The organism is Cellulomonas sp. JZ18 (assembly GCF_009720485.1).
Lineage (GTDB): Bacteria > Actinomycetota > Actinomycetes > Actinomycetales > Cellulomonadaceae > Cellulomonas.
In genome coordinates this window covers 514275-743309 of record NZ_CP045245.1, presented here as the reverse complement: position 1 = coordinate 743309, position 229035 = coordinate 514275, and the positions used below count along the sequence as shown (strand labels likewise).

General features: G+C 75.4%; 215 protein-coding genes, 3 tRNA genes, 7 pseudogenes and 2 riboswitches (2 of these 227 running past the window's edge). Of the genes and pseudogenes, 98 read left to right on the top strand and 127 right to left on the bottom strand.

Annotated features, from left to right (window positions below):
• Window positions 1-2200: the 3' portion of a family 43 glycosylhydrolase gene (locus GC089_RS03405; RefSeq protein ID WP_230685035.1), read on the top strand. Its footprint begins 191 nt before the window's first position; only the last 2200 of its 2391 coding nucleotides appear in the window; its start codon lies off the left edge, out of view; the stop codon is at window positions 2198-2200.
• A gap of 56 nt (window positions 2201-2256) precedes the next feature.
• Here the strand turns inward: GC089_RS03405 and GC089_RS18795 are convergent, their stop codons facing one another.
• Entirely contained in the window at window positions 2257-3111 is an 855-nt protein-coding gene (locus GC089_RS18795; RefSeq protein WP_255449058.1) for an RICIN domain-containing protein, read from the bottom strand.
• A 123-nt stretch (window positions 3112-3234) separates the two neighbouring features.
• Window positions 3235-4003, bottom strand: a pseudogene (locus GC089_RS18790) (family 43 glycosylhydrolase); the annotation flags it as partial.
• Between GC089_RS18790 and GC089_RS18785 the strand changes: the two are divergent.
• Window positions 3992-4168: a hypothetical protein gene (locus GC089_RS18785; protein ID WP_230685299.1), complete on the top strand. Its 177-nt coding sequence runs from the start codon at window positions 3992-3994 to the stop codon at window positions 4166-4168. The pseudogene GC089_RS18790 and the gene GC089_RS18785 sit on opposite strands and share 12 nt — an antisense overlap.
• Before the next feature lie 260 nt (window positions 4169-4428).
• On the opposite strand, the gene GC089_RS03395 is transcribed toward GC089_RS18785, so the two are convergent.
• Window positions 4429-5745: a glycoside hydrolase family 3 N-terminal domain-containing protein gene (locus tag GC089_RS03395; RefSeq protein WP_155376483.1), complete on the bottom strand. Its 1317-nt coding sequence runs from the start codon at window positions 5743-5745 to the stop codon at window positions 4429-4431.
• A gap of 117 nt (window positions 5746-5862) precedes the next feature.
• Between GC089_RS03395 and GC089_RS03390 the strand changes: the two genes are divergently transcribed.
• Entirely contained in the window at window positions 5863-6408 is a 546-nt protein-coding gene (locus GC089_RS03390; RefSeq protein ID WP_155376482.1) for an MOSC domain-containing protein, read from the top strand.
• A gap of 61 nt (window positions 6409-6469) precedes the next feature.
• Here GC089_RS03390 and GC089_RS03385 read toward each other — a convergent pair whose 3' ends face one another.
• The 4 genes from GC089_RS03385 to GC089_RS03370 form a co-directional block, all read right to left on the bottom strand.
• Window positions 6470-7219 carry a ZIP family metal transporter gene (locus tag GC089_RS03385; RefSeq protein ID WP_155376481.1) on the bottom strand — a complete coding sequence of 250 codons (750 nt, stop codon included), beginning with the start codon at window positions 7217-7219 and terminating at the stop codon, window positions 6470-6472.
• Window positions 7220-7240: 21 nt separating this feature from the next.
• Entirely contained in the window at window positions 7241-9022 is a 1782-nt protein-coding gene (locus GC089_RS03380) for an N-acetylglutaminylglutamine amidotransferase (protein ID WP_155376480.1), read from the bottom strand.
• A gap of 92 nt (window positions 9023-9114) precedes the next feature.
• Window positions 9115-9966 (bottom strand): DUF1028 domain-containing protein, encoded by an 852-nt coding sequence (locus GC089_RS03375; RefSeq protein WP_155376479.1) that lies wholly within the window; start codon window positions 9964-9966, stop codon window positions 9115-9117.
• Window positions 9967-10061: 95 nt separating this feature from the next.
• On the bottom strand, window positions 10062-10466 hold the full coding sequence (locus GC089_RS03370; protein WP_155376478.1) for a YchJ family protein: 405 nt from the start codon (window positions 10464-10466) through the stop codon (window positions 10062-10064).
• A 207-nt stretch (window positions 10467-10673) separates the two neighbouring features.
• Here GC089_RS03370 and GC089_RS03365 point away from each other — a divergent pair, with 207 nt between their 5' ends.
• Complete coding sequence (locus tag GC089_RS03365) at window positions 10674-11474, top strand: hypothetical protein (RefSeq protein WP_155376477.1); 801 nt, start codon at window positions 10674-10676, stop codon at window positions 11472-11474.
• Window positions 11475-11561: 87 nt separating this feature from the next.
• Here GC089_RS03365 and GC089_RS03360 read toward each other — a convergent pair whose 3' ends face one another.
• On the bottom strand, window positions 11562-12743 hold the full coding sequence (locus GC089_RS03360; protein ID WP_155376476.1) for an RtcB family protein: 1182 nt from the start codon (window positions 12741-12743) through the stop codon (window positions 11562-11564).
• 123 nt (window positions 12744-12866) lie between these two features.
• On the opposite strand from GC089_RS03360, the gene GC089_RS03355 reads away from it, so the two are divergent.
• Window positions 12867-13268: a hypothetical protein gene (locus tag GC089_RS03355; protein WP_155376475.1), complete on the top strand. Its 402-nt coding sequence runs from the start codon at window positions 12867-12869 to the stop codon at window positions 13266-13268.
• Between the two features lie 3 nt (window positions 13269-13271).
• On the opposite strand, the gene GC089_RS03350 is transcribed toward GC089_RS03355, so the two are convergent.
• Complete coding sequence (locus GC089_RS03350; RefSeq protein WP_155376474.1) at window positions 13272-13604, bottom strand: hypothetical protein; 333 nt, start codon at window positions 13602-13604, stop codon at window positions 13272-13274.
• 226 nt (window positions 13605-13830) lie between these two features.
• Between GC089_RS03350 and GC089_RS03345 the strand changes: the two genes are divergently transcribed.
• The 6 genes from GC089_RS03345 to GC089_RS03325 all read left to right on the top strand — a co-directional run bounded on the left by GC089_RS03345 (window position 13831) and on the right by GC089_RS03325 (window position 18684).
• Window positions 13831-15174: a glycoside hydrolase family 16 protein gene (locus GC089_RS03345; protein WP_230685034.1), complete on the top strand. Its 1344-nt coding sequence runs from the start codon at window positions 13831-13833 to the stop codon at window positions 15172-15174.
• A 276-nt stretch (window positions 15175-15450) separates the two neighbouring features.
• Entirely contained in the window at window positions 15451-16128 is a 678-nt protein-coding gene (locus tag GC089_RS03340) for a YceI family protein (protein ID WP_155376472.1), read from the top strand.
• Between the two features lie 172 nt (window positions 16129-16300).
• Window positions 16301-16837, top strand: a complete 537-nt coding sequence (locus tag GC089_RS18780) for a PfkB family carbohydrate kinase (RefSeq protein ID WP_230685033.1) — start codon at window positions 16301-16303, stop codon at window positions 16835-16837.
• Window positions 16744-17325 carry a PfkB family carbohydrate kinase gene (locus tag GC089_RS18775; protein ID WP_230685032.1) on the top strand — a complete coding sequence of 194 codons (582 nt, stop codon included), beginning with the start codon at window positions 16744-16746 and terminating at the stop codon, window positions 17323-17325. Before GC089_RS18780 ends, GC089_RS18775 begins: the two co-directional genes overlap by 94 nt.
• Window positions 17326-17418: 93 nt before the next feature.
• Complete coding sequence (gene surE, locus GC089_RS03330; RefSeq protein WP_155376471.1) at window positions 17419-18180, top strand: 5'/3'-nucleotidase SurE; 762 nt, start codon at window positions 17419-17421, stop codon at window positions 18178-18180.
• Window positions 18181-18243: 63 nt separating this feature from the next.
• Window positions 18244-18684: a hypothetical protein gene (locus tag GC089_RS03325; protein ID WP_155376470.1), complete on the top strand. Its 441-nt coding sequence runs from the start codon at window positions 18244-18246 to the stop codon at window positions 18682-18684.
• 4 nt (window positions 18685-18688) lie between these two features.
• On the opposite strand, the gene GC089_RS03320 is transcribed toward GC089_RS03325, so the two are convergent.
• The 6 genes from GC089_RS03320 to GC089_RS03295 all read right to left on the bottom strand — a co-directional run bounded on the left by GC089_RS03320 (window position 18689) and on the right by GC089_RS03295 (window position 24182).
• Window positions 18689-19558, bottom strand: a complete 870-nt coding sequence (locus GC089_RS03320; protein WP_155376469.1) for a prenyltransferase — start codon at window positions 19556-19558, stop codon at window positions 18689-18691.
• The gene (locus GC089_RS03315) at window positions 19551-19889 is read right to left on the bottom strand and encodes a lycopene cyclase domain-containing protein (protein ID WP_155376468.1); all 339 of its coding nucleotides are present in this window, start codon (window positions 19887-19889) and stop codon (window positions 19551-19553) included. The genes GC089_RS03320 and GC089_RS03315 overlap by 8 nt, the downstream gene beginning before the upstream one ends.
• Window positions 19886-20233: a lycopene cyclase domain-containing protein gene (locus tag GC089_RS03310; protein WP_230685031.1), complete on the bottom strand. Its 348-nt coding sequence runs from the start codon at window positions 20231-20233 to the stop codon at window positions 19886-19888. The genes GC089_RS03315 and GC089_RS03310 overlap by 4 nt, the downstream gene beginning before the upstream one ends.
• Window positions 20230-21894 (bottom strand): phytoene desaturase family protein, encoded by a 1665-nt coding sequence (gene crtI, locus GC089_RS03305; protein ID WP_155376467.1) that lies wholly within the window; start codon window positions 21892-21894, stop codon window positions 20230-20232. Before crtI ends, GC089_RS03310 begins: the two co-directional genes overlap by 4 nt.
• Window positions 21891-22844: a squalene/phytoene synthase family protein gene (locus GC089_RS03300; RefSeq protein ID WP_155376466.1), complete on the bottom strand. Its 954-nt coding sequence runs from the start codon at window positions 22842-22844 to the stop codon at window positions 21891-21893. Before GC089_RS03300 ends, crtI begins: the two co-directional genes overlap by 4 nt.
• 96 nt (window positions 22845-22940) lie before the next feature.
• The gene (locus GC089_RS03295; protein WP_155376465.1) at window positions 22941-24182 is read right to left on the bottom strand and encodes a polyprenyl synthetase family protein; all 1242 of its coding nucleotides are present in this window, start codon (window positions 24180-24182) and stop codon (window positions 22941-22943) included.
• Window positions 24183-24341: 159 nt separating this feature from the next.
• On the opposite strand from GC089_RS03295, the gene galE reads away from it, so the two are divergent.
• On the top strand, window positions 24342-25328 hold the full coding sequence (galE, locus tag GC089_RS03290) for a UDP-glucose 4-epimerase GalE (RefSeq protein WP_155376464.1): 987 nt from the start codon (window positions 24342-24344) through the stop codon (window positions 25326-25328).
• Window positions 25329-25368: 40 nt separating this feature from the next.
• Here the strand turns inward: galE and GC089_RS03285 are convergent, their stop codons facing one another.
• Window positions 25369-26277, bottom strand: coding sequence for an LLM class flavin-dependent oxidoreductase (locus tag GC089_RS03285; RefSeq protein WP_196250803.1), 909 nt, complete (start codon window positions 26275-26277; stop codon window positions 25369-25371).
• Window positions 26278-26371: 94 nt separating this feature from the next.
• Between GC089_RS03285 and GC089_RS19880 the strand changes: the two are divergent.
• From GC089_RS19880 to GC089_RS03270, 3 genes and pseudogenes are all read left to right on the top strand, one after another.
• Window positions 26372-26503, top strand: a pseudogene (locus GC089_RS19880) (LysR family transcriptional regulator); the annotation flags it as partial.
• Window positions 26504-26538: 35 nt separating this feature from the next.
• Complete coding sequence (locus tag GC089_RS03275; protein ID WP_155376463.1) at window positions 26539-27345, top strand: LysR substrate-binding domain-containing protein; 807 nt, start codon at window positions 26539-26541, stop codon at window positions 27343-27345.
• A gap of 105 nt (window positions 27346-27450) precedes the next feature.
• Complete coding sequence (locus GC089_RS03270; RefSeq protein ID WP_155376462.1) at window positions 27451-28602, top strand: S1 family peptidase; 1152 nt, start codon at window positions 27451-27453, stop codon at window positions 28600-28602.
• Between the two features lie 69 nt (window positions 28603-28671).
• Here the strand turns inward: GC089_RS03270 and GC089_RS03265 are convergent, their stop codons facing one another.
• Complete coding sequence (locus GC089_RS03265; RefSeq protein ID WP_155376461.1) at window positions 28672-29034, bottom strand: metallopeptidase family protein; 363 nt, start codon at window positions 29032-29034, stop codon at window positions 28672-28674.
• 139 nt (window positions 29035-29173) lie between these two features.
• Here GC089_RS03265 and GC089_RS03260 point away from each other — a divergent pair.
• The 7 genes from GC089_RS03260 (at window position 29174) to GC089_RS03230 (ending at window position 31157) form a co-directional block, all read left to right on the top strand.
• Window positions 29174-29246 (top strand) — tRNA-Glu (locus GC089_RS03260).
• Between the two features lie 58 nt (window positions 29247-29304).
• Window positions 29305-29378, top strand: a tRNA-Asp gene (locus tag GC089_RS03255).
• Window positions 29379-29417: 39 nt separating this feature from the next.
• Window positions 29418-29490: transfer RNA gene (locus GC089_RS03250), tRNA-Phe, on the top strand.
• 87 nt (window positions 29491-29577) lie between these two features.
• Window positions 29578-29997 carry a hypothetical protein gene (locus GC089_RS03245; protein ID WP_155376460.1) on the top strand — a complete coding sequence of 140 codons (420 nt, stop codon included), beginning with the start codon at window positions 29578-29580 and terminating at the stop codon, window positions 29995-29997.
• A 158-nt stretch (window positions 29998-30155) separates the two neighbouring features.
• Complete coding sequence (locus tag GC089_RS03240) at window positions 30156-30314, top strand: hypothetical protein (protein WP_155376459.1); 159 nt, start codon at window positions 30156-30158, stop codon at window positions 30312-30314.
• A 121-nt stretch (window positions 30315-30435) separates the two neighbouring features.
• Window positions 30436-30870 (top strand): phage holin family protein, encoded by a 435-nt coding sequence (locus GC089_RS03235; RefSeq protein ID WP_155376458.1) that lies wholly within the window; start codon window positions 30436-30438, stop codon window positions 30868-30870.
• Window positions 30867-31157 carry a DUF3618 domain-containing protein gene (locus tag GC089_RS03230; protein WP_155376457.1) on the top strand — a complete coding sequence of 97 codons (291 nt, stop codon included), beginning with the start codon at window positions 30867-30869 and terminating at the stop codon, window positions 31155-31157. The genes GC089_RS03235 and GC089_RS03230 overlap by 4 nt, the downstream gene beginning before the upstream one ends.
• 279 nt (window positions 31158-31436) lie before the next feature.
• On the opposite strand, the gene GC089_RS03225 is transcribed toward GC089_RS03230, so the two are convergent.
• Window positions 31437-31649 (bottom strand): BldC family transcriptional regulator, encoded by a 213-nt coding sequence (locus GC089_RS03225; protein WP_155376456.1) that lies wholly within the window; start codon window positions 31647-31649, stop codon window positions 31437-31439.
• Window positions 31650-32356: 707 nt separating this feature from the next.
• Here GC089_RS03225 and GC089_RS03220 point away from each other — a divergent pair.
• Window positions 32357-32566 (top strand): DUF3073 domain-containing protein, encoded by a 210-nt coding sequence (locus GC089_RS03220; RefSeq protein WP_155376455.1) that lies wholly within the window; start codon window positions 32357-32359, stop codon window positions 32564-32566.
• 563 nt (window positions 32567-33129) lie between these two features.
• Here GC089_RS03220 and purM read toward each other — a convergent pair.
• The 15 genes and pseudogenes from purM to GC089_RS03155 all read right to left on the bottom strand — a co-directional run bounded on the left by purM (window position 33130) and on the right by GC089_RS03155 (window position 49159).
• Window positions 33130-34254, bottom strand: coding sequence for a phosphoribosylformylglycinamidine cyclo-ligase (purM, locus tag GC089_RS03215; RefSeq protein WP_155376454.1), 1125 nt, complete (start codon window positions 34252-34254; stop codon window positions 33130-33132).
• The gene (gene purF, locus GC089_RS03210) at window positions 34251-35798 is read right to left on the bottom strand and encodes an amidophosphoribosyltransferase (protein ID WP_155376453.1); all 1548 of its coding nucleotides are present in this window, start codon (window positions 35796-35798) and stop codon (window positions 34251-34253) included. The genes purM and purF overlap by 4 nt, the downstream gene beginning before the upstream one ends.
• A gap of 61 nt (window positions 35799-35859) precedes the next feature.
• Complete coding sequence (locus tag GC089_RS03205; protein WP_155376452.1) at window positions 35860-36159, bottom strand: histidine kinase; 300 nt, start codon at window positions 36157-36159, stop codon at window positions 35860-35862.
• A 272-nt stretch (window positions 36160-36431) separates the two neighbouring features.
• Window positions 36432-36809 (bottom strand): sterol carrier family protein, encoded by a 378-nt coding sequence (locus GC089_RS03200; protein WP_155376451.1) that lies wholly within the window; start codon window positions 36807-36809, stop codon window positions 36432-36434.
• A gap of 88 nt (window positions 36810-36897) precedes the next feature.
• Window positions 36898-38280: a glycoside hydrolase family 6 protein gene (locus GC089_RS03195; RefSeq protein WP_155376450.1), complete on the bottom strand. Its 1383-nt coding sequence runs from the start codon at window positions 38278-38280 to the stop codon at window positions 36898-36900.
• 189 nt (window positions 38281-38469) lie between these two features.
• Window positions 38470-39528, bottom strand: a complete 1059-nt coding sequence (gene rsgA / locus GC089_RS03190; RefSeq protein ID WP_155376449.1) for a ribosome small subunit-dependent GTPase A — start codon at window positions 39526-39528, stop codon at window positions 38470-38472.
• 114 nt (window positions 39529-39642) lie between these two features.
• Window positions 39643-40449 (bottom strand): D-alanyl-D-alanine carboxypeptidase family protein, encoded by an 807-nt coding sequence (locus GC089_RS03185; RefSeq protein WP_155376448.1) that lies wholly within the window; start codon window positions 40447-40449, stop codon window positions 39643-39645.
• Window positions 40446-40940 (bottom strand): hypothetical protein, encoded by a 495-nt coding sequence (locus GC089_RS18770; protein WP_230685030.1) that lies wholly within the window; start codon window positions 40938-40940, stop codon window positions 40446-40448. The genes GC089_RS03185 and GC089_RS18770 overlap by 4 nt, the downstream gene beginning before the upstream one ends.
• A gap of 227 nt (window positions 40941-41167) precedes the next feature.
• A pseudogene (locus tag GC089_RS18765) lies at window positions 41168-41755 on the bottom strand (RNB domain-containing ribonuclease); the annotation flags it as partial.
• 298 nt (window positions 41756-42053) lie between these two features.
• Window positions 42054-42608, bottom strand: coding sequence for a class F sortase (locus GC089_RS03175; protein ID WP_370514101.1), 555 nt, complete (start codon window positions 42606-42608; stop codon window positions 42054-42056).
• Between the two features lie 160 nt (window positions 42609-42768).
• A complete protein-coding gene (locus GC089_RS03170) occupies window positions 42769-43437 on the bottom strand; it encodes a DUF4142 domain-containing protein (protein WP_155376446.1) in 669 nt (222 codons plus the stop codon).
• Window positions 43438-43681: 244 nt separating this feature from the next.
• Window positions 43682-46084 (bottom strand): phosphoribosylformylglycinamidine synthase subunit PurL, encoded by a 2403-nt coding sequence (gene purL, locus GC089_RS03165; RefSeq protein WP_155376445.1) that lies wholly within the window; start codon window positions 46082-46084, stop codon window positions 43682-43684.
• A gap of 231 nt (window positions 46085-46315) precedes the next feature.
• Window positions 46316-47740 (bottom strand): cellulase family glycosylhydrolase, encoded by a 1425-nt coding sequence (locus GC089_RS03160; protein ID WP_155376444.1) that lies wholly within the window; start codon window positions 47738-47740, stop codon window positions 46316-46318.
• 226 nt (window positions 47741-47966) lie between these two features.
• Window positions 47967-48110, bottom strand: a complete 144-nt coding sequence (locus GC089_RS18760; RefSeq protein WP_230685029.1) for a hypothetical protein — start codon at window positions 48108-48110, stop codon at window positions 47967-47969.
• Complete coding sequence (locus GC089_RS03155) at window positions 48044-49159, bottom strand: winged helix DNA-binding domain-containing protein (protein ID WP_230685028.1); 1116 nt, start codon at window positions 49157-49159, stop codon at window positions 48044-48046. The genes GC089_RS18760 and GC089_RS03155 overlap by 67 nt, the downstream gene beginning before the upstream one ends.
• Before the next feature lie 236 nt (window positions 49160-49395).
• Here GC089_RS03155 and GC089_RS18330 point away from each other — a divergent pair, with 236 nt between their 5' ends.
• Window positions 49396-50148: an LPXTG cell wall anchor domain-containing protein gene (locus GC089_RS18330; protein WP_196250802.1), complete on the top strand. Its 753-nt coding sequence runs from the start codon at window positions 49396-49398 to the stop codon at window positions 50146-50148.
• A 34-nt stretch (window positions 50149-50182) separates the two neighbouring features.
• Here the strand turns inward: GC089_RS18330 and GC089_RS03145 are convergent, their stop codons facing one another.
• Entirely contained in the window at window positions 50183-51019 is an 837-nt protein-coding gene (locus tag GC089_RS03145) for a DUF2599 domain-containing protein (RefSeq protein WP_155376443.1), read from the bottom strand.
• Window positions 51020-51391: 372 nt separating this feature from the next.
• On the opposite strand from GC089_RS03145, the gene GC089_RS03140 reads away from it, so the two are divergent.
• From GC089_RS03140 to thiD, 6 genes and pseudogenes are all read left to right on the top strand, one after another.
• A complete protein-coding gene (locus GC089_RS03140; protein ID WP_155376442.1) occupies window positions 51392-51745 on the top strand; it encodes a hypothetical protein in 354 nt (117 codons plus the stop codon).
• A gap of 330 nt (window positions 51746-52075) precedes the next feature.
• A complete protein-coding gene (locus GC089_RS03135) occupies window positions 52076-52375 on the top strand; it encodes a hypothetical protein (protein ID WP_155376441.1) in 300 nt (99 codons plus the stop codon).
• 128 nt (window positions 52376-52503) lie between these two features.
• Window positions 52504-53382 (top strand): annotated as a pseudogene (locus tag GC089_RS19875) (polymorphic toxin-type HINT domain-containing protein); the annotation flags it as partial.
• 221 nt (window positions 53383-53603) lie between these two features.
• Window positions 53604-54266, top strand: a complete 663-nt coding sequence (locus tag GC089_RS18750) for a polymorphic toxin-type HINT domain-containing protein (protein WP_230685027.1) — start codon at window positions 53604-53606, stop codon at window positions 54264-54266.
• A gap of 307 nt (window positions 54267-54573) precedes the next feature.
• Entirely contained in the window at window positions 54574-55296 is a 723-nt protein-coding gene (locus GC089_RS18745) for a hypothetical protein (RefSeq protein WP_230685026.1), read from the top strand.
• Between the two features lie 138 nt (window positions 55297-55434).
• A complete protein-coding gene (thiD, locus tag GC089_RS03115) occupies window positions 55435-56226 on the top strand; it encodes a bifunctional hydroxymethylpyrimidine kinase/phosphomethylpyrimidine kinase (RefSeq protein WP_155378902.1) in 792 nt (263 codons plus the stop codon).
• Between the two features lie 26 nt (window positions 56227-56252).
• Here thiD and GC089_RS03110 read toward each other — a convergent pair whose 3' ends face one another.
• Complete coding sequence (locus GC089_RS03110; RefSeq protein ID WP_155378901.1) at window positions 56253-56546, bottom strand: helix-turn-helix domain-containing protein; 294 nt, start codon at window positions 56544-56546, stop codon at window positions 56253-56255.
• 91 nt (window positions 56547-56637) lie between these two features.
• Between GC089_RS03110 and map the strand changes: the two genes are divergently transcribed.
• From map to GC089_RS03060, 11 genes and pseudogenes are all read left to right on the top strand, one after another.
• A complete protein-coding gene (gene map, locus GC089_RS03105) occupies window positions 56638-57420 on the top strand; it encodes a type I methionyl aminopeptidase (RefSeq protein ID WP_155376438.1) in 783 nt (260 codons plus the stop codon).
• Between the two features lie 74 nt (window positions 57421-57494).
• A complete protein-coding gene (locus GC089_RS03100) occupies window positions 57495-58340 on the top strand; it encodes an alpha/beta fold hydrolase (protein WP_155376437.1) in 846 nt (281 codons plus the stop codon).
• Between the two features lie 338 nt (window positions 58341-58678).
• Window positions 58679-60184, top strand: a complete 1506-nt coding sequence (locus tag GC089_RS03095; RefSeq protein WP_155376436.1) for an ABC transporter substrate-binding protein — start codon at window positions 58679-58681, stop codon at window positions 60182-60184.
• Between the two features lie 7 nt (window positions 60185-60191).
• Entirely contained in the window at window positions 60192-61151 is a 960-nt protein-coding gene (locus tag GC089_RS03090) for an ABC transporter permease (RefSeq protein ID WP_155376435.1), read from the top strand.
• Window positions 61148-61819, top strand: a pseudogene (locus GC089_RS19870) (ABC transporter permease); the annotation flags it as partial. The gene GC089_RS03090 and the pseudogene GC089_RS19870, both read left to right, overlap by 4 nt.
• A gap of 62 nt (window positions 61820-61881) precedes the next feature.
• Window positions 61882-62031, top strand: coding sequence for a hypothetical protein (locus GC089_RS18735; RefSeq protein WP_230685025.1), 150 nt, complete (start codon window positions 61882-61884; stop codon window positions 62029-62031).
• Window positions 62028-62825: an ABC transporter ATP-binding protein gene (locus GC089_RS03080; RefSeq protein ID WP_155376434.1), complete on the top strand. Its 798-nt coding sequence runs from the start codon at window positions 62028-62030 to the stop codon at window positions 62823-62825. The genes GC089_RS18735 and GC089_RS03080 overlap by 4 nt, the downstream gene beginning before the upstream one ends.
• Window positions 62822-63595 (top strand): ABC transporter ATP-binding protein, encoded by a 774-nt coding sequence (locus GC089_RS03075; RefSeq protein WP_155376433.1) that lies wholly within the window; start codon window positions 62822-62824, stop codon window positions 63593-63595. Before GC089_RS03080 ends, GC089_RS03075 begins: the two co-directional genes overlap by 4 nt.
• A gap of 54 nt (window positions 63596-63649) precedes the next feature.
• A complete protein-coding gene (locus GC089_RS03070; RefSeq protein ID WP_155376432.1) occupies window positions 63650-64096 on the top strand; it encodes a pyrimidine dimer DNA glycosylase/endonuclease V in 447 nt (148 codons plus the stop codon).
• Between the two features lie 91 nt (window positions 64097-64187).
• Window positions 64188-64718, top strand: a complete 531-nt coding sequence (locus tag GC089_RS03065; protein ID WP_155376431.1) for a hypothetical protein — start codon at window positions 64188-64190, stop codon at window positions 64716-64718.
• Window positions 64715-64921, top strand: a complete 207-nt coding sequence (locus GC089_RS03060) for a hypothetical protein (RefSeq protein ID WP_155376430.1) — start codon at window positions 64715-64717, stop codon at window positions 64919-64921. The genes GC089_RS03065 and GC089_RS03060 overlap by 4 nt, the downstream gene beginning before the upstream one ends.
• 6 nt (window positions 64922-64927) lie before the next feature.
• On the opposite strand, the gene GC089_RS03055 is transcribed toward GC089_RS03060, so the two are convergent.
• Window positions 64928-67018, bottom strand: coding sequence for an acyl-CoA dehydrogenase (locus GC089_RS03055; protein WP_155376429.1), 2091 nt, complete (start codon window positions 67016-67018; stop codon window positions 64928-64930).
• Window positions 67015-67908, bottom strand: a complete 894-nt coding sequence (locus GC089_RS03050; protein WP_155376428.1) for a TetR/AcrR family transcriptional regulator — start codon at window positions 67906-67908, stop codon at window positions 67015-67017. Before GC089_RS03050 ends, GC089_RS03055 begins: the two co-directional genes overlap by 4 nt.
• Before the next feature lie 138 nt (window positions 67909-68046).
• Between GC089_RS03050 and GC089_RS03045 the strand changes: the two genes are divergently transcribed.
• The 5 genes from GC089_RS03045 (at window position 68047) to GC089_RS03025 (ending at window position 73059) form a co-directional block, all read left to right on the top strand.
• Window positions 68047-69390, top strand: a complete 1344-nt coding sequence (locus GC089_RS03045; RefSeq protein WP_155376427.1) for an acetyl-CoA C-acetyltransferase — start codon at window positions 68047-68049, stop codon at window positions 69388-69390.
• Window positions 69391-69493: 103 nt separating this feature from the next.
• Entirely contained in the window at window positions 69494-70891 is a 1398-nt protein-coding gene (locus GC089_RS03040) for a 3-oxoacyl-ACP reductase (protein ID WP_155376426.1), read from the top strand.
• Window positions 70888-71844 (top strand): MaoC/PaaZ C-terminal domain-containing protein, encoded by a 957-nt coding sequence (locus GC089_RS03035; RefSeq protein WP_155376425.1) that lies wholly within the window; start codon window positions 70888-70890, stop codon window positions 71842-71844. The genes GC089_RS03040 and GC089_RS03035 overlap by 4 nt, the downstream gene beginning before the upstream one ends.
• A gap of 220 nt (window positions 71845-72064) precedes the next feature.
• Window positions 72065-72394: a four-helix bundle copper-binding protein gene (locus tag GC089_RS03030; protein WP_155378900.1), complete on the top strand. Its 330-nt coding sequence runs from the start codon at window positions 72065-72067 to the stop codon at window positions 72392-72394.
• A 62-nt stretch (window positions 72395-72456) separates the two neighbouring features.
• Complete coding sequence (locus GC089_RS03025; RefSeq protein WP_155376424.1) at window positions 72457-73059, top strand: pentapeptide repeat-containing protein; 603 nt, start codon at window positions 72457-72459, stop codon at window positions 73057-73059.
• A 27-nt stretch (window positions 73060-73086) separates the two neighbouring features.
• Here GC089_RS03025 and GC089_RS18325 read toward each other — a convergent pair whose 3' ends face one another.
• The gene (locus GC089_RS18325; RefSeq protein ID WP_196250940.1) at window positions 73087-73263 is read right to left on the bottom strand and encodes a hypothetical protein; all 177 of its coding nucleotides are present in this window, start codon (window positions 73261-73263) and stop codon (window positions 73087-73089) included.
• A gap of 543 nt (window positions 73264-73806) precedes the next feature.
• Window positions 73807-74412 (bottom strand): GNAT family N-acetyltransferase, encoded by a 606-nt coding sequence (locus GC089_RS03020; protein ID WP_230685024.1) that lies wholly within the window; start codon window positions 74410-74412, stop codon window positions 73807-73809.
• Window positions 74413-74483: 71 nt separating this feature from the next.
• On the opposite strand from GC089_RS03020, the gene GC089_RS03015 reads away from it, so the two are divergent.
• Window positions 74484-74951, top strand: coding sequence for a DUF2867 domain-containing protein (locus tag GC089_RS03015; RefSeq protein WP_155376423.1), 468 nt, complete (start codon window positions 74484-74486; stop codon window positions 74949-74951).
• Window positions 74952-74993: 42 nt separating this feature from the next.
• On the opposite strand, the gene GC089_RS03010 is transcribed toward GC089_RS03015, so the two are convergent.
• Window positions 74994-76436, bottom strand: a complete 1443-nt coding sequence (locus GC089_RS03010; RefSeq protein WP_155376422.1) for an aminotransferase class V-fold PLP-dependent enzyme — start codon at window positions 76434-76436, stop codon at window positions 74994-74996.
• 31 nt (window positions 76437-76467) lie between these two features.
• Window positions 76468-76581, bottom strand: a riboswitch (SAM riboswitch).
• 245 nt (window positions 76582-76826) lie between these two features.
• A riboswitch (SAM riboswitch) is annotated at window positions 76827-76928 on the top strand.
• A 5-nt stretch (window positions 76929-76933) separates the two neighbouring features.
• Here GC089_RS03010 and GC089_RS03005 point away from each other — a divergent pair.
• Together GC089_RS03005 and GC089_RS03000 are read left to right on the top strand one after the other, a co-directional pair.
• Complete coding sequence (locus tag GC089_RS03005; RefSeq protein WP_155376421.1) at window positions 76934-77377, top strand: rhodanese-like domain-containing protein; 444 nt, start codon at window positions 76934-76936, stop codon at window positions 77375-77377.
• Window positions 77374-78630, top strand: a complete 1257-nt coding sequence (locus GC089_RS03000) for an O-succinylhomoserine sulfhydrylase (protein WP_155376420.1) — start codon at window positions 77374-77376, stop codon at window positions 78628-78630. Before GC089_RS03005 ends, GC089_RS03000 begins: the two co-directional genes overlap by 4 nt.
• A 73-nt stretch (window positions 78631-78703) precedes the next feature.
• Here GC089_RS03000 and GC089_RS02995 read toward each other — a convergent pair whose 3' ends face one another.
• Window positions 78704-79435, bottom strand: coding sequence for a MerR family transcriptional regulator (locus tag GC089_RS02995; protein WP_196250800.1), 732 nt, complete (start codon window positions 79433-79435; stop codon window positions 78704-78706).
• Between the two features lie 179 nt (window positions 79436-79614).
• Between GC089_RS02995 and GC089_RS02990 the strand changes: the two genes are divergently transcribed.
• Window positions 79615-81894 (top strand): excinuclease ABC subunit UvrA, encoded by a 2280-nt coding sequence (locus tag GC089_RS02990; protein WP_155376418.1) that lies wholly within the window; start codon window positions 79615-79617, stop codon window positions 81892-81894.
• A 107-nt stretch (window positions 81895-82001) separates the two neighbouring features.
• Here GC089_RS02990 and GC089_RS02985 read toward each other — a convergent pair whose 3' ends face one another.
• The gene (locus GC089_RS02985; RefSeq protein WP_155376417.1) at window positions 82002-82508 is read right to left on the bottom strand and encodes a pyridoxamine 5'-phosphate oxidase family protein; all 507 of its coding nucleotides are present in this window, start codon (window positions 82506-82508) and stop codon (window positions 82002-82004) included.
• 118 nt (window positions 82509-82626) lie between these two features.
• Complete coding sequence (locus GC089_RS02980; protein ID WP_155376416.1) at window positions 82627-83172, bottom strand: LLM class flavin-dependent oxidoreductase; 546 nt, start codon at window positions 83170-83172, stop codon at window positions 82627-82629.
• Between the two features lie 315 nt (window positions 83173-83487).
• On the opposite strand from GC089_RS02980, the gene GC089_RS02975 reads away from it, so the two are divergent.
• Genes GC089_RS02975 through GC089_RS02955 form a run of 5 tightly spaced genes read left to right on the top strand, consistent with a single transcriptional unit; the run spans window position 83488 to window position 88822 of the window.
• Window positions 83488-84369, top strand: a complete 882-nt coding sequence (locus GC089_RS02975) for a hypothetical protein (protein ID WP_155376415.1) — start codon at window positions 83488-83490, stop codon at window positions 84367-84369.
• Window positions 84366-85247 (top strand): hypothetical protein, encoded by an 882-nt coding sequence (locus GC089_RS02970; protein ID WP_155376414.1) that lies wholly within the window; start codon window positions 84366-84368, stop codon window positions 85245-85247. The genes GC089_RS02975 and GC089_RS02970 overlap by 4 nt, the downstream gene beginning before the upstream one ends.
• Before the next feature lie 43 nt (window positions 85248-85290).
• A complete protein-coding gene (locus GC089_RS02965) occupies window positions 85291-87030 on the top strand; it encodes a hypothetical protein (protein ID WP_155376413.1) in 1740 nt (579 codons plus the stop codon).
• Window positions 87027-87881 (top strand): hypothetical protein, encoded by an 855-nt coding sequence (locus tag GC089_RS02960; protein WP_155376412.1) that lies wholly within the window; start codon window positions 87027-87029, stop codon window positions 87879-87881. Before GC089_RS02965 ends, GC089_RS02960 begins: the two co-directional genes overlap by 4 nt.
• Window positions 87878-88822, top strand: a complete 945-nt coding sequence (locus GC089_RS02955) for a hypothetical protein (protein ID WP_155376411.1) — start codon at window positions 87878-87880, stop codon at window positions 88820-88822. The genes GC089_RS02960 and GC089_RS02955 overlap by 4 nt, the downstream gene beginning before the upstream one ends.
• Before the next feature lie 3 nt (window positions 88823-88825).
• On the opposite strand, the gene GC089_RS02950 is transcribed toward GC089_RS02955, so the two are convergent.
• The 5 genes from GC089_RS02950 to GC089_RS02930 all read right to left on the bottom strand — a co-directional run bounded on the left by GC089_RS02950 (window position 88826) and on the right by GC089_RS02930 (window position 92373).
• Complete coding sequence (locus GC089_RS02950) at window positions 88826-89833, bottom strand: GNAT family N-acetyltransferase (protein WP_230685023.1); 1008 nt, start codon at window positions 89831-89833, stop codon at window positions 88826-88828.
• Window positions 89834-89838: 5 nt separating this feature from the next.
• Complete coding sequence (purQ, locus tag GC089_RS02945) at window positions 89839-90534, bottom strand: phosphoribosylformylglycinamidine synthase subunit PurQ (protein ID WP_155376410.1); 696 nt, start codon at window positions 90532-90534, stop codon at window positions 89839-89841.
• Window positions 90534-90821: a phosphoribosylformylglycinamidine synthase subunit PurS gene (gene purS / locus GC089_RS02940; RefSeq protein WP_136518107.1), complete on the bottom strand. Its 288-nt coding sequence runs from the start codon at window positions 90819-90821 to the stop codon at window positions 90534-90536. The genes purQ and purS overlap by 1 nt, the downstream gene beginning before the upstream one ends.
• Before the next feature lie 113 nt (window positions 90822-90934).
• Entirely contained in the window at window positions 90935-92038 is a 1104-nt protein-coding gene (locus GC089_RS02935; RefSeq protein WP_155376409.1) for a hypothetical protein, read from the bottom strand.
• Window positions 92035-92373 (bottom strand): PadR family transcriptional regulator, encoded by a 339-nt coding sequence (locus tag GC089_RS02930; RefSeq protein ID WP_230685022.1) that lies wholly within the window; start codon window positions 92371-92373, stop codon window positions 92035-92037. The genes GC089_RS02935 and GC089_RS02930 overlap by 4 nt, the downstream gene beginning before the upstream one ends.
• Window positions 92374-92450: 77 nt before the next feature.
• Here GC089_RS02930 and GC089_RS02925 point away from each other — a divergent pair, with 77 nt between their 5' ends.
• Both GC089_RS02925 and GC089_RS02920 read left to right on the top strand, forming a co-directional pair.
• Window positions 92451-93299, top strand: coding sequence for a DNA/RNA non-specific endonuclease (locus GC089_RS02925; protein WP_155376408.1), 849 nt, complete (start codon window positions 92451-92453; stop codon window positions 93297-93299).
• A 42-nt stretch (window positions 93300-93341) separates the two neighbouring features.
• On the top strand, window positions 93342-93581 hold the full coding sequence (locus tag GC089_RS02920) for an SCO4848 family membrane protein (RefSeq protein WP_370514063.1): 240 nt from the start codon (window positions 93342-93344) through the stop codon (window positions 93579-93581).
• A 22-nt stretch (window positions 93582-93603) separates the two neighbouring features.
• On the opposite strand, the gene GC089_RS02915 is transcribed toward GC089_RS02920, so the two are convergent.
• Window positions 93604-94530, bottom strand: coding sequence for a phosphoribosylaminoimidazolesuccinocarboxamide synthase (locus GC089_RS02915; RefSeq protein ID WP_370514062.1), 927 nt, complete (start codon window positions 94528-94530; stop codon window positions 93604-93606).
• Window positions 94531-94645: 115 nt separating this feature from the next.
• Here GC089_RS02915 and GC089_RS02910 point away from each other — a divergent pair, with 115 nt between their 5' ends.
• Window positions 94646-96049 carry an ATP-binding protein gene (locus GC089_RS02910; protein WP_230685021.1) on the top strand — a complete coding sequence of 468 codons (1404 nt, stop codon included), beginning with the start codon at window positions 94646-94648 and terminating at the stop codon, window positions 96047-96049.
• 33 nt (window positions 96050-96082) lie between these two features.
• On the opposite strand, the gene purD is transcribed toward GC089_RS02910, so the two are convergent.
• The 3 genes from purD to GC089_RS02895 all read right to left on the bottom strand — a co-directional run bounded on the left by purD (window position 96083) and on the right by GC089_RS02895 (window position 99317).
• Window positions 96083-97387, bottom strand: coding sequence for a phosphoribosylamine--glycine ligase (purD, locus tag GC089_RS02905; RefSeq protein ID WP_155376405.1), 1305 nt, complete (start codon window positions 97385-97387; stop codon window positions 96083-96085).
• A gap of 64 nt (window positions 97388-97451) precedes the next feature.
• On the bottom strand, window positions 97452-98738 hold the full coding sequence (locus GC089_RS02900) for an adenylosuccinate synthase (RefSeq protein WP_155376404.1): 1287 nt from the start codon (window positions 98736-98738) through the stop codon (window positions 97452-97454).
• A gap of 162 nt (window positions 98739-98900) precedes the next feature.
• Window positions 98901-99317, bottom strand: a complete 417-nt coding sequence (locus tag GC089_RS02895) for a DUF3151 domain-containing protein (RefSeq protein WP_155376403.1) — start codon at window positions 99315-99317, stop codon at window positions 98901-98903.
• Between the two features lie 205 nt (window positions 99318-99522).
• Between GC089_RS02895 and GC089_RS02890 the strand changes: the two genes are divergently transcribed.
• Window positions 99523-99885 carry an STAS domain-containing protein gene (locus tag GC089_RS02890; protein WP_155376402.1) on the top strand — a complete coding sequence of 121 codons (363 nt, stop codon included), beginning with the start codon at window positions 99523-99525 and terminating at the stop codon, window positions 99883-99885.
• Window positions 99886-99968: 83 nt separating this feature from the next.
• Here GC089_RS02890 and GC089_RS02885 read toward each other — a convergent pair whose 3' ends face one another.
• Complete coding sequence (locus GC089_RS02885; protein WP_230685020.1) at window positions 99969-101843, bottom strand: SpoIIE family protein phosphatase; 1875 nt, start codon at window positions 101841-101843, stop codon at window positions 99969-99971.
• 504 nt (window positions 101844-102347) lie between these two features.
• Between GC089_RS02885 and GC089_RS02880 the strand changes: the two genes are divergently transcribed.
• On the top strand, window positions 102348-102683 hold the full coding sequence (locus GC089_RS02880) for an STAS domain-containing protein (protein WP_136518311.1): 336 nt from the start codon (window positions 102348-102350) through the stop codon (window positions 102681-102683).
• A gap of 84 nt (window positions 102684-102767) precedes the next feature.
• Here the strand turns inward: GC089_RS02880 and fbaA are convergent, their stop codons facing one another.
• The 14 genes from fbaA to GC089_RS02810 all read right to left on the bottom strand — a co-directional run bounded on the left by fbaA (window position 102768) and on the right by GC089_RS02810 (window position 115700).
• Window positions 102768-103790 (bottom strand): class II fructose-bisphosphate aldolase, encoded by a 1023-nt coding sequence (gene fbaA, locus GC089_RS02875; RefSeq protein ID WP_155376401.1) that lies wholly within the window; start codon window positions 103788-103790, stop codon window positions 102768-102770.
• A 102-nt stretch (window positions 103791-103892) separates the two neighbouring features.
• Window positions 103893-104321, bottom strand: coding sequence for a hypothetical protein (locus GC089_RS02870; RefSeq protein WP_155376400.1), 429 nt, complete (start codon window positions 104319-104321; stop codon window positions 103893-103895).
• 20 nt (window positions 104322-104341) lie between these two features.
• Window positions 104342-104818 (bottom strand): hypothetical protein, encoded by a 477-nt coding sequence (locus GC089_RS02865; protein WP_155376399.1) that lies wholly within the window; start codon window positions 104816-104818, stop codon window positions 104342-104344.
• On the bottom strand, window positions 104815-105093 hold the full coding sequence (locus tag GC089_RS02860; RefSeq protein WP_155376398.1) for a hypothetical protein: 279 nt from the start codon (window positions 105091-105093) through the stop codon (window positions 104815-104817). Before GC089_RS02860 ends, GC089_RS02865 begins: the two co-directional genes overlap by 4 nt.
• On the bottom strand, window positions 105051-106376 hold the full coding sequence (locus GC089_RS02855) for a hypothetical protein (protein WP_155376397.1): 1326 nt from the start codon (window positions 106374-106376) through the stop codon (window positions 105051-105053). The genes GC089_RS02860 and GC089_RS02855 overlap by 43 nt, the downstream gene beginning before the upstream one ends.
• Window positions 106373-107197: a hypothetical protein gene (locus GC089_RS02850; protein WP_155376396.1), complete on the bottom strand. Its 825-nt coding sequence runs from the start codon at window positions 107195-107197 to the stop codon at window positions 106373-106375. Before GC089_RS02850 ends, GC089_RS02855 begins: the two co-directional genes overlap by 4 nt.
• Complete coding sequence (locus tag GC089_RS02845) at window positions 107194-107652, bottom strand: putative T7SS-secreted protein (RefSeq protein ID WP_155376395.1); 459 nt, start codon at window positions 107650-107652, stop codon at window positions 107194-107196. Before GC089_RS02845 ends, GC089_RS02850 begins: the two co-directional genes overlap by 4 nt.
• Window positions 107653-107709: 57 nt before the next feature.
• Complete coding sequence (locus GC089_RS02840) at window positions 107710-108450, bottom strand: TrmH family RNA methyltransferase (RefSeq protein WP_230685019.1); 741 nt, start codon at window positions 108448-108450, stop codon at window positions 107710-107712.
• 115 nt (window positions 108451-108565) lie between these two features.
• Window positions 108566-110107, bottom strand: a complete 1542-nt coding sequence (locus GC089_RS02835; RefSeq protein WP_155376394.1) for an alpha-N-arabinofuranosidase — start codon at window positions 110105-110107, stop codon at window positions 108566-108568.
• Between the two features lie 91 nt (window positions 110108-110198).
• Complete coding sequence (locus GC089_RS02830; RefSeq protein WP_155376393.1) at window positions 110199-111125, bottom strand: carbohydrate ABC transporter permease; 927 nt, start codon at window positions 111123-111125, stop codon at window positions 110199-110201.
• On the bottom strand, window positions 111122-112072 hold the full coding sequence (locus GC089_RS02825) for a carbohydrate ABC transporter permease (RefSeq protein ID WP_370514061.1): 951 nt from the start codon (window positions 112070-112072) through the stop codon (window positions 111122-111124). The genes GC089_RS02830 and GC089_RS02825 overlap by 4 nt, the downstream gene beginning before the upstream one ends.
• Window positions 112073-112113: 41 nt before the next feature.
• A complete protein-coding gene (locus GC089_RS02820; RefSeq protein WP_155376392.1) occupies window positions 112114-113493 on the bottom strand; it encodes an extracellular solute-binding protein in 1380 nt (459 codons plus the stop codon).
• 157 nt (window positions 113494-113650) lie between these two features.
• Entirely contained in the window at window positions 113651-114712 is a 1062-nt protein-coding gene (locus GC089_RS02815; protein ID WP_155376391.1) for a LacI family DNA-binding transcriptional regulator, read from the bottom strand.
• Between the two features lie 13 nt (window positions 114713-114725).
• Window positions 114726-115700, bottom strand: coding sequence for a DUF368 domain-containing protein (locus tag GC089_RS02810; RefSeq protein ID WP_155376390.1), 975 nt, complete (start codon window positions 115698-115700; stop codon window positions 114726-114728).
• A 36-nt stretch (window positions 115701-115736) separates the two neighbouring features.
• On the opposite strand from GC089_RS02810, the gene GC089_RS02805 reads away from it, so the two are divergent.
• The gene (locus GC089_RS02805; RefSeq protein WP_155376389.1) at window positions 115737-116513 is read left to right on the top strand and encodes an HAD-IIA family hydrolase; all 777 of its coding nucleotides are present in this window, start codon (window positions 115737-115739) and stop codon (window positions 116511-116513) included.
• A 72-nt stretch (window positions 116514-116585) separates the two neighbouring features.
• Here the strand turns inward: GC089_RS02805 and GC089_RS02800 are convergent, their stop codons facing one another.
• From GC089_RS02800 to GC089_RS02780, 5 genes are all read right to left on the bottom strand, one after another.
• A complete protein-coding gene (locus GC089_RS02800) occupies window positions 116586-117155 on the bottom strand; it encodes a LemA family protein (protein ID WP_155376388.1) in 570 nt (189 codons plus the stop codon).
• A gap of 39 nt (window positions 117156-117194) precedes the next feature.
• Window positions 117195-118055 (bottom strand): hypothetical protein, encoded by an 861-nt coding sequence (locus GC089_RS02795; RefSeq protein ID WP_155376387.1) that lies wholly within the window; start codon window positions 118053-118055, stop codon window positions 117195-117197.
• An 86-nt stretch (window positions 118056-118141) separates the two neighbouring features.
• Window positions 118142-118855, bottom strand: a complete 714-nt coding sequence (locus GC089_RS02790) for a hypothetical protein (protein ID WP_155376386.1) — start codon at window positions 118853-118855, stop codon at window positions 118142-118144.
• Window positions 118855-119433: an orotate phosphoribosyltransferase gene (pyrE, locus tag GC089_RS02785; protein ID WP_155376385.1), complete on the bottom strand. Its 579-nt coding sequence runs from the start codon at window positions 119431-119433 to the stop codon at window positions 118855-118857. Before pyrE ends, GC089_RS02790 begins: the two co-directional genes overlap by 1 nt.
• A gap of 30 nt (window positions 119434-119463) precedes the next feature.
• Entirely contained in the window at window positions 119464-120270 is an 807-nt protein-coding gene (locus GC089_RS02780; protein WP_155376384.1) for an SDR family oxidoreductase, read from the bottom strand.
• 108 nt (window positions 120271-120378) lie between these two features.
• Between GC089_RS02780 and recQ the strand changes: the two genes are divergently transcribed.
• The gene (recQ, locus tag GC089_RS02775) at window positions 120379-122481 is read left to right on the top strand and encodes a DNA helicase RecQ (RefSeq protein ID WP_155376383.1); all 2103 of its coding nucleotides are present in this window, start codon (window positions 120379-120381) and stop codon (window positions 122479-122481) included.
• A 209-nt stretch (window positions 122482-122690) separates the two neighbouring features.
• On the opposite strand, the gene GC089_RS02770 is transcribed toward recQ, so the two are convergent.
• Window positions 122691-123701 carry a LacI family DNA-binding transcriptional regulator gene (locus GC089_RS02770; protein WP_230685018.1) on the bottom strand — a complete coding sequence of 337 codons (1011 nt, stop codon included), beginning with the start codon at window positions 123699-123701 and terminating at the stop codon, window positions 122691-122693.
• Window positions 123702-123822: 121 nt separating this feature from the next.
• Between GC089_RS02770 and manD the strand changes: the two genes are divergently transcribed.
• The 4 genes from manD to GC089_RS02750 all read left to right on the top strand — a co-directional run bounded on the left by manD (window position 123823) and on the right by GC089_RS02750 (window position 129817).
• Window positions 123823-125055 carry a D-mannonate dehydratase ManD gene (gene manD, locus GC089_RS02765; RefSeq protein ID WP_155376382.1) on the top strand — a complete coding sequence of 411 codons (1233 nt, stop codon included), beginning with the start codon at window positions 123823-123825 and terminating at the stop codon, window positions 125053-125055.
• Window positions 125052-127247, top strand: a complete 2196-nt coding sequence (locus tag GC089_RS02760; RefSeq protein WP_230685017.1) for an alpha-glucuronidase — start codon at window positions 125052-125054, stop codon at window positions 127245-127247. Before manD ends, GC089_RS02760 begins: the two co-directional genes overlap by 4 nt.
• A gap of 117 nt (window positions 127248-127364) precedes the next feature.
• Entirely contained in the window at window positions 127365-129077 is a 1713-nt protein-coding gene (locus tag GC089_RS02755; protein WP_155376381.1) for a sugar-binding protein, read from the top strand.
• Window positions 129074-129817 carry a carbohydrate-binding protein gene (locus GC089_RS02750; protein WP_196250798.1) on the top strand — a complete coding sequence of 248 codons (744 nt, stop codon included), beginning with the start codon at window positions 129074-129076 and terminating at the stop codon, window positions 129815-129817. The genes GC089_RS02755 and GC089_RS02750 overlap by 4 nt, the downstream gene beginning before the upstream one ends.
• Before the next feature lie 105 nt (window positions 129818-129922).
• Here the strand turns inward: GC089_RS02750 and GC089_RS02745 are convergent, their stop codons facing one another.
• The 6 genes from GC089_RS02745 to GC089_RS02720 all read right to left on the bottom strand — a co-directional run bounded on the left by GC089_RS02745 (window position 129923) and on the right by GC089_RS02720 (window position 135844).
• Complete coding sequence (locus GC089_RS02745; protein WP_155376380.1) at window positions 129923-130963, bottom strand: aldo/keto reductase; 1041 nt, start codon at window positions 130961-130963, stop codon at window positions 129923-129925.
• A 55-nt stretch (window positions 130964-131018) separates the two neighbouring features.
• On the bottom strand, window positions 131019-132299 hold the full coding sequence (locus GC089_RS02740; protein WP_155376379.1) for an MFS transporter: 1281 nt from the start codon (window positions 132297-132299) through the stop codon (window positions 131019-131021).
• Window positions 132296-132949 (bottom strand): cysteine hydrolase family protein, encoded by a 654-nt coding sequence (locus tag GC089_RS02735; RefSeq protein ID WP_230685016.1) that lies wholly within the window; start codon window positions 132947-132949, stop codon window positions 132296-132298. Before GC089_RS02735 ends, GC089_RS02740 begins: the two co-directional genes overlap by 4 nt.
• A gap of 29 nt (window positions 132950-132978) precedes the next feature.
• A complete protein-coding gene (locus tag GC089_RS02730; protein ID WP_155376378.1) occupies window positions 132979-133998 on the bottom strand; it encodes an ABC transporter substrate-binding protein in 1020 nt (339 codons plus the stop codon).
• 99 nt (window positions 133999-134097) lie between these two features.
• Entirely contained in the window at window positions 134098-134889 is a 792-nt protein-coding gene (locus tag GC089_RS02725) for an ABC transporter permease (protein ID WP_230685015.1), read from the bottom strand.
• 115 nt (window positions 134890-135004) lie between these two features.
• On the bottom strand, window positions 135005-135844 hold the full coding sequence (locus tag GC089_RS02720) for an ABC transporter ATP-binding protein (RefSeq protein ID WP_230685014.1): 840 nt from the start codon (window positions 135842-135844) through the stop codon (window positions 135005-135007).
• A 177-nt stretch (window positions 135845-136021) separates the two neighbouring features.
• Between GC089_RS02720 and GC089_RS02715 the strand changes: the two genes are divergently transcribed.
• On the top strand, window positions 136022-136717 hold the full coding sequence (locus tag GC089_RS02715; RefSeq protein ID WP_196250797.1) for a GntR family transcriptional regulator: 696 nt from the start codon (window positions 136022-136024) through the stop codon (window positions 136715-136717).
• Between the two features lie 166 nt (window positions 136718-136883).
• Here the strand turns inward: GC089_RS02715 and GC089_RS02710 are convergent, their stop codons facing one another.
• From GC089_RS02710 to GC089_RS02690, 5 genes and pseudogenes are all read right to left on the bottom strand, one after another.
• Window positions 136884-137936, bottom strand: coding sequence for a TerC/Alx family metal homeostasis membrane protein (locus GC089_RS02710; protein WP_370514060.1), 1053 nt, complete (start codon window positions 137934-137936; stop codon window positions 136884-136886).
• Between the two features lie 227 nt (window positions 137937-138163).
• Entirely contained in the window at window positions 138164-138754 is a 591-nt protein-coding gene (locus GC089_RS02705; RefSeq protein WP_155376376.1) for an acyl-CoA dehydrogenase family protein, read from the bottom strand.
• A gap of 38 nt (window positions 138755-138792) precedes the next feature.
• Window positions 138793-139029 (bottom strand): annotated as a pseudogene (locus GC089_RS19865) (acyl-CoA dehydrogenase family protein); the annotation flags it as partial.
• A gap of 278 nt (window positions 139030-139307) precedes the next feature.
• Entirely contained in the window at window positions 139308-140684 is a 1377-nt protein-coding gene (locus GC089_RS02695; RefSeq protein WP_155376375.1) for a hypothetical protein, read from the bottom strand.
• 52 nt (window positions 140685-140736) lie between these two features.
• Window positions 140737-141669 carry a 3-oxoacyl-[acyl-carrier-protein] synthase III C-terminal domain-containing protein gene (locus GC089_RS02690; protein WP_155376374.1) on the bottom strand — a complete coding sequence of 311 codons (933 nt, stop codon included), beginning with the start codon at window positions 141667-141669 and terminating at the stop codon, window positions 140737-140739.
• Window positions 141670-141872: 203 nt separating this feature from the next.
• Here GC089_RS02690 and GC089_RS02685 point away from each other — a divergent pair, with 203 nt between their 5' ends.
• The 3 genes from GC089_RS02685 (at window position 141873) to GC089_RS02675 (ending at window position 144746) form a co-directional block, all read left to right on the top strand.
• Window positions 141873-142799 (top strand): 3-oxoacyl-[acyl-carrier-protein] synthase III C-terminal domain-containing protein, encoded by a 927-nt coding sequence (locus GC089_RS02685; protein WP_155376373.1) that lies wholly within the window; start codon window positions 141873-141875, stop codon window positions 142797-142799.
• A 23-nt stretch (window positions 142800-142822) separates the two neighbouring features.
• Window positions 142823-143713 (top strand): hypothetical protein, encoded by an 891-nt coding sequence (locus tag GC089_RS02680; protein ID WP_155376372.1) that lies wholly within the window; start codon window positions 142823-142825, stop codon window positions 143711-143713.
• A gap of 226 nt (window positions 143714-143939) precedes the next feature.
• Entirely contained in the window at window positions 143940-144746 is an 807-nt protein-coding gene (locus GC089_RS02675) for a BTAD domain-containing putative transcriptional regulator (RefSeq protein WP_196250796.1), read from the top strand.
• On the opposite strand, the gene GC089_RS02670 is transcribed toward GC089_RS02675, so the two are convergent.
• The 10 genes from GC089_RS02670 to GC089_RS02630 are packed head-to-tail and all read right to left on the bottom strand — an operon-like array spanning window position 144729 to window position 155808.
• The gene (locus tag GC089_RS02670) at window positions 144729-145427 is read right to left on the bottom strand and encodes a 4'-phosphopantetheinyl transferase superfamily protein (protein WP_155376370.1); all 699 of its coding nucleotides are present in this window, start codon (window positions 145425-145427) and stop codon (window positions 144729-144731) included. The genes GC089_RS02675 and GC089_RS02670 overlap by 18 nt on opposite strands.
• Complete coding sequence (locus GC089_RS02665; protein WP_155376369.1) at window positions 145412-146632, bottom strand: sulfotransferase; 1221 nt, start codon at window positions 146630-146632, stop codon at window positions 145412-145414. Before GC089_RS02665 ends, GC089_RS02670 begins: the two co-directional genes overlap by 16 nt.
• Window positions 146633-146655: 23 nt before the next feature.
• On the bottom strand, window positions 146656-148509 hold the full coding sequence (locus tag GC089_RS02660; RefSeq protein WP_155376368.1) for an ABC transporter ATP-binding protein: 1854 nt from the start codon (window positions 148507-148509) through the stop codon (window positions 146656-146658).
• Window positions 148506-150356 (bottom strand): ABC transporter ATP-binding protein, encoded by a 1851-nt coding sequence (locus GC089_RS02655; RefSeq protein ID WP_155376367.1) that lies wholly within the window; start codon window positions 150354-150356, stop codon window positions 148506-148508. Before GC089_RS02655 ends, GC089_RS02660 begins: the two co-directional genes overlap by 4 nt.
• Window positions 150353-150802: a hypothetical protein gene (locus tag GC089_RS18320; protein ID WP_196250795.1), complete on the bottom strand. Its 450-nt coding sequence runs from the start codon at window positions 150800-150802 to the stop codon at window positions 150353-150355. The genes GC089_RS02655 and GC089_RS18320 overlap by 4 nt, the downstream gene beginning before the upstream one ends.
• A complete protein-coding gene (locus GC089_RS02650; protein WP_196250794.1) occupies window positions 150739-151737 on the bottom strand; it encodes a condensation domain-containing protein in 999 nt (332 codons plus the stop codon). The genes GC089_RS18320 and GC089_RS02650 overlap by 64 nt, the downstream gene beginning before the upstream one ends.
• Window positions 151734-152861, bottom strand: coding sequence for a cytochrome P450 (locus tag GC089_RS02645; RefSeq protein WP_155376366.1), 1128 nt, complete (start codon window positions 152859-152861; stop codon window positions 151734-151736). The genes GC089_RS02650 and GC089_RS02645 overlap by 4 nt, the downstream gene beginning before the upstream one ends.
• A 25-nt stretch (window positions 152862-152886) precedes the next feature.
• Entirely contained in the window at window positions 152887-153186 is a 300-nt protein-coding gene (locus GC089_RS02640; protein WP_155376365.1) for an acyl carrier protein, read from the bottom strand.
• Entirely contained in the window at window positions 153183-154487 is a 1305-nt protein-coding gene (gene lysA, locus GC089_RS02635) for a diaminopimelate decarboxylase (protein ID WP_155376364.1), read from the bottom strand. Before lysA ends, GC089_RS02640 begins: the two co-directional genes overlap by 4 nt.
• Window positions 154480-155808 (bottom strand): hypothetical protein, encoded by a 1329-nt coding sequence (locus GC089_RS02630; RefSeq protein ID WP_155376363.1) that lies wholly within the window; start codon window positions 155806-155808, stop codon window positions 154480-154482. Before GC089_RS02630 ends, lysA begins: the two co-directional genes overlap by 8 nt.
• Before the next feature lie 183 nt (window positions 155809-155991).
• Between GC089_RS02630 and GC089_RS02625 the strand changes: the two genes are divergently transcribed.
• From GC089_RS02625 to cysC, 3 genes are read left to right on the top strand one after another with little or no spacing between them, the layout of a single operon-like run.
• Window positions 155992-156921 carry a 3-oxoacyl-[acyl-carrier-protein] synthase III C-terminal domain-containing protein gene (locus GC089_RS02625; protein ID WP_155376362.1) on the top strand — a complete coding sequence of 310 codons (930 nt, stop codon included), beginning with the start codon at window positions 155992-155994 and terminating at the stop codon, window positions 156919-156921.
• Complete coding sequence (locus tag GC089_RS02620; RefSeq protein ID WP_230685013.1) at window positions 156887-158518, top strand: AMP-binding protein; 1632 nt, start codon at window positions 156887-156889, stop codon at window positions 158516-158518. Before GC089_RS02625 ends, GC089_RS02620 begins: the two co-directional genes overlap by 35 nt.
• Window positions 158519-158532: 14 nt before the next feature.
• Entirely contained in the window at window positions 158533-159105 is a 573-nt protein-coding gene (cysC, locus tag GC089_RS02615) for an adenylyl-sulfate kinase (protein WP_155376361.1), read from the top strand.
• On the opposite strand, the gene GC089_RS02610 is transcribed toward cysC, so the two are convergent.
• The 7 genes from GC089_RS02610 to GC089_RS02580 all read right to left on the bottom strand — a co-directional run bounded on the left by GC089_RS02610 (window position 159074) and on the right by GC089_RS02580 (window position 169629).
• Complete coding sequence (locus tag GC089_RS02610) at window positions 159074-161134, bottom strand: beta-galactosidase (RefSeq protein WP_155376360.1); 2061 nt, start codon at window positions 161132-161134, stop codon at window positions 159074-159076. The genes cysC and GC089_RS02610 overlap by 32 nt on opposite strands.
• A gap of 15 nt (window positions 161135-161149) precedes the next feature.
• Complete coding sequence (locus tag GC089_RS02605) at window positions 161150-161866, bottom strand: glycosyl transferase (protein ID WP_230685012.1); 717 nt, start codon at window positions 161864-161866, stop codon at window positions 161150-161152.
• Window positions 161863-163413 carry a xylan 1,4-beta-xylosidase gene (locus GC089_RS02600; protein WP_155376359.1) on the bottom strand — a complete coding sequence of 517 codons (1551 nt, stop codon included), beginning with the start codon at window positions 163411-163413 and terminating at the stop codon, window positions 161863-161865. Before GC089_RS02600 ends, GC089_RS02605 begins: the two co-directional genes overlap by 4 nt.
• Window positions 163414-163490: 77 nt before the next feature.
• Window positions 163491-165152: an extracellular solute-binding protein gene (locus GC089_RS02595; RefSeq protein ID WP_155376358.1), complete on the bottom strand. Its 1662-nt coding sequence runs from the start codon at window positions 165150-165152 to the stop codon at window positions 163491-163493.
• Window positions 165153-165246: 94 nt separating this feature from the next.
• Entirely contained in the window at window positions 165247-166173 is a 927-nt protein-coding gene (locus tag GC089_RS02590; RefSeq protein WP_230685011.1) for a carbohydrate ABC transporter permease, read from the bottom strand.
• A complete protein-coding gene (locus GC089_RS02585; protein ID WP_155378887.1) occupies window positions 166170-167141 on the bottom strand; it encodes a sugar ABC transporter permease in 972 nt (323 codons plus the stop codon). The genes GC089_RS02590 and GC089_RS02585 overlap by 4 nt, the downstream gene beginning before the upstream one ends.
• A 97-nt stretch (window positions 167142-167238) precedes the next feature.
• Window positions 167239-169629, bottom strand: coding sequence for a glycoside hydrolase family 3 N-terminal domain-containing protein (locus GC089_RS02580; protein ID WP_155376357.1), 2391 nt, complete (start codon window positions 169627-169629; stop codon window positions 167239-167241).
• A gap of 241 nt (window positions 169630-169870) precedes the next feature.
• Here GC089_RS02580 and GC089_RS02575 point away from each other — a divergent pair, with 241 nt between their 5' ends.
• Complete coding sequence (locus GC089_RS02575) at window positions 169871-170908, top strand: LacI family DNA-binding transcriptional regulator (RefSeq protein WP_155376356.1); 1038 nt, start codon at window positions 169871-169873, stop codon at window positions 170906-170908.
• A 59-nt stretch (window positions 170909-170967) separates the two neighbouring features.
• On the opposite strand, the gene GC089_RS02570 is transcribed toward GC089_RS02575, so the two are convergent.
• Window positions 170968-173469, bottom strand: a complete 2502-nt coding sequence (locus GC089_RS02570; RefSeq protein ID WP_196250792.1) for a glycoside hydrolase N-terminal domain-containing protein — start codon at window positions 173467-173469, stop codon at window positions 170968-170970.
• A 151-nt stretch (window positions 173470-173620) separates the two neighbouring features.
• Between GC089_RS02570 and GC089_RS02565 the strand changes: the two genes are divergently transcribed.
• Window positions 173621-174247, top strand: a complete 627-nt coding sequence (locus tag GC089_RS02565; RefSeq protein WP_155376354.1) for a flavodoxin family protein — start codon at window positions 173621-173623, stop codon at window positions 174245-174247.
• Here GC089_RS02565 and GC089_RS02560 read toward each other — a convergent pair.
• The gene (locus GC089_RS02560) at window positions 174130-175494 is read right to left on the bottom strand and encodes an MFS transporter (RefSeq protein WP_155376353.1); all 1365 of its coding nucleotides are present in this window, start codon (window positions 175492-175494) and stop codon (window positions 174130-174132) included. The genes GC089_RS02565 and GC089_RS02560 overlap by 118 nt on opposite strands.
• A 21-nt stretch (window positions 175495-175515) precedes the next feature.
• Here GC089_RS02560 and GC089_RS02555 point away from each other — a divergent pair, with 21 nt between their 5' ends.
• The 6 genes from GC089_RS02555 to GC089_RS02530 all read left to right on the top strand — a co-directional run bounded on the left by GC089_RS02555 (window position 175516) and on the right by GC089_RS02530 (window position 180799).
• On the top strand, window positions 175516-176094 hold the full coding sequence (locus GC089_RS02555; RefSeq protein WP_196250791.1) for a TetR/AcrR family transcriptional regulator: 579 nt from the start codon (window positions 175516-175518) through the stop codon (window positions 176092-176094).
• A gap of 25 nt (window positions 176095-176119) precedes the next feature.
• The gene (locus GC089_RS02550; protein ID WP_155376352.1) at window positions 176120-176584 is read left to right on the top strand and encodes a tRNA (cytidine(34)-2'-O)-methyltransferase; all 465 of its coding nucleotides are present in this window, start codon (window positions 176120-176122) and stop codon (window positions 176582-176584) included.
• Window positions 176581-177099, top strand: a complete 519-nt coding sequence (locus GC089_RS02545) for a GNAT family N-acetyltransferase (RefSeq protein ID WP_155376351.1) — start codon at window positions 176581-176583, stop codon at window positions 177097-177099. Before GC089_RS02550 ends, GC089_RS02545 begins: the two co-directional genes overlap by 4 nt.
• Window positions 177100-177184: 85 nt before the next feature.
• On the top strand, window positions 177185-178996 hold the full coding sequence (locus tag GC089_RS02540; protein ID WP_155378884.1) for a gamma-glutamyltransferase family protein: 1812 nt from the start codon (window positions 177185-177187) through the stop codon (window positions 178994-178996).
• 162 nt (window positions 178997-179158) lie between these two features.
• A complete protein-coding gene (locus tag GC089_RS02535) occupies window positions 179159-180037 on the top strand; it encodes an amidohydrolase (RefSeq protein ID WP_155376350.1) in 879 nt (292 codons plus the stop codon).
• Window positions 180038-180097: 60 nt separating this feature from the next.
• Window positions 180098-180799 carry a FadR/GntR family transcriptional regulator gene (locus GC089_RS02530; RefSeq protein WP_155376349.1) on the top strand — a complete coding sequence of 234 codons (702 nt, stop codon included), beginning with the start codon at window positions 180098-180100 and terminating at the stop codon, window positions 180797-180799.
• A gap of 13 nt (window positions 180800-180812) precedes the next feature.
• On the opposite strand, the gene GC089_RS02525 is transcribed toward GC089_RS02530, so the two are convergent.
• From GC089_RS02525 to uxaC, 5 genes are all read right to left on the bottom strand, one after another.
• Entirely contained in the window at window positions 180813-181802 is a 990-nt protein-coding gene (locus tag GC089_RS02525) for a hypothetical protein (protein ID WP_155376348.1), read from the bottom strand.
• A 255-nt stretch (window positions 181803-182057) separates the two neighbouring features.
• Window positions 182058-183086: a LacI family DNA-binding transcriptional regulator gene (locus GC089_RS02520; RefSeq protein ID WP_155376347.1), complete on the bottom strand. Its 1029-nt coding sequence runs from the start codon at window positions 183084-183086 to the stop codon at window positions 182058-182060.
• A gap of 88 nt (window positions 183087-183174) precedes the next feature.
• Complete coding sequence (locus GC089_RS02515) at window positions 183175-184278, bottom strand: sugar kinase (RefSeq protein WP_155376346.1); 1104 nt, start codon at window positions 184276-184278, stop codon at window positions 183175-183177.
• Between the two features lie 93 nt (window positions 184279-184371).
• On the bottom strand, window positions 184372-185040 hold the full coding sequence (gene eda / locus GC089_RS02510; RefSeq protein ID WP_230685010.1) for a bifunctional 4-hydroxy-2-oxoglutarate aldolase/2-dehydro-3-deoxy-phosphogluconate aldolase: 669 nt from the start codon (window positions 185038-185040) through the stop codon (window positions 184372-184374).
• Entirely contained in the window at window positions 185037-186518 is a 1482-nt protein-coding gene (gene uxaC, locus GC089_RS02505; RefSeq protein WP_155376345.1) for a glucuronate isomerase, read from the bottom strand. Before uxaC ends, eda begins: the two co-directional genes overlap by 4 nt.
• 270 nt (window positions 186519-186788) lie before the next feature.
• On the opposite strand from uxaC, the gene GC089_RS02500 reads away from it, so the two are divergent.
• The 4 genes from GC089_RS02500 to GC089_RS02485 all read left to right on the top strand — a co-directional run bounded on the left by GC089_RS02500 (window position 186789) and on the right by GC089_RS02485 (window position 191957).
• Window positions 186789-187796: a LacI family DNA-binding transcriptional regulator gene (locus GC089_RS02500; protein ID WP_155376344.1), complete on the top strand. Its 1008-nt coding sequence runs from the start codon at window positions 186789-186791 to the stop codon at window positions 187794-187796.
• Between the two features lie 152 nt (window positions 187797-187948).
• Window positions 187949-189448, top strand: a complete 1500-nt coding sequence (locus tag GC089_RS02495; protein ID WP_155376343.1) for a mannitol dehydrogenase family protein — start codon at window positions 187949-187951, stop codon at window positions 189446-189448.
• Window positions 189449-189840: 392 nt separating this feature from the next.
• Window positions 189841-191004: a Gfo/Idh/MocA family protein gene (locus GC089_RS02490; RefSeq protein WP_155376342.1), complete on the top strand. Its 1164-nt coding sequence runs from the start codon at window positions 189841-189843 to the stop codon at window positions 191002-191004.
• A gap of 68 nt (window positions 191005-191072) precedes the next feature.
• Window positions 191073-191957 carry a sugar phosphate isomerase/epimerase gene (locus GC089_RS02485; RefSeq protein WP_155378882.1) on the top strand — a complete coding sequence of 295 codons (885 nt, stop codon included), beginning with the start codon at window positions 191073-191075 and terminating at the stop codon, window positions 191955-191957.
• Between the two features lie 54 nt (window positions 191958-192011).
• Here the strand turns inward: GC089_RS02485 and GC089_RS02480 are convergent, their stop codons facing one another.
• Entirely contained in the window at window positions 192012-192515 is a 504-nt protein-coding gene (locus GC089_RS02480) for a GNAT family N-acetyltransferase (protein WP_155376341.1), read from the bottom strand.
• A gap of 281 nt (window positions 192516-192796) precedes the next feature.
• Here GC089_RS02480 and GC089_RS02475 point away from each other — a divergent pair, with 281 nt between their 5' ends.
• Window positions 192797-193309 (top strand): septum formation family protein, encoded by a 513-nt coding sequence (locus tag GC089_RS02475; protein WP_155376340.1) that lies wholly within the window; start codon window positions 192797-192799, stop codon window positions 193307-193309.
• 13 nt (window positions 193310-193322) lie between these two features.
• On the opposite strand, the gene GC089_RS02470 is transcribed toward GC089_RS02475, so the two are convergent.
• Genes GC089_RS02470 through GC089_RS02460 form a run of 3 tightly spaced genes read right to left on the bottom strand, consistent with a single transcriptional unit; the run spans window position 193323 to window position 197473 of the window.
• A complete protein-coding gene (locus GC089_RS02470; RefSeq protein ID WP_230685009.1) occupies window positions 193323-194516 on the bottom strand; it encodes an SGNH/GDSL hydrolase family protein in 1194 nt (397 codons plus the stop codon).
• Window positions 194494-196653, bottom strand: a complete 2160-nt coding sequence (locus GC089_RS02465; RefSeq protein WP_155376339.1) for an FAD-binding protein — start codon at window positions 196651-196653, stop codon at window positions 194494-194496. Before GC089_RS02465 ends, GC089_RS02470 begins: the two co-directional genes overlap by 23 nt.
• A gap of 25 nt (window positions 196654-196678) precedes the next feature.
• Window positions 196679-197473: a 3-ketoacyl-ACP reductase gene (locus tag GC089_RS02460; RefSeq protein WP_155376338.1), complete on the bottom strand. Its 795-nt coding sequence runs from the start codon at window positions 197471-197473 to the stop codon at window positions 196679-196681.
• A gap of 175 nt (window positions 197474-197648) precedes the next feature.
• Here GC089_RS02460 and GC089_RS02455 point away from each other — a divergent pair, with 175 nt between their 5' ends.
• From GC089_RS02455 to GC089_RS02445, 3 genes are all read left to right on the top strand, one after another.
• Window positions 197649-198644, top strand: a complete 996-nt coding sequence (locus GC089_RS02455) for an AEC family transporter (protein ID WP_155376337.1) — start codon at window positions 197649-197651, stop codon at window positions 198642-198644.
• 163 nt (window positions 198645-198807) lie between these two features.
• A complete protein-coding gene (locus GC089_RS02450; RefSeq protein ID WP_155376336.1) occupies window positions 198808-199431 on the top strand; it encodes a hypothetical protein in 624 nt (207 codons plus the stop codon).
• A gap of 114 nt (window positions 199432-199545) precedes the next feature.
• Complete coding sequence (locus GC089_RS02445; RefSeq protein WP_230685008.1) at window positions 199546-200832, top strand: ice-binding family protein; 1287 nt, start codon at window positions 199546-199548, stop codon at window positions 200830-200832.
• Window positions 200833-200943: 111 nt separating this feature from the next.
• Here the strand turns inward: GC089_RS02445 and GC089_RS02440 are convergent, their stop codons facing one another.
• Together GC089_RS02440 and GC089_RS02435 are read right to left on the bottom strand one after the other, a co-directional pair.
• A complete protein-coding gene (locus tag GC089_RS02440) occupies window positions 200944-201417 on the bottom strand; it encodes an SRPBCC family protein (RefSeq protein WP_155376334.1) in 474 nt (157 codons plus the stop codon).
• Window positions 201414-201740, bottom strand: a complete 327-nt coding sequence (locus GC089_RS02435; protein WP_155376333.1) for a helix-turn-helix transcriptional regulator — start codon at window positions 201738-201740, stop codon at window positions 201414-201416. Before GC089_RS02435 ends, GC089_RS02440 begins: the two co-directional genes overlap by 4 nt.
• A 171-nt stretch (window positions 201741-201911) precedes the next feature.
• Here GC089_RS02435 and GC089_RS02430 point away from each other — a divergent pair, with 171 nt between their 5' ends.
• Both GC089_RS02430 and GC089_RS02425 read left to right on the top strand, forming a co-directional pair.
• A complete protein-coding gene (locus tag GC089_RS02430; protein WP_155376332.1) occupies window positions 201912-202697 on the top strand; it encodes an ATP-binding cassette domain-containing protein in 786 nt (261 codons plus the stop codon).
• 563 nt (window positions 202698-203260) lie between these two features.
• Window positions 203261-204595, top strand: a complete 1335-nt coding sequence (locus GC089_RS02425) for a leucine-rich repeat domain-containing protein (protein WP_155376331.1) — start codon at window positions 203261-203263, stop codon at window positions 204593-204595.
• Window positions 204596-204821: 226 nt separating this feature from the next.
• Here the strand turns inward: GC089_RS02425 and GC089_RS02420 are convergent, their stop codons facing one another.
• The 5 genes and pseudogenes from GC089_RS02420 to GC089_RS02400 all read right to left on the bottom strand — a co-directional run bounded on the left by GC089_RS02420 (window position 204822) and on the right by GC089_RS02400 (window position 211111).
• Window positions 204822-205757, bottom strand: a complete 936-nt coding sequence (locus GC089_RS02420) for a GGDEF domain-containing protein (RefSeq protein ID WP_196250790.1) — start codon at window positions 205755-205757, stop codon at window positions 204822-204824.
• A 144-nt stretch (window positions 205758-205901) separates the two neighbouring features.
• The gene (locus GC089_RS02415) at window positions 205902-207281 is read right to left on the bottom strand and encodes a rhamnulokinase family protein (protein WP_370514057.1); all 1380 of its coding nucleotides are present in this window, start codon (window positions 207279-207281) and stop codon (window positions 205902-205904) included.
• A 155-nt stretch (window positions 207282-207436) separates the two neighbouring features.
• Window positions 207437-209511 (bottom strand): annotated as a pseudogene (locus GC089_RS02410) (bifunctional aldolase/short-chain dehydrogenase).
• Between the two features lie 5 nt (window positions 209512-209516).
• Entirely contained in the window at window positions 209517-210719 is a 1203-nt protein-coding gene (gene rhaI, locus GC089_RS02405) for an L-rhamnose isomerase (RefSeq protein ID WP_155376329.1), read from the bottom strand.
• Complete coding sequence (locus tag GC089_RS02400) at window positions 210716-211111, bottom strand: L-rhamnose mutarotase (RefSeq protein ID WP_155376328.1); 396 nt, start codon at window positions 211109-211111, stop codon at window positions 210716-210718. The genes rhaI and GC089_RS02400 overlap by 4 nt, the downstream gene beginning before the upstream one ends.
• Window positions 211112-211329: 218 nt before the next feature.
• On the opposite strand from GC089_RS02400, the gene GC089_RS19860 reads away from it, so the two are divergent.
• From GC089_RS19860 to GC089_RS02390, 3 genes are all read left to right on the top strand, one after another.
• Entirely contained in the window at window positions 211330-211635 is a 306-nt protein-coding gene (locus tag GC089_RS19860) for a LacI family DNA-binding transcriptional regulator (protein WP_370514056.1), read from the top strand.
• A complete protein-coding gene (locus tag GC089_RS02395) occupies window positions 211635-212372 on the top strand; it encodes a substrate-binding domain-containing protein (RefSeq protein WP_370514055.1) in 738 nt (245 codons plus the stop codon). The genes GC089_RS19860 and GC089_RS02395 overlap by 1 nt, the downstream gene beginning before the upstream one ends.
• Before the next feature lie 359 nt (window positions 212373-212731).
• Window positions 212732-213868, top strand: coding sequence for a Gfo/Idh/MocA family protein (locus GC089_RS02390; protein WP_230685007.1), 1137 nt, complete (start codon window positions 212732-212734; stop codon window positions 213866-213868).
• 289 nt (window positions 213869-214157) lie between these two features.
• Here GC089_RS02390 and GC089_RS02385 read toward each other — a convergent pair whose 3' ends face one another.
• From GC089_RS02385 to GC089_RS02365, 5 genes are all read right to left on the bottom strand, one after another.
• A complete protein-coding gene (locus GC089_RS02385) occupies window positions 214158-214499 on the bottom strand; it encodes a transcriptional regulator (RefSeq protein ID WP_155376327.1) in 342 nt (113 codons plus the stop codon).
• Entirely contained in the window at window positions 214489-214944 is a 456-nt protein-coding gene (locus GC089_RS02380; RefSeq protein WP_155376326.1) for a hypothetical protein, read from the bottom strand. The genes GC089_RS02385 and GC089_RS02380 overlap by 11 nt, the downstream gene beginning before the upstream one ends.
• A 126-nt stretch (window positions 214945-215070) precedes the next feature.
• Window positions 215071-217365 carry a glycoside hydrolase family 3 N-terminal domain-containing protein gene (locus GC089_RS02375; protein WP_155376325.1) on the bottom strand — a complete coding sequence of 765 codons (2295 nt, stop codon included), beginning with the start codon at window positions 217363-217365 and terminating at the stop codon, window positions 215071-215073.
• Between the two features lie 124 nt (window positions 217366-217489).
• Window positions 217490-219916 (bottom strand): SIR2 family protein, encoded by a 2427-nt coding sequence (locus GC089_RS02370; RefSeq protein ID WP_155376324.1) that lies wholly within the window; start codon window positions 219914-219916, stop codon window positions 217490-217492.
• Between the two features lie 246 nt (window positions 219917-220162).
• Window positions 220163-221254 carry a Gfo/Idh/MocA family protein gene (locus tag GC089_RS02365; RefSeq protein ID WP_155376323.1) on the bottom strand — a complete coding sequence of 364 codons (1092 nt, stop codon included), beginning with the start codon at window positions 221252-221254 and terminating at the stop codon, window positions 220163-220165.
• A gap of 106 nt (window positions 221255-221360) precedes the next feature.
• On the opposite strand from GC089_RS02365, the gene GC089_RS02360 reads away from it, so the two are divergent.
• Entirely contained in the window at window positions 221361-223397 is a 2037-nt protein-coding gene (locus tag GC089_RS02360; RefSeq protein ID WP_155376322.1) for a beta-galactosidase, read from the top strand.
• A 78-nt stretch (window positions 223398-223475) separates the two neighbouring features.
• Here GC089_RS02360 and GC089_RS02355 read toward each other — a convergent pair whose 3' ends face one another.
• Complete coding sequence (locus GC089_RS02355) at window positions 223476-224198, bottom strand: GNAT family N-acetyltransferase (RefSeq protein WP_155376321.1); 723 nt, start codon at window positions 224196-224198, stop codon at window positions 223476-223478.
• A gap of 115 nt (window positions 224199-224313) precedes the next feature.
• Between GC089_RS02355 and GC089_RS02350 the strand changes: the two genes are divergently transcribed.
• The 3 genes from GC089_RS02350 (at window position 224314) to GC089_RS02340 (ending at window position 227946) form a co-directional block, all read left to right on the top strand.
• Complete coding sequence (locus GC089_RS02350) at window positions 224314-224640, top strand: hypothetical protein (RefSeq protein ID WP_155376320.1); 327 nt, start codon at window positions 224314-224316, stop codon at window positions 224638-224640.
• Window positions 224641-224761: 121 nt separating this feature from the next.
• The gene (locus tag GC089_RS02345) at window positions 224762-226459 is read left to right on the top strand and encodes a bifunctional 3'-5' exonuclease/DNA polymerase (protein WP_155376319.1); all 1698 of its coding nucleotides are present in this window, start codon (window positions 224762-224764) and stop codon (window positions 226457-226459) included.
• 278 nt (window positions 226460-226737) lie between these two features.
• The gene (locus GC089_RS02340; RefSeq protein WP_230685006.1) at window positions 226738-227946 is read left to right on the top strand and encodes a PrsW family intramembrane metalloprotease; all 1209 of its coding nucleotides are present in this window, start codon (window positions 226738-226740) and stop codon (window positions 227944-227946) included.
• A gap of 154 nt (window positions 227947-228100) precedes the next feature.
• On the opposite strand, the gene GC089_RS02335 is transcribed toward GC089_RS02340, so the two are convergent.
• Both GC089_RS02335 and GC089_RS02330 read right to left on the bottom strand, forming a co-directional pair.
• Window positions 228101-228844, bottom strand: a complete 744-nt coding sequence (locus GC089_RS02335; protein ID WP_155376318.1) for a cupin domain-containing protein — start codon at window positions 228842-228844, stop codon at window positions 228101-228103.
• Window positions 228841-229035, bottom strand: the end of a protein-coding gene (locus GC089_RS02330) for a PmoA family protein (protein ID WP_155376317.1). Its footprint extends 777 nt past the window's final position; 195 of the gene's 972 nt are visible here — the last part of the coding sequence; its start codon lies off the right edge, out of view; the stop codon is at window positions 228841-228843. Before GC089_RS02330 ends, GC089_RS02335 begins: the two co-directional genes overlap by 4 nt.

The window sequence follows — 229035 nt, the reverse complement described above, 5'->3', positions numbered from 1 at the left end:
CCACCTGCAGGTCGCCAGGACGGACGACCTCATGCACTGGGACCAGGTGGCGGCCGGCGTCACGCCCGAGAACCCGATCTTCGAGGACGTCACCACCGAGCTCGCCGAGACGCTCGCGTGGGCGCAGACCGACACGCTCTGGGCCGCGGACGTCATCCAGCTCGCCGACGGCCGCTACTACATGTACTACAACGCCTGCCGCGGGGACTCCCCGCGCTCCGCGATGGGCGTCGCCGTGGCGGACGACGTCGACGGGCCCTACGAGGACCTCGGCATCATCCTGCGCTCGGGGCACGAGGAGCACGAGCAGCCCAGCGACGACGGCACGCCCTACGACGCGCGCGTCCACCCCAACGTCGTCGACCCGGACACCTTCTACGACGCCGAGGGCGACCTCTGGATGGTCTACGGGTCCTACTCCGGGGGCGTCTTCATCCTCGAGATGGACGAGGAGACCGGCCTTCCGGTGCCCGGCCAGGGGTACGGGAAGCACCTGGTGGGCGGCAACCACAGCCGCATCGAGGCGCCGAACATCATGTTCGACGAGGGCACCGGCTACTACTACCTGTTCCTCTCGTTCGGCGGGCTGGACGCGAGCGGCGGCTACAACATGCGCGTCGCCCGGTCCCAGAACCCCGACGGCCCGTACGTCGACGCCGAGGGCAACCCGATGTCGGAGGTCCGATCCGACCCGTCGCTGCCGCTGTTCGACGACGCGTCGATCGAGCCGTACGGCGTCAAGGTGATGGGCAACCACCTGTTCCAGCGGGAGGTCGGGGACCCGGGCACGGGCCCGGGCACCGGGTACGTCTCCCCCGGGCACAACTCGACGTACACCGACCCGGAGACCGGTGCGCACTTCCTCGTCTTCCACAGCCGGTTCCCCGGGCAGGGCGAGACGCACAACGTCCGCGTGCACGAGATGCGGATGACCGCGGACGGCTGGCCGGTCGTCGCGCCCTACCGGTACGCCGGGGACGCGCCGCCACCGCCGCTCACCGACCGGCCCGAGCGGTTCCGCCTCGCGGACGTCGTCGGCGACTACGCGCTGGTCGACCACGGCAAGGCGATCTCCGCCGACGTCACCCGCGCGGTCGACGTCCGCCTCGAGCCGAACGGGCGCGTGAGCGGCGACCGCGAGGGGCGCTGGCGGCTCGAGGGCCGCGACCGCCTGCGGCTGGAGGTCGACGGCGCCCGCTACGACGGCGCGCTGCTGCGGCAGTGGCAGCCCGACCGGCAGGAGTGGGTCGTCACGTTCACCGTGCAGTCCCGCGCCGGCGTCTCGCTGTGGGGCAGCGCGGTCGAGACGATGACGCCGCGCGAGGCCGTCCGGGCCGTCGTGGCCGACCTCGACCTGGGCGACACCTCGGCCGTCGTCGCGGACCTCACCCTGCCCACGACCGGGACGCAGGGCACCACGATCACGTGGGGGTCGAGCGACCCGACGGTCGTCTCCCCCAGCGGGGACGTGACCCGTCCGGCGCACGGTGAGGGCGACGCCACGGTGACGCTCACGGCGACGGTCCGCAACGGGAACCGCACGGCCACCGCGACGTTCACGGTCACGGTGCTGGAACGCACGCCCGGCGGCCTCGCGGGGGCCTGGTCCTTCGAGGGCGACCTCGCCGACGCGTCCGGCACCCACCCCGCCGCGACGGTCACGGGCCCGCGCATCGGGACCACGGGCGGCACCGTCACGTACGTGCCGGGCGTGCACGGCCAGGCCGTGCACCTCGACGGCGCGAGCGGCGTGCAGCTGCCCACCGGGCTCGTCGACGGACCGTCGTACTCGGCCGCGCTGTGGGTCCGCCCCGACGTGATCACGCAGTACACGACGACCTTCTTCGCCGCACGGGACGACCAGGGCTGGGTGAGCCTCGTCCCGCGCGGACCCGACGGCACGACGATGGTGTGGGCCGGCAGCACGTCCTGGTACGACGCGAGCACGGGCGGGCAGGTCCCCGTCGGCGAGTGGACGCACCTGGCCTACACGGTCGACGGCGGCGACATCACGGTCTACGTCGACGGTGAGGAGCGCTTCTCCGGCACCGGCTTCCCCCAGGTCCTCACCACACCCACCGGCACCTTCACGCTCGGGGTCAACTGGTGGGACACGCCCTTCACGGGCGCCGTCGACGAGCTGCAGGTGCACCGCGGCGCGCTGACGGCCGCGGAGGTCGCGGCACTCGCGGCCCGCTGACCGGACGAGCGGGGGTGGGGCGGCCCGGCCGCCCCACCCCCGCTCGCTGCCCGGGCTCAGACCGCCCGCAGCGTGAACCGCTGGCAGATGTTGTCCAGCCAGGCCCACTGGACGAGCGCGTTGCCGGTCGCCAGCCCGCAGCTCGCCAGGTCGAGCGCCCTGCCGCTGTGGCGGGCGACGAGCCGCACCGACCCGTCGGCCAGCGGGTCGACGCGCCACTGGCTCGCCGCGCCCGAGCAGGCGCCCTGCTGCAGCGCCGCACCGTCGGCCGACGACCCCGACGCCACGGCGAGGCAGCTGCCGGACGCCGACGCGGGCTGCACGCGGTAGTACCCGCTGTCGGTGTGCGTGAACGTCCACCGCTGGCACGCCGCGCCGTTCCACGTCCACGCCCGCACGGACGCGCCCGCGGCCGTCGAGCAGTCCGCCACGTCGAGGACCTTGCCGCTCTGGCTGCTCACGACCGCCACCGTGCCGGCGGGCGCGAGCCGCCACTCCTGGCAGGCCGTGCCGTCGGCCGCCCAGAGGCGCACGTTCGCGCCGTCCGACGCGGAGCAGTCGGCCAGGTCGAGGACCTTGCCGCTGGCCCGGTTGGTCAGCCGCGACCAGCCGTCGGTCGTCGGCGTGACCTGCCACTGCTGGCACGCGTTGTCGAGCCACGCCCACTGCCGCACGTCCGTGCCGTCCGCGGTGCCGCAGTCCGCCGCGTCGAGCACCTTGTTGCTCGCCTTGTTCACGAGCCGGTAGTACCCGTCGGCGGTCGGGTCGAGGACCCAGCGGCTCGCCGCGGTGTCGCAGCCCTGCTGGGCGACGGTGGTGCCGTCGGCCGTCGAGCCGCCGGCCACGCCCGCGCAGCGGCCGGAGCTGCGGTTGACGACCGTCCAGGCGGCCCCCTCGACCGCGGCCGTGATGGGTCCCGTCTCGCCCGAGGGGACCGCGAGGTCGGTGCTGGTGGAGACGGGTGCACCGAAGCTCGGTGTGCCGTCGGCCGCCCAGGTGAAGGGCTGCGCACGCGTCGACCGGGTGCTGCCGCAGCCCTGGCCGGCGGCGGCGTTGGCGTGGTAGACGATCCAGTCCTGCGTGCCGTCGGGCGAGCGGAAGAAGCCGTTGTGCCCCGGCCCGTACACGCCGTTGGCTCGCTGGAAGACGGGGGTGGAGCGCTTGGTCCACGAGGACGCGGACATCGGGTCGGTGCCGGTCAGGGTGAGCAGACCGAGCGTGTAGTCCGGTGTGGTGCACGAGCTCGCCGAGAAGACGACGTGCGTGCGCCCGTTGCGCTGGATCACCTCGGGCGCCTCGTTCACCCGGCCGCCCTGCGTCTCCCAGGAGTGCGTGGGCCGCGAGATCAGCACGCGCGCGCCCGTGACGGTCCACGGGTTGCTCATCCGGGAGATCCAGATGCTCTGGTCCGGGCCCTGCCACTCGCTCCACAGCAGGTAGAGCTGGTTGCCCACGGTCAGGTAGGTGCCGTCGATGTTCCAGGTGCTCGGCATCGGGGTGCTGGCGGAACGTGTAGGGGCCCATGGGGTCGTCGCCGGCGCTCTCCAGGACGCGCAGCTTCTGGCCGTCGAGGTTCGCGCTCGTACCCGAGGTGAACATGAGGTACCAGCGGGTGCCGTTCGGGCCGGTCAGCCGGTGGAACTCGGGCGCCCAGAAGTTGAAGCCGCTGTCCGCCGCGGTCTCGGACCACACGTGCACGGGGGCGGCGGTGCGCAGGCCGGCGAGCGTCGGGGACTTGCGCATGACCAGCTGGGAGCTCCAGGTGGTCGTGGCGAGGTAGTAGCTGCCGTCGTGGAACTGCAGCCACGGGTCGGCGCCGTCGGGCAGCAGGGGGTTGCGGACGGTCTGCTCGCCGACGGCGCCCGCGGGCGCCGGGGCGAGGGCCACGAGCGCGGCGACCGCGAGGCCCGCGGCCGCCAGCACGGCGGCGAGACGTTCGAGGAGCGTGCGGCGGCGTGTGGTGGATGAGGACGGGGGCATGTCGGCCCTTTCGCTTGTGAGCGCTCACATCCGACGTGCGAGGGGTGCGGGCGCGGAGGACGGGACGGAGGGACGTGCCCCGCACCGGGTCAGGGCTGCTCGCCCCGCCTCGTGCGGCCTGCCGCTGCGCCACCGCGCGTCGGTGCGCCGGTGCCTGCGTGCAGTGCGACAGGCCTAGTGCGGAGCAGCGGCGCCCTGCAACGATTCAAACGTTTAGACGTGCACGTTCCCGGCGCGACCCAGGGCGGTCAGGGGACGCGGGTGGGCGCGGCCCCGGGCGGCACGGCGTCCGGCGCCGCGCCCGCGGCACCCGGCCCGAACGAGGGCAGCTCCACGTCGAGGCAGGACATCGCACCCGCGTCCCCGCCCGCGAGCGCGGTGACGCGCGCCGCCGCCTCCGACAGCCTCTCCTCCGGCAGCGCGCCCGTGCGCACGGCCTCGACGAGCGCGTCGCGCATGCGCACCGCCTGGCGTCCGTCGGTCGCGAGCACCGCGTCGGCGCCCGCGCCGACCGCGGCCACGGCCGCCGCCGGGAAGTCCCAGCGCAGGTTCACGGCGCCCATGCCCACGGAGTCCGTGATCGCCACGCCCTCGAAGCCCATGTCGCGCAGGAGCGCGTAGGCGCGCGGGCTCAGCGAGGCCGGCAGCTCGGGGTCGAGCGCCGCGTACTGCAGGTGGTTGAGCATGACGACGGGGACCCCGGCGTCGACCGCCTGCTGGAACGGCAGCAGGTCGGTCGCGGCGAGCTCGTCGACACCGGCCTCGACGAGCGAGGACTCCCGGTGGGAGTCGACGGTCGAGCGGCCGTGCCCGGGGAAGTGCTTGACGGTCGGCGTGACGCCGGCGTCGGCCAGGCCGTGCGCGTACGCGAGCCCGTAGGCGGCCGCCGTCGCGGGGTCGGCGCTGAACGAGCGGTCGCCGATGACACCGCCGGCCGGGCCGTCGTCGAGGTCGAGCACGGGCGCGAGGTCGAGGTCGACGCCGACGGCCGCGAGCGCGGTGCCGGTCCGCGCCGCGCGGGCCCGCACCTCCTCGGGGGTCTCACGCTGGGCCATGCGGCGGGGCGAGGGGCCCGCGCCGACGACGTCCCGCATCAGCGCGACCCGCCCGGACTCCTCGTCGGTGGAGACCAGCAGGGGCCGCCCCGCCGCCGCCCGCAGACCCGCCGTGAGCGCGGCGACCTGCTCCGCGTCGTCCACGTTCGGCTCGGACAGGAACACCCCGCCGACGCCGAGCGCGACGACCTCCTGCGCCAGGGGGTCGTCGGCCGAGCGGACGCCCGGCAGCCCGACGACGAGCGTCGCGGCGGCGCGCTGCTCGAGGGGCGCGGGCGTGCACGTGGGCGTGGGGGTGGGCGTGGGCGTGCGGGCCGGGGCGCGACGCTCCGCCGGCGCGGTCGTCACCGGCACCGCGGTGTCCTCCCCCACCGCCATCGGGACGAGCGACGCCGCACCGAGGGACGCGAGCGCGAGCGCCGCGAGCCCTGCCGCCCGCGCCCCGGCCCGACCCGGCCGCCGGGCGTGCCGGGGAGCCCCGCCGGCCGCGTCCTGCGACGGCTCGGGCACGGGGGCGGGCTGGTCACCGCAGCAGGCTAGGTCGGATCCTCCCAGGCCGCGCGGCCGGGTCGGCCGACCGTCCGTGCGGGTGAACGGGCACCGCGGCGGCCCGCCTACGCTGAGCCGGTGCCCACCCTGCTCGCCGTCTGCGCCGTCCACGCCCTCCGCCCCGACGCCGGCTCCCAGGGCGTCACGGCGATCGACAAGCGGACCGTGGACGGGCCGGTGAAGGTCGGGCCGTACGGGCTGCGCGGCGACGTCCAGGCGAACCGCAAGCACCACGGCGGGCTCGAGCAGGCGGTGTACGCCTACGGCCAGGACGACGCGCAGTTCTGGGCCGGCGAGCTCGGACGCGACCTGCACCCGGGCTGGTTCGGCGAGAACCTGCGGGTCGCGGGGCTGGACCCGAACGCGGCGCGGGTCGGCGAGCGCTGGCACGTCGGCGCGCGCGTCGTCCTCGAGGTGACCGGCCCTCGCACCCCGTGCGCGACGTTCGCCCGCTGGGTCGGCGGGGCGGACGAGCGGGGCTGGGTCAGGCGGTTCGGCGCCGAGGGGCGGCTGGGCGCCTACCTGCGCGTCGTGCGCGGCGGCGCGGTGGCGGCCGGGGACGCGATCGTCGTCGAGCCGGCGCCGGCGGACGCGCCGACGGTCCTGGACCGCTACCGCGCCTGACCGCCCCGTCCCGCGGCGACCGGCGCCGGGGCGTACGGGAGGACGCGCCGGTGGGCGACGGTCAGAGGCGCTCGATCGTGAACGACAGCAGGAAGCCGACGGTGGCGAGCAGACCCGCGTACAGGTGGGTGCGCTCGAACGCCTCGGGGATCATCGTGTCGGCGACCATCGCGAGGATCGCGCCGGCCGCGACGGCGGTGATGACGGCGACGACGGCCCCGGACGCCCCCTGCAGCAGCAGGGCGCCCAGCGCGGCCGCGACCCCGCTCGCGAGCGCGATGCCGCCCCACACGCCGAACACGTAGCCCGCCCGGCGCCCGCTGCGGCGCATGCCCGCGGCGCTCGACAGTCCCTCGGGCAGGTTGGAGATCGCGACGGCCGCGAGCACGGGGACGCCCACGCCGCCACCGCCGAGCAGCGACAGCCCCAGCACCACCGACTCGGGCACGCCGTCGAGCAGCGCGCCCACCGCGATCGCCGCACCGCTGCCGGCGTCGTCCTCCGCGCGCGGCTGCTGGTCACCCGACCGCTTGCGGTGCCGGGCGCCGTGCCGCGCGAGCACGACGTTCGCCGCGACGTACGCGACCGCCCCGCCCAGGAACCCCGCGGCGGTCGCCGCGAGCCCCCCGGTCCGCTCGGCCTCGTCGACCAGGTCGAACGCGAGCGCCGAGATGAGCACGCCCGCGCCGAACGCCATGACGCCCGCGACGACCTTCTGCGGCACCCGCACGAACCACGCCACCAGGGCGCCCAGCACGAGCGCACCCCCGGCGACCAGCCCCCACAGACCCGCCTCGAGCCAGACCGGCACCCCGCGCCCTCCCGTCCGCCGTCAGCGCACCCCGTGCGCCTGCAGCCACATCTCCAGAACCGCCAGCGGCCACAGCCGGTCCACGCCGGTCGGCCCGCGCTCCTCCCCCGGGCGGGCCAGCAGGGGCGCCACGTACTCGGGGCGCACCAGGCCCCGCTCGCGGGCCGTCGGCGACGTCAGGACGTCCCGCACCAGGTCGAGCACGGGTCCCTCCAGGTGCGTGACCGCGGGGACGGGGAAGTACCCCTTCGGCCGGTCGACGAGGTGCGGCGGCAGCAGGCGGCGCGCGACCGTCTTGAGCACGCCCTTGCCGCCCTGCGCGGCGAGCAGCTCCGGGGGGCAGGCCGCGGCGAGCTCCACGAGGTCCTGGTCGAGGAACGGCACGCGCGCCTCCAGCCCCGAGGCCATCGCCATGGAGTCCAGGCGCATGACGGGGTCGTCGACGAGCATCACCTCGGTGTCGAGGCGCAGCACCGCGTCGAGCGACGTCTGCGCGCCGGGACGGGCGAGGTGCTCCGCCACCACCGCGCGCGACGGGTCCTCGTCGAGGTGCCACGCCGGGTGCAGCAGGCGCGCCATGTCGGCGTGGTCGCGCTCGAGGTAGCGGGCCGCGTACGCCCGCGCCAGGTCGGCGCGGGGCACGTCGAGCAGCGGCGCGTGCCAGTGGTACCCGGCGAACACCTCGTCCGCGCCCTGCCCCGACTGCACGACGCGCACGTGCCGGGACACCTCCTGCGCGAGCAGGTCGAACGCGACCGTGTCGTGGCTGACCATCGGCTCGGACATCGCCGCGACCGTGTGCGGCAGCGCCGCGACGACGTCGTCCACGGACGCGACGACGCGGTGGTGCTCGGTGCCGACGTGCCGCGCGACGGCGTCGGACCAGCGGAACTCGTCGCCGTCGCGTCCGGGCGCCTCGAAGCCGATGGAGAAGCTCGCGAGCCCGGTCTGCCCCGCCTCGGCGAGCAGCGCCACGACGAGGCTCGAGTCGAGCCCGCCGGACAGCAGCACGCCCACGGGCACGTCGGCCACCGTGCGCCGGCGCACCGCGGTGCGCAGCGCGTCCTGCACCGCGTCGGCCCAGTCCTCCCCCGACCAGCCCGCGTGCTCGGGCCGGCGCTCGTGCCGCGGGGCCCAGTACCGGTGGTCGCGCTGCGTGCCGTCCGGCTCGACGACGCGGACGGTGGCGGGCGGCAGCTTCTCGGCCCCGCGCACCAGCGTGCGCGGCGCCGGGCCGACCGCGCGCCACGACAGGTAGTGGTGCAGCGCCACCGGGTCGAGCGTGGAGTCGACGTCGCCCGCCTCGAGCAGCGCGGGCAGGCTCGAGGCGAAGCGCAGGCGCCCCGGCGTGCGGCTCAGGTAGAGCGGCTTGATGCCGAGCCGGTCGCGGGCCAGGACGACACGGCCGGTGCCGCGCTCGACGACCACGACCGCGAACATGCCGACCAGGTGGTCGACGAACGCGGTGCCCCACCGGTGGTACGCCACGAGCACGACCTCGGTGTCGGAGGTCGAGGTGAACCGGTAGCCGTGGCCGCGCAGCTCCTCGCGCAGGTCGCGGTAGTTGTAGACCATCCCGTTGAGGACCACGGCGAGGCCGAGCTCGTCGTCGACCATCGGCTGCGCACCGGCCTCGCTCAGGTCGACGATCGCCAGCCTGCGGTGCCCCAGGGCGACGCGCCCGTCCACCCACGTCCCGGAGCCGTCGGGTCCCCGTGGCGCGAGCACCTTCGACATCCGCTCGACGGCCTGCAGGTCCGCCGGGGACCCGTCGAAGGTGACCTCTCCGCACACGCCGCACATTGATCGCTCGTTCCGCCGGGGCGGGCCGCGCCGCTGGACCCTGGTGCTGCCCCGACCCTCGCACGGCCGTCCCGGATCCGCCTGCGCAGGACTCAGCCGCGCCCCGCCGCCGCCCGTGCGGCGACGTGCCGGCGCAGCTCGTCGCGCAGCAGCCGGTCGACCGCGTGCGGCAGCAGCAGGTGCTCGAGGTTCTCGTCCTCGGCCCACGCGGCGAGCCGCAGCGGCACGGGCCCCTCGGTGCGGCCCAGCGCCCGCAGGTCGGCGTCGAGCTCGCGCACCGTGGTGCCGACGAGCGGCACCGCCGTGGCCGGGTCGGGCTCCGCGACGAGCACCGCGTGGGCGCGCAGCGCACGCGCCAGCACCGGGATCGGCTCCGGGTCGTCGTCCACGCGCAGGTCCACGCGGCCGGGGCTGCGCAGGTGCAGCTGCCCCTCACCGGACGCCACGAGCAGCGCGGCGCTCTGCCGTCCCCGCCGGTCCCCGCCGGCCGCGTCGCCCGCCGCGAGCCCCGCGAGCAGCCGCTCGGCCAGCGTCCCGCGCGCCGACTCGAACGTCTCCACCATCGCGCCCAGCACGCCGTCGCCCCGCAGGAGGTTGCCGACCGCGACGCAGTCGACGCCCACGGCCGCACCGGCGACCGGTCCGCAGCGCCGGCCCGTCCACGTCGCGGGCGCGCCCGTCGCCGCGAGGACCGCCAGCTGGCGGCGCTCGCGGTCCGGGTCCCCCTCGACCAGCAGGTCGACCGTGCGGCCCGCGGTGAGCCCGGCGCGCAGCGAGCGCAGCCCGCGCTCGCGGTAGGTGACGTTCGTCGACGCCTGCGTCGCGAGCGCGCCGACGCCCGCGGCCACGGCGGTGACGGACGCGCCGACCGCCAGGTACTTGGACGCCGTCGCGACGCCGAACGTCTGCCCGTCCACGTCACGGGCGACGAGCGAGAACGTCACGCTGCCTCCGCCTCCCCCGCGCCCGGGCGGCCGCGTGCGGCACCAGCGTGGCACCGGCCGCCGTCCGGGCGCGCGCGGACGCGAGCGCGCACCGCTCAGGCGCCGACGTCGCCGTCGACGTAGGACCAGCGGCCGCCCTCGCGCACGAAGCGGCTGGTCTCGTGCAGGCGACCCCGGCCGCCCGCGCCGCGGTGGTGCGCCACGAACTCCACCACGCCCGCGTCGTCGAAGGGACCGCCGGCCTGCGTGCGCAGGACGTCGAGCCGCACCCAGCGCACGTCGTCGTCGAGGTCGAGGCGGGCGGGCCGGGTCCGCGGGTGCCACGTCGCGTGCAGGTAGGCGGCGTCCCCGGTGGCGAACGCCGTGTAGCGCGAGCGCATGAGCGCCTCCGCCGTGGGCGCCGCGGCCGCGCCCGCGAGGTACCGCCCGCAGCACGCCCCGAACGTGTCCCCCGACCCGCAGGGGCAGCGGGACCCGTCGGCCGGTCGCGTCGTCGTCATGCGTCCGGGATACCACTGCGGCGTCCACCCGCGCCGTCCGTGGCGGGCACCCGGCGCCGCCGCGTCACGAGCACCCGCACGGGTGAAAGCACTGGCAGCGGTCACAACGGGTCCCTCCCAGGTGGCAGCATGTGCGCGTCGTGCGTCGTGCCGCTCGCCGACCACGGGGGCGACCGCCCGAGACGCGGCCGCCCCCGAGGTATCACCATGCGTACTCCGCGCCTGCTCGCGCTCCCGGCCGCCGTCGTCCTCGCCACCGCCCTCGCCGCGTGCGGCGGCGGCTCGACGACCGCCGAGTCCACGCCCACCACCGCGTCCTCCCCGTCGGCGACCCCGACGCCCACCCCGACGGTCGAGGCCCTGACCGCCGAGAACGCGTTCGCGCGGCTCACGGCGGCCCAGAAGGCCACGACCAGCTACGACATGCACCTGAGCATGACCGGACCGGCCGCCATGGAGATGACCGGCTCGGCCGACCTCGCCGACGGCAAGCAGAACATCGTCGCCATCATGAGCGACCCCGAGATGGGGCCGCTCGAGGTCCGGTTCGTCGACGGCGTCCTGTACCTCAACATGGGCGAGCTCACCGGCGGCAAGTTCCTGCAGCTGGACCCGAACGACGCCTCCAACCCGCTCGGGGCCGCGTTCTCCGGCATCACGGAGAGCCTCGGCGCCAACGACCTGACGGGCATGGAGCAGGCGTTCACGAGCGTGACGGCCGTCGGCGAGCCGGAGCAGCTCGACGGCGTCGAGGTGCAGAAGTACGACATCGTCGTCGACACGACGAAGATCGCCCCCGAGGCCACCCAGGAGCTGCTCGCCGAGGGCCTGGCGCAGCTGCCCCCGACCATCACCTACTCGTACTGGCTGGACGCGCAGGACCTGCCGCGCAAGGTGACGTACGACATCGCGGGCACGACGACGACGATGACGCTCACGAACGTCAACGCCGGCACCCCGGTCACCGCGCCCACCCCGGACCAGGTCACCACGGAGATGCCGTTCTGACGTCGGTCACCCGGCGCGCGTCCGCGGCCCGTCGCACCCTCGCGGTGCGGCGGGCCGCGGCGCGTCGTGACCCCGCGCAGAGCCCGGTCAGTCGCCCTTGACGTTGACGACCTGCCGCAGCACGTGCCGGACCTCGACGAGGTCGGCGGCGTCCGCCATCACCTGGTCGATGTCCTTGTACGCGGCCGGGATCTCGTCGAGGAACGCGTCCGTGTCGCGGTACTCGATGCCCTGCATCGCCTCGCGCAGCTGGGCACGGGTGAACGTGCGGCGCGCCGCCGAGCGCGAGTAGGCGCGTCCCGCCCCGTGCGGGCTCGAGCACAGGGACTCCGGCTCGCCCCGGCCGACCACCACGTACGACGCCGTGCCCATCGACCCCGGGATGAGGCCGGCGTCCCCCGCGCGGGCCCGGATCGCGCCCTTGCGCGACACCCACACGTCCTCGCCGTGGTGGTGCTCCAGCTCGGTGAAGTTGTGGTGGCAGTTGACGCGCTCGTGCTCGACGACGTCCGCGTCCATGTGCTGCGCGAGCGCGGCCACGACCCGGTCCATCATCTCCTCACGGTTCGCGACGGCGTAGTCCTGCGCCCAGCGCAGCTCGCGCACGTAGTGGTCGAACTCGTCCGTGCCCTCCTCGACGTACGCGAGGTCGCGGTCGGGCAGCGTGACCCCGCGGCGGCGGCACACGTCCGCGGCGACGCGGATGTGGTGCTGCGCGAGGCGGTTGCCCACGCCGCGCGAGCCCGAGTGCAGGAACAGCCAGACCCGGCTCGCCTCGTCGACGGTCACCTCGATGAAGTGGTTGCCCGAACCGAGCGACCCCAGCTGCAGCCGCCAGCCGGCGACGTAGCCGTCGGGGCTCAGCCCGATCGCCGCGGCGGCGCGCTCCAGCTCCGCGACGCGTGCCGCGGCGCTGTCCGTGAGGCGACGGTTCGCGGCGCCGGCGGACAGCGGGACGCGCCGCTCGACGTCCTCGCGCAGGGCCCGCAGGGGCTTGCGGGCGGCGCGCAGCCCGTCCTCCGTCCACTGCGTGCGCACCGCGATCATGCCGCAGCCGATGTCGACGCCCACCGCCGCCGGGATCAGCGCCCGCAGCGTCGGGATGACGCTGCCCACCGTCGCGCCCTTGCCCAGGTGCGCGTCGGGCATGAGCGCGACGTGGGGGTGCACGAACGGCAGCTCGGCGGTGCGCTCGGCCTGCTCGCGCGTCGCGGGGTCGAGGACCGAGGCCCAGCTGACGAGACGGTCGGAGAGGCGGGTGAAGGGCATGCGGCGATGGTGGCAGCGGCGGCGGGCGGCGTCGCGCTGATTCCCCCGGCCCGTCGGTAGCATGCGCGGGCGGCGGCCGGGCGGCCCGCCGCACGGCGCCGGGCGGCGAGGAGCGGAGGGCCGATGAGCACGAGCGTCCCCGGCTGGGGCCTGTCCACGCTGCGGCCGCGCCTCGGGCTCACGACCGACGCCCCGCCCGACGCCGTGCTCGCGGCGGCCGCGGCCGCGCTGCGTCAGCGGCGGTTCTCGGTGGAGGGCGCGCCGGGTGCGGCCGTGCTCGTCGGGCGTCGCACGCAGTGGTCCACGCTGCTCACCCTGGGCCTGCCCGGCCCGGTCGTGGTGCGTGCGCAGGCGACGTCCGGCACCGGTGGCACGTCCGTGTACCTCACGGTCGCGCGCGGGCAGCACGAGCTCCGCGCGGAACGGCTGGTCCGGGACGTCGTCGACGACCTCGTCGCGCGCCTGCAGGACGGCGGGGCCACGGTCGCGCTCGGCACGTGGGCGTCGACCCCGCGGTCGACCTGAGCCTCAGGCGCTGACGGCGCGCCGGGCCGCGGGCTGCGGGAGGGCGACCTCGAGCGCGTCCTCGCGGGGCAGGACCCAGGCCGACCGGACGACCGCGGCGTCGGCCGCGTCGAGCCCGGCGACGAGCGCGTCGAGCGTCACCTCGGCCACGAGCCACACGCACGCGACGTGCAGGCTCGCGCCGCCGGGGTGCCAGTCGGGTTCGACGTCGACGACCACGGTGCCGCGCTCGCCGGCCGTGGCGGCGAGGCGCACGCGCTGCGCGAGGGGCAGCGCACGGACGGGGTTCTGGGAGGGGTAGGAGACCTCACCGCAGGAGCACGAGACGACGACCATGGCGACAGCCTCTCCCCGACCACCGACATCCACCGCCCGACGCGCCGCGGCCCCCGCCGCACGGGCCGCCGCGCGGTTCGACATCGTTACCGTGTCATGCGCGTCTTGCCGCCGGTCACAGAGCGGGCTTACCGTCGCGTCGCCGGGTCGACGACGTCCCGGCCGCCCGTCCCGCACCCGCCCCGCGGGGGGCGCCACCCGGTCCCCGGACCGTGAAGGAGGATCCGTGCGTGCAGCACCCGTCCACCCCGCCCCCGTCCACGCAGCCCCCGTCCGGCCGGCACCGACGTCGCCGCGCCACGCGGGCCGGCGGCGGCACGCCGGCGCGGCCCGGCTCACGGCCGCCGTCACGGCCCTGCTCGCCGCGGCCGCCGGTGCCGTCGTGGCCGTCGTGACCGCCCCGCCCGCCGCCGCAGCCCCCGGCGACGTCGTCTGGCAGCAGGAGTTCGACGGCCCGGCCGGGTCCGCCCCCGACCCCGCGGTGTGGAACCACGACCTGGGCGCGGGCGGCTGGGGCAACGCCGAGCTGCAGGAGTACACGGCCTCGCGCGCGAACTCGGCGCTCGACGGCCAGGGCAACCTCGTCATCACCGCCCGGCGCGAGCCCGACGGCCGCTACACGTCGGCGCGCCTGCAGACCAACGACAAGGTCGAGATCCGCTACGGCCGCGTCGAGGCCCGCATCCAGATCCCCCGCGGCCAGGGCATCTGGCCGGCGTTCTGGATGCTCGGCGCCGACTTCCCGCAGAACACGTGGCCGAACAGCGGCGAGATCGACGTCATGGAGAACATCGGCCGCGAGCCGCACCTCGTGCACGGCACGGTCCACGGCCCCGGCTACTCCGGCGGCGCCGGCCTGCTGGGCACGTACCAGCACCCGCAGGGCTGGTCCTTCGCCGACACGTTCCACACGTTCGCGGTCGACTGGCGGCCGGGCGAGATCACCTGGTCCGTCGACGGGAACGTCTACCACCGCGTCACGCCCGCCAGCCTGGGCGGCCGCACGTGGGTGTTCGACAAGCCGTTCTTCCTCATCCTCAACGTCGCGGTCGGCGGGCAGTGGCCCGGCTACCCCGACGCCACCACGCAGCTCCCGCAGCAGATGAGGGTCGACTACGTCCGCGTGTACGACAACGGCGCCACCGGGGGCGGCACGGGCGGCGGCACGGGTGCGGAGCTGCCCACCGGCACCGGGACCGTCCGGGTCGACGACCGGCTCTGCCTCGACGTCCCGTGGGCCGACCCGCGCGACGGCAACCCGATCCAGGTCGTGACGTGCAACGGCAACGCGGCGCAGTCGTGGACGCGGGGCGCCGACGGCACGGTCCGCGCGCTCGGCAAGTGCCTCGACGTGGCCGGCGGCGGCACCGCCAACGGCACGGTGGTGCAGCTGTGGACGTGCAACGGGACGCCCGCGCAGCGCTGGACCTACGACGCCGGCAGCCGGGCGCTGCGCAACCCGCAGTCGGGACGCTGCCTCGACGCGGTCGGCGGCACCCCCGTGTTCGACGGGCAGCGCGTCCAGGTGTGGGACTGCACGGGCGCCGCGAACCAGCGCTGGACCCTCTGACCCGCCAGGCGCCGGGGGCGTACCGCCACCCGCGTCCACCCTGGCGCGTCCGCCCCGCCGGGCGCGCCGGGGCGGCGGTTTGTCCGCCTTTCGGGCGGTGTGGCGCGCTCCGTCGCGGTGACGGAGCATGGGCACCCGAACGGGCGTCCGACAGCCGGCGCCCGTGGGTCGCACACCCTCCCCGCACGCGAGCGTCAGCACCTCGGGCGTGCGCGGGAGGGGGAGACGGCCCGGGCCGCCGGCCGGCCGCACGAGGCGACGAGAGCGGGGAGACGCATGACCGACGGCACCCAGGAGGCGACGCGACGGTGGAAGGGGATGACGATCCCCGCGGCGGGCACGTACGTGCTCGACGCCGCCCACAAGCGGGTGGGCTTCGTCGCCCACCACATGATGGTGAGCCAGGTACGGGGCGAGTTCACCGCGGCGGCGGCCACCATCCGCGTCGGGGAGGACCCGCTCGACTCGGCCGTGACGGCGACGATCCGCACGGCGACGCTGAGCACGCAGAACGAGGACCGGGACACGCACCTGCGCAGCTCGGACTTCCTCGACGTCGAGCGCTGGCCGACGATCGAGTTCCGCAGCCGGCGGGTCGAGCGGCGGCTCGCGGACGACGCGATCGCGCAGTGGGCCCGCCTGCGCAACCACCTGCCGGAGCGGTCGCGCGTCGCGACGGAGATCGTCGAGCGGACCGTGGGGGTCGGGGGCCGGTTCACGGTCGTCGGGGACCTGACCATCCGGGACGTCACGCGGGAGGTGGCGCTCGACATGCACTTCGGCGGCGCGAAGCGCGACCCGTACGGTCGCGACATCTTCGGGTTCTCCGCCACCACCGACTTCAACCGCGAGGACTTCGGTCTGGAGTGGAACGTGGCCCTCGAGGCGGGCGGCTGGCTGGTCGGCAAGCGCGTCCGCGTCGAGATCGCCGGTGAGGCGGTGCGGGAGCTCTGAGGCGCCCGGCCGACGCGAGGGCCGACCGCCGGTCCTCGCGTCGGACGTCGGCGCGCGCGACCGCGCGGGCACCAGCACACTCGTGGCCATGTCGCAGCAGCCGACCACCCCGACGCACCCGACCGACGAGCCGACGCCCGCACGCCGTCCGGCGGCCCCGCGGGTCTGCGTCATGGCGACGACGCCGTGGCTCACCGTGACCATCGAGGCGTCCACCACGCACGCGCAGGACGCGTCCGAGGCACCGCCGGAGGTGCACGTCCACCCGGGCGGCCAGGGGCTGTGGGTGGCCCGGATGGCCGAGTCGCTCGGCGCCGACGCGGTCGTCTGCGGGCCGTTCGGCGGCGAGGCGGGCATCGCGCTGCGCGCCCTGGCGGAGGCGGAGGGCATCGAGCTGCGCGCGGTGGCCTACGGCGGGGGCAACGGCGTGTACGTGCACGACCGCCGCGAGGGCGAGCGCGCCACGGTGGCCGAGCGGCCGGCCGCACCGCTGGACCGGCACGAGCTCGACGACCTGTACGGCACGGTCCTGGTCGAGGGCCTGGAGGCCGAGGTCACGGTCCTCACGGGTGCCGACCCGGCGCACGTGCTCCCCCGGAGGTGCTCACCCGCCTGGTGCGCGACCTGCGCGCGGCCGGCCGCACCCTCGTCGCGGACCTGTCGGGCGACGCCGCCCGCGCGTACGCGGAGGCCGGCGGCGGCGTGCTGAAGATCAGCCACGAGGAGATGGCCGAGGGTGGCTTCGCGGACGGCGCGGACGTCCCGGCCCTGGTGCGCGGCGCGCGCGGGCTGCTCGACGCCGCGCAGGACGACGGCCTCGACGCGGTCGTCGTCTCGCGCGCGGGTGAGGGCGTGCTCGTGGTGACCCGCGAGCGCGTGCACGAGGTGCGGGCGCCGCAGACGACCGTGGCCGACCACCGGGGCGCGGGCGACTCCATGACGGCGGGGATCGTGGTCGGCCTCGCGCGCGGTCTCGATCTCGTGGAGGCGGTGCGGCTCGGCGCGTCCGCGGGCGCGCTCAACGTGACGCGGCGCGGCCTGGGGACGGGGCACCGCGACCACGTCGAGCGGTTCGTCGAGCGCGTGGAGGTGCGCGACCTCGGGCCCGACGGCACGCCCGACGGCCCACCCGACAGCTCGCACGGCGGCACCGACGACGACGGGTCGGACCACGGGGTGGACGACGCGGACGGCTGACGCGCCTGCGGTCGCGGGATCCGCCGCGACCGTGTCGGATGGTCGCGACCCCACCCCGGCCCGTCCCGGGCCCGACCGCGAGGAGGTGCGCGCGTGCGCGTGCTCGTGACGAACGACGACGGCATCGACTCCCCCGGCCTCGCCGCCCTGACACGGGTCGCGCTCGAGGCCGGGCACGACGTGGTGGTCGCGGCGCCGTCGCGCGAGTTCTCCGGTGCGAGCGCGTCGCTGCTGGGCGCGCAGGAGGACGGCCGCCTGGTCGTGGAGGAGCGCACGCCGCCGGGGCTCGACGGCGCGGTGCGGTCCTACGCGGTGGACGCCGCGCCGGGGCTCATCGCGTTCGTCGCCGCGTACGGCGGGTTCGGCCCGAAGCCGCACGTGGTGCTCTCCGGGATCAACCGCGGCCCGAACACGGGTCACGCGGTGCTGCACTCGGGCACGGTGGGCGCCTGCCTCACCGCGTCGACCCACGACATCCCCGGGCTCGCGGTGTCGCTCGTGGGCCACGACCCCACGCACTTCGACTCCGCCGCGGCCTACGCCGCGCAGGCGCTCGGCTGGCTCGTCGAGTCCGGCGGGCACGACCGCGTGCTCAACCTCAACGTGCCGGACCTGCCGCTCGCGCAGATCCAGGGCCTGCGACCCGCGCACCTGGCCCGCGTCGGTGCGGTGCAGGCGCAGGTGGCGCACGAGGACGCCGGCTACCTGACGGTGACGTACGCGGACGTCGAGCACGACGAGGACCCGGACAGCGACGCCACCCTCGTCACCCGCGGCTGGGCGACGATCTCCCAGCTGCGGGCGCCGGTCGCGGACGCGGGCGTCACGCTGCCCGAGCTGGGCCCGCTGGGCTGAGGCTGCGGGCAGCCGGTCGACGGTCGGTGGCCGCCCCGGCCGGGCCACGACGAGGATGTCCTCGTGGACGACGACACGGCCGCGCGCCTCGCGGTCCTGGACCGGCTCGCCGCGGCGCTGCGGGAGGCCGTGGGCGCGAGCGCCGCGGTCGGCGTCACTGCGAGCGGGCGGCTCGGTCTCCTGGAGGTCCGGCCCGTGCGCGACGACGTCTGCCCGGTCCACGTGGTCGCCGAGCAGTTCCTGCTCGTGACGGTGGGGAGGGCGGGACGGTTCGAGCTGGGCTGGACCCCGCAGGACGTCGCACTGGCGGAGCAGGTGCTCGCCGCGGCGGTCGCCGGGCGGGTGGAGGAGCGCGGCGGGCTCACGTCCCGCACGGTCGTCGTCACGGCGGACGGCGCGGAGCACCCGCCGCCCTCGCCGTCGCGGCTCGGGCGTCTGCGGTCCGCCGCCGGGGGCCGGCCCCGGCGGGAGGCCCGGTGGACGTACGCGCCGTACCGCGCCTGACGCGTCAGCCCCGCGCGACCGCGATCAGCAGCATCGTCACGAGGAACCCGGTGACGAGGTTGAGCCACAGGAACGTGCGCCACCCGGCGTTCGCGCGCTCGCAGTCCGCATCCGTCACGCCGCGGAACCGCCACGTGCTCACGGCGTAGGGCAGGGGCAGCACGGCGGCGAGCACGCCGGGCCACGGCAGGGCCAGCAGCACGAGGGCCGCGAGCACGTAGGCCGCGGTCGCCGCCCGGACGGTGGGCCGGGCCCCCAGCACCGTGGCCACCGACGCGATCCCGCCCTCGCGGTCGGCCCGCACGTCCTGCACCGCGCCGAACGCGTGCGACGCCATGCCCCACAGCACGAACGCGACGAGCACCGGCCAGGTCGTGCGGGCGCCGAGGTCGGCGCCGGCCAGCACGAGCGCGTACAGCAGCGGGCCCACGAAGTGCGTGGCGGAGGTGAACGAGTCGAGGACCGGCCGCTCCTTGAACCGCAGCCCGGGCGCCGAGTACGCGACGACGGCGAAGAGCACGACCGCGAGCACGATCCCCGCCGCCACCGAGCCGAGCGCGAGCAGCCACACGACGAACGGCACGGTCGTCACGACGCAGGCGACGAGGATCCGCCGGTGCACCGCCCGCGCCCGCGCGGGGTCGACCAGGCCGCCCTCGATGCCGCCCTTGCGGGGGTTGCGCAGGTCGGACGCGTAGTCGAAGACGTCGTTGACCCCGTACATCAGCAGGTTGTAGGGGACCAGGAAGAACAGCGTGCCCACGACGAACGCCGTGTCGACGCGCCCGCCGGTCGCCAGCAGCCAGCCGGCGGCGAACGGGTAGGCGGTGTTGACCCACGAGAACGGCCGGGACGCGGCGAGCACCTCACGCACGGGGCGCGTCCTCCTCCGCCTCGACGGTCCGGCGCGCGCGGCCCCACCGGGTCCGCCCCAGCGCCGTCCACAGCACCGGCATGCCGACGGCCGCCGCGACCGCGTACGCGAAGTCCTCCAGCGGCGCGCCCCACAGGTACACGCCGAGGATCTTGTCCGGGTCGAAGACGTAGAGGCCGACGTCGATCATGAGCGTGTCGAACACGAGCGTGAGCAGGCACACGAACACGACGGTGCCGAGCACCGGTCCGCCGCGCACGCGCCGCAGCACGGGCCACGAGACGACGAGCAGCACCGCCAGCACGATCGCGTTGAGCACGATGTTCGTCACCGGGCCGCCCCCTCCGGCCGCCGGGCGGCGCGGGCCGCGCGCACCCGCTCCAGCCCCCGCCAGGCCAGCAGGGAGACGTAGCAGAGCAGGGTGAGGAAGAAGGCCTCCTCGACGGGCAGCTCCGGTGCGAGCAGCAGGCCCGTCATGTGCGGGGAGTCCCCGCGCGCGAAGATCCCGAGCAGCAGCCCCGCGACGTCCCACAGCAGGAACGCGACGACGCCGATCCCCACCGTCCACGCCGCGCGGCGCGGGTCGTCCCAGAACGCCAGGCGCCAGCGGTGGTCGCAGAGCGCGAGGCAGCCGAGCGAGACCAGCAGCGCCGCCAGGTACGCGAACGCGATCACGCGCGGCCCCGGACGACGTCGCTCCACAGCCCGCGCGGCAGCGCCGACGCGAGGAAGCCCGGCCGCAGCGGCGCCGGCAGGGGCCTCGCCGACGTCTCCCCCAGCAGCCGCTTGGCGACGAGCTCGGCGCCGATGAGCACCATCGGCAGACCCACGCCGGGCACCGTGCCGCCGCCGACGTGCAGCAGGTTCGGCACGTGCCGCGACGCGACGCCCGGCCGGAACAGCGCCGACTGGCGCAGCGTGTGCTCCATCCCGAGGGCCGTACCGCGCCACGCGTGCAGGTCGCGCGCGAAGTCCGCCGGGCCGACGACCCGTCGCACGACGACCCGCGCGCGCAGGTCCGGCACGCCGGCCCACGCGCCGACCTGGTCGAGGTAGCGGTCCGCGTGCGCGTCGAGCTCGCCGGGGCGCGACCCGATCGACGGGTCGGCCGGGAACGGCACGAGGACGAACAGGTTCTCGTGCCCGGGCGGCGCCGCGGTGGGGTCGGTGGCCGTGGTGCGGGAGACGTACGCCGACGCGACCTCGGGCACGCGCAGGTCCTCGGGACGCGACGAGGGGCCCGTGCCGAGGATCGCGTCGAAGTTCGCGGTCCAGTCGCGCGTGAAGAACAGCGAGTGGTGGCGCAGTTGCGGCAGCTCGCCCCGGACGCCCGCCATGACGAGCAGCGCGGAGATGCCCGGGCCGCGGTCCTCCCACGCGTCGGCCGGCAGGTCCGCGTGCGCGGGGTCGAGCAGCGCGGTCTCGGTGTGGTGCCGGTCGGCACCGGAGACGACGACGTCCGCGGGGACGAGCGTCCCGTCGGCGAGGCGCACGCCCCGGGCCCGGCCGGTGCGCCGCCGGTGGCGCAGCGACCGCGGGACGTCGTCCACCTCGATCGCCACGACGTCCGCGCCGGTGCGCACGTCGACGCCCTCCTCGACCGCCGCCTTCTCGAGCGCCTCGACCAGCCGGTGCACGCCGCCGCGCGGGTAGTGGACGCCGGCGGCGAGGTCGAGGTGCGACATGAGGCTGTACAGCGCGGGCACCCGGTACGGCGACGACCCGAGGAACACCGCGTGGTAGCTGAGCACCTGCCGCAGCACGGGGTGCTGCACGGTCGCGGCGACCTTGTCGGCGAGGGACTGCGTCATGAGCCCGGCGAGCGTGCCCCCGCATGCCAGCAGGTCGCGCGAGAGCAGCCGGTCCGGCCGTTCGAAGGTCGTGTAGAGGAAGTGGTCGAGCGCGACCCGGTACGCGTCCGACGCGTCGTCGACGAAGCGCCGCATCGACGCCCCCGCGCCGGGCTCGAGCGCGTCGAACCGGTCGGCGTTCGTCGCCCAGTCCGCGACGACGTCGAACGGCTCGACGGCCGGCTCCGCCCCGGGCTCGGGGAACAGCCGGTAGGCCGGGTCGAGCCGCACGAGGTCCACGTCGTCCGCCAGCCGCCGCCCCAGCAGCGCGAACGTGTGCTCGATGACCTCGGGCATGAACCACCAGGACGGGCCGGTGTCGAACCGGAACCCGTCCACCTCCCACGTGCCCGCGCGCCCGCCGACGCGCTCGTGCCGCTCGAGCAGCGTCACGTGCGCGCCACCGCGCGCCAGCAGCGCCGCCGTCGCCAGACCACCGACACCGCCGCCGACCACGACCACCCGCACGGGTCCGGTCCCGCTCATGCCCGCCCTCCTGCCGCCGCGCGCACGGCGGACGCGGCCCGTGCCACCAGCGGACGTCCCCGGCGCGCGGCGGCGCCCGCGAGGGCCCGTCCCACCACGCCGCCCACCACGACCGCCTTCTCCGGCCCCGGGACCCGCACCCGGCGGGCCGCGAGCTCGGCCGCCGGCGTGGCCGCGAGCCGCTCGAGCAGACGCCCGTACAGCGCGAGCGTGGCCTCCACCGCGCAGCGCGCCCGCGGCGGCAGCTCGGGCAGGGCGGCGCGGGCGACGTCCAGGTCCCGCGCGACCTCGTCGAGCACGGCGCGCACGTCGGCGTCCGTCAGGTGCTCGGCGTCCACGCCCGGCAGGTAGCTGCGGCCCAGGTCCCCGCGGTCCGCACCGAGGTCGCGCAGGAAGTTGATCTTCTGGAAGGCGGCGCCCAGGGCGCGGGCACCCGCGACCGCCCGCGCGGTCGGCTCGACGGGCGGGTCGTCCGGGCCGCGGTCCGCGGAGAGGAAGACCCGCAGGCACATGATCCCGACCACCTCGGCCGACCCGTACACGTACCGCTCGTAGCTCTCCCGGTCGTGCTCGCGCACGGTCAGGTCGGCGCGCATCGACGCGAAGAACGGGTCGACCTCGGCGTGCCCGATGCCCGTGCGGCGGGCGGTACGGGCGAACGCGTGCACCACGACGTTCGTCGAGTAGCCCGTCACCAGCGCCCGCGCGGTCTGCGCCTCGAGCTCGTCGAGCTCGGCCCCCGCGTCCGGCCCGCGGTAGGTGTCGACGACCTCGTCGGCCAGGCGCACCAGCGCGTACACGGCCTCGATGTCGTGGCGCGCCCGGCCGCCGAGCAGGCGCGTGCCCAGCCCGAACGAGGTCGAGTAGGCCCGCAGCACGACGGCGCTCGCCCGCGCGGCCGTGGCGTCGTACAGGCGCCCGGCCGGTGCGTCCTGGTCCGGTCCCCGCATCGTCCCGGTGGCGTCCCTCCGTGCCGCGCGGCGCCCGTCGCCGCGGTGGTCCTCGACGCCGGTCCCACCGGCGCGCGGCTGCTGCCCGGGCACCGGTCAGTGCCCGCGCGCGACGAGGTCGTCGACGACGCCCGCGAGGTACCCCGCGAGCGGCTCGGGCAACGTCGTGGTCGCGAGGGTACGCGCGATGTCGGCAGCGCGGCGGGTCACCGCACGCACCTCGTCGAGCGCCCCGCACCCGCGCATCACGTCGCGCACCCGGGCGGCACCGTCCTCGTCGAGGTCCGCCCGCCCGACGTGCGCGCGCAGCACGTCGCGCCCGCTCCCGTCCGCACGCTGCCAGGTGAGGCGCAGGAGCTCGGTCCGCTTGCCCGAGCGCAGGTCCGACAGGACGGACTTGCCCGTCGCCGCGGGGTCGCCGAACACGCCGAGGTCGTCGTCGGTGAGCTGGTAGGCGAGTCCGAGCGCGGTGCCGACGAGCGCGAGCGCCGTGCGCTGACCGTCGCTCGCCCCGGCGACGACGGCACCGGACTCGAGCGGGACGCGGAACGAGTAGGCGGCGGTCTTCAGCTCGGCGACGAGCAGCGTGTCGACGTCCGCGAGCGTGCGGACCTGGCCGCGCACGTCGAGGAGCTCGCCCGCCACGGTGGTGTCGACCCCGCCGGCCAGCAGCCGGACCAGCTCGGCGACGACGTGCGGCGGGACGGCGGCCCGTGCCAGCAGCGCGAACGCCTGCGCGAGCGCCGTGTCACCGGCGAGCAGCGCCGCGGCGGCGACCTGCTCGTCCTGGGCCGGGCCGGCGACGCCGTCGGCCGCGAGGCGGGCACGTGCCGCGCCGGCGACGTTGGGCCGCCCGCGGCGCACCTCGTCGCGGTCCAGCAGGTCGTCGTGCACGAGCATCGCGGTGTGCAGCATCTCCTGCGCGGCGGCCACGGGTGCCACCGCGTCGACGTCGGTGCCGCCCAGGCCGAGGTACGCCGTGACGGTCAGCCGCGGGCGCATGAGCTTGCCGCCCAGGCCGGCGCCGAGGTCGGACCACAGCTGCGCGTGGTCGTCCGCGAGGCCGCGTCCGTGCCGCACGCGGTCCTCCACGGTCGCGACCAGCAGGCGCTCGGCCGCGGCGGTCGCGTGCTCGACGGCGTGCGCGAGCGCGACGCGCCCGTCGTCGACGCCCACCTCGTGGCGCGCGCCGACGGCGTGAGGTGCGGCGTGGGGTGCCGTGTGGGATGTCGTGCGGGGGGTGGTGTGGGGGGCGGCCCCGGGCGGCAGCGTGGCCCCGGCCGCACGGCCGGCGGCATCCCCGCCGGGCACGGCGTCCGCCGCGTCGCGCTCGTCCATCCCCACCCCTCCCGGCCGGAATTCCTCAACCTACTGAGCATCTGGGGTCCCGCCACCGGAGCCCCTGCCGGACCGCCGGCACCGAGGCGGGATGTCGGGAAGTGTTGATAACTGTTGGAACCTGTTCATTTCTCGTCGGGTGCGCGCTACCCTCGACCCATGACGTGGATGGTGACGGGCGGGGCGGGCTACATCGGGGCGCACGTCGTGCGGGCGTTCCTCGACGCGGTGGAGCGGACCGGTGACACCACGCTCGCACCGGTCGTCCTCGACGACCTCTCGAGCGGCCACCGCGGGTTCGTGCCGGGGGACGTCCCGCTCGTCGAGGCCTCCGTGGTCGACACCGCGGCCGTGCGCGACGCGCTCGTCGCGCACGACGTCACCGGCGTCGTGCACCTCGCGGGGTTCAAGTACGCGGGCGTCTCCGTGCAGCGCCCGCTGCACACTTACGAGCAGAACGTCACCGGCACCGCGCACCTGCTCGTCGCCATGGCGGACGCCGGCGTCGGGAGCATCGTGTTCTCCTCGTCCGCCGCCGTGTACGGCACGCCCGACGTCGACGTCGTCACCGAGGACACGCCGACCGCGCCCGAGTCCCCGTACGGCGAGTCCAAGCTCGTCGGCGAGTGGCTGCTGCGCGACCAGGGCCGCGCCACCGGGCTGCGCCACACGTCGCTGCGCTACTTCAACGTCGTGGGCTCGGGGCACCCGGACCTCTACGACTCCAGCCCGCACAACCTGTTCCCGCTCGTGCTCGACGCGCTGACGTCGGGCCGCACACCGCGGATCAACGGCGCCGACTACCCGACGCCGGACGGCACGTGCGTGCGCGACTACGTCCACGTCGCGGACCTGGCCGTCTCGCACGTCGCCGCCGCGCGGGCCCTCGCCGCGGGACGCGACCTGGCGCCCGTCTACAACCTCGGCTCCGGGGACGGCCTGTCGGTGCGCCAGGTCATGACGACGGTCGCGGAGGTCACCGGCATCGCGTTCGAGCCGGAGGTGGCACCCCGCCGGCCCGGCGACCCCGCGCGCATCGTCGCGTCCGGTGAGGCCGCCGCGCGCGACCTCGACTGGCGCATGCGGCACACCGCCGCGGACATGGTCGCCAGCGCCTGGGACGCGCACCGCCGCGCCACGGCCTGACGCCCGCCACCGGCCCGGCACCCGGCCGGCGCGCCCGCGGTCAGCGGGCGGCCGGCTCCAGCGCCCGCAGGCGGGGCAGCAGGTCCGCGAACCGCTCGAGCTCGCGCTCGTCACCCGCGTAGACGCCCTGCGCGCGCGGCCAGTGCAGCACCACGTCGCCGAAGCCCAGCGCCGCCGCACGCTCGACCCCCTCGGCCGCGAGGTCCGCGTCCGTGAGCGAGAACGTCGGCGCGCCGTCGAGGCTCAGCCAGCGCGGCACGCGCACGCCCGCAGCCCGCTCCACCTCGTCGAACGCCTCGGACATCCGCGCGAGGCCGGCCCACCAGGCCTCCTGCGCGTCGCCCGCGTCCCCCGCGCCGACGCCGGTACCCGGTCCGTAGGTCGCCCAGCCCTGCCCGTACCGCGCCACGAGCGCCATGCCGCACGGCCCGTTCGCCGCGACGACGAAGGGCGTGCGCGGGCGCGCGATCGTCCCGGGCACCATGCGCGCCGCGTGCGCCTCGTAGAACTCGCCCGCGTGCTCGGTCACGGGCTGCCGGAGCAGCGCGTCGAGGACCTCGAGGAACTCCGCGAACCGCCGGGTCCGCTCGCCGCGCGTCGGCGCCGGCCCGAGCACGCCGGCGTCCCAGCCCTCGCCGCCGGCGCCCACGCCGAGCACGAACCGGCCGCCCGACACGTCGTCGAGCCCCATGACGTCCTTCGCGAACGGCACCGGGTGCCGGAAGTTGGGCGAGGCGACCCAGGTGCCCAGCCCGATCCTGTCCGTGACCGCGGCGGCCGCCGCCAGGAGCGGCACCGTGGCGAACCACGGCTCGTCCGCCAGGTCGCGCCAGGCCAGGTGGTCGTACGTCCACGCGTGGTCGAACCCGTACTCCTCCGCGCGGCGCCAGCGCCCCCGCGCGACCGACCAGCGCTCCTGCGGCAGCAGCACGATCCCGATCCTCACCACGGGGGCACGCTAGCCGAGCGGGTGTCACACGGCACAGCACGAGAGTGCCGGACGGCCGTGACACCCGCGCCCGACCGACCTACCCTCGATCGACATGGACCTCGAGGTGCGACACCTGCGGATGGTCGCCACGGTGGCCGAGCACGGCAGCGTGACGAAGGCGGCCGCGGCCCTGGGCCTCGCCCAGCCGGCGCTCAGCGCCCAGCTCTCGCGCATCGACCGGACCCTCGGGGCCCGGTCTTCCTGCGCGACCACCGCGGCGTGCGGCCGACCCCGCTCGGCACCCTCGTGCTCGAGCGCGCGCGCACGCTGCTGCCGGCCATGGACGCGCTCGTGCTCGACGCGCACCGGCTGGCGCGCGGCGACGACGGCCCCGCCGGGCTGCGCGTCGCCGTCGTCGGGTCCGCGCTCGCCGCCGCGTTCGCGCGCCGCGTGGACGGCGGGCGGGCCGGGCGCACCGTGCTGCGCACGGCGTGGTCCGCGGTCGCGGCGAGCGCCGAGCTCGCCGCCGGCGCGCACGACGCCCTGCTCGTCGGGATGTGCGCGGACGCGCTGCCGCCCGCCGCACCGGGGGTGCACTGGCGGCTGGTCGGCACCGACGCCGTGCAGGTGCTCGTCCCGGCCGAGCACCCGAGCCCGGACGAGGCCGACCTGGACGCCTTCGCCGACGAGCGCTGGTTCACCGCGCCGGGCGACAGCTGCTTCACCGCGTGCTTCGCCGCCTCGTGCACCCGCGCGGGCTTCACGCCGACGGCCCCCAGCGAGTGCGAGCGGTCGGCGGGGCTCGAGCTCGTGCGGGCCGGCGTCGGCGTGGGTCTCGCACAGCCGTTCGGGTCCCGCCCGGACGGCGTGCGCGCGGTCGCGCTGCGCGGCCGCCCGCTCCTGTGGTCCACCTGGCTCGCCGTGCACGACGCGACACCCGAGGGCCTGCGCGGGACGCTCCTGGCGGCCGCGCGCGCGGCGCGCGCCGACGGCCTCGAGGCGGCCGGCGCCACCGAGGGCGTGGCGGACGCCGGCGACGCTCCGCCGGACGCGGTGGCCGGGGTGCGTCGCGCGCCCGCTGCCTGAGCGCGCACGACCAGGTATGACCCAGACGGTATGCCCGCATGACGCGTGTCACTGCTTACCGTCACTACACGGTCCCCACGGTCGTCCCCACGAGAGGCACCCCACATGACCCTGACCCGCACCCGGCGCGCAGCACTCTCCGGCGCCGCCGCACTCACCCTCCTGCTCGGCCCGCTCGCCGCCGGCAGCGGCGCCGCGACCCCGTCCGGCAGCGCCGCCGGCACGGCCGCGGTCACCGCGTCCGACGTCCCCGCCGCGATGCTCGACGCGCTCGAGCGCGACCTCGGCGTCCCCCGCGAGAAGGCGCTGCAGCGCCTGTCCTTCCAGTCGGACGCCGCGACCCGCGTGCGGACGCTCTCCCAGGCGCTGGGCGACACCTACGCGGGCGCGTGGGTGGACCCCGCCGCCGGCACCGTCCACGTCGCGTCGACGGCGCCCCAGCGCGTGCGCGGCCCCGTGGCCCGCGGCGTCACGGCGGTCGCCGCCGAGCGCTCGCTCGCCGAGCTCGAGGCGATCGGCGCGCGCCTCGACGCCGCCGGCCTGCCCGCCGACGTCGCCACCTGGTACGTCGACGTCCCGGCCAACGAGGTCGTCGTCGAGGCCGTCGGCAGCGCCACGACGGCGGCCGCGGACCTGGTCGCGGCGGCGGGCGTCCCCGCCGACGCGGTCCGCCTCACCAGCACGCCCGAGGCGCCGAGCACGTTCATCGACGTCGTCGGCGGCAACGCGTACTACATCAACAACGCCAGCCGCTGCTCCGTCGGGTTCGCGGTGCAGGGCGGGTTCGTCACCGCGGGTCACTGCGGCGCCACGGGCGCCCGCACCACGAACCCGACGGGCACCTTCCGCGGCTCCTCCTTCCCCGGCAACGACTACGCGTGGGTGCAGGTCGCGTCGGGCAACGCGCTGGTCGGCGCGGTGAACAACTACTCGGGCGGCCGGGTCGCCGTGCGCGGCTCGCAGCAGGCGGCCGTCGGCGCGTATGTCTGCCGCTCCGGCAGCACGACCGGCTGGCGCTGCGGCACCGTCCAGGCCTACAACACGTCCGTCCGCTACGCCCAGGGCACGGTCAGCGGCCTGATCCGCACGACGGTCTGCGCCGAGCCGGGCGACTCGGGCGGCTCGCTCCTCGCCGGCAACCAGGCGCAGGGCGTCACCTCGGGCGGGAGCGGCAACTGCCGCACCGGTGGGACCACCTACTTCCAGCCCGTCAACGAGATCCTGCAGGCGTACGGGCTGCAGCTCGTCCTCGGCTGACCCGTCCGGTCCGCACGAGCGCCCCGGGACGCCTCGCGCGTCCCGGGGCGCTCGGGCGTCCAGCCCAGCTCAGCCCCAGCCCAGCGCGTGCAGCCGGTCGTCGTCGATGCCGAAGTGGTGCGCGACCTCGTGCACGACGGTCACCGCCACCTCCTCGACCACCTCGTCGCGGTCCTCGCACAGGGCGAGCGTGGGGTTGCGGTAGATCGTGATGCGGTCCGGCAGCGAGCCGGCCGCCCAGAACTCGCCGCGCTCGGTGAGCGGCGTGCCCTCGTAGAGACCCAGCAGCTCCGGGTCGTCGGCGGGGGCGTCGTCCTCGACGAGCACGACGACGTTGTCCATCATCGCCGCGAGCTCGGCCGGGATCTCGTCCAGGGCGTCGCGGACCGCGTCCTCGAACTCCTCGCGCGTCATGTCGACCACGCCACCCATCGTCCCCTTCCCGGGGCACCGCCGGGACCGGCGTCCGGGGCGTGGCGCGTGCCACACGCCTCTGCTTTTGGAGATCGCGCCCGGAACCCCGTATGCTCAATCCCGGTCTTCCGACGCCTCGACGTCAGGGGCGGACAACGCCCCCATCGTCTAGCGGCCTAGGACCCCGCCCTTTCACGGCGGTAGCACGGGTTCGAATCCCGTTGGGGGTACGATCCTGCGCGAGCAGGTGAAGCAGTACAGGTTTTGACGCGGCTCCGGTCGCATCGAGGCCCCGTAGCGCAGTTGGTTAGCGCGCCGCCCTGTCACGGCGGAGGTCGCGGGTTCAAGTCCCGTCGGGGTCGCTGCGAGGGCCGGTCTTCGGACCGGCGCTCTCGCATCGAGGCTCTGTAGCTCAGTTGGTAGAGCGTTCGACTGAAAATCGAAAGGTCACCGGATCGACGCCGGTCGGAGCCACACCAGACGGCCCCGCGGGACGCCCGCCGGGGCCGTCGCTCTGTCCGGGGCCGGGTGCCCCCTGCGGCACCGCTAGGGTGCCCCCTCGTGGAGATCACCCTCAGCCGCGGCTCCGTGTGCATGGGCGACGACGTCGACGACCACCGCCGCACGGTCGACGTGGACCCCGACCGCACGATCGGCTCGGTCCTGGCCGACGCCCTCGAGGACTACCCCCTCGCCTCCGTCTCCGGCGAGGTGTCGTGGGTCGCGGAGGTGCACCTCGGCGACCACGAGCGCGATGAGCACGGCACGCGGCGCTCGCCGGTCCACCACGGGCTGGCGCTCCTGCACGTGCCGTACCCGACCGGCGAGGCCACCGTCACCCCGCTGAGCGGCTACTTCCTGCGGACGCGCGTGGGCGAGCTCGCGCGACGCACCCGCGGCGGCCAGGTCGCGCTGCACTTCCGCTACCTGAGCGACGGGCAGCGGCACACCCGGGAGCAGTTCGTCGCGCTGTACCGCTGACGGGCCCTCCCGGACGGTCACGCGGGACGGGAGACGGCACGGGAGGACGGCACGGGGGCGGCAGGGTCGGTCCGTCCGCTTCGGGACCGACGTCCCGCCCACCGTCCGGCGAGCCCTCCTAGCGTGGTGGCACCGCACCCTCCACGAAGGACCGTCCCGTGACGACCACCACCGCCGACCGTCCCCAGCCCAGCCCTCCCGGCGCCGGCACCCGGCCCGACGCACCGTGGGACGGCCCCCGCCTCACCGGGCCGCCCATCCCCGTCCCGCCCGCCACGCACCCCGCCGGCGACCTCGTCCACCCGTGGGCCGACTGACCTCGACCGCGGGCAGCAGAGGCGCCACGACGCGCTGACCTCGCGCGACGGCGGGCGCACCGGCAGACTGAGTGCTCCGGCACCCGCCCCGCGCGGGGCAGATCGCAGGAAGGTCGTGGTGATGGTCACGCACTCCGGGTGGGCGAGCGACACGCGCCCCGACGCACCCCAGGACCACCGGTCCCTCGGTCAGCTCGTCAGCGACCTCAGCGAGCAGGCGTCGCGCCTCGTGCGCGCCGAGATCGACCTGGCCAAGGCCGAGATGGCGGCCAAGGCCAAGCAGGCCGGCATCGGCGCGGGCCTCCTGGCCGGCGCCGCCGTGCTCGGGCTCTACGCGTTCGGGGCGCTGATCGCGACCGTCATCATCGCGCTCGCCAACGCGGTCGACGCGTGGCTGGCCGCCCTCATCGTCACCGTCGTGCTGCTGGTCGTCACGGGCGTGCTCGCGCTGCTCGGCGTGAAGCGGCTGCAGAAGGGCGTGCCGCCGACGCCCGAGCGGGCCGTCGAGAACGTGCACGAGGACGTCGAGACCGTGAAGAAGGGCTTCGCAGGATGAGCGACGAGCAGACCCCGAAGATGACGACGCCCCGCATCACGCAGCTCGAGGCCGAGGTCGCGCTGACCCGCGGCCAGCTCGCCTCCACGGTCGACGCCCTCAGCGAGCGCCTCGACCCGCGCGTGCAGAAGGACCGTCTCATCGCGGACGGCAAGCGGCTGGTGTTCGACGCGACGGACGAGGCGGCCCTCCCGGAGGACCGGGCCCGCGCCCGCACGGTCCTCGCCGTGGCCGGGACGGTCGCCGCGCTCGTGCTCGTCGGCATCGTGCGCAGGATCGCCCGCTAGCACGGCGTCATCCGCACGGCCCGGCGCACCGACGCGGCCGCCGCGTCGGTGCGCCGGGCTGCCGTGCGTCCGCCCGCGCCACGCGTCGACGGCGACCGGGGGCAGGGAGCACGAAGGCCGCGCCGGTGGTACCGGCGCGGCCTTCCGGCTCGCTCGTCCGCGCGTGACGCGCGCACGTCCCCCGGGGCGTCGTCCCGGGCAGGCCCTGCCCCGGCGCTCGGTCCACGCACTCCCCCGCGGTGCGCGTGCTCCGACGCCGGCGCTCGGCCGCCGGGGTCGTCAGGATGCGGTCTGGCGCGGCTGCGGGACCCCGTTGAGGAGGTCGCGCACCTCCGACTCGCGGTACCGGCGGTGACCGCCGAGGGTCCGGATGGACGAGAGCTTGCCGGACTTGGCCCAGCGCGTGACCGTCTTGGGGTCGACCCGGAAGAGGGTCGCCACCTCGGACGGCGTGAGCAGGGTCTCCGACTCTGGCGAGTGTGCGGCGGACATGGATCCCTCCTTGACGGTGCAGCCCGACGACGGGGTCTCCCGCCGTTGCGGACCTGTGGTGGGCGGCGCCGTGGCGCGCTACCTCAGCATGAACGAATCTGACACATGCGGCACTCCTGGACACACCGGCCAGGCGGGCCGCGGCCCCTTCCAGCCCCGTCCGCACCCCCTCCCCGGCGCCGGCGCGCTGCTCCAGACCAGCGTAAACCGCCCCAATCCGGACAGCCAGCCCGGACGCGTGATCGGCTCCGACGAGATCTCCCAGGCGTCAGCCGGGGCGCCCCGGGGGTGTCGCGGGGCCGTCTCGTCACGTCATGACCAGGGGGAACGCACCGGCGCCACCCGGACCGCGGGACCGCCGCGCCGAGCATCACCCGATCGGGATCGGTGACGTGCGCCAATTCACCCGGTCGGCCGCGTCACACTTACTTATGCGTATCAGTGTTCAAGACGGTCGCCACCCGGACGGCGGTCGCGCCCCCGGCCCCTCGTGACCCGAGCGGCAGCGGCACACCGCAGCGGGCACGGTGCCGCGCCCGTGGCACGCCGGCGGAGCGCCCGACGTGACGTGCGCCCGGTCCGCCCCCGCAGGTGGCTGGAATGGATCGCGAGCATGTACCGTTGCCTCACGAAGAGACTCAACAGCACCCGGGGCCGCTCGTGTCAGCACGGAGCCGCCCCGCTTCCACGTTAGAGGGGTCGATGCCATGGGGCGCGGCCGTCAGAAGGCAAAGCAGACGAAGGTGGCCCGGGAGCTGAAGTACTTCAGCCCGGACACCAACTACCGGGCTCTCGAGCAGGAGCTCACGTCGCGCAGCCGCAACGATGTCGTCACGGACAGCCGCCGCAGCGCTGTCGACACGGACGACGACCCCAGCATCTGGGACCGCTGGTCCACGGGGGACGACGAGCGCTGACGTGCTCGGCAGCTGTGCCGATCCCGTACGCCGTCGTCCCGGGTGGGCCGCGGGTCACGAACCGCCTCCTCGGCGCCGTCGTCTCGTTGCTGCCCTCGTGCGCGCCGCGCCTTCGCGGCAGGCGCACGGGGGCAGCTGCGCGACGCCGACCGTCGCGCGGGTGCTCGCTGACCCGGCGCGTGCTCGTCGTGGGTCGTGCCGGTGCTGCGCTGCACCTGGGTGATGCCCGCAGCGTGTCGTACCGGTGCTGCGCTGACCCAGGCGCGTGCCCGTCGTGGGCCGTGCCGGCGCTGCGCTGCACCCAGGCGCGTGCCCGCGGTGCGCCGTGCGCGAGCCCTGCTGGGCCTGCCAAGTGCCGGCCGTGCGGCGCTCCTGGCACACCGCCGGTGCGGCGCCGCGCGCCCCGGCGCGGGCGCGCCTCTCGGCGCGTCGTCGCCCCCGGCCGTCACCACCGCCACGTGCCCGGTGACGCCGGTCACCCCTCGCCCGGTGAACCGCCGGTCGGGGGCGCGCGACAGCACGCGTCGCGGGTCGGCCGTGCGCCCTGTGCCGCGCGTCCGCGCTCAGCCCGCCCGGTACGCCCCGTGCAGCCGCACCGCTCCGCCGTGGACGCCCTTGGTCCCGGCGACCACGTCACCGGAGGTCGCGTCCTCGTCGGCGGCCGCGCGGACCGACCCGAGCACCCATGCGGGCACGCCGCGCTCCCCGGCGGCGCGCTGCACGGCGTCCGCGACGTCGGGCGCGACGATCGCGACCATGCCGACCCCGAGGTTCAGCGTCCCCTCGAGGTCCGTCCACGGCACCTGCCCGAGCTCCTGCACGAGCCCGAAGACCGGCGGCAGCTGCCAGGACGCCCGGTCCACGTCGGCGACCAGACCGGCGGGCAGCACGCGCGCGACGTTGGCGGCGAGCCCGCCGCCGGTCACGTGGCTGAACGCGTGCACGCGGTCGGCGCCGAACTGCTCGACCAGCGCGAGGCAGTCGGCGGCGTAGACGCGGGTCGGCTCCAGCAGCTCCTCGCCGAGCGTGCGCCCCAGCACGTCCACGTGCCGCTCCAGGCCCCAGCCGGCGACCTGGACGACCCGCCGGACCAGCGAGTACCCGTTCGAGTGCAGGCCCGAGGACCCGAGCGCCACGAGCACGTCGCCCGGACGGACGCGCTCAGGACCGAGCAGGCCGTCCGCCTCGACGACACCCGTGGCCGCACCGGCGACGTCGTACTCGTCCGGCCCCAGCAGCCCGGGGTGCTCGGCCGTCTCGCCGCCGACGAGCGCCGTCCCCGCCACCGCGCACGCCGCCGCGATGCCGCGCACGACGTCGGCGATGCGCTCCGGCACGACGCGGCCGCAGGCGATGTAGTCCGTCATGAACAGCGGCGTGGCCCCCACGACGACGATGTCGTCGACGACCATGCCGACCAGGTCGAAGCCGATCGTGTCGTGCACGTCGAGCGCCTGCGCGATCGCGACCTTCGTGCCGACGCCGTCGGTCGAGGTCGCGAGCAGCGGACGCCGGTAGCCGGTGAGCGCGCTCGCGTCGAACAGGCCGGCGAACCCGCCGACCCCGCCGAGCACCTGCGGACCGTGCGTGGCGCGCACCGCGTCCTTCATGAGCTCGACGGCGCGGTCCCCGGCCTCGGTGTCGACGCCCGCCGACGCGTACGTGACGGGCTGCGTCGCGGCGCTCACGGGTGCTCCAGCGCGGTCGCGCCACCGGCCGTCGGGACGATCGAGAGCAGGCCGTCCTCGGGTGCGCCCAGGGGCAGCTGGTTCTGCTCGAGCAGGTGCTTGCCGAGCTGCTCGCCCGACGGCAGCTCGATCGGGTAGCGGCCGCTGAAGCACGCGGTGCACAGCTGCGTCGCGGGCTGCTGCGTCGCCTCGATCAGGCCCTCCTCGGAGATGTACCCGAGGGAGTCCGCGCCGAGGGACTGGCCGATCTCCTCGACCGCGAGGCCGTTCGCGATGAGCTCCGCACGCGAGGCGAAGTCGATGCCGTAGAAGCACGGCCACTTCACGGGTGGCGAGCTGATGCGCACGTGCACCTCGGCGGCGCCGGCCTCGCGCAGCATGCGCACGAGCGCGCGCTGCGTGTTGCCGCGGACGATCGAGTCGTCCACGACGACGAGCCGCTTGCCGCGGATCACCTCGCGCAGCGGGTTGAGCTTGAGCCGGATGCCGAGCTGGCGCAGCGTCTGGGACGGCTGGATGAACGTGCGCCCCACGTAGGCGTTCTTGGTCAGGCCCTGCCCGAAGGGGATGCCCGACTCCGTCGCGTAGCCGACGGCGGCCGGCGTGCCCGACTCCGGCACGGGGATGACGAGGTCCGCCTCCACCGGGTGCTCCTGGGCCAGGCGGCGCCCCATCGCGACGCGCGCGGCGTGCACGGAACGGCCGTTGATCGAGGTGTCCGGGCGCGCGAGGTACACGTACTCGAAGACGCACCCGGCGCGGTCGACGGGCGCGAACCGCTGCGAGCGCAGGCCGTCGGCGTCGATGGCGATGAACTCGCCCGGCTCGACCTCGCGGACGAACGACGCGCCGACGATGTCGAGCGCCGGCGTCTCCGACGCCACCACCCAGCCACGCTCGAGCCGGCCGAGCACCAGCGGGCGCACGCCCTGCGGGTCGCGGGCGGCGTACAGCGTCCGCTCGTCCATGAAGACGAGGCTGAAGGCGCCGCGCAGGCGCGGCAGCACCTCGAGCGCGGTGGCCTCGAGCGTGTGGTCGGGGTCGCCCGCGAGCAGCGCGGTGATGAGCGCGGTGTCCGTCGTGTTGCCGCGTGCCAGCTCGCCGCGGCGCTGCGGGCCGTACCGCTCGGCGACGAGGTCGACGAGCTCGGCGGAGTTGGTGAGGTTGCCGTTGTGGCCCAGTGCGACCGTGCCGGCGGCCGTGGGGCCGAGCGTGGGCTGCGCGTTCTCCCAGGTCGACCCGCCGGTGGTCGAGTAGCGGGCGTGGCCGATGGCGATGTGGCCCTGCAGGGCGTTCAGCGCGGTCTCGTCGAAGACCTGGGAGACCAGGCCCATGTCCTTGTAGACCAGCAGCTGCTGGCCGTTGGACGTCGCGATGCCCGCGGACTCCTGCCCGCGGTGCTGCAACGCGTAGAGCCCGAAGTAGGTGAGCTTGGCGACCTCCTCGCCGGGCGCCCAGACGCCGAAGACCCCGCAGGCGTCCTGCGGGCCCTTCTCGTTGGGGAGGAGGTCGTGGTTCAGTCGGCCGTCTGCGCGGGGAGCCACGTGTCCATGGTGGCACACCCGACCGCCGGCACGCCGGGCGCGTCCAGGAAGGGACGGGCCGTCAGCGCCGGCCGCGCGTGCTGCGCCGGTCGGCGCGCAGCGCGAGCAGGGCCCCGACGAGCAGGCCGACGACCACCCCCGTCAGGGTCGCGAGCGCGACGACCGTGTTGCGGCCGTCGAGGAACGGCAGCACGCCGACGTCCGTGCCGGCGCCGGCGCCGGCCGGCCCCAGGACGAGGGCGAGGACGAGCCCGACGACGGCGCCGAGGAGCGCGCCCGCGCGCAGGAACGCGCCGTACCGCGGTGCCCGGCGGACGGTGGCGGGCGTCGCGATGCGGGCGAGCTCCTCCTCCGACGGCACGGGCGCGCCGGCGTCGGGACGCGCGCCGGCGGCGGCCGCGTCCCCCGCGGTCGGTGCACCGCCGTCGCCCGGGGCGTCGGCGGGCCGGTCGGGGCGGCACCCGTCGCGGGGTCCGGGGCGGCCTGGCGGTCGTCGTCTGCGTGGGCCTCGGGCACCCGCAGATCCTAGGCCGTGGCGGCCCGGTCCTCCTCGCCCGCCGCCGCGGCGGCCCGCGGGGTCGACGACGAGCGGGTGGTCGAGGTCGCGCACGGGCGCCTCTCCCGCGTCCCCCCTCAGCGCTCGCGTGCGGCCTGCAGGGGCAGCAGCGCCGACAGGTCGGCCCGCTCCCCCGACGCGTGCACGCGCCCGGAGCCGAGCGCCTCGTCCCAGGTGGTGCGGCCGGTCGCGAGCGCGAGCCACGTGGCCGGGTCCGTCTCGACGACGTTGGGCGGCGTGCCGCGCGTGTGCCGCGGGCCCTCGACCGCCTGGACGGCGCCGTCGGGCGGCACGCGCACCTCGACCGAGTTGCCCGGCGCCACGTCCGCGAGCTCCTCGAGCGTGAAGCGCACGGCGGTGCGGCGGTCGCGGACGGTGACGGCGTCGGGGTCGGCCCGCCACGCCTGCAGGGCGGCGCGGCCCGCGGCGGGGTCGGTGCGGCGGCGCGGGGGCATGCCCCCATCCTGGCGCACACGCGGCGAGGCCGCGGACGTCGCCAGGACGTCCGCGGCCTCGTCGGAGTGCCGTGCGGCGGCGGTCAGCTCACCACCGCGCGTTGCGGGCGAGCTCCAGCGCGATCTCCTGCCACCACTGGCCGGCGGCGGGGCCGCCGTTGCAGGCGCCGTCCGACTCGCCGGGCAGCTTGATCCACAGCAGCGCGTCCGCACCCTGGATGCCCGTGCTCGTCGTCGGCCGCTCGCCGAGCGCACGACCCCGCGGGTTGCACCACTCGCCGTTCGAGCCGTTGCCGTTGCGCGAGGTGTCGATGACGAACGTCCTGCCGCCCGTCAGGCGCGAGATCTCCTGGCCGTAGGCCGCGGTCTCCGCCGTCGTGCGGTAGTTGGAGACGTTGAGCGAGAAGCCGACCGCGTCCGAGAAGCCGACGAGCTGGAGGCGGCGGGCCGCCTCCGCGGCGGACAGCCACGCCGAATGGCCGGCGTCGATGTAGACGCGGGCGCCGGCGGCCGTCAGCGACTTGGCGGCGTACCGCAGGAAGCCGACCCGGTCGCCCTGGCCCGAGCAGTCGCCGAGCTGGGCGAGCGCGTCGGGCTCGAGGACCACGATGGGACGGCCCTGGATGCCCTGGGCCACCGTGTCGATCCACCGGGCGTACTCGGACTCGCCGACGCCGCCACCGGAGTGCGAGCCGCAGTCACGGCCGGGGATCGCGTAGACGACGAGCATCGGGGTCTTCCCGGCGGCCACCGCCCGGCCGGTGTAGTCGCGCACCTCCTGCTGGGCGTGGCTCGCGTCGGCCCAGTTGCCCACCCAGTACGCCTGCGGCGTGAGCGCGATCTTCTCGAGCAGCGCCTTGTCGGTGCCCGACGCGGCCTGCCAGGCGCGGTACGCCTGCGTCTGCGGGTCGACGTAGAGCGAGCCGGCGGGCTGCGGCGCGGGCGTCGTCGTCGTGGGCGTGGGCGTCGGGGTGGGCGTCTGCGTCGGGCGCGGCGTCGTGGGCGTCGGGCTCGGCGTCGCCGTGGGCTGCGTGACGGTGCCGGTGCAGACGGTGCCGTTCAGGGTGAACTGCGACGGCACGGGGTTGCTGCCCGACCACGTGCCGTTGAAGCCGAAGGAGACCGTGCCGTTGGTCGGCACCGAGCCGTTCCAGCCGATGTTGCGGACGGACGCCTGGCCGCCGGACGTGGTCAGCGACCCGTTCCAGAGCTGCGTGATCTGCTGCCCGGACGCGAGCGTCCAGCGCAGGTCCCAGCTGGTCAGCGGGTCGCCGAGGTTGGTGATGGTGACGTTGGCGCCGAAGCCGCCGGGCCACTGGCTGCTCACGGCGTAGCTCACGCGGCAGCCGGGCGCGGCCTGCGCCGCGGTGGTCGTCAGGGCCGTGAGGCCCGCGGTCACGACCGCCGCGGCGGCGGCCGCGGCGGCCAGCCTCCGGCGGACGGTCGTGCCCGTCGTCGTGCGGGGGGACATGTGCGCTCCTCTGGTCCGTCAGTGGGCTCCGCGCCGTGCGCGGTGAGCGGGGGCACGCGTCCCGGCCTCGTCCTCGAGGACCGGCGGCCGCGTGCGATCGCCCCCGAGCAAACCCGACCGACTCCCGCCGAGGCGAGCGCACGGCAGATCCCTAATCGTTTTGTCACGGAGCGGGTCCCGGGAGCCGCGTCAGGAGCGGGGGCGCACGTCCCGGTGGTGGGCGCGCGTGATCCGGCGCGAGCGGGCGCGCTCCTGCGCGGCGAGGCGGGCGTCGGCACGCCTGGCCTGCCACGCCGCCTCCCGTGCCAGGCGCAGCCAGCTGTCGTAGCGACGGCGCGCCAGCTCGCCGGACTCGAGCGCGGCCCGCACGGCGCACCCCGGCTCGGCCTCGTGCGCGCAGTCGCGGAAGCGGCACCGCGCCGCGAGCGCCACCACGTCCGAGAACGTCGCGTCCAGCGCGTCCTCGTCCGCGACCAGGCCGACGCCGCGGATCCCCGGGGTGTCGACCAGGACCGCGCCGCCGGCGAGCGGCACCAGCTCCCGGTGCGTCGTCGTGTGCCGGCCACGGCCGTCGGCGCGCCGCTCGCCCGTGGCCATGACCTCGCGGCCCGCGAGCGCGTTGACGAGCGTCGACTTGCCGGCACCGGACGGTCCGACGGCGACGAGCGCGACGCCGGGGCCCAGCAGCGCACGCACGGGCTCCAGACCGGTGCCCTGCGTGACGCTGACGGCGTGCACGTCGACGCCCGGCGCCACGGCCGCCACCTCGGCGGCCATGCCCGCCGGGTCGGGCACCAGGTCGGCCTTCGTGAGCACGACCACGGGCTGCGCACCCGAGCGCCACGCGAGCGTGAGCAGGCGCTCGACGCGTCCCGGGTCGGGGTCGGGGTCCAGGTGCTCGACCACGAGCACGACGTCGACGTTCGCGGCCATGACCTGCTCGAGCGACGTGCGCCCGGCGGTGTCCCGCACGAGCGCGGTGCGGCGCTCGTGCACGCCCACGACCTGCGGCGGCACCGTCCCGTCGCCGGGCACGACGTCCACCACGTCGCCCACGGTCGGCGGCACTCGGGTGCCGTCGGCGCGCGGCACGAGCCCGTCGCGGTCGAGGCCGACGCGCTGCGCCGGTGCCGCGAGGTCGTCGGCGGGCACCACGAGCACCGCACCGCGGTCCGCGCGCACGACGCGGCACGCCCCGGCCCGGGCGGGCAGTGCGTGCAGGGCGTCGCGGGACGCGTCGGACGTCATGCGGCCGACGGTAGGTCCGTCCCCGCGCGCCCGGCACGCCTATTAGCGCGGCGCACGCCCGGGCAGCCCGCGGCGAGGACCGGGGCGGCCCGCGCGAGCCGGGCCGGGTGCGCCTCAGCCGCCCGCGTACTCCGGGCCCCCCGTGACGCCCAGCGCCTCCTCGAGCGACGTCACCCCGTTCGCCGTCATCCACGCCGTGAGGTCACGGCCGACCCAGCGCAGGTGCCACCCCTCGGGGGCGTAGCCGGTGACGGCCGTGTTCTGCTCGGTGTAGCGCACGACGAGGCCGAACTCGGCGGCCCGCTGCGCGACCCAGACGCCCTCGGGCGTGGTCGCGAAGCACGTCTGCAGGTTGCACGAGGGCGTCGACCCGCTGTCGACGTCGACCGCCAGACCCGTCTGGTGCTCGGAGTGACCGGGCCGGGCGCTGTACCGCTCCGCGTGCGCGAAGCCGCGGCGCGCCTCGACGGCGTCCCGCGCGGCCGCCTGCTCGGCGTAGGAGCGGTAGCCGCTGCGCAGCTCGAGCGCCACGCCCTCCGCCCGCGCGGCCGCGAGCATCGCGGCGACGTCGGCCGCGGCGACCTGGCGCACGGGGACGCCCTCGACCTCGACGAGGTCCGGCGGCACGTGCTCCGCCGGCAGGGGGTGCTGCTTGTTGACGACGACCCACGGGGACGCCGGGTCCGTCGTGGAGTGCCGCGTGAGGTCGAAGGTCGGCGTCGGGGTGGCGGTCGGGGACGGCAGGACGGGCGCGGCCACCGCCGCCGACCACGGCCGCGGCTCCTGCGTGCGCTCGAGCGCCGTCCCGACGCTCAGGACCCCGTGGATCCGCGGCCACGCCAGGCCGACGACCGCGGCCAGCACCACGAGGGAGACGAGGACGGCGGACGCGGCGGTGCGGCGGCCACGGGCTCGGTTCACGCGGGCGATGGTAGGTGCGATCCGGGACGAACCGGACGGTCGAGCGTGAACACCACCCGACGGTGTGGCACGGACGCCTCCGCCAGGCGGGCGTCCACGACCTCGCCGAGCGGCAGCGGTCCCGGTGCGGTGACCCGCGCGCGCACCGCCGGCTCGTGCAGCTGCAGCTGCCCGCGCCCCGGCCCGCCGTCGCGCCCGTCGACGTCGACGACGGCGCCGCGGAACGTGCGTCCCACGGCCGGGGCCAGCACCGCGGCCTCGACGAGGTCGAGCGCGCCCCGGTCGAAGGCGCCCGCGCGCCGCCCCGTCGTCGCCATGACCTCCGGCAGCACCGGCAGGGCCTCGCCCACCCACGCGGGCACGGCGCGGCCGGCCACGACCGCCAGGCAGACCTCGGTGCCGTAGCGGTCGACGAGCCGGCGCAGCGGCGCCGTGACGTGCGCGTACGGCAGGCGGATCGCCGCGTGCCCCGCCGCGTCGCCGACGGGCACGGGCGCCCCGTCCGCACCCCGAAGGACGCGTACGCCGCCCCGCGGAACAGCGACGTCGCCTCGTGTAGGAAGGCCGCGTGCGCCGGGCGGGCGGGGTCGACCCGGGCGAGCACGGTCGCGTACGGCTCGTCGTCCGCCCAGGGGACGTCCAGCACCCGCGCGGTCCGGCGCAGCCGGGCGACGTCGTCCGCGGCCGCGGGCGGCAGCGTCCGCACGACGCCGGTCCCGGCGTCCAGCATGATCCGCGCCGCGACCGCCCCCGTGAGCAGCGACACCTGGGCGTTCCAGCCCTCCACGGGCAGGGTCCGCCGGAAGCGCAGCGCCCAGCCGGCGCCGTCGCGGACCACCTCCTGCTCGGGCACGTCGAGCGAGACGCCGCCACGTGCGCGCTCGCGCTCCTCGCGCAGCAGCCCGACCGCGCGCACGCCCGCGAGCACGTCGTCCGCGCTGCCCGCGTCGAGCGCACGCTGCGCGTCGTCGTACGTCAGCTGCGCCCGGCTGCGGACGAGCGCCCGCTCCACGTGCACGTCGGTGGGCTCGCCGTCCGGGTCGAGGTCGATGCGCCAGAGCGCGGCGGGGCGCACCTGGCCGGGCAGCAGGCTCGCGGCCCCCTCGGACAGGACCTCGGGGTGCAGCGGGACGCGTCCGTCCGGGGCGTAGAGGGTGGACCCGCGCCGGTGGGTCTCGGCGTCGAGCGCACCGCCGGGCCGCACGAAGGACGCGACGTCGGCGATCGCGTAGTGCACGCGCCACCCCCGTCCGCGCGCCTGGACGTGCACGGCCTGGTCGAGGTCCGTGGACCCCGCGGGGTCCACGGTCACGAACGGCAGGTCGGTGCGGTCGACCCGGTGCGCGAGCTCGGCGCGCGCGTCGGCACCGGGAGCGGCACCGGTGCGGGCCGCGTGCTCGGCCTCCGCGAGCGCGTCGGCGGGCCACCCGGTGGGCACGCCGACCTCCGCGCGCAGGGCGTCGAGGCCGGCCGCCACCTCGGCGGCGTCGGCGGGGCGGCGGCGAGACGGACGGGACGGCCGGGCACGGGCCGACTCTAGGCGCCGCCGCGCGACCGCGCCGGGTGCCGGGGACCGCGGCCCCGAGCCCGGGTCCGGGACCGGGTCAGGCGACGGGGTCGGCGAGCAGCACGACGTTCTCGCTGTAGTGCCGCGTGCGGCGGTCGAACGCGCCGCCGCACGTGACGAGGACGAGCCGGTGCGGGCCGGCGGCGGCGAACAGCTCGTCGGGCAGCGGGGCGGACTTCGGCAGGACGCGGCGCTCGACGAGCCGGTAGGCGACCGCTCCGCCGCGTCCGTCGCCGACCTCGACGACCGCGCCGAGCGGTGCGTCGAGGACGTCCGCCATGACCCCGGGGCCGGTGACGGTGTCGACGTGGCCGGCGAGCACGAGCGTGCCGGCGGACGCCCCGGGCACGGCACCGGCGAGCCACCAGCCGACGGCGTCGGGGGCGTCGGGGAGCTCGAGCGCGCCTCCCCGTCCCACGCCGACAGGCACGACAGCGACGTCGACGGCGACGTCGGCGAGCCGGAGCCGGTCGGGGGCCGGTGCGGGCGCGGCGGGCGGCGCGGCCGCCGGGGCGGCGGGGGCGGCACGGCCGCCGGGGCGACGGGGGTCGGCACGGCCGCCGGGGCCGGTGCCGGGGTCCCGTCGGCCGATGCCACCGGGTGCGGCGCGGACGTGCCGGCGAGCGTCGCGACGGCGACCTCGAGGCGCGGCGGTGCGGTCGCGAGCCGCACGCCGGCCGTCAGGCAGACGGCACCCAGCGCGACGACCGCCCCGAGGGCGAGCCGCCGCGCCGGGCGCCGCGGTGCCGTGGTCACCGCCGGTGCGTCGCCCCGGCCGTGCGGCGGGAACGGACGAGCACGGCCGCGGCCGAGGCGAGGAGCAGCCCGCCCGCGAGGGACAGCGCGAGGCCGAGCGGGCGCTCCGACGCGGCGGCCTGGCCCCCGGTGCCGGCCGGGACGGACTCGACCCCGAGCTCGCGCGCGAGCGCGAGCGCGTGGTCGAGGTGCCGCTGCACGACGGGTGCGGAGGCGGTGGCGAGGTCCTTGACGGCCTGCTCGGCGCCGCCGGCGAGCTCCTGCTCGCCGAGGGCGAGCGTCTGGCGGTGGGACTGGATCTGCAGGTACAGCCAGGCCGTGTCGAAGTCCTGGCCGTCCTCGGCCTGGACCTCGGCGAGCGCCGCCTGCTGCTCGGGCGTCGGCGTGCCGGGCAGCGCGACACCGAGCTGCTGGGCGACCGCGGTGAGCTGTGCGTCGAGCGCCTGGTGGTCGGTGATGAGCTGCTGCCCCAGCTCGCGCACGCCGGGCGTCGTCGCCTCGGCGAGCGCGGCCTGGCCCGACGCGATCTCCGCGAGGTTGCCCTGGTGGGCGGCGACGAGGAACTGCTGGTCCTGCGCGTTGGGTGCGGCGGCTGCGGGCGAGGCGGCGAGCGCGAGGCCGGCGAACGCGGCGACGACGGCCGCGACGGTGCGGGTGGTCTTCATGGTGGTCCCTCCGGTGGCGGTGCGTGGACGTCCACGGTCGGTCACCCGGGCGGGTGTCGCCCGTCCGGCGGCCGATCCGGTGCCGGGCAGGGCGGGCGGCCTGCAGAGGGTGCCGTGCCGGCGGCGACCGGCGGGGGGCCGGTCCTGGAGCGCGTGGACCACCGCATCACCCGCGCTGAGGCGCGGCCGCGGACGCGACGAGGGGCCGCCGGGTCGTCCCCGGCGGCCCCTCGTGCGCGCGGCGTCAGCCGAACAGGCGCGGCAGCGTGCCCTCCCAGACCTCGCGGGCCTCGGACAGGGGCAGCGTGAAGAGCCCGGCCACCTCGACGGCGGCCTCGTGCGCGTGCTCCGGGTCGACGTCACCGGCGCCGGCGCCCGGCGAGCACGTCTCCGCGGTCTCCCCCAGGCGGAGCGCCGGGACGCCGCGGGCCGTGCACAGGTCCGCGAACCGGACCTCCTCCGAGCGCGGCACGGCGACGATCGCACGCGCCGTCGACTCGGAGAACAGCGCCTCGAACGGGGTGACGCCGTCACGCGCGCACAGCCCGTCGAGGTCCACCTGGACGCCCACGCCGTAGCGCAGGCTCGACTCCACGAGCGCCTGCGCGAGGCCGCCCTCCGAGAGGTCGTGGGCCGCGTCGACGAGGTCGTCGCGGGCCGCGGTGGCCAGCACCTGCGCGAGGCGCCGCTCGGCGTCGAGGTCGACCCGCGGCGGCGTGCCGCCGAGGTGGCCGTGCACGACGTCGGCCCACGCCGAGCCGTCGAGCTCGCCGCGCGTGGTGCCCAGCAGGTAGACGGCCTGGCCGGGCGTCGTCCAGCCGGACGCGACCGCGTGGGCGACGTCGTCGAGGACGCCGAGCACGCCGACGACCGGCGTCGGGTGGATCGAGGAGTCGACCTGGCCGGGCTCGCCGGTGCCGTTGTAGAGCGAGACGTTGCCGCCGGTGACCGGCACCTCGAGCGTCTGGCAGGCGTCGGCGAGGCCGCGGATCGCCTCGACGAGCTGCCACATGGAGTCCGGGTGCTCGGGGCTGCCGAAGTTGAGGCAGTCGGTCACGGCGAGGGGGCGCGCACCGGAGGTCGCGACGTTGCGGTACGCCTCCGCGAGCGCGAGCTGGGCGCCCGTGTACGGGTCGAGCTTGCCGAAGCGGCCGTTCGCGTCGGTCGCGAGCGCGACACCGAGGCCCGTCGTCTCGTCGACGCGGACCACGCCCGCGTCGTCGGGCTGCGCGAGCGCGGTGTTGCCCTGCACGAAGCGGTCGTACTGGTCCGTCACCCACGCCGGCGACGCGAGGTTGGGCGAGCCGAGCAGGCGCAGGACCGTGGCCCGCAGCTCCTGCGCGGTGGAGGGGCGCGGGTAGCGCTGCTGCCCCTCGGGCGTGCTGACCGAGTCGGCGACGAGCGCGTCCTGCCAGGCCGGCCGCGCGTACGGGCGGTCGTAGACCGGTCCCTCGTGCGCCACCGTCCGCGGGTCGACGTCGACGATCCGCTGGCCGAAGTGGTCGATCGTGAGGCGGCCCGTGCCGGTGACCTCGCCGATCACCGCCGTCTCGACGTCCCACTTCGCCGTGATCGCGAGGAACTCGTCGAGCTTCTCCGGCCGGACGACGGCCATCATGCGCTCCTGCGACTCCGACATGAGGATCTCGCCGGCCGTCAGCGTCGGGTCGCGCAGCAGCACCTTCTCGAGGTCGACGTGCATGCCGCCGTCACCGTTGGACGCGAGCTCGCTCGTCGCGCACGAGATGCCGGCCGCACCCAGGTCCTGGATGCCCTCGACGACCTTCGCCGCGTAGAGCTCCAGGCAGCACTCGATGAGCACCTTCTCCATGAACGGGTCGCCCACCTGCACGCTCGGGCGCTTGCTCGGCTTGGTGTCGTCGAAGGTCTCGGACGCGAGGATGGACGCCCCGCCGATTCCGTCGCCGCCCGTGCGCGCCCCGAACAGGACGACCTTGTTGCCCACGCCCGACGCGTTGGCCAGGTGGATGTCCTCGTGCCGCAGCACGCCCAGGCACAGCGCGTTGACGAGCGGGTTGCCCTGGTAGCAGGCGTCGAACACGAGCTCGCCGCCGATGTTCGGCAGCCCCAGGCTGTTGCCGTAGCCGCCGACGCCCGAGACGACGCCGTGCACGACGCGCGCCGTGTCCGGGTGGTCGACCGCGCCGAACCGCAGCTGGTCCATCACGGCGACCGGGCGCGCACCCATCGAGATGATGTCGCGGACGATGCCGCCGACGCCCGTCGCGGCGCCCTGGTAGGGCTCGACGTACGACGGGTGGTTGTGCGACTCGACCTTGAACGTGACCGCCCAGCCGTCGCCGATGTCGACGACGCCCGCGTTCTCGCCGATCCCGACGAGCAGGTGCTCCTTCATCGCCGGCGTCGTCTTCTCGCCGAACTGGCGCAGGTGGATCTTCGACGACTTGTACGAGCAGTGCTCCGACCACATGACGGAGTACATGGCGAGCTCGGCGGCGGTGGGGCGCCGGCCGAGGATGTCCCGGATGCGCTGGTACTCGTCCTGCTTGAGGCCCAGCTCGGCGTACGGCTGGACCTGGTCGGGGGTCGCGGCGGCGTTCTCGACCGTGTCGGACGCGTGCTGCGGGGTGGGCGCGTCGGCGGGGCGCACAGGTGCGGTGGTCATCGGTTCCCTCGGTGGGGGCCCGGGCACCGGGGGTGGTCGCCCTCAGCGGGCCCGCCCCACCAGTCCCGCGCCGCGGGTCGGCAGACACCCCCAGCGTACCGGCGCGCACCGCGGCCCCGACCGCACCGTCCCGCCTCGTGGGCCTGGCCGTCGCCCCGGTCGGCACGGGCCGGCCGGGGCGACGGTGCGGGCGCTGCGCCGGTGCGGCGGGGCCGCGCGTCGGCGCGTCGGTCAGCTCGTCGGGAAGCTGTCCGGCGTCACGATCCGGCTGCGGACGAACTGGCCCGACTGCGTCAGCTGCGACGTCCCGTAGCTCGAGCCGGAGCAGGTCCCCGGACGGAACGCCGCGCTGCTCTCGTTCGCGTCGGAGTACGTCCAGTTGACGTGGCTGATCTTCAGCGAGTCGAGCAGGTCGAGCCACGCCGTGGAGCTGGCGAGGTCGACGGTGCCGCCGCCGGTCGCGCTGGTCGTGCCCCACTCGGAGACGAACAGCGGGAGCCGCTGCGCCGCGCTGCGCACCTCGGCGCGGTAGTTGTCCAGGTGCGACGCCGCGTAGAAGTGGAAGGTGTACATGATGTTGTCGAACGCCAGCGGGTTCGCCACGATCTCCGCCGAGCTCGACCCGTTGGAGACGCCGAGCGACGACCAGCCGCGCGTGCCGACGAGGATGACGGCGTCGGGGTCGGCGGCCTTGATGATCGGGATCACCTGGTTCGCGTAGGTGCGGATCTGCTCCCATGTCACGCCGTTCGGCTCGTTCGCGATCTCGTAGATCACGTTCGTCTTCGCCGCGTTGCGCGTGGCGACGTTGCGGAAGAACGTCTTCGCGTTCTCGAGGTTCACGTTCGGGTCGCCCGGCGTGAGCGTGTGGAAGTCGACGATCGCGTACATGCCGCGCTTCTCGGCCTCGTCCACCAGGGAGTTCACGCGTGCCGTGAAGCCCGGCGGGTCGGTGACGTAGCCGTTCTCGTTGACGTACATCGCGATGCGGAAGACGTCCGCCTTCCAGTCGTTCGCGAGCACGTCGAGCGACGTCGCGTTGTAGCAGCCCGGGAACCACTGCAGGCCGTGGGAGCTGATGCCGCGCAGCTGGATCGGCTTGCCGTACTGGTTGCAGAGGTTCACGCCGCAGACCCGGAGCTGGCCGTTCACCGCGACCGGGGTGGTCCCGGTGGGCGGCGGGGGCGTCGTCGTCGGGGTGGGGGTGGGCGTGCGGGTGGGCGTCGGCGTGGGCGTCGTCGTGACCGAGCCCGTGCACGCGACGCCGTTGACCGTGAACTGGGTGGGGGCGGGGTTGGAGCCGCTCCACGACCCGTTGAAGCCGAAGCTCGCGGTGCCGCCGGTGCGGACCGACCCGTTCCAGCCCGCGTCGCGCACGGTCACCGTGCCGCCCGACTGGGTCGCGGTCCCGTTCCACGCCTGCGTGATCCGCTGGCCGGACGCGAAGGTCCAGCCGACGGTCCAGCCGTTCAGCGGGTCGCCGAGGTTCGTCACCGTGACGTTGGCGCCGAAGCCGCCCTGCCACTGGTTCGTGACGGCGTAGTCGACCCTGCAGCCGGCCGCCGCCTGCGCGGACGGCGCGGCGGTCGCGCCGATCCCCGTCGTCGCGAGCAGGGCCGCGGCCAGCAGGGCGAACGCCCTGGTGCGCTGGGACATGCATCTCCTCGATGGTGAGCGCGCGGCGCCGCGCCCCGCTCCGGCGCGGGGACGCACGGCGGTCGCCGCGTCGGGAGTCGAGGGTGCGCCGCGGGGGCCTCCCCCGCCAGGGCGACGGGCCCCGGGACGTCGCCCGAATCGATTCGTGCGCGCACGCGTGGCACGGGCGGCGTCCACGGCACGGCCCGTCGCCCGTGCCCGCCACGCGGGGTGCGGCGTTCGCCGGTCAGGCGCGCAGGCGCTGCTCGACCGGCGTCCAGCCGCGGGCGCGTGCCGTCAGCCGGACGTCGGCGAGCTGGGCCGTCAGCGCGGCGGCGCGCTCCGCGACGGCGTCGGCCGCCGCACGCCCCACGTCCTCGAAGAGCTCCACGGCCACCTCGCCGTCCGCGCGCTGCACCCACCCCCGACGACGCGCCCGTCGACCCACACGGTCGGCCCGGCGTTCCCGTTGCGGTCGTACACCTGCTCGCGGTGCTCCCCCACGAACGGGTCGCGGTGCCGCCACCCCATCGCGGCCGGGTCGAGGGCCGGCAGCAGCGCGACCCACGGGTCCGCGGGTGGGACCTCGTCCGCGTCCTCGGCGAGCAGGACACCCGGCGCCCCGTCCTCGAGGACGACGGCGACGGTGTCGAGCGCGGCCAGCGCCGCCTTCGTCCGGGCGACGGTCCACCCGGCCCACCACTGCAGGTCCGCGGGCCGGGCGGGCCCGTACGCGTGCAGCCACAGGCGCGCGAGCCGGGCTGCCGCGTCCCCGGTCGTGGGCGCCGGTCCGAGGTCGCGCCAGTGCGCCGGCGTCGTCCACCGGAACTGCGGCGCGGCCCAGCCCCCCACCTGCCGGCCGCGCAGCACGCGCCCCTCGGCGGACAGCGTGGTGAGCAGGCGGCTCGCGACGCTCTGCGTGGTCTCGTACGTCCTGCCGGGCTCGAGGACGACCCGCTGCGCGAGCGACGGGTCGGCTGCGGCGAGCTCGGGCGCGGTGGCCTGGCCGGCCGCGGCCAGCGCGTCGAGCAGGGCGCGCTCGGCGCGGGCGACCCACGCCTCCGGCTCCTGCGTGATCCCGGAGGCGACGACGAGCTGGTGCAGGAGCCGGCGCTGCTGCACCGCCACGGTGTCGCCTGCCGCGGCCAGCGCCGTTGCCGCGAGGTCGTGCGGCACTGCGAAGACCGTGCGCCGCATCGCCAGGACGCGCACCAGGTCGCGGTCCTCGTAGAGCGCGCGCTCGACGTCGGCCGGGCTCGCGCCGGGGGTGCGGGCGAGCGCGGACAGCACGGTCGACGCCGGGTCCGTGCTGTGCAGCGCGACCACCGCGCGCGCCGCACCGACCGGGTCGGCGGCGCCGTGCCCCGGGGCGAGCGCGTGCCTGCGGCCGAGCCGCGCCCGCCGCTCGTCCGCCGTCACCGTCCTGACCGCACCTGTCACCCGAGGGACGCTAGCGCGCGGGTCCGACACGACCGCACGGGCCGGCACGTCGCTGACCAGCGGTTCTGCATGAGAGAACCGTCATGCACGATTCGCCCCGTTCGCGCGTTCCCTCCCGTTACGCTGCCGCCGGTCGCACGGTACGCCGCCGCGACGCCCCCGATCCGCCGCAGGTCCGCCCGCCGCCGGGCCGCGGGGCCCCCACCGCCCGCCCGCGTCCGAACCGAGGCACCCCGATGCACCCCCGCACCGCCGCGCTGGCACTCGCCGCGTCCGTCGCCGTCGTCACCCTCACCGCCACCGGCGCCGCTGCGGGCTCCGACGCACCGACGCCGTACCGCGTCACCGGCACGGGCATCGAGCTGCCGGAGGGACACGTCCTCACCGAGCACGCGCACCTCAACGTGCTGTGGACGTCCCCGGCCGGCGCCGGCGCCCGCAACGTGCACCTGGAGGGGCCCGGCACGCGCTACCACGACCTGGTGGGCGCCTCCGCCGTGACGTGGGACCGGCTCGGGCTGCCGGCCGACGCGTGCGTGCACTGGGTCCAGGTGGCGGGCTTCGACGAGCACTTCGGCGAGGGCGGCCAGGCGCCGGTGTGCCGCGCGGCCCAGCCGGTCCCCGCGCCCGCGCCGGTCCCCGCCCCCGCACCGCCGGCGGGCGCCCCGGCCCCCGCACCGGCCCCGGTCGTCCCGGCCCCCGCTCCGGCGCCGGCGTCGCCCGCGCCGGCCGCACCCGTCGCCGAGGTGGCCGCGGCTGCGCCCACGGCTACGCCCTCCCCCGCCCCGAGCGAGACCGCCCAGGTCCTCGCAGCCCACGAGGACGCGGGCACCGACGCGTCGTTCGCCCTCGACTGGGACGTCCCCGCACGGGCCGACACCCTGTCCGCGACCGGCACGTCGGCGGTTCCCGTCCTCGCGCTGGGCCTCGCGGCCGTCGTGGCCGGGACGGTGCTCGTGCTGAGCCGGCGGTCCGCGCAGGAGGGCTGACGCACCACCCGCCGGCCCGGTAGGACGTCGCCCGTCAGACGTCGTCGTCGGTGGGGTTGCAGCGGGTCGCGAGCAACGTGACCGTCCCGACCTCGGGGCGCCACGGCTCGAGGTTCCACGCGTCCTTGTCCGGGGCACCGAGCGCGTGGCACCAGAGCTGCGCCTGCATCGTCGCCGTCGCCGCCTCGGGCTGCGCGACGGCGAGCTGGGCGGCGAGCACCTCCTGGGCGGCGAGCGAGCCGCCGCGCACCCACGCCGCGGGCACGACGGCCAGCGACCGTCCGCCCTCCGCCTCGCCCCAGGTCGCCGACGCGAGCGCCGACGTGCCGACGAGCACCTCCACGACGGCCGCGGGCCGCCCGCGCAGCACGAGCACCCCCTCGACCTCGAACCACCGCGCGGGCGCCTGCGCGGCGTCCGGGGTGCCCACCGCACCGACGACGACGTCGCCACGGCGCAGCACGGCCGACCCGTCCTCCAGCACGGTCGCCGTGACGCCCTCCGCCGGCGCCAGCGAGGCGCCGGTCACGGCCGCCTGCGCGGTCCGCACGGTGACGCGCACCGACCCGTCGCCCTGCGGCTCGACCGCGACCTCCGCCGCGGGGTCCGTGGGCAGCACCCAGGCGACGACGCCGTCCCCGCCGGGGACGGCCGCACCGTCGGCGCGCACGCGCTCGGCGCCGGGCGCCCTCGGGTCCGGGGCCGGTGCGACCCCGCCGTCCGGGGCAGCGGTCACGGCGGCCGTCGCGTCGGGCGCGGGCGCCGCCGTGCCGGTCGCCTCCGGCGAGGCCGTGGGGGCCGCGGAGCACCCCGCGAGCGCGAGCAGCAGCGCGAGGGCCGGCACCAGCACGAGGCCACCCGCGGTACGCATGCGGGCACCGTACCCAGCACGTCCGGCATCGCGACGCGACCGGAGGCGGTGAGAGTTCTCTCATGGGAACCGACGTGGGAATCGACGACCGCGCAGAACGGGGCAACTCGGACACGCCGCACCACCTGCGCTGACACGCCCTCAGGCCGCGCCCGTCCCCGAACCGGCGACCCGTCCAGGTCCGCCCGCGGTCGTCTCGCGATCCAATCCCGCGCTGGTCAGCCGACGCCGCGACCCCCTTGGGTGACGCACGGCTCGGCCGCTGCAGGGGGCGGCCGCGACGGTGCGTGGGCAGCGATGCGGCGCACGGACGGAGGTCCGCATGTCCGGTCGCCCGCGCTCGAACGGCGTGCGCGTTCCGAGTCCCTTCTCATGATCGCGATCTATCCAGACCGGACTTTCCAGCTCTGGAAGTATCGAGTCAGCCATGGCGGCCTGCTGGTGAGGAGCCCTCGCAACCCGAGCCATGCGGTCAACGTGGACCTTCTCTTCGACGGCGTGGAGTTTGTCTCCTGCCCTCGACTACTCCGAGGGGTGGCCGTAGAGGACGCAGGGGACAAGGACGTGCTGCACGCCTTCGAAGCACTGGGCGAGGAGTATCGCGCATCGAGCACGGTCTTCGTTCTCGTCTCGGAGGGTCGTCGGAACCTCGTGGTCGCCTCCTCTTTGCGCGTCCTCGAGCACGGCGGAGACATCTTCGACAGCCCGTTCGCGCTGGGCGAGTGATCCGACGGCCCTGATGGAGACAATAAAGCGCATAGTCGTGCTGCTCGGGGAAGACCGAACGATCAGCCAGGTCCCGTGCTCGACTGCGCACGATGGGCGAAGCCTCGAGCGAGAGTTCTTCAGCACGCTCATCGCCGGGGACTGGGTCCTTGGTCGCCATTCTTCGGGTTACCGTGTCGAAGGACCCACTCAAGTCGTTGGACTTCTTCCGCGGCATCGATGTCTCGGTCTTCCGCGGAGGCGTGTACACGGTGCAGCCAGGCACGCAGAGCGATATCTTCCACAACGCGCTGAGGGCGGTCGAGCATGTCTTCTGAGACGCCTGCTCCTGTGGTCCTCGACGCGAGGATCCGCTTCCTGCGCACTGAGGAGGGAGGGCGGCTGCGGGCACCGGCCGACGGTGTTCGATCTCAGTTGGATCTCGGTGAAGTCAAGACGTCCTGCATCGTCCACACGCGCGACGCACGCAAGGAGATCGCCCTCGGCGAGGAGCAGAACGTCCGCATCGAATTGATCTTCGGCAGCCTCTACGAGGCTGCGGCTCGCCGACTCACCAACATCGATCTGTATGAGGGAAACAAGCTGGTGGCGCGTGGCCTCACGATCGAAACCCACGTCGAAGAAGGATGACCCATCATCTGAGGCCGCCGCGAGCCACGGTGCTGCATCCCTGATCTCCCATGGAGAAGATGAATCACCGCGACTGAGGGGCGCCGGGGCGAAACCCGAACCGATGCGAGTAGGGACCGGTAGGCGGGATGCCCGCACGGTGTTCCGCAATGTGGAATTCTGGTAGTCCGCATCGGTCACGGCCTCGCCCCCCTGTGCACTGCGGAAGTCGCTCGACTTTCGTGCTCACGGGTCCAGCAAGGCGATCGCCGACGTGCAGGTCGGCGACACCGTCCTCGCGGTCGCGGCCGACGGCACCACCACCCACCGCCAGGTCGTGGCCACCATCACCGGCCACGGCGCCAAGGACCTCGTCGACCTCACCCTCGTCGGCTCCGGCGGCGGCGGACCGCCCGCCGACACCAAGATCACCGCCACCGACGGGCACCCTGTTCCTCACCGCCGACGGCGACTGGGTCCCCGCCGGGGAGCTGAACCCCGGCGACCAGCTCCTCGACGCCGACGGCACCCCCGTCACCCTCGCCGCCACCACCCACCGGTCGCAGACCGCGACGGTCCACAACCTCACCGTCGACACCGACCACACCTACACCGTCACCACCACCGACGGCACCGACGTCGTCACCCACAACGACAACCTGCGCGGCAAGATGGGCGAGTCCTGCCCGCGGTCACCGCAGGTCGTCGCAGGCCCGCGACTCGGCACGTTGTCGGTGCCGGCTCGGAACGCTTCTCCGAGCGAGACGCGAGCGGCGGAGCACATGGCCTCCCTCGGGCGGGACGTGGTGCTTCGCGATCCCGTCCCCGGTGCCTCACGAGGCAGCGGCACGAGCGATCTGCTCGTCGACGGAGTTCAGTGGGATGTGTACACGCCGACGACCAGGAATCCGAGTGCAATCATCAGCGCCATCGCGAAGAAGGGGAGCCAGGTACCTGGAGGAGGCGTCGTGGTCGATCTCTCGTCGACGAGCGTGACGGCCGCGCAACTCGGCGACGTCGCGGCACGCGTCGCAGGGACAGGGTCGCGCGTGCGTGAGGTGATCCTGATGCCGCAATTCACTGCGGCCTATCCCGATTTGCTACGATCAACTATCCCGCCTAAGGCGCGCCGGGGCGCCGGGGCGGAAGCTAAACCGAGGCGAGTAGAGAGCGGCAGGCGGGAGGACCGCACGCGTGTTCTGCGATCGAGAACTCCAGTAGTCCGCCTCGGACCCGGCCCTGCCGGCTTGTGCGTCATAGGAGCCGCCAAGCTTCCACGCTCACCGCCGGCACCAGCAGGGCGATCGCCGACGTCCAGGTCGGCGACACCGTCCTGGCGGTCGCGGCCGACGGCACCACCACCCACCGCCAGGTCGTGGCCACCATCACCGGCCACGGCGCCAAGGACCTCGTCGACCTCACCCTCGTCGGCTCCGGCGGCGGCGGACCGCCCGCCGACACCAAGATCACCGCCACCGAAGGGCACCTGTTCCTCACCGCCGACGGCGACTGGGTCCCCGCCGGCGACCTGAACCCCGGCGACCAGCTCGTCGACCCCGACGGCACCCCCGTCACCCTCGCCGCCACCACCCAGCGGTCGCAGACCGCGACGGTCCACAACCTCACCGTCGACACCGACCACACCTACACCGTCACCACCACCGACGGCACCGACGTCGTCACCCACAACGACGACATCCGAAACGCCATCGGCGGAGCGCAGACGGCGAACGCCTGCCCAGTCGGAGGAGCCAACGGTAGCCTTCGGGACCCGGAGACCGGGCGCTTCGTGCGCGATCCGGCCAAGCCGCCGGCTCAGCCCCGGTCCTCCGGCCACGGGAACTCACTCGACAGCACCGCGACGACATATCTCTACCGCATTGAGGATCCCTCGGGAGATCTCGTGAAGTAGCCAAGGCGGGAGATGCGTCCTTACAGCCGGGGACCTCGGTCACCGTCGTCGTACTGGACGAGTCACGGGCTCCGGTGCGCGGGAGCCTGCTCCTCGTTGACCGGGAGATCGCTCGGCGACTTCGCGGTCCGGGAACGTCCGGGCGGTGAGTCGAGCTCATCCCCGTCCCCAGGTCGTCGCACCCCGGTCGGTGACGCCCCGCGGCGTCCGAAGCGAGAGAAGGAGCAGGCTGATGTGTCGCCGCCGGGTAGGACCCCTCGACGTGGTCGCCGTCCTCACCGAGTGTGCGTCGGTCGAGATCCGGTGGATGGCGGACACGGGCCAGGTGTACGTCGAGGACGAGCGCCTGGACCCGAACTCGCCGTCGGACGTGGACGCCCTCGCACGCATGCACCTGCTCGCCGACGTGACCCACGGCTTCGCGAACGTCCTCCGGATGGGTGCGGTGCGCCGGGGACACGCCGCTCGCGCCGCCCTGCGGTGGCGGTGGTCCGCGACGAGCGGGTCAGGCCGGCGGTGGATGGCATCCCGGCTGGCGCTGAGGAGCCCCCGCCACATCGCTGCGCTGCGGGCGGTCGTCGGAGAGGTCCCCGACACGGCGCACGGCACCCTGCGTCCCACGCCGACGCAGGCAGGAGGAACGGGCCTGATCCGCGCGACCGACGTCGACTTCCGCGTCTGCCGCATCGACGTCGAGACCCTGGTCCGTCTGCAGGAGTCGGCCGAGCGGCGGGGCCTGGCGACCCGGTGGTCGTCGGTGGACGCGTTGCGCGCGCAGGTCGCGGGTGATCGCGTCCTGCTGCAGACGTTCCAGCGGCAGCGCACGGCGGACGGCAGCGCCGTCGTCCGGTGCCTCCTGCTGTTCGGGGTCCTGGGCGACGACGTCGCGGGCGGTGTGGCGACGCTGGACGTCGACCCGCACGACGTCCAGCGGCTTCCCCGCGCCGACGCCGGTCCGGCCGTCCGCTCCGCGATGGTGGACGTGTTCGTCCTCGCGACCGGTGGGATCGCGATGATGACCAAGCAGTGATCCTCACGCCGCGCCCGTCGTCGGGCGCCGCGCAGGTTCGTCGCCGCGCGGGAAGGGGCACCCGCAGCCGATCATCCCCGCCGACCGTGCGAGGCTGTCGTGCAGACCCCCACGAACCACATCGACAGGAGCACTCCCGTGGTCGACCTCGCGTACGTGATCGCCGGATCGGAAGCGACCGGCGGCGCCGGCATCCAGGCGGACCTGCGCACGTTCCAGGAGCTCGGCGCCTTCGGCCTCGGCACGATGACGTGCATCGTGTCGTTCGACCCGGCGGACGACTGGAACCACCGCTTCTTCCCCGTGCCGGCCGAGATCATCGCGCAGCAGATGGAGGCGGCGACGACCGCCTACGAGCTCGACGTGGTGAAGATCGGCATGCTCGGCACGCCGGCGACGATCGACGTCGTCGCCGAGGGGCTGCGCCGCCAGCCGTGGCGGCACGTCGTGCTCGACCCGGTCCTCATCTGCAAGGGCCAGGAGCCCGGTGCCGCCCTCGACACGGACACCGCGCTGCGCGAGCAGGTCCTGCCGCTCGCGACCGTCGTCACCCCGAACCTGTTCGAGACGAAGACGCTCTCCGGCATGGACACCATCGAGACGGTCGAGCAGCTCACCGAGGCGGCGCGCCGCATCCAGGCGCTCGGCCCGCGCGCCGTGGTCGCCAAGGGCGGGGTCGAGCTGCCCGGTGACGACGCGGTCGACGTCCTGCTCGACGGCGACGAGGTCACGGTGCTCGCGACGCCGAAGGTGGGGAACGAGCGCGTGGCCGGTGCCGGCTGCACCCTCGCCGCCGCGATCGCCGCCGAGCTCGCGAAGGGGCGCGAGGTCCGCGACGCGGTCACCCGCGCGAAGGAGTTCGTCACGGCGGGCATCGAGGGCCGCGTGTCGGGCAAGGCGCCGTTCACGGTGGTGCGGCAGGGCGCCTGAGCCGTCCCGGGGCGGCGGGCCTCGCGTCAGCCCCGGCGCTGGGCGACCAGGTCGTCGGGGCGGGCGCTGCGCCGCGCGCCCTCGGCGACCTCCGCCCACACCGCGTCGAGCGACAGCCCCAGCACCCCGGCGACCGCGGCGACGGTCGAGAACGACGGCGTCGCGACGCGGCCCGACTCGATCTTGCGCAGGGTCTCCGGCGAGACGCCGGCGTCGAGCGCGACGGTGAGGACCGACCGCTCCCCGCGAGCGCGGCGCAGGAGCGCGCCGAGGCGGCGCCCGCGGTCGATCTCGGCGGGCGTGAGCGGGAGCCGGACCATCATGGACCGATACTAATACCGGGATAGTATTACCGGCCGAGCCGCCCGCCCCCGGCCACCACCCCGGCAGCACGACGAGGAGCGCACCCCCATGATCGAGATCCTGAGCCCGAGCGAGATCGACCGCGCCCGGGTCACGGGCGCCCTCGTCGCCGACATCCTCCAGACGCTCCGCGAGCGCACGACCGTCGGCACCAACCTGCTCGAGATAGACCGCTGGACCCGCGAGCTCATCGAGAAGGCCGGCGCGCAGTCCTGCTACGTCGACTACGCGCCGTCGTTCGGCCGCGGCCCGTTCGGCCACTACGTCTGCACCTCGGTGAACGACGCCGTCCTGCACGGGCGCCCCCGCGACCAGCGCCTCGCCGACGGCGACCTGCTCACGCTCGACCTCGCCGTGCTCAAGGACGGCATCGCGGCGGACTCCGCCATCAGCTTCCTGGTGGGCGACGCCCGCCCGGCCGAGAGCGTCGCGCTCATCGAGGCGACCGAGCGCGCCCTCGCCGCCGCGATCGAGGCCGCCGGCCCGGGCGTCCGCCTCGGCGACGTGTCGCACGCCATCGGCCAGGTGCTCACGGGCGCCGGCTACCCCGTGAACACCGACTTCGGTGGCCACGGCATCGGCTCGACCATGCACCAGGACCCGCACGTGCCGAACACCGGCCGCCCCGGCCGCGGGTACACGCTGCGTCCCGGCCTGCTGCTCGCGCTCGAGCCCTGGGTGATGGCGGACACCGACGAGCTCGTCACCGACGCGGACGGCTGGACGCTGCGCAGCGCGACCGGCGCGCGCACCGCGCACAGCGAGCACACCGTCGCGATCACCGAGGACGGCGTCGAGGTCCTCACGCTCCCGGCGCACCTGCGCGCCTGAGGTCGTCGGGGGACGCGCACCCGCGGTCCCCCGCCCCGCTCGCCGCGTGCCCGCGCGCGTGCTGTGCTGCCGGGATGGACTCCTTCACGCGCGACGGCCTGCGCTTCGACGTGCGGGACCACGCACCGGACGCCCCCACCAGCACGACCGGCGACGACGCCCCCGTCGTCGTCCTCCTGCACGGCTTCCCCCAGGACGGCTCGGCCTACGACGCGGTCGTCCCCCTGCTGACGGCCGCGGGTGCGCGCGTGCTCGTGCCGGACCAGCGCGGCTACTCCCCCGGCGCCCGGCCGCCGGGCCGCCGCCCGTACGCCGTGCCGGAGCTCGTCGCCGACGTCGTCGCGCTCATCGACGCCGCCGGCGTGGAGCAGGCGCACGTCGTCGGCCACGACTGGGGCGGCGCGGTCGCGTGGGCGGTCGCGGCGCGCGAGCCGGACCGCGTCGCGACGCTCACGGTGCTGGGCACGCCGCACCCCGCCGCGATGCGGGCCGGGCTGCTGCGCGGCGGGCAGGCCCTGCGCTCGTCCTACGTCGGCTTCTTCCAGCTGCCCGGCGTCCCGGAGCGCCTGCTCCTCGCGGACGACGGCGCCCGCCTCCGGCAGTCCCTCGAGCGCGCCGGTCTCGAGCCCGACCGTGCCGCCCGCTACGTCGCCCGCATGCGCGAGCCCGGCGCCCTGACGGCCGCCCTCGCCTGGTACCGGGCGCTCCCGGTGCCCGGCCGCGGCTCGACGGGCCCGGTCGAGGTCCCGACCACCTACGTCTCCGCCCGCCGGGACCCGTTCTTCGCCCCCGCCTCCGTCGACGCGACGGCCCGGTACGTCGACGGCTCGTTCCTGCGCGTCGACCTCGACGCCGACCACTGGCTGCCGGAGCACCGGCCGGCGGACGTCGCGGCCGCCGTGCTGGGGAACCTGCGCTGAGCGGTGGCCGCGCCGCACCCGGACGGGCGAGACGCACGTCTCGCCGGCGACGCTGGAACGTCCCGACGGTCGCGAGGTACGGTCGCAGCACCATGCGCACCGTCCTCGTCGCCCCGCACGCCGCTCGCCCCGTCCTCGCGGCGCGCGCGTGTTGTCGCGGCTGACGTCCCCGCGCACCGGGACCGGCACCGTCGTCGGCTGACCGGCCCCACCGCGCGCCGAGCGCCCTCGCGCTCGACTCCCCCACCCCTGCACCGGTCCCCCGTGCCCCGGGCGTGCGCGCTGACCGCTCGTCGTCCGGCCCGGCGGCCGTGCCCACCCGCCGGAGGTCCCCCAGCATGAGAACCCGCACCCTCGCCGGTGCCGCCCTGTCCGCCGTGGCCGCGCTCGCGCTCGCCGCGTGCTCGGGCGGCGGCAGCACGGGCGGCGCCAGCGGCGCCCCGCAGGCCGAGGACGAGATCGTCATCGGCTCCACCAACGAGCCGACCGGCCTGGTCCGCAACGTCGGCGGCTCGTCCGGCGTCTCGCAGACCATGACGCGCAACGTCTTCGAGGGCCTCACGGCCGTCGACGTGGACGGGGAGATCGTGCCCGCGCTCGCCGAGTCGTGGGACGTCTCCGAGGACGGCCTGACGTACACGTTCCACCTGCAGCCGGACGCCGTCTTCCACGACGGCACCGACCTCACCGCCGACGACGTGGTGTGGAGCATCTCCGAGGCGATCTCGCCGGAGTCGAAGCTCGCGCGCAAGAACGACCTCGCCGTCATCACGGGCATCACCGCCCCCGACGAGGACACGGTCCAGCTCGCGCTGAGCCGGCGCAGCCAGTCCCTCACGTTCAACCTCGCCGGCCTGACGGTCGTGCAGGAGGGCGACACCGAGCTCGGTCCCGACAACGGCACCGGCCCGTACCGGTTCGTCGAGTGGGTGCAGGGCGACCACCTGACGATCGAGCGGTTCGACGACTACTGGGGTGAGCCGGCGAAGAACCCGGGCGTGACGTTCCGGTTCTTCGACGACCCGACGGCGCTGAACAACGCGCTGCTCGTCGGCGACCTCGACCTCGTCATCGCCGAGAACTCCCCGGACCAGCTCGTGCAGTTCGAGGACGACCCGCGCTTCACCATCACCGAGGGCTCGTCCACGACCAAGCAGCTGTGGGCGTTCAACGACCGGCTCGCGCCGTTCTCCGACGTGCGCGTGCGGCAGGCGCTGTACAAGGCGATCGACCGCGAGGCGCTGCTCGAGGCGGTGTGGGACGGCTACGGCCAGGTCATCGGCTCGATGGTCCCGCCGACGGACCCGTGGTTCGTCGACCAGGCGGACGTGCACGCGTACGACCCGGACGCCGCCCGGGACCTGCTCGCCCAGGCGGGCGTCGCGAACCTGACGATCCCGGTGGACTACGTGCCGGACGACACCACCGAGACGATCGTGCAGCTGCTGCGCGCCGACCTCGCCGAGGTGGGCGTGACGCTCACGCCGAACCCGATCGACGACGCCACCTGGTACCAGAAGGTCTACACGGACCACGACTTCCAGACGACGCTCATGGGGCACGTGAACCCGCGGGACGTGGTCTGGTATGCGAACCCGGACTTCTACTGGGGCTACGACAACCCGCAGGTCCAGGAGTGGGTCGCGCAGGCCGACCAGGCCGCGACCGAGGAGGAGCAGGTCGACCTGCTGCGCCGGGTCAACGAGACCATCGGCCAGGAGGCCGCGACCGCGTGGCTGTACCTCGACCCGCAGATCCGGGTCGCGAAGGCCGAGATCAGCGGCTTCCCGGTGGACCAGGTGACGGAGAGCTTCTACGTCGCCGACATCGTCCGGGAGGGCTGAGGCACCCGTGGCCCGCCACCTGCTCACCCGCCTCGCGTCGCTGCTCGTCTCGCTCGCCCTCGCGGCCGTCGTCGTGTTCGTCGTCCTGCGGCTGCTGCCGGGGGACGCCGCGGGCGCGTCGCTCGGTGTCGGGACGACGAGCGACCAGCTCGAGGGGCTGCGCGCCGAGCTGGGCACCGACCAGCCGGTGCCGGTGCAGCTCGGGCAGTGGGTGGCGGGCCTCGTCCAGGGCGACCTGGGCACGTCGTTCGTGTCGCGGCTGCCGGTGGCCGACCTGGTCGCGGCACGGCTGCCGGTCACGCTGCCGCTGAGCCTCGCCGCGTTCGTGCTCGCGGTGCTCGTCTCGGTGCCGCTCGGCGTGGCGGCGGCCGTGTGGCGGCGCGGGCCGCTGGGCGTGGTCGTGTCGGCGCTGTCGCAGCTGGGCGTGGCCGTGCCGGTGTTCTGGGTCGGCGTGCTGCTCGTCCTGGTCCTCGCGCTGCAGCTCGGCTGGCTGCCACCCGGCGGGTTCCCGCGGCAGGGCTGGGGCGACCCGGCGGGCGCGGTGCGCTCGCTCGTGCTGCCCGTGGTGACCGTGGCGATCGCCATGTCCGCCGTCATGGTCCGCTACGTGCGGTCGGCGACGCTCGACGTGCTCGACCAGGACTACGTGCGCACCGCGCGCTCCCTCGGCTACGGCCGGTGGGCGGCGCTGCGCCGGCACGGGCTGCGCAACGGCGCCGCGCCGGTCGTCGCGATCCTCGGGATCGAGCTCGCGACGTCCCTGCTCGGCGCCGTCGTCATCGAGAACGTGTTCGCGCTGCCGGGCCTCGGCACGCTGCTGCTGGACTCGGTCGAGGCGCGTGACCTGCCGGTCGTGCAGGCGCTCGTCCTCGGGCTGACGGCGGTCGTGCTGGTCGTCAACGTCGGGGTCGACCTCGCGCAGCGCGCGCTCGACCCGCGTCTGCGCCTGACGGGAGGGGCACGATGACCACGGGTGTGGAGGACCTCGCCGTCCGGGAACCCGCCGTCACGGGGACGCCGCACGCGCGCGCCCGCCGGTGGCCGCCGTCCCTCGTGGCCGGTGCCGTGCTGGTCGGCCTCGTCGCCGTCGTCGGCCTCGTGGCGCTCGTCTGGACGCCGTACCCGCTCGACGTCACCGGCAGCGGCCCGCGCCTCGCGCCGCCCGGCGGCGACTTCCCCGCCGGCACCGACCGGCTCGGCCGCGACCTGCTCACGCAGCTCATGGCGGGGGCGGCGAGCGCGCTGCTCGTCGCGGCGGCCAGCGTCGTCGTCGCCGGGATCCTGGGCCTCGTGCTCGGCGTGCTCGCCGCGGCGACGACGCGCTGGGCGGACACGGTGCTCGTCAACACGGTCGACGTGCTCATCGCGTTCCCGACCCTGCTGCTCGCGATGCTGCTCGTGACCGTCCGCGGCGCGTCGACGGCGACGGCCATCGCGGCGATCGGCATCTCCGGCGCCGCCGTCATCGCGCGCGTCACCCGCATCACCGTCGCGCGCGTGCTGCGCGAGGACTACGTCACCGCCGCCGCGGCGGCCGGCACCGGCTGGTGGGGCACGATCACGCGGCACGTGCTGCCGAACGTGGCGCCGACCCTGCTGGTCCAGCTCATGCTGCTGGCCGGCGGGGCCGTGCTCGCGGAGTCGGCGCTGTCGTACCTCGGCCTCGGCACACCACCGCCCGCCGCGTCCTGGGGCGGATGCTCCGGGAGGCGCAGTCGACGATGGTCGTCGCGCCGTGGAGCGCGATCCTGCCCGGCCTCGCGATCGTCGTGCTCGTCCTCGGGCTCAACCTGCTCGGGGACGGCATCCGCGAGCGCACCGACCCGAACCTGCGAGGTGACCGGTGAGCCTGCTCGAGGTCGACGGCCTGACCGTCCGCACGTCCGACGGGCACACGCTGCTCGACGGCGTCACGTGGGACGTCGCCGCGGGCGCCCGGCTGGGGATCATCGGCGAGTCCGGCTCCGGCAAGTCGATGACGGCTTTGGCCGTGCTGGGCCTGCTGCCCGCCGGCATGCGCGCCACCGGGCACGTGCGCCTGGACGGCACCGACCTGCTGGCGCTGCCGCCGCGCCGCATGGACGCCGTGCGCGGCGCGCAGGTCGCGATGGTCTTCCAGGAGCCGCTGACCGCGCTCGACCCGCTCATGACCGTGGGCCGGCAGATCACCGGACCGGTGCGCCTGCACCAGCGGCTCTCGCGCACGGCCGCCCGCGAGGAGGCCGCGCGCCTGCTGCGGCTCGTGCAGATCGACGACACCGAGCGCGTGCTCGGGTCGTACCCGTGGCAGCTGTCCGGCGGGCAGCGGCAGCGGGTGTCGCTCGCGATGGCGCTCGCGTGCCGCCCCCGCGTGCTGCTCGCCGACGAGCCGACGACGGCGCTCGACGTGACCGTCCAGGCCGAGGTGCTCGAGCTGCTGGACGACGTCGTCGAGCGCACCGGGCTCGCCCTCGTGCTCGTCACGCACGACCTGCCCGTCGTCGCACGCGTGGCGCAGGACCTGGTCGTCATGCGCGACGGCGCGGTCGTGGAGCGCACGACGGTCCCCCGGGCCCTCGCCGGGGACGGAGCGGCGTACACCCGCGAGCTCGTCGACGCCGCCCGCGCCGTCACCGCGCTGCCCACCCCGGAGGCCCGATGAGCACGCCCCTGCTGGAGCTGACCGGCGTCACGCGCACGTTCGGCCGCACGACGCAGGCGCTGCGCGGCGTCGACCTGCGCGTCGAGGCCGGCCGGGGCGTCGGCATCGTCGGCGAGTCCGGCGCGGGCAAGTCGACGCTGCTGCGTCTGCTGCTCGCGCTCGACAGCCCGACGTCCGGCACGGTGACGTACCGCGGCGAGCCGCTCGACCGGCGCGACCGCGCCGCCGTGCGCCGGTTCCGCCGCGACGTGCAGGTCGTGTTCCAGGACCCGCGCTCGTCGCTCGACCCGCGCCAGCGCGTCGGCTCGATCGTCGCCGAGCCGCTGCGGTCCCTGCGCGTCGAGGGCGACCACCGCGCGCGGGTGCGGGAGGTGCTCGCGTCGGTCGGGCTCGACGCGGACGTCGTCGACCGGTACCCCGCGCAGTTCTCCGGCGGGCAGCGGCAGCGCATCGCGATCGCCCGAGCACTCGCACCGCGGCCGTCGGTGCTCGTGGCCGACGAGCCCGTGAGCGCGCTCGACGTCTCGGTCCGCCGGCAGGTCGTCGACCTGCTCGCCCGGCTGCGCGACGAGCACGGCCTCACGCTCGTCCTCGTCAGCCACGACATCGCGATCGTCGGGCAGCTGTGCGAGCGCACCGTCGTGCTGCACGACGGGGTCGTGGTCGAGGAGGGCGCGACGCGCGAGGTGCTGACGACGCCGCGCGAGCCGTACACGCGGCGCCTGCTCGCCGCGGTCCCGCGCCTGCCCGACGCGACGCCTGCCTGCTGACGCGGACCGGCCGCCCCGGTCGCGGGCGCGCCGCCCGGCTGCTGTGCTGCCGCGGTGAGGCTCTGGTCGCTGCACCCGTCCCTGCTCGACCGGCAGGCGCTGACCGCCTGCTGGCGCGAGGGCCTGCTCGCGCAGGCCGTGCTGCTCGACCGCACGAAGGGCTACACGAAGCACCCCCAGCTCGACCGCTTCCGCGTGCACCCGGAGCCCGTCGTCGCGATCGCCGCGTACCTGCACGGGATCCGCGACGAGGCCACCCGCCGCGGCTACCGCTACGACGCGAGCCGCGTGCACCTGCCCGACGACGAGCGCACCCGCGGCGTCACCCCGATCCACGTCACCTCCGGCCAGCTCGACCTGGAGTGGCGGCACCTGCTGCACAAGACCGTCGAGCGCTCGCCGGACCAGTACCGGGAGCTCCTGCGGGTCGGCCGGCCGTTCCCGCACCCGCTGCTCGTCGTGGTGCCGGGTGGGGTGGAGCCGTGGGAGCGGGCGTCGTGAGCCGCGCACTCTGCCCTTGTCCATCTGCCCTTGTCCACAGGCCGCTGCAGGGGCAGCACCAGCTCGCCCGCGCCTCTGCCAGACTCCGACGATGCTCTTCGGACGACGCCGCGACGCGGTCGTGGTCGTGCGCGAGCCCGGGGGATCCACGGCCGAGCTGCTGCTCGACGAGGCGCGCCGGGCCGAGCAGACGCAGATCCAGCTGCACGCCGCCATGGACCAGCGAGCAGGGGTGCTGGTCGGGTTCGCGGGAGTCCTCGTCGGCATCATGCTCACCGCTGATTCCGCAGCCCTGCCGGCGTGGACGCGGGCACTCGCGCTCGTCATGGCCAGTGCGGCGGCACTGGTGGCGGCGGCACCGCTGGCGATGCCCAGCATGAACACGGTCTCTCCCGCCGAGCTGGTCGAGCGGTACCACCAGGACAGCCGTGACGACGTCGTGGCTGTCGTCACCGACCTGACGGCATGGGTCGTGCAGGACGCCGGGGAGCAGCTGCGCCGCAAGCGACGTCTCGTGTTCACCGCCGCGGCACTTCTCGTCCTGTCTGTCGGCGCCACCGCGGGCGGACTTATCCTCGACCTGTGGCCGGTCCTCACCGGCTCGGGAGGTGGGAGCGCATGAGCGCCAAGCACACACGGACCCCGCGCAAGCTCGTGGTGGACCCCGACCTGCTGATGAACCTCGCAGGCGACGAGAAGGCGGTCCGGCGTGCGCGCCGGCGGCTCGTCGAAGAGGCCCGCGCCGGGACCGTCATCATCTCCCCCCGGTCCGCGGCCTCCCGTGCCGTCGACGACCCGACGGCACGGGAGCCGCGCTCCCGCTGAGGACGCTCAGCCCTTGAGGTGCTTCTCCGGGATCGGCGCGTCGCCCGAGGCCCGCTGCGCCCGGTAGTACGCCCGCGCCTCCTCCTGCCGCTCGTGCTCGACGCCGGACGAGATCGGCGCGCGCAGGTGCTCCTGCCCGTAGCCGAACGCGTCGACGAGGTCCTGCGCGTGCGGGCGCAGCCGCGCGAGCAGCCGCTCGATGTACGACGTCACGGTCCGCGCCCGCCCGGCCGACAGGCGCCCGTTCACCAGGTACCAGGCCAGGTCGCGCTCGACGAGCGTCAGGCCGAACAGGTCCCGCAGCCACGTCAGCACCTGCTTCGTGCCCGGGTCCTCGACGCGCTCGAGGCCGGCCGTGAACGCCTCCCACTGCACGCGCTCGGCGTGCGCACGGGCGGCCTCGATGAGCTCGTGCTGGTGCGCGTTGAACAGCGCCGCCGCCTTGTCCGGGCTCATCTTGCGGGCCGGGGCCAGGGCCTGCGCGACCTGCGCGACCTTCGCCTCGACGCGGTCGGTGAGCAGGTCGCGCTGGGTCTGCTCCTCGCGCAGCTGACCGACCGACCGCCGCGCGTCCCCCAGGTCGCCGAGCGCCTGCACGGCCCGGATCAGCGGCGTGCGGTGCAGGGCCACGTCCGCGACGCGCTCCGCCACGAACCGCGCCATGTCGCCGCGGTCGGCCTGCAGCGCCTTGAGCGACTTCGCGTAGTCGGCGAGCAGGCGCTTGGCGACCAGCTGGTAGAGGACCGTGTTGTCGCCCTCGAACGTCACGTACACGTCCATGTCGGCGTGCAGGCCCGTGAGCCGGTTCTCGGCGAGGAAGCCCTGCCCTCCGCACGCCTCGCGCGCGGTCTGGATCGTGCGCAGCGCACCCCACGTCGACGTCGGCTTGAGCGCCGCGGCGAGCGTCTCGAGGTCCTCCCGGTTCTCCGGGGTGTCGCCCCGGCCGGAGAACACGTCGTCGAACGCGGCGAGCAGCTCCTCGTGCGCGAACGCCGCCGCGTACGTCTCCGCGACGAGCGGCAGGAGCCGGCGCTGGTGCTGGCCGTAGTCGAGCAGCGTCACCTCGTCGGTCCCGCCGCCGGCGAACTGCCGGCGCTGGTTGGCGTACGTGACCGCGATCGCCAGGGCGATCTTGCTCGCGTTCACCGCGGCGCCGTCGAGCGAGACGCGCCCCTGCACGAGCGTGCCGAGCATCGTGAAGAAGCGGCGGCCCGGGCTCGCGATCGGCGAGGAGTACGTGCCGTCCGGGGCGACGTCGCCGTACCGGTTCAGCAGGTTCGTGCGCGGCACGCGCACGTGGTCGAAGTGCAGGCGGCCGTTGTCGATGCCGTTGAGGCCGCCCTTGACGCCGTCGTCCTCGCCGCCGACGCCGGGCAGGAACTCGTGCGTCTGCGGGTCGCGGATCGGCACGTAGAACGCGTGCACGCCGTGGTTCACCTTCGGCTGCCCCGGCGCCGCCGTGACCAGCTGCGCGAACACGACCGCCGCCGTCCCGTGCACCGCGGCGTTGCCGAGGTAGTCCTTCCACGCGCCGCGGAACGGCGTGTGGATGACGAACTCCTGGCTCGCCGGGTCGTACTCGGCCGTCGTCCCGATCGACGCGACGTCCGAGCCGTGGCCCGTCTCCGTCATCGCGAACGCACCCGGCACGCGCAGGTGCATCGCGTCCGGCAGGAACGTGTCGTGGTGGTGCTCGGTGCCCAGGTGCAGGATCGCCGACGCGAACAGCCCCCACTGCACACCCGCCTTGATCTGCAGCGACGGGTCCGCGGCCACGAGCTCCTCGAACCGCGCGAGCGAGCCGCCGTGGTCGTCGGCGCCGCCGTGCCGCGCCGGGAACGCGCGCAGCACGTCGTGCTCGGCCTCCAGGCGGCGCAGCTGGTGCAGCACGCGCTCGCGGTGCTCCGCCATCGGCAGGCCCTCGACCTTCTGGAAGTCGGGGTCCGCCGTGATGGCGCGGGCCTCCCGGCGCAGCTGCGCGTACTGCCCGAGCAGCAGGTTCTCCAGCGCGGCGACGTCCACGCGAACCGCGGCTCCGTCAGGGGTCGCGGCGGCGGGTGCGGGACGGGTCTCGGGGCGGGCGGTCGTGGTGGTCATCGCTGCTCCCTGGGGGTTCCGGCGTCGTCGCCGGGCTGGTGGGTCTCCGCCGGGTGGGCGGACGTGCGGGGACGGTCGGGTCTGTCGCGTGCGGGCCGGTCGCGCGCCAGGAGGCCGACGGGTCCGGCCCACAGCCACGCCGCGACCTGGGCGGTGAGCGCCTCGCGGTCGGGTGTCCCCGGCTGGTCGCGGTGGGCGAGCCACCACTCCCCGGCGCCGCGGACGAAGCCGACCGCACCGGCGGCCCACGCCTCGGCGAGCGCCCGCGTGGCCGTGTCCGGCGCCGCGCCGCCGTCCTCGGGACGGCGTGCGACCGTGCGGCCGTCGCGCTCCTCGGTGAGCCCGCGGGCGAACGGCGCGGCGACGAGCGCCGTCACGGAGTCGAGGAAGTGCCCCAGCGGGCCGCCGGACTCGACGGAGCCGTCCTGCGTCACGAACGCGTAGACGTTCGGCGAGGACTCGATCATCTCCAGGTACACGGCGACCATCGCGCGCAGCCCGTCGCGCGGCGTCGGCGCGACCCGCAGGACGCCCTCGAGCGCGCCCTGGATCTGCAGCACGACGGCCTCGGCGACGGCGATCTGGAGCCCGGTCTTGTCGGTGAAGTAGCGGTAGACGATCGACTTCGACGTGCCGGCGGCAGCCGCGATCTCCTCCATCGACACGTCCGGGCCGCGGTGGTGCACGGTGCGGCGGGCCACCCGGACGAGCTCGGCGCGGCGGGCCTCGCGGTGGTCCGCCCACCGGGTGGACCGGCCGTCGGCGGGCGCCCCGTCGGCCTCCGTCGCCGGTCCCGGGACGGCCGCGACGACGGCACGGCGCGCTGCCGTGTCGTCGCGGGCGGGGGGCGGGGGCGTCGTCCTCGACGTCCCCGGCGTGACGGACCTCACGCAACCGACGGTATCAGGTACTGTGGGTCTCGGACACCAGGTCGGGACTCCCGTCCCTCGACGCCCCGGGGACGACCCGGTAGCGCGCGGGACCCCCGGCCGGCCCGTCATCAGCGCCGATGCGAGAGGGAACGCCCGATGGCCTCCACCCGTGACACGAGCAGCCCCGCCGCACCCCGCCCCGCGTACGTGCTCGGCGGCAACCGGATCCCGTTCGCCCGCGCCGGCGGCAGGTACGCGCAGGCGTCCAACCAGGACATGCTCACCGCCGCCCTCGACGGCCTGGTCGCCCGCTACGGCCTGCAGGGCGAGCGGATCGGCGAGGTCGCCGCGGGCGCGGTGCTCAAGCACAGCCGGGACTTCAACCTCACGCGCGAGGCCGTGCTCGGCTCCGCGCTGTCGCCCACGACGCCGGCGTACGACGTGCAGCAGGCGTGCGCGACCGGCCTGGAGACCGTCGTCTCGCTGTCCAACAAGATCCGCCTCGGCCAGCTCGAGTCGGGCATCGCCGGCGGCGTCGACACGACGTCCGACGCGCCCATCGCCGTGAGCGACCGCCTGCGCCGCGTGCTGCTCGACCTCTCGCACGCGAAGACCCCGCAGCAGCGCCTCAAGGCCCTCGCCCGCCTGCGTCCCAAGGACCTGGCCCCGGCCACGCCACGCACGTCCGAGCCCCGCACGCACCTGTCCATGGGCGAGCACCAGGCGCTGACGACCGCGCAGTGGGGCATCACGCGCGAGGCCCAGGACGAGGTCGCGCTGCGCAGCCACCAGCGGCTCGCCGCCGCGTGGGACTCCGGCTTCTTCGACGACCTCGTGACGCCGTTCCGCGGGCTGACGCGCGACGCGAACCTGCGCCCGGACACGTCGATGGAGAAGCTCGCGAAGCTGAAGCCGACGTTCGGGCTGTCGCTCGACACCCCGGCGACGATGACGGCCGGCAACTCCACGCCGCTCACCGACGGCGCGTCCACCGTGCTGCTCGGCTCGGCGCAGTGGGCCGCCGAGCACGACCTGACGCCGCTCGCGGCGGTCGTCGACGCCGAGGCCGGTGCCGTCGACTTCGTGCACGGGGTCGACGGGCTGCTCATGGCGCCCGTGTTCGCGGTGCCGCGGCTGCTCGCCCGCCACGGCCTGACGCTCGAGGACTTCCAGTACGTCGAGATCCACGAGGCGTTCGCGTCGACCGTCCTCACGACGCTCGCCGCCTGGGAGTCGGAGGAGTTCGGCCGCGAGCGGCTCGGCCTCGACGGCGCGTTCGGCAAGGTCGACGTCGACCGGCTCAACGTGCACGGCTCCTCGCTCGCCGCCGGGCACCCGTTCGCCGCGACCGGCGGGCGCATCGTCGCCACCGTCGCGAAGGAGCTGCACCGCCGCCGCGCCGCGCAGGTCGCCGCCGGGGACGACTCCCCCGTGCGCGCCCTCGTGTCCGTGTGCGCGGCGGGCGGCCTGGGCCTCACCGCGATCCTCGAGGCCGCCTGACCGCCGGGCCGCACGCCCCACCCCCCGGAGGCGTGCGGCCCGGCTTCCCCTCCCGACGGCGCGGCGCGCACCCGCCGGCCCGGACCGACGCCAGGAGTGCCCCATGACCGACACGTACCTCGAGCTCGTCAACAGCGGGTTCACCAAGAAGCTCGCGCAGCAGCTCGGCCTGCCGCGACCCGCGCGCCTGCGCCGGTACACGCCCGGGCAGCCCCTGCTCGACGGCCCGGCGCTCGTGCTCGGCTCGGGCGCGGACGCCGACGCGGTCGCGACGCTGCTGTCGTCCCCCGCCGGCGGCCCCGCCGACCCGCGTCCCGACGACGCCCCCGTCGTGCTGGACGGGTGGGACCTGGAGGTGCACCGGCACCCGGCGCCGGACGTGCGGTACGCCGCCGTCGTGCTCGTCCTCACGGGCGTCGGGCACCCGGACGACCTCACGCCGCCGGTGCTCGCCGCGGCGTCGACGCTGAGGACGCTGCGGCCCGGGGCACGGGTCGTGACGATCTCGCGGCCGGCGCTGGACACCGACGCCCCCGCGGTCGCCGCCGCCCGGCAGGGCGTCGACGGGTTCCTGCGGTCGCTCGCGAAGGAGCTGCGCGCGGGCGCCACGGGCAACGGGCTCGTCGTCGCGGCGGACGTGCCGGTGACGGCCCCGAGCGTCGTCGCCGGCCTGCGGTTCTTCCTCTCGACCCGCTCCGCGTTCGTCGACGGGCAGCTGCTCGAGGTCGACTCGGACGCCGGCACGCTGCCGACGGACTGGGAGAAGCCGCTCACGGGCAAGGTCGCGGTCGTCACCGGCGCCGCCCGGGGCATCGGTGCCGCGATCGCCGACGTGCTCGCGCGCGACGGCGCGACCGTCGTGGCCGTGGACGTGCCGGCCGCCGGCGAGCAGCTGGCGCAGGTGGCCAACCGGGTCCGCGGCACCGCCCTCCAGCTCGACGTCACGGCGGCGGACGCCGGCGAGCGCATCCTCGAGCACGCGCGCACGCGGCACGGGCGCCTCGACGTCGTCGTGCACAACGCCGGCATCACGCGCGACAAGCTCCTGGCGAACATGTCCGACGACAAGTGGTCCTCGGTGCTGGCGGTCAACGTCGCCGCGCAGCTGCGCATCAACGAGGCGCTCCTGACCTCGGGCGACTTCGTCGACGCGCCGCGGATCGTCGCGCTCGCCTCGACGTCCGGCATCGCCGGCAACCGCGGGCAGACCAACTACGCGGCGAGCAAGGGCGGTGTCATCGGGATGGTGCGGGCCACCGCGCCCCTGCTGACGCCCTTCGGCGGCACCGCGAACGCCGTCGCGCCCGGGTTCATCGAGACGGACATGACCGCGCGCATCCCGGCGGTCACGCGGCAGGTCGCGCGGCGGCTCAACTCGCTGCAGCAGGGCGGGCTGCCGGTGGACGTCGCCGAGACGATCGCGTTCCTGGCCTCCCCGGCGGCCGGCGGCATCGTGGGGCGCACGCTGCGGGTGTGCGGGCAGAACATGGTGGGCCGGTGAGCCCGGTGGCCGAGGCGCACGAGGTCGTGCTGCCCGCCGTGCCGGGGCTCGGTGGGCTGTACGCGCGCGGCGCGGCCGGCGCGGCGCGGCTCGCCGTGGGCGGTGGGGGCAAGCGCGTGTCGCGCCCCCTGCCCGACGTCGTCTACGCGGTCCGCGACCTGCACGTCGACGCGTCCCACCTGACGGCCTACCAGCGTCTGCTCGGCGAGCCGGGGACGGACGCGCTGCCGGCGGGGTACGTGCACGTGCTCGCGTTCCCCGTCGCGACGGCCCTCATGGTCCGCGACGACTTCCCGCTCCCGCTGCTCGGCATGGTGCACCTGGCCAACCGGGTCGAGCAGCGTCGACCGCTGACGCTCGGGGAGGCTCTCGCGGTGCGGGCGCACGCCGAGGCGATGCGGCCGCACGCGCGCGGCACGCAGGTCGACCTCGTCGTGGAGGTGACCGGCGGTGCCGGGGGCGACGTCGCGTGGCGGGGCGTCTCGACGTACCTGGCGCCCGGGCTGCGTCTGGCGGACGACGGGCCGGCGGGCAGCGGGGACACGGGCAGCGGGGACGCCGACGGCGGGGACGGGCCGGCACGCGAGCGCGCCCCGTTCGTGCCGCCGCAGCCGACCGGCTCGTGGCGGCTCGACGCCGGCACCGGGCGCCGGTACGGGGCGGTGTCGGGCGACCGGAACCCCATCCACCTGTCGGCGCTGACCGCCAAGCCGTTCGGGTTCCCCCGCGCCATCGCGCACGGCATGTACACGGCGTCCCGGCTGCTCGCCGACGTCGGGCCGGTGCGCGGCGACGCGTTCACGTGGACGGTGGAGTTCGTCAAGCCGGTGCTGCTGCCGGGGACGGTCGCCGTGAGCACGCGCCCGGCGGCGGAGGGCGGCCACGACCTGGCCGCGTGGCACCCCCGCTCGGGCAAGCCGCACGTCCTGGGCCGGGTCGCCCCGCTCGCCTGACGCGCACGCGCCCGGCGGGCACGGACCCGGACGGGTGCGGGCGTGGCCGCCGCCGGGCGGGCGGCAGCGGGCCGTCCTACCGTGGCGAGGACGCCCGTCGTCCTCCGAGCCGGGGCACCGGCCGCGGCGGGCCGCGAGGAGGCACCGTGAGCAGCACGCGCCAGATGGTCGACACGTACCCCGGCGAGCCCTTCGCCCCGCGGACGAGCTCGTCGCCTGCATCGAGGCCTGCCTCGAGTGCGCCCAGACGTGCACCGCGTGCGCCGACGCGTGCCTCGGCGAGGAGCACGTCGCGGACCTGCGGGCCTGCATCCGCCTCGACGCGGACTGTGCCGACGTCTGCGCGGCGACGGCGGCCGTGCTCAGCCGTCAGACCGACCCGGACCTCAAGCTCGTCGCCGCGCTGCTGGAGGCGTGCGCGACCGCGTGCGGGCAGTGCGCCGAGGAGTGCGAGCAGCACGCGGGGATGCACGAGCACTGCCGCGTCTGCGCGCAGGCGTGCCGGCGGTGCGAGGCGGCCTGCCGCGCGCTGCTCGCGTCGATGGCCTGACCGCCCTGCGCGTCCGTCCGGGGCCTCGTGGCGTGTCGGTGGTCCGTGCCAGGCTCACCGGCGTGGACGCCACCGCCGACGACCTCGTCCCCGACGCCGACCTCGACGCCCTGACCTTCGCGGGCCTCGACCTGTCCGGCCGGGACGCGGCCGGTGCGCGGTTCCTCGAGTGCGACCTCACCGACTGCCGGGCCGACGGCCTGCGCCTGGACCACGCGCGCCTGCTCGACACGACGTGGACGCGCGTGCAGGCGGGGGACGTGCGCGCTGCGGGGTCCGCGTGGCGGGACGTGACGCTCACCGACGTGCGCCTCGGGGCGCTCGGCACGTCGGCCGCCGAGCTCGTCCGCGTCCGGGTGGTCGGCGGCAAGGTCGACTACCTGGACCTGCGGGGCGCGACCGTCGACGACCTGCGCCTGGAGCGCGTCACGCTCGGCGACCTGGACCTGTCGGGCGCGAGCGTGAGGAAGCTCGTCGTCGTCGACTGCGACGTCCGCCGCCTCGACACCTCGGACGCCCGGCTGCGCGACGTCGACCTGCGCGGCGCCCGCCTCAGCGGCGCCGTCGACGGCGTCGGGGGCCTGGCCGGCGCCACGATCAGCAGCGACCAGCTGCTCGACCTCGCGCCGCTGCTCGCCGCGCACCTGGGCCTGCGGGTGCGCTGACGCGGCGACGCCTCGCCGGGCACCGGGTCACGGCTCGCGGCGCTCCCGTCGCCGGACGCGGGCGTGCACCACGACGGCGACGACGCCGCACAGCGCCATGAGCCCGCCGCACACGCGGGTGAACGCCGACGCCGCCGGGAGGGTCAGGAGCAGCAGCCCGCACAGCGCGAGCACGCCGTTGAGGACGATCTGCGTGGTGCGCACCTGGCCTCCCGAGTCTGGACCCGACCCCACCTTCCGACCGCGGGCCGGCGCCCGCACCCTCACCAGCCTGCGAGGCGCAGCACCTGCGCCGCGACGTCCTCGGGGTGCGGTCGTCGGTGGGGACGCGGTGGACGCCGGGGCCCGCCTCCTGGTCCAGCCGGACCGCGGCGGCGTCGGACCGCCCGACGTGCACGACCAGCGACGCACCCCGCTCCCGGCGCGCGAGGCGCTCGTGGGCCGTGGTGTCGGAGGCCGTGAGCAGCACCGACGTCACGTGCGGTCGGTCGCCGACCGCCGCCGCGAGCACGTCCGCCTCGAGCACGCTGACCGTGTTCGTCACGACGAGCCGGCGGTAGCCGAGCGCCCGGTAGCGACGCCACACGTCCGCCAGGTTCGCGGCCGCGACGCCGTGCTCCCACGGCGCCGGGTGCGCGAGGTCGAGCGCGTCGCCCTCCACGACCGCGTGCCGCACGTCCCGGGCGGTGAGCAGGTCGTGCACCGCGGACGCCACGGTGGACCTGCCCACGCCGGAGCGTCCGCCGATCAGCAGCAGGTGCGTGCGGTCGTCCGGCACCGCCTCGCCGCCGAGCCGGGTGCGCAGGCGGTCCCGCACGCCCGGCCACTCGTCGGCCAGGACGGAGAAGTACATCGACGCGCCGCGCGACCCGTCGGGCCGCAGGCGGTGGTCGCGCAGCCGCCCTCGGGGACGGCCCCCAGCTTGGTCACCGCGGCGATCGACCTGTGGTTGCGCTCGTCGACGCGGTACGCGACGCGCACGACGCCCCACGTCTCGAACGCGTGCGTCATCAGCAGGAGCTTGCACGCCGGGTTCACCGTCGTCCCCCACACCGCGGGGTGGTACCAGGTGTGCCCGACCTCCAGGCGCCCGATCCGCAGGTCGACGTCGTAGAAGGACGTCGAGCCGAGGACCCGGCCGGTGGCGTCGTCCAGCACGGCGAACGCGTAGCGCCCCGGCGCGGTGAGCGCCGCCGCGACGTCCCGGGTCATGTCGGTGAGCGTGCGCGGCGTCGGGGACGACATGCCGCGCCAGACGGTCTCGTCGGTGAACGCGAGGAGGTCGGCCGCGTGCTCGTGCGCGAGCGGGACGAGGCGGACGCCGTGACCGGTGAGGACGATGTCGTGCTCCACGTCCGCAGGGTGGCACGCGTGCGCCGGCCGGCTCGGCGTCGTCTCAGGTGGCCCGCGCTAGCGTCGCCGCCGTGCAGCCCACCGACGCCCCGTCACCGCCCTGGTCCCTGGCCCTGCGCGACGTGCCCGCGCCCGACTTCGCCGACGCGGTCATCGCCCCGCTGCCCGCCGGCGCACCGACGGACCCGCAGACGTGGGCCCGCACGGTCTTCTCGCCCGCGGCCATGCCGCGGTGGGTGCTCGCCGCGCTGGCGGTGCGGCAGGCGCTCGTCCCGCTGCTGCGGATCCCGCCGGCCCCGCGGGACGCGTTCGCGGTCACGGAGGTGTCCGGTGACGAGGCGCTGATCGCGCACGACGACGTCCACCTCGACTTCCGGTGCGGCGTCGCCGTGGACGTGCCGGCCCGGCTCGTGCGCGTCACGACCGCGGTCCGTCTGCACGGGTGGCGGGGCCGGCTGTACTTCGGCGTCGTCCAGGTGGTGCACCCCGTGGTCGTGACCGCGATGCTGCGCCGGGCGGCGCGGCGGCTCGCGGGCTGAGGTCGCGAGCCGGCCGGGGCCGCCGCTCGCGGGGGGCGTGGCTCAGTCGTCGACGGCCGGTCCGCACGCGGCGGCCGCGGTCGCCGCGAGGTGGTCCAGGCCGCGCACCTCGACGAGGGGCCGCGGGTCGTCGACGACCGACCAGCAGCCGTCCACCACCTCGTACCCGGCGCCCGTGCCGCGCGCCACGAGCGCCGCCAGCGCCGTGACGAGCCGGTCGACGTGCTCCGCGGTGGTGCCGACGCCGATGGACGCGCGGACCGCCCCCTGGGACGCGCCGAGGTGCGCGAGCAGCGGGTGGGCGCAGAAGCGGCCGTCGCGCACGCCGATGCCGTGCTCGGCGGACAGGTAGGCGGCGACCAGGCCGGGGTTGAGGTCGCCCACGGTGAACGTGACGACGCCGACGGGGTCCGTCGAGTCCGGCCAGATGCGGGCGACGCGCACGCCGTCGATCGTCGCCAGCCCCTCGACGAGGCGGGTGCGCAGCGCCTGCTCGTGCGCCTCCAGCGCGCCGGCCGGCAGCTCGGCGAGCGTGTCGCACGCCTGCGCGAGGGCGATCGCGCCGATGACGTTCGGCGAGCCCGCCTCGTGCCGCGCCGGGGCCGGCTGCCACAGGGTGCGGTCCGCGCGCACGTCGCGCACCGCGCCGCCGCCGGCGAGGTACGGGGTCCCGGTGTCGAGCCAGTCCCGGCGGCCCACGAGCGCGCCCGCGCCGTAGGGGGCGTACGTCTTGTGCCCGGAGAACGCGACGTAGTCGACGCCCGTCGCCGCGAGCGAGAAGCCGCGGTGCGGCACCAGCTGCGCACCGTCGACCGCGACCCGGGTGCCGGTGGCGTGGGCGAGCGCGACGACCTCGGCCAGCGGGAGGGCCTCGCCGGTCACGTTCGACGCGCCGGTGAGCGCCAGCAGCGCGTAGGGCGTGCGCGCGAGCTCCTCGCGGAGCGCGGCCAGCGTCTGCGCGACGGTGGGCCGCAGCGCGAGCACGGTGGCCGTGCGGGTCTCGCCCGCGTGCGCACCCGTGCCGCGCTGCACCCAGGGCAGCAGGTTCGCGTGGTGCTCCACGTCGAGGACGAGCACGCGACCACCGTCCGGGACGACCCCGGCCAGGAGGTTGAGCGAGTCCGTCGTGTTGCGCGTGATGACGCAGACGTCGTCCTCGCGGGCACCGACGAAGCGGGCGACGGCCTGGCGGGACGCCTCGTAGAGGGCGGTGGAGACCTGCGAGAGGTAGCCCGCACCGCGGTGCACCGACGCGTACAGCGGCAGGACCTCGGCGACGCGGGCCGCGACGGACTCGAGCGCGGGCGCGCTCGCGGCGCAGTCGAGGTTCGCGTAGGTGCGGCTCGTGCCGTCCACGAGCGGGACGGTCGTCGAGGCGCCCACGACGGGCAGGAGGGGTCCGACGCCCGGCGCCGCGGCGACGGGGGCGGTGGCGGTGCCGGACACCTCGTCCGCACACGCGAGGAGCTCGGTGATCGTGGTCATGCGTACCTCCACTGCCGGAGGGACCCCGCGGGTCCCGCGCTTGCCGGCACCGGGCGGCGCGCGGCCAGGTCGTCACCCGGGGCACCCCACCGCGGAGGAGGGTTGCCGGCCAGCGAGCCGGGGCTTCGCGCTGGCGCTCATGACCTGCGTCGAGGATCGGCGTGCGCCGCGGCGGGTGTCAACGCGGACACGCCGTCCGTCTCTCGATCCGAGACGCCCCGTCTCACGACCCCGTCACCCGGACGGACCCGTCGCGCCGAGCGCGCCCGGTACCGGCCGAGCGCACCGGACATGACTGGCGCGCTCGCCCGACGAGTGGCGCGCTCGGCGGGGCGGCGCCGTCGTGAGACGCGCGGCCGCGCCCCTCCGCGTCCGGCGTAGCATCACCGGCGACCATCCAGAGCGGCCGAGAGATCTGGCTCGACGACGCCGCAGCAACCCGCGGGACCCGCACGGGCCCGGACGAGGGTGCTACCGCCAGACCGATGGGAGGACGCATGGCCGTGCAGCCACGCCCCGCCGCGGGGTACGCGGGCGACATCACGCCGACGCAGGCCTGGGAGCTGCTGCGCGAGGAGCCGGACGCCGTGCTCGTCGACGTGCGCACCGACGCCGAGTGGCGGTACGTCGGCGTGCCGGACCTGCGCGAGCTCGGCCGGCACGCCGCGCTCGTCGAGTGGGTCTCGTACCCGTCCGGGCGTCCCAACCCGCAGTTCCTCGACCAGCTCGCGGCTACCGGCGTGACGCCGGGCGACGGCCGGCCGGTCGTGTTCCTGTGCCGCTCGGGCCAGCGGTCGATCGGTGCCGCCCAGGCGGCCACCGCGGCGGGCTTCGGCCCGGCGTACAACGTGCTGGAGGGCTTCGAGGGCCCGACCGGCCCGGACGGCCACCGCGGGCACGAGGGCTGGCGCGCCGCCGGCCTGCCGTGGGTGCAGCCGTGAGCGCGCGCGTCCCGGGGCCCGGTGACTGGGACGACCACCGCACCGACCGCTCCACCCTGCGCCCCGACACCCTCGCGGTGCGCGGCGGGCTGGTCCGCAGCGGGTTCGGCGAGCTCTCCGAGGGCCTGTTCCTCACGCAGGGGTACGCGTACGCGTCCGCCGCGGAGGCCGAGGCGGGCTTCGCGGGCGAGGTCGACCGCTTCCTCTACTCCCGGTACGGGAACCCGACGGTCTCCACGTTCGAGGAGCGCCTGCGCCTGCTCGACGGCGCCGAGGCCGCGTACGCGACGGCGACCGGCATGTCCGCGGTGTTCACGACGCTCGCCGCGCTCGTGCGCCAGGGGTCGCGCGTGGTCGCGGCGCGCGCGCTGTTCGGCTCGTCGGTCGTCATCTTCGACGAGATCCTCGCGAAGTGGGGCGTGCGGACCGACTACGTCGACGGCCACGTGCCCGAGCAGTGGGAGGCCGCGCTCGCCACACCCGCCGACGTGGTGTTCTTCGAGACGCCGTCGAACCCCATGCAGGACCTGGTCGACATCGCCGCCGTCAGCCGCCTCGCGCACGCGGCCGGCGCCGTCGTCGTCGTCGACAACGTGTTCGCCACGCCCGTGTTCTCCCGGCCGCTGGAGCACGGCGCCGACGTCGTCGTGTACTCCGCGACCAAGCACATCGACGGGCAGGGCCGCGTGCTCGGCGGCGCGATCCTCGGGTCCGAGGGGTTCGTCCACGGCCCCGTGCAGACCCTCATCCGCAACACGGGACCGTCGCTGTCGCCGTTCAACGCCTGGGTCCTGCTCAAGGGCCTGGAGACGATGAGCGTGCGCGTGCGCCACCAGGCGGCGTCCGCGCTCGAGCTCGCGACGTGGCTCGAGCAGCACCCGGGCGTGGCGCGCGTGCGCTACCCGTTCCTTCCCTCGCACCCGCAGCACGACCTGGCCCGGGCGCAGCAGAGCGGCGGCGGCACGGTCGTGACGTTCGACCTCGCGGTGCCCGGCGACGCGAGCGCCGACGTGGCGAAGAAGGCGACGTTCGGCGTGCTCGACGCGCTGCGCGTGGTGGACATCTCGAACAACCTGGGCGACGCGAAGTCGATCGCGACGCACCCGGCCACGACGACGCACCGCAAGCTCGGCGCCGCCGGTCGGGCGGCGGTCGGCATCGGGGAGGCGACCGTGCGGCTCTCGGTCGGGCTGGAGGACGTCGAGGACCTGCGGGACGACCTCGAGCGGGGGCTGTCGACGCTGTCGCGCTGACGGGCTGCGTCGCGCCGGTCCGGGCGGCGAGGACGTGTCCCGGCACGGCCGCGGACGCTGGCGCCGGGGGTGCTCAGGCGGTCGGCGGCAGCACGCGGTGCAGCTGGGCGATCGCGGCGACGCGCGCGCGGGCGACCGCGTCGAGCACGTCGCGGCGCCGGTCGACGGCGGCGCGCAGCGTCGCGACGTCCGCGTGCGCCCGCAACGCGTCCAGCACCGGGCGGATCGCCTCCAGCGGGGCGCCGGTGCTGCGCAGCAGCTGCACCGCGCGGGCGTCCCGGACGTCGGCGTCGGAGTACCGGCGGTGCCCCGTCCGGGCGTCCCGCGCCGGACGGAGCAGGCCGGCGCCCTCCCAGACGCGCAGCGCCGACGTGCGGACGCCGAGCGCGTCGGCCACCTCGCCGACGGTCATGGTCGTCCCCGCCGCCTCGGACGCCGCGGCCGCGACGGCACCGGCGTCACCGGGGTCGTCGTCCGCGAGCTCGGCCAGCGCGCGCTCGAGGCGGTCGAGGCGCTGACGCTCGGCGTGCCACGCGGCGTGCGCGGCGTCGACCGCGGTGAAGGCGGACCGCAGCTCGCCCGCGTGCACCGCGCGCAGGACCCGCCGGGCCGTCTCGCCCCCGTACGCGGCCGCGAGCGCGCGGTAGGCGACGGCGAGGTCCGCGTGCCGGGCCGTCCACGCGCGGTACCCGTTCGCGGCCCGCGGCACCTCCCCCAGCACCCCGTACCCGGCGTACAGCCGCACCGCCTGGGCGGAGACGCCCGCGGCACGCGCGACGTCGACCGTGCGCCAGCCAGCGCCCACACCACCTCCCGGGAGTTGAGGGTCGGACGCGGACATCCCCTGGCCGCTTCTGCCGCAACCCTGCACGTGTACGTCAACCGTACGCTCGAAGCGTCCCCCGGCCGGCCGGGACCCGGTGACTCCGGGCTCCCCCGCCGGTCGGTACCGCCGTGCCGCCCACCCCGCCCCGAGGAGCAGCCGTGCCCGACGTCATCGCCATCCGCGGTGCCCGTGAGAACAACCTGCAGGACGTCGACCTCGACGTGCCCAAGCGCCGCCTCACCGTGTTCACCGGCGTGTCCGGCTCCGGCAAGTCGTCGATCGCGTTCGACACGATCGCCGCCGAGTCGCAGCGGCTGCTCAACGAGACCCACAGCGCGTTCGTGCAGAACTTCCTGCCGCAGAGCGCGCAGCCCGACGCCGACTCCCTGACCGGCCTCACCGCGTCGATCGTCGTCGACCAGGAGCCGATGGGCGGCAACGCCCGCTCCACCGTCGGCACCGTCACGGACGCCTACGCGATGCTCCGGCGCCTGTGGGCGCGCCTCGGGACGCCGAACCTCGGCACGCCGACCGCGTTCTCGTTCAACGACCCGCGCGGCTGGTGCCCGGGCTGCGAGGGCGTCGGGTCGGTCGCGGCGATCGACGAGGACGCGCTGGTCCACCCGGACAAGAGCCTGAACGAGGGCGCGATCGACTTCCCGAACTACCAGGTCGACGGGTGGTACTGGCGGATCTTCGTGAGCTCGGGCTTCTTCGACCCCGACGCGAAGATCTCCACGTACACCCCGGAGCAGCGCCGCATCCTCCTGCACGGGCCGGAGGGCAAGCCGCCGAAGGTCGACGCGGGCGGTGCGTCCTTCACGTACGAGGGCCTCATCACCAAGCTGCGCCGCTCGTACCTGACGAAGAACCCGGAGCAGCTGCAGCCGCACGTGCGGGCCGCGGTCGAGCGCATCTCGACGCGCGGCGCGTGCCCCGACTGCGGCGGCACGCGCCTGAGCGAGGCCGCGCGCACCAGCCTGGTCGGCGGTCGGTCCATCGCCGAGTGCACGGCCATGCAGGTCAGCGAGCTCGCGCGCTGGGTGCGCGACCTCGACGCCCCGGAGTACCGGCCCCTGCTCGACGACATCGCCGACCGGCTCGACGCGCTCGTGCACATCGGCCTCGGGTACCTGAGCCTCGCGCGCGAGAGCACGTCGCTGTCCGGCGGGGAGTCGCAGCGCGTGAAGATGGTGCGTCACCTGGGCTCGGCGCTGACGGACGTCACGTACGTCTTCGACGAGCCGAGCACGGGCCTGCACCCGCACGACGTGCACCGCATGAACGAGCTGCTGCGCGCGCTCACCGACAAGGGCAACACCGTGCTGGTGGTGGAGCACAAGCCCGAGGTCATCGAGATCGCGGACCACGTGGTCGACGTCGGCCCGGGCGCGGGTGCGGCGGGCGGCCGCGTCGTCTACGAGGGCGACGTCGCCGGCCTGCTCACGTCGGGGACGGTCACGGGCGAGCACATGGCGCGCCACCAGCCGCTGAAGACCGACCCGCGCACGCCAGCGGGGTCGCTCACCGTCGCGCACGCGACGCTGCACAACCTGCGCGACGTCACGGTGGAGATCCCGACCGGCGTGCTCGTCGCGGTCACCGGCGTCGCGGGCTCCGGCAAGAGCTCGCTCGTGCGCGGCGTCCTGCCGCGCCAGCATCCGCACGCGGTCGTCGTCGACCAGGCGACCACGCGCGGCTCGCGCCGCTCCAACCCCGCCACGTTCACCGGCATGGCGGACCTCGTCCGCAAGGCGTTCGCCAAGGCGAACGGCGTCAAGCCGGCGCTGTTCAGCGCGAACTCCGAGGGCGCGTGCCCGGCCTGCAACGGCCTGGGCATCATCTACACCGACCTCGGGACGCTCGAGCCGATGAAGAGCCCGTGCGAGACCTGCGGCGGGCGCCGGTTCACCGACGAGGTGCTCGGCTACACCCTGCGCGGCCGGTCCATCGCGGACGTGCTGGAGATGTCGGTGGCCGACGCCCGCGAGTTCTTCACGGAGCGGTCGGAGAAGGCGATCGCCGCGACGCTCGCCGCCCTCGACGACGTCGGCATCGGCTACGTCACGCTCGGCCAGCCGCTGTCGACGCTGTCCGGCGGGGAGCGCCAGCGGCTCAAGCTCGCGATCGAGCTCGGCTCCCCCGCCGACCTCTACGTGCTCGACGAGCCGACCAGCGGCCTGCACATGGCGGACGTCGACCGGCTCATCGGCCTGCTCGACCGGTTCGTCGACGCGGGCTCCACCGTCGTCGTGATCGAGCACAACCTCGACGTGATCTCGCGCGCCGACCACGTGCTCGACATGGGGCCGGGTGCGGGGTCCGAGGGCGGGACCGTCGTGTTCGCCGGACCGCCCGCGGACCTCGTCGCGGTGGAGGCGTCGCTCACCGGGCGCGCGCTCGCCGCTCGGCACGGGCTGGTCGGCGCGCCGGCCTGACGTCGCCCGGTCGCGGTGCCCGGCCCCGCCGGGCCGGGCACCGCGCGGTCGTCAGACCCGGTCGACGGGACCCGGTCGACCGGCTCGGGTCGGTCGGCTGAGGTCGGTCAGCTGAGGTCGACCTCGGCGTTCTCCCCGCCGTCGTACCGCTCGCCGCGCACCTTCGCCTTGACGAGGCTGATCGCCGTCGCGAGCCGGCCGCCCGGCGACTCCCAGTACTCCGCGCTCTCGGCCTCGAGCTTGATCAGGGCCACGCCGGGCGTCGTCGGGCCGTCGGGGAACCACGCCTCCGCGGCCGGGCCCCACAGCTCCTCGATCTTCGCCTGGTCGCGCACGACCTCGGCCGTGCCCGACACCGACACCCAGTGCGTCGACCCGGCGAACGCCGCGTTGGCCGGGCCGCCGCCACGGACCTCGTCGGTCTTGTGGCTGTCGGCCTCGGTGAAGAACCACAGGTCGCCGTCGAAGTCGACGTCCTGCACGGCCATCGGCCGGCTCACGAGCGCGCCCGACGGGTCCACGGTCGTCAGCATCGCGATCCGGACGTCCTTGATGAGCTCGGCGACCTTCCTGACGCCCTCGTCCCGGTCGAGGTGCTGCGGTTCGTGCGCCATGGTGCCTCCCGTCCGCTCCGGCACCCGGGTGGCGCCGTCCCGGCCACGCTAGGCAGGCCGCCCGGCCACCGCACCCGCAGCCCCGCAGGCCGCGCCCGGTGCACGGGCGACGGCGGGGTCAGCCGGCGGACGCGGCCGCCGCGACCGCGGGGGCGTGCGCGGCGGACGCGCCGACGAGCGCGAGGGCGACCGCGTCGACGCCCGTGCGCGCGGCGAGGGCGGCGGCCTCGGCGACCAGCCGGGTCACCGGCGCGACGAGCCACGTCGCGGTCGCGGCCCAGGTCGCGCCGGAGAACGCCTCGGCGTACGCGATCCGCTCGCGGCGTCGTGCGGCGTCGTCCTCGTCGGCGGCGACCACCGCGTCGACCTCGAGCACGAGCCGGACGTCGGAACGAGCACGGCCGACGGCGTGCACCCCGTCCTCGAGCACCGCGACGAGCGCGCGGACGGACGCCGGCGTCGGCAGCGCCGCGGAGTGGACGAGGCGGACGACGTCGGCGCGGGAGGCGGCGAGGGCCACCCCGGTCCCGGTCAGGGTGGCGGCGTCGAGACGCAGCTCGACGGCACCGGGAGCGGGGGCCGCACCGGCGACCTCCACGCGGGAGGAGGCGGGAGCGGCGGGGACGTGCGGGGCGCGGGTGCGCGCGAGAACGGGCTGGGCCACGGGAGGAGGTCCTCGGGTCGTGCCGGGTGCGCGACGAGGGCCGGTCGGCCGCGGGCGCGCGGGGTCGTCAGCTCAGCGACAACACACCCGGGACCAGGACACGGCCGAGAGGTTAGCCCCGGCGGTGCCGCCACGGCCAGCCCCGACCACGCACCGGGATGGCAGCGGTCCCGACGGTCGGACGGGAGCGGGTGAAACCGTCGCCCGGTATTCCCCGATTCGCCCGGACCCGCCACGCTGGACCCACCGGACGACGGCAGGGGGCGCCATGCGACGGAGCAGGACGACGACGGCTGCGCCGAGCGGGCCCGACCGGTGACGCGGCGACGCCCCCGCGCGGCGGCGCTGGTCGTCGCGCTGGTGGCGGCGGTGGCCGGCACGGCCTCGCCGGCCGAGGGCGCACCGCCCGCCGCCGCACCCGCGCAGCCGGTCACCTCTCCCGTCACGGTGTGCAGCGGCGTCCGTGACGCACCCGTGCTCGTCGCCGGCGACCTGCTCGTCGACGGGCAATGCGTCCTCGGGTACACGGCGGTGCTCGGCGAGATCCGCACGACGCCGGGCAGCCGGCTCTTCCTCAACGGCGCCGGGCGGACGGACGGCGACGTGCACCTCGCCCCCGGCGCCATCGCGGCCCTGACCGGCGTGCACGTCGGCGGCGGCATCCACCTCGACGACGTCGACCGGCTGTACCTCACCACGGGCTCCGTCGCCCGCAGCATCCGGGGTCGGGCGGCGCGGGTCGAGATCGAGCGCACGCGCGTCGGCGGGGCGCTCAACGTCGCGGTGCCCGAGGCGACGACCCTCACCGGCGTGCGGCTCGTCGGCGCCGAGGTCGGCGGCTGGGTCAACCTCTACGGGGGCACGCAGGACGTCGCCGTCTCGACCCTGCGCCGCGGGCTCACGATGTCGTGGGCGCGCCGGGCAGCGGTGTGCGGGACGTCCGTGCTCGCCGACGTCACCGTCCGCCGCGCGCGCGGCCCCGTGCACGTGAGCGGCGCACCCTGGCTCCCTCCGTGCTCGCCGGGCACGCCCCCGGTCCGCAACGCCTTCGGCGCGAACCTGCTCCTGCACGAGAACGGGCCGGACGTGCGCGTCGACGGCACCGACGTCGCCGGGGACCTCGACTGCCGGGGCGCCACCACGCCCGTCGTCGGCGACGTGACCGTCGGCGGCGCCCGGCTCGGGCGGTGCGCGTGAGCGCCCGGACGCGCACCGTGCGCCGCGGGGCGGTGGCCGCGGTGCTCGCGCTGCTGGCCGGTCTGCTCGCCGTCCCCGCCGCGGCGGCACCCGCCCCCGCGCAGCCGCCGGCCGTCGTGTGCGACGACTCCCTGGACCTCGTCGTCCACACCGTCGTCCCGGGCGACCTGCGTGTCGAGCCGGGCTGCGACGCCGTCTCCCGCCTGACCGTGCTCGGCGACCTGCACATCGGCGCCGACGTCGTCACCAGGGTCTACTTCTCGCGCGTCCTCGGCGACGTCCACATCGGTCCGCGCACGCGCGCCGAGCTGACCCTCGAGATCGCGGGTGGCGTCCACCTCGACCGGCCCCGGCTGGTGACGCTCTCCGGGGACGTGGGACGCAGCGTGCGCGGCCTCGCGCACGACCTCCTCCTGCACGACGTACGGGTGGCCGGGGCGGTCAACGTGTCGACGCCCGGCACCGACGGGGCGGGCTTCCTGACGGTGCGCCGGGCGGAGGTCGGCGGGTGGCTCAACCGGCAGGGTGGGCACGTGCTGCTGCACCAGGCGTGGCTGCGCCGCGGGGTGACGGTGCGCTGGGCGCGGTCGGTCGTCGTGTCGGAGGTCCGGGCCGAGGACGACGTCACGGTCGCGGGCACCGGCGGCAGCGTGCACGTCGGCGACCTCTGGTACCAGCCCGTCGAGCCGCACTGGGACCGGACGCGCACGCCCGCGCGCAGCACGCTGCTCGGCGACGTGCTGCTCGAGCGCAACCGCGGGCTCGTCGTCCTCGGGACCACGGACGTGGGCGGCGGCGTGGACTGCCGTGCCAACCACCGCACGGCGGTCCTGGACGACGTCTCGGTGGCCGGGGCGCGGACGGGGCAGTGCGCCTGACCGTCCCGCGGGGACTTGTGCAGGACCGACGCAAGGGGGAGTCGTGCTGAGGACGAGGACACGCGCGGCGGTGCTCGCCGCGCTGACGGGGCTGCTGCTGACGGCGGGTGCGCCCGCGCCGGGGGCGGCCGACGCACCGCCGGCGCCGCCGGGCGGGCCGACGTCCCCGGCGGTCGCGGCGGCGCCCGCGCTGACGTGCACGGCCGAGAACGCCGGCGCTCTGCAGGGCACCACCGTGCGGGGCGACGTGTACCTGACGGAGGGCTGCGACCTGTACGAGACGTGGGTGCAGGGGGACGTGCACGTGGGCCCGCACTCCGGCGGCTGGGAGGGCGGCGCCGACGTGTACCTGTGGGACACGCGCGTCGACGGGGACGTGCACGTCGCCGACGGCGTCCTGTTCACCGCGCGCTACTCGCAGATCGGCGGCGACGTCCGCTTCACCGACCCCGTGTGGGCACGCGTCGACGGGACGGTCGGCGGCGACGTCGTCGGCACGGCGTCCGAGATCGGCATCGGCGCGCGGGTGGGCGGCCTCGTCGACGTGCGCCTGCCCGTGCGGACGAGCGAGAACCCGGACCCGGGGTTCCGGATGCACGACGCGGAGGTGCAGGGCCCGGTGACGGTCGTCGGCGGGACCGCGGAGGTCGCCAACTCCTGGCTGCACGACGCGCTGACGCTCAGCGACGTGCACGGGGTCGTCGTCGCCGAGACGCGCGTCGAGCAGGACGTGGTGGTCGAGGACACCCGGGGCGCGGTGCACCTCGGCGACGTGCACGAGGTGGAGGTCGACGGCCCGCCCGAGTGGCTCGACGACGGGCAGCAGGAGCAGAGCCCGTACGGCGGCGACCTCACGGTGCGCGGTGCAGCGGGGTCCGTGACGGTCGGGCACGTCGACGTGGCGGGCGACCTCGTCTGCGCGGACAACGCGGCGCCCCCGGCCGTGCAGGGCTCGGTCCGGGTCGGCGGCGCCCGCACCGGGCAGTGCGCGGACGCGCCCCCGCCCGAGCCCGCCCCCGCGCCGGTGCCCGACCCGTTCGTCTGCGCGGACGCGCGACCGCCCACGGTCGTGCCCGGGGACCTCGTGGTGACCGGGAGCTGCGACGTGCGGGCGCTGACCGTCCTCGGCGACGTGCACGTGCAGACCACCGACTTCATGTCCTTCGGCGGCCGCATCGCCGGCGACCTGCACCTCGGGCCGGGTGCACGCGCGGAGGTGCTCGCCGGCACGATCGGCGGCGGCGTGCACCTCGACCGCGTCGCGACGCTGGACCTGAGGGGCACCGTCGGGCGGAGCGTGCGGGGCAAGGGCACGGACGTGCGGCTGCGCCGGGTCGACGTGTCGGGTGCGGTCAACGTGGCCGCTCCCGAGGGCGTGCCCGGGGCACGGCTGGTCCTGCAGCAGGCGCGCGGCGGCGGCTGGGTCAACGTGCACGGCGGCACGCCGCAGGTCGTCGACGCCGAGCTCTCCCGCGGCCTGACGACGTCCTGGGCGCGCGCCGTGCACGTCTGCGGCACCCGCGTGCTCGCCGACGTCACCGTCCTGGGCACGCAGGGCGCCGTCCGCATCGGCGGTCGTCCGACGGCCGGGGGCTGCGCGGGCGACGGCACCGCGGTCCCCAACGTCCTCGGCGCCGGGCTCGTCCTCGACCGCAACCGGAGCCGACCGGTCGTGCGCGCGACGTCCGTCGCGGGGGACCTCGACTGCCGGGACAACTCGGGACGTCCGACCGTCGGCCCCGACGCGACCGTCGGTGGCGCCCGCCTGGGCCAGTGCGCGTGAGGCGGGCGGTCTCGCTCGCCCTCGCCGCCGCGCTGCTGGTGCTGCTGCCGGTCGGGCCTGCCCACGCCGCACCCCGCGCCGCACCACCCGGCGCCGCGGTGTGCGCCGCGGGCGTCACCCCGCCCGTCCTCGTCCCCGGTGACGTGGTCGTGCTCGACGGCTGCCGGCTGCCCTACACGATCGTGCTGGGCGACATGCACGTCCTCGCGACGGGCGGGCGGACGTCCGTGTCGCAGGGGCGCGTCGGCGGGGACGTGCGCGTGGTGCCCGGCGGGTTCCTGCAGATGACCGGCACCGACGTCGCCGGCGGGGTGGTGCTCGACCGGGCGCTGTACGCGTGGATGACCGACGTGACGGTCGCCCGCAGCGTGCGGGGGACGGCGCAGTGGACGTCGCTGCAGTACTCGCGGGTGCACGGCGCGGTGAACCTCGCGACGCCGCGCACCACCCCGGAGCGGCGCCTGACGCTGCGCGGCACGTGGGTGGGCGGGTGGGTCAACCTGCACACCGGACGCGTGCTCGCCGTGGGGCTCACCGCCGCGCGCGGGCTCACGCTCTCGTGGGTCGAGCACGCGGCCGTCTGCGGCTCGCAGGTGGCCGGGGACGTCACCGTCCGGCACCCGCGCGGCGCCGTCCGGGTCGGCGGACGGGCCGACGACGGCACGTGCGTGCGCTCGTCCGACGACCCGCTCGGCGCCGTGGGCGGGTCGCTGCTCGTGCTGGACGCCGCGAAGCCGGTCGTGCTGCACCGCCTCGACGTCGCCGGCGACCTCGTGTGCGAGCGCACACCGGTGCCCGTGCGCACGACCGGGCTGCACGTGGCCGGCGAGCGGAGGGGGACGTGCGCATGAGCGGAGGGAGAGGCCGCAGCCGTGCGGCGGTCGTCCTCGCGGTCGCGGCGGCGGTGGCGACGGCGGCGGTGGCGGCGGTGGCACCGCCGGCGGCCGGCGCGGCACCCGCGGGCGCCGCCGCGCCGGCGGTGGTCGGTCCCGGCGGCGTGCCGCGGGCGGTCCCCGTGACGCGGTGCACCGGCTACGACGCGCTGCCCCCGCACACGGTCGTCCCGGGCGACCTGCACGTCGTCGGGTACTGCGTCACCCGCCAGGTGCGCGTGCTGGGGGACGTCGTGGTGCACGCGAGCTACTCGTGGGGAGCCACCGGGGGACGCGTCCACGGCGACGTCGTCGTCCGGCGCGGCGCCGCGGTCGCCCTGGGCTCCGCCCACGTGGACGGCGGGATCGTCCTCGAGGAGGCGCAGTCCCTGCAGGCCACCGGCGAGGTCGCGCGCAGCGTGCGGGGGAAGGCCGACCAGGTGGTGCTGCGGGACGTGCGCGTCGGGGGCGCCGTCAACGTCGCCGTGCCGGAGCGGGTCGTCGAGCAGGGCCTGTACGTGCGGCGCGCGGAGGTGGGCGGCTGGGTCAACGTGCACGGCGGCCGGGTGGACGTCGGGCAGTCCTACCTGCACCGGGGCCTGACGGTGTCGTGGGCGCGGTCGACGGTGGTCTCGGAGGCGGTCGTGCTCGCGGACGTCACCGTGCGGCACGCCCGCGGGCCCGTCGACGTCGGGCACCTCGCCTGGGTCGACGACCACGAGAGCCGCGCCGAGTGGGACCCGGACCTGCCGCCGACCCGCAGCGTGCACGGCGGGGACCTGCTCCTGCTCGACAACGACGGCCCGGTCGTCGTCGGCGACACGGACGTCGCGGGCGACCTGGAGTGCCGCGGCAACCGGGGAGCCGTGCGCGTCGAGGCGGTCACGGTCGGCGGGACCCGCACGGGTCAGTGCGCCTGAGGGTCAGAGCGGGCGCGCGAACCAGAGCACGTCGGGCGTCGACGACCAGTCGACGGCGGGACGCACCGGTCGGTAGCCGAGCGCGAGGTACAGCGTGACCGACGTCGGCGGCCGCACGCCGGTGGCGAGGACGGCGGCCGTGCAGCCCGCGGCCCGCGCGGCGTCGTGAGCGGCCGTGACCAGCGCCCGCCCCACGCCCCGGCCGCGCAGCGCGGGCACCACGTACAGGTGCTCCACCTCGGCCCACCCGTCGGGCCACGGCGCGGGCGCCCGGCGCACCGCCACGCACCCGACCGCCGCGCCGTCGCGGCGCGCGACGAGCGTCGTGAGGACGCCCTGCCCGGCGTCCGCGTCGGAGCGGGCCGGAACCGCGTCGTCGGGACCGTGGGCGCGGTCCGCGGGGCCCCGCGCGGCCGGCTCGGCCACCAGGGCACGGCGCAGGGCGACGGCCTCCGGGTCCTCCCACGCGACCGGCACGACGGCGACGTCGACCGGGACCGCCGTCGCCGGCGCGCCCGGACCGTCCCCGCCGAGCTCCTTCGCGAAGCAGCGGGAGTCGGGGGCGTCCGCGTACTCGGCCCAGCGCGGCACCGGCCGGTACCCCGCGGACAGGTACAGGCCGATCGCCTCCGGCTGCAGGACCCCGGTCTCGAGCGCGAGGCGGCGGAACCCGCGCCCACGGGCCGCCTCCTCGAGCGCGTCGAGGACGCGTCGCGAGAGGCCGCGCCCGCGCCAGCCGGGACGCACGTACATGCGCTTGAGCTCCCCCGTCCCCGGTCCGAGGTCGCGCGTCCCGTCGCGCAGCGCCCCGCACGCCACGGGCTCGCCGTCGACGCGCAGCACGAGCATCGCGGCGATCTCCTCGCCCGTCATGTCGTGCCCGATGTCGTCCTCGCCGTACCGCTCGCGCAGCTCGGCCTGCTGGGCGTCACGCAGTGCGCGGGCGTCCGGGTCGTCCCAGGCGACGACGTCGACGCGCACCGACGTCGTCGCGTCGACGTCGCCGGCCACGGGCGTCAGCCGACGAGCGCGCGCAGCACCGACGTGAAGAACCGCAGGCCGTCCGTGCCGCTGCGCGGGCCCTGCGCGGCGTCGGGGCCGAAGCCGGGCTCGACCGCGTGCTCGGGGTGCGGCATGAGGCCGACGACGTTGCCCGCGGCGTTCGTGATGCCGGCGATGTCGCGGCGCGAGCCGTTCGGGTTGCCGCCCTGGTAGCGGAACACGACCCGGCCCTCGCCCTCGAGCTCGTCGAGGGTGCGCTCGTCGGCGACGTACTGGCCGTCCTGGTTCTTCAGCGGGATCGTGATGTCCTCGCCGCGCTCGAACTCGCGCGTCCAGGCGGTGTCGCTGTTCTCGACCGTGAGCACCTGCTCCCGGCACAGGAAGTGCAGGCTCTCGTTCTTGATCATCGAGCCCGGCAGCAGGTGCGCCTCGGTGAGGACCTGGAAGCCGTTGCAGATGCCGAGCACGGGCAGGCCCTTGCCGGCGGCCTCGACGACCTCGCCCATGACGGGCGCGAACCGGCTGATCGCCCCGGCCCGCAGGTAGTCGCCGTAGGAGAACCCACCCGGCAGCACGACCGCGTCGACGCCCTTGAGGTCGGCGTCCGCGTGCCACAGCGCGACGGGCTCGCCGCCGGCCAGGCGCACGGCACGGGCCGCGTCGCGGTCGTCGAGCGTCCCGGGGAACGTGACGACGCCGATGCGGGTCATCAGGCCAGACCCTGGCTCGCCACCGTCGCGGCGGCGTCGGCCTCGATGTCGGCGACGCGGACGACGTCCTCGATCACCGGGTTGGACAGGACCTGCTCGGCGGCGGCCGCGGCGGCCTCGAGCACCTCGGGCGTCACCGGCCCGTCCACCTCGAGCTCGAACCGCTTGCCCTGGCGCACGGACGTGAACTGCCCGAAGCCCAGGCGCGGCAGCGCACCGGCCACGGCCTTGCCCTGCGGGTCGAGGATCTCCGGCTTCGGCATCACGTCGACGACGACTCGTCCCACGGGTGCTCCCTGGTTCGCGACGGTGGGGGGTCCCTCCGATCCTACGGCCCGTCGGGGGCAGGACCGACGGGCCGTCCGCGGACGGCGGCGGGGAGCGCCGCGCAGGCCGTCCCTCACGCGTCCGACAGCACGCCGCCGTCGGTCCCGCGCGCCGCGGGCGGCACGAGGACCAGCCCCGGACGCGGGAGGTCGAGCGGCGGGCGGCGCCCCGTCGCGAGGGCGCGCAGGACGTCGACGCCGGCGAGACGGCGCCGGGTCCGCAGCCACCCACGCAACCACAGGAGCACCGGCGCGCCGGCCGCGCCCGCCGCCAGGGCGACCGTCGCCACGACCGCCCGCTCGTCACCGGCGGCGAGGGTGGTCGCCGCGAGGCCGACGACGGCCGCCGCGCCGAGTGGCGCAGCCGCGAGCGCACCCGTCGTCGGGAGCACCATGCGGCGCCCCGGCTGCGGGACGAGCCCGTCCAGCAGCGGCGCCCGGCGTCGGGCCCGTCGCAGCGCGACCGGCCCCAGTGCGGCACCGCACGCGACGGTCACCGCGGTGCCCGCCCCCAGGCCGCCGCCGGCCGCGGCGACGACGAGGCACGCGGCCGAGCCGAGGGCGAGGACGACGAGGGCACGCACGGCGGCCTCGACCGCCGGCAGGGCCTGGGCGCGGTCGCGCAGCACCTCCGCGCGGCGCGCGTCCCCCGGCTGCAGGCGCTCGCCCGCGCTCGGCAGGAGGTGCCGCTCGGCGTCGCGGCGCCGGTACGCGGCGTCGCACGCGGAGGCGGTCGCGGCGAAGGCGAGGAGGAACGTGAGCACCCCGAGCACGTCGTGCGTCGCGTCGGCCGTGGCCACGAGCATCGCGAGCATCGGCGTCGACCCGAGGAGGCGCCACCACCCGGCCCACAGCGGACGCCACGGGTCGGTCAGGTCGGCCCGCACCCATGCGCGGTAGCGAGCGGGCACCGGGCGGGCGAGGAAGCGGTAGCCGAGGACGACGCGCAGGGGCGGCCGCCGGCGGCGGCGCGTCGCCAGCCCGGACCACAGCAGCGGCAGACCGGCACGCGCGCCGACGCGCCGCGCCCCCGGTGCCGCGAGGTCGGCCAGCAGGGACGTGACCTCGTCGGCGCGCTCCTCCCGCCAGTCCCGCGGGTAGGCGACGAGCCAGCGCCGCGCGGAGCGCGCGAAGCGGGGGTCGACCCCGGGCAGCGGCGTCGCCGCGGGCCGGCTCACCAGGCACCTCCCGCGGCGGGACGGCCGACCGGCCCAACGACCCGGCTCGCGCGGCGCGCCAGCGCGGCGAGCCGCTCGGTGTGCGCGGTGACCGCCTCGCGCCCCTGACCCGTCAGGCGGTAGTACCGGCGCAGCCGCCCGTCGACGACCTCCTCGCCCGCGGCCTCGGTCCAGCCCGCGGCCACGAGGCGGTCGAGCACGCCGTACAGCGTGCCCGCCCCGAGGCGGACCTCCCCGTCCGACAGCTCGCGCACCGCCTGGACGATGCCGTAGCCGTGCCGTGGCTCCTCCGCGAGGGCGAGGAGCACCAGGTAGCTCTGCTCGGTCAGGCGCACGGTCGATATATATCGCGTCACGATGCATGGCCGCCAGCCCCCGCGCACACGTCGGTGCCCGTGGCTACGGTCGGAGCATGGACGCGACGCGCCAGGACGACGCCGCCGGTCACGACCCGGACCACCTCGGGCCCCGCGTGCCGCTGCCGGACCCCGGCCGCCCGGTGCGCGTGCTGCCCTCGACGCACTTCACCGTGCTGCTCGACCCGGTGCGCCGGCTCGCCGCGGCGACGGTGGTCGACGTCGACGGCGCGCTCCTGCGGGACGTCCCGCGGGAGGACGACTGGTACCTCGACCCCCGGGTGCCGGCCGACGAGCAGTGCGGCCCCGAGCTCTACGCGCACAACGACCTCGACCGCGGCCACCTCGTGCGCCGCCGGGACGCGGTGTGGGGGGACGCGGACGTCGCCCTGCGGGCGAACCGCGAGACGTTCGCCTACCCGAACGCTGCCCCGCAGGCGGCGGGCTTCAACCAGGACGCCACCCTGTGGCTCGGCCTCGAGGACCACGTGCTCACGCACGCGCGGGCGCACCGTCTGCGCCTCACCGTGCTGACGGGACCGGTGCTCGCGGACGACGACCCGGTGTACCGCGGCGTCGGCGTCCCGCGGCGCTACTGGAAGGTCGTCGCGTGGGCCGTGGACGCCGGGCGCACGCTCGCCGCCGCGGCCTTCGTGCTCGACCAGTCGCCGCAGCTCGACGACGACGCGCTCGCGGCGGCCGCGGCGGCGGCGCAGGCGGCGGACGACCCGCCCCCGCTGGGACCGTTCCGCACGTTCCAGGTGCCGGTCGTCGACGTCGTGGACCTCACCGGGCTCGACCTCGGGCCGCTGCCCGCCGCCGACGTGCTGACGGGGGTGGCGCCGCGGTCCGGAGGGGCCGCGTGGCGGCCGCTGCGCGAGCCCGTCGACGTGCGTCTGGCCTGACCTACGCCGCGGGGCGGGTCGCCGCACCGGTGCCGGCCCGGCGTGCGTGCGATCATCGCCGACGTGGAGCTGCCCGTCGTCTGGTCCGTCGTCCTCGTCGCCACCGGTCTGTGGAACCTGCTGATCTGGCCGCGCTTCTGGCAGCGCATCGCGGCCGACCCGCGCTCGCGCGACGCCGCCGGCCGCCCGACCCGGTTCCGCACGGTGCACGCCGTGCTCATCGCGGTCTCGCTCGTCCTCGGTCTCGCGGTGGGCGCGCTCGGCGTGCTGACGCTGCTCTGAGCGGGCCCGCCGGCCCGCGGCGTCAGAGGGCGAGCGGACGTCCCGTCAGGCGCTCGTACGCCTCCAGGTAGCGGTCGCGGGTCCGCTCGACGACGTCCTGCGGCAGCGCGGGCGGCGGCACGTCGCCGGCCCGGTCCCAGCCCGAGGCGGCGGAGGTCAGCCAGTCCCGCACGAACTGCTTGTCGAAGCTCGGCTGCGCGTGGCCGGGCTCCCACTGGTCCGCCGGCCAGAACCGCGACGAGTCCGGCGTGAGCACCTCGTCGCCGAGGGTCAGCTCGCCGGTGTCCGGGTCGGTGCCGAACTCGAGCTTGGTGTCGGCGAGGACCACGCCCCGCTCGCGTGCGACCTGCTCGGCCCGGCCGTAGACCGCGAGCGTGAGGTCGCGCAGCCGCTCGGCCGTCTCCGGCCCGACCAGGTCGACGACCGCGGAGAACCGCACGTTCTCGTCGTGCTCGCCGAGCTCCGCCTTCCGCGCGGGCGTGAAGATCGGCTCAGGCAGGCGCGACCCGTCGACCAGCCCCGCGGGCAGCCGGATGCCGGTGACCTCCCCGGTCTCGCGGTACTCCGCCAGTCCGGACCCGGTCAGGTACCCACGCGCCACGCACTCCACCGGCACCATGTCGAGCCGCCGGCACACCATCGCCCGCCCGGCGACCGCCTCCGGCACGTCCGTCGTCACGACGTGGTTCGGCACGAGGTCCGCGAGCTGCTCGAACCACCACAGGCTCAGCTGCGTCAGCACGACGCCCTTGCCCGGGATCCCGGGGCTGAGCACGTGGTCGTACGCGGAGACCCGGTCGCTGGCGATCACGAGCACGACGTCGCCGTGCCGGTCGCGCAGCGCGACACCGGCGACCGAGTCGTCCGGCTCGTACAGGTCGCGCACCTTGCCGGAGTAGACGTGCCGCCAGCCGGGCAGGACGGGGACGGTGGGGGTCGCGTCGGTCACGCGCACAGTCTGCCGTGCGGGCCGCCGGCACCGGGTGCGCGTCCGCACCGGGAAACAGGTCCGCGCCGGGGGTGGCCGCCCCTACCGTGGGCGGCACCGACGACGGGAGACCGGCATGCCGCAGCAGATCACGGACGACCAGCTCGACGCCCACCTCGACGCCTACCTCGCCGCGCACGAGGCGCTGGCGCAGGCGGCCGCCCGGCGCCAGCGCGAGCAGCCCGGGGACGTCGAGCCGCTGCTGCCCGTCCTGGCGGCGCACCTGCGCACCGAGCCCCGCGGGCTGCCCGTGCACGCCGCGCAGCTGCCGGTGCTGCGCCGCGTCGACGTCGACATCGCGGTGGCCGCGGTGGTCGAGGCAGCCGGCGGCGGGCGCCTGGTCGGCATCGGCGGCGGCGACCAGAAGACCCACCAGTCGCTGTCGGAGATCCTGCAGAACGCCGGTACGTGGCCCGCGCACTTCCCGCTCGGGCCCGTCGACTACCACCGGGCCGCCACCGGACCGGACACGGCGCGGCAGGTCGTCGCCTTCGGGCTGCACCTGTTCGCGGTGGACGACGTGCCGGTGGCGCTGCTGCAGCGCCGCGCGAGCATGCGGCACGACGGCGCGCCCCTGGTCGAGGTCCTCTGCCCCGACGACGCCGTCGCCGCGGACGTCCTCACGCGCGTGCGGCACGAGATGGACGCGCGCAGCGCGCTGCGCGGTCAGGTGGTGACGTTCTCCGGGTCGCCCTTCGACCCGGGCGAGTCGGGCGTCGTGCACGTGCGTCGCCCGGTCGTCCCGCGGGAGGACGTCGTCCTGCCGGACGGGACGCTGGAGCGCGTCGAGCGCCAGGTGCTCGGCGTCGCCCGGCACCGCGACGCCCTGCGCGCGGCGGGGCAGCACCTCAAGCGCGGCGTGCTGCTGTACGGCCCGCCCGGCACCGGCAAGACGCACACCGTGCGCCACCTCGTCGGCGCCAGCCCGGGCACCACCGTCATCCTGCTGTCCGGCCCGGCCCTGCAGCTCATCGGCGTCGCGGCCGAGACGGCGCGCGCGCTGCAGCCGTCGATCGTCGTGCTCGAGGACTGCGACCTGGTGGCGGAGGAGCGCTCGGTGCACAGCAGCTCGCCCGTGCTGTTCGAGGTGCTCGACGCGCTCGACGGGCTCGCGGCCGACGCGGACGTCACCTTCGTGCTCACGACCAACCGCGCGGACGTCCTCGAGCCCGCGCTCGCGCAGCGTCCCGGCCGCGTCGACCTGGCCGTCGAGATCCCCCTGCCCGACGACCGCGCGCGGCGGCGGCTGTTCGACCTCTACGGGCAGGGGCTGCCGTTCACGGACGCCGCGCTGTCGGCCGCGGCGGGCGCGACCGCCGGCATGACGGCGTCGTTCGTCAAGGAGGCCATCCGCCGCGCGGTGCTGCTCGCGGCCGAGGCCGGCCGTGCCGTGCAGGACCAGGACCTGGGCGCCGCGATCGCGGAGATGACGGGCGACTCCGAGCGGATCACGCGGTCCCTGCTCGGCGTGGCGGGGTGACGCCCCGCCGGGCGGGCCGGCCCGGGCGCGGCGTCAGCCCCGCGACGCCGCCTCGGCCGCCGCGAGCGCGATGTCCGTGCGGTGGTGCGACCCGCCGAGGTTGACCGCGTCGACGGCCACGTACGCGGCGCGTCGTGCGTCGGCGAGGGTCTCCCCCACCCCGACGACGGACAGCACGCGGCCGCCGGCCGAGACCAGCAGCGGCGCGTTCAGCGGGTTCTCCCCGGTCTCCCCCGTCGTGCGGACCGCGGTGCCCGCGTGCAGCACGTGCACGCCGGGCACGGTGTCGGCGGCGTCGAGGCCCGTGATCGGGTCACCCGTGCGCGGGCTCTCGGGGTACCCCTCGGCCGCGACGACGACGGTCACGGCCGCGTCGGCACGCCAGTGCAGCGGCTCGAGCTCGGCGAGCCGGCCGGTCGCGGCGGCGTGGAGCACGCCGCCGAGCGGCGTCCCGAGCCGCGCGAGCACGACCTGCGTCTCGGGGTCGCCGAACCGGGCGTTGAACTCCACGACGCGCACGCCGCGGGCGGTCAGTGCGAGACCGCAGTAGAGGACCCCGACGAACGGGGTCCCGCGGCGCGCCATCTCGGCGACGGTCGGCCGCGCCACGGTCTCGACGACCTCGTCGACGAGACCCTCGGGCGCCCACGGCAGCGGCGAGTACGCACCCATGCCGCCGGTGTTCGGCCCGGCGTCCCCGTCGAACGCGCGCTTGAAGTCCTGCGCGGGCACGAGCGGCACGACGTCGGTGCCGTCCGACAGCACGAACAGCGACACCTCGGGCCCGTCGAGGTACTCCTCGACGACCACGGCGGCACCCTCCTTGGCCAGGCACGCCTGCGCGTGCCGGAGGGCCGCCGCCCGGTCGTCGGTGACGACGACGCCCTTGCCCGCCGCGAGGCCGTCGTCCTTGACGACGTACGGCGCGCCGAACGCGTCGAGCGCGGCCTCGACCTCCTCGAGCGACGTGGCGACGCGCGGCTCGGCCGTCGGCACGCCGGCGGCGGCCATGACCTCCTTCGCGAACGCCTTCGAGCCCTCGAGCCGGGCGGCCTCGGCCGACGGGCCGAAGACCGGGACGCCGGCGGCCCGCACGGCGTCCGCGACGCCCGCGACGAGCGGCGCCTCGGGCCCGACGACGACGAGGTCGACGCCGAGCGACGTCGCGAGCTCGGCGACGGCCGCACCGTCCAGCGGGTCGACGGGGTGCAGCTCGGCGTGCCGCGCGATCCCCGGGTTGCCGGGCGCCGCGTGCAGCGCGGTGACCTCCGGGTCGAGCGACAGCGCACGGACGAGGGCGTGCTCACGGGCACCGGTGCCGACGACGAGGATGTCCACGGGCGCCGAGCGTACCGGCCGGCGGACGGCCCTCCTGCTGGACGCCCGTCCGCCGCCCGGGGCGTCAGGCGAGCAGCTCGTGCCGGATGATCGTCGCCTCGCGGCCGGGGCCGACCCCGACCGACGAGATCCGGGTGCCCGAGACGTCCTCGAGGAACTGCAGGTAGCGCTGCGCGTTGCGGGGCAGGTCGTCCATCGAGCGGGCGCCGGAGATGTCCTCGGTCCAGCCGTCGAGGTACTCGTACACGGGCTTCGCGTGGTGGAAGTCGCTCTGGTCGACCGGCATGTCCTCGACCCGGCGGCCGTCGACGTCGTAGGCGACGCAGACGGGGATCCGGTCGCGGCCGGTGAGCACGTCGAGCTTGGTCACGACGAGGTCCGTGAGCCCGTTGACGAGCGAGGCGTAGCGGACGACGACGGCGTCGTACCAGCCGGTGCGGCGCGGCCGCCCGGTGGTGGTGCCGAACTCGCCGCCGGTCTGCCGCAGCCACTCGCCGTCGTCGTCGAGCAGCTCCGTCGGGAACGGGCCCTCGCCGACGCGCGTCGTGTACGCCTTGGCGACCGCGACGACGCGGTCGATGCGCGTGGGGCCGACGCCCGAGCCGGTGCACGCGCCGCCGGCGGTGCACGCCGAGGACGTGACGAACGGGTACGTGCCGTGGTCGACGTCCAGCATCGTGGCCTGCCCGGCCTCGAACACGAGGGTCTTCCCCTCGTCGAGCGCACGGTTCAGCACGAGCGGCGTGTCGGCGACCATCGGGCGCAGGCGCTCCGCGTGACGCAGCAGCTCGTCGACGGTCTCGTCGACCGTGATCGCGCGGCGGTTGTACACCTTCACCAGCAGGTGGTTCTTCTGGTCGAGCGCCCCCTCGACCTTCTGCCGCAGGATCTTCTCGTCGAAGAGGTCCTGCACGCGGATGCCGACGCGGTTGATCTTGTCCGCGTACGTCGGGCCGATGCCGCGGCCCGTGGTGCCGATGCGGCGCTTACCGAGGAAGCGCTCGGTGACCTTGTCCATCGTCCGGTGGTAGGGCGCGATGACGTGCGCCGCAGACGACACCAGCAGGCGCGAGGTGTCCACCCCGCGCGCCTCGAGCGCCTCGATCTCCTCGAACAGCACCTCGAGGTCGACGACGACGCCGTTGGCGATCACCGGGACGACCCCCGGCGTGAGGATGCCCGACGGCAGCAGGTGGAGCGCGTACTTCTCGCCCTCGATCACGACCGTGTGCCCGGCGTTGTTGCCGCCGTTGAACTTCACGACGTAGTCGGTGCGGTCGCCGAGCTGGTCGGTCGCCTTGCCCTTGCCCTCGTCGCCCCACTGGGCGCCGAGCACCACGACGGCGGGCATGCAGATCACCACTTCCTGCTGCCTGCGGTGCGGCTCCGCCCGCAGACGGGCGCGAGCGGGCTCGCGGCGCGGGTGACCCGGGCGCGGGCGGCAGTGACCCGCGGCCACCCGGAAGGGTACCGGAGGGCGCTGACGCGGGTGCCGCCCGCCCGCCCGGCGGGGTCAGCGCAGTGCGCGGACCTCGTCGACGGACGTGCCCGAGTCCACGAGGAACTGGCGGCAGCGCGCGGCCTCGTCGCTCTCGCCGATCGCGTCGGCGGCCTCGGCGAGCGCCAGGAGCGCCCGCAGGAAGCCCTGGTTCGGCTCGTGTGCGGCCGGGACCGGGCCCTGCCCGCGCCAGCCGGCGCGACGCAGCGCGTCCAGCCCGCGGTGGTAGCCGGTGCGCGCGTACGCGTAGGCGTCCACCGGGTCGTCCGCGCGCTCCGCGAGCAGCGCCCAGGCGAGCGACGAGGCCGGCGCGACGCGCGCGACGTCCCGCGGGTCCTCACCGACGGCGAGCGCGGTGCGGGCGGCGCCGTCGGGGCCGTCGGCGGGCAGGTGCGTGGGTGCGGGACCGTCCAGCAGGTTCTCGTGCGCCATGCCGCCAGTCTGCACCCGCGGGGCGACGCCGGGCAGACGTGCGGGATCGCGCGGCGTCCACCGCGCGCCCTCGCGGTGGTCGGCGGCGGAGTCACCCGGGGCCGAGGTGCGACCGCTCGGCACCGCGGCTACAGTCGAACGGCCGACCAGCAGGCCGTGCCGCGGCCGATCCCCTCCCCCGTCGGCACCGTCGCTGCGGAGCACCATGATCGAGATCTCGACGTCGTCCACGACCACGACCCTCGTCATCGCCGGCGACCTCGACCTCGCCGAGCGCGACCAGTTCCCCGAGGTCACCGCGCGGGTCGTCGGTCTGCGCCGCCAGCTGCTCGTGATCGACATGTGCCGGGTCACGTTCATGGACTCGACCGGCGCGGCCTTCCTCATCTCGCTCGCCGACTCCGGCCGCCGCCGCGGCGGGGCGACGGTGCTGCGCGGCGCCGCCGAGCGCGACCTGTTCGTCCTGGAGATCTGCGGCGCGCTCGACCTGTTCCGCATCGACACGTCGCACCGCTGCGACCCGCTCGAGGACGTCGCCGAGGCCGACCGGGCGAACGCGCCCGCCTGACCGCACGGCCGCGCGGGCGGGGCGGCCGGTCCGCCGAGGACCCGCGCGCCGGCCTCGTGACGCGGGTCAGCCGTCGTCGCGCGTCAGCCGTCGTCGCGCGTCGGCCGCGGCAGCGCCCCCGGGCGCACCTTCGCCCACACGACCTTGCCGCCGCGCGACTGGCGCCAGCCCCAGTCGGACAGCCGCTCGACGATCTGCATCCCGAACCCGCCGACCCGCCCCGGGTGGCCGTCGGTCGTGACGGGCGGCGTCGGGTTGGCGTCCTCCACCTCGATGCGCAGCCCGTCGCCGGTGTCGTAGAGCTGCAGCGCCACGTGCCCCCAGCCGTGCAGGACCGCGTTCGCGACGAGCTCGCTGACGACGAGCTCGGCGTTCGACGCCTCCGGGATGTCCCACGCCTCGCACGTGCGCACGACCGCGTGCCGGGCGCGCGCGATCGACGCCGGCTCGCTCGGCAGCGACCAGCGCCGCCGGCGCGGGCTGGTCGTGCCACGCAGGTGGTCCTCCGGGTCCGGCACCCGCACGACGACGACGGCGACGTCGTCCTCCGGGTGGTCGGCCAGGCGCGAGAGCAGGTCCTCGCCGATGCCCGGCGCGTCGCGCGCCGTGATGCTCGCCGCGACGCTCTCGAGCACCGTCAACCCGTCACGGAGGCTGCGGTCGCGGCGCTCCACCAGCCCGTCCGTGTAGTACACGAGGACGTCGCCGGGCTCGAGCAGCGCGTCGGCGGTACCGCGCCCGCCCGTGCCGAAGCCGATGAGGGGCCCGCCCGCGTCGCGCAGCTGCGTCGCGTGGCCGTCGCGCACGTGCAGGACCGGCAGGTGCCCCGCGCGCGCGTAGCGCAGCAGCCAGCGCCCGTCCCGGTGCCGCTGCAGCGTCGACAGCACCAGGCTCGCCGCACGCGGGATCCGCAGGCCGCCGAAGAGCTGGTCGACGCGGTCGAGCACGGCGCCGGGCGTCGCGACGTCCATGGCGTAGGAGCGCACCACCGAGCGCAGCTGCCCCATCGCGGCCGCCGCCTCGACGTCGTGCCCGACGACGTCGCCGACGACGACGCCCACGGTGTCGTCCCCGAGCTGCTGCACGTCGTACCAGTCGCCGCCCACCTGCGCGTCGTCCGCGTTGGGCGAGTAGTAGGTCCAGACGTCGAGCCCGTCGACCTCGCCCTGCTCGGGCAGCATCGCGCGCTGCAGCGTCTCCGCGAGGCGGTGCTCGCGGTCGTAGAGCCGCACGTTGTCGATCGACAGGCCCACGCGGCGTGCCACGAGCTCGAGGACGGTGAGCGTGCCCGCGTCGAGCGCCGCGAGACCGCCCCCGCCGCGCGGCTGCACGACGAGCAGCCCGACGGTGCGCCGCCGCCCCGGCACCGGGAGCACGACGAGGCGGCCGTCGGCCGGCCCGGGCGCCCCGACGGGCTCCGGGGCCGTGCGGTCGAGGGGTCCGCGCTCCCGGCCCGGGCGCTCGCGCGCCGGCGGGCCGGCGACGACGTGCGCGGCGAGCCACTGCGCGTACGTCCCCTCCGGCTGGGGCGCACCGAGCTCCAGCTCGACCGCCTCGTCCAGGGAGCCGCCGAGGAGCCGTCCCACGGGGTCGCGGGGGCACGACGTGGGCAGCCGGGGGCCCTGCCCGTCGGGCCGGGGCGCCCCGCCCGGTCGCCGCGGGTCGAGGCCCTCGGCGGCCCACAGACCGCGGTCGTGGAGGTAGAAGCGGGCCCAGCCGACGACCTCGGCCGTCAGCAGCGACGCGATCTCGCGCAGGCCGTGCGGCTCGTCCACGTCCATCAGCAGGTCCGACACGCGCGCGATGAGGGACAGGCTGCGCCGCTCGCGCCGCTCCGCCTCCACCAGGGCGACCTGCTCGGCGCGCTCCGTGAGCTGCGCGGTGAGGTCCTGGAGCGCCGCGACCCAGGCGCCGCCCTCGGCACCGGCAGGGCCGACGGGGCGAGGTGCGCGATGCACTGGACGTACGTGCCGTCGGGCCGCCGCAGCACGACCCGCTGCGCGAACGGCAGGCCCGCCGCGAGGCCGGTGCGGGCCGCCGTGACGTCCACGGGTCGGACACGCGGGTCGGTCAGCACGTCCAGCGCGACGACGTCGCGCGCGTCGTACCCCGTCGCGCGCGCGAGGGCGTCGTTGACCCACGTCACGTGCAGGGCGTCCGGCACGGCCCTCAGCAGCGCCGTCGGGACGAGAGTGGCTCCCAGCGCGCCCGCGAGGAGGTCCGGCGTCACCCCGTCGAGGACGCCCGACGCCGCACGCGCGGGCGACGCGGAGGCGTGGGAGTTGACCACCACCACCTCCGATCGTCTAGCGTGCCGAGCGGACGGACAAACTCGACCACACGGCGAGCCCCTCCCCCTGCGCCGGAAGGAGCATCGTGCGAGACGGTAACAGCCCCGACCAGGGCGAGCCCACGCGCACCACGGAGTCGGGCGGGGACCGGCTGCCGGTGAGCCCGGGGCCGTGCACGTCATCGTCGGGACGGACCGTACGCGGATCGTCCTGTCGGGCGAGGTCGACGCGGACCTGGGGCCTGAGCTCCAGGAGGCGACGGCCGAGGCCGAGCAGCGCGGTCTGCCCATCGAGGTCGACGCGCACCACGTGACGTTCATGGACTCGTCGGGTGTCGCCTTCCTGGCCCGCCTGTCGATCCGCAGCGAGCACCGCGTGCGCCTGCTGCGGGTGCCGCCGACGGTGCGGTTCCTCCTCGAGGTGACCCGCATCGGCGAGCTGCTCGACGTGGTGGACGACGACGACACGGCCGAGCCGTTCGAGCCCGTGGACTCGACCACTCCCTGAGACGAGCCCGCCGGTCCACCGCCGGTGGGACGACGACGGCCCCGGACCTCGCGAGGTCCGGGGCCGTCGTGCGTGGTGCAGGGGTCAGGAGAGCTTCTGACCCGCTGAGCGCAGCTGCTGGCACGCCTCGACGACGCGCGCGGCCATGCCCGCCTCGGCGAGCTTGCCCCAGGCGCGCGGGTCGTAGGCCTTCTTGTTGCCGACCTCGCCGTCGATCTTCAGCACGCCGTCGTAGTTGGTGAACATGTGGCCGACGACAGGGCGCGTGAACGCGTACTGCGTGTCGGTGTCGATGTTCATCTTGATGACGCCGTTGTCGACCGCCTCGGAGATCTCCTCGGCCGTCGAGCCCGAACCACCGTGGAACACGAGGTCGAACGGGTTCTCCTTGCCGATCTCGTCGCCGACGGCCTTCTGGATGTCCGCGAGGATCGACGGGCGCAGCTTGACCGCACCCGGCTTGTACACGCCGTGCACGTTGCCGAACGTCAGGGCCGTCAGGTAGCGGCCCTTCTCGCCGGCGCCGAGCGCGCGGACGGTCGCGAGGCCGTCCTCGGCCGTCGTGTAGAGCTTCTCGTTGATCTCGGCCTCGTGGCCGTCCTCCTCGCCGCCGACGACGCCGACCTCGATCTCGAGGATCGTGCGGGCCGCCTGCGAGAGCTCGAGGAGCTCCGCCGCGATGACGAGGTTCTCCTCGAGCGGGATGTCCGAGCCGTCGAACATGTGCGACTGGAACAGCGGGTTCTCGCCGCGCTTGACCTGCTCGGCCTCGTGCGCCAGCAGCGGGCGGACCCACGAGTCGAGGTTCTTCTTGACGCAGTGGTCGGTGTGCAGCGCGATCGTCACGCCGTAGTTCTTCGCGACCTCGGTCGCGTAGGCCGCGAGCGCCAGCGAGCCGCTGATGCGGTTCTTGATCGTCGAGCCCGAGGCGTACTCGGCGCCGCCGACGGACACCTGGATGATGCCGTCCGACTCGGCCTCCGCGAAGCCCTGGATGGCGGCGGTGACGGTCTGGGACGACGTGATGTTCACGGCGGGGTAGGCGAACTTGCCGGCCTTCGCCCGGTCGATCATCTCGGCGTAGACCTCGGGGGTTGCGATGGGCATCGCGGCATCTCCTGCACGTAGACGGATGCGGTACGACCGCAGTCTGCCACCCCGCCGAACCGCCCGTCGGGACGTCCGCCCCGGCCGCCGGCCGGGCCGCCGTCAGGGCGTCGCGGTGAGGTAGGGGCACGGCGTGAGGGTCGCCGACGCGCGCGGCTCCGAGGGGCGGGGACCGAACCGCTCGGCCAGGCCGTCGGAGACGGTGAGCAGCGCGCTCTCGCCGTCCCAGGAGACCGAGACGCCGTCCGTCTGGGTGTCGCGGCCCTGCCAGAACAGCTCGCTGATGCTGCGGAGCGCGCAGCGCCTCTCGTCCTCCGTCAGGCCCGGCTCGAGCGCGATCTCCCCGTCGTAGTGCGGGCCGTACGTGGGGTCCTGCTGGAACTCGACCTCGACCGACTCCACCCCCGGCACCGCGCGCATCTGCTCGAACAGCGTCTCGTCGTCCACGCTGCCGAACGGCGGCACGCAGCCGGCGAGCACGGCGACGAGCACGACGGCCGGCACGACGGCCCCGCGTCGACCGCGGACCACGGGCACCTCCCGACGGCGGTTCACGACGGCCGGCACGGCGTGATCGTCGCCGTGGCGCGCGGCCCGGCGGGACGCGGGCCGTAGTAGTCGGTGCCGTCCCCGTCGCCGAAGGAGCCGATCCTGTCGTCGCCGTGGACGAAGCTGACGCTCGACGTCTGGGTCCTGCGCCCCTGCCAGAGGATCTCCCAGGCCTGCGCGCTGACGCACCGCGCCTCCTCCTCGGTCAGGCCCGGGTCCACGACGATCTCCCCCTCGTAGTGGGGCCCGTACGTCGGGTCGCGCTGGAACTCCAGGGTCACGGAGGTGACGCCGGGCAGACCGGCGATCTGCTCGACCAGCACGTCGTCGGGGACGCCGGACGACGGCGTCGAGCACGCGCCGAGCGCGAGCCCCGCGACCAGCGCGACCGCCACCCGCGCCGGGATCGCCGACGACCCGGCCCTGGCGACGAGGACCACGGGCGCGCCCGCCGTGCGGCGGCGCCCCGCGGACCTCACCGGCTGCTCACCTCCCAGCGGGTCACCGTCGGGTCGCCGGTGAAGAACCGCTGCTGGTCCTGCCGCCACTGCTGGACGCCCGGGTCCGTGGACGAGTCCACCAGGGCTCCCGTCTGCGCGTACAGGCGGTTGTCGTGCATGCTCAGCGGCCCGACGCCGATGTCCTCCCGGTGGCCGCCGGTGTACGGCGTCGTCACGGTGGTCTGCGACGCCTGGACGTCCCGGTTGATCGTCAGGACGTTCGGGCGGTCCGGGTTCTCCCGGCCGTCGAGCATGGGCACGACGTCCTGGTCGTGCTCGAGGGCGAGCACGGAGACCGACGGCGGGATGTCGAACCGCGCGATGGGCGAGCCCCCGTGACGACGCTCTCGACCGAGTACTGCGCGCGGAACGCGGGGTCGGAGGCGAGCGACGCCGCGATGATGCCGCCCTGGCTGTGGCCCGTGAGCATCACCGGCTGACCGGGTTCGATGCGGGCCGCCTTCATCGCGGCGATGACCTGCTTCTCGATCAACGTGTCGTGCCCGGCCATGAGGTGCACGTTCGACGTCAGGTCGAACGGGTTGTCGCCGCGCTGCGCCCCCCACTCCTCGGTCCCCGGGATCTGGACGACGTGCGTGACCGTGCCGTCGGGGTGGTGCCGCGTGACGATCTGCACCTGCCCGCTGTTGTCCGGGTCCGACTCGCGGTAGAGGTCGTACTGCTCCATGAAGATGTCCTCGACGGAGCCGGGCGCGTGCAGGTCCGCGCCGTAGGGCACGATGACCCGCTGGTCGCCGTCGACGACCGTGACGGAGCTCGGGATCGGCGCCTTGCCCACGTTCACGTCCCCGGCGTCCTCGAACAGCCCGAACCGGCCGCCGGCGTTGATGAGCCCCGCGACCGCGTCCTCGTAGTCACCGGTGGGCCACATCCCGCCCGACAGCAGGACCGGCAGCGTCAGGCCGCCGGTCGGCCCGGCGAGCAGCGTGCTGATGCTCACCGCGCCGCCCTGCACGAGACCGGGCGCCATGCGCGTGAGCCCCTCGAACAGCCACGGGGTCTCGTGCAGGCCGCGCAGCGCGATCTCGCCGAGCCGCTCGCGCTGGTCCGCCAGGGCGGCGAGCAGCTGCGGTCCGCCGGGCCGGGTGAGCAGCAGCAGCCCGCCGCCGGCCGCCAGCAGGCCGCCGCCGACGACCAGGCCGGGCAGCGCGAGCCCGAGGCCGAACCCGGCGGCGTTGCCGAGCGCCTCGAGCGCCCGCTCGTTGGCCCGGTCGACGAGCTCGTAGGTGCTCGCGGACGCCCGCAGGGCGACCGCGGTCGTCTCGAAGCCGGTGCTGACGACGAGCATGCCCTGCGGCCCGAGGGTCGCCGCGGCGACCGCCGCCTCGACGGCCGCCACCTCTCCCGGGCACAGGACGACCGCGGCGAGCACGTCCTCGTCCACGGCGGTGCTCGCGACCGCGCCGGACCACTCCCGCACGTCGTCGCCGAGCCGGTCGAGCAGGTCCGCCTCGGAGCGCAGGTCCTGCAGGCGCGCGCCGATCCCGCCGGCACCGCCCTGCACGTCGATGGTCACGCGTCCCCCTCCTCGCCGTCCGTGCCGGCACCGGCGGTGCGCAGCGCGGCCGCCATGCGGCCCGTCAGGTCCGACAGCAGCCGGCGCGCGATGCCCTCGCGCGTGCGCGGCGTGTGCCGGACCATCCCGTCACCGGTGCGCACGAGCTCGACCCAGCCGGCGTCGCACCGCAGCCACGTCCCGGCGCTCACGTCGTCACGGCCACGGCTGCGGGCCGTGAGCGTGAGGTTCCCCGACAGGCTCCGCACGGCCGCGTCGACCACCGCGGGCGGCTCCGGGACCCCGAGGGCGGCGCACAGCGCCTCGACCGTGCTGCGGTCGCCCGTGCGGATCGCCTGCGCGAGCCCGATCGTCAGCTCCTCCGGGACGACCGCCTCGGCGGCCGGGACGACGACCGGCGCGTCCGGCACCAGCCGCAGCACCTCGTCCAGCAGGCGGTCGACGTCGAACGCGCTGACCTCGACGCCCGGCCGCAGCACGGCGGCGTCGGGGCCGCCCCGGGGCACGACGTCCACGCCGCGCGCGAGCGCGGCGCCGGCGTGCGCGTCGGCCCACAGGACGGCGAGGACGGCGCGCTCACCGCCGGCCGCCGCGACCTCGACCTCGACGAGCGCGGACGCGCGCAGCCCGACGGCCGCGCGCAGGGCCGGGTCGACGGCACCGGGCTCCTCGACGGGCTCCGCCGCGTCGCCCGCGCGGGTCGTCGGCAGGGGCCGTGACCAGGTCGGCAGGTCGGGGACGCCGTCGCTCACGACGCGCCAGTCCGGCTCGTCGAGGCGCGCACGCAGCGCGCCGTCGAGCGGCTGCAGGGCAGCGGTCACCACAGGTCTCCGATCGTCCTCGCGACGGTGGTCCACTCCGGGGCACCGGGCAGCGGCAGCGTCCGTGCCCGCTCGAGCACCTCCTGCGCGGCCCGCCGCGTCGCCTGCTCCGCCTCGCTCAGCGCCTCGCCCGCGAGCCGGGACACCGTCCGCCGGGCGTCGTCCACGGCGTCCTCGACCGCCTGCATGGCCCTGCGGATCGCCGCCTGCCGCTCCTCCAGCGCGTCGGCGAGCCGGTCCAGCGCCGCGGCGGTGCCCAGCAGCTCGTCCCGTGCGGCCTGCACCTGCTGCGCGTGGTCCACGAGCCGGTCGCGGTACCGGTCGGCGGCGACGCCGACCCACTCGATGCCCGCCCCGGCCCGCACGGTGTCGGCCGTCGAGCCGAGGTCCTCGGCCATCGCCCGCACACGCCGCGCCCGGGCGCGCACCTCCTCCGGGTTCCCGCCGATCGTCACCCGCCGGAGTGTAGAGAGGGCGCGGCGGGACCGGAGCACCTTTCCGCAGGGCGTCCCTCAGTCGGCCGGTGGCCCCGCGTGCTGCACGACCCAGGCGTGCATCGCGATCGCCGCCGCGGCCCCCGCGTTGATCGAGCGGGTCGAGCCGTACTGGGCGATGTGCAGCACGTCGACGACGGCGGCGCGCGCGGCGTCGGACAGGCCGGTCGACTCCTGGCCGAAGAGCAGCACGCACTCCCGCGGCAGCGGGTACCCCTCGAGCGGCACCGAGCCGGGCAGGTTGTCCACGCCGAGCACGGGCAGGGCACCGCCGTCCGGGCCCGCGGTGGCGGCCCACGTCAGCAGGTCGTCCACGCCGGGGTGGTGGCGCACGTGCTGGTAGCGGTCGGTGACCATCGCCCCGCGGCGGTTCCAGCGTCGCCGCCCGACGACGTGCACCTCGGCGGCGAGGAACGCGTTCGCGGTGCGGACGACCGACCCGATGTTGAGGTCGTGCGCCCAGTTCTCGACGGCGACGTGGAACGCGTGCCGGCGGGTGTCGAGGTCGGCGACCACCGCCTCGACCGTCCAGTAGCGGTACCGGTCGACGACGTTGCGGCGGTCGCCGTGCGCGAGCAGCTCGGGGTCGTAGCGGGGGTCGAGCGCCGAGCCCGGCCCGGCCACCCGCGGCCACGCGTCCGGGCCGCCGGGCCAGGGGCCGACGCCGACCTCGGGCGCGGCCTGCGCGCGCGGCTCCCCCGGCCCGTCCCCCGCCCGCTCGTCCCCCGCCCGCTCGTCCCCGGGCCGCTCGCCGTCCACGGCCGCATCATCCCCCGCGGCGCACCCCGCCCCGGTGCGCACCTGCGCACCGGGGCGGGTCCCGGCGCGGCCGGCGGCGGACCCGCCACCCGGCCGCGCGTCGCACGCGCGACGGTCAGGCCGCGGTCGCCTCCAGCTGCACGACCGCCCACGACAGCGGCGGCAGGCGCAGCGCCACCTGCTCGCCGTCGACCGTGACGTCGCCCAGGGGACGCAGGCCCACGGCGTCCGGGTTCTCCTGCGTGTTCGCGGTGTACCGGTCGCCGCCCTCGGGGACGTCGAGCACCTCGGCCGTCAGCACCCGGCCGAGCCGCCAGCCCCGCAGCGTCGCCGCGACGTCCGCCGCCTCGTCGAGCCCGCGGTTGGCGAGGAACAGCGCGACGCGCCCGTTCTCCTCGTCCCACGTGGCGGAGACGTCGACGAGGTCCACGTCCCCGAACCGCGCGGTGCCGTACCGGTCGGAGGCGACGACGGGCCGCAGGATCTCGCCCTTCGCCAGCGCGGCGGTCCGCGCGAACGGCCAGAAGATCGTCTGCCGCCACGCCGGGCCGCCCTCCTCGGAGCGGATGGGGGCGATGACGTTGACGAGCTGCGCCTGGTTGGCGACCTTCACGCGGTCGCCGTGCCGCAGCAGGGAGTTGAGCAGCGTCCCGACGACGACGGCGTCGGTGACCCCGTACTCGTCCTCGATGATCCGCGGGTGCTCGCGCCAGACGGCCTCGCGCTCGATGACGTGCGGCTGGTCGGGCGTCTCCTTGCCGGTCTGGTACCAGACGTTCCACTCGTCGAACGACAGGTCGATGTGCTTCTTGTGCTTGCCCGCGGCGCGCACGGCGTCCGCGGTGGAGACGACGGACTCGATGAAGTAGTCCATGTCGACCGCGCTGGCCAGGAACGACCCGTGGTCGCCCTCGACCTCCTGGTAGTAGGCGTGCGCCGAGATGTAGTCGACGTGCTCGTACGCGTGCCGCAGGACGGTCTGCTCCCAGGAGCCGAACGTCGGCATGCCGGAGTTCGACGACCCGCACGCCACCAGCTCGATCGTCGGGTCGACCAGGCGCATCGCCTTGGCCGCCTCGGTCGCGATGCGCCCGTACTCCTCGGCCGTCTTCTGGCCCATCTGCCACGGGCCGTCCATCTCGTTGCCGAGGCACCACAGCCGGATGTCGAACGGCTCGGCGTGCCCGTTCTTGCGCCGCAGGTCCGACCACGCGGTGCCGCCGGGGTGGTTCGCGTACTCGACGAGCGCGCGCGCCTCCTCGACGCCGCGCGTGCCGAGGTTGACGGCCTCCATGACCTCGACCCCGGCGACGCGCGCCCAGTCGACGAACTCGTGCAGGCCGAACTGGTTGGTCTCGACGGTGTGCCACGCGCCGTCGAGGCGGACGGGGCGCTCCTCGCGCGGGCCCACGCCGTCCTCCCAGCGGTAGCCGGAGACGAAGTTGCCGCCGGGGTACCGGATGACGGTCGCGCCGAGCTCGCGCACGAGCTCGAGGACGTCGGTGCGGAACCCCTGCTCGTCGGCGGCCGGGTGGCCGGGCTCGTAGATGCCGGTGTAGACGCACCGGCCCATGTGCTCGACGAACGAGCCGAACAGGCGGTGCGGCACGGGCCCGGCCGTGAAGTCGCGGTCGAGGGTCAGGCGTGCGCGGGTCATGGGGCTCCTCGGGTGGGACGGGCCGCCCGTCCCGGGGCGCCGGTGGTGCCCCGGGACGGCGACGGCTGCGGTGCGGTGGTGCGGGTGCGGGTCACTGACCGCCGAAGCCGGTCGTGGAGAACCCGCGGATGATCTGCCGCTGGAAGAACAGGAAGACGATCACCAGCGGGAGCGCGGCGAGCACGGCCGACGCCATCGTCTGCGCGTACTGCAGGCCGTACGCGCTCTTCACGGTCTGCAGGCCGACCGGCAGGGTCATGAGGGACGCGTCGGACGTGATGATGAACGGCCACAGGAAGTTGTTCCAGGCGCCGATGAACACGAAGATCGCGACGGCCGCGAGGATCGGCCGCGACAGCGGCAGCACGATGCTCCAGAACACGCGCAGCCGGCCGGCGCCGTCGATGCGCGCGGCGTCCTCGAGCTCGACGGGGACCTGCTCGAAGAACTTCTTGAGGATGAACACCATGGCCGGGTGCACGAGCTGCGGCAGGATGATCGCCCAGTACGTGTCGACGAGGTTCAGGGTGAGCATCTCGTAGAACAGCGGGACGATCAGCACCGGCGGCGGCACGATGATCGAGGCGATGATCAGGTAGAACAGCCACTTGCGGCCGGTGAAGTCGATGCGCGCGAGCGCGTACGCGGCGAGCGCCGAGACGGCGAGCGTGACGACCGTGATGGCGGTCGCGGTGAGCAGGCTGTTCCACGTCCACAGCGGGACGTTCCCCTCGCGCAGCACGTTGGCGTACGCGTCGGTGGTGAACCCGTCCTCGGGCAGGAGGGTCACGGGCGTCGCGGCCGCGGTGGCCTCGGACTTGAAGGACGTGATGACGGCCCACACGAAGGGCAGGAGCCACGTGACCGCCATGACGACGAGCGCGAGGATCGCGACGACGCGGCCCGGGCTGGCGAACCGCTCGCCCACGCGCAGGTTCGCGGAGGCGGCCAGGCGTCCGGTGCGGCGCGGACCGGGACGGTAGGCGGCGTTCGGCTGGGGTGCGACGGTGGTGGTCATGCCTGGTTCCTCCGCGACGTGAACCGCAGCTGCGCGACCGAGATGATGACGATGACCGCGAAGAACACGTACGCGATCGCCGACGCGTAGCCGAACCGGTAGCCCGTGAAGCCGGACTCGAAGATGTACTGGACGAGCGGACGCGTGGTCCCGCCGGGACCGCCCTGCGTCATGATGTAGATCTGGTCGAAGACCTTGAGCGAGGCCAGGACCTGCAGCAGCACGATGAGCACCGTGGTGGGCCCGAGCTGCGGCAGCGTGATCGACCACAGCTGGCGCCACCGGCCGGCGCCGTCGAGCGCGGAGGCCTCGTACTGCTGCTCGGGGATGTTCTGCAGGGCCGTCAGGTAGAGCAGGAAGTTGAACCCGACGGTCCACCACAGCGTCTCGACGACGACGGCGAGCATGGCCCACCGCGGGTCCTGCAACCACGCCTGGCCCTCGATGCCGACGGTGCCCAGCAGCGCGTTCACGAGCCCGAGCTGCGGGTTGTACATCCAGATCCAGAACTGCGCCGCGACCGTGGACGCCAGCAGGAACGGCATGAAGAACGACAGCCGCCACAGCCACTGCCCGGGCAGTCCCTGGAAGACGAGCAGCGCCATGACGAGCCCGACGAGCACGAGCGGCACGGTGGACAGCACCGTGAACCACACGGTGTTGAGCATCGAGCGCCACATGATCGGGTCCGACAGCGCCTCGGCGTAGTTGGCGAACCCGAGGAACGAGCCGCCTGCGCCGGTGATGCTCTCGCCCGTGAAGCTGAGCCAGAGGCCGTGCAGCAGGGGCCACAGCAGGAACATGGCGAAGACGACGACGAACGGTGCGACGAACGCCCAGCCGATGCGGGTGTCGCGCGAGCGCTGCGTGCTGGTGACGGTGCGCTGCGGTGCGGCGGTGCCCGCGCGGGCACGGCCGGTCCGGGCGCCGAGTGTTGCGGAGGACACGATCGGACTCCCTCGTCGGATCGGGACAGGGACGGGACGGCTCAGACCGGGTTCGGCTTGGCGAGCTGGACGTCGATGCGTCGGACGAAGGCCTCGAAGCCCTCACGCGGGTCGGCACCCTGCAGGAACACGTTCTGCACGGTCTCCAGGAAGTAGTTCTGGAAGTCCGACCCCGACCCGGTGAACCACGCCTCCGGGTCGTAGTTGAGGATCTCCGCGGCCGGCGCGTAGTTCGCCTGCGGGGTGAGCTGCGCGTAGTCCTCGCTCTCGACCACGGGCTGGAACGCCGGGATGTGCCCGGCCTCCGCCCACGGCAGCGAGTTCTTCAGCAGGTCGGCGACGAACTCGTACGTGGCCCGCCGGTGCTCGGGGTCGGGGTCGTTCTGGTGGGGCAGCGTGAACGCGTGCGAGTCGGCGTACGCGGCGGGCGTCCCGAACAGCGTCGGGATCGGCTGCGCGTCGAGCCCGAACCCGGCGGCCTTCATGGTCGGCAGCTCCCACACGCCGGTGAGGAACATGCCGGCCTCGGCGGACGCGAACTCCGAGACGGCCGTCCCGTAGTCGCCGTTCGGCGTGGCCACCGTGCCGTCGAGCATGCGCTGGATGTACTCCAGCGACGACACCGCGGCGTCCACGTCCACCTTCGCCTTGTCGCCGGACAGGTCGAAGTCCGCACCGTGCTGCTTGTAGAACGTGTAGAAGAGCCGCCACATCTGGGCGCCGTCGCCGAGGTACCCGTACGCGACGCCGTGACCGCCCGTGACGGCCTGCATGGCCCGGGCGACCTCGAGGAACGTCTCGGGGTCCTCGATCGGCACGAGGCGGCCGTCGGGCCCGAGCGCACCGGCCTGCGCCGCGACGTCGGTGTTGTACATGAGGATGAACGGGTGCGAGTCGAGGGCGATCGAGTAGACGTTCCCGTCGAGCGTGCCCTTCTGCCAGACCCGCTCGAGGAAGTCCCCCTCCTGGACGCCGACGTCGGCGAGCAGGTCGAGGTCCCACGGGTCGAGCAGGCCACCCGGGGCGTACCCGGCGACGCGTGAGGCGTGCATGACGGCGACGTCGGGGGCACGGCCGCCGACGCTCGCCATGGCGAGCTTGGTGTAGTACGGCGCGCCCCAGGCGAGCACGGTCTGGGTGGCGTCGTACCCGTGGCCCATGGCGTTGACCTCCTCGACGAGGTTCGCCATGACGATGCCGTCACCGCCGCTGAGCAGGTGCCAGTAGGACAGCGGCACCGCTCCGCCGGCGGCCACGGCGGCCGGGCTGCACCCGCCGAGCGCGCCGACCGTCGCGACCCCGCCGGCCGCGGCGAGCGACCCGAGCAGGACCTGCCGGCGCGTCAGGCCACCGCCTGGGTCGGGCGGCCTGGCGGAGGACGGTACGGGGACGTGGGCGCGGTGGGGTCGTCGGATGCCCATGTCATCACTCCTTCGTGAGACAGAACGGACCTCGTCCGGCGGCGGCGGTGCCACCGGCCCTCCCGGACCGCGGCGCCGTCACCGTCCCGGAGATCATTACATCGTTGGAACGCCAGGACAAGCAGGAGGCCGCCGGACAGAGCGGACGTGTCGCGGCTCAGGCCTCCGCGGTCGCGCGCTCGGTGCGCGCCGGTCGCACCGGGACCCCGCCCGTGCTCTCCCGGACCACGACGCGGTGCGGCAGGAGCACCCGCCGTGGCGCGCGGTCCCGGTCCTCGATGCGGGCGGCAAGCAGGTCGAGCGTCGTCGCGGCGAACCCCCGCAGGTCGAACGCCACCGTCGTCAGGGGCGGCACCGCGTACCGGGACGGCGCGACGTCGTCGAACCCCGCCACGGCCACGTCCTGCGGCACCCGCACCCCCCGCTGCCACAGCAGGCCGAGCACCGCGAGCGCCATCGAGTCGGTGAAGCAGAAGAACGCGTCGGGCAGCGGCTCGCGCTCGAGGAAGTCGCCGACCGCGGCGACGGCCGCCTCCGTCGTCCACGCCGCCGCGGACACCTCGAGGGCCGGGTCGTGCGGCAGGCCGGCCTCCGCCAGCGCCCGCCGGTACCCCTCCGTCCGCTGCCGCGCCGCGGCCGTCTCCATGAGCCCCGGCGCCCCGACCACGGCGATGCGGCGCCGGCCGGTCGCCACCAGGTGCGCCGTCATGTCGCGCGCCGCGGCCACGCTGTCGACGCCCACCTGGTCCGTGCGGTCCTGCACGACCTCCCCGATGAGCACGGTCGGCGGCAGCGGGGCGCGCCCCTCGCCCACGTGGTCCGCCACCACGGAGTCCTCGAGCGAGACCGGGTTGAGCACGAGGCCGTCGACGAGCTGCGAGCGGGCCCGTGAGAGCAGCTCCACCTCGCGGTGCGGCTCGGCGGCCGTCTCCTCCACCTGCACACCCCACCCGCGCGCGTGGCCCTCCTCGACGAAGTGGTGGGCGAGCTCGGCCGAGTAGGCGGTGGACAGGTCCGGCAGCGCGAGGGCGATGAGCCCGTAGCGGCCGCTGCGCAGACCCCGGGCGACGAGGTTCGGCACGTAGTCGAGGTCGGCGAGCGCCCGCTCCACCCGCTCCCGCGTCTCGGGCCGCACGTAGACCCGCCCGTGGATCACGTTCGACACGGTCTTGGGCGAGACGCCGGCGCGCGTGGCGACGTCCTTCACGGTGGGGCGCATCGGGGGCCCCGGCTCAGCCGGTCGTGGCCGCGCGCGCCACGCGCCGGCGCTCCCACAGGATCAGGGCGAGCACGACCGCGGCACCTGCGAGGGCGAGCAGGGCCGGGCCGACCACGTCGCCCGAGGGCGCCAGCATCCCCCGGTCCTCGTCCTGCCACGGCCACAGCGCCCGCAGCGAGCCGACCATGAGACCGGCGAGCGCCGCCATGGTGCCCTGCCGGCGGTGGTGCAGCAGCCACTGGAGGAGCTTGACGAAGGACGCCAGCCCGACCGCGGCACCGAGCGCGAACACCGCCACGAACCCGAGGTCGCGATCGTCCAGGGCGGCCTGCACCGGCACGTAGAGACCGAGCACCACGAGCAGCGCCGACCCCGACACGCCGGGCAGCACGAGCGCGTTGATCGCGAGCGCCGCGCCGAGGAACACGTACCAGGGCGACGGGTCGCTCACCTCCGCCGGCGCGAGCCCGGCGAGCAGGAACGCGACGACCGCGCCCACGACCAGGAGCGCGGCGTCCAGCGCCCGGAAGCGACGCGGCATCATCTGCAGGGGCACGACCACCGACGCCGCGATCATGCCGAGGAAGACCGCCCGGGTGGGCACCGGGTGCGACTCCAGCAGCGGTGCGATCGTGCGCAGCGACACCAGGAGCACCACGACCATCCCGGCGAGCACGGGCACGAGCAGCCGCCAGTCGACGCGCCGCAGGGACGCCAGCGCCTCGCGCGCACCCGTGCGGCGCACGACGCCGGTCACGAGCGCCCGGCCCGCGTGGACGACCTGGCCGGCCGCCGTCACGAGCTGGTCGTAGAGGCCGACGACGAGGGCGATCGTGCCCCCGGAGATGCCCGGGACGGACTCGGCCGCCCCGATGAGCCCACCACGGACCGCGTCGAGCGGTGCGTGCGACCACGAGGTGCGGCGCGGCGGGTCGACGAGGTCGGGCTCCGGCGGGAGGGCGGCGGGGGCGGCGTGGTGGGCGCTCACCCCGGCAGCGTAGCCACCGCGGCTAGCCTGACGACCATGACGGAACGCGCCATCCACTCCTGGCTGTCCGACATGGACGGCGTCCTGGTGCACGAGGGCACCGCGCTGCCGGGCGCGGCGGAGTTCGTCCGCACGCTGCAGGAGGCCGAGCGCCCGTTCCTCATCCTCACGAACAACTCGATCTTCACACCGCGCGACCTGCGCGCGCGCCTCGCGGCGACCGGCATCGAGGTCCCCGAGCGGGCCATCTGGACGTCGGCGCTGGCGACGGCGCAGTTCCTGACCGACCAGATGCCCGGCGGCTCGGCGTACGTGATCGGCGAGGCAGGGCTCACCACCGCGCTCTACGAGGCCGGGTACACCCTGACCGCCGCGCAGCCGGACTTCGTCGTCCTGGGCGAGACGCGCACGTACTCCTTCGAGGCGATCACCCAGGCGATCCGTCTCATCCAGGGCGGTGCCCGGTTCATCGCGACGAACCCGGACGTCACCGGCCCCAGCGCGGAGGGGGACCTGCCCGCGACCGGGGCGGTCGCCGCGATGATCAGCGCCGCGACCGGCCGCAAGCCGTACTTCGTCGGCAAGCCCAACCCGATGATGATCCGCTCGGCGCTCAACCGGATCGACGCGCACTCCGAGACCACGGTCATGGTCGGCGACCGCATGGACACCGACGTCGTCGCCGGCATCGAGGCCGGTCTGCGCACCTACCTCGTGCTCACGGGGTCGACGCGCGCCGCCGACGTCGACCGCTTCCCGTTCCGGCCCACCGCCGTGCTCGACTCGGTCGCGGACCTCGTCGACCTGGTCTGAAGCCCCCCGCACGCACGACGGCCCGCCGGGTGCCGGGCACCGGGCGGGCCGTCGCGAGCGGGGCCGCGGGCGTCAGAAGCGCACGTCGGGCGCCTGGCGCACCTGCGGGTCGTCCGCCTCGAAGTACTCGGCACGCGTGAAGCCGAACATGTTCGCGATGACGTTCGGCGGGAAGGTCTCGACCTTCGTGTTGAGCGCCCGGACGTTCGCGTTGTAGAAGCGGCGGCCCGCCGCGATGCGGTCCTCGGTGTTCGTCAGCTCGGCCTGCAGCTGCTGGAAGTTCTCGCTCGCCCGCAGCGCCGGGTACGCCTCCGCGACCGCGAACAGGCGGCCGAGCGCCGCCGTCAGCTGGTTCTCCTGCGCCGCCTGCTGCGCAGGGCCCGCGGCGGGGCCGGCCGCGGCGGCACGCGCCCGCGTCACCTCGTCGAAGACCGCGCGCTCGTGCGCCGCGTAGCCCTTGACGGACTCGACGAGGTTCGGGATCAGGTCGTGCCGCCGGTGCAGCTCGACGTCGATCTGCCGCCACGCCTCCTGCACGAGGTTCCGCAGCCGGACGAAGCCGTTGTACTGGGCGACCGCCCACAGCAGCACGATCAGGACGATCACGCCGACCACGAGCAGGGCGATGGTGCCACCGGTCACAGGAGGGCCTTTCCGAGGGGGCGGGAGGGTCAGTGGATCCTAGCGAGGGGCCGCGCCGTGGTCGGCCCACACGTGCCGCGGGACCGCGTCGGCCACGGTCCGCAGCAGCTCCAGGCGGGTCGGCAGCGCGTCGAGGTCGGTGGGGCCGTCCGCCCGGGTGACGAGCCAGCGGCCGTCGATCCGCCAGGGCGAGCCCCGCAGGTCGGGGTCGAGCAGGCGCTGCAGGAGGCGGGGGTGCAGCACCGGGTGCGCGACGCGCTCGTCCTGCGCCTCGACCCGGTACGCCGCGTTGACGTCGACGGACTCGAGCGTCATGTCGCGTCCGCCGAAGGCCGTGCCGAGCCGCGTCCGCGCCGTCTCCGGCGACACCTCGAGGCGCGGCAGCGGCGCCGGCAGGAGCAGCGCGACGACGTGCAGGTCGGGCGCCGTCCTGTCCCCGCCGTCGGAGACGAGCCGGCACGTGTACGACCACACGGGCCAGCCGTGGTACGTGCCGTGCAGCACCTCGAACGCGAGCGGGCGCGACAGGAGGGTCGCCGGCGCCCACGGCGGGGCGAACGTGACGTGCTCGTCGACCGGCGCGTACGTCCAGCCCGTCGCGGCCGCCCACGCCCGGAACCGGCGGTTGCGCCGGACCTGGCGCAGGACGCGCCGCACCAGCCGCACGAGCCCGGGCAGGCTCCCGAGGCCGTCGAGCCCCGCCGCGGCGAGCGTCAGCACGTCGTGGCGGACCATCCGCTCCGCCCGCTCGGGCGTGAGGGCGGGCGCGCCGGGCCGCCACGTGGACGGGTCCAGCAGCGCCGCGACGAGCGACTCGTCCGGCGCGACCGGCGCCGGAGGGCCGGCGGGCGGCGCAGTCCCGGCCCGGTGCGCGTCGGCCCCGTGCTCGGCTGGTGCCACGGCGTCCCTCCTGGGCACCGGGACACGCGCCCGGCACCGGGACGCTAGCGCCGCCGGCGGGCCGGGTGGGCGGGTGGCGCCCGCGCTCAGCCGTTCGGCGCAGCGCCGCCGGCGTGCGTCAGCGGGTCGTACCCGTGGTCCTGCCACACGTGCCGCGGGACCGCCCGCACGACCGCGTGCAGCACCCCGAGACGTCCCGCGATGTCGGAGGTGTCGGTGCGCCCGCTCCGCCAGGACGCGATCCACGTGCCCTCGATGCGCCAGTCCGTGGCGCGGGCGTCGGCGTGGAGCAGGCGCTCCATCAGGCGCGGGTGCAGGATCGCGTGACCCACGCGCTCGTCGCCCGCCACGACCCGGTAGGCCTCGTTGAAGGCGACGGACTCCGTCTGCATGTCGCGGGCGCCCAGCGCCTTCGCGAGGCGCGCGCCCAGGCCCTCGGACGTCAGCTCGAGCACCGGCAGGTACGCCGGCAGCGCGAGCGCGACGACGTGCGCCCCGTGGGTCTTGCGCTCCTTGCCGCTGCCGGTCGACCACTCGTACGTGTACGACACCGCGGGCACGCCCTGCCAGCGACCGGTCAGCACCTCGGTCGCGCGGCGGGTGTGCCCCTGCTCGAACGGCTGGTTGCGGTGCAGGCGGGTCAGCCCGTAGCCGGGGTCCGTGCGCACGTACTCCCAGCCGACGCCCCGGGCCCACGCGTCCAGCTGCTCGTGGCGCTTCTTCTGCAGCCACCACGCCGCGACGCCGATCAGCGGGACGAGCAGCAGCACCAGGACGAGGCCGAGCGTCCCGCTGTCCATCACTCGAGGCCGAGGTCCGCGAGCCCGAACAGGTGGTGGTAGGGCACGCCGAGCTCGCCCTCGATGCGCTCGCGCGCGCCGGTGGCGCGGTCGACGATCGTGGCGACGCCCAGCACCTCGCCGCCCGCCTCGCGGACGGCCTCGACGGCGGTGATCGGCGAGCCCCCGGTCGTGGAGGTGTCCTCGACGACGACGACGCGGCGGCCCGCGACGTCCGGCCCCTCGATCCGCCGCTGCATGCCGTGCGCCTTCGCCTCCTTGCGCACGACGAACGCGTCCAGGTCCTGCCCCCGGGAGGCGGCGGCGTGCAGCAGCGCGGTGGCGACGGGGTCCGCGCCCAGCGTCAGACCGCCGACCGCGTCGACCTCGGCCGTGCCGAGCCCGGCCTCCTCGAGCATGTCGAGCATGAGGTGGCCGATCAGCGGGGCCGCGCGGTGGTGCAGCGTCGCGCGACGCAGGTCGACGTAGTAGTCCGCCTCGCGTCCGGAGGACAGCGTCACGCGCCCGTGCACGACGGCCAGCTCGACGAGGAGGTCCCGCAGCTGCTCGCGGGGGGTGGGCGACAGGTCGGAGGTCACGGGCGGCAGCCTAGCGACGGCGGGCGGGCGTCAGTCCTGCCGGGCGGCCTCGGCCGGCGACGGCTCGTCGGGCAGCTCGAGCCCCTTGCGGTACCGGCCGAACGCGCGCACCGCCGGACGGGGCAGGGTCCGCAGGAGCGCGGACGCGGCCTTGTAGCGCAGGCTCGGCGTGGAGATGACGACGCCGCGGCGCACGTCGGCCAGCGCGGCGGCGACGACGTCCTCGGGGTTCAGCCAGGCGGCGTCGGGGTACGCGCTGGTGTCGATCTCACCCCGGGCGTGGAACTCGGTGTGCGTGTAGCCGGGGCAGACGACCGTCGCCGTGACGCCCGTGCCCTTGAGCTCGACGGCGAGGCCCTCGGTGAACGTGCGCACCCACGCCTTGTGCGCGGAGTACGTGCCGGACGCGAGCAGCGCCGCCACCGACGCGACGTTGAGGACCGCGCCGCGCCCGCGGCGCACCATCGCCCCCGCCGCCGCGTGCGAGAGGACCATGACGGCGCGGACCATGACGTCCAGGCCCTCCTCCTCGCGGTGGATGTCGCCGCCGACGAACCGCTGGTGGATGCCGAAGCCCGCGTTGTTGACGAGCAGGCCGACCGGCCGCTCGTCCGCCCGCAGCCGCTCGGCGACGCGCTCGACGTCGGCGCGGTCGGTCAGGTCGGCGGCGAGCACCTCGGCGCGCACGCCCGCGGCTGCCTCGAGCTGCGCGGCGAGGCGGGTGAGGCGCTGCTCGTCACGAGCGACGAGGACGACGTCGTGCTTGGCGGTGGCGAGCTGCCACGCGAACTCCAGGCCGAGGCCGGCGCTCGCCCCGGTGACCAGTGCGGTTCCCATGGCCGCCAGCCTAGGGAACCGGGGGCGTCCCGCGCCGCAGGTCCACGGCTCCTCCACAGGCGGGGCCGGCCCGCCCCGTGGGCCGCCACGGCCTCGTAGGGTGGTCCGGTGCTGCCGGACCCCGCCTCCCCCGAGACCCGCCGGCGGCGGCCGTCGGACGAGCCGGCGCACGCCGCGCCCCACGTCGACGAGCCGCCCGCGTGGACCGACGGCGGCGAGGAGCCGCCGTGGTGGGACGTCGAGCCGCCCGCCGACGCCTGGGAGCCGCCCGCCGACCCGTGGGGCCCGGACGTTTCCCCGCCCGACGGACCGGGACGCGCGGCGCCGCGCCGCCCGCTCCCCGCCCGGGCCGCCGAGCCGGGCCCGCCCGCGCCGTCGCACGGCACCCCGCTCGAGGTGCTGCACCGCGTCTGGGGCTACGACGCCTTCCGCGGTGAGCAGGCCGCGATCGTCGACACCGTGGTCGCGGGCGGCGACGCGGTCGTGCTCATGCCGACGGGCGGCGGCAAGTCGCTGTGCTACCAGGTGCCCGCGCTGGTGCGCGAGGGCACGGGCGTGGTCGTCTCGCCGCTGATCGCGCTCATGCAGGACCAGGTCGACGCCCTGTCGGCGCTCGGCGTACGGGCGGGGTTCCTCAACTCCACGCAGGAGCGGGACCAGCGGCGCGCCGTCGAGGACGCGTTCCTCGCGGGCGAGCTGGACCTGCTGTACCTGGCGCCCGAGCGCCTGCGGGTGCCCGAGACGCTGGACCTGCTGGGACGCGGGCACGTCGCCCTGTTCGCGATCGACGAGGCGCACTGCGTGTCGCAGTGGGGGCACGACTTCCGCCCCGACTACCTCCAGCTGTCGGTGCTGCACGAGCGCTGGCCGGACGTGCCGCGCATCGCGCTCACCGCGACGGCGACCCCCGCGACGCACCGCGAGATCTGCCAGCGCCTGCAGCTCGAGGACGCCCGGCAGTTCGTGGCGAGCTTCGACCGCCCGAACATCCGCTACCGGATCGTCGCCAAGGACGACCCGCGCCGTCAGCTGCTGCACCTGCTGCGCACCGAGCACGACGGCGACTCCGGCATCGTCTACTGCCTCTCCCGTGCGTCGGTCGAGCAGACGGCCGAGTGGCTGGTGCGCAACGGCGTCGACGCCCTGCCGTACCACGCGGGCCTGGACCGGCGGGTCCGGGCCGAGAACCAGTCCCGGTTCCTGCGCGAGGACGGCCTGGTGATGGTCGCGACGATCGCGTTCGGCATGGGCATCGACAAGCCGGACGTGCGGTTCGTCGCGCACCTCGACCTGCCCAAGTCGGTCGAGGGCTACTACCAGGAGACCGGGCGCGCGGGCCGCGACGGGCTGCCGTCCACCGCCTGGCTCGCCTACGGGCTCGCGGACGTCGTGCAGCAGCGCAAGATGATCGACGGCTCCGAGGGGGACGCCGAGCACCGGCGGCGCCTGACCCAGCACCTCGACGCGATGCTCGCGCTGTGCGAGACGGTGGACTGCCGGCGTGTGCAGCTGCTCGCGTACTTCGGGCAGGCGTCCGACGGGCCGTGCGGCAACTGCGACACGTGCCTCGAGCCGCCGGAGTCGTGGGACGGGACGGTCCCCGCGCAGAAGCTCCTGTCGACGGTGGTGCGGCTCGACCAGCGCGGGCAGCGGTACGGCGTCGGGCACGTGGTGGACATCCTGCGCGGCAAGGAGACCCCGCGCGTGCGCCAGCTCGGGCACGACGCGCTCTCGACGTTCGGGATCGGGCAGGACCTGTCCGACGGCGAGTGGCGGGGCGTGGTGCGCCAGCTGCTCGCGGCCGAGCTGCTGGCCGTCGACACGCAGGGCTACGGCACGCTGCGCATCACGCCGGGGTCGGCCGACGTCCTGCGCGGCGAGCGCGCGGTCCGTCTGCGGCGGGAGCCGGAGCGGACCGGGCGCGCGGCCCGTGAGCGCCGCGGCGGCGGGCGGCCCGCGGCCGCGGCGGACCTCACCGGCGGCGACGCGACGGCGTTCGAGGCGCTGCGCGCGTGGCGGGCGGGCGCGGCGAAGGAGCAGGGCGTGCCCGCGTACGTCGTCTTCCACGACGCGACGCTGCGCGAGATCGCCACGCGCCGGCCGGGGTCCCGCGCCGAGCTCGGCACGATCGGCGGCGTCGGCGCGGCGAAGCTCGACCGCTACGCCGACGGTGTCCTGGAGACGCTCGCCGCGCTGGACGGCGGCGCCTGAGAGGTCCGCGGCGGTGCCGGGGGACCCCGGAGGTCCGTCGCGGCGCCGGCCCGGTCGGCTCGGTCGGTGGCCGCGCGAGCCACCGGGGAGCCGACGGCGTGTCGCCACCGGCGCGTCGGCGCGGGACCGGGTCCCCTCGCGCGCGTACGCACGGCGTGCGTACGCGCCGGGAGAACACCGTCTCTCTGCGCGGGACGGCCCGTCGACCCTCAGGCGGGCGCCGGCCCCGTCGACCCGCGGATGACCAGGTGCGTCGGCAGGACGGCCGGCTCGGCGCCGTACCCGGCGAGCGGCGCGGTGCCCTCGAGCCGGGAGATGAGCAGGTCGGCGGCGAGGCGCCCGGCCCGCTCCATCGGGGAGGCGACCGTCGTCAGCGCCGGCCGCACGAGGTCGGCACCGAAGACGTCGTCGCAGCCGACGACGCTCATCCGGCCCGGCACGTCGACGCCGCGGGCGTCGAGCCGCTCGAGCACCCCGAACGCGAGCAGGTCGTTGAACGCGACGACGGCGGTGACGTCCGCCTGCACGGCGGCGTCGGCGGCGGCGGGACCGGCGGTGCGGACCGGGGCGTACGGGCCGATGACGGTGACCTCGAGCCCGAGGCGGGCCGCGGCGGGGTGCAGCGCGGCCTGCCGGCGGCTGTCGGACCAGGACGTGCGGGGGCCGGAGGCGTAGGCGATGCGCCGGTGGCCGAGGGACGCCAGGTGCTCGAGCGCCTGGACCAGGCCGCCGGGGGTGTCGATGAGCACGCTCGGTGCGGCGAACGACGGGCTCGTGCGGTTGACCGCGACGAGCGGCAGGTCGGCCGCGAGCTCCGAGAGGCGCTGGTCGGCGAGGCGGGACGCGGCGAGCACCGCGCCGTCGACGGTGCCGCGCAGACCCACCAGGGCACGCGCCTCGGCCTCGGCGGACTCCTCGGTGTCGACGAGCACCTGCACGTACCCGCCCTCGCGCAGGCGTGCACCCGTCCCGCGGACGAGACCGAAGTAGAACGGGTTGGTCACGTCGGGGACGACGAGCGCGACGGTGGTCGTGCGTCCGGAGGACAGTGCGCGGGCCGACGCGCTCGGGGTGTACCCGAGGGCGTCCGCGGCGGCGCGGACGCGCTCGGTCGTGTGCGCGCTGATGCGCCCCGGGCGGGTGAGCGCGCGCGAGGCGGTGGACACGGCGACGCCGGCCTTCTCCGCGACGTCGCGCAGCGTGGGCTGCCTGCCGTTCACGACGCCTCCTTTCCGTGGCACATCGTGTGGCAAAGCATGGCACACGATTGCCATCCCGCGGCAGCCCTGCTTAGGCTCGCGACAGCCCGCCGACGCCGTGCGGGCGGAGGGAGTGACACCGATGTCCACCGCGATCCGCACCGCCGAGGTGCTGGTCTCCAGCCCCGGACGCAACTTCGTGACCCTGCGCGTGGTCACCGAGGACGGCGTCGTGGGGCTCGGCGACGCGACGCTCAACGGCCGTGAGCTGTCCGTCGCCAGCTACTTGACCGACCACGTCGTCCCCCTGCTGATCGGCAGGGACGCGCACCGGATCGAGGACACCTGGCAGTTCCTCTACCGCAGCGCGTACTGGCGGCGCGGGCCCGTCACCATGGCGGCGATCGCCGCGGTCGACATGGCGCTGTGGGACATCAAGGCCCGCATCGCCGGCATGCCCCTCTACCAGCTGCTCGGCGGCGCCAGCCGCAGCGGCCTCATGGCGTACGGGCACGCGTCCGGACGCGACCTGCCGGAGCTGTTCGACTCCATCCGGCGCCACCTCGACGAGGGGTTCCGGTCCATCCGCGTGCAGACCTCGGTGCCGGGCATCAACGCCGTCTACGGCGTCGCCGCCCAGCCGTCCACGTCCGGCCGGTACGACTACGAGCCCGCGCAGCGCGCGCCGCTGCCCGCCGAGGAGGACTGGGACACCCGCGCGTACATGCGCCACCTGCCCGGCGTCTTCGAGGCCGTGCGCCACGAGTTCGGCCCCGAGCTGCCGCTGCTGCACGACGGGCACCACCGCATGACGCCCATCCAGGCGGCGCGGCTCGGCAAGGACCTCGAGCCGTACGACCTGTTCTGGCTCGAGGACTGCACGCCCGCGGAGAACCAGGAGGCGCTGCGGCTGGTCCGGCAGCACACGGTCACGCCGCTCGCGATCGGCGAGGTCTTCAACACCGTCTGGGACTACCAGACGATCATCCGCGAGCAGCTCGTCGACTACGTCCGCTCGTCGGTGACGCACGCCGGCGGCATCACGTCGCTGCGCCGGATCGTCGACTTCGCCGCCCAGTACCAGATCAAGTCCGGCTTCCACGGGCCGACGGACATCTCCCCCGTCGGCATGGCGGCCGCGCTGCACCTGGGCCTGGCGATCCACAACTTCGGGATCCAGGAGTACATGCAGCACTCCGCGACGACGTACGAGGTGTTCCGGACCTCGTTCACGTTCACCGACGGGTACCTGCACCCGGGCGAGGAGCCCGGCCTGGGCGTCGAGCACGACGACGAGGCCGCGAAGCGGTTCCCGTACGAGACGGCGTACCTGCCGTTCAACCGGCTCAAGGACGGCACGGTGCACGACTGGTGAGCGCCACGACCGAGCACGCGGCCCGGCAGCACTGGCACGACGCCTGGCTCCCCGACGCCGCGTTCCGCCCGCTCGGGTCGCGGCGCGTGCTCGTGGCGCTGGGGCCGGAGGCCGGTCCGGTCGCGGACACCGTCGTCGCCGAGGTGCGCCGCGCGACCCGGCTGTTCGGCGGGTCGTTCACGGTGAGCACCGCCGACGCGCCGGTCGAGGCCGACGCGGTCGCGGAGCACGACGTCACGCTCGTCGTCGCCGTGCGTGCGGCCCAGGTCGGGGCGGCGTCCGCGCGGTTCGCCCACCCCACCACCGACCCGAACGCGCACCTCGTGGGCGCGGCCAGCGGCGGCACCCTCACCGGTGACGCGAGCGCGCCGATCGGCGAGGAGTCCTTCCTCCTGGGCCGCCGGGACGGGCGGGCGTACGTCGTGGCGGGCGGGCACCGCGGGCTGCTGTACGGCCTGCACGCGCTCGTGCGCGAGGGTGAGCGGGCGTGGGCGCCGGGTGAGGACGAGGTGTTCGACCTCCCCGTCTCGCCGCTGCGCATGCTCGACCACTGGGACAACGTCGACGTGCACCCCGTCATGGGCCAGGTCGAGCGCGGGTACTCGGGTGGGTCGCTGTGGTTCGACGCCGGCAGCGTGCGCGAGGACCTCACGCGGGTGGGCGCGTACGCGCGCCTGCTGGGCTCGGTCGGCGTCAACGCGGTCTCGCTCAACAACGTCAACGTCGGCCGCACCGAGGCACGGCTCCTCACGGACGGGCTCCCCGACGTCGCGCGCCTCGCGGACGTGTTCCGGCCGCACGGCGTCCGCACGTACCTGTCGGTGTCGTTCGCGGCGCCGATGACGCTCGGCGGGCTGCCCACGTCCGACCCGCTCGACCCCGACGTGCAGCGCTGGTGGGCCGAGGCGGCCGACCGCGTGTGGGCGGCCGTCCCGGACTTCGGCGGGTTCGTCGTCAAGGCGGACTCCGAGGGGCAGCCGGGGCCGTTCGCGTACGGGCGCGACCACGCCGACGGCGCGAACCTGCTGGCGCGGGCCGTCGCGCCGCACGGCGGCACGGTGTTCTGGCGCGCCTTCGTGTACAACCACACGCAGGACTGGCGCGACCGGTCCACCGACCGTGCGCGGGCGGCGTACGACCACTTCCACCCGCTCGACGGGCGGTTCGACGACAACGTCGTCGTGCAGGTCAAGCACGGTCCGCTCGACTTCCAGACGCGTGAGGCGGTCTCGCCCGTGATCGGCGCGATGCCGCGCACCCGCGTGGCCGTCGAGCTGCAGGTGACGCAGGAGTACACCGGGCACCAGAAGCACGTGTGCTACCTGGGGCCGTGGTGGAGCGAGATCCTGCGCTTCCCGCTCACCCAGAACGCGACGCGCACGGTCGCGCAGATCGTGACCGGCCTCCCCGGTCCCGCCGACGTGGACGACCCCGACGGCCCGGAGGCCGCTCCCCGGCGCGCCGGCGGAGTCGTCGCGGTCTCCAACGTCGGCGACGACGCGTTCTGGACCGGGCACCCGCTCGCGCAGGCGAACCTCTACGCGTTCGCGCGCCTGGCGTGGGACCCGGAGGCGGACCCCGTCGCGCTGCTCGACGAGTGGGTCGGCCTCACGTTCCCCGGCGCGGACCCCCGCGTGCGGGCGACGCTGCACCGCCTCATGGACGGGTCGTGGCGCACGTACGAGGCCTACACGGCCCCGCTCGGCGTCGGGTTCATGGTGACGCCCGGCTCGCACTACGGCCCGTCCGTCGACGGGTACGAGTACAGCCCGTGGGGCACGTACCACTTCGCCGACCGCGACGGCATCGGCGTCGACCGCACCCGCGCCACCGGCACCGGGTACACCGGCCAGTACGAGGCGCCGTGGCGGGACGTCTACGAGGACGTCGCGACGTGCCCCGACGAGCTGCTGCTGTTCTTCCACCACGTGCCGTGGGAGCACCGCCTGCAGTCGGGGACGACGGTCGTGCAGCACGTGTACGACTCGCGGGCCGACGCCGTCGAGGAGGTCGAGCGCATGGTCGGCGCGTGGGCGGACCTCGCCGGGCTCGTCGACGACGCCCTGCACGCGCGCGTCACCGAGCGGCTCGCGGAGCAGCTGCGCTCGGCGACGGAGTGGCGGGACCAGGTGCGCACCTACGTGTTCCGCAAGTCCGGCGTGCCCGACGCCTCGGGGCGCCGGATCTACTGACGTCCGCGCGGCGGGGAGGAGGGACCCCGCCGCGCGGCGGACCGGCCGCGAGCCTGCGGCCGCCCCCGCACGGCCCGCGACGGGGCGGGCCGTGCTCGTGAGGACGAAGGAGTCCTGATGCGACGCACCCTGCCCCGCGTCGTGGCCGTGCTGACGGCCGCGACGCTCGCCGGCGCCCTGCTGCCCGGCGCCGCCTCCGCCGAACCGGGCGACCCGGACGACCCCCTGGTCGTCGGGTACGGCTCGCCCAACATCGGCGCCGCCGCGGTGGACCCCCTGTGGGCCGACGTGGCCGCCGTGCCCCTGACCCGCTCGTCCGGCAGCCCCGCCGCGACCGCGCAGGTGCGGTCCCTGTGGGACGAGGACTACCTGTACACGCTGGTCGAGGTCACCGACCCGGTGCTCGACGCGAGCTCCGGCCAGCTGTACGCGCAGGACTCCGTCGAGGTGTTCCTCGACCTCGCGGACGACAAGTCGGCCGGCCACACGACCTACGTGCCCCTGCAGGACTTCCAGTTCCGGATCAGCCACGACAACCGGCCGTCGTTCGACCACGGCGGCGACGACCGGCTCATCTCGCACACGCGGGTGCAGGACGGCGGGTACGTGGTGGAGTCGGTGTTCGCCGTGGGCGACCTCGACGTCGACCTCGCCGCGGGGACGCGCCTCGGCTTCGACGTCCAGGTGAACGACGCCGCCGGTGGCACCCGTGTCGGGCAGCTGTTCTGGCACGACGGCACGGGCAGCCAGTGGCAGCGCCCGAACGTCTTCGGGTCCGTCGTGCTGGGCGAGCGGCCCGACGTCGTGCCGGACCGCGTGGACAAGGTGCCCCTGTTCTACGCCGTGACGCAGGCCGGTCGCGTCGTGCCGGCCGTGTACGACAACCCGCAGGTGCTCGACGCGCCGCTGGCCGCCGCGCGCGCCGTGCTCGCCGACGAGGCGGCGACGCAGGACGCGGTCGACGCCGCCGACGCGGACCTGCGCGCCGCGCTGCACGCGCTCGAGCGCACGGGCCCGTACCCGGACCCCAAGCGCTACGAGCCGCAGGCGGCGATGCCGGACCTGTTCCGCTTCCTCGACGGGTCGCGGGTCGGGACGGCCGAGGACTGGGCCGAGCGCCGGGACGAGATCGCCGGCATGGCGCAGTACTACCAGTACGGCTACCAGGCGCCCGCGCCGGACTCCCTGACCGCCCGGCTCGGCGAGCGCAGTGGGTTCGACTGGGGCTGCTGGTGCTCGGTGACGAGCCCGGCCGTGGTGGTCGAGATGGCGCAGGAGGTCGACGGCGAGGTCCTCACGCGGTCCTTCGCGGCGACCCTGCAGATGCCCGACCCGGACTCCGGGTGGGCGCCGCCGTACCCCGTGGTCGTCGGCTTCGGGAACGTCCCCGGCGCCGAGGCGTTCCACGCGAACGGCATCGCCACGATCGCGTACACCCCGACCGACGTCGCGAACGAGAACCGCACGGGCGTCTACTACGACTTCTCTCCCTGGCAGAAGGACGTCGTCGGCGCCGACACCGGCACGATCATGGGCTGGGCGTGGGGCGTGAGCCGCGTCGTCGACGCGCTCGCGTACGTCGACCCGGCCACGGCGAGCGCGCGCTCGCCGACCTCGACCCCGCGGCCGTCGCCGTCACCGGGCACTCGCGCTACGGCAAGGGCGCCCTCGTCGCGGGGGCGTTCGACGAGCGGATCGCCGTCGTCGCGCCGAACGGCTCCGGGACGGCCGGGGCGTCGAGCTGGCGCTACCAGCACGCCGGCAAGGACTACCGGGTCGAGAACGGCGGCACCCCGTACGCGTGGGCGACCGACGAGGCGTCGTCGGTGAACTCGTACGTCGAGACGATCAACAACTCGTTCGGCGGCAACGCCGCCTGGTTCACGACCGTGTTCGGGGAGTTCCGCGAGCCGTCGACACCCGCGCCGCTGCGGCTGCCGTTCGACCAGCACTCCGTCATGGCGCTCGTCGCGCCACGCCCGCTCGTCGTCACCGGCGGGTTCTCGGACTGGGGCACCAACCCCGAGTCGATGGCGATGAGCACACGTGCGGCGGCGAGGGCCTACCGCTTCCTCGGCGCCGAGGACGCGATCGGCCTGGCGTTCCACCACGGCGGGCACACGCACGGCGCCGAGGACGCGGCGCACCTGCTGTCGGCGATCCAGTACCACCTACGCGGCGTGCGGACGCCGGAGGTCGTCGCGGACGTCGAGGGGGTGCGGGAGTACCCGTACCACTCCGACGACGCGGCGTCGGCGCCGTGGGACGTCCCGCCGCCCGTGTGGCAGCGGGGGGCGACGTACGACACCGGTGACGTCGTGCACCACGAGGGGCGGGAGTTCCGCGCGGGCTGGTGGACGCGCGGCGAGACGCCCGGGTCGACGGCGACGGGCGCCTGGCAGGAGCTCGCGGCCACGTTCGCGGGCGCTCCCGTGTGGACGCCGACACGCGTCTTCACCGCCGGGGACGTCGTCGTGCACGACGGGCAGCGCTGGACCGCCCGCTGGTGGACCCGCAACCAGGTGCCGGGCACGCCGTGGGGTCCGTGGGTGGCGACGCCCACGCCGTGACGCGCGGGCTGCGGCCCTTCCGTGTGCAGCGTTGCGGACCTCACGTGTCCGCAACGCTGCACACGAGGCGCCCGCCCGTGCGAGCGCCGATGACGTGCGGGTCCGTCAGCGTCCCGTGCCGTCGACCGCGTGCTCCTCGATGGCCGCGACCTCGTCCGCCGTCAGCGGGTTGGCCTCGAGCGCGCGCACGTTGTCCTCGAGCTGGCGCACCGAGCTCGCGCCGATGAGCGCCGACGTCACGCGCTCGTCGCGCAGCACCCACGTGAGCGCGAGCTGCGCGAGGGTCTGCCCGCGCCCGGCGGCGATCTCGTTCAGGGCCCGCGCCCGCGCCAGGTACGTCTGGGAGATCGCCTGCGACGACAGGAACGGGCTCGCCCCCGCGGCACGCGACCCCGCCGGGGCCTCCCCGCCCAGGTAGCGGTCCGTGAGCAGGCCCTGCGCGAGCGGGGAGAACACGATCATGCCGACGCCGAGCTCGCCGACCGCGTCGAGCAGCGTCTCCGTCTCGCCCTCGCCGACGTTCTCCACGTGCCGGTTGAACATCGAGTAGCTGGGCTGGTGGATCAGCAGGCGCGTGCCCATCCCGGCGAGGATCCGGTGCGCCTCGCGCGTCTGCGACGGCGAGTAGTTGGAGACGCCCACGTACAGCGCCTTCCCGCTCGTCACGGCGTGGTGCAGCGCCCCCATCGTCTCCTCGAGGGGCGTCGTCGGGTCGGGGCGGTGGTGGTAGAAGACGTCGACGTACTCCAGGCCCATGCGCGCGAGGGACGCGTCGAGCGACGACAGCAGGTACTTGCGCGAGCCGCCGTCCTGGTACGGGCCCGACCACATGTCGTAGCCGGCCTTGGTCGAGATCACGAGCTCGTCGCGGTACGGCCGCAGGTCGCGGGCCAGGTGCCGCCCGAAGTTCTCCTCCGCCGCGCCCGGCCGCGGGCCGTAGTTGTTCGCGAGGTCGAGGTGCGTGACGCCCAGGTCGAACGCGCGGCGCAGCACGGCGCGCTGGGTCTCGAACGGCGTCTGGTCGCCGAAGTTGTGCCACAGGCCGAGCGACAGCGCGGGCAGGTCGAGGCCGGAGCGGCCCGTGCGGCGGTAGGTCATGGCGTCGTACCGGGAGTCGTCGGCACGGTACGGGTCCAGGCTCGGCATCGGTGGCGTCCTCACGCGGGTCGGGCGCCGCCCGGTGCGGGCGGCGCCCGTCAGGCTACCGAGGTGCCCCGACCGCGCCGGCGACGGGGGGCGCGTCGCGGACCTCGGGGAGGGGGTCGTCCGCGCGCCCGGCCCGGCGCGCCCGCTGCAGCGCGACGGTGCTGCCCACCGTGACGACGCCCAGCACGCCGCCGACCACGACGAACGCGCCCGTGAGCGGCAGGACCGCGCTGAGCAGGCCGAAGACCGCCGGGTTCACGAACTGCGCGCCGCGGTTCGCGGACGAGCGCAGACCCGACGCGAGCCCCCGCCGGTCGGCGGGCGTGTGGTCGGCCATGAGCACGAGCGTGAGCGGCTGGGCGAACCCCAGCGCGAAGCCGTTGACGGCCGCGAGCGACGCCAGCAGCCACGGCTCGGGCGGCACGACGGCCACGGCGACGACCGACACGGACGACACCGCGAGCACGAGCCCGACCATGACGGGCTCGGGCAGGCGCGCCATGGCCACGGGGAACAGCGGGCGGGACAGGAACCCGAACGCCGCGGCCACCGAGAGCAGCACGCCGACCTGCCACTGCGGCACCCCCGCCTCGCCGAGCAGCAGCGGGTGGTAGGCCGTCCGCACGTCGAGGACCACGAGCGCCGTGAAGCTGACGACGAGCGTGACGAGCACGGCCGGCGTGCGCACGAGCGCCGCGCCGTCCCGGTACGAGCGCAGCACGCCGGGTCCGCCCGGGCCCCGCGGCGTCGCCGGCACGCGCACGCCCGCCGCGACCGCGACGACCACGAGCGAGAGCACGCAGAACGCGGCGAACGCCACGTCCGCGCCGAGCGTGTCCGCCAGGCCGGTACCGAGCGCCGGCCCGACGGCCTGGCCCGCCGCGAGGAACAGCGAGAACGTCGCGAGGCGCGCGTTGCGTGCCCGCGGCGCCTCGTCCTCCCCCCGCGGCAGGGTCGCCACCGTCTGCAGCGACACCCACACCGCGAGCGTGCCGACGCCCGTCACCGCCTGGCTGACCACGACACCCGCCAGGCCGAGCGGGAGCAGCAGCAGCGCCCCGCCGACGGCCATGGTGACGCCCCCGCCGACCAGCAGCGCGCGCACGCCCCACCGGTCGGTCAGCGCCCCGATCGGCAGCGCCAGGAGCGTCGGCAGGACCGCGAACGACGCGAGCGCGAGGCTCGCCTGCGCCGCGGTGCCGCCGTCGTCCAGCACGTACGGCCCGACCAGGGGGCGCAGCATCGTGTGCGCGGTCCAGTAGACGACCCCGAGCAGGGCGACGAGCGCGGTGGCCGACCGGCCGGTGCGGGGCCGCACCGGCCGGTCGCGCCTCACGCGACCTGTGCGAGCGCCGACCACGTCGCGCTGATCTCCTCGCTCGTGGCGACGACGCCGAAGTACCGCGCGACGTTCTCGCAGGTGGCCTCGTGCGCCTCCGCCTCGTAGCTCGCGGCGCAGTCCTCGACGAGCGTGACGCGGTACTCCGCGAACAGCCCGTCGCGCAGGGTCGACTCGACGCACACGTTCGTCGAGACGCCCGTCAGCAGCAGCGAGTCGACGCCGGCGGTGCGGAGCACCACGTCGAGGTTCGTGCCGGCGAACGCCGAGTACCGGTGCTTGATGACGACCGGCTCCCCCGGCTGCGGCGCGACGCGGTAGAACTCGGCGCCCCAGCTGCCCGTGCGGCAGGTGGAGACGGGGTCGGGCGCGCCGGCCTCGGCGTCGCCGCGCCGCGCCAGCCACGCCGGGGAGTCGGTGCTCTCGTCGTGCGTCGTCTGGATGAAGACGACCATGACGCCGGCCGCGCGGGCGTCGGCGAGGAAGCGCTCGAGCCGCGGGACCATCGCGACCGCGGCCGCGGTGTCGCTGCCGCGCTGGCCGCAGGCGCCCGCGGGGTCGCAGAAGTCGTTCTGGACGTCGACCACGACGACCGCGGCGCGGCCGGGGGCGAAGCGGCTGGGGGCGTAGGGGGTGGAGGTGCTCACGGGGGTGTCCTCTCGGTGGGGCGGCGCGGTCAGTCGGCGGTCAGGAACTGGGTGTCGGCGATCGACTCGAACGTCTGCGGCACCTGGGAGTCGTCGAGGATCTCGCCGTTGCGGGCGACCTCGAGCGCCATCTCGACGGCCTCCTCGGTCAGCCCCGACCCGTCCCACAGGGAGTCCGCGTAGGCGCGGTCGAGCGTGGCGGCGAGCACGTCGGGCTCCATGGTGGGGAACTCGGCGGCGGCGAGCTCCTCGGCGTACTCCCGGTCCTCCTCGATGCGCTGCTGCCCCTTGGCGAGGGCGTCCACGAACGCCTGCACCAGGTCGGGGTCCTCCTCGACGGTCGCGCGCGGCACGACGATCGAGGAGTACGCGTATGGGCCGAGCAGCTGCAGCGGGTTGAGGAACGGCTCGCCCCACAGGCCCTGCTGGATGCCGAGGCCGAGCTGCGGCTCCGCGACGACGGCGACGTCCGCCTGCCCCTGCGCCACGGTCGCCGGGATCGCGCTGGAGTCCTCGACCTCGATGAGCTCGACGTCCGTCTCCGGGTCGAGGCCCTCGGTGATGAGGACGTGGCGCAGGATCGCGTTCGGCGTGCCGCCGTAGCGGCCGCCGGCGATCGTCTTGCCGCGGAGGTACTCGCCCATGTCGGCGCCCTCCTCCGGCTCGGTGCCGGCGGCCGCCACGAAGTAGACGTTGCCGCGGTTCACCACGTTGGCGACCGTGACGAGGTCGGAGCCCTTGACGTTCGCGACGGCGCCGGACTCGGGGCCGCCGATGAAGCCGAAGACCTCCCCGGCGAGCGTGGCGTTCACGTGCCCGCCGCCGGTCAGGGTCGTCACCTCGACCTCCAGCCCCTCCTCCTCGAAGTAGCCGAGCTCGCGGGCCGCGTAGAGGGGCAGGTAGCCGACGCCGTGCACGGGCTCGGCGATCGTGATCTTCGTGGTGCCGCCGTCGGCGGACCCGCCGGTGCCGGCGGACGCGCCACCGGCGCACGCGGCGAGGGCGAGGACGGCGCTCGCCGCGACGGCGGCGCGGAGCAGGTTCTTCACGTGCTTCCTCCTGGGGTGGGCAGGCAGGACCGGGCGGACGCCCCGGGGTGGGCGCCGCGCGGTGGCGAAGGGGTGCGGTGAGGGTGCGGGAGGGACGGGTCAGCGGGAGTGGGTGAGCCCCTTGAGCAGGCGCTTCTCGACGCCCGAGACGACGACGTAGAGCAGCATCGACAGGATCGCGAGCGTGAAGACGCCGACCCAGATCAGCGCGATGTCGTACGTCGAGCCGGCGTAGTGGATCATCCGGCCGAGCCCCGCGGTGGAGCCGATGTACTCCCCGACGATCGCGCCGGTGAGCGCGAGCCCGATCGCGACCCGCAGGCTGGAGGCGATCCACGGCAGCGTCGACGGGACGACGACCTTGGTGAACACCTGCCAGCGGGACGCGCCGAGCGAGTACAGGAGCGTCGTCAGGTCCTTGTCGACGGCCTTGACCGCGGAGTACGTGTTCAGCGTCTGGATGACGATGACCAGGGCCGTCGCCATCGCGACCTTCGAGCCCAGGCCGAGCCCGAGGACGAGCACGACGATCGGCGCGAGCGCGAGCTTCGGCATCGCCTCGAACGCGATGACGAGCGGCTCGGCGACGAGCGCGTAGCGCCGCGACCACCAGAACGAGAGCCCGAGCACCACGCCGCCGACGACGCCGAGCACGAAGCCGAGGACGGTCGAGGTGAACGTGAACCGCGCGTTCGCCAGGATGTCGCCGGACTGGAAGGCCGTCACCGCGGTCTGCCAGATCCGGGACGGCTGGCTCCAGAAGAACGGGTCGACGAGCCCGGCGCGGGCGCCGACCTCCCACAGCGCGAGGACGGCCACGACGACGCCGACCCGCGCGGCCGCGACGCCCCAGGCACCCGGCTCGCGGGCGTCCTTGCGCCGGCGGACCACCGGCGTGCTGGTCGCGCGCAGCCGGCCGAGCTCGCGCAGGCTGTCCTGCGCGGTCAGGACGCCGCCGGACGCGTCGGCCGGTGCGCCCGTCGCGGCGGGGCGGGGACGGTCGTGGTCATCGGGTCTCCTCGGCGTCGTGGGCGCGGTGCGCCCCGTTGAGCAGCTCGCGCGCGTCGGCCTTGAGGCGGACGAACTCCGCGCTCGTGACCACGGAGGGCTTGCGGGGGCGGTCGAGCGTGACGTCGAACTCGGCGACGATCCGGCCGGGCCGGGCGGACATGACGACGACCCGGTCGGACAGGTAGATCGCCTCGTCGATGTCGTGCGTGACGAACAGGACGGTCTTGTGGAAGTCGTCCCACAGGTCCAGCAGCCACTCCTGCATGTGCTCGCGCGTCTGGGCGTCGAGGGCGCCGAACGGCTCGTCGAGCAGGATGACGTCGCGGTTGAACAGGACCGTGCGCAGCAGCGCGACGCGCTGGCGCATGCCGCCGGACAGCTGCGTCGGGTAGCGGTTCTCGAACCCGCCGAGCCCGTACGTCGTGAGCAGCGGCCGGGCGAGGGCCTGCGCGGCCTTGCGCCGCACACCGCCGATCTCGAGCCCGAGGACGACGTTCTCCAGGACGGTCCGCCACGGCAGCAGCAGGTCCTTCTGGAGCATGTAGCCGACGAGCCCCTGCTGGCCGGAGCGGTCGACGCCGTCGATGAGGACGCGGCCCTCGGAGGGGGTGTCCAGGCCGGCGATGAGGTTGAACAGCGTGCTCTTGCCGCAGCCGCTCGGCCCGATGAGGGAGACGAACTCCCCCGGGCGGACGGTGAGGTGGGCGTCGACCAGCGCGTCGACCGTCCCGCCCTCGGGGCTGGGGAACCGTCGGCTCACGTGGTCGATGACGAGCTGGTCGGACGCCGGCGCCACGGCCGGCGTGGCGGGGGCGGATTCGAGGACGGTGGCCACGGGGTCTCCCTCGGTTCGTCGATTCTATAATCTATAGAGGACTCTCCACCCGACTCGTTTCCCTGGGATGTGGCTCGCGTGAACTCGGTGTTACCCCTGGTCCCGGACGTGGCCACCCCGTCCGTCGCCACCGGCGCCCCCGCCCGCGGCCGTGCCCCGCGTGCCACGATGTCCGGCGTGGACGAGCACGCGCGCCGACCGGCGACGCCCCGACCGCCGCGCACCGCCCACCAGTGGGTGCGCGAGCAGATCCGCGAGGCGATCTTCACCGGCACCTACCCGCCGGGCACGCGCCTCGTGCAGGGCGAGATCGCGGAGCGCTTCGGCACGAGCGTCACCCCCGTGCGCGAGGCGATGCGCGACCTCGCCAACGAGGGCCTCATCGACGTCGACCCGCACCGCGCTGCGACCGTCCGCGCGATCGACCTCGACGAGGCCGTCGAGGTCAACGAGATGCGGCTGCTGCTCGAGCCCCTCGCGGCACGTCGCGCCGCCGAGCGCATCACCGCCGACGAGCTGGAGGCGCTGCGCGCGACCGAGCACGCCATGGAGGCGGCGCCCGACCACGCGACGTGGCTCGAGCTCAACCGCCGCTTCCACCTCGAGGTGATCGAGGCGGCGCGCTCGCCCCGCCTCGGGGACGTGCTGCGCACGCTGCGCCAGATCAGCAGCTTCTACCTGGCCGCGCTCGTGCGGGCGCAGGGCGGCGACCGGGAGAAGAGCGCCCGCGAGCACGGCGAGCTGCTCGAGGCGCTGGCCGTCCGCGACGGCGACCGTGCCGCCGCGATCATGGCCCACCACCTCGCCGACGCCGACACGCTCCGCACGCGCCTGCGCCCGGCGTCCGACGAGGGCCCCGACGCCCCGTCGTGACCCACCCCTCCCGTCGAGCGCGGTAGACGCCCGGCGAGCGCGGCAGTCCTTGCCACCGCGCTCGTGCCGCATCGACCGCGCTCGACGGGTGCACCCGGGGGCGGCACGACGACGCCCGGCCGCCGGCGGGTGCCGGCGACCGGGCGGTCGCGGTGGTGCGGGTGCGTCAGCGGTGGTGGTGGGCCCCGGGCTCGGCGACGTGCGCCGACTCGGTGGCGTCGCCGGCCTTGCCGCGCGTCGCGTACAGGCTCGTCGCGGTGACCACGCCGAGGATGACGACGATGACCACGAGCGACCAGACGGTCGGGACCGTCGGCACGCCCGGCCAGATGCCGTGCGCCCAGTGCAGGACGAGCTTGACGCCGATGAAGCCGAGGATCGCCGCCAGGCCGTAGCCGAGGTGCACGAGCTTCGACAGGGCGCCCTGCAGGACGAAGTACAGGGCGCGCAGGCCCAGCAGCGCGAACGCGTTCGTCGCGAACACGAGGTACGGGTCGCCGGTGATGCCGTACACGGCGGGCACGGAGTCGACGGCGAAGACGATGTCGGTGGCGAACACGGCGACGACGACGACCGCGAACGGCGTGAGCATCCGCCGGCCGTTCTCCACGACCGACATCCGCGGGCCCCGGTAGTCCTCGGTGACCGGCATGAAGCGGCGGATCAGCCTGACCGACCGCATGTTCGCGACGTCCACGTCGTGGCCGGTGCCCTTGACCTGGTCGCGCAGGATCTTCACGCCCGTCGCCAGCAGGATGGCGCCGAACACGAGGAACGCGAACGCGAAGTTCGCGAGGAACGCCGCACCGAGCGCGATGAAGATGCCGCGCAGCACGAGCGCGCCGATGATGCCCCACAGCAGGACGCGCTGCTGGAGCGCCGCGGGCACCGCGAAGGCGCTGAGCAGCAGCATGAAGACGAACAGGTTGTCGACCGACAGGGACTTCTCGACGAGGTACCCGGTGAGGTACTCGACGCCGGTCTGCTGGCCGAACTGCGACCAGATCCACCCGCCGAACGCGAGCGGCAGCGCGATGTAGAACGCCGACCAGCCGGCCGCCTCCTTCATCGACACCTCGTGCGGCTTGCGGGTGAGGACGAAGTCGAGCGCGAGCAGCGCGATGACGGCGGCGATGGTCAGGCCCCACATGAGGGGCGTGGCGATGGTGCTGATGGCCGAGCCGGCTTCGGGCCCGGCGGCAGCGAGGAACGGGGTCAACGGAGTCTCCTACACGTGTGGTGTGGCTCCGAGGTCTCCTTCACCCGCCGCGACGGCGGGCCACCGCCCGAGGTCGCATGGTGCGCCGTACTGACCGGGTCGGTGCGGGGAAGTACTCCCCTCGACCGGCTCAGGGTACGGGACGGACGTCCTGGCCACACGCGCACGTCCGGCCGTACGCCGTCCGGCCCGGTGGGCGTGGCCGCGTGCCGCCGCGCCCGCGGCGGTCACCCCCGACGCGCGACGGTCTCGCGCTGCGCGTAGGCCTGGGCCAGCGTCAGCTTCTGCACCGTGGACGTCCCCTCCATCAGCTCCAGGCCGCGCAGGTCGCGGATCCACTTGTCCAGGAAGGGGTGCTCCCAGCGCGAGCCGGGGCCGAGGAAGCGCGGCGCGGCGTTGACGAGCTCGTCGGCGAGCGCGACGGCCAGCGCCTTCGACGCCGAGCCCGGTCCGCCCAGCAGCCGTCCCGCGTCGATCTCGCGCGCGGCCGTGCGGATGACGGCCCGCACGGCGGCGATGCGCGCACCGAAGCGTGCCATCGCCGCCCGCTCCGCCGCGTCGAGGTCCCGGCGGTGCGCGGCGACGTAGTCGTGCGCCGCGCACGCGATCCCCAGCGCGGACGCCGCCAGCTGCGGACGCAGCGTGTAGAAGACGTTCGTCGCGGCGCCCATGCCCCGCCGGGACGGGGGCAGGTGCGAGCCCAGGAGGTCCGCCCGGGTGACCTCCACGTCGTCGAGGACCACCTCGCTGAGCTGGAGCGCACGGAAGCCCAGGGTCGCGAGGGGCCGGGCCCCGAACCCTGCGCGGGAGGTCTCCACGAGGTACGCGCCGACCCGAGCGGACCGGCGCTGTGCCGGGCGAAGACCACCCCCAGGTCCGCTCGTGCCGCGTTCCCGATGTACTTCTTGGTGCCACGGACCCGCCCCTCGCCCCGCGAGCCTCCGACGACCTGCGTCGTCATCGCCGCCGGGTCCGAGCCCCGCTCGGGCTCCGTCAGCGCGAAGTAGGTCCACGCCTCGCGTCCCGCGAGGTGGCCGAAGAACCGCTCCTTCTGCTCCTCGCTCCCGATCGCGCCCACGACGTAGCCGGCCATCGCCGGACCCTTGCGGCCGATGGACATCGGGGCGTCGCCCCACGCGAGCTCCTCGGCGATCACGACGTTGGCGAGGCAGGAGTCCAGCGGGACCACGTCGCCGTCGACGGCGAGCCGGCGGGCCTCGGGACCATCCCCGGTCGCTCTGCGGCCGCGCAGCCGGACCTCCTCCTGCTCCAGGAAGGCCGGGTACCGGTCCGGGTCGCGGTCCACGTCCAGGGCGTGCTCGCGGAGGGTGAGCGCGAGGTCGTGCAGCTCGCCCTGGCTGATCACGGTCGTCATACGGGCTCTCCGATGCTCACGTCGCCGACGTTCCCGAGGATGTCCGCCGCGTAGGCGCTGCGCGCGAGCGGGGTGTCGGCGAAGCCCGCCGCACCCAGCAGGCGGATGCAGTCGCGCACCGCGTCGTCGAGCAGCAGGCCCGCCTCCCGCACCGAGGCACGTGCGGGCGCGTCGGCCGCGGTCAGCAGGGCCTCGGCCTCGAGCTGGCGCAGCACGACGTCGGCGACCTGCACCTTCACGGGCCCCAGCGACGCGGTGACCACGCCCCCCACTCGGCGGCCCTGCAGGTGGGCGACGACGGCGGCGAGCAGCCGCTCGGTCAGGCCCAGGCGGATCCACGTCACGGCGAGGTCCCAGTCCGACGGCGGTGCCGCGTCCCCCTGCTCCGTGGTCGAGCGCCACACCGTCAGGTCGGCACCGTCGGTGGGAAGCGTCGCCAGCCGGCGGTAGCCGGCCCCCGCCTCGTGGTCCGCGGGCAGGACGACGACCGGCCCGGCCGGCACGAGGTCCCGAGCGGCGCGCGCGAGGGCGTCGGCCGCGCCGTGCGCGGCGGCCACGCGCCGGTAGCCGTCGACGTCCGGCACGCGGTGGGCGGGTCCGAGCAGCAGCTCGCAGCGGTAGCCGAGCAGGTGGTCCTCCTCGACGACGGCGATCGGCGCCCGTGCGTGGTCCTCGTCCGCGAGCAGGCGGGCGAGGACCTCCCACACGCCGGTGGTGAACGCGCCGTCCCGGGGGACGAGGACGGCGTCGTCCGGACGCTCGACGTGGTGCCCCACGACGGTGACGGTGCCGTCCCCGGCGCGGGTGGACGGGTGGCTGCCCGGGAGGGGGTCCGGGGTGCGTCGCACCTCCAGCCCCCGCACCACGCGCCCCGCGCCCCCGCGGCGCAGGACGAGCACGACCATCCGGTCCTCCGTCAGCTGCCGGCCCGGCGTCGGCACCACGGGACGGAGGTCGGGGACGAGGACGACGGCCCGTCCGTCGGTGGTGGCGAGCTCCAGCGCGGCGAGCCGCAGGGCGGTGAACGGCCCTGCGAGCCCCTGCTCCGTCACCCCCACGACGCTCGGCTCGGCCGCGGTGCCGGCCGAGAACAACGCGGCGAGCGACTTCTCGTACTGCACGTCCGGCGTGGACAGCGCCATCACGCACACGGAGACGTCGGCGTAGCCGCGGTCGGCGAGCGCGCGCAGCGCGGCGGTGAGGAGCTCGGGGTGGTCACGCCCGGGCGGCTCGACGTCCGCGACGTCCACCCCGTAGAGCCACGCCGCGGAGCGGCGGATCTTCTCGACGTCCTCGAGGGACCGCTCGGCGACCGGGGGGAGGTCGACGTCGAGCACCGCCTCGAGGACGACGTCCGTCTCCTTCATCAGCATGCCGTTCTCCTTCCTCTCTCGTGGTCGGCAGCGGGGGCGGCGGCCCGGGCGGTCACCGTCGCAGCACCATGGCCGCGAACTCGCCGCCGAGACCGGTGGCCACCATCAGGTAGAGGTCGCCCTGCTCCAGGCGTGCCTTGCGCGCCGCGTCCACGTGCGCGATGAGCTGGTCGGCCCCGAAGCAGTGCCCGGTGACCGGCAGCAGGTCGAGGTGGACGCGGTCCCGCGCGAGCCCGAGCTCCTTGCACACGCCCCGCCAGGAGAAGACGTTCACGTGGTGCGGGAGCACCAGGGCGACGTCCGCCAGCGCGACGCCCGCCCGGTCGAGCGCGTCGTGGACCACCGCGGAGATCGTCGGCGCGTAGAGCCGGGAGTACTCCTTGTACTCCTCCGGCGCCATCGTCAGCGTGCCGAACCGGGCGAGCCGCCGCGTGGCCACGGACAGCACCACGTCGCGGTCCCCCGCGGGCGCGACCAGGCACGCCGCCGTCGAGTCGCCCATCACCGCGACGCCGTCGACGAGCTGGGAGAACGTGTGCGGGATGCACTTCTCGCCGGCGAGCACGACCGCCAGCCCGTCGGCGTCGCCGTCCGCGTCCAGCAGCCTGCCGGCCAGGTCGATGGCGGTGAGCGTGCCCGAGCAGAACCGCTGGGTCAGCGTCAGGGTGACGGCGTGCGGGACGCCGAGCCGGGCGGCCGCCTCGTGCAGGGGGTTGCGCCGCCCCATCCCGGTGATCTGCATGCTGCGCGCCGCGATGACGTAGCGGACGCGGTGCTCCTGCCCCCGCAGCGCCGTGAGGGTGCGGCCCGCGGCGACGAGGAGGTCGCCGTAGTCCGCGTCACCGGCCACCCGCACCTCGGACATGCCGAGGAACTTCGTGTACACCTGCACGTCCTGCTCCGACATGCCGAGCGGGGCCGCGAGCTCGGCCAGCGTGGCCGACTGCGGCGGCAGGTGGGCGCCCAGCTCGACGAGACTCGTCACGTGTGCCTCCGTGGGCGTGCGGCAGGGGCCCGTCGGGCAGGGTCCTCCGGGGTGGGCGCGCCCACTGTGCCGCAGCGGCCCGGACGAGCCAATACCGCTCGCGTCCCACGACAGCACGGTGTCAGCGACGTGTCAGCAGCCGCTCCTATCGTCACGGGCGCCCGGGTTCGGGACGACGACGCACGACGCGGGAGGGGTGCCGGATGACGGCGATGCGCGAGGTCGCGGTCTTCCTGCCGCCACGGGTGCCGGTCGCGGAGCTCCAGGAGGACCTCGGGCTCACGGACGACGAGCTGCGGACGTTCGTCCGCAGCCACGGCTACGGCACGGTCTGCCACGACCCGGCGACCAGCGACGCCGAGCTGCTCCTGGGCGCGGCGAGGAACCTCGGGTCCCTCGCGTCCCTCGCACCGGCCGTCCGGTACGTCGTCCGGTCGCGCTCGATGCGCTGGTCCGCGCCGTACCCGGAGGTGCCGGCGGCGACGGTGGCCCGTGCGATGGGGCTCGAGCACGCGGAGTCCTTCACCCTCCAGGACCGCGCGTGCGCCGGCGCCCTGCACGCCCTCGACCTGGCGGGCACCCTGCTGGCCGCGGACCCCGACCCGGACGCGCTCGCTCTCCTCCTCGTCGGCGAGAAGACCTACGGGCGCGTCAACCGCGTCATCCCCGGCATGTCCTTGCAGGGCGAGGCGACCGCGGCGGTCCTGGTGTCGGCGCAGGGGCCGTCGGACGTCCTGCTGTCCTACCGCAGCGAACCGGTGCCCGTCGGCGGGTCCAGCATGGCGATGGACGACGCCGCTCGCGCCCACTTCTCCGCGGTGCACTGGGAGACGTTCGACTCGGTCGTCGCGCAGGCGCTCGACGGCGCGGAGCTCACGGGGCAGGACATCGCGCTGTACCTGCCCATGAACACGAGCCGGTTGATCTCCGCGATGGGGGCCTCGCGCACCGGGATCCCGAGGAGCCGGATCGTCTCCGAGCTCGCCCGGACGGGGCACTGCTGGGGCGCGGACACCTTCCTCAACCTCCGGGCGGCGCTCGACGACGACCGCCTCGCCCCCGGTGACCACTACCTGGTGACCGCCGTCGGGATCGGGGCCGTGTTCGCCGCAGCGGTCTTCCGGCACTGAGCGCGGCGACGAGCGGAGGACCGATGCGGATGCCGATCCGGCACCAGGCCGACACCGAGACGGGTCCCGCCGGGCCCGGGAGATCCGCGGTCGGCGGGTACGCCGCGACCGCCGTCGTGGCGGTCCGGTCCGGCGCACCGACGCAGCCCGTGACGCCGCACGACGCCGCCGAGGTCATGCGCCGCCACTTCCCGCTCGAGGAGCCGAGCCGGGGCGACGGCAGAACGGGCCACGCGTACGGCCCGATGGTGGTCCGTGCGGTCGGGGCGCTCGACCTCGGGGCACCGCCAGACCTGCTGGTCGTGGCCCACGCCCTGCACGACGTCACGTTCGACACGCTGGCCGCCCTGCAGGCGGCGCATGAGATCGGGGTCCGGCACGGCGACTCCTTCGCGGTCACGGACCGCGGTGCGCTCTCGGGGTTCACCGCGATCCGCCTCGCGACCGCGCTCGCGGCCCGCGAGCGGTACGAGCGGGTGGTCGTCGCCGTGGTGGAGCAGGACCGCCTCCCGTACGGCGACCGGCTCCGGCGCCCCGCTGACGCGCCGAGCGGGGTCGCGGTCGCGCTGCTCCTCGAGGCCACCCCCGGCCCCGGGCTGCGGGTGCACGGCCGCCAGGGGCTGCGCGTGGCATCACCGCAGGAGGTGGCGGCCGCGACCGCGCGGGAGGCGGCCGCGGCCGTCGACGGCACGTCGGGCGTGGCGCGGGTCGTGCTCGGCTCGACCGTGCCCTCCGCCTGGGCCCACGCCCTCGTGCCGGGTGCGGCGGTGACACGGGCCGCCGCCGGCGCGCTCCCCGCCACCGCGGTGTGGGAGACGCTCGCCGAGGACGGCGCGCGGCCGGGCGACGGGGGCGTGCTGGTCGTCGAGCACGACGCCCAGGTGGGCGGCGTCGCCGTCGCGCTCCTGCCGTAGCGGCGTCACCGAGATGGGTCATTCATGCCGGTTCGTGACCTCTGTTAGGCTCCCGCGTCATAAGGAAATAGATGGCAATCGATTGCCAGCGGCGGAGACGACGAGGTACCGCCACCGCTCGCGACGACGGCCACACCAGGACTCATCACAGCTGTGTCGCCCGGGGGCGCGGTGCTGGGCCCACGACGCGTACGGATCCGGCCCGCCTCCCAGAGAGGTAGGAGTTGTGCGTCTGCGGTTCCTCGGCCCCCTCGAGGCCTCCACCGACGACCAGGTGACCGCGATCTCGTCCGTGCAGCTGGGCACGCTGCTCTCGGTCCTCGCCGTGCACGGACGTCAGGTCGTCACGCGGGAGACCCTGCTCAGCGTGATGTGGGAAGGCCGGCCCACGCCGTCGAAGAACGCGCTCGAGGCGGTCGTCATGCGTCTGCGCCGCGCGCTGGACATCCTCGACGGGCCGGACGGGTCCGCCGTCAGGACCATGTGCGGCGGGTACGTGCTCGACGTCGACGCGACCGACGTCGACTTCCACGGGTTTCGCGCCACCCTCGACGCCGCCCGCAACGTCCGGTACACCGACCAGCGACGGGCGCTGGAGCTCCTCGAGACCGCCCTGTCCGTGTGGCGCGGCACGCCCTTCGTCGGCACGCGGGACACCACGCTCCTGCGGCTGGAGCGCGTGCGTCTGGAGCGGCTGAAGGCGCAGGCGGAGGAGCAGCTGTCCGAGATCCGCCTCGAGCTGGGCGACGACGTCGCCGCGCTGGAGGACCTGTGGCGGCTGACGGAGGCGGCACCGACGCGTGAGCGCGGGGTCGAGCTGCTCATGGTGGCGCTGTTCCGCACCGGTCAGCAGGGCAGCGCGCACCACGTGTTCCACGGCACCCGCAAGCGGCTGCGCGACGAGCTGGGCATCGACGTCAGCCCCGGCCTGCAGGCCGTGTACCAGGCGGTGCTGCGGCACGACAAGGTGCTCGAGACGGCCGACGCGCTCACGCTGGGGCCCGCGCAGCGCCAGCTACGGCCCGACCCCTGACGCGGCGTGCCCCGGGGCCCCCGTCGGCGCCCGCCAGCACCACCGGTGCTGCCGCGCGGTGACCGGCCCCGCAGCGGCGGCGGCCACGGCGGCCGCCCAGCCGGGCGCCACGGGCACGTCGGCCGTCGTGAGCACGCGCCCGGCCGAGCACGGCTCACCCGGACCCGGCACGTCGAGGTCGAGCAGGTCCAGCAGCCGCCCGCCGAGCGCCTTGACGCACGCCTCGCGCCGGGCCAGCAGCTGCGCGGCGACAGCCTGCCGGTCGCCCTCCGGCGCCGCCTGCAGGGCGCTGCGCTCGGCCGCGGTGCCGAACCGGCGCACGACGCCCGCCGTCCCGCCCGCCGCGTCGGCGCGGAGGAGGTCGACACCGACGGGTGCGGACGCGCACGTGGCGACGAGCGCACGTCCCCCCGCGTGCGTGAGGTTCCAGTGCACGCCCCCGGCGGGTCCGGGTTTGCCGTCCCTGCCCGTCCCCCACCGGACCGCCGACGTCGGGACGCCCGCCCGACCGGCGAGGAGACGGCGCACGACCGCGCGGCACAGCACGAACTCACGGCGTCGGCCCGCCGCCATGCCGGCGGCCCGCGTGCGCTCCTCGGCGGTGAGGAGGTGGAGCACGGCGGACGTGGGGGGTGCGTCCTCGTCGAGGTCGACGGACCAGACGTCTACCTCGACAGCCACGGGCGCATGTCGGCCAGGTAGCCGGCGAACGCGTCCTCGACCTCGTGCGCCGTCAGCCCGTAGCGGTCCAGCGAGTACCGGTGCGTCCCGGCGCCGGCCCGGCCGCCGAAGACCCTCCGCACGGCCTCGTCGTCCGCGGGCGTCCACCGGCCGCCGACGTGCTCCGTCACCCGCTCCATCTCGCCACGGGGGTCCGCGACGAGCGAGCGGTAGGCGACGTCGACGACGGCGCCCGGCAGCGCCGCCCGCTGGGCGCTGCCCGCGTGCGCGGACGCCGCCAGCCGCGCGCACCAGAACCGGCCGACCTCCTGCGGCGACAGCGCACCGCGGTGCGCCCGGGAGAGCGACTCGACGAGGCTGCAGTAGGAAGCCACGACCTCGACCGGGTCCCGGTGCGTCCACACGAAGCGCGCCCCGGGGAACACCTCGGCGATCGCGGCGAGGTGCGACACGTGCCCGGGCGACTTCAGGATCCACCGTCGCGGCGCACGACCGTGCTGCAGCACCTGCAGGGCCTGCCTCAGGTACCGGTAGTCCGGGCGCACGTCCCGCGCCTCGAGCCAGCCGCGGTAGTCGTCGGTGGCCGCGAGGGTCAGGGAGAGGTTCGAGTGGGGCAGCAGCCAGTCGCACTCCTCCGGCTCCTCGCCGCCGACGTGGTGGATGTCGGAGAACCCCGGCGCCGCGCGCAGCAGCGCGTCCAGGTACTCGTCGACGGCCCCCACAGCGGCGGCGCGCTCGGGTTCCGGCAGCTCCAGGGCCGTGTGCGAGTACTCCCACAGCAGCGGGCCGCGATGGCCCGGCCGGCCGGCGAGGAACCGGTGTACCACGGTCGTCGCGCTGCGCGGGAGGCCGACGACGAACACCGGGTCCCGGATCTCCTCGAGCAGGACCTCGGGGCGCTCCTCGAGGACGGCCCGCACGCGCAACCGGTTCTGGAAGCGTGCGACGGCACCGCCGAAGAGCTGCAGCCAGCCGGACGCGGTCAGGTCCGGCATGCCTGCGAGGCAGGACACGTAGCGCCCGAGGCCCGCCGCGAGCCCCTCGTCCTCGCCGAGGTCGAGGCCCGCCTGCTCGAGGGCCGCGCCCACGGCGCCGTCCCAGGCGTCCGCCGCCCTCTGCACGCGGCGGCGGGGATCCAGGAACGCCCGCATGGCGGCCTTGCTCGTGGCGTTGGGTGCGGCCGGGGGCCGCGTGGGCGTGCGCATGGGTGCCCTCTCGTCTCACGGGGTCAGCGGTAGGCGGCGGACTGGAGCCCGGCCAGCTCGGCGTAGATCCCGCCGAGCTGCACGAGGTCCGCGTGGGAACCGACCTCCGCGACCCGTCCCCGGTCGAGGACGACGATCAGGTCGGCCATCGAGACGGTGGAGAACCGGTGCGAGATCAGGACGGTCACCGCGCCCCTGTCCCGCCCCGCCCGCGCCGTCGCCGACAGGCGCTCGAACATGTCGTGCTCCGTCTGCGGGTCGAGCGCCGCCGTCGGCTCGTCGAAGACGACGAGCAGCGGGTGCTCGCGCATCCGCCCCCGCCCGGCGGCGAGCTTCTGCCACTGGCCCGTGGACAGGTCGGTGCCCTCGTCCCAGCGGTTGCCCAGGCGCGTGGCGAGCCCGGCCGGGAGCGCCCCGACGACGTCGCCGGTGCCCGCCCTGTCGAGGGCGGCACGCACGGCGGCCTCGTCGAGGTCGCGACCGAGGTCGCCGACCCCCACCGTCTCCAGGCCCGTGAGCTCGAACCGGGCGAAGTCCTGGAACGTCGCACCGATGCTGCTCTGCCAGGCACCCCGGTCGATCGCCTCGAGCGGACGCCCGTCGACGAGCACCCGGCCGGCCGTCGGCCGGTAGAAGCCCGCGAGGAGCTTGACCAGCGTCGTCTTGCCCGCCCCGTTCTCGCCGACGAGCGCCACCACCGAGCCCGCCGGCAGCTCCAGCGTGACGCCGTCGAGCGACGGCCGCTCGGCCCCCGGGTAGGAGAAGCTCACGTCCTCGAGGACGATCCCCGTCTCGAGACGTCCCGGCGCGGGCTCGTGGCCGCGACCGTCGTCCGTGGAGCCCTCCTGCCGGCGCAGCCATGCGATCCGCTGCCCGAGGCGGCCGATCCGCAGCAGCCGGACCGTGTGCTGGGCCAGCCCACCCGCGGCGGTCGCGACCATGCCGATGAGGCCGATCAGCAGCACGAGGTCACCGGCGGTGGCGTCCCCGCGCAGCGCCAGGTGCAGCACCACGCCGATGCCGCCGGCCATCGCCGCCGCGGTCAACACGCCCTCCACGGCACCCGGCACCACCGCCCGCCACTGCGCGCGGTTGCGCACCGCGACGACCGCACGCCCGGCGTCGTGGTGCCGGCGGGCGACGGCGTCCGCGGAGCCGAAGATGCGCAGCTCCTTGCCGGACTCGGCGGCGGTCGCGACCTCGAACAGGTGGCGGCGCTGCCGCTCCTGCCCGCTGCTGGTCTCCTGCGCCCGGATCTCGATCGCCGCCGCCCGTGCGGCGGCGCCCATGGCGACCAGCGTGACCAGCGGGAAGAGCAGCAGGACCGGGTGCACCTGGCCGAGCAGCACGGCGCCGCCGACGACCGTCGTGAGCGACCGGAGCCACTGCGCCGTCCAGTTCACGGTGCTCCCCAGCAGCCACCGCTCCTCCCGGATCCGCTGCACCTCGTCGAGGTAGTCGGGCCGCTCGTGGTGGTCCAGGCCCGGGCGCTCGCCCATCAGCGACATGAGCTCGCGGTCCGCGGCGCGGTTGGTGTGGAACAGGACGAGGAAGATCAGCCGCACGAACCCGAAGAGAGTGCCCCAGATGAGCGCCGCGGTGAGGGCCAGCGCGGTGCCGGCGGTGACCGCCCGGGTCGCGTCCCCGTCCGCGAGCGCGTCGACCAGCCGGGCCATCGCGTACACGGCAGCGGGCATGAGGAGCGCCTGCAGCACGGCCAGCGCGATCTGCCCCACCACCGCCCGGGGGTGGGCCCGGTAGCCGAGCGCCACCGCGTCGCGGTAGCTCGCCCACCAGCCCGGCAGCCCTGCCGGCGCGGGCCCGCGCCGGGCCCGCCCGCCGCGTCCCGGGGTGCCGCTCGCGGCTCGCGGCGTCATCGCCGACCCGCCCCGGTCATGCGGGCGGCCTGCAGGGCGAACGCCGTCGCGTACGTCCCGCCGAGCGCCATGAGGCTCTCGTGCGACCCGTCCTCCACGACCCGGCCGCCGTCGAGCACCACGATCCTGTCGGCGCGCCGGACCGTGGAGAAGCGGTGGGAGATCACGATCGTCGTGAGCCCGGCGGTGATGTCCAGGAACTGGCGGTAGAACTCGGCCTCGGTCCGCGCGTCGAGCGCGGCGGCGGGCTCGTCGAGCACCAGGACCCGCGCACCGGCGTGGACGGCGAACAGGGCACGGGCGAGGGCGATGCGCTGCCACTGCCCGTCGGAGAGGTCCGTGCCGCCCTCGTACTCGCCGGACAGGACGGTGTCGAGGCCGCGCGGCAGGGACTCCACGAGCTCGCGGATGCCGATCGGCTCGCACGCGGCCCACACCGCGTCGGTGTCGTCGGCCGCCCAGGGAGCGCCGAGCGTGATGTTCTCGCGCACCGTCAGGCGGTACCGGGTGAAGTCCTGGAACAGCGCGGAGAGCCGGCGGCGCCACTGCTCGGGCGCGACCTGCGCGAGGTCGACCCCGTCCACCGTGATCGTCCCCCGGTCCGGCGCGTACAGGCCGGCGAGGAGCTTCACGAGCGTCGTCTTCCCGGCCCCGTTGTGCCCGACGACGGCCAGGGAGGTACCGGCCTCGACGGTGAGGTCGAGCCCGTCGAACACGGGCACGGTACGCCCGGGGTACGTGAAGGCGACAGACCGGAGCTGCAGGTCCCGCTCCGGCGCACCCTCCGGGAGCCGGGCACGCACCTCGCGCCGGGTGCTCGTGAGGCGGGCGTCCAGCTCGTCGATGGTGGTGACGAGGGTCGCACCGAAGGAGATGTGCGCGGCCTCGTCGTCGAACGCCGCCGAGTCGAACATGATCCGCAGGGCGAAGAGGTACACGCCGAGCGCCCCGAGCCCGACCGCGCCGGACAGCCCGGCGTCGACGAGGCGGAGCACCGTGGCCACGGACAGCGTCAGCAGCGTCCCGACCACCGCGACGGCCGTGCGCACCCGCACCTGCTCGGCTCCGCGCACGCGCAGCAGCAGGTCGTTCCACAGCGCGTCGTACCGGGCGAGCAGCCACGGCATCATCCGCCAGACGCGGATCTCCTTGGCCGGTCCCGGGCTGATCGCGAGGTCGCGCAGGTACTCCGGCTCCCGCATCGCAGCGGACCGCTCGTACGTGGTGCGTCCCATCCGGGCGTACTCCCGCTGCATCACCAGGAACAGGACGGGCCACGCCACGAACCACGCGAGCCCGATCCACGGCTCGAAGAACGCCAGGACGACGGCCGCGAGCGACGCGGACAGGAGCTGCGGCACCACGGCCGCGAGACCGTCGACCGCGCGCTCCGGCCGGATGACGTCGGCACCCAGCTGACGGACCACGCGCAGGATGCGCAGGGTCTCGTCGTCCTCGAGGTGCACGATGCCCTCGGGGCGGGCCACCGCGGCCACGACGCGCTCCTGCAGCACCAGCTCCACCTCCCGCCCGAGGTTGCGCGCGTTGGCGCGGTGCACGTGCCCGACGACGCGGGCGAGCAGCAGGGCCACGGCACCCACGGCCAGCAGGCGGTAGGCGTCCGCCGCCTGCGGCGAGCCGGGGCCGGCCTCCACCGCCCGCGGGACCGCCCCGACGAGCAGGCCGATCGCGGCGGTCATCACCACGGGCAGCGCCGCGACCGCCACCGTCGTGGCGACGAGCAGGGCCGTGCGCGGCCGGCTGACGCGGGGCAGCATCCGCAGCAGGCGCACGATGCTGCCCGGCGACCCGCCCGTGCGGTGGAGCACGCCCCGGCCCCCGCTCACGCCGCCCCCTGCGGCACCGGTCCGCGCCGTGGAGCCGTGGGGGTGCCCCCGGCGCGCACCAGCGCCATCGCGTCGCGGACGAGGCGGACGGCCTCGTCCGCGGTCAGCAGGTGCGTGCCGGCGCGCAGCTCGATCGCGACCGAGGCGGGTGTGAGGTGGACGTGGAAGTTGAAGCCGCGGCAGGGCCTGTCCACCACCCACGACTGCAGCACCACCGGCTGGACCCGCAGCCGGGCCCGCGGCACCGTGTACCCCGTCGCGGGGGCGCGCTGGGCGACGTCGACGCTCGGGAGCGAGACGGGCGAGCCGGTGGCGAAGCCCACGAAGTCCTGCGTGAGCTCGGCGAGCCGCTCGCCGTCGTAGTGCGCCCGCTTGAGAGCCGTCAGGATGCTCGCCGCCGCGGACCCCACCAGCGCGCGGTGGTCCTGCTCGTCCAGACGGTCCATGACCACGAGCCCCGCCTGGGCGGCACTCGACATGCTCGTCGACATGCCCCGCTGGTGACGGTTGCTGACGAGCATGTACATCGGCAGGGTCGGGCACCCGAGGAAGTCCCGAGCACGCGCGCGACGGCGGCGGTCACGACGGCGGCCGGGCTGACCCGCTGCTCCTTGGCCTGCCGGGCCAGGACCGGCGTCGCACGGCTCGACGTCGCGCGGGCGACGTGCATGCTCCCGGCGGGCTCGTCGAACCTCGCCCGCACCCGGCCCAGCACCGACTCGAGGTCCGCCCGCCGGCCGAGCCAGTGGTGCAGCGCCCGGTCGTTGCGTGCGGCACCGGCGGGCGACTGCTCGAAGGCGGCGATCTCGCGCGGCTGCAGCCCGGGCGGCGGCAGGTCCGGCGGCACGCCCCGCACGGCGGCGTCGATGACGGTCCGCAGCTCGGCGAGCGCCTGCTCGAACGCGTGCAGGTCCGCCGCGACGTGGTGGACGACCAGACCGACCCGGGTCCGCCGCGGGCTGCGCGCGTGGACGACCAGACGGATCGGCCACCGGTGCGCCAGGTCCATACCGGCCTGCACCGCCCGACGGAACTGCGCGTCCGTCGCGCCACGGCCGAGCAGCACGAGGTCGAACATCTCCGCGTCGACCGGCCACACGAGCTGGCGCGGCGCACCGCCGTCGTCCGCGCGGAAGGTGCTGCGCAGCACCTCGTGCCGCTCGACCAGGGTGCGCAGCACCTGCCGCGCGAGCTCGGGCGTCAGCCGCCGGCCGCGCAGGTCCCGCCCCCACAGGAGGTCGACCGTCCCGTCGGCGAGGAGGGACGGCGACCGCTGCTCGACGGGCCGCTGCTGCTCGTTCCACGGCCACTGCTGACCCCAGCACAGGGGCGCCTCGGCGACGGCGCCCTCGACGTGCGCCGCGGTCGCCGCCGCGGTCACGCCGGCTCCCCCGTCCGGACGGGGACGGACGCGTACCCGTTGAGGAACGGGTGCCGGGCCCGGACCGGAGGTGCCGCGAGCTCCGCGTGCGGGAGGCGCCGCAGGAGCATCGGCAGCACGGCCGACGCCTCCGCCCGCCCCAGCGCCCAGCCCACGCAGTAGTGCGCCCCGTGGCTGAAGCTGAGCGCACGCGCGTTCCTGCGGCCCGGACGGAACGCGTCGGGGTCCTCGAAGCGGGACGGGTCGCGGTTGGCACGGCGGAGGTCGAGCTCCAGGAGCGAGCCCTCCGGCACGAGCGTGCCCGCAATCTCCATGTCCTCTGAGGTGTTGCGCAGGACCCTGGCCACGGGCGGGTCCAGGCGGAGCACCTCGTCGACCGTCTCGCCGGCGTCCCCGGTCCGGAACGCCTCGGCGACCGCGGGGTCGGTCAGGGCACGCACCACGGCCGAGCCCAGGAAGTCCCCGGTCGTGAACGTCGCCGCGATGACGAGGAAGACGAGGTTGGCGACGACCTCGTCGTCCTCCAGCCCGGCGCAGACCGCGAGCGCCGTGGTCAGGTCGTCGCCGCCGTCCCGCCGCCGCGCCGCGGCCACGAGGTCGTGGAAGTAGCCGCTCAGCTCCTCGGCCGCCCGGTCGGCGACGTCGACGTCGACGTGCGTCGGGGTGTGCCACATGATGTCCATGACGGACCTGCTGTGCACCGCGACGAGCTCGCGGTCCGCGGTCGGCAGGCCCAGGACCTCGCCGATCACGGTGAGCGGGAGGGTGCGAGCGATCGCGGGCACGACGTCGACGACCCCGCCACGGCGGGCGACCTCGTCGACGAGCTCGTGCGAGATCTGCTCCGCGCGCACGACGAGCGCGCCGATCGCCGCGGGTGCGAACCGCTCGTGCAGCACGGCGCGCACCGCCCGGTGACGGGGCGGCACGTCGAGCAGCACCATGTCCAGCAGCATCCGGATCGCCGGGTGCTCCTGCCAGAGCGCGTCCAGCACGTGCACCACCCCGGTCGTCCCCGGCCGCAGCCGAGGGTCCCGGAGGAGGCTCGCCGCGAGCGCGTAGTCGGACACCGTGTACGCACCCGTGGCCCGACGCCCCAGCCGGGGGCCGACGTCGACGGTCACAGTCCCGCCCTCCCGCACCGCCCGGTCACGGCTTCCCGTTGTGCCGCACGCAGTCGACCAGCCCGCCGAAGGTCGCGAGGTGGTCCTCGTCGACCGACTCCGGGTCGATCTCGATGCCGAGCTGGTCCTCCAGCGAGATCAGCACCGCCAGCACGCCGGTGGAGTCGAGCCCGAGCTCGTCGAAGAGGCTGGTGGCGTCCTCGACGTCCGTCAGGGGCCGTCCGAGGGTCTCCTCGAGCGCACGCGTCACCGCCTGGGCGACGACGTCACGGTCGAGGGCGCCGGCCGGGGTGCCGGTCGGGGTGTGGGTCTGGGTGTCGGTCACAGCAGTGCTCCCTCGTCGGTCGTCACAGGGTCGAGAATCGTGGGCAGGACCTGCTGGCGGAGCATGTCCTCGGGGGTGTCGCGGTGGCGGACCAGGTGGACCTCGCCGTCGTGGACGAGGACCTCCGCGGGGTACCCGTGGCTGAGGAAGTGCACGGGTGAGGCGGTCGGCCCGTAGGCCCCCGAGCGGAAGACCCCGACCAGGTCACCGGGCCGCAGGTCGGACGGCAGGTCGACGTTCTTGCCCAGCTCGTCCGCCGGCGTGCACAGCGGGCCGGTGAGGTGCCAGGGCGCGGTCGGCGCCGTGGACGCCCTGCCCACGAGGCCCATCGGGAAGTTCCGCTTCAGCACCGACCCGATCCCGACCGCCGCCATGTGGTGGTTCGTGCCGCCGTCCGCCACGGCGAAGCGCTCCCCGAACGACTCCTTCACGTACCGGACGCCCAGCACGTACGTGCCGCACTCGGCGACCAGGTAGCGACCGGACTCGAGGATCATCCGGACCCGGGGGTGCCGGGCACGGAAGCGCTCGACCGCGTCCCGCACGCCTCGTCCGACGACGTCGAGGTCCAGGGGGTCCTCCTTGGGGAAGTACGGCACCCCCAGCCCTCCGCCGACGTCGACGACCTCGAGGTCGATGCCGCACGCCTCGGCGACCCTCTCCGCCAGCGCGAGGATCCGCTCGGTGTTCTCGACGACGGCCTCGGCGGCGAGGATGCGCGTGCCCATGTACACGTGGACACCGACGACGCGCGCCCACTCGTGCGCCCCGACGGCGCGTCCCGCGGCGACCGCCTGGTCCACGTCGACGCCGAACTGGCGGGCCTTGCCCCCCATCGTCAGGCCGCTGCCCTTGACCTGGAAGTCCGGGTTGACGCGGAGCAGGACCGGCTGCCGTCGTCCCGCCGCACCCGCCACCGCGTCGAGCCGCGCGAGCTCGGGCAGGGACTCGACGACGACGGCCCGCACCCCGAGCTCGCAGCACTCGCGCAGCTCGTCGTCGCTCTTGCCAGGCCCCAGGAAGATGACGTCCGCGGGGTCCACGCCGGCCCGCAGCGCCGTCCGCAGCTCCGTGAGCGACGACACCTCGGCCCCCGCACCCGCACGGACCAGGAGGGCCGTGAGCGCGACGTTCGGGTTCGCCTTCAGCGAGTAGAAGACGTCGACCGCCGCCGGGAGGGCATCGCGCAGCCGCTGGTACTGCTGCGTCAGCGCCTCGCCGTCGTACACGTAGGTCGGTGACCCGTGGACGGCGACGATGTCGGCGACGGGGACACCCTGGATGGTCAGCTGCTCATGCACGATCGGCCACCGCCTTCTCGAGTCGCTCCTGGACTGTCCGTGCCAGGTCGGCCACGGCGGGGTCGTCGGGACCGACGGCGACGCCGTGCAGCCGGCCGCGGAACGGGACCTTGCCCCACGCGGCCGACGCGTTGAGCGACGCGCTGCACGTGACGAGGAACCCGTCGCGCCAGTCCGGCCGCAGGAGCAGGCCCTGCAGCGCCCGCTCGACCTCCTCGTGGCGCAGGGGCGCGGCGAGCGAGAGGTCGATCTGGACGGCGGCGCCGACGGAGCCCGCGTCGCGCAGCCGCGTCTGCACCCCGGTGAGGTACGTCGACATGTTGTTGCGCGCGTTGATCTCCAGGACCGGGAAGAGGGTGCCGTCCTGGCAGACGATCGCGTCGACCCCGACGGGGCCGCGGTAGCCCTCGTCGGCCAGCCGCGCGCCGATCCGCTCGGCGCAGTCGACGAGCTGCTCGCGCAGCCGGGGGTCGCCGCGGTCGGGCAGCCGGTGCCCCCGGTGCGTGCTGTCCTCGGTGATCGCCTCGAGGACGAAGTCGAACCGCACCCGGCCGTCGTCCTCGATCGTGAAGTGGTAGTTGAGGTCGGTCCGCTTGTCCTGCCACACCTCGAGGACCGCCTCGAACCGGTGGTCGCCGCTGCGCTCCGCACGGCGGGTGAGGAGCCGGACGAGCTGGTCGAACCGCGCCACGTCCTCGCAGACCATGATCCCCTTGCCGGACACGCCCCAGGACGACTTGAGACCGACGGCGCGCCCCGCCTCGAGGACCGCGCGGACCCGGGCCGCGAGCCCCTGGAGCTCGTCGACCGTCTCGCACTCCCAGCCCTGCGGCCGGGGCAGGCCGAGCTCGGCGGTGAGCCGCCGGCTGAAGACCTTGCCGTTGATGCGCTTGACGGCCGCCACGTCGGCGGCCACCGGTCGACGCAGGCCGGTCACCGCGCAGAGCTCGTCCTCCGCGGCGGAGAAGCCGTGCGGAGCGAGCCGGGCGCCCTCGGCCGCACGCTCGCGGAGGCGGTCGAGCGTCGCGGGCGACCCCAGGACGTCGAGCGTGACGGGGCGGTCCGGCTGCGTCGTGCCGGCGACGAGCACCTCGGGCGCACCGAACCCGAGACGCTCGTGCTGGGCGAGCAGCCCCTCCTCCGGGCGGTGCTTGACGACGACGGTGTGCCCGTCCGCGGCGACCAGCAGCGCGAGCTCACCGGCCGCGGCGGTCACGGCCGACGCCGACCGCACCGTCGGCGCCGGCAGGCCGGGGTCGCCCGCGGCCCACTGCTCCTCGACGTCGAAGTTGCCCAGGTGCACCACGCGTTCTGCCGTCATCACGTCCCTCACCCTTCGTCCGGCCAGACGCTAGAGGGCCGTGCTGACAGCCCGCTGACGAGGTGCTGATGCCGCCGACGACGCGTCTTGGCTGGTCGCAGGGGGTGCGGCACAGTTCGGGTCGCCGCACAGGCACGGCGTCCGTCGACCGGTCGCCGAGCGCGTCCCGATCCGAGGTGAGCGATGACCGGTCTCGTCGAAGTGAGCGGCTACCTGCCGGCGACGTCCGTCGGGCTCGACGAGCTCGCGGGCCCCCTGGGCATGTCGCCCGTCGACGTGGGCATCTACACGAAGTTCGTCGGCATGGGTGCCGTCCGCGAGGCGCCCGACCTGGACTACGTGGACCTCCTCACGGCCGCGGGCTCGTCCCTCGCCGGCCTGCCCGGCGCCGAGCGCCGCGTCCGGTACGTCGTGGTGTCCCGCACCTCGCAGCACACCGACGTCGGGCGGCGGAACCCCGCTCACGAGGCCGCGGCCCGGCTCGGCCTGCACGACGCCCTCGTCCTCACGCTGACCCAGCGGTTCTGCGCGGGGACGCTCGTCGCGCTCGACCTCGTGGGCCGCCTGCTCGCGGCGGACGGCGAGCCGGACGCGCTGGGACTCGTCCTGGCCGGCGAGAAGTGCACGGCCTTCGTGCCGAGGCTCCTGCGGGGGACGGCGGTGATGGGCGAGTCCGCCGCCGCGTGCCTCGTCAGCGCGTCGGCGGAGTGCGACGTGGTGCTCTCCCTGGCCACCCGGCGACTGGGCCGCTTCAGCACGCTGCACCTGACGGGCGACGAGCCGAAGGCCTACTCCGACGCCTACGTCCCGACCCTCACCGAGGTGATGCGGGACGCGCTGGCCGGTGCGGGGGTGGAGCCCGCGGACGTCCGGATGATCCTCCCCCACAACGTGAACCGGATCTGGTGGCGCGCCGCGTGCAAGGAGCTCGGCGTCCCGCGGGACCGGGTGCACCTGGACCTCCTGCCGGTCGTGGGCCACTGCTTCGGCGCCGACCAGCTCGTCAACCGCACCGACGCCGGCCACAAGGACCTGCTGGCCCCCGGGGACCACTACCTCATGGTGGCCGCCGGGCTCGGTGGGGAGTTCGCGGCCATGGTGCTCCGCTCGTGACGCGCCCGGGCGAGCCGGCCGGGACCCCGGCCGACGCGGGGCTGTACGGGCACTTCCTCGCGGGCGCGGAGCTGCACCGGGACGGGGTCGCGCTGACGTCGCGGGACGCCGAGGTCACGTACCGGGAGCTGTCGGGGCGGCCGACGCGTACGCCCGGGCGCTCCTCGCGGCCGCGGGAGGCCGACCGCGGCGCGTCGGCGTCCTCATGGATCGCGACGTCGCCGCCTACTCCGCCGTCCTCGGGACGCTGCGCGCGGGTGCGGCCGTCGTCCCCATGAACACGAGCTTCCCCGTGGAGCGGACCCGTCACCAGGTCCGGACCGCCGGGCTCGAGGCCGTGGTCGTGGACCGCAGGGGTGCGGGCCTGCTGCCCGCGCTGGCCGACGTCCTGACCGGCGTGGCGGTCGTCGAGGCGCCCCTCGGGGCGGGTCCGTCCCTGCCACCGGTGCGCGTGCGCCCCGACGACGTCGCGTACGTGATGTTCACGTCAGGGTCGACGGGACGGCCGAAGGGCGTCCCGATCAGCCACCGCAGCGCGAGCCACTACCTCGGGGTCGTCCGTGCGCGCTACGGGTTCCTCGGCCCCCACGACGTCTTCTCCCAGTTCCACGACCTGACGTTCGACAGCGCGGTCCTGGACCTGTTCGGTGCGTGGCAGACGGGTGGCCGCCTGGTCCGCGTGGACACACCAGCGCTGATGAACCTGCCGGCGTTCGTGGCGCGGCACGGCATCACCGTGTGGTACTCGCCGCCGAGCACGATCGCCAGGGCACGTCGGCTCGGCGGTCTGCCGGAGGGCTCGCTGCCCTCGCTGCGCCTGAGCCTGTTCTGCGGGGAGCCGTTGCTGCACTCCGCCGCGCAGGAGTGGCAGGCCGCGGCCCCGCACTCGCGCGTCGACAACCTCTACGGACCGACCGAGGCGACGGTCAACTGCTCCGCGCAGACCTGGCGACCCGGCCTGCTCGACCGGTGCGTCCACGGCGTCGTGCCCATCGGGACGATGCACGAGGGCCACACGACGACGCTGCTCGTGCAGGGCCGGCCGGACCCGCGCGCACGCGAGGGCGAGCTGTGCCTCGCCGGCGTGCAGGTGTTCCCGGGGTACCTCGACCCGCGGGACGACGCCGACCGGTTCGTCGTGCACGAGGGCGAGCGGTACTACCGGACGGGTGACGTGGTGCGCCGGCTCGACGACGGCTCCTTCGCCTACGTCGGGCGCGTCGACAACCAGGTCAACGTCGGCGGCGCCCGCATCGAGCTGGCCGAGGTCGAGGAGGCGGTCCGCACGTGCCCGGGCGTCGCCGACGCGGCGGCCGTCGCCGTCGACGACCACCTCGTCGCGTTCTACAGCGGCGCGGAGCAGCCGCCGGCGGTGCTGCGCGCGGAGGTCGGCGCGCGCCTGCCCCAGTTCATGGTGCCCCGGGACTTCGTGTTCCTCGAGTCCCTCCCGCTGAACGCCAACGGCAAGGTCGACCGACGCGCCCTCGGCGCCGCCGCCGCAGGCCGGCCGGGCAGCCGCCTCCCCCACCGCCCCGACGCGCGGCGCCGCGTCGCTGCACCGCGACCCGACGAGGCGGGGGCGTGGACCACGACGTGAGAGGAGACGAGCCGATGGGTCCGACGGTCGGCATGACGATCTGGTTGACCGGGGTCTCGGCGGCCGGCAAGACGACGCTCGGACGGGCGCTGCGCGACACGCTGGTCCGCTCGGGCGTGCCGCGCGTCGAGCTCCTCGACGGCGACGACGTGAGACCGGTGCTCTCCGCCGAGCTCGGGTTCGGTGACGGCGACCGGGACACCCACGTCCGGCGGGTCGGCTGGCTCGCCTGCCTCCTGGCCCGTCACGGCGTGGTCACCGTCGTCGCGGTGATCGCACCGGGCGAGGCGTCGCGGCAGGCGGTCGTCGACATGCACCGGGCGGACGGCACCCCGTGCTACCTCGTGCACGTCGACGCCCCCCAGGAGGTCCGGGTGCAGCGCGACCCCAAGGGCCTGTACGCGCGGGCCCGGGAGGGCAGCCTGACGAACCTGACCGGCCTGGACGGCCGCTACGAGGTGCCCCGGGACCCCCACCTGAGGGTGCGCACCGACCGGATGACGCCGTCCGCGGCCGTCGCCGCCGTCCTGGGGAGCATCCCGGAGCTGGCGCGGCTCAGCAGGCCTCACCCTGCCGCAGCACCATGACCTGCGCTGGGGCGAGCGTGAGCTCCTCCCCCACGGCCACCTCCCGGCCCGTCAGCAGGTCGGTGCCGCCCACCTCGAGCGTCACGGTGCGCAGGGCGTCGCCGTGGTGCAGGAGGAAGCGGTAGCACGTGCCGTCGGGCGCCACGCGGTCCGCGACCTCCACGCCGTCGTCGCCCGCGTGCGGGCCGACGAGCCCGTGCCGGTCGAGCACCGCGCGCAGCACGGCCGCCACGCCGTCGTCCTCCAGGCCGGTGCCCACGTGCCACGCCTCGCCCCGGCCGCGCCCGGCCCGCGTGACCGCCGGCGTGCCGGCGTAGAAGTCCGCGCCGTACGTGCCGACGACCTCGGTGCCCGCGTGCGGCACGAGCAGCTCGAACACGAGACCCGCGTCGTGCACCACCTCGGACCGGCCCAGGCGCAGCGCGACGGGGTTCGTCGCACCCGGGGCCGCCGAGTCCGTCTCCTCGACCCGCACGCCCAGCAGGGCGTCGAGCGGCGGCGCGCCCAGGAACGCGTTGGTGTCCTCGTCGACGCGGCCTCCGTAGAACGTCGTCACGAGCGACCCGCCGCCCTCGACGAACGCCGTCAGGCGCTCGGTCACGTCGCCCTTGAGCATGTGCAGCAGCGGTGCGACGACGACGTCGTACCCCGACAGGTCCGCGGTGACGGGCACGACGTCGACCGGGGTGTTCGCGTGCCACAGCGCCCGGTGGTACTGCAGGAACGTCGGCAGGTAGCCGACGTGCCGGTTGTAGCCGTCGGTCATCTCGACGGTCCACCAGGAGTCCCAGTCGAGCAGCAGCGCGACGCGCGCGGGCGTCCGGGCGCCGAGCAGCGCGTCGCCCGTCACGGCGAGCGCCCCGCCCAGCTCCGCGACCTCGCGGAACACGCGCGTGTCCGTACGGCCCGAGTGGTCGATCACCGCGCCGTGGTACTTCTCGCACGCGCCCCGGGACTGCCGCATCTGGAAGTACAGGGCCGCGTCGGCGCCGTGCGCGACCGACTGCCACGTCCACAGCGCGAGCACCCCCGGCCGCTTCACCGGGTTCACGTCGCGCGAGGCCGTGATCGACGGCGTCTGCTCCATGACCCAGAACGGCTGCCCGCCCTTGAGGCCCCGCATCGCGGCGTGCGTCGCCGCCATGCGCGCGGCCGTGCGCAGCGGGTCGTCCACCGGCGGGTAGTTGTCCCACGACGCGAAGTCGAGGTGCTCGGCCCACCGGTGGTAGTCGACCGGCTGGTAGAAGCCCATGAGGTTCGTCGTGACCGGGGTCGTCGCGTCGTGCGCGCGGATCGCGGCCTTCTCCGCGACGAACCCGCCGAGCAGCGCGTCGGACATGAACCGGCGGTAGTCGAGGGTGATGCCCTGGAAGGCCGTGTGGTTCGGGCCGCGCCAGTGCTCCGAGAGCATCGACGGCGCCGGGACCTCGTCCCAGTCGGTGAAGACGTGGGACCAGAACAGGGTGTTCCAGGCCTCGTTCAGCCGGTCCAGCGAGCCGTACCGCTCGCGCAGCCACACGCGGAACGCCGCCGTGCAGAGCTCGCACCAGCAGCCCCCGCCGTACTCGTTGCCGACGTGCCACGCGACCACCGCCGGGTGCCCGGCGTACCGCTCGGCGAGCCGGTCGGCCATCGCGACCGACAGCCGCCGGAAGTCCGGCGACGACGGGCAGTGGTTGTGCCGCTGCCCGTACACGTGCCGCCGGCCCTCGAAGTCGACCCGGCACGCGTCCGGGTAGGCCCGGGCGAGCCACGGCGGCATGGCGCCGCTCGGCGTCGCCAGGACGACCTGCCGTCCCTCGGCCGCGACGCGCTCGACGATCGCGTCGAGGCGGGAGAAGTCGTAGCGGTCCTCCGCGGGCTGGGTGTGCGCCCACGCGAACACGCCGACCGTCAGCGTCGTGATGCGTGCCTCGGCGAACGCGGCGTGGTCGGCGTCCCACACGTGCTGCGGCCACTGCTCCGGGTTGTAGTCACCGCCGTAGCGCAGGTGGTCGGACAGCGGGAGACCGGGGACGTGCGACGTCATGCGGAGGGACCTCGTTCAGCTCTCGGGTCGGGTGAAGCGGGCGGTCGCGTCGCGCAGCACCGGGTCGGCGTTGCGGGTGAGCGCGAGGGCGAGCAGGCCGAGCAGGGCGACGAGCACCCAGTCGGACGTGAGCAGGACGACGCCGCCGGCCAGCACGAGCAGCGAGAGCGTGCCGAGCGTGACCAGGGGACGTGCGGCCAGGTAGTAGGCGGCGAGGCGCGCGAGGTCGCGCGTGCGCAGGTTCAGCGTCGCGGACAGCACGAGCGCGTTCGCGGCCCACAGCAGGACGGCGGCCGCCACGACGAGGAGCACGACCCCGTAGGCGCCGGGCACGCCGGCGGCACCGAGGTTGCCGAGCGAGAACCCGATGACGGCGAGCACCAGCAGCGTCGGCACCCACCACCGCAGCACGTCGAGCACGTTCAGCCGGTAGCCGCGCCAGAAGTGCCGCCCGGGCCCCAGGTCGCGGTCGGCGAGGAACCGCCGCCACGCGAACACGGCGGCCGCGAGCGACGGCGCGAGCGGGACGAAGGCCAGGGCGACCAGGGGCGCGTTGCTCGCGTCCCACGCCAGCAGCGCGACGACGGCGAGCGGCAGCCCGCCGGTCAGCACCACGAGCGCGCTCACCACGAGCACCCACCAGACCACCGACGCGGCGCGCGACAGCGGGCCGGCGCCGATCTCGTCGTCCGGCGCCCCGCGCCGTCCGCCCACCCCGGACACGGCCGTCACGCCCCGGCCCGCTCGTGGGCGGCGACGAGCCGGTCGTCGTCCCCGCCGAGCAGGCGGCGGTCGTCGAGGCCCTCGTGGTGCGTCGGCGTCACCGGCAGCACCTCGACGAACGTGACCTCATGCCGCGACAGGACGAGGTCGACGTCGACGCGGCCGTCGTGGACGGGGGCGTGCGCGTGCGACGTTGCGGGCGTCGCGCAGGCGCGCAGCAGGTCGAGCTCGCGCGGCGTCGGGGACTGCGGACGGCCGAGCTCGCGCCACGCGGCGAACGCGTTGCCGTCGTGCTCGTTCACGCGCTCGCGGCGCACGAACGCGGCGGACGCGCCGACGCGCACGGGCAGGGACAGGGAGACGCGGTGCTCCGCCGGCGCCTCCGGGGCGTCCGTGCCGCCGACCGGCTGCCACGCGAGGACCGTCACCCGGCCGTCGGGGTCGGCGCACACGAGGTGGTCCTCGCCGCGGGCGAGCACGTCGCGCCCCATCCGCGCCATGAACGTGTAGAGGTGGTAGGTCGGCTTGGCGACCTGCCGGTGGGTGAGCATGCCGAACCCGCCGTGGAAGAACGACGTCGGCACGTTCGTCTCCTCGAAGACGTCGCAGAACGTCCAGTAGGAGAACGAGTCGACGAGGTCGCCGCCCGCGGCCAGCACCGGCGCCAGGTACGCGGCGTTGTAGGCGGTGTCGTGGATCGGGTTGTCCGGCCGGTACGACGTGTTGAACTCGGTGATGTGCACGGGCAGGCCGGCCAGGCGGGTGCCCTCCAGGTGCCGGCGGGGCGCGTCGAGCTGGTCGAGCAGGCTCTGCGGCGGCATGAGCGTCTGGTAGGTGCCGAAGGGCACGTGCTGCGCGGGGCCGGAGGTGTACGCGTGCCGGCTGACGAAGTCGACCGGCACGTCGCGGCGCGTGACGAAGTCGGCGAAGGGCGCGAACCACTCGTCGGACCCGGGCGACAGGGCGGGCCCGCCGACCTGCAGGTCGGCGTCGACGTCCTTCACCGCGCGGGCCGTCGCCTCGTAGAGGCGGAAGTACGCCTCCTGGTCCGCGTCCTTCCAGAAGACGGTGAGGTTCGGCTCGTTCCAGACCTCGACGGGCCAGCGCCGCACCTCGTCGAGGCCGTACCGGTCGATCTGGTGGCGCAGCAGCGCCTGCACGAGCGCGACCCACTCGCCGTGGTCCCGCGGCGGGGTGATGTTGCCCTTCCACCAGAAGACGGTGTCGTCGCCCGACGCGAGCTGCGACGGCATGAACCCCAGCTCGAGGAACGGGCGGATGCCGACCGAGAGGAAGAAGTCGTGGACCTGGTCCACGTAGGTCCACGTGTACCGGGTGTGCGTGCGCCCGTCGACGTCGTCCGTGCGCAGCGCCGCCATGTCGTCCGAGAGCAGGCCGTGCCCGCGGACGTGCCGGAAGCCGACGTCCCGCTGCACCTGCGCGAGCGAGTCGCGGTAGTCGGACCGCAGCGCCAGGTTCATGCGCCCGGTGCCGACGCAGGCGCGCCACGCGTCGGGCAGCGGTCCGGTGGGCTGGGCGGGGACGGTGATGCGCACGGAGGACTCCCTTGTCGGTGGTGCGGGCCGGCCCCGCGCCCACGAGTGTGGACGCGGGGCCGGCGTGGTGCGTCGGATCAGCTGTTCTTCTCGGCGTAGCGCTGCTGCGCGCCGTTCACGACGTCGAGGTACTGCTGCATGTTCTTGCCCTCGAGCTCCGCCACGTAGGCGTCCCACTCGGACAGCGGGCGCTGGCCCAGGATGAACGCGGCCGTGTTCTGGTAGACGTGGTCCTTCAGGGCCGTCTGCCAGAGCGAGACCTGCTCGCGCTCGAGCTCGTTGAGCGGCGCCGGCGGCGCCACCGGGGCGAGCTCCTTGTCCGACATCGACTGGACGAACTCCACGACCTCCGGGCGGAGCATCGACTGGTCGAGCTCGTCGGTGGAGCCGTGCTCGAGCATCCAGACGCCGTTGTGGTAGCCGAAGTCCACGTTGAGCGCCTTCGGGGCACCCGGGTTGAGGCCGTTCTGGTCGATGTCGGCCGCCAGCGTGCGGGTGCCGTCCTCGGCCTTGGTGTAGGTCTCGCCCTCGACGCCCCACTTGGCGAACTCGAGGCCCTCGTCGGAGTAGTACAGCCAGTCGATGAACTGCAGCATCGCGAGGAAGTCGTCCTCCTCGGCCGCCGTCGACGACAGCATGAGGCCGCTGACCAGGCGCGTGCCGGCCTGCAGGTCGCCCGCGGGGCCCGCGGGGACCCGGATCATGACGAGCTCGCCCGGGTTGCCGACCTCGGTCATCGCCTTGCGGACCGTCAGGATCTCCTGGTCGTTGGTCAGCTGGGCGAAGGCCTGGCCGGAGGCGAGCTTCTGCTTCGCCTGGTCGTCGTCCTGCGTCAGGCTCTCCGGGTCCATGAGACCGTCCGCGACGAGGCCGTGGTAGTACTCGAGCAGGTCGCGGTACTCGTCCATCGCGCCCGTGTAGACGAACTCCTCGGCGTCCTCGTCCCAGTAGGTGCCCTCGCCGAAGCCCCAGCCGGCCGCGGTGCCGAAGTTCGGGGCCGCGACGTTGAGGGTCGCCTCGAGCGGGCCGTTGGCGGACCAGCGGTCCGACAGCGGGAACTGGTCGGGGTACGCGGCCTTGACCTTCTCCAGGTCCGCGGCGAAGTCCTCGAACGTCTCCGGCTCGAGACTCAGGCCGAGCTGCTCCCAGACGTCCTTGCGCACCGCGTAGGTGTACGACGGGCGCACCGACTCACGCAGGCCCGGCAGCAGGTAGAACTTGCCGTCCTCCTGGCGCAGGCGGTCGAGCTCGCTGCCGAGGTCCCACTTCTCGACCTTGTCCTGGAAGTTCGGCATGTGCTCGATGTAGTCGCTCACCGGCAGGATCGCGCCACCCGCGACGAACGGGACCTCCTGGCCCGGGTAGGTCACGGAGATGATGTCCGGCGCGTTGCCCGCGCCGATCGCGATGGACTGCGCCTGCTGCCAGTCGGACAGCGGGGCCGTCTGGATGTCGAACTCGACGTTCTGGTTCTCCTTGAGCTTCGTCAGGATGTCCCAGTCGTCCTTGAGGGGGTAGTTCGGGTGGTCGCGGTACATCAGCCCGAACGTGACCGGCTCGGTGGCCTTGAAGGTCGTGCCGACGTCGTAGTCCTCCATCGCGCCGACCTGGCCGAGCTCGCTCTCGTCGGCCGTGGCCTCGTCGCCGCCCGAGCCGCCGCCGGAGCAGGCCGCCAGGGCCAGCACCAGGGTCGTGGCGGTGGTGGCCAGGGCCACCGACCGCTTCTTGGTCGTCCTCATCATTCTCCTTCCGGGTGGAACGCCGTCGTCCTGCATCCGTGGAAGTGGACCGTGGTCCGGGCGGACCGCGGGGGGAACCGGGGGAACTGCCGCGTCACTGCTTGACCGAGCCGAGCATCACGCCCGACACGAAGTACCTCTGCACGAAGGGGTAGAGGCACACGATCGGCAGGACGGTGAGCAGCATCGTCACGGCCTTGACGTTGGCGGCGATCTGCGTCGCCTCCAGCGAGCCCGCGGCCCCGTCGACGCTCGTGGCGCCGGCGATGAGGTTGCGCAGGTAGACCGTGACGGGGTACAGCTCGCGGTGGTCCATGTAGAGGAACGCGGCGAACCACGAGTTCCAGAACGAGACCGCGTAGAAGAGCACCATCGTCGCGATGACCGCCTTGCTCAGCGGCAGGACGATGCGCCACAGCTTCCCGTACGTGCTCAGCCCGTCGATCTCGGCGGCTTCCTCGAGCTCCGTGGAGAAGTTCTCGAAGAACGACTTCATGACGAGCAGGTTGAACACGCTGATCGCGTTCGGCAGGGCGATGGCCCACACCGAGTTGCGCAGGCCGAGCTCGTTGACGAGCACGTAGTTCGGGATGAGGCCGCCGTTGAAGAACATGGTGAACACGGCGATGCCGATGAACACCTTGCGGCCCTTGAGGTGGTGCTTGGAGATGGCGTACGCGAACGTCGTCGTCAGCACCATCGCCACGAGCGTCGCGACGACCGTGTAGTAGACGGTGTTCTGGTAGTTGCGCCAGAACATCTGGTCGCTCATCACGAGGTCGAACGTCGTGAGGTTGAACCCGCGGGGCCACAGGCTCACCTGCCCGGCGTTGATGTACGCCTCGGAGCTGAACGCCTGCGCGGCCAGGTTGATGAACGGGTACAGCGTCAGCGCCGCGATGATCACGAGCAGCGTGGCGTTGATGACCCGGAACGCCCGGTAGGCGCGCGTGTCCTTGACGGCCCGGACGGTCGGCTTCGTCAGCCGCTCGTCGAGGCGCGTGACGTCGTCGACGGTCACCACAGGGAGGCTCCCACCACTCGGCGCGAGATCGCGTTGGCGGACAGGACGAGGGTGAGGCCGATGAGGGCCTCGAACAGACCGATGGCCGTCGCGTAGGAGAACTGGCTCGACCCGATGCCGACGCGGTACAGGTACGTCGCGATGACGTCCGCCGTCGGGTACAGCAAGGGGTTGTAGAGGAGCAGGATCTTCTCGAACCCGACCGCCATGAACGAGCCGATGTTGAGGATGAGCAGCACGACCATCGTCGGGCGGATGCCGGGCAGCGTGACGTGCCAGGTCTGGCGCCAGCGGTTCGCGCCGTCGATGCGCGCGGCCTCGTACAGCTGCGGGTCGATCGTCGACAGGGCGGCGAGGTAGAGGATCGTGCCCCAGCCCACCGTCTGCCAGATCTCGGAGCCGATGTAGACCGTCCGGAACCACTCCGGCAGCTGCATGAACGAGATCGCGTCGCCACCGACCGCGGTGATGACCTGGTTGATCGTGCCGCGCATCGCGGTGAGCTGGAACACCAGGCCCGCGACGATGACGATCGACATGAAGTGCGGCAGGTAGGAGATCGTCTGGATGATCCGCTTGAACCGCTGCGAGCGCAGCTCGTTGAGCATGAGCGCCAGGACGATCGGCAGCGGGAAGATGATCACGAGGCTCAGCACGCCGAGGATCAGCGTGTTCTGGAAGACGTTCCAGAAGGTCTGGTCCTGGATGAACATCCGCACGTAGTGCAGGCCCACCCACTCCTCGCCGAAGATCGAGCCGCCGGGCCGGAACCGGCGGAACGCGATGACGTTCCCGATCATCGGCAGGTAGCGGAAGACCGCGAAGAACACGAGCGGCAGGATCAGCAGCGAGTACAGCTGCCAGTCGCGCCGCAGGGCCTTGCGCCACGACGTCGGGGCGGCGCCCTGCTGACGACGGCTCCGGCCGAACCGGCGCCGGCCCGCGGTGGCGGCGCCGGCGGCCATGCCGAGCGTCGCCGCCGTCGCCGTGCTGCCGCCTCCGCCCGTGGGCGTCGTCGACGTCGTCTGCCCCGCGGGCAGGGGGTCGTGCACGGTCATGAGGTCACCGCCCTCCGGGGGACGTGAGCACGCGTGCGGTGCTCAGGAGGTGACGGTCGTCGCCGACCGTCCGGACAGGTCCGTCCATGCGGAGCCGGACGGCGTGCTCGGCGTCCGCGCTGGACCGCGCGAGACGCAGCTCGACGTCGCCGGGCTCGACGACGCGGGTGCCGTCGCGGCGCGTGAACGACGCCAGGTCGGCGTGCACCGTCATCTCGACCGTGACGCTCTGCCCCGGCTCGAGGTCGACGCGCGCGTGGCCGACGAGGCGGACGACCGGGCGGACCATCGAGGCCACCGGGTCGTGCAGGTACAGCTGGACGACCTCGGTGCCGGCGCGCTCGCCGTCGTTGCGGACGTCCACCGCGACGCGCGTCTCGCCGTCGACGGGCCAGACGTCGCCGTCGAGCGCACGGGCGCCGGACCAGGCGAACGTCGTGTACGTCAGGCCGTGGCCGAACGCGTACAGCGGCGTGGGGTCGACGTCGGAGACGCCCGAGCGCTGCCCGAGCTTCTGCGACAGGTAGGTGCCCGGCTGCCCCGACGGGTCGCGCGGCATGCTCACCGGCAGGCGGCCGGACGGCGCCACGTGCCCGGTCAGCACCTCGGCGAGCGCCTGCCCGCCGAGCTGGCCGGGGAAGAACGCCTGCACGACCGCGGCCGCGCCCTCGGCGAGGTCGCCGACCGCGTAGGGGCGGCCGGTGAGGAGCACGAGGACGACCGGGGTGCCGGTCGCGAGGACGGCGCGCACCAGGTCACCCTGCTGCCCGGGCAGGTGCAGGTCGGTGGCGTCGCAGCCCTCGCCGGAGGTGCCGCGGCCGAACAGGCCGGCCCGGTCGCCGACCGCGACGACGACCACGTCGGCGTCGCGCGCCACGGCGACGGCCTCGTCGAAGCCGGAGCGGTCGTCGGACTCGATGTCGCAGCCGCGGGCGGTCGGCACGTCCCCGAGGCGCTCGCGCAGCGCGGCCAGCACGCTCGGGACGTCGACGCCCATGGGCACGTCGGGGTGCTGCGCGCCGACGTGCGCGGGGAACGTGTAGCAGCCGAGCATCGCCATGGGGTCGTCGGCGAGCGGGCCGACCACGGCGACGCGCGCACCGTGCGCGAGCGGCAGCACGCCGTCGCGGTTCTCGAGCAGCACGACGGACTCGCGGGCCAGGCGCAGGGCGACGTCGCGGCCCACCGGGTCGTCGAGGACGACCGCGTCCCCCGCCGGCGGCGTCGGGTCCCAGTCCTCGTCGAGCAGGCCGAGCTCGGCCTTCTGGTCCAGCACGCGGCGCAGCGCCCGGTCGACGAGCGCCTCGTCGACCGTGCCGTCGCGCAGGGCCGCGAGCAGCGGGGCGCCGTAGGCGTCCACGGACGGCAGCTCGACGTCCACGCCGGCGCGCAGCGCGAGGTGCGCCGCCTCGCCGAGGGAACCGGCGACGCCGTGCAGGCGCTGCAGGAACGCGATGCCGAAGTAGTCGGCGACGACCGTGCCCTCGAAGCCCCAGCGGCCGCGCAGCAGGTCGGTGAGCAGCCACTCGTCCGCGGCGGACGGGACGCCGTCGATCTCGGCGTAGGAGTGCATCACCGAGCGGGCGCCGCCGTGCCGCAGCGCGGTCTCGAACGGCGGGAGGATGACGTCGGCGAGCTCGACCGGACCCATCGACACGGGCGCGAGGTTGCGGCCGGCGCGCGAGGCGGAGTAGCCGGCGAAGTGCTTGAGCGTCGCCACGACGCCCGCGCCCTCGAGCCCGCGGACGTACGCCGCCCCGAGCTCGCCGACGAGGTACGGGTCCTCGCCGATGGTCTCCTCGGTGCGGCCCCAGCGGTAGTCGCGCGTGACGTCGAGGACGGGCGCGAGCCCCTGGTGGACGCCTGCGGCGCGCATCGTCTCGCCGATGCGGCGGGCCATCTCCTCGACGAGCGCCGGGTCGAAGGAGGCGCCCCAGGCGAGCGGCGTCGGGTAGGTGGTCGCCTGCCAGGCGGCGAAGCCGGTGAGGCACTCCTCGTGCACCTGGGCGGGGACGCCGAAGCGGTTGGCGGCGACGACCTGGCGCTGCGAGGCGGCCAGCGAGCGGGCGGCGACGACCGGGTCGACGGGAGCCGTGCCGAACGGGCGCGTGAGCTGGCCGAGGCCGTGGGCGATGACGTCCTCGAACGCGGGGATGCTGCCGCTCATGTCGGCCTGGTGCGGGGCGACGCCGCCCCCGGAGGCGTCGGCCCCCACCCAGAGGCCGACGAGCTGGGCGACCTTCTCCTCGGCGGTCATCTCGGCCACCAGCCGCTCCACCCGGGCCCGGCGACGCGCGGCGCGGTCGGCGGCGACGGTGGTCGCCCCGTCCTGCGCCCGACCGGTCACGGCGTCCTGCGCGCCGACCGGTCGCACGTCCTCCTGCTGCGCCGCCATTGGCTCAACCCCACATCCTCGTGGTTATCGGAAACTTTCGGCATGTTGCCCGAAATCCTGTGGCGACAACCTAGGCAAGCGTTTGCACACCCGTCAAGGTCGGTGACCGAACCGAGACCTTCGGGGGATTCGACCGGGTGATGCCGCTGCCGCGGGACGGGTGCTACCGTCAGCCGAAACTTGCGCAACGGCTGCGCCGGACCCGCGCAAGGCTCCAGCAGCCCTGACCGAAGGGGGCGCGGTGCCGGCACCGACCGACCCGACCGACCTCACGCGCGCCGTCACCATCGCGGACGTCGCCGCCCTCGCGGGCGTCTCCGTCCCCACCGTCTCGAAGGTGCTCAACGGCCGCGCCGACGTCGCCCCCGCCACCCGCGCCCGGGTCGAGGCGATCCTCGAGGAGCACAGCTACAAGCGCCGGCGCGCCCGCACGTCGACCGACCCCTCGCTCATCGACCTCGTCTTCCACGAGCTCGACAACGCGTGGGCGCAGGAGGTCATCAAGGGCGTCGAGGACGCGGCGTCGGCGCGCCGGGTGGGTGTCGTGCTGTCCGAGCTCGGCGGGTCGCACCGGCCGCAGCAGGAGCTCATCGACGACATCCTCGCCCGCCGGCCGCTCGGCGTGCTGCTCGTCCTCTCGTCCCTCGACGTCACGCAGCGCCACCAGCTCGAGTCGCGGTCGATCCCGTTCGTCGTCGTCGACACGTGGGGCGAGCCGCCGGCCGGCGTGCCCACCGTCGGCTCCAACAACTGGAACGGCGGGCTGATCGCCACCCGGCACCTGCTCGCGCTCGGGCACCGGCGCATCGGCGTCATCGCCGGGCCCGCCGACGTGCTGTGCAGCCGCGCGCGCGTCGACGGGTACCGCAGCGCGCTCGAGGAGGCCGGCATCCGGCCGGACCCGGCACTCACCCGGTGGGGCGACTTCCACGTCCTCGGCGGGTACACGCACGGCATCGACCTGCTGTCGCGGCCCGACCGCCCGACGGCGATCTTCGCCGGGTCGGACTACCAGTCGCTCGGCGTCATGCGCGCCGCCCGCGAGCTCGGCCTCAGCATCCCCGACGACCTGTCGGTGGTCGGCTACGACGACATCCCGCTCGCGCAGTGGCTCGGGCCGTCGCTGACCACCGTGCGCCAGCCGCTGCGCGAGATGGCCGCGACCGCCACGCAGATGCTGCTCAGCCTCGCCGCGGGCGAGCACCCGGCGAACCTGCGCATCGACCTCGCGACCGAGCTGGTCGTGCGCGAGTCGACCGCGCCGCACCGCGCGGACTGACGCCCCCTCCCCACCGGGCCGGCGACCCGGCGGACGCGTCCGGGCGCCGGACGTCGCCGTCAGGGCCGCGGGAGCCGCACGGGCGTGCCGGCCGGGAGCGCGAGCTGACGACGGGCCGGGTCCGTGCCGGACCGGACGTCGACCACCGCGGGCCGGTCGGCACGCAGCACCGCGTCGACCACGCGTCCGGCCCGCCACACGAGGTCGTCCACGCGCAGCCCGCCGCGCAGGCGCAGACCCCGCACCCGGCCGTCCGCCCACGCCGCGGGCAGCGCCGGCAGCAGGTGCACCTCGCGCACGCCGTCGGCACCCAGCCGGTGGGCCTGCACGAGCGCCTCCGCCACACCGGCGGTGAAACCGAGGTTCCCGTCCACCTGGAACGGCGGGTGCGCGCACAGCAGCCCCCGGTAGACCCCGCCGACGTGGCGGGGCGCGGGGCCGGCGCGGGTGGCGCCGACCGCACGGGCGAGGTCCGCGTCCACCGGGTTCAGGAAGGCGTCGACGAGCTCCGCGACGCCCTGCGGGTCGCGCAGCCGGGCCCGCAGCGCCAGGCGCCACGCCAGGGACCAGCCGGTCGAGTCCGGGCCCCGCGCGTCGAGCGTGCGCCGGGCGGCCGCGGCCAGCGCCGGCGACGCGTCCGGGTCGATCGACGTCCCCGGGAACACCCGGTACAGGTGCGACTGGTGGCGGTGCTCGGGCTCCGCGTCGGGGACGTCGCGGGACCACTCGGCCAGCCGGCCGTCGGGGGCGACGCGCTCGGTGGGGACCCGTTCGAGCGCGCCGTCCACGGCCGCGCGCAGGTCCTCGTCGTGGTCGCCGGCCACCGGTGCCAGGCGGCGCACGTGCTCGAGCAGGTCACGGGCCATGGCGAGGTCCGACGCGGTCGAGACGCCGACGCTCGCGACCGTCCCGTCGGGCAGCAGGTACTGGTTCTCCGGGCTCGTCGCCGGCGCCGTCCCGAGCGTCCCGTCCGGCAGCTCGACGAGCCAGTCGAGCACGAACAGGGCGGCGCCGCGCACCACCGGCCAGTGCCGGCGCAGCGCCTCGTCGTCGCCCGTCCAGTCGTGGTGGTCCAGGACGTGCCGGGCCAGCCACACGCCGCCGAACGGCCAGGTGGACCAGCTCGGGCTGTCCTGCCCCGCACCCACCGGGGCCGTGAAGCACCAGGGGTCGCTGTTGTGGTGGGCCACCCACCCGCGCGCGCCGTACAGCTCGCGCGCGGTGCGCTCCCCGGCCACCGCGAGCCGGTCGAGCCACGACAGCAGCGGCTCGTGGCACTCCGCGAGGTCGCCGACGAGCGTCGGCCAGTAGTTCATCTCGGTGTTGATGTTGATCGTGTAGTTCGCGTTCCACGGCGGCTGCACGTGCGGGTTCCACACGCCCTGCAGGTGCAGGGGCAGCGTGCCGGGCCGCGAGCCCGCGACCGTCAGGTACCGGCCCAGCTGGAACGCCAGGACGGCCAGGTGCGGGTCAGCCGTGCCGCTCGCGTGCGCCACGAGACGAGCGTCGAGCGGCGCGTCGGGCGCCGGTGCGCCGAGGTCGAGGTGCACGCGGCCCATGAGCGCGCGGTGGTCCGCGGCGTGGCGCGCGGGGACCGCGTCGAGGTCCGCGAGCGCGGCCGTCAGGTCCGCGAGCGCGTCCGCGACGACCCGGTCGGCGTCGCCGTGCAGGCGTCCCTGCGCGACCAGGTGGTCGGACGCGGTCGCGAGCAGCACGCGCACGCGTCCGGCACCGGTGACCCGCACGGCGGTGCCGCCGGACGCGTCCGGCGGCAGGGCGTCCCCGTCCGGGCCCGTGACGGCGGCCGACCCGTCCGTCACGACCGCGACGGCGACGGCCGCCAGCACGCCCGGCCCGTCGTAGGAGACCGCGTCGGGCACGCCGAGGTAGTCCGGGAGCACGTGCGCGGGCATCCGGACGAGCGCGACGAGACCGGGACGCCCGTCGGGCAGCGGCGCGGGCGGCCGGACCCAGGGGTGCGGCGAGGTCAGCGCGACCGCGGCGACGTCCTGCCCGCGTGCGTCCCGCGTGCGTGCGTCCTGCGTGCGCCGGTCGAGCAGCAGGACGCGGTCGGGGTGGCTGACGAGCACGTCCTGGCGCCACCGGCGCGCGTCGTCCGCGGTCCACGTGGTCGTCGCGACGCCGCCCGCGAGGTCGAGCACGCGGCGGTAGGCGGCCGCGCCGTCGGCCGCGGGGTGCGTCAGGAGCAGGTCGACGAGCGGCTGGTTGGCCGCGCTGTACCCGCTCTGCAGGCGGCGCACGTGCCGCTCCGCGGCGGGGACGTCGCCCTCGGCGAGGGCGCGCCGGGTGGCGGCGAGGACGGCGGCGGGACCCTCGGGGGCGGCGAGGGGTGCGAGCACGGGGCTGCCCGGGGCGCCGGACCAGCACGTGTCGTCGTTCACCTGGAGCCGCTCGTGCGCGGCGCCGCCGTGCACCATCGCCCCGATCCGCCCCCCGCCGACGGGGAAGGCGTCCGTCCACACCCGCGCCGGCGCGTCGAGCCGCAGCACGAGGTCGTGCTCGTCCGCCCGCTCGTCCGTCCGGTCCACCGCGTCGTCCATCCGTCCCCCGTCGCACGCCCTCGCGCGCCCCGTCGCACGCCCCGGCACGCCCCGTCGCGGACCGGCCGCCCGGCACGCTAGCAGCGCCGGCGGGCCCGGCCCACGGGCCGCTGCGGTCGCGCGGCCCGGTCCGGCGCCGCAGGGTGGACGCATGACCCAGACCTCCGCACCGGACCTGACCGCGCTCGTCCTCGTCGGCACGCTGACGCCGTCGCCGACCCCGTCCAGCTCGGAGCTCCTCGGCCGCCAGGTGCTCGCCGCGCTCGGCGAGCACGGGGTGACGGGCGAGGTCGTGCGCGTCGTCGACCACGACGTGCGCCCGGGCGTGCAGAAGGACATGGGCGAGGGCGACGCGTGGCCCGCGATCCGGGAGAAGATGCTGGCGGCCGACATCCTCGTGATCGCGACGCCGATCTGGATGGGGCAGCCGTCGAGCGTCACGAAGCGCGCGCTCGAGCGCCTGGACGCCGAGCTGTCCGAGCAGGACGACGAGGGCCGGCTGCTGACGTACGGCAAGGTGGCGGCCGTCGCCGTCGTCGGCAACGAGGACGGTGCGCACCACGTGAGCGCCGAGGTGTTCCAGGCGCTGGACGACGTCGGCTTCACGATCCCCGCGGCAGCGGTGACGTACTGGGTCGGCGAGGCGATGGGCTCGACGGACTACCAGGACCTCGACGAGACGCCGCAGACGGTGACGACGACGACCCGCACGCTCGCGGCGAACACGGCGCACCTCGCGCGGCTGCTCCGGCAGCGCCCGTACCCGCCGGCCTCCTGACGTCCCGGGCCGACCGCCGCCTCACCGCGGCCGGCGTGCGACCAGCCCCGTCCCGCCCCGAGGGCGCACAGGGCCGCGGCGGCGCCCGCGAGGACGACGGCGTCGGTGCCCCCGCGGGCGGCGCCCAGCCCCGCCGCCCCGAGCGCCTGCCCCGTGGCCAGGGCGACGAAGAGCACCGAGGTCCCGGCTCCGGCGCGCCCCGGCCAGACCTCGCGCGCCCACAGGATGAGGACGCCCGACGCCGCCATGTACGCGGCGCCGAAGAGCGCGGTGGAGCCGAGCGCGAGGGCGACGCCGCCGGACGTCGCCGCGCCGGCGACGCCGAGGGTGGCGAGCGCGAGCGCCGCGGAGCAGGTGGCCCAGGCGGCCCGCAGCCCGACGTGCCGCACGAGCGCGCCGGTGAGCACCCCGAGGACGCCGCCGATGCCGAGCGCGACCCAGAGCCACCCGGTGCGCGCGGACGGGACCGCCCCGGCGTCCACGAGCACGAGCGGCCCGAAGGACCAGATCATGGCCGACCCGGCCCCGACCACGACGGCCGCGGCCGCCGGGCGCACGAGCGGCGCGCCGGGGGCCGGGCGTGGTGCGTCGTCCCCGCCGAGCGACGGCCCGTGGCCGTCCGTCCCCTCCCCGGGCGGCCGTCCCGCCGCGCGCCGGGCGGTCCACCACGCGGCGCCGGCCGTCACCGCGCACAGCGCCGCCATCAGCGCCCACGCGGGCGCGGTCGCGGGCACGGCGGCGACGACGGCACCCGCCCCCACCACCCCGACCGCGGTCCCGGCGTTGACGGCCGACTGCGCCGCCGGGCGCGCGGGCCGTGGCACCGCGGCGTCGACGACCGGCACGAGCGCGGGCGAGGCGAGCGCACCCCCGGTGCCGGCGACCGCCACGGAGAGCAGGAGCACCGCCGGGTCGGTCGCGAGGGCGACGCCGAGGCACCCGAGCGTGGCGGTCGCCCCCGCCACGACGAGGCCGGCGCGGGGACGGCGGTCCACGACGCGCGCCACCGCGAGCGCGGCGACCGCGTAGGCGGTGAACTGCACGGTCCCGGTCCAGCCGAGCGCGGGCGCGAGAGCGGGCCGCTCCGCCTGGAGCGCCGGTGCGGACAGGCCCACCGCGAACCGCGCCATGCCGTAGGTGGTCGCGACGAGCAGCGTGCCCGCGAGCGCGGTGGCGACCCCGGTGCGTGCGGGCGCCGCCGCAGCGGCGACCTGCCGGGCGGCGGGGTGGAACGACCGTTTCACCATAACGATCGTTATGCTAGGGGTGTGCGGCGCACCGGCGACACCCGAGAGCGGATCCTCGACGCCGCGGAGCGGCTCTTCTTCCGCGACGGCATCGCGGTGACCGGCGTCGACGCCGTCGCCGCAGCCGCGGGCGTGGCCGTCGTGACGCTCTACAAGCACGCCGGCTCCAAGGACGCCCTGCTGCGCGACGTCCTGCGCCGCCGTCTCGACTCCTGGCTCGTGCACTGGGACGCCGCCGTCGCCGCCGCCCGCTCGCCCCGGGACCGGCTCCTCGCGGTCTTCGACGCCGTCGAGACGTTCCGGGCCGCCGCCGGGCCGACGCAGTGGTGCTGCTTCCTCGCCACCGCGTCGGAGCGTCCCCTGCCCGCGGACGGCGAGGACGACGCCGTGCTCGAGCTCGTCCGGCAGGACACCCGCCTCGTCACCGAGCGGCTCGTCGCACTGGCGCGGGAGGCCGGGCACCCGGACCCCCGTGCCACCGCGTCGGCGCTGCTGCTGCTCTACAACGGCGTGCTCGCGAGCCTGCTGCGCGGCGAGCCCGCGGACCCCGTGCCGCTCGCGCGCGAGGCCGCCCGGACCCTGCTCGACGCCACCGGCTGACCGGCGGGGTGGGAGGATCCTCCCCGTGCTGCACGTCGCCCTGTTCGAGCCGCGGATCCCCGGCAACGCGGGCAACGCCATCCGCATGTGCGCCGGCACGGGCGCGACCCTGCACCTCGTCGAGCCGCTCGGCTTCGACCTGTCGGAGGCGCGGCTGCGCCGGGCCGGGCTGGACTACCACGACCTCGCGCACGTGGTGGTGCACCCGCACCTCGACGCCCTCCTGACCGCGCTGCCCCGGGCCCGCGTCCTCGCGTTCACCACGCGCGGCGAGCGCCGGCACACCGACGTCGACTGGCGCGAGGGCGACGTGCTGCTGTTCGGCCCGGAGCCCACGGGCCTGCCGGACGAGGTCGTCGCGCACCCGCGCGTCACCGACCGCGTGCGCATCCCCATGCTGCCCGGCCGCCGCTCGATGAACCTGTCCAACGCCGCCGCCGTCGCCACCTACGAGGCGTGGCGGCAGCTCGGGTTCCCGGGAGGGGAATGAGCGCGCACACCGGCGCGGGCGTCCTCGTGGAACCGGCGCGCCCGGACGACGTCGACGCGATCCTCGCGCTGCGGGCGTCGCTCGAGGACTGGATGGCCGAGGCCGGGGTCGTGCAGTGGCCGCGCGGCTCGCTGCCGCGCGAGCGCGTCGAGGTTCAGCTGGCCGCCGGCGAGTGGCACGTGGTGCGCGGCGCGCCGGGCGAGGTCGTCGGGACGCTGCGGCTGCTGTGGGCGGACCCGGAGTTCTGGGGTGACGACGACACCCCGGCGGTGTACGTGCACGGGCTGATGAGCGCCATCTCCCGCCGCGGCTCCGGCCTGGGCCGGGCGCTGCTCGACTGGGCGGCGGACCGCGGGCGGGAGGCCGGCGTCGCCGTGTTCCGCCTGGACTGCCGGGACACGAACCCGGCGCTGCGCGCCTACTACGAGGGCTACGGGTTCACCGCCGTCGGGCACCGCGACTTCCCCACCTTCCGCGCCGTGCTGCTCGAGAAGCCGCTCGACCCCGCCCCCTGACGCCCTCCGTTTGGCCCGCGGCGCCCGCGCGGCGCAGGATCGACCGGTGTTCACCACGCGCCCCGTCCTGACGGGCACCTTCGGCATGGTCGGCTCCACCCACTGGCTCGCGAGCGCGGTCGGCATGCGCACGCTCGAGGCGGGCGGCAACGCGTTCGACGCGGCCGCGGCCGCGGGCTTCACGCTGTCGGTCGTCGAGCCGCACCTCAACGGGCCCGGCGGCGACGTGCCGGTCATCGGCCACCGGGCGGCGGACGGGCGCACGTTCGTCGTGTGCGGGCAGGGCACCGCACCGGCCGCGGCGACGCCGCTGGCGTTCGCGGCGCTGGGCGTCGACGTCGTCCCGGGCACGGGCCACCTGGCGGCGGTCGTCCCGGGCGCGTTCGGCGCGTGGCTGGACCTGCTCGCGCGGTACGGGACGATGACGCTCGCCGAGGTCCTCGCCCCGGCGATCGGGTACGCGCGCGACGGCTACCCGCTGGTGCCGGCCGCGGCCCGGACGGTCGCGACCGTCGCGGACATGTTCACCGAGCACTGGCCGACCAGCGCCGAGGTGTACCTGACGGCCGGCCGCGCGCCCGAGGCGGGGAGCCGGTTCGCCAACCCCGCGCTCGCGGCGACGTTCGAGCGGCTCGTCGCGGAGGCGCAGGCGGCCGGACCGGACCGTGAGGCGCAGATCGAGGCCGCCCGCCGGGCGTTCTACGAGGGCTTCGTCGCCGAGGCGGTCGACGCGTTCGTGTCGGGCACGCCCGTGGTCGACGCGACCGGCTCGGCCCACGCGGGCTTCCTGCGCGGCGACGACATGGCGGCGTGGCGCGCGAGCGAGGAGCCGACGGTGTCGGTGCCGTTCGCGGGCGTCGAGGTGCACAAGACGGCCGCCTGGGGCCAGGGCCCGGTGCTGCTGCAGCAGCTGCGCCTGCTCGACGCGCTCGGCGCCGAGGACCTGGTCCGGGAGGTCGTCACGGCCGAGCGGCAGGGTCTCGTCGCCGTCGCGCCGACCACGGAGCTCGTCCACCTCGTGACCGAGGCCGCCAAGCTCGCGTTCGCCGACCGGGACGCCTGGTACGGCGACTCGGGCGACGTCCCGCTCGACACGCTGCTGTCCCCCGCGTACGCGGCCGAGCGCGCCCGCCTCGTCGGGGCCGAGGCCGACGGCGGCTACCGGCCCGGCAGCCCGGACGGGCGCGAGCCGGTGCTGCCGCGCGCCCTGGTCGAGGCGCGCGCCGAGGCGGAGAGCGGCACGACGGGGAGCACGGGCGGCGCGCCGGGCAGTGGCCTCGGGGAGCCGACGGTGTCGCCCATCGGCCTCTCCCCCGGCGACACCTGCCACGTCGACGTGGTCGACCGGTGGGGCAACCGGGTGTCCGCGACGCCGTCGGGCGGCTGGCTCCAGTCGAGCCCGGTCGTCCCCGGGCTGGGCTTCGCGCTGCCCACGCGCGCGCAGATGTTCTGGCTCCAGCCCGGGCTGCCGTCGAGCCTGGTGCCCGGCACGCGCCCGCGCACGACCCTGAGCCCCGCGATGGTGCTCGGCGCCGGCGGCGCGGGGTTCGCGTTCGGCACGCCGGGCGGTGACCAGCAGGACCAGTGGACCGTGCCGTTCCTGCTGCGCCACCTCGTGGGCGGGGCCGACCTGCAGGCGGCGATCGACGGTGCGTCGTGGCACTCGACGCACGTGCACGGCTCGTTCCACCCGCGCACGCACACCCCGCGCGGCCTCGCCGCCGAGTCCCGGCTGGGGCGCGAGGTCCTCGCGGCGCTCGCCGCGCGCGGGCACGCGGTCGAGGACGCCGGGCCGTGGACGCTGGGCCGCATCAGCGCGGCGGGCGTGCGCGCCGACGGGCTGCTGGAGGCGGCGGCGAACCCGCGCGGGATGCAGGGGTACGCGGTCGGGCGCTGACCGGTCGCCGACCGGGCGCGCTGACCGGTCGCTGACCGGTCGTGTCGCCGGCGGGTGCCCGCCGAGCGGCAGTCATCGGATGTCTGCGCGCTCGGATGAGGATTCCATGAGGATCCGGCCCCCGGGACGTTCCAGACATCTGACCACCGATACGGTCGAACCATGCCCTACGACGTCGTGGACGCCCATCTGCAGGTGTGGGACCCGGAGACGGTCCACTACCCGTGGATGGCGCAGGACCCCTCCCTCCTGCACCAGGCGTACCGCGTCGCCGACGTGGGCGGAGAGCTGCACGAGCACCACGTGGACGGCGTGGTGCTCGTGCAGTCCGCGGACAACCGGGCCGACTCCGAGCACCTGCTGTTCCAGGCGCTCAGCTGCCCCGCGGTCGTCGGCGTCGTCGCGTGGGTCCCCCTCGACCGGCCGGACGAGGCCGCGACGCAGCTGGACCACTGGCGCGGCGAGCCCGTCGTGGGGGTCAGCCACCACGTCGACCGCGAGGCCGACGCGCGCTGGCTCGTGCGGGACGTCGTCGACGACGGGCTGCACCTGCTCACCGAGCGCCGGCTCGTGCTCGACCTGCCGGCGACGACGCCCGAGCTGCTGGGCCACGTGGCGACCGTCGCCGAGCGGCACCCGAAGCTGACCGTGGTCGTCGACCACCTCGGCGGTCCCCCGCTCGCGGCGCTGCGGGCCCGGGACACGACGACGTGGACCCGGTGGACGACCGCGCTCGACGAGGTCGCGCAGGTCCCCAACGTCGTCGCCAAGCTCGCGGGGCTCGGACGGGCCGCCGGACCGGGCTGGAGCGCCGACGACGTGCGGCCGGCCGTGGAGCACGCGCTCGCGGCGTTCGGCCCCGACCGCCTCATGGCGGGCAGCGACTGGCCGAGCGCGCTGCAGGGCCACCCGTCCTGGCACGCGGCCTGGGCCGCGGTGGGCGCGACCCTCGCGGACCTGGACGAGGTCGGGCGGGCGCACGTGCTCGGGCGCACGGCCGTCGAGGTGTACGGCATCCCGCCGCTCGTCGCCGAGGGCTAGCATCGATCGGGTCGACCGTCCAGGTCGGCGCGCCATGGCGGACCGGACGAGGACGGGCACGTGTCACGCACCCAGGGCGTCGTCGAGGACATCCAGCGGCTGATCCTCGACGGCGGGCTGCGCCCGGGCGACCGGCTGCCCGCGGAGAAGGAGCTCGCCGCCGAGCTCGGCGTCTCCCGCGGCTCGCTGCGTGAGGGCGTCCGCGCGCTCGTCGTCCTCGGCATCCTCGAGGCGCGCCACGGTGACGGCACCTACGTCACGGACCTCAACCCGGCGACCCTGCTCACGCCGCTCGCGTTCGTCGCGGACGTGCCGGGCGACCGCGTGCAGCTGCACGCGGTGCGGCGGATGCTCGAGACCGAGGCCGCGGGGCTCGCGGCCCTGCGCCGCACGGACCCGCAGATCGCGCGGGCCCGCGCCGCGCTCGACGAGACGAACCGCGCGCTCGTCCAGGCCGCACCGGACCCCGAGGTCCTCGTCGCCGCCGACCTCGCGTTCCACCGCGCCGTCGCCGACGCGTCCGGGAACTCGGTGCTGGCCGCGCTCGTGGACGGCCTCGCGGGCACCCACGCGCGCCGCCGCGCCTGGGAGGAGCTGCACGACGTCGCGGGCGACCGCGTCACCGCGGAGCACGAGGCGATCCTCGCCGCGGTCGTCGACCGCGACCCCGACCGCGCACGGCTGCGGATGGCGACGCACCTGCTCGCCGTCGAGGACCTGATCGCGGGCAGGTCCACCCGCGAGCAGACCGCCCTGCGCTGAGGCGCTGGCGGGCTCAGGGCCGGGCGTCGTCCGCGCCGCCGCAGGCCGCCAGCACGAAGTCGTACAGCGCACCCCGCAGCGCCGGCGGGGCGGGCACGGACACCGGCGGGAGCTCCACGCCGTCCACGACGGCGTGCACGCCGAGCACCGTGCCGCGCTTGTCCTCCGCGATCGCGTGCAGGTCGCAGCGTGCCGGCGCCACCGGCAGCACGACCCGGCCGTCCGGCGGCGGGGCGGCGGAGTCGACGTCGACGACCCACCGGCCGTAGCCGCCGGCCGGGCGCAGCAGCGTGGTGGCGCCCACGCCGACGAGCCGCACGTGCGGACCGCCGGGCACGGGGCGCACGCGCAGCACGACGTCGGCCACCGGGCCGGTGGGCCCGTCGCGCGTCGTGAGCGTCGCGTCGAGGGCGAGGGTGAGGCCCGCGGCGACCGCGACGGCGGCGCAGTCCTCGCCGTGCACCCGGCGCAGGTCGTCACCCTCGTCGGTCGGCAGGACCCGCACGGTGCCCGCGCGGCCGGTGGTGTCGACGACGTCGAGCTCGACGACCGGCGCCGGGTCGACGCCCGTCGTGACGCCGCCGGCCGGGCAGACCGGGTCCGCCAGCGTCGCGCGCAGCGCGCGGGTGCTCCCGGCCCGCACGTCGCGTCCCCGCTCGGTGACGGCCGGCGCCGACGTCGTGGCCGTCGTGAGCCGGGCCTCCTGCACGAGGACGTCACCCGCGCCGGCGTTGCGCACCCGCAGCTCGACGACGCGCGCGACCCGGTCGGCGCGGGCCTGCGCCACCTCGACGGTGAGCGCGTCGGCGACCCCGGCGGGCAGGGGACGCGGGGAGCGCCCGGACGACGGCTCCGACGACGGCTGGGACGACGGTTCCGACGACGGCGGGGGCGCGGAGCGGCCCGGCGAGCACGCCGCGACGGTCGCGACGAGGACGGTGACGACGACGACGCGCAGACCGCGGCCGCGCGCGCCCCGGCGACGCACGCGGACCGACCCCATGCCCGCATCCTGCCCCTCCCCTGCGTGCACGGGAACGCCCCCGCCGCACGACCGGGGCGCCGGACGACGTGCCGCCCGTGGGGAGGGAGATGTCCTCCTGCGCCGTACGCACCGTGTGCGCACACCGTCGGGGACATGTCCTCCCGGCCGGCGACACGCCGGGGGCCGCGCACGGGACCGCCGGGAGGGGAACGCGGTGGCCGGGTGCACGGGGCTGCACGCCGGGCCCCGAGCCGGGCCCTCCCGCCGCAGGGGTCAGGCGGTGCGGTCGGGGGTGGACGCGCGCAGGACGACCTCGGTGGGCACGGCGCGCACGCGCGGTGCGCCCGCGTGCTCCTCGAGGGCGAGCTCGGTGGCGAGGACGCCGACGTCGACCAGCGGCACCCGGACCGTCGTCAGCGGCGGCACGACGTCGCGCAGCGTGATGATGTCGTCGAAGCCCGCGAGGGCGACGTCCTCGGGCACGCGGACGCCCAGCTCGCGCGCGGCGGCGAGCGCGCCGAGCGCCATGACGTCGTTCACGGCGAACACCACGTCGACGTCCGGGCCCACCTGCAGCAGCTCCCGCATCGCGGCCTCGCCGCCCTCGTGCGTGAAGTCCCCGGGGACGACGTGCGCGGGCTCGACGGGCGCGCCGAGCTCGGCGAACGCCGCCGCGAAGGCGTCGCGCCGCTCACGCGCCGTCAGGTGGTCCTGCGGCCCGCCCAGCACGCCCGGCCGGCGGTAGCCGCGCGCGTGCAGGGCCCGCGCGAGCGCGTCGGCCCCGGCCGCGTTGTCGACCGCGACCGTGTCCACGCCGAGCACCGGCTGCCCCACCAGCGCGACCGCGCCGCCGGCGGCACGGAAGTCGGCGAGGGCGTCGCGCATCGCGGCGTTCTCGGCGTCGTCGTCGTGCCGGCCGCCGGCGACGACGATCGCGCGCGCCCGCTGCCGCTGCAGCAGGCGCACGAGCTCGACCTCGCGGGCCGGCTCGTGCTGCGTGCTCGCGAGCGTCACCTGCAGCGCGGCGCGGTCCGCGGCACGGGTCACGCCCGCGGCGATCGACGAGAAGTACGGGTCGGCGATGTCGTGCACGACGAGCCCGAGCGACGTGGTGCGCCCGCGGGCCATCGCCTGCGCGTTCGCGTCGGGCGTGTACCGCAGCCGCTCGGCGGCCGCGAGGACGCGCTCGCGCAGGTCCGGCCGGACGGTGCGGTTCGCGCTGCCGTTGATCGCACGGGACGCGGTGGCCAGCGAGACGCCGGCCTCGCGAGCCACGTCGCTGAGGGTCACGCTGGAGGCCATGGCGGTCAGGCTAGGGCAGCACGGGCCACCGCCGCCGGGACCTGCGCGACGGCGAGACGGCCGCCCGGGCGCGCCGGGCGGCCGGGCGTCACCGGTCGACCCGCGCGCTGCCCCCGCCGGCGAGCTTGAGCACCTCGGCCTTCGTCGCCATGGTCGTGTCGCCCGGGGTCGTCATCGCCAGCGCGCCGTGCGCGGCGCCGTACTCGACGGCGGTCTGCAGGGGCTGCCCGTCGAGCAGGCCGAACGCGAGGCCGGACGCGAACGAGTCGCCGCCGCCGACGCGGTCGAGGATCTCCAGGCCCGGGCGGTGCGTGGCCTGCACGAGGCCCGACGCCCGCGACCAGGCGATCGCGCCCCAGTCGTTGACCGTGGCGGTGCGGACCGTGCGCATGGTCGTCGCGATGACCTGGAAGTTCGGGTACGTCGCGGCGACCTTCTCGATCATCGCGGCGAACTTGTCCACCTCGAGGTCGGAGAGGTTCTCGTCGACGCCCTCCACCTCGAACCCGAGGGAGGCGGTGAAGTCCTCCTCGTTGCCGATCATGACGTCGATGTGCGGCGCGATCGCCCGGTTGACCTCCTGCGCGCGGGCCTGGCCGCCGACGGCCTTCCACAGCGACGGGCGGTAGTTGAGGTCGTACGAGACGACGGTGCCGTGCCTGTGCGCCACCGTGACGGCCTCGATCACGGTCTCGGCCGCCGAGTCCGACAGCGCGGCGAAGATGCCGCCCGTGTGGAACCACCGCACCCCGAGCTCGCCGAACAGGTGCTCCCAGTCGACGTCGCCGGGCTTGAGCTGCGACGCCGCGGTGTGTCCGCGGTCGGACACGCCGACCGCGCCGCGCACGCCGAACCCGCGCTCGGTGAAGTTCAGGCCGTTGCGGACCGCGCGCCCGACGCCGTCGTACGGCATCCACCGCACGAACTGCGTGTCGAGGCCGCCCTGGAGCATGAAGTCCTCGACCAGGCGCCCCACCTCGTTGTCGGCGAGCGCGGTGACGATCGCGGCACGCAGGCCGAACGCCCGGCGCAGGCCGCGCGCCACGTTGTACTCGCCACCGCCCTCCCACGCGCGGAACTGGCGGGCGGTGCGGATGCGGCCCTCGCCGGGGTCGAGGCGCAGCATCACCTCGCCGAGGCTCACGGCGTCGTAGCGGGTCTCGGACGCGGGGCGGATCGTCAGGTCGGGCATCGTCGGCTCCTGAGGGGTCCGTGGGGCGGCGCGCGGCACCGGCGCCGGTCGGTCTCGGTGGGTCGCCGCAGGGCGGCGGCGGGCGGTCGGGCGTCAGACGGCCGGGCGCAGCTCCGTGGCGAGCGCGACGGCGTCGGCGACGAGGCCGCGCACGCCGTCGAGGTCACCCGCGGCGACGCGGTCGCGCGGGACCATCCAGGAGCCGCCGACGGCCGCGACGGCGGGCAGCGCGAGGTACTCGCCGAGGTTCGTGGGGCCGACGCCGCCGGTGGGCACGAACCGCAGGCCGCCGAACGGGGCCGCGAGCGCCGCGATCGCGGGCGCCCCGCCGGACGTGCCCGCGGGGAAGAACTTGACGGTCGTGACGCCGAGCTCGAGCGCGGCCTGCACCTCGGTCGCCGTGACGGCGCCGGGCAGCGCGAGCACGCCGTGCTCGTGGCAGCGCTCGACCACGGCGCGGCTCGTGCCGGGCGAGACGACGTACTGGGCACCGGCCGCGACCGCGGCGTCGACCTGGTCGGGCGTCAGCACCGTGCCGGCCCCGACGAGCACGTCGCCGCGGTCGCGCAGCGCGCGGATCGCGTCCGGCGCCGCCGCGGTGCGGAACGTGACCTCGGCGACGGGCAGCCCGCCCGCGACGAGGGCGGCACCGAGCCCGTCGGCGTCCTTCGCGTCGTCGAGGACGACCACGGGGACGAGCCGGTGGGCGGCGAGACGGGCCAGCACGTCGGTGCCGGGGGCGGCGCTCAGGGTTCCGGTCACGGCAGGACCTCCTGGGGAGTGGCGGCGTCGGTGCCGCGGAAAGCGCTTGCTGTGACAGGAGGGTACGCCATGCGCGGCAGGTGGTAGGCCAGGTCCACCGCCGTCTGGACGGCCTCGTCGACGTCGAGCCGGTGCTCGGCGACCAGCCGCGCCAGGAAGCCGGCGTCGATGCGCCGGGCCAGGTCGTGCCGGGCCGGGATCGACAGGAACGCGCGGGTGTCGTCCACGAAGCCGGTGGTGTTGTAGAAGCCGGCGGTGTCCGTGACGGCCTCCCGGTAGCGCCGCATCCCGTCCGGCGTGTCGAGGAACCACCACGGCGCCCCGAGCCGCACCGCCGGGTACACGCCGGCGATCGGCGCGAGCTCGCGGCTGAAGGTGTCCTCGTCGAGCGTGAACAGGACGAGCCGCAGGTTCGGGTGGTGCCCGAACGCCTCGAGCAGCGGCGCGAGCGCGCGCACGTACTCCGTCGCGACCGGGATGTCGTAGCCCACGTCGGCACCGCGCTCGAGCGCGACGCGCGGGTCGTGGTCGCGCAGCGCGCCCGGGTGCAGCTGCATGACCAGGCCGTCCTGCGTGGACATGCGCGCCATCTCGAACAGCATGTGCGCGCTGAACGCCTGCGCCTCGGCCGCCGTCACCTCGCCCCGCAGCGCGGCCGCGAAGACCGCCTGGGCGTCCGCCGGGTCCATCGGCGTGGTGTCGGCGCGCAGGTGGCCGTGGTCCGTCGCGCGGGCCCCGGCCTCGACGAACGCCCAGCGCCGCGCCTCGAGCGCGCGCACGTAGTCGCGGTACGAGCCGATGTCGACACCGGCCCGCTCGCCGAGCAGGGCGACGTCCTCGCGCCAGCCCGGGCGGTCCACGTGCAGCACCGCGTCGGGGCGGAACGTCGGGACGACCCGCTGCCCCCAGCCGCGCGCGGCGAGGTCGGCGTGGTCCGCGAGCGTCGCGGTCGCCGGGTCCGTCGTCGCGAGGATCTCGATGTCGAGGCGGTCCAGCAGCGCGAGCGGGCGGAACGCCGGGTCGGCCAGCCGCTCCGCGATCGTGTCGTAGGCCTCGTCGGCGGTCTGCGCGGACAGCTTGTGCCGCACGCCCAGGACCTCGACGAGCACGTGCTCCATCCAGAACCGGGTGGGCGTGCCGCGGAACAGGTGCCAGTGCGCCGCGAACGTGCGCCAGATCGCGCGCGGGTCCGTCTCGACCGGCTGCCCGTCGCGCCGCGGCACGCCGAGCGCGTCGTGCGGCACGCCCTGCGAGACGAGCATGCGCACGAGGTAGTGGTCGGGCACGACCAGCAGGGACGCGGGGTCCCCGAACGGCTCGTCGCGCGCGAGCAGGCCCGCGTCGACGTGACCGTGCATCGAGACGATCGGCAGCTCCCGCGTCGCGTCGAAGATCTGACGGGCGATGCCCCGCGTCACGGGGTCGGCCGGCAGCGCGCGGTCGGGGTGCAGCGTCCAGCGGGCGTCGGTTCCGGGCATGGGTCCTCCTGGACGTCGGTGCCGCGGGCGCCCCTGCGCGCCCGCCGCCGCCGCCCGCGTCCGTGCTCGCACGTCCGGGCCGCGCATCCGACGGATGAATGCGTTTGCACGGACGACCATGCCAGGCGGAATGCGCTGCCCGCAAGGGGTCGGGGGCACGTTGCGCGCGGCGCCTGAACCGTGCTGCAATCGCATTCATCACGGACGGGCGTCCGCCTCGGGCGGCGCGGCACCGCCGGCAGCACCGCACGACCGGCACGAGGAGGACCGATGGCCGTCACGCTGCGCGACGTCGCGCGCGCCGCCGGCGTCTCCCCCGCCACCGCGTCCCGCGCCCTGAGCGCTCCCGACCTCGTCGCGCCGGAGCGGCGCGAGCTGGTGCGCCGCGTCGCCCGCGAGCTCGGCTACCGGCCCAACCGCGCGGCCCGCGAGCTCATCACGGGCCGCTCGGGGCACCTGTGCCTCGTCGTGCCCGACCTGGAGAACCCGTTCTTCGCGGCCGTCGCCAAGGCGGTGCAGGCCCGCGCGCGCGCCGCCGGGCACGCCGTCGTCGTCGCCGACGCCGAGGAGGACCCGCTGCTCGAGGCCGAGCTCGTGAGCCACCTGGGGGCGCAGGCGGACGGCGTCCTGCTGTGCTCGCCGCGCATGTCCGCGGACGACCTCGCCGACGTCGCCGCCGACGACCGCCCGCTGCTGCTGGTCAACCGCGAGGCCGCCGGCCTGCCGTCGGTCGTCATCGACAACCGCGACGGCGTCCGGCAGGCGGTGCGGCACCTGCACGCGCTCGGGCACCGGCGGGTCGCGTACGCCGGCGGACCGCCGGGGTCCTGGTCCGACGCACGGCGGCGCGAGGGCCTCGGCGTCGAGCTCACCGCCGCCCTCCCGGACCTCGAGGTCGTCGACCTCGGTGCGCACGCCCCGGTGTTCGCCGGCGGCGTGGCGGCCGCCGACCTCGCGCTCGCCGCCGGGGCGACCGCCGTGCTCGCCCACAACGACCTCATGGCGCTCGGCCTGCTCGACCGGCTGCGGGTGCGCGGCGTGCGGGTGCCCCAGGACGTGTCCGTCGTCGGGTTCGACGACGCACCCGTCGCGACGCTCGTGACACCCGCACTGACGACCGTCGCCGCACCGCTGGCCCGGCTGGGGCGCACCGCCGTCGACCTGCTGCTCGACCCGCCGCGCACCGACGAGCCCGCCCGCGTGGCGCTGCCCGTGGAGCTCGTCGTGCGCGGGTCGACCGCGCCGCCGAGCACCGCCGGGGCACCACCGACCCGCTGACCGACGCCCGCCCCACCACCGTCCCCGCCGCCCGACGACCGCCGCCCGACGACCGCCCGCCCGACCCGCGCCCGTCGGACCCGCCGCCCCCGGTCCCCGACCACCGCGCGACGACCCACCGCCCACGCCCCACGACCCACCGGAGCCCTTCGATGACGAACCCCCGGCTGTCCCTGCGCACGTGGCACGAGCGCGCGTCCCGCCCCCTGCCCGACGCGGTCCGCGGACCCGCGGTCGACCCCGCCGCGCTGACCGTGGGCCAGGTGCACCTCGGCCTCGGGGCGTTCACCCGGGCCCACCAGCTCCTGTGCACCGAGGACGCCGCGGCCGCCACCGGCGAGACCGGCTGGGGCGTGCTGGGTGTGACGCAGCGCAGCCCCCGCGTGGCGGAGCAGCTCGTGCCCCAGGACGGTCTGTACGGCGTGCTCACCGCGGGCGCCGACGCGACGTCGCTGCGGCTCGTCGGGTCGGTGCGCGACGTCGCCTTCCCCGGGCGGGACACCGCGCGCGTGCTCGACGCGCTCGCGGCGCCGACGACGCACGTCGTCACGCTGACCGTGACCGAGAAGGGCTACCGGCGCACGGCGGACGGCGGGCTGGACACGGGGGCGCAGGACGTCGCGGCGGACCTCGCGGACGCCCGGGCCGAGCTGGTGGGCGACGGGGACGCGGCCGCGCGCACGCCCGTCGGCATGCTGGTGCGGGGTCTCGTGCGCCGGCACCGCACGTCCGGCGCGCCGCTGACCGTGGTGTGCTGCGACAACCTCACCGACAACGGCACGGTGCTGCGCGGGCTGGTCGCGGACGCGCTCGCGGCGGTGCCCGGTGCCGACGACGTGCGCGCGTGGGTCGAGGCGTCGGTGCGCTTCCCGTCGACGATGGTGGACCGGATCGTCCCGGCGACGACCGAGGCGCACCACGCCGAGGCGGAGGCGCTGCTCGGCCTGCGCGACGAGGGCCTGGTGGTCGGCGAGCCGTTCTTCCAGTGGGTCGTCGAGGACGCGTTCGCCGGTCCGCGGCCGGCGTGGGAGCGGGCCGGGGCGACGCTCACGGGGGACGTCGCGGCCTACGAGCGCGCGAAGCTGCGGGTGCTCAACGCGACGCACTCGACGCTGGCGTACCTGGGCGCGCTGCGCGGGCACGCGACCATCGCGGCGGCCGTCGCCGACCCGGACCTCGCGGCCGTGGCGCGCGCGCTCGTCGACGACGACGTCCTGCCGACCCTGACGGCGCCCGACGGCACCGACCTGCACGCCTACCGCGACTCGGTGCTGCACCGGTTCGCGAACCCGGCGACCGGCCACACGACCGTGCAGGTCGCGATGGACGGCTCGCAGAAGCTCCCCGTGCGGCTGCTCGGCACGGTCGCGGACCGGCTCGCCGCCGGCGCCGTGCCGTACGCGGCGGCGACCGCGTTCGCCGGGTGGATCGCCTACGTCCGCGCGGCGGGCGACGGCGGCCTGGTCGTCGACGGGCGGACGGTCGCGCTCGACGACCCGTTGGCCCCGGTGCTCGTCGAGGCGACGGCCGGGTCGGCCGAGGAGGCCGTCGACGGCGTGCTCGCGCTGCGGCAGGTCGTGCCGGCCGACGTCGCCGCCTCCACCGGCTTCCGCGCCGCCGCGGTCGCCGCGCTCCGCGACCTGACGCGCTGACCCTCCGGCTCCCCGACCCGGCCGCGGCCCCGGCCGGTCGTCGCACCCGGCCGCCGCCCCCGGCACCCTCCGCCGGCCGCCGTCCCCGGGCGGCGACCCCGTGGTCGTGCACCGACGTGCGGCGGCGACGATGCACGATCACGGGGTCGGCGGGGTGACGGGGCGGTGTCGGCGGTGACGGGCCGCCGGGGGGCCGCGCGGGGCGGCGACCACCGGGGCGGTAGGCGACCGGTGAGCCCCGTCGCCCGGCGTCCGCGTCCGCCCGTGCGGAGGAGGTCCCGGGGTCGTCGACGCGTCCAGCGCCTTGACGGTCGCGGCCGCCCCTCCGTACGATCCGGAAAGCGCATTCCTCGGGCGGGCGACGGTGCCGGCCCCGACGACAGGGAGACCCGATGACCACCCGCACGCTGCGCATCGCGATGAACGGCATCACCGGCCGCATGGGCTACCGCCAGCACCTCGTCCGCTCGATCCTGCCGATCCGCGACCAGGGCGGCATCACGCTGCCCGACGGCACGCGCGTGCAGGTGGAGCCCGTGCTCGTCGGCCGCAACGCCGACAAGGTCCGCGAGCTCGCGGAGAAGCACGGCGTCGAGCACTGGACGACGGACCTGCAGGCCGCGATCCACGACCCGGCGACCGACATCGTCTTCGACGCGTCGATGACGAGCCTGCGCGCGGGCACGCTGACCGAGGCGATGAAGGCCGGCAAGCACGTCTACACCGAGAAGCCGACCGCCGAGACGCTGGCCGAGGCCGTCGAGCTCGCCCGCCTGCGCGAGACCACCGGCGTCACCGCGGGCGTCGTGCACGACAAGCTCTACCTGCCGGGCCTGGTCAAGCTGCGCCGCCTCGTCGACGAGGGCTTCTTCGGCCGGATCCTGTCGCTGCGCGGCGAGTTCGGGTACTGGGTGTGGGAGGGCGACGTGCAGCCCGCGCAGCGCCCCTCGTGGAACTACCGCAAGGCCGACGGCGGCGGCATGACCGTCGACATGTACTGCCACTGGAACTACGTGCTCGAGGGCATCGTCGGCAAGGTCCGCACGGTGTCCTCGCAGACCGCGACGCACATCCCGACCCGCTGGGACGAGAAGGGCGAGCCCTACGAGGCGACGGCCGACGACGCGGCGTACGGGATCTTCCAGCTCGAGACGCCGGGCGGCGACCCGGTGATCGCGCAGATCAACTCCTCGTGGGCCGTGCGCGTGCACCGCGACGAGCTCGTCGAGTTCCAGGTGGACGGCACCGAGGGCTCCGCCGTCGCCGGGCTCTTCCACTGCGTCGCGCAGCCGCGCTCGGCCACGCCGAAGCCGGTCTGGAACCCGGACCTGCCGACCACCGAGAAGTTCCGCGACCAGTGGATCGACATCCCCGCGAACGCCGAGCTCGACAACGGGTTCAAGGCGCAGTGGGAGGAGTTCCTCGCGGACGTCGCGCTCGGCCGGACGCACCGCTTCGACCTGCTCTCGGCGGCCCGCGGCGTGCAGCTCGCCGAGCTGGGTCTGCGCTCCTCCGACGAGGGCCGGCGCCTGGACGTCCCCGAGATCACGCTGTGAGCGGGGCGGGCACCGGCACGGTCGCGGTCGCCCCGGTCGCCCAGGCGGCCGAGGGGCGGCGCGCCGACCTGGCGCGGCTCTCGCTCAACACCGCGACGACCAAGCACCTGACGCTGGCCGAGGCCGCGGCGGCGGCCGCCGACGCGGGGCTGTCCGCGATCGGCGTGTGGCGCGACCGCGTGCAGGAGGTCGGCGCCGAGCGGGCGGCCCGCATCGTCGCGGACCACGGGCTGCGCGTATCGTCGCTGTGCCGCGGCGGGTTCCTCACCACGCCGGACCCGCAGGCCGCGGCCGCGGCGCTCGAGGACAACCGGCTGGCGATCCGCGAGGCGGCGACCCTCGGCACCCACGAGCTGATCATGGTCGTCGGCGGCCTGCCGGCGTGCCCGGCCCCCGGCGCCGGGGCGCGCCCCTACCCCGGGGACGGCGCGGCGGACCCGGCCCGCGACCTCGTCGGCACCCGGCAGCGCGTCGCGGACCGGATCGCCGAGCTCGCGCCCTACGCCGCGGAGCACGGCGTGCGGCTCGTGCTCGAGCCGCTGCACCCGATGTTCGCCGCGGACCGGGCGGTCGTCTCGACGCTCGGTCAGGCGCTCGACCTCGCGGCGCCGTTCGACGCCGACGTCGTGGGCGTCGTCGTCGACACGTACCACGTGTGGTGGGACCCGGACCTGCAGCGCCAGGTGGCCCGCGCCGGCGCCGAGGGACGCATCGCGTCGTACCAGGTGTGCGACTGGGTGCTGCCGCTGGCCGCCGAGCCCCTGAACTCGCGCGGGCACGTCGGCGACGGGTACGTCGACTTCGCGACGGTCACCGGGTGGGTGCGCGACGCCGGGTACGCCGGCGACGTCGAGGTCGAGATCTTCAACGAGAGCGTCTGGGCCGACCCCGCCGACCGCACCCTGGCCACGATGGCCGAGCGGCACGTGCGGCACGTCCTGCCGCACCTGTGACGACGCGCCACCCGTGACGAGGGCGCCGGCACCCCGCCGGCGCCCTCGTCCGCGTCACTCCCCCGGCACGCCGCGCTCCCAGCGCAGCAGCGTCCCCTCCTCCGGGTGCTCGACGCGCGCGACCTGCGCGAACCCGGCCGCGCGCAGCACGCCGCCGGAGCGCTCGTCGCCGTCGCGCGTGTGCGCCACGACCCGGTCGACCTCGCCGGACGCCGCCGCGGCCGCGACCAGCGCCCGGACGGCCGCCGTGGCGAAGCCGCGCCGCCGGTGCTCCGGCGCGATCTCGTAGCCGACCTCGACGGTGCGGTCCACGGGCGGACCGGCGAACCCGCCCGAGCCGACGAGCCGCCCGGTGGCGTCGTCGAGGAACAGGTGCATCCACCACGCGCCCTGCTCGGGGTGCTCGGTGAGGATGCGCAGGGTGGCCGGGACGGCCTCGGGGAACTCCGGCCAGCCCGCGGGGACGGGCACGCCCAGCAGGGCGGACAGGTCCTGCGGCGAGCGCAGGAGGGCGGACAGGTGGGATGCCGTCGCGGTGAGGAGACGGACGCGCGCCATGATGACGACCTTTCGTGACGAGGCCGTGCGCGTGCAGGTGGCGGGACGTCCCAGGAGTGCGCGCACGACGAAGCTGACCGCGCACCCGCTCCTGCGGGGGCACGGGGACCCGGATACGGGTGCGGCACTCCTGGTCAGCTCGGTCGGCGTCGTGTCACGCCGGCGTCCACGCTAGCAGCGCGCCCCCTCGTGACGCACGGCACACGGTGCGCGCACGACTTCACCCGGACGCGCGTCCGGATCGCGGTGGAACGCCCGTGACCTGCTGGTTCACTCGACCGGTGAACGCGAACCACCGCCGTGCCCTGCTCCCCCTGACCGCCGTCGTCGCCGCCCTCTCGCTGTCGGGGTGTGGCACGGTCCTCGACGCCGTCCTCGGCGAGAACCCGCCGCCGGCGCAGCGCGACGAGCCGGGCGGCGAGATCACCGCGTCGGCGGAGGCCGACGTCTTCACGCTCCAGGTCGGCGACTGCCTCAACTACATGGACCAGTCGGACGCCGACGAGATCTCGTCGCTGCCGACGGTGCCGTGCAGCGAGCCGCACGACTCGGAGATCTACGCCGAGATGACGATCACCGAGGACCAGCTCCCGACGGTCGAGACCCTCGCGGACGCGTTCTGCCTCGAGCAGTTCACGACGTTCGTCGGCATGACCTACGACGAGTCGGCCCTGTACTACAGCTACCTCGTGCCGTCGGAGCTCAGCTTCGACCAGGGGGACGACGTGGTGCAGTGCCTGGTCGTGCAGCAGGAGGGCGGCGTGACGGGCACGCTGAAGGGCGCCGGCATCTGACGTCGCGCCGCCGTCAGCGGGCGGGCACCGCCTGCTGCACGGCGGCCAGCACCCGCGCGAAGCGCTCGCCCATGCGCTGCTGCGCCGCGGCGTCCGGGTGCAGCAGGTCGGCCATCGGCAGCTCGGCGGCGTCCGCGTCGCCGTAGAGCTCGCGCCCGTCGACGTACGTCAGCGCGGTGTCGCCCGCGGCGCGCCGTGCGGCCACGAGCGCCGCGAGCTCGGCACGGATCACGCGCAGCGAGAGCTTGCCCTCGGCCACCTCCTCGGCCCGCCCGGCGGTGCGGAACGTCGTCACGGGCGCGTCGGGGTCGATCGACGTCGGCCCCGGCGCGTCCTCGACGAGGGGGCACAGGACCGGCGAGACCACGACGAGCGGCGTCGTCGGGTGACCCTCGCGCACCGTGTCGAGGAACCCGTGCACGGCCGGGACGAACGCGCGCCGGCGCATGAGGTCGTGGTTCACGACGTTGATGCCGAGCTTGAGGCTGATCACGTCGGCGGGCTGGTCCCGGATGGCGCGGGCGACGAACGGGTCGAGCACGGCGTTGCCGGACAGGCCCAGGTTGACGAGGTCGACCCCGGCGCTGCGGGCGGCGACCGCCGGCCAGGTGCCGGTCGGCGCGTCGGCGTTCGCGCCGTGGCTGATCGACGAGCCGTGGTGCACCCAGCGGGGCGCGTCGACGGGTGCGGGCGGCAGGACCGGGGCGTCGGCCTCGACGGCGACGAGGGCGACGCGCTCGCGGTACGGCAGCCACACCTCGATGTCGGCGGGCACCCCGCCCGCGTCCGGCAGCGTGCACGCCACAGTCCCTGCGGGCGCCGCACCGAGCGACGTCGTCGCGGTGCTCGGGTCGAACGTCAGGAGGCCCGACGCCTCGCACACGGCCGACGCGACGACGCGGCCGCCGACGAGCACCTCGAACCGCTCCGCGGGCGCCGGCTCCGCGTGCGGGAGCGTCGCGACGCGCCACGTGCGCACGTGCAGCACGAGGCGGCGCGCGGCCGTCCGCAGGCGCAGCCGGACGCCCGACGGCTGCTCGTCGCACATCGCCACGACGTCGTCGGGGAACTGCGCCCACGTCCACGCCGGCAGCCGGTGGGGCACGACGCCGTCGTCCGTCTCCTCGAGCCAGGCCGCCCCGCGCACCTCGACGCGCGCGTCGGGCAGCGGGACCCGGTGGACGTCAGTGGACGTTGCCGTGCTCACGGAACTCCCGCCACACGTTCTCGAAGAAGTCGTCGTCCTCCGGGATCGGGCGGCGGGGACGCCACCGGAACACCGGGGTGCCGGCGGGGTCGTCGACGGCACGCGGCACGACGGGCGCCCAGCCTGGGCCGCCGTCGTCCGGCACCGCCGCCTCCCCCGGCGCCAGCCACGCGGTCTCCTGCACGACGTCGTCGAGCACGCCGCCGTCGAGCGCGAACCGGAAGACGTCCGGCAGGTCGAGCTCCGTGTCGGCGTCCGGCCCGTACCCGGTGCGCGGCAGCTCGCCGGACGCGTCGGAGTACAGCACCGACCCGCGCGAGCGCCCGCCGTGCGCGACGTAGTCCGCCATCGCGGACAGGTACACGTAGGCGCTGGTGAGGATGTCGCGGACGAGGAACGTGCGGTTGACCGAGCGCCGCGAGGTGCCGTCGGCGGTGACGAGGTCGTCGTACCGCGTGAGCCAGTCGTGCACCTGCACCAGCGCCTCCTGGATGGAGGCGGCGGACCGGACCGGCCCGGCCTTGGCGCTCATGAGCACCTGGACGTCCTTCAGCAGGTCGCCGGTGTTGTCCGGCACGCCCGCCGCGGCCCGTCCCGTGGCGCGTGCGGTCAGGTCGAGGGCCGCGCCGAGCACCGGTGCCGCGACCTCGGCGAACTCCGCCTCGGGCAGCGGCTTCTCGTCACGACGCGCCGCGATGAACTGGGCGGCGCGCGTCGCACCGACCTGACCGCTGTTGAGGGCCGCACCGCCGGGGCGGTAGACGCCGTGCGCGCCGCCCGCCTCGCCGACGGGGAAGAACCCGGCGACGTTCGACTGCCACCACGCGTCGACGACGAGCCCGCCGTTGTTGTGCTGCGCGCACACGTCGACCTCGAGCATCTCCCGCTCGAGGTCCACGTACGGGTTCTTGTCCAGGTAGAACTGGTACGCGGGCTCGTTCATGCGCCGCAGCCGCTGGATCGGGGTGCCGAAGAGCACGCCGGCCTTCTCCAGGTAGGCGAACGCCTCCGGGCTGAGCGCGGTCGGGTCGAAGTCCTCGCGCACCGGGTTGCGGCGGAAGTCGAGGAACACGCGCCGCCCGCGCAGCACCGTCTCGCGGTAGACGAGCAGGTCGACCAGGCTCGACCCGTCGCGGGCCTTCCGGATGTCGAACGGCCACTGGTAGCCCTTGAGGAACACCAGCGACATCAGGCGCCCGTAGTCGGGGATCGCCTCGGTGAGGAACTCGCGCTCGTCGCCGCCGTCCTGGTCGGTCGAGACGAACCGCGGGATCACCTGCATGTACGTGCCGGACACGTTCCAGCGCGGCTTGATCGACGCGAGCCCGAACTGCCACTCGGTGAGGTTCTTGCCGTGCACGCCCGCCCGGTACGCCGCACCGGACGCACCCCACTGCCCGTTGGGGAAGACGCGCGTCGCGTACATGCCCGCCGGCCCGCCCGTGGCGTAGACGAGGTTGGTGCAGCGGAACAGCAGCCACGGGCTCGCGGCGCCGTCGTGCGGGACGTCGGTGCGCAGCACGAGCAGACCGGCGACGCGGCGCGTGCCGTCGGGGTCCGTGGCCGTGACGACGTCGACGACGCGGCACCCGTCGAACACGCGCGTGCCGTCGCGCTGCACCTTCTTCTCCAGGTGCTCCACCATCGACCGGCTCGTGTACGGCCCCACCGACGTCGCGCGGCGACGCGGGTCGTGGTCGGTCTTGTAGCCGATGAACTCCCCGAACCGGTTCTGCGGGAACGGCACGCCGAGGTCGACGAGGTGCAGGAACCCGCGGGCGGACAGCGCCGCCTCCGCGAGCGCGTTGTCGCCGTCCATCGCGCCGCCGCTGAACAGCGTCTCGGCCATCTCGCGCACCGAGTCGCCGTCGCCGCCGGACAGCGTGAGCTTGTAGTACGTCTGCTTGTCGGAGCCCGCGTTGCGGGACGCGCCGGCGTGGATCTTGTCCGCGACCATGACGACGTCGTCGTGCCCGAACTGGACCAGCCGCGCCGCGGCGCAGTAGCCGGCCGACCCGGTGCCGACGACCACGGTCGTCGCCGTGACGACCGGGACGTCGTGGCCGCCGATGCGCAGCGTCTCGGGCTCGTGGTGCAGGGCCTCGGTACGGGGCTCGGTACGGGGCTCGGTGCTCATGGCGCTCTCGATTCCGTGGTGCGGGTCAGAGGACCGGGATGTGCATGCCGCCGTCGACGTGGAAGACCTCGCCCGTCGAGTACGGCGTCTGCCCGGACGCGAGGACCGCCACGGCACCGGCGACGTCCGCCGGGCGGCCCCAGCGGTTCACGGGCGCGAGGCCCTGCTCGATGAGGGCGTCGTACTTGCCGGTGACGCCGGCCGTCATGTCGGTGGCGATGACGCCCGGGCGCACCTCGTAGACGACGACCCCCTCGGGGCCGAGGCGGGCCGCCCACAGCTGCGTCGCCATGCCGACGCCCGCCTTGGAGATGCAGTAGTCGCCGCGGTTGGTCGACACCGTGGTCGCGGAGATGGACGAGACGTTGACGACGGTCGCGACGGGGCCGGCGGGCGGCTCGGGCAGCGCGTCGAGCGGGCCGCGCAGCTCGATGACGCGGCGCGCGAACTCCTGCGTGAGGAAGTACGGGCCGCGCAGGTTGATGCCGAGCACGCGGTCGAACGACTCGGGGGTCGCCTCCAGCAGGTCCGCACGCACGCTCGGGGCGACGCCGGCGTTGTTGACCAGCAGGTCCAGCCGCCCCCAGGCGCCGACGGCGTCGTCCACGTAGCGGCGGTGGTCGTCGAGGTCGGCGACGGAGCCGCGCACGTACCGGACGAGGGACGGGTCGCCGGCCGCCGCGCGCAGCTCGTCGAGGACGTCCGTCGGCTCCTCGCGCGTCGCGAGGATCGAGACGGCGAACCCGTCGGCGACGAGACGGCGGCTGATGCCGAGGCCGATCCCGCGGTTGCCTCCGGTGACCAGTGCGACTGCGGGCATCGTTGCCTTCCCTCGTGCGAGCACGCGGCCGCCGCGCGAGGCGCACGACCGGGTCGCCGTCGTCGGCGACAGGGTGATGGTGTCACGGTGGGCCTCACGGAGGCAAGCGCTTTCCGGTGCCGTCGGGCCGTGCGAGGATCGGGACCGTGGGACGACGGACGACAGGTGCGCGCTGATGGGGGCCGTGCTCACCGCCCTCGGCACCATGGGCGCCGTCGTCGCGCTCGGCTGGGCGCTCGGCCGGTACCGCGTCCTCGGGGAGCGCGCCGCGCCCGTGCTCGCGCGCGTCGTCTTCGCCGTCGCCACGCCGGCCCTGCTGCTGGGGACCCTCGCGCACGCCGACCTGCGCCTCCTGCTGTCCCGGACGGCCGCCGTCACGTGGGGCTCCACGGTGCTCGTCGCCCTGACGGCGGCGCTCGTGCTGCGGCTCGCGCTGCGCCGCGGCGCCGCCGACGTCACGGTCGGCACTCTCGCCTCGTCCTACGTCAACGCCGGCAACATCGGGCTGCCGCTGTCGGTGTACCTGCTGGACGACCCGGTCGCGGTCGTGCCGACGCTGCTGTTCCAGCTGCTCGTGCTGGCCCCCGTCGCGTTCACCGTGCTCGACGGCGCGGCCGCCGCGCAGCGGGTCGACGAGGGAGCCGACGACACCGGCGGGGGTCGCGCCGGTGGTCGGGAGGCCGCCGCCGTCGTCCCCTGGGCCCTGCGGGCGCGCGCGGTCGTGCGGCGCACGCTGACGAACCCGATCATCCTCGGCACGCTCGCCGGGCTCGTCCTCGCCGCGCTCCCGTGGCGCCTGCCCGAGGTCGTGTTCGAGCCGTTCCGCCTGGTCGGCGCCGCGGCGGCGCCGCTCGCGCTGCTCGCGTTCGGCATGCAGCTGGCGGTCCCGCGCACCGCCGGCACGTCCGCCCCGCGGCCGGACCTCGCGCTCGCGGTCACGCTGCGCAGCGTCGCCCACCCGGTGGCCGCCTGGGCGCTGGGCTCCGCGCTCGGGCTGCCCGCCCACGCGCTGCTCGCCGTGACGGCGATGGCGGCGCTCCCGACGGCGCAGAACGTCCTCGTCTACGCGATGCAGTACCGGCACGGCGAGGCCCTCGCGCGGGACGCCGGACTCGTCACGACCGTGCTGTGCGTGCCGGTGCTGCTGATCGTCGCCGCAACGCTCGGCTGATCGGACGCACCGGACCGACCGGCAGGGAACGGACTTCACCCGCTCGTGCCCGGTTTATCCGTTACTGATACGTTGCAGTGAAACGGATGCGTTACGTACATTCTCCGTCGACAGAGGGCCGCCGATCCGCGCGCGGCCCCAGCAGGGGGAGACCACCATCACCATGGCAGCACCGTCCCGCGGCGTCCGCCGCGCCGTCGCTCTCGCCGCCGCGCCCGTCGCGGTCCTCGCCGCCGGCGCGCTCGTCTGGCAGAGCTCGACCGCCGCCTTCACCGCCACCACCCGCAACGCGGGCAACGCCTGGAGCACCGGCCAGGTCACCCTGACCGACGACGACCAGGGCCGCGCCGGCTTCACCGTCACCAACGTCGTGCCCGGCCAGAGCGGCGAGCGCTGCATCGTCGTGACCTCCGGCGCGACCGTGCCCGGTGAGGTCCGCGCGTACGTGCAGAACCTCTCCGCCTCCGGCGCGGGTCTGCAGGACCGCATCTTCCTGCAGGTCGAGCGCGGCACGGGCGGGAGCTTCGAGTCCTGCGCCGGCTTCACCCCGCAGGTCTCGACGCCGACGCACCCGCTGTCCGTCCTCGGCACGCAGTGGAACTCCTACGCGACCGGCGGCGCGAGCTGGACCACGCAGGGCACCCCCGGCGAGTCCACGACGTACCGCGGCACGTGGCGGTTCGACACGACCGGCATGACGCAGCAGCAGGTCGACTCCCTGCAGGGCTCGCAGGTCTCCGTGGACCTCGTGTGGGAGCTGCAGAGCAACGACCCGGCGACCCCCTGACGCCGGGTGGGGACGTCGACCGCGCGCCCCCGCGACCGGCACTCCCCCGCACCACCCGCGAGCGCGTCCCCGACGCGCCGCGGGTGGTCGCGTCGTGACGGCTGGCCGGCGCTCGTGCTCGGGACGGTGGCCGAGTGCTACCTCGTCCTCGTCCTGGCTCTCACCGCGATCGCCGTCGTGCCGCTCGCGCTCGGGTGGCAGGGCTCGGTCGTGCAGACCGGGTCCATGCGCCCGCACGTGAACCCGGGCGACGTCGTGCTGTCCACCGCGCTGCCGGCGGACTCGCCCGTTCCCCTGGGGGGCGTCGTGCAGTTCCGCACGGCGGCCCCCGGCGGTGGCGAGCGCACCGTGCTGCACCGCATCGTGGCCCCCGCCGAGGAGCAGGGCGAGTGGGTCACCGCGGGCGACGCGAACCACGACGTGGACTCGAGCACCCTCTCGCGCGAGGACATCACCGGTCAGGCCCGGCTGCTCGTCCGGTGGGTCGGCCTGCCGAGCGTGTGGCTGCGCACGGGTGAGCTCGCGTGGGTCGCCGCCTGGGTCGCCCTCACGCTGGCCGCCGTCGCGGTGCGGGTCTGGTCGTGGCCGCGCCGCGAGGACGAGGACGCACCGACGCCGTCCCCCGGCGCCGGTGCGGGCCCGCCCGCGCCCGCGCTGGGTCGCCGCACCTTCCTGGCCGCCGCGCTCGCGGTGACGGCCGGCGGGACGGTCCTCGCCGGGCGCGAGCCCGTGTGGGCGGGCTTCACGGCGCGCACCGCGACGGCGGGGAACACGTTCCGGGTCGGCACGTGGCCGACGCTCGCGCTCGGGCGCGTGGCGTCGTTCGCGCTCCTCGCGGCGACGCGCGTGGCGAACGAGGCGCCCTACGGCATCGGCAGCTCGGTCGTCGGCAGCGTCGGCGTCTCGCCCGGCACCACCGTCTCCGGCTTCTGGAGCTGGGACATCACCGGGTCCGTCGAGCGCAACACCGCCACGGCCCGCAACGCCCGCGCCGACGCCCTCGCGCTGTACGACACCACACGGGCCCGCGCGGCCACCCGGGCCGCGTCCACGACGGTGACCGGCACGCTGCCACCGGGGGTCGCGCACCGCAACGGCCCGGTCCACGTGACCGGCACGCTCACGCTCGACGCGCGCGGCGACGCGAGCGCGGTGTTCGTGATCACCGGGACCTCGGTGACGTTCACGGCGGGGTCGTCGGTCGTGCTCGTCAACGGGGCGTCGGCGGACCGCGTCCTGTTCCTCGGCACGTCCACGGTCACGGTCTCGGAGGGCGCGTACGTGCGCGGCGTGGTGCTCGCGAACGGGGACGTCTCGCTCGTGCGCGCGACCGTGGCCGGACGCGTGGTGTCCACGCAGGGCGCGGTGCTGCTGCGGGCCGCGACGATCGCGGCGCCCTGACCCGCGGCCGCACCCGTGGCCGCACCGACCGCGGGCGGCCACGGGGGCCGGCGGACGGGACGCGGCCACCGAGGGGGCCGGGGCACCCGCAGCCGGCCCCCGGAACGGCCGTCACGGCTCGCGCAGGCCGCGCCCCGTCTCGAGCACCGACTTCAGCCCGCTGAGCACGGTCGTCCAGCCGACGCCCGCCACACCGGCGGCCGTGCCCGGCGAGCGCTCGAGCCGGTCGTGCGTGACCGTCAGGAGGCTCACGCCGTCGCCCTGGTCCTCGACCTCCCACGTGACGCGGCTCGCGGGCTCGTCCGCCACCGCCGGGTCGAACAGCGAGCGCCACCCCACGACCAGCCGCCTCGGCGGGTCGGACTCGAGCACCGTCTCGTCGCCCCACAGCTGCGCACCGTCCGGCGAGCGGTAGCGGAAGGGCGTCCCGACCTCCGCGGTGGTCTCGACCCGCGCGCCGTAGAAGTAGCGCGCCGTGAACTCCGGCCGCGTGATCGCGTCCCAGACCGCCTCCGGCGTCGCCCGGATGACGATCCGGTACACCTGTGCGGCGGCGCTGTCGTGCTCGGTCGACGTCGTCGTCATGACCCCTCCTCCAGTCGGTCCTTCAGGTCGAGCAGCGCGGAGACGTGCCGTTCCGTGTACTTCCCGATCCACCGGTCGTGCAGGGCCCGGATCGGGACCGGGTTGAGGTGGTGCAGCTTCTCCCGTCCGGAGCGACGCGTGACGACCAGGCCGGCCTCCTCGAGGACGCGCAGGTGCTTGGCGACACCGAACCGGCTCATCGGCAGCACGCTCTCGAGCTCCGTGAGGGTCCGGCCGTCCTCCTCGAAGAGGCGGTCCAGCAGGCTGCGACGGGTCGGGTCGGCGAGGGCCTTGAAGACCTTGTCGTCGTCCTGCGCCGTCACACCACGACAATACGTGACCGGATGGTCACATGTGAAGCCCCGTCCAGCGCACCACCGCCCCCCTCGTCCGGTCCGCGGGTGCGCCGCCGATGCCGGGATCCCGGCGGCACCGTCGTACGTTGAGGGGCAGGGAGCGGCCCTCGGGCCGGACGCGACGACGAGAGCAGTGAGATGAGCAGCACCCGGGCAGTCCTGACCGCCATCGACGTCCGCGCGGGCTACGGCGGACCCGCCGTCCTCGACGGCATCCACCTCACGCTGCGCACCGGGGACGCCGTGGGTCTGCTCGGACGCTCGGGCGTCGGCAAGTCCACCCTCGTCGAGATCCTCGGCGGGCACATGCGGCCCGGGGCCGGGCGCGTGACGCTGGACGGCGTCGACGTGTCGAAGCCGCCGCTGCGCCAGCGCAAGCTCGTCAAGGCGCGGCTGCGGACCGTCCACCAGAACGGCCTGGCGGGCATCGACCCGCAGCGCACGGTCGAGCGGACGCTGGAGGACGCGTTCGGCGAGGCGCGCAAGGCCGGGCGGTCGACCAACCACGACGTCGAGGCCGCGCTCGGCGTGGTCGGGCTGCCCATCCGCTTCGTCACGCGCACGGTCCGCTCGCTGTCCGGCGGCGAGCGCCAGCGCGTCGCGATCGCGCGGGCCCTGGCCGCCAAGCCGGACCTGCTGCTGCTCGACGAGCCGCTGACCGCCGTCGACCAGGCGATGCGGGAGGAGGTCGCCGCCGACATCCGCGCGCTCGTGCGCGAGGACGGCATCGGCCTGCTCGTCGCGTCGCACGACGTGCGCCTGCTCGACCGGCTCACCGACACCGTGCACGTGCTCGCCGACGGCCGGCTCGTCGAGTCCGCGCCGCTGCGGCAGCTGCTGCGCGACCCGCAGCACCCGGACACGCGTGCGCTCGTCGAGGCGCTGCCGGAGGCCGTCGCGGGCGGGCGGGTGCTCGCGGACTGACGCGCCGCGGGCTCACCGGCGGACGCGCCCGGCCCGCCCGCTCCGGCGGACGCGACGCACACCTCGCGCTGCGCACGCGCCGCACGCCTCGCGCCGCCGCGGACGCCTGTGCGGATCCCCCGCACGGTCGGGACGAGGCCTGCACGGGACCGCCACGCCGATCGCGCCCGGCCGGCCCGGCGGCAGCCGTAGCCTTCCGCCGGGTCGGCGGGCGCCGTCCGGGAGGAGGGCGACGTGCGGGCACCACGGGCGACGACGACGGGCGCGGTGCTGGCCGCCCTGGGCGGTGCGGCAGCGGCCGCGCCCTGGGTGACGACGGGGGCCGGCACGGTCGCTGCGCTCCTCGTCCTGCTCGGGCTGGTGCCGCTGACCGCGACCTGGGCGGGCCGCGCGCGGCTGGTCGAGGGGCCGGTGGAGCGGCCGGTCGAGGGGCCGGTGGAGGGACCGGTCGAGGGGCCCGCCGGACGCAGCCGCCAGAACCCGGTGCTCGGCGGCGTCCTCGCCGCCGGCCTCGCGCTGGCGGCGGCCGGCGTCCTGCTCGCGGCGCCCGGGGGTTCGGGGACGTGCGGCTGGCCCTGCTGTCGCCGCGGACGGCGGTCGTCTCCGTGGGGGCCTGGGCACCGCTGGGACTGGCAGCCCTCGGGGTGGCGGCGGCGCTCGCGGCGACCGGCGCGCTCCGGCGGCGACGCGGACCGGTGCTCGCGGCGGCGGTCGTGGTCGCCGCGTCCGCCGCGCTCACGGCGCTCCAGCTGCTGGCGCGCGCGGCCGTCGACCTCGTCGTGCTCGTCCGCTACGACGTGCCGCCGGCGTCCGCGGTCCCGTGGGACCTCCTGCTCTGCGCGCTGGTCGCGGGGGTCGCGGCCGTCGTCGCGCTCGTCGTCGCGGTGCGCGTCCGCGTGCTCCTGCCGGACTGGCTGCCCGCCCGGGTGCTCGCGCAGGGGCCGGCCGGCCGGCGGCGGTACGCGCGGCGCACGGCGGTCGCCTGGTGCTCCGGCATCGTCGTGCTCGTCCTCGCCGTCGCCGGGACGGCGGCCTGGCGGGCGGCGCCGCGCGAGGCCCTCGCGGACGTCGTGCCCGACGCCGCCCTGCGGGCGTGCGTGGCCACCGCGCTGGGGGCCGACCCCGACGCCTCCGTGTCCGAGCGGGCCCTCGCCGACGTGCGCACCCTCGAGTGCCCCGGGGCGTTCGTCCCGGAGGCGTCCGGCGGGGCCGGTGGCGGGTGCGACGTCGACCCCGACCGCTGCGTGCGCGACCTGACCGGCCTGGAGCGGCTCGGCAACCTCGCCGGGCTCGACCTGGCCGGGCAGGCGGTGACGGACCTCGCGCCGCTCGCCGGGCTCGAGAAGCTCGGCACGCTGACGCTGACGGACACCCCGGTCGCGGACCTCGGCCCGCTCGCCGGCCTGCCGGTCCTCGTCGACCTCGGCCTGTCCGGCACCGCGGTGCACGACGTCACGCCGCTCGCGTCCGTCCCGACGCTGCGGTTCCTCGGCCTGGCCCGCACGCCGCTGGCGGACGTGGGCCCGCTCGCCGGCAGCGGCGTCGTCGAGCTGGACCTGTCCGGCACCCGGGTCTCCGACGTCGCGCCGCTCGCCGCGGCCACCGGCCTGACCCGTCTGGACCTCTCCCGCGCGCAGGTCGTCGACCCGTCGCCGCTCGCCGCCCTGCCCGCGCTGACCATGCTGAACGTGCGCGGCAACCGCGTCGCCGACGCGGCCACGCTCGCCGACCTGCCCGCGGTCGACGAGCTGTGGCTCGGCGAGAACCCCGTCACCGACCTGCGCCCGCTGCTGCGCATGCCGTCCCTGCTGGGCGTCGACGTCGAGGGCCTGGACCCGGCGACCCCGGGCATCCCAGAGCTCCGCGCAGCAGGCGTCCACGTCGGCGGCCTCGCCTGACCCACCCGCCCCGACCTGCCCCTCCCCCGCCGCCCCGACCCCACCCCGCCGGGCACCCCACCCACCCCACCGCTCGCCGAGTTCGGCAGTTTCGTGCCGACTTCGCGACCTGGAGCTGCCGAGCTCGGCACAGAACCACCGAACTCGGCGAGGGGGTGGGGGTGGCCGGGGGACGCGCGGGGCGGGAGGGGTGGGGCGGGAGGGGTGGGGCGGGAGGGGTGGGGCGTCAGGGGCGGTCGCGGGAGGGGAGGTCGCGGGGACCGCGCGGGGCCGAGCGCAGGCCGCGCTCGACCTCCATGAGCAGCAGGTTCGGGTCGGCCCACCCGGCGAGCGACGTCGACGTGGTGGCCCGCACCCGCACCGGACCACCGGCGCAGGCCCCGGCCAGCCGGTCCCGCAGCGTCGTCGCGAGCTCCGCCGCGCGGTCGTCGTAGACGGCCGGCAGCAGCACGAGCACGCCGAACGCGTCGCCGTCGAGACGGCCGACGACACCGCCCTCGGGCACCGCGCCGAGCAGGCGGGCCGCGAGGGTGCGCAGCGCGTCGTCCCCGGCGGCGAAGCCCGCGGACGCGTTGAGGTCCGTCATGCCGTCGACGTCCAGCCCCACGAGCAGCAGCCGCCGGCGGGTGCCGGCCACCGCGTCCTCCGCCCACCGCGCGACGGTCGCGAGCAGGTGCGTGCGCGACAGCACCCCGGTCAGCGGGTCGCGTGCGGCGCGGTCGGTGAGCGCGCCGGTGAGCGCCTGGACGAGGTCGGCGGTGGACGCCGCGGACCACGACGAGCCCGGGACGAGCACGTCGTCGTGGCGCACGGACGCGTCCCGCGCCATCGCGGCACGGGCGGCGTCGACGACGCTCGTCGAGGGGTCGAGCACGAGCGGCTCCCAGTCCGCGGCGTGGCCGACCTCGCGGCGCGTCATCACCGCGCGCCCGTACCCGAGCCGACCCGTCATCACCTCCGTGTAGCGGTGCCGCGTCAGCAGCCCGACACGTCCGGACTCGCGGTCGTGCACCACCACGCACGTGCGCTGGGGGGCGCGGAACAGGATCTCGACGTCGCTCATCACGTCGAGGGCGGAGACGACCTGGACGGGCGCCGCGACCTCGCCGAGACGCGAGGGGGCGGGCGCACGAACCGGCAGGGAGGGGGTGGCGGTCGGCACGGACGCCATGATCCGCACCCGCCGGCGGCGTTTGGTCCGGGTCGTCCGTTCGTCGTCCGCCGTTGGCGCAGATTTCACGGACCCGACCGTCGTGCGACACCACGGACGACGGACGGCGTCACCCGTCGGCGCGGCGACCCGCCGTCAGACGGTGACCGACGCGCGCACGACCCACAGGCGCCGCTCCGCCGCGTCCCACCGGGCCGCCGCCGCCGGGTCCGGCTCGTACCGGACCAGGTCGACGCCCCGGGCGCCCACGGCGCGCAGGTCCGCGAGCGACCCGGAGAGCACCCCGGCGGCACGCGCCTGGACGAGCACGTTGCCGAGCGCGGCACCCTCCACGGGACCGGCGACGACGGGCAGGCCCGTCGCGTCCGCGGTGAGCCGGCACAGCAGCGTGTTGCGCACACCGCCGCCGACGAGGTGCACCACCGACACGTCCCGCCCGGACAGCGCGACCGCCTGCCGCACGGCCCGGCGGTAGGCGAGCGCCAACGAGTCGAGGACGCACCGGACCGTCTCCGCCTGGGACTGCGGCGGGGTCTGCCCGGTGCGGGCCGCGGCGGCGGCGATGCGCGCGGGCATGTCGCCGGGCGGCAGGAACTCGGGGGCGTCGACGTCGACGACCGTGGTCAGGCCCGGCACCTGGGCGGCGGCCGCGAGCAGGTCGGGCAGCTCGGCGGGCAGGCCGGCCTCGTGCCACGTGCGCAGGGTCTCGGAGAGCACCCACAGGCCCATGACGTTCTTCAGGTACCGGACCGTGCCGTCGACGCCGGCCTCGTTGGTGAAGTTCGCGGTCCGCGACGCCTCGGTGAGCACCGGCGCGGGCAGCTCGAGGCCGACGAGCGACCACGTGCCGCACGACACGTACGCGAAGTCCTCCCCCGTGGCGGGCACCGCGACGACCGCCGAGGCGGTGTCGTGCGACCCGACGGTCCACACCGGCAGCGGCGCCCGGTGGCCGATCTGCTCGGCGAGGTCCGGGTGGACGTGGCCCAGCAGCTCGCCCGCGTCGCGCAGCGGCGGCAGCAGGCCCGCGTCGACGCCGAGGCGTGCGGCGACGTCGGTCGCCCAGGTGCGCGTGGTCGCGTCGAGCAGCCCGGTGGTGGACGCGTTGGTGACCTCGGCGACCTGCTCGCCCGTCAGCCACGCGCCGAGCAGGTCGGGGACGAGCAGCAGGCGCCGGGCGGCGTCGAGCTGCGCCGTCCCCTGCGCCGCGACCAGCTGGAACACCGTGTTGAACGGCTGCACCTGCAGGCCGGTGCGGGCGTACAGCTCGTCCGCCGGGACGGTCCGGAACACCCGCTCGGGCACGCCGTCGGTGCGCGCGTCCCGGTAGTGCACGGGGTTGCCGAGCAGGGCGCCGTCGGCGTCGAGCAGGCCGTGGTCGACGGCCCACGAGTCGATGCCGACGCCCGCGAGCGGCCCCGCCTCGCGCGTCGCGGCGCGCAGGCCGTCGAGCACCCCGCGCCACAGGGCGAGGACGTCCCAGTGCAGGGTCGTCCGCCCGTCCGCCCCGGGCACCGGGACCGGCCCGTTCGGGAACCGGTTGACCTCGTGCAGGTCGACGCGCGGCCCGTCGCCCCCACGTGGACGCGCCCGACGATGACGCGTCCGCTGGACGCGCCCAGGTCGACGGCCGCGAACGCCGCCCTGCGGTGCTCATCCCGACGCGCCCGTCAGCGCAGGAACGCGGCGGCGACGCCGGAGTCGACCGGCACGTGCAGGCCCGTGGTCTGCACGAGGTCCGGCCCGGTGAGCGCGAAGACGGCCGCCGCGACGTGCTCGGGCAGGACCTCCTTCTTCAGCAGCGTGCGCTGTGCGTAGTACTCGCCGAGCTTCTCCTCCGGGACCCCGTACACGGCGGCGCGCTTGGCGCCCCAGCCGCCGGCGAAGATGCCGGACCCGCGCACGACGCCGTCGGGGTTGACCCCGTTGACGCGGATGCCGTGCTCGCCGAGCTCCGCCGCGAGCAGCCGCACCTGGTGCGCCTGGTCGGCCTTGGTCGCCGAGTACGCGATGTTGTTCGGGCCGGCGAACAGCGAGTTCTTCGACGCGATGTAGACGATGTCGCCGCCCATGCCCTGCGCGATCATCGCCCGGGCCGCCTCGCGGGCCACGAGGAACGAGCCGCGCGCCATGACGTCGTGCTGCAGGTCCCAGTCCTTGACGGTGGTCTCGAGCAGCGGCTTGGAGATGGACAGGCCGGCGTTGTTGACGACGAGGTCGACGCCGCCGAACGCGAGGGACGCCGCGCGGACCAGGCCCGCCACCGCCTCCTCGTCCGTGACGTCGGCGTGCACCGCGACGGCCACGTCCGGCCCCCGAGGGAGTCCGCGACCTCCCGCGCACCCTCCAGGTTCACGTCCGCGATGACGACGCACGCGCCCTCGGCCGCGAGCCGCTCGGCGATCGCACGGCCGATGCCCGAGCCCGCGCCGGTCACGAGCGCGACCCGCGTGGCCAGCGGCTTCGGCTTCGGCATCCGCTGGAGCTTGGCCTCCTCGAGGGCCCAGTACTCGATGCGGAACTTCTCGGCCTCGTCGATCGGCGCGTACGTGCTGATGGCCTCCGCGCCGCGCATGACGTTGATCGCGTTGACGTAGAACTCGCCCGCGACGCGCGCCGTCTGCTTGTCCTTGCCGAACGAGAACATGCCCACGCCGGGCACGAGCACGATCGCCGGGTCGGCGCCGCGGATCGCGGGGCTGTCGGGAGTCGCGTGGCGCTCGTAGTAGGCGGCGTAGTCCTCGCGGTACTGCGCGTGCAGCGTCCGCAGGCGCGCGACGACGTCCGCGAGCGGCGCGTCGGCCGGCAGGTCCACCACGAGCGGCGAGACCTTGGTGCGCAGGAAGTGGTCGGGGCAGGACGTGCCGAGGGCGGCGAGGTGCGCGAGCTTCTCGCGGGCGACGAAGTCGAGGACGACGTCGGTGTCGGTGAAGTGGCCGACCTGCGGGCGGTCGGCCGAGGCCAGGCCGCGGATCACGGGCGCGAGGGCGGCTGCCCGCTCCCGGCGCTCCGCCTCGGGCAGCGCCTCGAAGCCGGGCCGCACGGCACCGAACGGGTGCGTGCCCTCCGCGGCGAGCGCGGCCGTGCGCTCCTCGATGAACCGCTCCGCGGTGCGGATGATCTCCAGCGAGCGCTGCTCGGCCTCGTCCGACGTGTCACCCCACGCCGTGATGCCGTGACCGCCGAGGACGCACCCGATCGCCTGCGGGTTCTTCTCCTTGATCTCGGCGATGTCCAGGCCGAGCTGGAAGCCGGGCCGGCGCCACGGCACCCACACGACGCGGTCGCCGAACACCTCGGACGTCAGCGCCTCGCCGTCGGCGGCGGTCGCGAGCGCGATGCCCGCGTCCGGGTGCAGGTGGTCGACGTGCGCGGCGTCCACGAGGCCGTGCATGGCCGTGTCGATGGACGGCGCCGCGCCGCCCTTGCCGTGCAGGCAGTAGTCGAACGCCGCGACCATCTCGTCCTCGCGGTCCACGCCCGGGTAGACGTCCACGAGCGCGCGCAGGCGGTCCAGGCGCAGCACGGCGAGGTTCTTCTCCGTCAGCGTGCCCAGGTCGCCGCCGGAGCCCTTGACCCACAGCAGCTCGACGTCCTGGCCCGTCACCGGGTCGGTCGCGGTGCCCTTGGCGGACGTGTTGCCGCCGGCGTAGTTGGTGACGCGCGGGTCGGAGCCCAGGCGGTTGGAGCGCGCGATGAGCTGCTCGGCGGGCGACGTGGCGTCGGCGTTCGTCGGCGTCGTCATGGCGGTCAGGCTCCCCATCCGGCCTGCGCGCCACCGACGCGCTCGGCCACGATCGTCTCGGCGTAGCCGCTGCGCGCGTAGGCGCCCAGCGGGTCGGGGTCGAGCCCCTGGGACTCGCGCAGCCGCGCGAGCAGCGGGCGCACGTCGGTGTTGTAGGCGTCCATGAGCACGCCGTTCGCCCCGAGGACGTCACCGGCCTGCTGCGCGGCCGCCAGCGCGTCCGCGTCGACGAGCAGCGCCTTGGCCGTCGCCTCCTGCACGTTCATGACCGAGCGGATCTGCCCCGGGATCTTCGGCTCGATGTTGTGGCACTGGTCGAGCATGAAGTTGACGCCCGAGTCGGGGGCGAGCGCCCCGCCCTGGACGATCTCGTGCAGGATCCGGAACAGCTGGAACGGGTCCGCGGCGCCGACCATGAGGTCGTCGTCGGCGTAGAAGCGGCTGTTGAAGTCGAACGCGCCGAGCCGGCCGACGCGCAGCAGCTGGGCGACGATGAACTCGATGTTCGTGTTCGGCGCGTGGTGCCCGGTGTCGAGCACGACCATGGCGCGCTCGCCGAGGGCCAGGCAGTGCAGCAGCGACGTGCCCCAGTCCGGCACGTCCATCGTGTAGAAGTACGGCTCGAAGAACTTGTACTCGAGGATCAGCCGGTGCTGCGGGTCGGCCGCGGTGAGCGCCGCGTAGATCTCCTGCAGCGACTCGGCGAGGCGGTCCTGGCGGCCGCGGATCGAGTCCTGGCCCGGGTAGTTCAGGCCGTCGGGCAGCCAGATCTTCAGGTCGTGCGAGCCGGTCGCCGCCATGACGTCGATGCACTCGAGGTGGTGCGCGACGGCCTTCTTGCGCACGCGCGCGTCCGGGTGCGTGAGCGACCCGAGCATGTAGTCGTCGTCCTGGAACAGGTTCGAGTTGATGCCGCCGATCGCGACGCCGTGGTCCGCGGCGTGCTTGGCGAGGGCGTCGAAGTCGTCGACCTTGTCCCACGGGATGTGCAGCGAGACCCGCGGGGCCGCACCGGTGTACCGGTGCACCTGCGCGGCGTCGGCGATCTTCTCGAACGGGTCGCGCGGCACACCGGCCTGGGCGAACACCTTGAAGCGCGTGCCGGAGTTGCCGAACGCCCAGGACGGCAGCTCGATGGTCTGCTGGGCGAGGGCGGCGAGCGCCCGCTCCTCGCGCGTGCCGGCGCCGCCGGCTGCTGTGGTGCTCATCGGTGCTGCTCCTGGGTGCTCTCGGTGGGTGCCGGTGCGGCCGTGGGCCGCGTGGGGAGCCCGGCGGCGGCGAGCTGGCCTTCGAGGTGGAAGACCTCGTCCAGCAGGACGAAGCCCTCGTCGGGGTTGCCGTCGTCGACGAAGAGGTCGGCCATCTGCGCCTGCCAGCGGGCGTTGACCTCGGTGGCGGCCATCGCGGCCTGGGCGGCGGCGTAGTCCTCGGTCTCGAGGACGCCGACGAGCAGGCCGTCGGGCGACAGGAAGAGGTGGTAGTCCCGCCAGCCGGTGTCCCGCAGCGCCTCGAGCATCTCCGGCCACACGGCGGCGTGGCGGCGGCGGTACTCGTCGAGGTGGTCCGGGTGGACGTGCGAGACGAAGCACACGCGGGTCATCGTCGACCTCCGGGTTTCGTCCTTGAAACGATTCATGGCCACTGTAGGGACGCTCCCGATCGGGTGTCAACAGCCCCCGGCACGTCCGTGGATCGCGCTTTCCGTCATCATGGCACCAGAGCGGCACGCCCGTGGAGGCCACGGCCGGACGTCCTGGCGGGCGGGCCCGACGTCGTGGCTACGATCGCCTCGGCAGCGCGACCAGGGAAGGGGCGTCGATGGCCACCAGGGGCAACGGCCGCCCGCGTCGGCCGTCCATCACCGACGTCGCGCGCCGGGCCGGCGTCTCCGTCGGCACCGTCTCGAACGTGCTGAACCGGCCCGAGCAGGTCACGCCGGCGACCCGCGAGCGCGTGCAGGCGGCGATCGAGGAGCTGAACTTCGTCCGCAACGCCTCGGCGCGGCAGCTGCGCGCGGGCACCATCCGGACCGTCGGGGCGATCGTCCTCGACATCGCGAACCCGTTCTTCACCGAGGTCGCGCGCGGCATCGAGGACCGCCTCGCCCCGACGAGTACACCCTGATGCTCTCGTCCTCCGACGAGGACCCCGAGCGCGAGGCCCGCTACCTGCGCCTCTACGAGGAGCACGGCGTGCAGGGCGTGCTCGTCACCCCGTCGCAGGGGTCGCTCGAGGCGATCCTCGCGCTGCGCGAGCGCGGCATCGGCGTCGTCCTGCTCGACGCGACGAGCGACCTCGAGGACGTGTCGAGCGTCGGGGTCGACGACGTCCGCGGCGCCGCCCTGGCGGTCGAGCACCTGCTGGGGCTCGGGCACGAGCGCATCGCGTTCATCAACGGCCCGGACTCGATCCGCCAGTGCGTCGACCGGCGGGCCGGCGTCGTGTCCGCGCTGCTGGAGGCCGGGCGCGACCCGGGCGACGTGCTCACCGAGGTCACCGTCGGGTCGCTCAACGCCGACGCCGGCGAGAAGGCGATGAACGAGCTGCTGGGGCTCGACGCCGCGCGCCGCCCCACCGCCACGTTCTGCGTCAACGACTTCACGGCGCTCGGTGCGCTGCGCGCGCTGCGCTGGGCCGACGTGCGCGTGCCGGACGAGATGGCGCTGGTCGGCTACGACGACGTCGTCATCGCCCCCATGCTCACGGTCCCGCTGACGAGCGTGCACCAGCCGACGCACACCCTCGGCTGGACCGCCGCCGACCTGCTGCTGCGCGAGGCGTCCGCCGAGGGCGCGGTCGAGCACCAGCGCGTGCTTTTCCAGCCGGAGCTGGTGGTGCGCACGAGCACCGCCGGCGCCTGAGGCGCCGCGCCCGCCGCGGGGGGCGCAGCGGGCACCGGGCGCGGGCACGAGCCGCAGGGGACGGGCCGCGGGCACGAGCCGCCGGCGAGCGCGAGCGCACGGGCCGACGCAGCGGGTGGCGCAGCCTGCGCATGACGTCCCGCCACCCCGGGGCGTCCGCATGCCGAAGCGCACCCCCGGTGACCCCGTCATCCGGCGTGCGCAACCAGCCGGATGAGCGCCTCATGGCGGGGTCACCGCGGCCGCATCTCACATGGCGGACGACGCCCCGGCTGCCTCGCGTGCGCTCCGCGTCCCTTGACGCGCGGCAAGCGCTTACCGGTACGGTGACGGCACCACCGGCGCGAGGGAGCGTGGACGTGAGCAGCACCGAGGAGACCCGCACGGCCGACACCGGCACGACGGCCGGCCGGCCGCCCCTGCGCGCCGCGATCGTCGGGACGGGCGCCGTCGCGCACCTGCACGCGCAGGCGATCGCCGAGGACCCGCGGGTCGAGCTCGTCGCGGTGTCGAACCGCGGCGAGTCCCGGCGCACCGAGTTCGCCGACCGCTACGACGTCCCCGGCCGGTACGCCACGCACACCGACCTGCTCGCGGCCGAGCACGTCGACCTCGTCGTCCTCTGCACCCCGCCGGACCTGCACCGGCAGCAGACGCTCGACGCGTACGCCGCCGGCGCGCACGTGCTGTGCGAGAAGCCGCCGGCCCTCTCGCTCGCCGAGCTCGACGCCATGCAGGCCGCCGCCGACGCCGCCGGTCGGGCGTTCGCGATCGTCTTCCAGCAGCGCACGGGCACCGCCGCCGCGCACGTGAGGCACCTCCTCGACTCCGGTGCGCTCGGCCGTCCCCTGCTCGCCCAGTGCCAGACGCTGTGGCACCGCGGCGACGACTACTACGGCGTCGACTGGCGCGGCACGTGGGACGGCGAGGGCGGCGGCACGACGCTCGGGCACGGCATCCACCAGCTCGACCTGCTCGCCCACCTGCTCGGCGACTGGGCCGAGGTGGACGCGCGGCTGTGGCGGGTGGCCCGCGACATCGAGATGGAGGACGTGTCGACCGCGGTCGTGCGGTTCGCGAACGGCGTGGTCGCGCAGGCCGTCTCCAGCGTGCTGAGCCCGCGGCAGACGTCGGTCGTGCGGGTCGACTGCGAGCGCGCGACGGTCGAGGTCGAGCACCTGTACGGGCACGCGGGGCCGGACTGGCGGATCACCCCGGCGCCGGGCGTCGGCGAGGACGAGGTCGCCTCGTGGGCCTTCCCCGCGGACGACGAGCCGAGCGGGCACACGCCCCTGGTCCGGGCGGTCGTCGACGCGCTGTGGGACGGCACCCCGATGCCCGACCTCGTCACGCACGCGCGGCGGCCGCTGGAGCTCGTCACGGCGATCTACGCCTCCGCGACGTACGGCAGGCCGGTCACGCACGCCGACCTCGACGACGACGAGCGGTTCCGCACGTCGCTCGTCGCGGACGTCACGGACGTGCGGCCGGCCTGACGTCCGCCCCGCTGCCGCCCGAGCCCACCCCCGCCCCGCCACCCGACGACGCAGCACCCTGACCCAACGCCCTCCGCCCCGCCGCCCTCGGCCCGAGGACGCCGTGACCTCGGACGCCGGGCCCGACGCGGGCAGGCACGCGCCGTCCGGCCCGTGGACCCGCCGCCCGCCGACCCCGTCATCGCACGCGCTCCGACCGTGATGGAGCGTCGGATCACGGGGTCACGCGCGCCCCGTCCCAGCACCCGGACGGGGTCCGACCGTCCCGCCCCCGTCCGGCGCCGGGGCCTCAGCCGACGAGCCCCTGCGCGATCGCGCGCAGCTCCGCGACGTGCGCCGAGAAGGCGCGCCGCCCCTCGGCGGTCAGCCGCAGCCAGGTCAGCCGGCGCGCGTCGGACCGGCTCGAGGACGCCGCCTTGCGCACCTCCACGAACCCGGCGTCGGCGAGCACCCTCAGGTGCTTGGACAGGGTCGCGTCGGACACGCCGAGGGCGTCGCGCACGACCGAGAACTCGACCTGGTCCGCGGCGGCGAGCAGCCCGCAGACCCGCAGCCGGACCGGGGCGTGGATGACCTCGTCGAAGCGCGGCGCGACCTCGTCGGACGCGACGTCCGGTGCGTCAGCGGACACGGTCGAGGGCCTGGCGGGAGAGGGTGTCGGAGCGCCGCAGGACCGCGTACGCGACGGCGCCGGCGGCGAGCACCGGCAGCGCGACCCAGGCGTGCAGACCGCCGGCGACGAGCCCGAACGACACGCTGAGCAGCAGCAGGACGGCAGCGAGCAGCGCGACGAGGAGGCCCGCCCCGGCGACGCCGGCACCGCGCGGGCGCACGAGCCGGCGCCGCTGGAGGAACACGGCGAGGACGATGAGCGCACCGCCGATCATCGTGACGGCCGGCGTGCGGTCCTCACCGAGCAGCGGGACGGCGACGTAGGCGGCGATCAGCGCGGTGACCGAGGCGAGGTACCAGGTGGGCGTGGCGGCGCGCTGCGCGAGCGCGGCACGGTCGCCCTCGAGGTCGGCGAGGAGCTCGCTCGCCCGCTGCGGCTCGGGGGTGGCAGAGTGAGTTTCCATACCGGAAACAGTACTCGGACTTTCCGAGATGGCAAGTGACTACGACGTCCGCGGCCAGGCTCCTCGCGCCGCGCACCGCCGGTCCGGTCGTCCCCCGCGACCGGACCGGCGAGCGACCGGCATCCCTCAGCCCGTGACGGTGAACCCCGCCCGGAGCAGGTCACGGTCCCGCGAGGACCGCCCGACCAGCAGCTCGAAGTCGCCCGGCTCCACGACCCGCCGCCCCTCGGCGTCGACGATCGTGCAGTCCGCGACCGGCACCTCGACGTCCACCGTGACGGACTCCCCCGGCGCGACGTCGACGTGCCGGTACGCCTTCAGCTCCTTCTCCGTCCACGTCAGCGACGTGACGAGGTCGCTGACATAGACCTGCACGACCTCGTGCGACGGCCGCGACCCGGTGTTCGTCACCGTCACCTGCGCCCGTACCGTGCCGTCGACCCCGAGGGTCGGCTCCGCGACGCGCAGGTCGGAGTACTCCACCGTCGAGTACGTGAGCCCCTCGCCGAACGCGAACGCCGGGTCCTGCGTCAGGTCCGCGTACCGCGCGCCGTGCTGGCCGCGGATCTGGTTGTAGTAGACCGGCTGCTGGCCCACGTGCCGCGCGAACGTCACGGGCAGGCGGCCGGCGGGCTCGACCAGCCCGAGCAGCAGCTCGGCGATCGCGCGCCCGCCGCGCATGCCGGGGTTCGCGGCCCAGACCAGCGCGTGGGCGGTCAGTGCGGAGTCCGGCAGCACCAGCGGCTTCGACGCGATGACGACGACGGTCATCGGAGTGCCCGTGGCGGCGAGCGCGTCGAGCAGCGCGACCTGCCCGCCGACGAGCTCGAGCGTCGCCGTCGAGCGCGTCTCGCCCATCAGGCCGATCGTGTCGCCGACGACCGCGACGACGTGGTCGGCGGCCTCCGCCGCCGCGACGGCCTCGGCGATCATCGCCGCGTCCGGCTCGGCCGCGTGCATGATCGGCATGCGCGGCTGGCCGTCCGGGTAGAACTCGCCGGCCGGGTCGGGGCCGAGCTCGCCGATGTCGGCGCCGCGCGCGTGCGTGATCGTCCACCCGGCGGGTGCGACGGCGCGCAGGCCGTCGAGCACCGTCTCGGACATGTGCCGCGGGTGCCCCTCCTCGCGCATCCAGTCGACCTGGCCCGAGCGACCGGCCCAGTCGCCGAGCTGCGCGTCGACGTCGTCCGCGTTGGGGCCGACGACCGCGATCGTGCGCGGCTCCGGTGCCCCGGACGGGCCGGTCGCCCGCCCGTCGTCCCCGGCGACGAGGTCCCCGCCGAGCGGCAGGACGCCGTCGTTGCGCAGCAGCACCAGCGAGCGACGCGTCACCTCGAGGTTGGTCTGCTGGTGGGCGGCCGACCCGATGACCGCCTGCTGCCGCTGCGGGTCGGGGCGGCGCGGGTCCTCGAACAGCCCGAGCTCGAACTTCACGGTGAGGATGCGCGCGACGGCGGCGTCGAGCTGCGCCTCCTCGATCAGCCCGTCCGCCACGGCCTTCTGCGCGCCCTCGAAGAACCCGGGCGTCGTCATGACCATGTCGTTGCCGGCGTTCACCGCCATCGCGGCGGCCTGCGTGTGGTCGGCGGCGATCTTCTGCTCCCACACCATGCGACCGACGTTGTCCCAGTCGGTGATGAGCGTGCCGGTGTACCCCCACTCGCCGCGCAGCACGTCCTGCAGCAGCCACTTGTTGACGACGATCGGGATCCCGTCCGTGGACTGGTAGCCGATCATGAACGTCCGGGCGCCCTCGCGGGCGACGCGCTCGAACGGCGGCAGGAACCACGAGCGCAGCTTGCGGCGCGAGATGTCGGCCTCGGACGCGTCCCGGCCGCCCTGCGTCTCGGAGTACCCGGCGAAGTGCTTCGCGCACGCGAGGATCGCCGTCGGGTCGGTCAGCCCGTCGCCCTGGTAGCCGCGGACCATCGCGGCCGCGAGCTCGCCGAGCAGGAACGGGTCCTCCCCGAACGTCTCGTTCACGCGGCCCCAGCGCAGGTCGCGCGTGATGCAGACGACCGGCGAGAACGTCCAGTGCAGACCGGTCGCCGACACCTCGACGGCCGTCACGCGCGCCATCTGCTCCGCGGCGGCCGGGTCCCAGGACGACGCGACACCGAGCTGCGACGGGAAGATCGTCGCGCCGCGCCAGAACGAGTACCCGTGGATCGCGTCGTCCGCGACGAGCAGCGGGATGCGCAGGCGGGTGCGCTCGACCGCGTCGAGCGCCTCGAGCACGCGCTGCGGCGAGGCGTGCAGGATCGAGCCGACGTGCATCTCCTCGACGAGGTCGACGACGCCCGGCTGCGCGTCGAGCTGCAGCATCTGCCCGACCTTCTCGGGCAGCGTCATGCGGCTCAGCAGGTCGGCGACCCGCTCCGGGATGGACAGGGACGGGTCCTGGTACGGGAGCGTTTCCACGAGGGTGTCCTCTTCGACGTTCGGATCGTTACGACCGGCACGCCGACGCTAGCGGACACCCTCGGGCACCCACACCCCTCCCCGCGCGCGCCTCGCTCCCGATCTACTCCCCGCGCACGCCCCGCTACCTACCAGCGACACCATTCCATCGCGCGGAGATCCGCTCCAATTCCGAGAGCGTCTGCTCGGCCTCCCCCGCTCGACTCGCCTCGACACGAACGCGCACGTAAACCTCGTCCCAGGCGGCGCGAACAGCGCCACCCTCGAACACCCCGGCACCTCGAATAGCCGATTCCGCCAGCCGCGCACACCATCGCAAGAAGGATAATGCGGACACAAAATCGCGACGATCATGCGCAAATGCGGCGCGATAGTGCTTCTCACCCTGCTCGAACAACTCAACCCACGACAGCCCCAGGCCTGCGAGGTCCGCCGCGTACGCCATGGACACGCTCCCGGCAGTCGTCCGCGTGTAGGCATCGTCGAGAATACGAACCGCCTCGCCTGCATACGATTCTGCAACCGTCCAGTCTCTCCGCGCTCGCGCGCACAGAGCAGCCTGTTCCCAGTAGCGCGCACTCCATTGACCGAAGGAGGGTCGCAGATTCTCATAGAACTGCTCCAGGTCAGCAGGTCCACCGAGTCGCGGCGCGAGGCGCTTGAACGTCATAAGGTGCCCCACGAGCATAGGAATGCGATTGCGCATACGAAGCCCTTGCTGCGACGCCTGAGGAGCCAGCCTCAGAATGGCATCCTCGACAACTTGACGCGCCCAAGGCTTTCCCTTCGACGCAATAGCCACCTTCGCCGCCGCTTCCCGCTGGCGTGCATAGACAGTCGAATCCGCCACCTCCAGCAGAGCTCGAGCTTCATCGGTCGCCGCGCTAGAGGCAATATCAGCAGCAGTGACGCCAACGGCCCGAGCTAGTTCTGCGATACCAACGGGCCGTCCAGCCTCCGCCGCCAGCCCCAGCACTAGAGCGGCGCGCGCAACCCACTCGTCGGCAGCGAGAAGTTCGTGCCGAAGGCGCGTCTCAAAGCGCTCACCGCGCGTGATGAGCATCATTGCCGAGAAGACATTCAGCCCAGAGATTGCCGTTCGCCGTGCTTCGTCGCCGACGTTAGCGAGGGCGCCGAGTCGGCCAGCGTCGGCAAGTTTGCGCAGCAACGCACTCGAATCAGACGACTTCAGGGATCCACCATAGAATCCCGAGACGGACTGCCCGTATGCACCTCCTAGCCGCCCCTCGAATCGAACTGAATTGTCCCGGACGTCCGACGCGACAACATAAATAGGAAGTTCTTCCCGCGCGGCTTCGATTAGCGTCCGGTCTATATCGTCCCCGAAGTCAGCAGCCCCCTCGATGATGAATACAGTGGGGCCGACGCGCGCTAGGTCGCAGAGGTTGCCTGCGTGCCACCTCGAGCTGCGATCGAACAAAAAGACGCGGATTCCTTTGCGCACCGCTTCTCTTGCCAAAGCCAACAACCCTGTAGTCGTGCCGCTCAAGCGAGGCGCGTAGATCGTCCTTAGGCGAGCGTCCGGCATCGGCTGGTCCGCCCACGCTTCAACCGCCTCGATCTCACTGCGGACCCAACCGAAGAGCGCGTGCTTTCCGTGCACCACATCATGCCACTCCGGGTGATCGCCGGAGTAGAGGTCGTGCCCTCGGCGCGGAGGCGCGACGACGCTAGTATCGAGAGCGTGGAACTGCGGCACAGCGATACCGGAGATCGCGCCCGCTGCGGTGATGCTCGCAACGTCAACAGCACCGCGCCACCACAAGGTGAAATCTTGACCTGTCATCTTGAGAACATCGAATCCCCATTGGCGCAATTGCCACTCCCGATCCACGGGGATGTACGGATCGACTACAACAGACGGTGCAGTGTTGACCGGCCGATTGTCGACCAATAGCGCTTCCATGTCAGGATCGTCAAGCATTCGCGCGCCAACAATCACGAGCGGCTCGGCAGCAACGATGTCCTTGAGCATGGAGAACCAGACCGACTTATTCTCAGCCGAAGACACGTACTGCGCGAGCGAGAAAATGACCGGGCGAGGTATCTCGTCGTGGACGTGACCGTGCAGGTGGACGACTTGCATGCGGCCCGACTCAGCGTACGGCGATTGCCAGTCCAGGACCTCGAGCTGTCTCGAATTTGCCATCGCGGTCTTACGGTATGCCGCCTCGAACACATCGTCGACGTTCAGCGTCCAAACACGTCTCCACGGGGACTCCGCCAAATCCGACACCCAGGGGCCGGGGTCGACGCTGAGAACACTTCGCGGAGGACGCGGTAAACGTCCTCCCTCGAATGAGCGGTGGCCGCCATTTGGTACGCGCGGTGTAATGGAGCGCCGTCGGGTATGGGCGCCTTCTTGAAACGGGCAGCGAGGATACGAGCGAGCGCGTCTCCGGTAGGCAGCGTACCGGCCCGGTTCGTGCTGTCGGACGAAGCGCCAGCCCCTAACAGCAACTGGTACTGTCCGGCGCGAGCCGCCCTTCTCAGGCGTCGCGTCTTGTCCTCGTCTAGCACGATGCTCCATTCGACGTGGCGATGGTACGGACGCTGCGACACGACAGGAAGGGTGAAGAAGGCGCTCTCGGCCGAAGCTCGTGCCCTGGTTGGTTGCCGACCCGGTGCCACTCCCTCCCCGCAACGACGGCTCCGCGTAGAGACCTGCCCGACTCCGGTCCGGCCGCGTCGCGGTCAGCCCGCAATCCTCGGCGACGGGTCGCCTGCAGGACTCCGAGACCGGCTTCCGAGCGTTCGGCCTGACGCAGGTAGACCTCTAGGCCCAGGGGGTGCCCGGGCCCGCCATCGACGTGTACGACGGGTTGCCCTCGGTGATCTCGCCGCGGCGGACGGGCCGCCCCGTGAACGCCGACGCGTAGATGGCCGCGACCAGGTCGAGCGTGTCACGGGCCTCGCGCAGGCTGACCGGCAGGGTGGTGCCGGCGTCGAGGGCGTCGAGGATCGCGCCGACCTGCACGCCGTGCCCGCTGCCGGGCGCCTCGGCGTCGAGGCCCTCGGCCCACCACGCGGCGGCGTCCTCGCGGCCGGGCGCCGCGGTGAGCCGCCAGTTCTGGTCGGTGTACCCGTACAGGTGCTCCACCTCGACCGTCGCGGCCTCGGCGTCGATGCGGATGAACGAGGTCTCGCGCGGCGACAGCAGAGAGTTCATGACGGTCGCGATCGTCCCGTCCGCGAACCGGACGACCGCGGCGGAGACGTCCTCCGTCTTCGTCGGTCGGGCCCGGCGCGCGGCCATCGCGGTGACCTCCTCCCACGGGCCGAGCAGCGCGAGGAGCAGGTCCATCTGGTGGATGCCGTGGCCCATGGTCGGGCCGCCGCCCTCGACCTCCCACGAGCCGCGCCACGGCGCGTCCCAGTAGGAGTCGCCGCGGAACCAGAGCGTGTCGCAGACGGCGACGAGCGGACGCCCCAGCGGACGCCCCTCACCGAGCGCGTCGGCGACGCGCAGCCCCGCGTGCCCGAACCGGTGCTGGAAGACCACGGCGACGTCGACGCCGGTCCGCTCGCTGACCGCGAGCAGCTCGTCGAGCTCGGCGAGCGAGAGGGCCGGCGGCTTCTCGACCAGCACGGGCACGCCGGCCTCGAGGCACTGCGTCGCGAGCGGCACGTGCGTCCCCGGCGGGGTGCAGATGTGGGCGAGCGACGGCTTCGCGCCGTCGAGCCCGGCGAGCGCCGCGGCCAGGTCCGTTGTGGCGTGCGGGACGCCCATCTCGTCGGCGAAGGCGCGGGCGCGGTCGGCGTCCACGTCGACCACGGCGGCGACGCGGGCGCGGTCGCCGTGCGCGTTCACGGCGTGGACGTGGGCGTGGGCGATGGATCCGCCGCCGATGACGATCGTCTCGTGCACGAGGTCCCCTCGGGTCGGGTGGCCGTCACGACGAGCCGTCGTCGGTGACGGTGAATCGGTTCACTACTGTAGGTGACGCCCCACTCGACGAGGAGAGAGCGACACCGTGACAGCATCCGCGCAGCACCCCGACCGCGCACGCTGGCCCCTCGGGCTCGACGGCATCGGCTACGGCGGTGACTACAACCCCGAGCAGTGGCCCGACGAGGTCCGGCAGGAGGACGTGCGCCTCATGCAGGAGGCGGGCGTCACGATCGTCAGCGTCGCGATCTTCTCCTGGGCTCGCATCGAGCCGCGCGAGGGCGAGCTCGACTGGACGTGGCTCGACACGACCATGGACCGCCTGCACGGCGCGGGCATCCGCGTGAGCCTGGCGACCGCCACGGCGAGCCCGCCGCCGTGGCTGACGACGAAGCACCCGGAGATCCTGCCGGTCCGCGACGACGGCACGGTCCTGTGGCCCGGCTCGCGCCAGCACTACCGGATCGCCTCCCCGGTGTGGCGCCGGTACGCGCTCGCGATGGCCCGGCGGGTCGCCGAGCGGTACGCGGACCACCCGGCGCTCGCGGTCTGGCACGTCGACAACGAGATCGGCTGCCACGTCCCGCACGACTTCTCCGACGACGCCGCGACGGCGTTCCGCGCCTGGCTCCGGGCCCGCTACGGCACCGTGGACGCGCTGAACCACGCGTGGGGCACGGCGTTCTGGTCCCAGCAGTACGGCTCGTTCGACGAGGTCCTGCCGCCGCGCACCGCCGCGACGCTGGTCAACCCGACGCACCGCCTCGACTTCGCCCGGTACTCCAGCGACGAGCTGCTGTCGTACTACACCGACCTGCGGGACGTGCTGCGCGAGGTGACCCCGCACGTGCCGGCGACGACCAACTTCATGGTCCAGCGGCACACGGGGAACATGGACTACGCGCGGTGGGCCGACGAGGTCGACGTCGTCTCGAACGACCACTACGTCTACGCCGACGACCCGGCCCCGCACGTCGAGCTCGCGTTCAGCGCGGACCTGACGCGGTCGGTCGCGAAGGGCGAGCCGTGGATGCTCATGGAGCACTCCACGTCCGCGGTCAACTGGCAGGGCCGCAACCGCGCCCGCACCTCCGACGAGTCGCTGCGCCACTCGGTGCAGCACCTCGCGCACGGCGCCGACGCGATCATGTTCTTCCAGTGGCGCCAGTCCGCCGCGGGGGCGGAGAAGTACCACTCGGCGATGCTCCCCCACGCCGGCACGGACACCGACGTGTGGCGCAACACCGTCCGCCTGGGGAACCTGCTCAAGGCGGTCGGCGAGGTGCGCGGCGCCACGCAGCGCCCGCGCGCGGCCGTGCTGTTCGACTGGCCGTCGACGTGGGCCGCGCAGCTCGACTCGCACCCGACGGACGCGCTCGACCCCCGGCAGCAGGCCGTCGCGCTGCACCACGCGCTCGCCCGCCGCGCCGTCGAGGCGGACGTCGTGCGCGCCACCGACGACCTCACGGGCTACGACCTCGTCCTCGTCCCCGCGCTGTACCTGGTGACCGACGAGGGCGCGGCCGCCGTCGCCGCCGCGGCCGAGCGCGGTGCGTCCGTGCTGGTCACGTTCTTCTCCGGGATCGTCGACGAGCACGACCACGTGCGCCTCGGCGGCTACCCGGGGGCGTTCCGCGACCTGCTCGGCGTGCGCACCGAGGAGTTCTGGCCCCTGCAGCCCGACGAGCGCGTCCGGCTGGACGACGGCACCGAGGGCGAGCTGTGGAGCGAGAAGGTGCACGCGCTGGACGGCACCGATGTCGTCCGCCGCTTCGTCGGCGGTCCGCTCGACGGGGTGCCGGCCGTGACGCGCCGCTCGGTCGGCGAGGGTGCCGCCTGGTACCTCGCGACCTGGCCGACCGACGCGGACGCGCTGCAGCGGGTCGTCGACGCGCTCGTCGAGGAGTCCGGCGTGCCGCGCGTCGTCCCCGATTTGCCCGAGGGCGTCGAGGTGACCCGCCGGGTCGCCGACGACGGCCGGTCCTGGCTGTTCGTGCTCAACCACACGGACGCCCCGGTCACGGTCGCGGCGTCCGGACGCGCCCTGGTGGACGCGCGCGACGTCGACGGCACGCTCGAGGTCGCGGCCGGCGCGGTCGAGGTGGTGCGCGAGGCGTCCTGACGCGGTGGTGACGGCCGCGGTGCGGGGTCCCGCGCCGCGGCCGTCGTCACGCCGGCTCGTCCGCGCACCGGCCCGCGGTCAGGCCGGCACCCACTCCTGCCAGCGTCCGACGACCCGGAACCCGCACCGTTCGTACAGCCCGCGCGCCTCGGCGGTGGCCTGCAGCGTCGCCGTCCCCGCGCCGTCCGCGCGCACCGCGGACAGGGCGGCGCGCAGCAGGATCGTCGCCCAGCCCTGACGGCGGGCGTCGGGGCGGGTGACGACGAACGACACGACGACGTCGTCCTCCACCGGCTGCAGCACGAGCCCCGCCTCGGTCCCCGCCGTGGCGAACGCGCGCATCCCGGGCACGCCGTCGACGAGGTCCGGGTCGACGCCGTTGAGCCGTGCGACCACCGCGGGCTCCACCTCGCGGACCCCGTCCGCGCGCCGGTCGCCGTCGTCGCACGCACGCGGGTCGTCCAGCGCGGCCAGCATCGGCCAGGTCACGACGTCGCGGCGCAGTCCCGCCGCCGCCAGCGCGGCCTCCCCCGCCGGGTCGTGCGACCACGCCGCGAAGGGCCCGGGTGCGACGGCCGCGAGCGCGTCGCCCGTCGCCGCCGCGTCGAGCACCGCGACGTTCGTCAGCACCGGCCGGTGCGGGTGCCGCAGCGCGACGAAGCCCGGTGCGCGCCGCACCGACGCGTCCGGGTCGGGCGCCGCGAGCCCGTCCCACGAGGCGGCCAGGGAGCGCAGGTAGCGGGCGAATGCGGCGTCGCGCGAGTCGGTGGCGACGACGGCGGGCCCGGGGCTGGTCGGCACGCGGGCACGCTACCGGCGCCCGGCCCGGCTCCGCGTCCTCCCCGGCCGCGACAGGTATCACCGGCCGTCCTCGTGCCCCTTCCTGCGTGGACGGACCGAGGGGGAGGGCACGACGATGCACAGGATCACGGCCACGTCGACGCTCACGCACGCGGCGTGCGTGCTGCTGCGCGACGGCACGGTGGTGACGGCGACGCTGCACCGCGACGACCAGACGCTGGTCGCGCACGTGTTCGCGCCGGAGGGCGTCACGACGCTCGCGTGGCCGTCGGCGCCCCTGCTCGACGCGATGGTGCACGCGGGGCGCACGTTCGACGCGGGGCACGCCGCGGTCGTCGTCGACACCGCGACCGGGGACGTCCTGCTCACGCTCGACGGTCCGCACGGCGACGCGTGGCTCGCGGTCCCGGGCGGCGCCGTACGCGCGGCGCTCGTCCGCTGACGCGGGCCGCCGCCGGCGCGGGCCGGTGCCGCCGCACCGACGGTGGGTGCACCCGTCGGTGCGTGCCGCACGGGCCCGGGCGGCGGCGGCCCGGTGTCGGTGGCACGCGCGAGGATGAGACGTGCCCGCGTACGTCGTCGTCGTCCCCGACGCGTCCGCGCGCACCGTCACTCTGGTCGACCTCGACGAGCACGCGAGCGAGACGGCCCGACGCACGACGCCGGCCGAGGCTCTCGCCGACCAGGTCCGCCGGGTCGAGGCCGCGGCCGACGGCGCACCGCCGCGCTGGGTCTGGGACGACACGCGCACCCGCTACCCGCCGCTGCTCGCCGCCGGCGTGCGCGTCGAGCGCTGCCACGACCTGCGGCTGTGCCACGCGATCCTGCGGCACTCCGCACGGGCGGCCGGCTCGGCGCTCGCGCTCGCGCCGCCCGGACCCTGGGACGACGACGTGCCGACGCCGACGCCGCACGCGCCGTCCCTGTTCGACGCGCTGGACGACCTCGACGCGGCCGACGAGGCGGCACCCGACGCCACGACGGCACGCGACCCCCTCGCCGAGCTGCGTGCCCAGCTCGACGCGGTCGCGGGCGCGACGCACGCCGCCCGCCTGCGCCTGCTGCTCGCGGCCGAGTCGACGGGTGCGCTGATCGCCGCCGAGATGCACCACGACGGCCTGCCGTGGGACGCGGCCGTGCACGACGCGATCCTCACGGACCTCCTGGGGCCCCGGCCGTGGGGCGGCGCGCGGCCGCAGCGCCTCGAGGAGCTCGCCGAGGAGATCCGCACGGCGCTCGTCGCCCCGCACCTCAACCCGGACTCGCCGCCGGACCTGCTGCGCGCGCTGCGACTGCAGGGCTTCGACGTGCAGTCGACCAGCAAGTGGGAGGTGCGCGGGCTCGACCACCCCGTCGTCGCACCGCTGCTGGAGTACAAGAAGCTGTCCCGCCTGCTGTCCGCGAACGGGTGGGCCTGGCTCGACCAGTGGGTGCACGACGGGCGGTTCCGGCCGGAGTACGTGGTGGGCGGGGTGGTCACCGGGCGGTGGGCGTCCGACGGCGGCGGGGCGCTGCAGCTGCCCGCGCAGGTGCGCGACGCCGTGCGGGCCGACCCCGGCTGGCGGCTCGTCGTGGCGGACGCCGCCCAGCTGGAGCCGCGCGTGCTCGCCGCGATGTCCGGCGACCGCGACATGGCGGCCGCCGCGCGGCACGCCGACCTGTACCAGGGCGTCGCCGACGCGGGCGTCGTCCCGACCCGGACGGACGCGAAGTACGCGATGCTCGGCGCGATCTACGGCGCGACGTCCGGTGCGGCTGCGCAGCTCATGCCGCACCTGGCGCGGGCGTTCCCGCGGGCGGTCGCGCTCGTCGAGGACGCCGCGCGGGCCGGTGAGCGCGGCGACGTCGTGACGACGTGGCTCGGCCGGTCGTCCCCGCCGGCGTCCGAGGCGCTGCGCGTCGCGCTGGCCGCGGCCGCCGGTGAGGGCGCCGGGGCGGACGACGTCCGCGAGACGCGCCGCCGGGCGCGGGACCGCGGGCGCTTCACGCGCAACTTCGTCGTCCAGGGCACCGCCGCCGAGTGGGCGATGTGCTGGATGGCGTCGCTGCGCCGCCGGCTGCGCGGCGTGGAGGGCCGCCCGCACCTCGTGTTCTTCCTGCACGACGAGGTGGTCGTGCACTCCCCCGCGGCCGTCGCGGACGAGGTCGCCGCCGCCGTGCGCGCGTCCGCGGAGGAGGCGGGGCGCCTGCTGTTCGGCGCGACGCCGGTCGACTTCGCCCTGGACCTGTCGGTCGTCGACTCGTACGCCGCCGCCGACTGACGCCGCCCGCCCGCGCCCGCAGCCCTCGCCGGCCGCGCAACCGTCGGCCGCCGGGTGCGCGGTTCGGCGAGCGCGCCACTTCCCGCGCGAGCGCGCCCGACATGAAGGGTGCGCTCGTGCGACAAGGGGCGCGCTCGGCGGCGAACGGGCGGGGGTGGGCGGGGGTGGGCGGGGGTGGGCGGGGGCGGGCGGAGGGGGCGGGCGGAGGGAGGCGGGGGCCTGTGCGCACCTGGACGCTCGTCGGGTGGGGGCATCGGCGCGCCGCTACTGTTCCGAGCGTGTCGACCACCCCCTACGGCAGCGCCGGCGCACCCGGCTGGCCCGGTACGCCCAGCACCGCGACGTCCCACCAGCCGGCCGCCGTGCCCACGCAGTGGGCGGGCGGACGTGGGCGCTCGGCGACCGCGACGGTCGTCGCCGCGCTCGGTCTGGCCCTCGCGGGGCTCGCGGCGCTCGCGGGGATCGCGGTCGTCATGCTGCAGGTCGGCATGGGTCCCGGCCTGACGGGGACGCTCCTCGCGCTCGTGCCCCTCGGCCTGGTGCTCGCCGGGGTCCGGTGGCTCGACCGGTGGGAGCCCGAGCCGCGCGGCGCGCTCGTGTTCGCGCTGCTGTGGGGCGCCGGCGTCGCCGTGCTGGTCTCGGCGGTGGTCAACGACCTGGCGGCGTGGACCGTCGCCAACGCGACGGGGAGCCTGGACGCGGGCGCGGTCGTCGCCGCCGTCGTGTCGGCCCCGATCATCGAGGAGGTCGCGAAGGGCGCCGGGGTGCTGGTGCTCTACCTCGCGCGGCGGCGCTACTTCGACGGTGTGGTCGACGGGATCGTCTACGCCGGGATGGTCGCCGCGGGCTTCGCGTTCACGGAGAACATCCTCTACTTCGGGCGCGCGGGCGAGGCGCTCGCCGAGACGTTCGTGCTGCGCGGCCTCGCGACGCCGTTCGCACACCTGCTGTTCACGGCGTGCACGGGTGCCGCGCTGGGTCTGGCGGCGCGCTCGCGCAGCCGGGGCACGGTCTGGTGGGCGCTGCCGGTCGGCCTGCTCGGCGCGATGGTCGCGCACTCCGCCTGGAACCTCACGTCCGTCCTGGCGGGCGGGTCGTACCTGAGCGTCTACGTGCTCGTGCAGGTGCCGATCTTCCTCGGGGTCGTCGGCATCGCGCTGTGGCTGCGCGGCAAGGAGCGCCAGGTCGTGCAGCACCGGCTCACCGAGTACGCGCAGGCCGGCTGGTTCGCGCCGCACGAGGTGCAGATGCTGTCGTCCCTGCGGCTGCGCCGGGCGGCGGTCGACTGGGCCGGCCGCGTCGGCGGGCCCGCGGCGGCGGCGGCCATGCGGGACTTCCAGCGGCGCGCGACGACGCTCGCGTTCCGCCGTCAGCTCGCGGTCAGCGGGCGCGCCGACCTGCGCACCCACGGCCTCGACGAGCGCGAGACGCTCGCGTCGCTCACCGGGGACCGCAGCCGCGTGCTCGCCTCGGCCGGCCGGGCCTGACCCGCCGTCCCCCTGCCCGGCCGCGACCCCGTGGTAGTGCAGCGCCCGGCGGCCCGATCACTGCAGGACCACGGGGTCGACGGCTGGTGCCCGCGAACCGCGGTGACGTGCCGACGGGTGGGGCGGGCGCCCTGCCCGGTGCTGCGGCCCGGTCCTACCCGCCCAGGTCCCAGGTCTGCAGGCGGCCGCACATCCCGTACCGCCGGGGCGCGGGACGCGCCTCCACCCGCTCCGCGCGCGCGAGCTGCAGGTGCGGCGCCGCGCCGCGCATGAGCCCCTCGAGCACCCGCGCCGTGCCGTCGGTGTCGGCGAACGCGGTCCGCCCCCACAGGTCCTGCCAGCGCGGCACCTGCGGGCGCACGAGCCGCACCGCGGCCTCGAAGAACGGCAGCAGCGCGGCCCGCGGTCCCTGCCGCTCCGCGGCGGCGATCAGCGCGGCGTACCCCTCGAGCGCGAGGTCGCGCCGGGCGCGGGCGGCCGCCGCGACGTCGGCGTCGGAGACGACGCCGCGGGTCCCCCCGGTCGGCAGCGTCGCCGCGGCGCGGTAGGACGCACCGTCGGCGAGCACCTGCGGCGGGAACGTCATGACGGCGTCCCCGGCCTCGGGCAGGCCGGCGTTGGACATGACGACCAGCACCTCGAGGTCCCCGTCGTTGACCGCGCGGTGGATGACGCCGGGGCGCATCTGCACGATCACGCCCGGCGCGAGCGGGTGCACCGCGAACCCGTCGGGGCCCAGCGTGTGCACCGCGCCGGTGCCGGACAGGACGACGTAGGCCTCCGCGGAGGCCAGGTGCATGTGGGGTGTGCCGCTCCCGGCGAGCCCGACACCGTCGGGGGCCGCCCAGTCGTACACCCGCAGGCGGCTCACGCTGACGCCGCCGGGCAGGGTGGTCATGCGGACAGGATGCCCGCCCCGAGGTCCGCGAGCGCCTCGGCCGACGCAGGATCACCCGTTCCGTCCGCGACGATCACGGCATACCGGAACCGCAGCGTCGCGCCGGCGTCGAACGGCACCTCCTCGCTGAAGAACGGCGCGGGGTTGAGGCACGCGAACATGTCCCGGCGGGCGAACCACTGCGGCGGGTG

Excerpts from the sequence above, each read along its gene's own strand:
- GC089_RS03380 (WP_155376480.1), bottom strand. The coding sequence starts at position 9,022 with ATGTGCGGCGTGTGCGGAGAGGTCACCTTCGACGGGTCCCCGGCGGAC.
- GC089_RS03370 (WP_155376478.1), bottom strand. The coding sequence starts at position 10,466 with ATGACGACGACGCGACCGGCCGACGGGTCCCGCTGCCCCTGCGGGTCG.
- GC089_RS03365 (WP_155376477.1), top strand. The coding sequence starts at position 10,674 with ATGCGTACTCCGCGCCTGCTCGCGCTCCCGGCCGCCGTCGTCCTCGCC.
- GC089_RS03360 (WP_155376476.1), bottom strand. The coding sequence starts at position 12,743 with ATGCCCTTCACCCGCCTCTCCGACCGTCTCGTCAGCTGGGCCTCGGTC.
- GC089_RS03355 (WP_155376475.1), top strand. The coding sequence starts at position 12,867 with ATGAGCACGAGCGTCCCCGGCTGGGGCCTGTCCACGCTGCGGCCGCGC.
- GC089_RS03350 (WP_155376474.1), bottom strand. The coding sequence starts at position 13,604 with ATGGTCGTCGTCTCGTGCTCCTGCGGTGAGGTCTCCTACCCCTCCCAG.
- GC089_RS03340 (WP_155376472.1), top strand. The coding sequence starts at position 15,451 with ATGACCGACGGCACCCAGGAGGCGACGCGACGGTGGAAGGGGATGACG.
- GC089_RS18780 (WP_230685033.1), top strand. The coding sequence starts at position 16,301 with ATGGCGACGACGCCGTGGCTCACCGTGACCATCGAGGCGTCCACCACG.
- crtI (WP_155376467.1), bottom strand. The coding sequence starts at position 21,894 with ATGAGCGGGACCGGACCCGTGCGGGTGGTCGTGGTCGGCGGCGGTGTC.
- GC089_RS03300 (WP_155376466.1), bottom strand. The coding sequence starts at position 22,844 with ATGCGGGGACCGGACCAGGACGCACCGGCCGGGCGCCTGTACGACGCC.
- GC089_RS03295 (WP_155376465.1), bottom strand. The coding sequence starts at position 24,182 with ATGGACGAGCGCGACGCGGCGGACGCCGTGCCCGGCGGGGATGCCGCC.
- galE (WP_155376464.1), top strand. The coding sequence starts at position 24,342 with ATGACGTGGATGGTGACGGGCGGGGCGGGCTACATCGGGGCGCACGTC.
- GC089_RS03270 (WP_155376462.1), top strand. The coding sequence starts at position 27,451 with ATGACCCTGACCCGCACCCGGCGCGCAGCACTCTCCGGCGCCGCCGCA.
- GC089_RS03265 (WP_155376461.1), bottom strand. The coding sequence starts at position 29,034 with ATGGGTGGCGTGGTCGACATGACGCGCGAGGAGTTCGAGGACGCGGTC.
- GC089_RS03235 (WP_155376458.1), top strand. The coding sequence starts at position 30,436 with ATGGTCACGCACTCCGGGTGGGCGAGCGACACGCGCCCCGACGCACCC.
- GC089_RS03230 (WP_155376457.1), top strand. The coding sequence starts at position 30,867 with ATGAGCGACGAGCAGACCCCGAAGATGACGACGCCCCGCATCACGCAG.
- GC089_RS03225 (WP_155376456.1), bottom strand. The coding sequence starts at position 31,649 with ATGTCCGCCGCACACTCGCCAGAGTCGGAGACCCTGCTCACGCCGTCC.
- GC089_RS03220 (WP_155376455.1), top strand. The coding sequence starts at position 32,357 with ATGGGGCGCGGCCGTCAGAAGGCAAAGCAGACGAAGGTGGCCCGGGAG.
- GC089_RS03200 (WP_155376451.1), bottom strand. The coding sequence starts at position 36,809 with ATGCCCCCGCGCCGCCGCACCGACCCCGCCGCGGGCCGCGCCGCCCTG.
- GC089_RS03195 (WP_155376450.1), bottom strand. The coding sequence starts at position 38,280 with ATGTCCCCCCGCACGACGACGGGCACGACCGTCCGCCGGAGGCTGGCC.
- rsgA (WP_155376449.1), bottom strand. The coding sequence starts at position 39,528 with ATGACGTCCGACGCGTCCCGCGACGCCCTGCACGCACTGCCCGCCCGG.
- GC089_RS03170 (WP_155376446.1), bottom strand. The coding sequence starts at position 43,437 with ATGAAGACCACCCGCACCGTCGCGGCCGTCGTCGCCGCGTTCGCCGGC.
- purL (WP_155376445.1), bottom strand. The coding sequence starts at position 46,084 with ATGACCACCGCACCTGTGCGCCCCGCCGACGCGCCCACCCCGCAGCAC.
- GC089_RS03160 (WP_155376444.1), bottom strand. The coding sequence starts at position 47,740 with ATGTCCCAGCGCACCAGGGCGTTCGCCCTGCTGGCCGCGGCCCTGCTC.
- GC089_RS18330 (WP_196250802.1), top strand. The coding sequence starts at position 49,396 with ATGCACCCCCGCACCGCCGCGCTGGCACTCGCCGCGTCCGTCGCCGTC.
- GC089_RS03145 (WP_155376443.1), bottom strand. The coding sequence starts at position 51,019 with ATGCGTACCGCGGGTGGCCTCGTGCTGGTGCCGGCCCTCGCGCTGCTG.
- GC089_RS03140 (WP_155376442.1), top strand. The coding sequence starts at position 51,392 with ATGATCGCGATCTATCCAGACCGGACTTTCCAGCTCTGGAAGTATCGA.
- GC089_RS18745 (WP_230685026.1), top strand. The coding sequence starts at position 54,574 with ATGGCGGACACGGGCCAGGTGTACGTCGAGGACGAGCGCCTGGACCCG.
- GC089_RS03110 (WP_155378901.1), bottom strand. The coding sequence starts at position 56,546 with ATGGTCCGGCTCCCGCTCACGCCCGCCGAGATCGACCGCGGGCGCCGC.
- map (WP_155376438.1), top strand. The coding sequence starts at position 56,638 with ATGATCGAGATCCTGAGCCCGAGCGAGATCGACCGCGCCCGGGTCACG.
- GC089_RS03100 (WP_155376437.1), top strand. The coding sequence starts at position 57,495 with ATGGACTCCTTCACGCGCGACGGCCTGCGCTTCGACGTGCGGGACCAC.
- GC089_RS03095 (WP_155376436.1), top strand. The coding sequence starts at position 58,679 with ATGAGAACCCGCACCCTCGCCGGTGCCGCCCTGTCCGCCGTGGCCGCG.
- GC089_RS18735 (WP_230685025.1), top strand. The coding sequence starts at position 61,882 with ATGCTCCGGGAGGCGCAGTCGACGATGGTCGTCGCGCCGTGGAGCGCG.
- GC089_RS03075 (WP_155376433.1), top strand. The coding sequence starts at position 62,822 with ATGAGCACGCCCCTGCTGGAGCTGACCGGCGTCACGCGCACGTTCGGC.
- GC089_RS03065 (WP_155376431.1), top strand. The coding sequence starts at position 64,188 with ATGCTCTTCGGACGACGCCGCGACGCGGTCGTGGTCGTGCGCGAGCCC.
- GC089_RS03060 (WP_155376430.1), top strand. The coding sequence starts at position 64,715 with ATGAGCGCCAAGCACACACGGACCCCGCGCAAGCTCGTGGTGGACCCC.
- GC089_RS03055 (WP_155376429.1), bottom strand. The coding sequence starts at position 67,018 with ATGACCACCACGACCGCCCGCCCCGAGACCCGTCCCGCACCCGCCGCC.
- GC089_RS03045 (WP_155376427.1), top strand. The coding sequence starts at position 68,047 with ATGGCCTCCACCCGTGACACGAGCAGCCCCGCCGCACCCCGCCCCGCG.
- GC089_RS03040 (WP_155376426.1), top strand. The coding sequence starts at position 69,494 with ATGACCGACACGTACCTCGAGCTCGTCAACAGCGGGTTCACCAAGAAG.
- GC089_RS03010 (WP_155376422.1), bottom strand. The coding sequence starts at position 76,436 with ATGACCACGATCACCGAGCTCCTCGCGTGTGCGGACGAGGTGTCCGGC.
- GC089_RS03005 (WP_155376421.1), top strand. The coding sequence starts at position 76,934 with ATGGCCGTGCAGCCACGCCCCGCCGCGGGGTACGCGGGCGACATCACG.
- GC089_RS02985 (WP_155376417.1), bottom strand. The coding sequence starts at position 82,508 with ATGGCGCACGAACCGCAGCACCTCGACCGGGACGAGGGCGTCAGGAAG.
- GC089_RS02955 (WP_155376411.1), top strand. The coding sequence starts at position 87,878 with ATGAGCGGAGGGAGAGGCCGCAGCCGTGCGGCGGTCGTCCTCGCGGTC.
- purQ (WP_155376410.1), bottom strand. The coding sequence starts at position 90,534 with ATGACCCGCATCGGCGTCGTCACGTTCCCCGGGACGCTCGACGACCGC.
- GC089_RS02925 (WP_155376408.1), top strand. The coding sequence starts at position 92,451 with ATGGACGCGACGCGCCAGGACGACGCCGCCGGTCACGACCCGGACCAC.
- GC089_RS02910 (WP_230685021.1), top strand. The coding sequence starts at position 94,646 with ATGCCGCAGCAGATCACGGACGACCAGCTCGACGCCCACCTCGACGCC.
- GC089_RS02900 (WP_155376404.1), bottom strand. The coding sequence starts at position 98,738 with ATGCCCGCCGTCGTGGTGCTCGGCGCCCAGTGGGGCGACGAGGGCAAG.
- GC089_RS02895 (WP_155376403.1), bottom strand. The coding sequence starts at position 99,317 with ATGGCGCACGAGAACCTGCTGGACGGTCCCGCACCCACGCACCTGCCC.
- GC089_RS02890 (WP_155376402.1), top strand. The coding sequence starts at position 99,523 with ATGATCGAGATCTCGACGTCGTCCACGACCACGACCCTCGTCATCGCC.
- fbaA (WP_155376401.1), bottom strand. The coding sequence starts at position 103,790 with ATGCCCATCGCAACCCCCGAGGTCTACGCCGAGATGATCGACCGGGCG.
- GC089_RS02860 (WP_155376398.1), bottom strand. The coding sequence starts at position 105,093 with ATGCTCGACGGCCGGGAGAACCCGGACCGCCCGAACGTCCTGACGATC.
- GC089_RS02835 (WP_155376394.1), bottom strand. The coding sequence starts at position 110,107 with ATGACCCGCGCACGCCTGACCCTCGACCGCGACTTCACGGCCGGGCCC.
- GC089_RS02830 (WP_155376393.1), bottom strand. The coding sequence starts at position 111,125 with ATGACCACCACCGTCGCACCCCAGCCGAACGCCGCCTACCGTCCCGGT.
- GC089_RS02820 (WP_155376392.1), bottom strand. The coding sequence starts at position 113,493 with ATGGGCATCCGACGACCCCACCGCGCCCACGTCCCCGTACCGTCCTCC.
- GC089_RS02815 (WP_155376391.1), bottom strand. The coding sequence starts at position 114,712 with ATGCGCCCCACCGTGAAGGACGTCGCCACGCGCGCCGGCGTCTCGCCC.
- GC089_RS02805 (WP_155376389.1), top strand. The coding sequence starts at position 115,737 with ATGACGGAACGCGCCATCCACTCCTGGCTGTCCGACATGGACGGCGTC.
- GC089_RS02790 (WP_155376386.1), bottom strand. The coding sequence starts at position 118,855 with ATGGACAGCGGGACGCTCGGCCTCGTCCTGGTGCTGCTGCTCGTCCCG.
- GC089_RS02780 (WP_155376384.1), bottom strand. The coding sequence starts at position 120,270 with ATGGGAACCGCACTGGTCACCGGGGCGAGCGCCGGCCTCGGCCTGGAG.
- manD (WP_155376382.1), top strand. The coding sequence starts at position 123,823 with ATGTCCACCGCGATCCGCACCGCCGAGGTGCTGGTCTCCAGCCCCGGA.
- GC089_RS02755 (WP_155376381.1), top strand. The coding sequence starts at position 127,365 with ATGCGACGCACCCTGCCCCGCGTCGTGGCCGTGCTGACGGCCGCGACG.
- GC089_RS02745 (WP_155376380.1), bottom strand. The coding sequence starts at position 130,963 with ATGCCGAGCCTGGACCCGTACCGTGCCGACGACTCCCGGTACGACGCC.
- GC089_RS02695 (WP_155376375.1), bottom strand. The coding sequence starts at position 140,684 with ATGCTGATGAAGGAGACGGACGTCGTCCTCGAGGCGGTGCTCGACGTC.
- GC089_RS02685 (WP_155376373.1), top strand. The coding sequence starts at position 141,873 with ATGACGGCGATGCGCGAGGTCGCGGTCTTCCTGCCGCCACGGGTGCCG.
- GC089_RS02680 (WP_155376372.1), top strand. The coding sequence starts at position 142,823 with ATGCGGATGCCGATCCGGCACCAGGCCGACACCGAGACGGGTCCCGCC.
- GC089_RS02665 (WP_155376369.1), bottom strand. The coding sequence starts at position 146,632 with ATGCGCACGCCCACGCGGCCCCCGGCCGCACCCAACGCCACGAGCAAG.
- GC089_RS02660 (WP_155376368.1), bottom strand. The coding sequence starts at position 148,509 with ATGACGCCGCGAGCCGCGAGCGGCACCCCGGGACGCGGCGGGCGGGCC.
- GC089_RS18320 (WP_196250795.1), bottom strand. The coding sequence starts at position 150,802 with ATGGACCGTCTGGACGAGCAGGACCACCGCGCGCTGGTGGGGTCCGCG.
- GC089_RS02630 (WP_155376363.1), bottom strand. The coding sequence starts at position 155,808 with ATGACGGCAGAACGCGTGGTGCACCTGGGCAACTTCGACGTCGAGGAG.
- GC089_RS02625 (WP_155376362.1), top strand. The coding sequence starts at position 155,992 with ATGACCGGTCTCGTCGAAGTGAGCGGCTACCTGCCGGCGACGTCCGTC.
- cysC (WP_155376361.1), top strand. The coding sequence starts at position 158,533 with ATGGGTCCGACGGTCGGCATGACGATCTGGTTGACCGGGGTCTCGGCG.
- GC089_RS02610 (WP_155376360.1), bottom strand. The coding sequence starts at position 161,134 with ATGACGTCGCACGTCCCCGGTCTCCCGCTGTCCGACCACCTGCGCTAC.
- GC089_RS02595 (WP_155376358.1), bottom strand. The coding sequence starts at position 165,152 with ATGAGGACGACCAAGAAGCGGTCGGTGGCCCTGGCCACCACCGCCACG.
- GC089_RS02585 (WP_155378887.1), bottom strand. The coding sequence starts at position 167,141 with ATGGCCGCCGGCGCCGCCACCGCGGGCCGGCGCCGGTTCGGCCGGAGC.
- GC089_RS02580 (WP_155376357.1), bottom strand. The coding sequence starts at position 169,629 with ATGGCGGCGCAGCAGGAGGACGTGCGACCGGTCGGCGCGCAGGACGCC.
- GC089_RS02570 (WP_196250792.1), bottom strand. The coding sequence starts at position 173,469 with ATGGACGACGCGGTGGACCGGACGGACGAGCGGGCGGACGAGCACGAC.
- GC089_RS02565 (WP_155376354.1), top strand. The coding sequence starts at position 173,621 with ATGACCCAGACCTCCGCACCGGACCTGACCGCGCTCGTCCTCGTCGGC.
- GC089_RS02560 (WP_155376353.1), bottom strand. The coding sequence starts at position 175,494 with ATGGTGAAACGGTCGTTCCACCCCGCCGCCCGGCAGGTCGCCGCTGCG.
- GC089_RS02545 (WP_155376351.1), top strand. The coding sequence starts at position 176,581 with ATGAGCGCGCACACCGGCGCGGGCGTCCTCGTGGAACCGGCGCGCCCG.
- GC089_RS02540 (WP_155378884.1), top strand. The coding sequence starts at position 177,185 with ATGGTCGGCTCCACCCACTGGCTCGCGAGCGCGGTCGGCATGCGCACG.
- GC089_RS02535 (WP_155376350.1), top strand. The coding sequence starts at position 179,159 with ATGCCCTACGACGTCGTGGACGCCCATCTGCAGGTGTGGGACCCGGAG.
- GC089_RS02525 (WP_155376348.1), bottom strand. The coding sequence starts at position 181,802 with ATGGGGTCGGTCCGCGTGCGTCGCCGGGGCGCGCGCGGCCGCGGTCTG.
- GC089_RS02520 (WP_155376347.1), bottom strand. The coding sequence starts at position 183,086 with ATGGCCTCCAGCGTGACCCTCAGCGACGTGGCTCGCGAGGCCGGCGTC.
- GC089_RS02515 (WP_155376346.1), bottom strand. The coding sequence starts at position 184,278 with ATGCCCGACCTGACGATCCGCCCCGCGTCCGAGACCCGCTACGACGCC.
- uxaC (WP_155376345.1), bottom strand. The coding sequence starts at position 186,518 with ATGCCCGGAACCGACGCCCGCTGGACGCTGCACCCCGACCGCGCGCTG.
- GC089_RS02500 (WP_155376344.1), top strand. The coding sequence starts at position 186,789 with ATGGCCGTCACGCTGCGCGACGTCGCGCGCGCCGCCGGCGTCTCCCCC.
- GC089_RS02495 (WP_155376343.1), top strand. The coding sequence starts at position 187,949 with ATGACGAACCCCCGGCTGTCCCTGCGCACGTGGCACGAGCGCGCGTCC.
- GC089_RS02490 (WP_155376342.1), top strand. The coding sequence starts at position 189,841 with ATGACCACCCGCACGCTGCGCATCGCGATGAACGGCATCACCGGCCGC.
- GC089_RS02480 (WP_155376341.1), bottom strand. The coding sequence starts at position 192,515 with ATGGCGCGCGTCCGTCTCCTCACCGCGACGGCATCCCACCTGTCCGCC.
- GC089_RS02465 (WP_155376339.1), bottom strand. The coding sequence starts at position 196,653 with ATGAGCACCGAGCCCCGTACCGAGCCCCGTACCGAGGCCCTGCACCAC.
- GC089_RS02460 (WP_155376338.1), bottom strand. The coding sequence starts at position 197,473 with ATGCCCGCAGTCGCACTGGTCACCGGAGGCAACCGCGGGATCGGCCTC.
- GC089_RS02455 (WP_155376337.1), top strand. The coding sequence starts at position 197,649 with ATGGGGGCCGTGCTCACCGCCCTCGGCACCATGGGCGCCGTCGTCGCG.
- GC089_RS02450 (WP_155376336.1), top strand. The coding sequence starts at position 198,808 with ATGGCAGCACCGTCCCGCGGCGTCCGCCGCGCCGTCGCTCTCGCCGCC.
- GC089_RS02440 (WP_155376334.1), bottom strand. The coding sequence starts at position 201,417 with ATGACGACGACGTCGACCGAGCACGACAGCGCCGCCGCACAGGTGTAC.
- GC089_RS02430 (WP_155376332.1), top strand. The coding sequence starts at position 201,912 with ATGAGCAGCACCCGGGCAGTCCTGACCGCCATCGACGTCCGCGCGGGC.
- rhaI (WP_155376329.1), bottom strand. The coding sequence starts at position 210,719 with ATGAGCACCACAGCAGCCGGCGGCGCCGGCACGCGCGAGGAGCGGGCG.
- GC089_RS02400 (WP_155376328.1), bottom strand. The coding sequence starts at position 211,111 with ATGACCCGCGTGTGCTTCGTCTCGCACGTCCACCCGGACCACCTCGAC.
- GC089_RS19860 (WP_370514056.1), top strand. The coding sequence starts at position 211,330 with ATGGCCACCAGGGGCAACGGCCGCCCGCGTCGGCCGTCCATCACCGAC.
- GC089_RS02395 (WP_370514055.1), top strand. The coding sequence starts at position 211,635 with ATGCTCTCGTCCTCCGACGAGGACCCCGAGCGCGAGGCCCGCTACCTG.
- GC089_RS02380 (WP_155376326.1), bottom strand. The coding sequence starts at position 214,944 with ATGGAAACTCACTCTGCCACCCCCGAGCCGCAGCGGGCGAGCGAGCTC.
- GC089_RS02370 (WP_155376324.1), bottom strand. The coding sequence starts at position 219,916 with ATGGAGCATCGTGCTAGACGAGGACAAGACGCGACGCCTGAGAAGGGC.
- GC089_RS02350 (WP_155376320.1), top strand. The coding sequence starts at position 224,314 with ATGCACAGGATCACGGCCACGTCGACGCTCACGCACGCGGCGTGCGTG.
- GC089_RS02335 (WP_155376318.1), bottom strand. The coding sequence starts at position 228,844 with ATGACCACCCTGCCCGGCGGCGTCAGCGTGAGCCGCCTGCGGGTGTAC.